Annotated in this window: 158 protein-coding genes, 2 tRNA genes and 1 pseudogene; 119 read left to right on the top strand and 42 right to left on the bottom strand. The window is 53.7% G+C overall.

The window, feature by feature from the left end; all coding sequences use genetic code 11:
* Nucleotides 1-1,156 (bottom strand): AAA family ATPase (locus tag BQ5353_RS08470; protein ID WP_162273125.1); only part of this gene is annotated, 1,156 nt, incomplete at its 3' end.
* Nucleotides 1,153-2,289 carry an exonuclease SbcCD subunit D gene (locus BQ5353_RS08465; RefSeq protein WP_054331560.1) on the bottom strand — a complete coding sequence of 379 codons (1,137 nt, stop codon included), beginning with the start codon at nucleotides 2,287-2,289 and terminating at the stop codon, nucleotides 1,153-1,155. The genes BQ5353_RS08470 and BQ5353_RS08465, both read right to left, overlap by 4 nt.
* A gap of 434 nt (nucleotides 2,290-2,723) precedes the next feature.
* On the opposite strand from BQ5353_RS08465, the gene BQ5353_RS08455 reads away from it, so the two are divergent.
* The gene (locus BQ5353_RS08455; protein ID WP_054331444.1) at nucleotides 2,724-4,457 is read left to right on the top strand and encodes a hypothetical protein; all 1,734 of its coding nucleotides are present in this window, start codon (nucleotides 2,724-2,726) and stop codon (nucleotides 4,455-4,457) included.
* Between the two features lie 178 nt (nucleotides 4,458-4,635).
* On the opposite strand, the gene BQ5353_RS08450 is transcribed toward BQ5353_RS08455, so the two are convergent.
* From BQ5353_RS08450 to BQ5353_RS08430, 5 genes are all read right to left on the bottom strand, one after another.
* Entirely contained in the window at nucleotides 4,636-5,610 is a 975-nt protein-coding gene (locus BQ5353_RS08450) for a carbohydrate kinase family protein (protein WP_174884177.1), read from the bottom strand.
* A gap of 35 nt (nucleotides 5,611-5,645) precedes the next feature.
* Nucleotides 5,646-5,999 carry an arsenate reductase family protein gene (locus tag BQ5353_RS08445; protein ID WP_054331443.1) on the bottom strand — a complete coding sequence of 118 codons (354 nt, stop codon included), beginning with the start codon at nucleotides 5,997-5,999 and terminating at the stop codon, nucleotides 5,646-5,648.
* Between the two features lie 267 nt (nucleotides 6,000-6,266).
* Nucleotides 6,267-6,956: a class D sortase gene (locus tag BQ5353_RS08440; protein ID WP_071427864.1), complete on the bottom strand. Its 690-nt coding sequence runs from the start codon at nucleotides 6,954-6,956 to the stop codon at nucleotides 6,267-6,269.
* Between the two features lie 99 nt (nucleotides 6,957-7,055).
* Nucleotides 7,056-15,452, bottom strand: coding sequence for a SpaA isopeptide-forming pilin-related protein (locus BQ5353_RS08435; protein WP_162273124.1), 8,397 nt, complete (start codon nucleotides 15,450-15,452; stop codon nucleotides 7,056-7,058).
* Nucleotides 15,453-15,890: 438 nt separating this feature from the next.
* The gene (locus BQ5353_RS08430; RefSeq protein WP_054331439.1) at nucleotides 15,891-16,250 is read right to left on the bottom strand and encodes a sporulation initiation factor Spo0A C-terminal domain-containing protein; all 360 of its coding nucleotides are present in this window, start codon (nucleotides 16,248-16,250) and stop codon (nucleotides 15,891-15,893) included.
* Between the two features lie 355 nt (nucleotides 16,251-16,605).
* On the opposite strand from BQ5353_RS08430, the gene BQ5353_RS08425 reads away from it, so the two are divergent.
* The 5 genes from BQ5353_RS08425 (at nucleotide 16,606) to BQ5353_RS08405 (ending at nucleotide 20,097) form a co-directional block, all read left to right on the top strand.
* Nucleotides 16,606-17,145, top strand: coding sequence for a nitroreductase family protein (locus BQ5353_RS08425; RefSeq protein WP_321164292.1), 540 nt, complete (start codon nucleotides 16,606-16,608; stop codon nucleotides 17,143-17,145).
* Nucleotides 17,146-17,158: 13 nt separating this feature from the next.
* Entirely contained in the window at nucleotides 17,159-17,407 is a 249-nt protein-coding gene (locus BQ5353_RS08420) for a helix-hairpin-helix domain-containing protein (RefSeq protein ID WP_071427860.1), read from the top strand.
* A gap of 28 nt (nucleotides 17,408-17,435) precedes the next feature.
* Entirely contained in the window at nucleotides 17,436-17,639 is a 204-nt protein-coding gene (locus tag BQ5353_RS08415) for a YwbE family protein (RefSeq protein ID WP_054331437.1), read from the top strand.
* Between the two features lie 55 nt (nucleotides 17,640-17,694).
* Nucleotides 17,695-18,285, top strand: coding sequence for an MBL fold metallo-hydrolase (locus BQ5353_RS08410; RefSeq protein WP_054331436.1), 591 nt, complete (start codon nucleotides 17,695-17,697; stop codon nucleotides 18,283-18,285).
* A 183-nt stretch (nucleotides 18,286-18,468) separates the two neighbouring features.
* On the top strand, nucleotides 18,469-20,097 hold the full coding sequence (locus BQ5353_RS08405; RefSeq protein WP_071427858.1) for a carboxylesterase family protein: 1,629 nt from the start codon (nucleotides 18,469-18,471) through the stop codon (nucleotides 20,095-20,097).
* A 90-nt stretch (nucleotides 20,098-20,187) separates the two neighbouring features.
* Here the strand turns inward: BQ5353_RS08405 and BQ5353_RS08400 are convergent, their stop codons facing one another.
* A complete protein-coding gene (locus tag BQ5353_RS08400; protein WP_071427856.1) occupies nucleotides 20,188-22,818 on the bottom strand; it encodes a translation factor GTPase family protein in 2,631 nt (876 codons plus the stop codon).
* A 364-nt stretch (nucleotides 22,819-23,182) separates the two neighbouring features.
* Between BQ5353_RS08400 and BQ5353_RS08395 the strand changes: the two genes are divergently transcribed.
* From BQ5353_RS08395 to BQ5353_RS08200, 33 genes are all read left to right on the top strand, one after another.
* Nucleotides 23,183-24,283 carry a serine hydrolase domain-containing protein gene (locus tag BQ5353_RS08395; RefSeq protein ID WP_054331433.1) on the top strand — a complete coding sequence of 367 codons (1,101 nt, stop codon included), beginning with the start codon at nucleotides 23,183-23,185 and terminating at the stop codon, nucleotides 24,281-24,283.
* A gap of 650 nt (nucleotides 24,284-24,933) precedes the next feature.
* A complete protein-coding gene (locus BQ5353_RS08390) occupies nucleotides 24,934-26,007 on the top strand; it encodes a hypothetical protein (RefSeq protein ID WP_071427854.1) in 1,074 nt (357 codons plus the stop codon).
* 15 nt (nucleotides 26,008-26,022) lie between these two features.
* Nucleotides 26,023-26,766 (top strand): class D sortase, encoded by a 744-nt coding sequence (locus BQ5353_RS08385; RefSeq protein ID WP_071427852.1) that lies wholly within the window; start codon nucleotides 26,023-26,025, stop codon nucleotides 26,764-26,766.
* 186 nt (nucleotides 26,767-26,952) lie between these two features.
* A complete protein-coding gene (locus BQ5353_RS13075; protein WP_071427851.1) occupies nucleotides 26,953-27,204 on the top strand; it encodes a hypothetical protein in 252 nt (83 codons plus the stop codon).
* On the top strand, nucleotides 27,173-28,486 hold the full coding sequence (locus tag BQ5353_RS08375; protein ID WP_071427849.1) for a helix-turn-helix domain-containing protein: 1,314 nt from the start codon (nucleotides 27,173-27,175) through the stop codon (nucleotides 28,484-28,486). Before BQ5353_RS13075 ends, BQ5353_RS08375 begins: the two co-directional genes overlap by 32 nt.
* Before the next feature lie 36 nt (nucleotides 28,487-28,522).
* Nucleotides 28,523-28,987, top strand: a complete 465-nt coding sequence (locus tag BQ5353_RS08370) for a helix-turn-helix domain-containing protein (RefSeq protein ID WP_071427848.1) — start codon at nucleotides 28,523-28,525, stop codon at nucleotides 28,985-28,987.
* A 520-nt stretch (nucleotides 28,988-29,507) separates the two neighbouring features.
* The gene (locus BQ5353_RS08365; RefSeq protein WP_071427846.1) at nucleotides 29,508-30,629 is read left to right on the top strand and encodes a CAP domain-containing protein; all 1,122 of its coding nucleotides are present in this window, start codon (nucleotides 29,508-29,510) and stop codon (nucleotides 30,627-30,629) included.
* 193 nt (nucleotides 30,630-30,822) lie between these two features.
* Nucleotides 30,823-36,363, top strand: a complete 5,541-nt coding sequence (locus BQ5353_RS08350) for a SpaA isopeptide-forming pilin-related protein (RefSeq protein ID WP_143117202.1) — start codon at nucleotides 30,823-30,825, stop codon at nucleotides 36,361-36,363.
* 215 nt (nucleotides 36,364-36,578) lie between these two features.
* Nucleotides 36,579-37,022, top strand: a complete 444-nt coding sequence (locus BQ5353_RS08345) for a hypothetical protein (protein ID WP_071427838.1) — start codon at nucleotides 36,579-36,581, stop codon at nucleotides 37,020-37,022.
* 108 nt (nucleotides 37,023-37,130) lie between these two features.
* Nucleotides 37,131-37,421, top strand: a complete 291-nt coding sequence (locus BQ5353_RS08340; RefSeq protein ID WP_071427835.1) for a hypothetical protein — start codon at nucleotides 37,131-37,133, stop codon at nucleotides 37,419-37,421.
* 147 nt (nucleotides 37,422-37,568) lie between these two features.
* Nucleotides 37,569-39,656 (top strand): hypothetical protein, encoded by a 2,088-nt coding sequence (locus tag BQ5353_RS08335; RefSeq protein ID WP_071427833.1) that lies wholly within the window; start codon nucleotides 37,569-37,571, stop codon nucleotides 39,654-39,656.
* Between the two features lie 2,702 nt (nucleotides 39,657-42,358).
* Entirely contained in the window at nucleotides 42,359-44,359 is a 2,001-nt protein-coding gene (locus BQ5353_RS08305) for a peptidoglycan DD-metalloendopeptidase family protein (RefSeq protein ID WP_154667587.1), read from the top strand.
* 13 nt (nucleotides 44,360-44,372) lie between these two features.
* Nucleotides 44,373-47,633, top strand: coding sequence for a PrgI family protein (locus BQ5353_RS08300; RefSeq protein ID WP_071427824.1), 3,261 nt, complete (start codon nucleotides 44,373-44,375; stop codon nucleotides 47,631-47,633).
* 219 nt (nucleotides 47,634-47,852) lie between these two features.
* Nucleotides 47,853-48,503: a DUF5697 family protein gene (locus tag BQ5353_RS08295; RefSeq protein WP_071427822.1), complete on the top strand. Its 651-nt coding sequence runs from the start codon at nucleotides 47,853-47,855 to the stop codon at nucleotides 48,501-48,503.
* Nucleotides 48,496-49,248: a hypothetical protein gene (locus BQ5353_RS08290; protein WP_071427820.1), complete on the top strand. Its 753-nt coding sequence runs from the start codon at nucleotides 48,496-48,498 to the stop codon at nucleotides 49,246-49,248. The genes BQ5353_RS08295 and BQ5353_RS08290 overlap by 8 nt, the downstream gene beginning before the upstream one ends.
* A 242-nt stretch (nucleotides 49,249-49,490) precedes the next feature.
* On the top strand, nucleotides 49,491-51,080 hold the full coding sequence (locus tag BQ5353_RS08285; RefSeq protein ID WP_071427818.1) for a hypothetical protein: 1,590 nt from the start codon (nucleotides 49,491-49,493) through the stop codon (nucleotides 51,078-51,080).
* A 93-nt stretch (nucleotides 51,081-51,173) separates the two neighbouring features.
* On the top strand, nucleotides 51,174-52,016 hold the full coding sequence (locus BQ5353_RS08280; protein WP_071427816.1) for a hypothetical protein: 843 nt from the start codon (nucleotides 51,174-51,176) through the stop codon (nucleotides 52,014-52,016).
* A gap of 17 nt (nucleotides 52,017-52,033) precedes the next feature.
* Entirely contained in the window at nucleotides 52,034-54,316 is a 2,283-nt protein-coding gene (locus BQ5353_RS08275; RefSeq protein ID WP_071427814.1) for a VirD4-like conjugal transfer protein, CD1115 family, read from the top strand.
* 128 nt (nucleotides 54,317-54,444) lie between these two features.
* Nucleotides 54,445-55,974, top strand: coding sequence for a S1 domain-containing protein (locus BQ5353_RS08270; protein WP_071427812.1), 1,530 nt, complete (start codon nucleotides 54,445-54,447; stop codon nucleotides 55,972-55,974).
* 249 nt (nucleotides 55,975-56,223) lie between these two features.
* Nucleotides 56,224-58,137, top strand: coding sequence for an ICP22 family protein (locus BQ5353_RS08265; RefSeq protein ID WP_071427810.1), 1,914 nt, complete (start codon nucleotides 56,224-56,226; stop codon nucleotides 58,135-58,137).
* A gap of 57 nt (nucleotides 58,138-58,194) precedes the next feature.
* Entirely contained in the window at nucleotides 58,195-62,028 is a 3,834-nt protein-coding gene (locus tag BQ5353_RS08260; RefSeq protein ID WP_143117199.1) for a MucBP domain-containing protein, read from the top strand.
* Nucleotides 62,018-62,848 (top strand): class B sortase, encoded by an 831-nt coding sequence (srtB, locus tag BQ5353_RS08255; RefSeq protein WP_071427806.1) that lies wholly within the window; start codon nucleotides 62,018-62,020, stop codon nucleotides 62,846-62,848. Before BQ5353_RS08260 ends, srtB begins: the two co-directional genes overlap by 11 nt.
* 128 nt (nucleotides 62,849-62,976) lie before the next feature.
* A complete protein-coding gene (locus BQ5353_RS13310; RefSeq protein ID WP_233424503.1) occupies nucleotides 62,977-63,792 on the top strand; it encodes an HNH endonuclease in 816 nt (271 codons plus the stop codon).
* 88 nt (nucleotides 63,793-63,880) lie between these two features.
* Nucleotides 63,881-64,396 (top strand): hypothetical protein, encoded by a 516-nt coding sequence (locus BQ5353_RS08245; protein ID WP_071427804.1) that lies wholly within the window; start codon nucleotides 63,881-63,883, stop codon nucleotides 64,394-64,396.
* 19 nt (nucleotides 64,397-64,415) lie between these two features.
* Nucleotides 64,416-64,937 carry a hypothetical protein gene (locus BQ5353_RS13065; protein WP_071427802.1) on the top strand — a complete coding sequence of 174 codons (522 nt, stop codon included), beginning with the start codon at nucleotides 64,416-64,418 and terminating at the stop codon, nucleotides 64,935-64,937.
* A 493-nt stretch (nucleotides 64,938-65,430) separates the two neighbouring features.
* The gene (locus BQ5353_RS08235; protein WP_071427800.1) at nucleotides 65,431-65,904 is read left to right on the top strand and encodes a hypothetical protein; all 474 of its coding nucleotides are present in this window, start codon (nucleotides 65,431-65,433) and stop codon (nucleotides 65,902-65,904) included.
* Nucleotides 65,905-65,921: 17 nt separating this feature from the next.
* The gene (locus tag BQ5353_RS08230; protein ID WP_071427798.1) at nucleotides 65,922-66,377 is read left to right on the top strand and encodes a hypothetical protein; all 456 of its coding nucleotides are present in this window, start codon (nucleotides 65,922-65,924) and stop codon (nucleotides 66,375-66,377) included.
* A complete protein-coding gene (locus BQ5353_RS08225) occupies nucleotides 66,361-66,555 on the top strand; it encodes a hypothetical protein (protein WP_071427796.1) in 195 nt (64 codons plus the stop codon). Before BQ5353_RS08230 ends, BQ5353_RS08225 begins: the two co-directional genes overlap by 17 nt.
* An 18-nt stretch (nucleotides 66,556-66,573) precedes the next feature.
* A complete protein-coding gene (locus BQ5353_RS08220) occupies nucleotides 66,574-66,855 on the top strand; it encodes a hypothetical protein (protein WP_071427794.1) in 282 nt (93 codons plus the stop codon).
* Nucleotides 66,856-66,865: 10 nt separating this feature from the next.
* A complete protein-coding gene (locus BQ5353_RS08215; protein ID WP_071427792.1) occupies nucleotides 66,866-67,594 on the top strand; it encodes a hypothetical protein in 729 nt (242 codons plus the stop codon).
* Between the two features lie 94 nt (nucleotides 67,595-67,688).
* Nucleotides 67,689-67,964 (top strand): type II toxin-antitoxin system Phd/YefM family antitoxin, encoded by a 276-nt coding sequence (locus tag BQ5353_RS08210; RefSeq protein WP_071427790.1) that lies wholly within the window; start codon nucleotides 67,689-67,691, stop codon nucleotides 67,962-67,964.
* 6 nt (nucleotides 67,965-67,970) lie between these two features.
* Nucleotides 67,971-68,360: a putative toxin-antitoxin system toxin component, PIN family gene (locus BQ5353_RS08205; protein ID WP_071427788.1), complete on the top strand. Its 390-nt coding sequence runs from the start codon at nucleotides 67,971-67,973 to the stop codon at nucleotides 68,358-68,360.
* A gap of 39 nt (nucleotides 68,361-68,399) precedes the next feature.
* Entirely contained in the window at nucleotides 68,400-68,651 is a 252-nt protein-coding gene (locus BQ5353_RS08200) for a hypothetical protein (protein WP_233424528.1), read from the top strand.
* A gap of 59 nt (nucleotides 68,652-68,710) precedes the next feature.
* Here the strand turns inward: BQ5353_RS08200 and BQ5353_RS08195 are convergent, their stop codons facing one another.
* Complete coding sequence (locus BQ5353_RS08195) at nucleotides 68,711-68,989, bottom strand: hypothetical protein (protein ID WP_071427783.1); 279 nt, start codon at nucleotides 68,987-68,989, stop codon at nucleotides 68,711-68,713.
* Nucleotides 68,986-69,816: a hypothetical protein gene (locus BQ5353_RS08190; protein ID WP_071427781.1), complete on the bottom strand. Its 831-nt coding sequence runs from the start codon at nucleotides 69,814-69,816 to the stop codon at nucleotides 68,986-68,988. Before BQ5353_RS08190 ends, BQ5353_RS08195 begins: the two co-directional genes overlap by 4 nt.
* Nucleotides 69,817-70,167: 351 nt before the next feature.
* Here BQ5353_RS08190 and BQ5353_RS08185 point away from each other — a divergent pair, with 351 nt between their 5' ends.
* The 35 genes from BQ5353_RS08185 to BQ5353_RS08010 all read left to right on the top strand — a co-directional run bounded on the left by BQ5353_RS08185 (nucleotide 70,168) and on the right by BQ5353_RS08010 (nucleotide 95,673).
* Complete coding sequence (locus tag BQ5353_RS08185; protein ID WP_071427779.1) at nucleotides 70,168-70,449, top strand: hypothetical protein; 282 nt, start codon at nucleotides 70,168-70,170, stop codon at nucleotides 70,447-70,449.
* 19 nt (nucleotides 70,450-70,468) lie between these two features.
* Nucleotides 70,469-70,681 carry a hypothetical protein gene (locus BQ5353_RS08180; RefSeq protein WP_071427777.1) on the top strand — a complete coding sequence of 71 codons (213 nt, stop codon included), beginning with the start codon at nucleotides 70,469-70,471 and terminating at the stop codon, nucleotides 70,679-70,681.
* Between the two features lie 68 nt (nucleotides 70,682-70,749).
* Complete coding sequence (locus BQ5353_RS08175; RefSeq protein ID WP_071427775.1) at nucleotides 70,750-71,136, top strand: hypothetical protein; 387 nt, start codon at nucleotides 70,750-70,752, stop codon at nucleotides 71,134-71,136.
* Between the two features lie 12 nt (nucleotides 71,137-71,148).
* A complete protein-coding gene (locus tag BQ5353_RS08170; RefSeq protein ID WP_071427773.1) occupies nucleotides 71,149-71,580 on the top strand; it encodes a hypothetical protein in 432 nt (143 codons plus the stop codon).
* A gap of 44 nt (nucleotides 71,581-71,624) precedes the next feature.
* Nucleotides 71,625-72,584, top strand: a complete 960-nt coding sequence (locus tag BQ5353_RS08165; protein ID WP_071427771.1) for a cytochrome P450 family protein — start codon at nucleotides 71,625-71,627, stop codon at nucleotides 72,582-72,584.
* A complete protein-coding gene (locus BQ5353_RS08160) occupies nucleotides 72,581-72,796 on the top strand; it encodes a hypothetical protein (protein ID WP_071427769.1) in 216 nt (71 codons plus the stop codon). Before BQ5353_RS08165 ends, BQ5353_RS08160 begins: the two co-directional genes overlap by 4 nt.
* A 346-nt stretch (nucleotides 72,797-73,142) precedes the next feature.
* Nucleotides 73,143-74,336: a hypothetical protein gene (locus tag BQ5353_RS08155; RefSeq protein WP_143117197.1), complete on the top strand. Its 1,194-nt coding sequence runs from the start codon at nucleotides 73,143-73,145 to the stop codon at nucleotides 74,334-74,336.
* A 33-nt stretch (nucleotides 74,337-74,369) separates the two neighbouring features.
* The gene (locus tag BQ5353_RS08150) at nucleotides 74,370-75,509 is read left to right on the top strand and encodes a YqaJ viral recombinase family protein (protein ID WP_071427765.1); all 1,140 of its coding nucleotides are present in this window, start codon (nucleotides 74,370-74,372) and stop codon (nucleotides 75,507-75,509) included.
* A 1-nt stretch (nucleotide 75,510) separates the two neighbouring features.
* A complete protein-coding gene (recD2, locus tag BQ5353_RS08145; protein ID WP_071427764.1) occupies nucleotides 75,511-77,877 on the top strand; it encodes an SF1B family DNA helicase RecD2 in 2,367 nt (788 codons plus the stop codon).
* A gap of 108 nt (nucleotides 77,878-77,985) precedes the next feature.
* Nucleotides 77,986-78,747, top strand: coding sequence for a sortase family protein (locus tag BQ5353_RS08140; RefSeq protein WP_071427761.1), 762 nt, complete (start codon nucleotides 77,986-77,988; stop codon nucleotides 78,745-78,747).
* Between the two features lie 2 nt (nucleotides 78,748-78,749).
* Nucleotides 78,750-79,316, top strand: a complete 567-nt coding sequence (locus tag BQ5353_RS08135) for a hypothetical protein (protein ID WP_071427759.1) — start codon at nucleotides 78,750-78,752, stop codon at nucleotides 79,314-79,316.
* A gap of 12 nt (nucleotides 79,317-79,328) precedes the next feature.
* Complete coding sequence (locus BQ5353_RS08130; RefSeq protein ID WP_071427757.1) at nucleotides 79,329-79,514, top strand: hypothetical protein; 186 nt, start codon at nucleotides 79,329-79,331, stop codon at nucleotides 79,512-79,514.
* Entirely contained in the window at nucleotides 79,511-79,783 is a 273-nt protein-coding gene (locus BQ5353_RS08125; protein WP_071427755.1) for a hypothetical protein, read from the top strand. The genes BQ5353_RS08130 and BQ5353_RS08125 overlap by 4 nt, the downstream gene beginning before the upstream one ends.
* A 5-nt stretch (nucleotides 79,784-79,788) precedes the next feature.
* Nucleotides 79,789-80,217, top strand: coding sequence for a hypothetical protein (locus BQ5353_RS08120; RefSeq protein ID WP_071427754.1), 429 nt, complete (start codon nucleotides 79,789-79,791; stop codon nucleotides 80,215-80,217).
* A 171-nt stretch (nucleotides 80,218-80,388) separates the two neighbouring features.
* Complete coding sequence (locus BQ5353_RS08115) at nucleotides 80,389-80,934, top strand: stage V sporulation T C-terminal domain-containing protein (protein WP_083386448.1); 546 nt, start codon at nucleotides 80,389-80,391, stop codon at nucleotides 80,932-80,934.
* Between the two features lie 38 nt (nucleotides 80,935-80,972).
* Nucleotides 80,973-81,227 (top strand): hypothetical protein, encoded by a 255-nt coding sequence (locus BQ5353_RS08110; protein WP_071427752.1) that lies wholly within the window; start codon nucleotides 80,973-80,975, stop codon nucleotides 81,225-81,227.
* Nucleotides 81,228-81,253: 26 nt separating this feature from the next.
* On the top strand, nucleotides 81,254-81,805 hold the full coding sequence (locus BQ5353_RS08105; RefSeq protein WP_143117196.1) for a hypothetical protein: 552 nt from the start codon (nucleotides 81,254-81,256) through the stop codon (nucleotides 81,803-81,805).
* A gap of 209 nt (nucleotides 81,806-82,014) precedes the next feature.
* The gene (locus BQ5353_RS08100) at nucleotides 82,015-83,043 is read left to right on the top strand and encodes a sigma-70 family RNA polymerase sigma factor (RefSeq protein WP_071427748.1); all 1,029 of its coding nucleotides are present in this window, start codon (nucleotides 82,015-82,017) and stop codon (nucleotides 83,041-83,043) included.
* A 377-nt stretch (nucleotides 83,044-83,420) separates the two neighbouring features.
* Nucleotides 83,421-84,338, top strand: a complete 918-nt coding sequence (locus tag BQ5353_RS08095; protein ID WP_071427747.1) for a hypothetical protein — start codon at nucleotides 83,421-83,423, stop codon at nucleotides 84,336-84,338.
* Between the two features lie 71 nt (nucleotides 84,339-84,409).
* Nucleotides 84,410-85,021, top strand: coding sequence for a hypothetical protein (locus BQ5353_RS08090; RefSeq protein WP_071427745.1), 612 nt, complete (start codon nucleotides 84,410-84,412; stop codon nucleotides 85,019-85,021).
* Between the two features lie 13 nt (nucleotides 85,022-85,034).
* Nucleotides 85,035-85,466: a DUF7659 family protein gene (locus BQ5353_RS08085; protein ID WP_071427743.1), complete on the top strand. Its 432-nt coding sequence runs from the start codon at nucleotides 85,035-85,037 to the stop codon at nucleotides 85,464-85,466.
* Nucleotides 85,467-85,512: 46 nt separating this feature from the next.
* Nucleotides 85,513-85,743 (top strand): type II toxin-antitoxin system antitoxin VapB, encoded by a 231-nt coding sequence (vapB, locus tag BQ5353_RS08080; protein WP_071427741.1) that lies wholly within the window; start codon nucleotides 85,513-85,515, stop codon nucleotides 85,741-85,743.
* Nucleotides 85,740-86,147, top strand: coding sequence for a type II toxin-antitoxin system tRNA(fMet)-specific endonuclease VapC (vapC, locus tag BQ5353_RS08075; RefSeq protein ID WP_071427739.1), 408 nt, complete (start codon nucleotides 85,740-85,742; stop codon nucleotides 86,145-86,147). Before vapB ends, vapC begins: the two co-directional genes overlap by 4 nt.
* A gap of 263 nt (nucleotides 86,148-86,410) precedes the next feature.
* Nucleotides 86,411-86,632 carry a hypothetical protein gene (locus BQ5353_RS08070; protein ID WP_071427737.1) on the top strand — a complete coding sequence of 74 codons (222 nt, stop codon included), beginning with the start codon at nucleotides 86,411-86,413 and terminating at the stop codon, nucleotides 86,630-86,632.
* Complete coding sequence (locus BQ5353_RS08065; RefSeq protein ID WP_071427736.1) at nucleotides 86,619-87,650, top strand: ribonuclease H family protein; 1,032 nt, start codon at nucleotides 86,619-86,621, stop codon at nucleotides 87,648-87,650. The genes BQ5353_RS08070 and BQ5353_RS08065 overlap by 14 nt, the downstream gene beginning before the upstream one ends.
* Nucleotides 87,651-87,734: 84 nt before the next feature.
* Nucleotides 87,735-88,103, top strand: coding sequence for a hypothetical protein (locus tag BQ5353_RS08060; protein WP_071427734.1), 369 nt, complete (start codon nucleotides 87,735-87,737; stop codon nucleotides 88,101-88,103).
* Nucleotides 88,104-88,200: 97 nt separating this feature from the next.
* A complete protein-coding gene (locus tag BQ5353_RS08055) occupies nucleotides 88,201-90,078 on the top strand; it encodes an ATP-dependent helicase (protein ID WP_083386447.1) in 1,878 nt (625 codons plus the stop codon).
* 664 nt (nucleotides 90,079-90,742) lie between these two features.
* On the top strand, nucleotides 90,743-91,540 hold the full coding sequence (locus tag BQ5353_RS08045; RefSeq protein WP_071427728.1) for a hypothetical protein: 798 nt from the start codon (nucleotides 90,743-90,745) through the stop codon (nucleotides 91,538-91,540).
* A 273-nt stretch (nucleotides 91,541-91,813) separates the two neighbouring features.
* Complete coding sequence (locus tag BQ5353_RS08040; RefSeq protein ID WP_071427726.1) at nucleotides 91,814-92,089, top strand: hypothetical protein; 276 nt, start codon at nucleotides 91,814-91,816, stop codon at nucleotides 92,087-92,089.
* Nucleotides 92,090-92,108: 19 nt separating this feature from the next.
* Entirely contained in the window at nucleotides 92,109-92,570 is a 462-nt protein-coding gene (locus BQ5353_RS08035; protein WP_071427724.1) for a single-stranded DNA-binding protein, read from the top strand.
* Between the two features lie 9 nt (nucleotides 92,571-92,579).
* Nucleotides 92,580-93,071: a DUF7768 domain-containing protein gene (locus tag BQ5353_RS12755; RefSeq protein WP_143117195.1), complete on the top strand. Its 492-nt coding sequence runs from the start codon at nucleotides 92,580-92,582 to the stop codon at nucleotides 93,069-93,071.
* Nucleotides 93,072-93,838: 767 nt separating this feature from the next.
* Entirely contained in the window at nucleotides 93,839-94,429 is a 591-nt protein-coding gene (locus tag BQ5353_RS08025; RefSeq protein WP_071427720.1) for a hypothetical protein, read from the top strand.
* Entirely contained in the window at nucleotides 94,426-94,638 is a 213-nt protein-coding gene (locus BQ5353_RS08020; protein ID WP_071427718.1) for a DUF5348 domain-containing protein, read from the top strand. Before BQ5353_RS08025 ends, BQ5353_RS08020 begins: the two co-directional genes overlap by 4 nt.
* Nucleotides 94,635-94,949 (top strand): hypothetical protein, encoded by a 315-nt coding sequence (locus tag BQ5353_RS08015; protein ID WP_071427716.1) that lies wholly within the window; start codon nucleotides 94,635-94,637, stop codon nucleotides 94,947-94,949. Before BQ5353_RS08020 ends, BQ5353_RS08015 begins: the two co-directional genes overlap by 4 nt.
* A 151-nt stretch (nucleotides 94,950-95,100) precedes the next feature.
* Nucleotides 95,101-95,673, top strand: coding sequence for a tyrosine-type recombinase/integrase (locus tag BQ5353_RS08010; RefSeq protein WP_071427714.1), 573 nt, complete (start codon nucleotides 95,101-95,103; stop codon nucleotides 95,671-95,673).
* 146 nt (nucleotides 95,674-95,819) lie between these two features.
* Here the strand turns inward: BQ5353_RS08010 and BQ5353_RS08005 are convergent, their stop codons facing one another.
* Nucleotides 95,820-97,829: a hypothetical protein gene (locus BQ5353_RS08005; protein ID WP_071427713.1), complete on the bottom strand. Its 2,010-nt coding sequence runs from the start codon at nucleotides 97,827-97,829 to the stop codon at nucleotides 95,820-95,822.
* A 420-nt stretch (nucleotides 97,830-98,249) separates the two neighbouring features.
* Nucleotides 98,250-98,687 (bottom strand): phage holin family protein, encoded by a 438-nt coding sequence (locus BQ5353_RS08000; RefSeq protein WP_071427711.1) that lies wholly within the window; start codon nucleotides 98,685-98,687, stop codon nucleotides 98,250-98,252.
* Nucleotides 98,688-98,735: 48 nt separating this feature from the next.
* On the opposite strand from BQ5353_RS08000, the gene BQ5353_RS12750 reads away from it, so the two are divergent.
* A complete protein-coding gene (locus BQ5353_RS12750; RefSeq protein ID WP_143117193.1) occupies nucleotides 98,736-99,548 on the top strand; it encodes a hypothetical protein in 813 nt (270 codons plus the stop codon).
* Nucleotides 99,549-99,589: 41 nt separating this feature from the next.
* Here BQ5353_RS12750 and BQ5353_RS07990 read toward each other — a convergent pair whose 3' ends face one another.
* The 7 genes from BQ5353_RS07990 to BQ5353_RS07960 form a co-directional block, all read right to left on the bottom strand.
* Entirely contained in the window at nucleotides 99,590-100,576 is a 987-nt protein-coding gene (locus BQ5353_RS07990; protein ID WP_071427708.1) for a CHAP domain-containing protein, read from the bottom strand.
* A 159-nt stretch (nucleotides 100,577-100,735) separates the two neighbouring features.
* Nucleotides 100,736-101,170: an RNA polymerase sigma factor gene (locus BQ5353_RS07985; protein ID WP_071427706.1), complete on the bottom strand. Its 435-nt coding sequence runs from the start codon at nucleotides 101,168-101,170 to the stop codon at nucleotides 100,736-100,738.
* A 215-nt stretch (nucleotides 101,171-101,385) separates the two neighbouring features.
* The gene (locus BQ5353_RS13410; RefSeq protein ID WP_267888282.1) at nucleotides 101,386-101,520 is read right to left on the bottom strand and encodes a hypothetical protein; all 135 of its coding nucleotides are present in this window, start codon (nucleotides 101,518-101,520) and stop codon (nucleotides 101,386-101,388) included.
* Between the two features lie 92 nt (nucleotides 101,521-101,612).
* Nucleotides 101,613-102,314 carry an ImmA/IrrE family metallo-endopeptidase gene (locus BQ5353_RS07975; RefSeq protein WP_071427702.1) on the bottom strand — a complete coding sequence of 234 codons (702 nt, stop codon included), beginning with the start codon at nucleotides 102,312-102,314 and terminating at the stop codon, nucleotides 101,613-101,615.
* 165 nt (nucleotides 102,315-102,479) lie between these two features.
* The gene (locus tag BQ5353_RS07970) at nucleotides 102,480-102,872 is read right to left on the bottom strand and encodes a hypothetical protein (protein ID WP_071427700.1); all 393 of its coding nucleotides are present in this window, start codon (nucleotides 102,870-102,872) and stop codon (nucleotides 102,480-102,482) included.
* A gap of 118 nt (nucleotides 102,873-102,990) precedes the next feature.
* Nucleotides 102,991-103,743 (bottom strand): DUF4367 domain-containing protein, encoded by a 753-nt coding sequence (locus BQ5353_RS07965; RefSeq protein WP_071427698.1) that lies wholly within the window; start codon nucleotides 103,741-103,743, stop codon nucleotides 102,991-102,993.
* A 3-nt stretch (nucleotides 103,744-103,746) separates the two neighbouring features.
* Nucleotides 103,747-104,337 (bottom strand): RNA polymerase sigma factor, encoded by a 591-nt coding sequence (locus tag BQ5353_RS07960; RefSeq protein ID WP_071427696.1) that lies wholly within the window; start codon nucleotides 104,335-104,337, stop codon nucleotides 103,747-103,749.
* 497 nt (nucleotides 104,338-104,834) lie between these two features.
* On the opposite strand from BQ5353_RS07960, the gene BQ5353_RS07955 reads away from it, so the two are divergent.
* From BQ5353_RS07955 to BQ5353_RS07870, 18 genes are all read left to right on the top strand, one after another.
* Nucleotides 104,835-105,506 carry a hypothetical protein gene (locus BQ5353_RS07955; protein WP_071427695.1) on the top strand — a complete coding sequence of 224 codons (672 nt, stop codon included), beginning with the start codon at nucleotides 104,835-104,837 and terminating at the stop codon, nucleotides 105,504-105,506.
* Nucleotides 105,481-106,188 carry a hypothetical protein gene (locus tag BQ5353_RS07950; protein ID WP_071427693.1) on the top strand — a complete coding sequence of 236 codons (708 nt, stop codon included), beginning with the start codon at nucleotides 105,481-105,483 and terminating at the stop codon, nucleotides 106,186-106,188. Before BQ5353_RS07955 ends, BQ5353_RS07950 begins: the two co-directional genes overlap by 26 nt.
* A gap of 401 nt (nucleotides 106,189-106,589) precedes the next feature.
* Entirely contained in the window at nucleotides 106,590-108,527 is a 1,938-nt protein-coding gene (locus tag BQ5353_RS07945; RefSeq protein WP_071427691.1) for a P-loop NTPase family protein, read from the top strand.
* An 82-nt stretch (nucleotides 108,528-108,609) separates the two neighbouring features.
* Nucleotides 108,610-110,841 carry a cobaltochelatase CobT-related protein gene (locus BQ5353_RS07940; RefSeq protein WP_071427689.1) on the top strand — a complete coding sequence of 744 codons (2,232 nt, stop codon included), beginning with the start codon at nucleotides 108,610-108,612 and terminating at the stop codon, nucleotides 110,839-110,841.
* 18 nt (nucleotides 110,842-110,859) lie between these two features.
* Nucleotides 110,860-111,546, top strand: a complete 687-nt coding sequence (locus BQ5353_RS07935) for a hypothetical protein (protein WP_071427687.1) — start codon at nucleotides 110,860-110,862, stop codon at nucleotides 111,544-111,546.
* A 59-nt stretch (nucleotides 111,547-111,605) separates the two neighbouring features.
* Nucleotides 111,606-112,433, top strand: coding sequence for a PD-(D/E)XK nuclease family transposase (locus BQ5353_RS07930; RefSeq protein WP_071427685.1), 828 nt, complete (start codon nucleotides 111,606-111,608; stop codon nucleotides 112,431-112,433).
* Between the two features lie 30 nt (nucleotides 112,434-112,463).
* Complete coding sequence (locus BQ5353_RS07925; RefSeq protein ID WP_071427683.1) at nucleotides 112,464-112,682, top strand: type II toxin-antitoxin system HicB family antitoxin; 219 nt, start codon at nucleotides 112,464-112,466, stop codon at nucleotides 112,680-112,682.
* 335 nt (nucleotides 112,683-113,017) lie between these two features.
* On the top strand, nucleotides 113,018-117,970 hold the full coding sequence (locus BQ5353_RS07920; protein ID WP_071427682.1) for a DEAD/DEAH box helicase family protein: 4,953 nt from the start codon (nucleotides 113,018-113,020) through the stop codon (nucleotides 117,968-117,970).
* A 602-nt stretch (nucleotides 117,971-118,572) separates the two neighbouring features.
* Nucleotides 118,573-119,013 (top strand): hypothetical protein, encoded by a 441-nt coding sequence (locus BQ5353_RS07915; RefSeq protein ID WP_071427680.1) that lies wholly within the window; start codon nucleotides 118,573-118,575, stop codon nucleotides 119,011-119,013.
* Between the two features lie 5 nt (nucleotides 119,014-119,018).
* Complete coding sequence (locus BQ5353_RS07910) at nucleotides 119,019-119,516, top strand: hypothetical protein (RefSeq protein ID WP_143117189.1); 498 nt, start codon at nucleotides 119,019-119,021, stop codon at nucleotides 119,514-119,516.
* Nucleotides 119,517-119,519: 3 nt separating this feature from the next.
* The gene (lepB, locus tag BQ5353_RS07905) at nucleotides 119,520-120,023 is read left to right on the top strand and encodes a signal peptidase I (RefSeq protein ID WP_071427676.1); all 504 of its coding nucleotides are present in this window, start codon (nucleotides 119,520-119,522) and stop codon (nucleotides 120,021-120,023) included.
* Nucleotides 120,024-120,038: 15 nt separating this feature from the next.
* On the top strand, nucleotides 120,039-121,379 hold the full coding sequence (locus tag BQ5353_RS07900) for a hypothetical protein (protein ID WP_071427674.1): 1,341 nt from the start codon (nucleotides 120,039-120,041) through the stop codon (nucleotides 121,377-121,379).
* 288 nt (nucleotides 121,380-121,667) lie between these two features.
* On the top strand, nucleotides 121,668-122,912 hold the full coding sequence (locus tag BQ5353_RS07895) for a hypothetical protein (protein WP_071427672.1): 1,245 nt from the start codon (nucleotides 121,668-121,670) through the stop codon (nucleotides 122,910-122,912).
* Nucleotides 122,913-122,938: 26 nt separating this feature from the next.
* Nucleotides 122,939-124,237 (top strand): hypothetical protein, encoded by a 1,299-nt coding sequence (locus BQ5353_RS07890; RefSeq protein WP_071427670.1) that lies wholly within the window; start codon nucleotides 122,939-122,941, stop codon nucleotides 124,235-124,237.
* Nucleotides 124,234-125,409, top strand: coding sequence for a beta clamp domain-containing protein (locus BQ5353_RS07885; protein WP_071427668.1), 1,176 nt, complete (start codon nucleotides 124,234-124,236; stop codon nucleotides 125,407-125,409). The genes BQ5353_RS07890 and BQ5353_RS07885 overlap by 4 nt, the downstream gene beginning before the upstream one ends.
* A gap of 168 nt (nucleotides 125,410-125,577) precedes the next feature.
* The gene (locus tag BQ5353_RS07880) at nucleotides 125,578-126,345 is read left to right on the top strand and encodes a DUF5131 family protein (protein ID WP_071427666.1); all 768 of its coding nucleotides are present in this window, start codon (nucleotides 125,578-125,580) and stop codon (nucleotides 126,343-126,345) included.
* A gap of 15 nt (nucleotides 126,346-126,360) precedes the next feature.
* Complete coding sequence (locus BQ5353_RS07875) at nucleotides 126,361-127,335, top strand: ParM/StbA family protein (RefSeq protein ID WP_143117188.1); 975 nt, start codon at nucleotides 126,361-126,363, stop codon at nucleotides 127,333-127,335.
* Between the two features lie 14 nt (nucleotides 127,336-127,349).
* A complete protein-coding gene (locus BQ5353_RS07870; RefSeq protein WP_071427662.1) occupies nucleotides 127,350-127,808 on the top strand; it encodes a hypothetical protein in 459 nt (152 codons plus the stop codon).
* 61 nt (nucleotides 127,809-127,869) lie between these two features.
* Here BQ5353_RS07870 and BQ5353_RS07865 read toward each other — a convergent pair whose 3' ends face one another.
* Entirely contained in the window at nucleotides 127,870-128,151 is a 282-nt protein-coding gene (locus BQ5353_RS07865; protein WP_204211294.1) for a hypothetical protein, read from the bottom strand.
* Nucleotides 128,152-128,618: 467 nt separating this feature from the next.
* Here BQ5353_RS07865 and BQ5353_RS07860 point away from each other — a divergent pair, with 467 nt between their 5' ends.
* From BQ5353_RS07860 to BQ5353_RS07845, 4 genes are all read left to right on the top strand, one after another.
* Nucleotides 128,619-128,897 carry an LSm family protein gene (locus BQ5353_RS07860; protein WP_204211292.1) on the top strand — a complete coding sequence of 93 codons (279 nt, stop codon included), beginning with the start codon at nucleotides 128,619-128,621 and terminating at the stop codon, nucleotides 128,895-128,897.
* A gap of 513 nt (nucleotides 128,898-129,410) precedes the next feature.
* Nucleotides 129,411-130,424, top strand: a complete 1,014-nt coding sequence (locus BQ5353_RS07855; protein WP_071427657.1) for a hypothetical protein — start codon at nucleotides 129,411-129,413, stop codon at nucleotides 130,422-130,424.
* A 15-nt stretch (nucleotides 130,425-130,439) separates the two neighbouring features.
* On the top strand, nucleotides 130,440-130,718 hold the full coding sequence (locus tag BQ5353_RS07850; RefSeq protein WP_071427655.1) for a DNA-binding protein: 279 nt from the start codon (nucleotides 130,440-130,442) through the stop codon (nucleotides 130,716-130,718).
* 78 nt (nucleotides 130,719-130,796) lie between these two features.
* On the top strand, nucleotides 130,797-132,509 hold the full coding sequence (locus tag BQ5353_RS07845; protein ID WP_071427654.1) for a tyrosine-type recombinase/integrase: 1,713 nt from the start codon (nucleotides 130,797-130,799) through the stop codon (nucleotides 132,507-132,509).
* Nucleotides 132,510-132,695: 186 nt separating this feature from the next.
* Here the strand turns inward: BQ5353_RS07845 and BQ5353_RS07840 are convergent.
* The 7 genes from BQ5353_RS07840 to BQ5353_RS07810 form a co-directional block, all read right to left on the bottom strand.
* Nucleotides 132,696-132,772 (bottom strand) — tRNA-Met (locus BQ5353_RS07840).
* A gap of 195 nt (nucleotides 132,773-132,967) precedes the next feature.
* Nucleotides 132,968-133,234, bottom strand: coding sequence for a hypothetical protein (locus BQ5353_RS07835; protein WP_054331432.1), 267 nt, complete (start codon nucleotides 133,232-133,234; stop codon nucleotides 132,968-132,970).
* Between the two features lie 142 nt (nucleotides 133,235-133,376).
* Nucleotides 133,377-134,891 carry a 2,3-bisphosphoglycerate-independent phosphoglycerate mutase gene (gene gpmI / locus BQ5353_RS07830; protein WP_071427652.1) on the bottom strand — a complete coding sequence of 505 codons (1,515 nt, stop codon included), beginning with the start codon at nucleotides 134,889-134,891 and terminating at the stop codon, nucleotides 133,377-133,379.
* A 16-nt stretch (nucleotides 134,892-134,907) separates the two neighbouring features.
* Nucleotides 134,908-135,675 carry a triose-phosphate isomerase gene (tpiA, locus tag BQ5353_RS07825; RefSeq protein ID WP_054331431.1) on the bottom strand — a complete coding sequence of 256 codons (768 nt, stop codon included), beginning with the start codon at nucleotides 135,673-135,675 and terminating at the stop codon, nucleotides 134,908-134,910.
* 32 nt (nucleotides 135,676-135,707) lie between these two features.
* Nucleotides 135,708-136,901, bottom strand: coding sequence for a phosphoglycerate kinase (locus BQ5353_RS07820; protein WP_071427650.1), 1,194 nt, complete (start codon nucleotides 136,899-136,901; stop codon nucleotides 135,708-135,710).
* A gap of 251 nt (nucleotides 136,902-137,152) precedes the next feature.
* Nucleotides 137,153-138,025: a DegV family protein gene (locus BQ5353_RS07815; protein WP_054331429.1), complete on the bottom strand. Its 873-nt coding sequence runs from the start codon at nucleotides 138,023-138,025 to the stop codon at nucleotides 137,153-137,155.
* 7 nt (nucleotides 138,026-138,032) lie between these two features.
* Entirely contained in the window at nucleotides 138,033-138,533 is a 501-nt protein-coding gene (locus BQ5353_RS07810) for a tRNA (cytidine(34)-2'-O)-methyltransferase (protein ID WP_054331428.1), read from the bottom strand.
* 365 nt (nucleotides 138,534-138,898) lie between these two features.
* Here BQ5353_RS07810 and BQ5353_RS07805 point away from each other — a divergent pair, with 365 nt between their 5' ends.
* The 19 genes from BQ5353_RS07805 (at nucleotide 138,899) to BQ5353_RS07715 (ending at nucleotide 151,061) form a co-directional block, all read left to right on the top strand.
* Nucleotides 138,899-139,366, top strand: a complete 468-nt coding sequence (locus BQ5353_RS07805; RefSeq protein WP_162273118.1) for a terminase small subunit — start codon at nucleotides 138,899-138,901, stop codon at nucleotides 139,364-139,366.
* Complete coding sequence (locus BQ5353_RS07800; protein WP_071427648.1) at nucleotides 139,353-140,594, top strand: PBSX family phage terminase large subunit; 1,242 nt, start codon at nucleotides 139,353-139,355, stop codon at nucleotides 140,592-140,594. Before BQ5353_RS07805 ends, BQ5353_RS07800 begins: the two co-directional genes overlap by 14 nt.
* 110 nt (nucleotides 140,595-140,704) lie before the next feature.
* Entirely contained in the window at nucleotides 140,705-141,853 is a 1,149-nt protein-coding gene (locus BQ5353_RS07795) for a phage portal protein (protein WP_161802827.1), read from the top strand.
* Nucleotides 141,846-142,784 carry a hypothetical protein gene (locus BQ5353_RS07790; RefSeq protein ID WP_071427647.1) on the top strand — a complete coding sequence of 313 codons (939 nt, stop codon included), beginning with the start codon at nucleotides 141,846-141,848 and terminating at the stop codon, nucleotides 142,782-142,784. Before BQ5353_RS07795 ends, BQ5353_RS07790 begins: the two co-directional genes overlap by 8 nt.
* A 13-nt stretch (nucleotides 142,785-142,797) precedes the next feature.
* Nucleotides 142,798-143,796, top strand: coding sequence for a phage major capsid protein (locus tag BQ5353_RS07785; protein WP_071427645.1), 999 nt, complete (start codon nucleotides 142,798-142,800; stop codon nucleotides 143,794-143,796).
* A gap of 11 nt (nucleotides 143,797-143,807) precedes the next feature.
* On the top strand, nucleotides 143,808-144,176 hold the full coding sequence (locus BQ5353_RS07780; protein ID WP_054331424.1) for a hypothetical protein: 369 nt from the start codon (nucleotides 143,808-143,810) through the stop codon (nucleotides 144,174-144,176).
* A complete protein-coding gene (locus BQ5353_RS07775) occupies nucleotides 144,173-144,505 on the top strand; it encodes a hypothetical protein (protein ID WP_054331423.1) in 333 nt (110 codons plus the stop codon). Before BQ5353_RS07780 ends, BQ5353_RS07775 begins: the two co-directional genes overlap by 4 nt.
* Nucleotides 144,498-144,986, top strand: a complete 489-nt coding sequence (locus BQ5353_RS07770) for a hypothetical protein (protein WP_054331422.1) — start codon at nucleotides 144,498-144,500, stop codon at nucleotides 144,984-144,986. The genes BQ5353_RS07775 and BQ5353_RS07770 overlap by 8 nt, the downstream gene beginning before the upstream one ends.
* Nucleotides 144,983-146,014 (top strand): hypothetical protein, encoded by a 1,032-nt coding sequence (locus BQ5353_RS07765; protein ID WP_054331421.1) that lies wholly within the window; start codon nucleotides 144,983-144,985, stop codon nucleotides 146,012-146,014. The genes BQ5353_RS07770 and BQ5353_RS07765 overlap by 4 nt, the downstream gene beginning before the upstream one ends.
* A 13-nt stretch (nucleotides 146,015-146,027) precedes the next feature.
* Complete coding sequence (locus BQ5353_RS07760; RefSeq protein WP_054331420.1) at nucleotides 146,028-146,411, top strand: hypothetical protein; 384 nt, start codon at nucleotides 146,028-146,030, stop codon at nucleotides 146,409-146,411.
* Complete coding sequence (locus BQ5353_RS07755; protein ID WP_054331419.1) at nucleotides 146,408-146,707, top strand: hypothetical protein; 300 nt, start codon at nucleotides 146,408-146,410, stop codon at nucleotides 146,705-146,707. The genes BQ5353_RS07760 and BQ5353_RS07755 overlap by 4 nt, the downstream gene beginning before the upstream one ends.
* Nucleotides 146,704-146,985 carry a hypothetical protein gene (locus tag BQ5353_RS07750; protein WP_054331418.1) on the top strand — a complete coding sequence of 94 codons (282 nt, stop codon included), beginning with the start codon at nucleotides 146,704-146,706 and terminating at the stop codon, nucleotides 146,983-146,985. The genes BQ5353_RS07755 and BQ5353_RS07750 overlap by 4 nt, the downstream gene beginning before the upstream one ends.
* The gene (locus tag BQ5353_RS07745) at nucleotides 146,985-147,344 is read left to right on the top strand and encodes a hypothetical protein (protein ID WP_054331417.1); all 360 of its coding nucleotides are present in this window, start codon (nucleotides 146,985-146,987) and stop codon (nucleotides 147,342-147,344) included. The genes BQ5353_RS07750 and BQ5353_RS07745 overlap by 1 nt, the downstream gene beginning before the upstream one ends.
* Nucleotides 147,345-147,360: 16 nt before the next feature.
* Nucleotides 147,361-148,293, top strand: coding sequence for a hypothetical protein (locus BQ5353_RS07740; RefSeq protein WP_054331416.1), 933 nt, complete (start codon nucleotides 147,361-147,363; stop codon nucleotides 148,291-148,293).
* Nucleotides 148,294-148,298: 5 nt separating this feature from the next.
* Complete coding sequence (locus BQ5353_RS07735; RefSeq protein WP_054331415.1) at nucleotides 148,299-148,640, top strand: hypothetical protein; 342 nt, start codon at nucleotides 148,299-148,301, stop codon at nucleotides 148,638-148,640.
* A complete protein-coding gene (locus BQ5353_RS07730; RefSeq protein ID WP_054331414.1) occupies nucleotides 148,640-148,990 on the top strand; it encodes a hypothetical protein in 351 nt (116 codons plus the stop codon). The genes BQ5353_RS07735 and BQ5353_RS07730 overlap by 1 nt, the downstream gene beginning before the upstream one ends.
* 1 nt (nucleotide 148,991) lies before the next feature.
* Complete coding sequence (locus tag BQ5353_RS07725; protein WP_054331413.1) at nucleotides 148,992-150,053, top strand: baseplate J/gp47 family protein; 1,062 nt, start codon at nucleotides 148,992-148,994, stop codon at nucleotides 150,051-150,053.
* Nucleotides 150,050-150,652, top strand: a complete 603-nt coding sequence (locus BQ5353_RS07720) for a putative phage tail protein (protein WP_083386443.1) — start codon at nucleotides 150,050-150,052, stop codon at nucleotides 150,650-150,652. Before BQ5353_RS07725 ends, BQ5353_RS07720 begins: the two co-directional genes overlap by 4 nt.
* Nucleotides 150,645-151,061 carry a hypothetical protein gene (locus tag BQ5353_RS07715; RefSeq protein ID WP_054331411.1) on the top strand — a complete coding sequence of 139 codons (417 nt, stop codon included), beginning with the start codon at nucleotides 150,645-150,647 and terminating at the stop codon, nucleotides 151,059-151,061. The genes BQ5353_RS07720 and BQ5353_RS07715 overlap by 8 nt, the downstream gene beginning before the upstream one ends.
* Before the next feature lie 63 nt (nucleotides 151,062-151,124).
* Here BQ5353_RS07715 and BQ5353_RS07710 read toward each other — a convergent pair whose 3' ends face one another.
* Together BQ5353_RS07710 and BQ5353_RS07705 are read right to left on the bottom strand one after the other, a co-directional pair.
* Nucleotides 151,125-151,712: an ECF transporter S component gene (locus BQ5353_RS07710; RefSeq protein ID WP_054331410.1), complete on the bottom strand. Its 588-nt coding sequence runs from the start codon at nucleotides 151,710-151,712 to the stop codon at nucleotides 151,125-151,127.
* Nucleotides 151,713-151,764: 52 nt separating this feature from the next.
* Nucleotides 151,765-152,622, bottom strand: a complete 858-nt coding sequence (locus BQ5353_RS07705) for a pyridoxamine kinase (protein WP_054331409.1) — start codon at nucleotides 152,620-152,622, stop codon at nucleotides 151,765-151,767.
* A gap of 467 nt (nucleotides 152,623-153,089) precedes the next feature.
* Between BQ5353_RS07705 and BQ5353_RS07700 the strand changes: the two genes are divergently transcribed.
* Nucleotides 153,090-153,272 (top strand): hypothetical protein, encoded by a 183-nt coding sequence (locus tag BQ5353_RS07700; RefSeq protein WP_054331408.1) that lies wholly within the window; start codon nucleotides 153,090-153,092, stop codon nucleotides 153,270-153,272.
* Between the two features lie 49 nt (nucleotides 153,273-153,321).
* Here BQ5353_RS07700 and BQ5353_RS07695 read toward each other — a convergent pair whose 3' ends face one another.
* On the bottom strand, nucleotides 153,322-154,437 hold the full coding sequence (locus BQ5353_RS07695) for a potassium transporter TrkG (RefSeq protein WP_071427642.1): 1,116 nt from the start codon (nucleotides 154,435-154,437) through the stop codon (nucleotides 153,322-153,324).
* Nucleotides 154,438-154,489: 52 nt separating this feature from the next.
* Entirely contained in the window at nucleotides 154,490-155,347 is an 858-nt protein-coding gene (locus tag BQ5353_RS07690) for a pyridoxamine kinase (RefSeq protein ID WP_054331409.1), read from the bottom strand.
* A 467-nt stretch (nucleotides 155,348-155,814) separates the two neighbouring features.
* Between BQ5353_RS07690 and BQ5353_RS07685 the strand changes: the two genes are divergently transcribed.
* On the top strand, nucleotides 155,815-155,997 hold the full coding sequence (locus BQ5353_RS07685) for a hypothetical protein (protein WP_054331408.1): 183 nt from the start codon (nucleotides 155,815-155,817) through the stop codon (nucleotides 155,995-155,997).
* A 49-nt stretch (nucleotides 155,998-156,046) separates the two neighbouring features.
* Here BQ5353_RS07685 and BQ5353_RS07680 read toward each other — a convergent pair whose 3' ends face one another.
* Nucleotides 156,047-157,420 (bottom strand): TrkH family potassium uptake protein, encoded by a 1,374-nt coding sequence (locus BQ5353_RS07680; RefSeq protein WP_054331407.1) that lies wholly within the window; start codon nucleotides 157,418-157,420, stop codon nucleotides 156,047-156,049.
* A 91-nt stretch (nucleotides 157,421-157,511) separates the two neighbouring features.
* Nucleotides 157,512-157,952: a bis(5'-nucleosyl)-tetraphosphatase gene (locus BQ5353_RS07675; RefSeq protein WP_071427640.1), complete on the bottom strand. Its 441-nt coding sequence runs from the start codon at nucleotides 157,950-157,952 to the stop codon at nucleotides 157,512-157,514.
* Nucleotides 157,953-158,573: 621 nt separating this feature from the next.
* Between BQ5353_RS07675 and BQ5353_RS07665 the strand changes: the two genes are divergently transcribed.
* A tRNA-Arg gene (locus BQ5353_RS07665) sits at nucleotides 158,574-158,650 on the top strand.
* 328 nt (nucleotides 158,651-158,978) lie between these two features.
* Here BQ5353_RS07665 and BQ5353_RS13520 read toward each other — a convergent pair.
* From BQ5353_RS13520 to BQ5353_RS07630, 9 genes and pseudogenes are all read right to left on the bottom strand, one after another.
* Nucleotides 158,979-159,320, bottom strand: a complete 342-nt coding sequence (locus BQ5353_RS13520) for a hypothetical protein (protein ID WP_456152282.1) — start codon at nucleotides 159,318-159,320, stop codon at nucleotides 158,979-158,981.
* A complete protein-coding gene (locus BQ5353_RS13515) occupies nucleotides 159,280-159,381 on the bottom strand; it encodes a hypothetical protein (protein WP_455429831.1) in 102 nt (33 codons plus the stop codon). Before BQ5353_RS13515 ends, BQ5353_RS13520 begins: the two co-directional genes overlap by 41 nt.
* Nucleotides 159,382-159,592: 211 nt before the next feature.
* A pseudogene (locus BQ5353_RS07655) lies at nucleotides 159,593-159,724 on the bottom strand (helix-turn-helix transcriptional regulator); the annotation flags it as partial.
* Nucleotides 159,725-159,752: 28 nt separating this feature from the next.
* Nucleotides 159,753-159,893, bottom strand: a complete 141-nt coding sequence (locus BQ5353_RS13200) for a hypothetical protein (protein WP_162838189.1) — start codon at nucleotides 159,891-159,893, stop codon at nucleotides 159,753-159,755.
* On the bottom strand, nucleotides 159,894-160,772 hold the full coding sequence (locus tag BQ5353_RS07650) for a DUF4261 domain-containing protein (RefSeq protein WP_054331404.1): 879 nt from the start codon (nucleotides 160,770-160,772) through the stop codon (nucleotides 159,894-159,896).
* A gap of 12 nt (nucleotides 160,773-160,784) precedes the next feature.
* Nucleotides 160,785-161,564, bottom strand: a complete 780-nt coding sequence (locus tag BQ5353_RS07645; RefSeq protein ID WP_054331403.1) for a hypothetical protein — start codon at nucleotides 161,562-161,564, stop codon at nucleotides 160,785-160,787.
* Nucleotides 161,565-161,639: 75 nt separating this feature from the next.
* On the bottom strand, nucleotides 161,640-162,443 hold the full coding sequence (locus BQ5353_RS07640) for a CbrC family protein (RefSeq protein WP_054331402.1): 804 nt from the start codon (nucleotides 162,441-162,443) through the stop codon (nucleotides 161,640-161,642).
* Between the two features lie 73 nt (nucleotides 162,444-162,516).
* Entirely contained in the window at nucleotides 162,517-163,287 is a 771-nt protein-coding gene (locus BQ5353_RS07635) for a hypothetical protein (RefSeq protein ID WP_054331401.1), read from the bottom strand.
* A gap of 45 nt (nucleotides 163,288-163,332) precedes the next feature.
* Nucleotides 163,333-168,843 (bottom strand): suppressor of fused domain protein (locus tag BQ5353_RS07630; RefSeq protein WP_143117263.1); only part of this gene is annotated, 5,511 nt, incomplete at its 5' end.

The following is a 168,843-nucleotide window of genomic DNA, read 5'->3' as shown; positions in this document are numbered from 1 at the left end:
GGCGGTACACCGGCAGCTGGGGGGAGAGGCGGGCGATCTTTTCTTGCAGTTCCCGGCGCAGGGGTTCCCCCTCCTCCTCCCGCCGCAGCGCCTCTTGCAGGGCGGGGAGTTCCTCTTCCTTCTTGGCTAAGGCGGTCTTCGCCCGGGCTAGGGCGGCCTCCGCCTCCCTTTGCTCCGCCTCTTCCCGCTTCCAGGAGGCATACTCCCCACTGTGGGCCTCCACCCGCTGGTAGAGGGCCAGTTCCTTCCCCTGCCGGGCTATCTCATCCCCCTGGGCCGTCAGCCGCTCCAGCTCCCGGCGAGTCTCTTCTAGGGCAGCCAGGGTTTCCTCCTGCCGCTTTGCCTGGTCCTCCAACAGGGCCAACTGCTGCTCCTGTTCCTGTGCCTCCTGCAATTGGCGGCGCAACTCTTTCCAGCGGGTTTCTCCCGCGGCGATCTCCTCGGAAAGCAGCCCCAGCATCTTTGGGGCGGCAGCAATCTCCCGGCTGTCCAGGTCAAACTCTGGGGTTTCCACCTGTGCCCCGCTCAAATACTGCAAGATACCCCGGGCGTTTTCCTCCCGCTTAGCAAAAAGGGCCCGCTCCTGCTCCTTGAGCTGCTGCTGCAGCTGCAAAAACCGGCCGGTGCCAAAGACCTTGCGGAAGATTTCCGCCCGTTCCCGGCTGTCGGCCAGCAAAAGGCGCAGGAATTCCCCTTGGGCAATCATGGCGATTTGTTTGAATTGGCGGGCGTCCACCCCCAACAGGTCAGTGATCTGGGCGGTGACCTTGGCCGCACCGGAGACCACCTGGCCGCCGGGGAGGAACAGGTCGGCGTCCGGTCGCTCGGAAGTGAAGCCTTCCCCCGTTTTTTTCGGGCGCTGGTAGCCGGGGTTGCGAACCACCCGGTACTCCTTGCCCTGGTGGGAGAAGGTCAGCTCAGCAAAGGTTTTTTCCCCTGGAGAGGCAAAATCGCTGCGCAGCCCCTCCACTGTGCGGGTGGAGCCGCTCACCTCCCCAAAGAGGGCGAAGGCGATGCCGTCAAATACGGTGGTTTTCCCCGCGCCGGTGTCCCCGGTGATGAGGAACAGCCCCCCTTCCCCAAAGTAGGCAAAGGGGATTTCCACCCGGCCGGCATAGGGGCCAAAGGCATTCAGCACCAATTTTATAGGTTTCATCGCGCTTCCTCCAATCCCGCCAACAGCTGGGAGAGAAGCGCTGTCTGCTCCTCCTCCAACGGGGCGCCGTTCTGCGCCTCATAAAATTCTCCAAACAGCTCCAAAGGGCTCTTCTCCCGGATGCTTTGGGCAACGCCCGGGCCTCCCTGGGTTTGGGTGCGCCGGTTGTCAAAGGTGAGCCGCATCAGATTGGGGTAGATCTGCCGCAGTTCCCCCAGGGGGTCGGCCAGGCTCTCCTCGTCGGTAAGGACAGCCTCAATGTAATCTTGGCTCTTCTCCCCCATGGCGGTCAGCTGGGCAAGCGGCCCCCGGATCACCCGCAGGTTCCGCAGGGGGATGAGGGGGATTTTTTCCAGTTCTGGCTCTTCCCCTGGCCCCCTTAAAGTGACTAAGAGGGCGGTTTTCTGCTGCCGCCATTCGGAGAAGGAGTATTTTAAAGGGGAACCGGCGTACCGCACCGAAGGGCGCCCCACAAACTGGGGCCCATGGATGTGCCCTAGGGCCACATAGTCAAACCGGTCGAAGGCGGAGACCTCCACATTGTCCAGCCCCCCCACGGTAATGGCTTCGGAATCGCTGCGCTCCGGCTCCTTGCCGCCGCTGGTGACAAACTGGTGGGCCACCAGCACATGGCGGTCTGCACCGGAAAAATCAGCGTGGGAGAGGGCCAGGCGCACTCCGCTGTCGTAGCCGTCCACCTTTTCTTCCGGGTGGCAGGCCCCCACTGCCGCTGGCCGCAGGAAGGGAAGCAGGTGGATCCCCACCGGGCCATAGGCATCTTCCAAGGTGAACCGCTCCACGGCGCCGTGGTAAGGGGCGGCAATATACACCCCGCTTTCCCGCAGAAGATGGCTGCCAAACCCCAACCGCTCGGCGGAATCGTGGTTGCCCGGCACCACAAACACTGGGATATGGAGGTCCGCCAGGGAAGTGAGGAAGCCGTCCAGCACGGTGACCGCCTCCGCGGAAGGGATGGTCTTGTCGTAGACATCCCCGGCGATGAGCACTCCATCTGGCCTGCGTTCCCGGGCGATATCTAGAATTTGATGCAATATATAGATCTGATCCTCCAGCATGGAAAATTCGTTGACCCGCTTGCCGATGTGCAGGTCGGCCAAATGCAGCAGTTTCATCGTCTGTTCCTTTCTAAATTTGTGCGGGTGTTCCGCATTGTGGGGATTTTGCATGATATGGGGCTCTCGTGATTGTCCTCCTACAAAGTTAAGAAAAAGCGGAAAAATAGTGCGGCTTTGCCGCAGGAGGGCGCCCCCTCAAAATTGCGTTGCGATTATTGTACCATAAAGTTTGCACAAACGGTAAGAATTGCGGTGCGGCTGTTGCCGCAAAGGGCTTCGCCTGTGGCTATTGTACCACAAAATCCCTGGGAACGGGAAAAAACCGCTATCCCCTGTCCCACTCCTCTTTTGGGGGCAAATTTCCCCCATTCCATCCCAAAACCAATAAAAATTCGAAAATCTTTCCGAAATTTTTCCTGCTTCCCTGCAAAAAAACTATGGTATAATACTACTGTATGTAAAATGGACTTTGCCGAATGGGAGGGATATGTGTGCAAAATTGGCCCAAGCGGTGGGCTCTTTTCTCCCTAGCCATCCTGCTGATCCTCTGCCCCCTCTCCGCCTTCGGGGAAGAATCCCCACCGCCCAGACCCATGCGGCTGGACAACAACGTCACCCTCACCCTCTCCTCCCAGGAGCTCATTGCGCCGGAGGAGGAAATTATCACCCTATCCATCCTCGTTGAAAACCCATCTCCCTATATTCTGCGGGACTGTACCCTCTATCTGGGGGAGCTGCCCGCGGGGGTCACCTTTGTCCCGGATAGCTTGGTCATCAGTTCCATCTCCTACCCGGGGCTCACCCCCAACGGCTCCAAGCTGGGCAATGTGTCTGTCTACCACTCGGTGGGCGCCACCTTTCAGCTGCGGGTTTCCTCCCAGGCAGCCGCAGGAAGTTATGATATCGTCGCCGGCCTCGACGGCCACTACCAAGCGAGGGACCGGCAGATCGGCGATGTCACCGGCCGCGCTAGGGAGACATTGACCATCTACCGCCCCCTTGCCCTCACCGACAACGGCTCGGATAAAGAGGCGCCTTTGGGCACCCCCGCTTTGCACAGCTACACAGTGACGCCGGAGAGCATCTTGGGTCCCAGAGGAGATGCCTTTACCTTCACCGGGTTGAAATTGCAGGTAGTGGTTCCAGAGGACAATGCCCTTGACCCAGGCAGCCTCCTTATTCTCAACGATGAGGTGACCGATATTTCCATTGAGCCAGCCAGCCAAGAGGATCCGGAAGGCCCTGTCATTGACCTGGAACAATTTCTGCTGAGGGGGCATCTCATCCCCTTCACCTTCTCCTATGAGCTGGAGACTTCCCAAAACCCTCTGCACCGCACCCTGCTCCCCCCAAAGGAATCGGTGTCCTCCCAGCCGGTGCTCTATTACCGCCTGGCGGGGGAAGATTTTTGGCGCTCTGCTTCACTGACCACTACCACCGATCTGCGCAACCGCAAGACCTTCTCTTACCAGTGGTCCAGCGGCGGACAAGCCTACTATTTCTCAGTGTCCAGCCACGTGCGGGACATCAATCAATTCCTGGTGGAGCCGCTTTTGGCCCAGGGGGAGTTGTACAATCAATTTTCCCAATACGCGTCCTCTTCCAGCCGGAAGGTGGCCGCACTCTGCAAAGCCTCTATTCAAGATGAAGAAGAGCCAGTCACCTTGAGCCCTTATACCGTCTCCTTCTTCAATCTCAAGGTAGAGGACGGCACCCCGGCCTCCATCCTCTACCTGCGGGAAGACGGCTCCATCGGAGAGCGGCCTGCCACAGTATCCGGCGGGATGGTCAGCAGTGATTTTTCCAATCTGACCACCTTTGCCCTGGCCCTCCCCGATGAGAATTACGGCAAGTTCCAGGAGTTTGAAATCCTCGCCTCCACCGGAAGCGGCGGCACCATCCAGCCCTCCGGCATCAGCCGGCTGACTCAAGGAAGCAGCGCTGAGTTTCTGATTCAACCTAAAAAAGGTTACCGGGTCGAGAAGCTTTTGGTGGACGGAAAATCCCTCCCCCCAGCGGACTCCTACCTGTTTGAAAACATCAGCCGGGACCACGAAATCCATGTGGTCTTCACCAAAATTACCCCCTCCGGCGGGGAAGATCCTGCAGTCCCTTCTGCATCCCCCTCTATCCCACTGGCTTTGGGGGTCGTTGGTTCCGCTGTAGCTATCGCCGCCTTTTTAACATGGAGATCCCACCACAACCGAAACACGGACAGCAAGTAGCCACCTTTATGGCAGGTGGTTTTCTTCCCGCCCTCACCCCAGAACAACAAATGCAACCAAGTAGAAACCCCCGGCGAGATGGTTCTCGCCGGGGGTTTTCCTTGTGAAACAGGGCTTTCTCTGCTATGGGCAACACACCTAACCCTCATATTGCGTTCCCGGAGGGCAGCTTCTGGCCCTACAGCGGATGGCCGTTTAAAAAAGCATCCACTTCCTCCCGCCGGGGCACCGAACGCATCGCCCCTGGCCGGGTGGTGACTATAGCGGCCGCTGCGCTGGCAAACCGAAGGGCCTCCTGCATCTCTTGGGGGGAGAAGCCCTCCGGGCCCAGGCGGAGGATGGTGTCCAGCATACAGCCGAAGAAAATATCCCCTGCGCCAGTGGTGTCCACAGTGGGAACGTCCAGGAATGTTTCCTGCCGCAGGATGCCGCCGGGGTAATAAGCGGCACTCCCCTCTCTGCCGGAGGTGACAAACACCAAGGGGATTTGGTAGTGGTCCATCAGGAAGAGGGCCGCCCGGTTTTGATCCCCTATGCCGGTGATGAAATTGAGCTCCTCCCCGGCAATTTTCAGGACATCGCAGGCGGAAAACCCTTCCCGCATCCGGTCTTTGGCGATGGCCAGGCTCTCCCAAAGGGGGGGCCGCAGGTTGGGGTCAAAGGAGATGAGGGCCCCACACCCTTTGGCGCAGTCCAATGCCTTACGGGTGGCTTCTAGAGCGGGCTCGTCGGTCATGGACAGGGTGCCGAAGTGAAAAATCCTCGACTGCTCAATCAGGGAAAAGGGGACTTCCTGGCTGCGGAGCATGCTGTCCGCACCCGGCTTGCGATAAAAGGAAAAGCTCCGCTCCCCAGCGGTGTCGTTGTGGACAAAGGCCAGGGTGGTGTTGTATGTCCGGTCGTGGAGCAGCCCTTCGGCGGAGATTCCCAGTTCCTCCAAGGCGCTGTGGAGCATCCCACCGAAATAATCTGCCCCCACTTTGCCGATAAATGCCGTTTTGCGCCCCAAAGCCGACAGCATAGCCAGCACATTGCAAGGCGCACCCCCGGGATTGGCTTCAAATGCCGGGTTGGGCCCGCGGCTCTCCAGCGGGGTAAAATCCACCAATAGCTCCCCCAATGCGGTGACATCCCAAATTTTTTCCACAATCATTCCCTCCTTTCCACATGGTCTAGGCTTTCCCGCCCCTATAAGATGCTCTCCCATTCCTGGGGTTTAAAGCCAACCAGGATGGTATCCTCCCCGATGAGGAGTGGACGCTTGACCAGCATCCCATCGGTGGCCAGAAGGGCAACCATCTCCTCTTCACTCATGAGGGGAAGTTTGTCCTTGAGCTCCAGCGCCTTATATTTGAGGCCGCTGGTGTTGAAAAACCGCTTGATAGGCAGTCCGCTCCGGGCAATCCACTGGGAGAGCTCCTGTTCTGTGGGGTTTTCTTCTACAATATGGCGGGCGGTGTAGGAAACCCCGTGATCTTCCAGCCATTGTTTTGCCTTTTGGCAGGTGGAGCATTTGGGGTATTGGATAAAAAGATAGGACATATGCATTCTCCTTTCGGTGAAGGAAACCTTCCTTACAGCCGGGCAAAAGGCCCTCGCTGACTGTTGTCTCTTTTCATTATTGTAGCACAGCCGGCAAAAGAATCCTAGGAGAATTTACAAAAGTTCCATGAGCGCTTTCGCTGGAGGCCGCACCATTTTCCCATGCTATGACGGAACGGCCAAACACAGTCCCTCTTGTCTCCCCTCTGGGGAAGATTGGCCGCTGACCTAAAAAACAGCCGCAGTTGCGGCTGTTTTTTAGGGGAATTATGCTTTGGGTATTGTCTCTACCAGGCGCGCCCAAGCCACCAGCCGGTGAGTGGGGTTGAGCACAGGGGTGCAGGTGACCAAGGTGAGCATGTGGCTCTCCCCCTCCTGCAGCTCGGTCACATAGACATCCTCCGGCTTTACCGTCAAAATCTCGTAGATCTCATAGGTGTAGACGTTGGACTCATCCCCCACCATGACACGGTCCCCTACTGCGGCTTTGTCCAGGTGGCGGAATGGATGCATGACAATGTAATTTCGGTGTCCGGCCAGGACACAGTTGCCCTCCTGGCCCAAACCTGCGGTTCCATTGACATGGCCCACTCCATACATGAGCTCTTCGTCACTACCTAACACTATGTTTTCACTGACCCCCAGCTTGGGGAACTTGAAGTAGCCCACCACCGTTAGGTTTTCCACCTCCGGACGGGCCATCAACAGGTTCCTCTGGGCGGGCAGGACATTGAGGGGATCCCCCTCTGCCCATTCCTCCGCCGGGAGGGTGGTCCAGGTGGCGTTTTCCAAGGGCTTGGGGTCAGCCATAGCACTTTGGGAAGCCACGCCCAGCTTAGCCAGGACAATCTGCCAAGGGTAGTTGATCGCTTCATATCCCACACCAATTACCATCAGCACAGCGCCCGCAATCAACAAGGTTTTCGAGAGCATTTTGCGGTCTTTTGCGTTCATCATTGCAGTACTCGCTTTCCATGTAAAATTCTTGAAAAGCCGCCCTGGAACGCAGGGCGGCTTTTCTCGATTTGAGCTTGTTACTTGCACGGGTGGGAGAAGCTATTTCTCCGCATCCTCATCGTTCTTCTTGCGGCCCAGTGCCCAACCGGCCAGCATCATGCCTGCGCCAATCAGAGCGAGGGACTCCACTGGGAATCCGCCTGCATCCGGCAAGCCCGCCAGAGGAATCTGAGGATCTTCAATGGTGACATTGCCCAGCGGGACATCCTCGTCGTCGATGGTGACGTAGTCGTCATCATCATCGCCGCTGTCACCGCCGCCTCCGCCTCCGCTGCGTCTCTGGTTGCGGATGTTGAGAACGCCATCCTCCCAAGCAAAGTTGCTGTTGGAGTTGAGCATCTCGATGGTGAGGATTCCATTGTTGTATTTTACCTCAAAGGCGATGAGGTAATTGGGGGTGTAGTGGCCAGAGGGGACTCTGGTCTCCCGCAGGATATAGCGGCCTTCGCCCAGGCCGGAAATGGTCAGTCTGCCCTGTGCATCGGTGGTCTGTTCGCCTCTGATAATCGCGCCTACCACAGGATTTCCATTGCTGCTCTCCTCATACGCATACAGGGTGAACCCGGCATCGGCAAGAGAATTGCCATTGCTGCTGTATTTGTAGATGGGAAGGTCGATGGCTCTGGGTATTTTGTGGTTGGTCGCAGTAATTGCGAACACATTTTCAGCCGATGCATCGGAGGGAACGGTGAACTGATAAACGCCGTTGCCCTTATCCTCCAAGCCCTCGCCGGTGAAGTTTACAAAGCTGTAATCCGCGCCGGTGTTGGTCTCTTTGATGAAGTAGGTTCCACCCAGCTTCAGGCCGGGGATGTTGACCGCCTGGCCGTCTGCTCTCACAGTGATGGCACGGCCATCCTCTATAGCTTCCACAGATTCTGCCACCTTAAAGGTAAAGGAATCGGTGGAGTTGTAGGGGGTCTCGCCCGACTGGAGGGTCTTGGTCAGGGTGACTGCGCCTTCCTCTACAGCCTTCTGGTGGTTGGCAAAGGTGACGGTCAGCTGACCCTGCTGAGCTAAAGTGCTGTCAAGAACAAAGCTAAAGCTTCTATCTGTTGGATTTACAGTTCCTGTCTCACCACTAGCCGAATAGAAGTCATAGTAATCATGCTCTTTTTCGGTGATGGTGTAGGTGCCGTACTGCCACTGGAAGGTATCCGGCAGGGTGAAGCTGCCCTGTTTCCCTTCGCCGGCTGCACCTTCCAAGGTCAGTTCAATGCCGCCTTCGGCAATGCCAGGCCCCGTCAGGACAAAGTCAAAGCTGTCGTTTACCGCATTTTCGCTGTCCACCTTTTTGATCAGGTTCAGCGCAAAGCTGTCTTTGGCAACGCTATTTGCTTTATTGTGAACAACCATCTCCACAGAGGGATTTGCAGTTGTCACAGTGTAGGTGTACTCGCCTGCTGCCAATTGGTAATTTCCGCCTTCGATCTCCTCGGTCACAGTGTAAACGCCGTTCTTCAAAGAGAAGTTCTCTTCCAGCACCTTGCTGTGAGATGCGGAGGAAATCAGCTCAGAAGCGCTCACTTCTCTTGTCTCTTTGAAAGTTTTGTCGCTGGATTCCACTGTGATCTTAAAGACATCGCCAGTGTCCAGGTCAAAGCCGTTGTCCAGGACCTTGGTCAGGGTGCTGGGGGTTCTTCCCGCGCCGGAGATGGGCTCATTGGTGAAGGTGATGTTCACGCCTTCTCTGATGCCGGTGACGGTGAACGCCGCACGGTTTTCCGTGGCTGCGGGCGCTGTATCAACCTGGGCCTTCTTGAACTGGTAGTTGCTGTTCCCGGCCAATCTCTCTACCACATAGTAATCACCCACGGGGAGAGTGGCTGGATTGGTGTCCCAAGCAATATCGCTCGAAGATTTCTCATTGCCGGATCCAGTAAAGCTTTGTGCCCCGATTGTACCAGTAGCAACCAATTGGTCTTCCCCTTCGGCTACTACTTTATACAAATCGAATGTCACTGCTTCTGCATCCAGACCATTAGTCTCAAACACTTTGGTCAGGCTGCTAATGCCGCTGCCGCTGGCATTGGAGTTGACTGCCACAACCTTGATCGGGCTGCCTACCTCCAGGGTAAACTCTGCGGTTTTGGCTTCATACTCCGTGCCGGCCACCATTGTGGCAGTCCCCGCGCTGTGGCTGATAGAATCCAGGATGTACCCATCCTGTGCCCGCTCTTTTACCACATAAGTCTTGCCAAATTCCAGACCGCCGACCATTTCGGAGCCGATTGTCCCGCTTGCATTTGCTTTTGCCTCAATTGTTACAGTTCTAACAACGTTGCCCGTTGCTTGATCGATGATATCGAATACAAACTGGGTATCCGCTTTCACCTTGGAACCAACCGCCATCTGTTTTTCGATGGTCACGCTGCCTTCCGGCAGGGGCTCATTCGCATAGGTGACTTCCAAGCTGCCAGCACCGGCATAGTGAAAGACCACTTCGCCGGTCTTCTTGCCGCCTGACTCTGTCAGGGTCGGGTTCATCCCCTCGCCGGACACTGTAACATCAGCAAAGATAAACTTCGAACCGGAATTGCTCTCGGTCAGTTTGTACTCACCGTAGGGCAGGCCTTTGAGCTCTTCTTCGCCCCAGGTGACGGTGCCGGTGGTGGCGTTGGCCGCCAGGGTCAGTTCCTTGACGGTTGTTGTGCCATCCGGCTTGGTCAGAGTGAATGCAAAGGTCTTATCGTCTGCGCCAACCGCATAACCGGGGATGGTCTTGCGGATGACCAGATCCATAGCGCCGGTCTTCACGGTATTGGTGGATACAAAGGCGATGCTGGTGGTATCCTTGTTCACACCGAAGGTGATGCTATTCACAGTGCTGCTTACAGTATCTGCACCGGTTGCGGTCATGCTCTGTGCGTTGAACTGGTCATCAGCACCCTCGGCCAGGGTGTAGGTGCCGACTGGGAGCTTCACAGGATCGCCATAAGCGGCTTTCACCTGCTCCAGGATATTGCTATTGCTGGTGCCATCTTTGTTAAAGGTGGCCGTGATCGCAATCGTTTTCTGATCCGGGGTGGTCAGGGTGTAGTTAAAGGTCTTGCCGCTCTCAGGGATCAGCCAAGCGCCCTCTGCGATCTCCTTCTTCAAAGAAATGGAGCTAACCTCTGCTACAGCCACTTTGTTGGTCGCGGTAAAGGTGATTGTGGGATTCTGGCTTAGGATGTCATCCGTCAGGGTAAATGCCACGCCGTTTGTGATGGACAACCCTGCAATATTGGATTTCATCCCGTCCAGAGTGTACTGGCTGTCGCTCTCCTCAGCAAGGGTATACACACCCGCAACCCAGCCGTTTGTGGGCTTTGTGAAGGTCACAGGGGCAGTGGAAAGATTGCCTTGCTGATCCTTGCTTACGGTCACTTTGGCTTCTTCCTCGTAGCCATTGGGGCCGGTCAAAGTAAAGGTAAACTCTTTGGAATCGCCATTTTTCAACAAGAAGGTGTCTTTCAGGTCTTTGGCGACCTGGATAGCAACGCCATAGGTGGCAGCGGTGTTGGTCACTACAACCTGGACTGCCGCCGTACCGGTGAGGGTGACAGGGTAGTATTTCTCATTGTTGTAGGTGACAGGCTCCACAGGCGCCCCACCAACGGTCATACCAACCAAAGTATAGCCTTTTACAGCTTCTTCTTTTACATAGTAGGTCTGATCCAAAGCCAGGCCAGATGCGGTTTGAACGGTTCCATCCGCATTTAAGAATATGGGAGTACCTGCTAAAACCATCTGATCGTTCCCTTGTTTAGTGTAAACACCAACTGGGAAAGTGCCAGTATAAGTCGGGTTCGCGGTTGTAACAGCTTTGGAAATGTTGATACTGCCCGCATTCTGCTTGGGACTGTTGGTGAAAGTTACCGTTGCGTCTTGGTCCGCAATGCCCAAAGTCGCAGTGGCGACCTTGTTGCTGATTGCAACGTTTTGACCGTCTCCTTCAGCCTTGCTCAGTTCGAACAAATTGCCAGAGCTGGCCTCTCTGATCTCCCAAGCACCGTATTCCAAGCCAGTGAGGCTGGAAACGGTACCGTCCGCAGTCGCCCACAGGACAGTGACGCCATTTTCCAGGTCTTCTTCTCTGCTAAATGTGGCGGTACCGGTGTGGGTTACACCACCCTTGGTGGCGGTGAAGGTAAACGCAGCATCCTTGGCAAACTCCCAAGAGGTGCCTTCTGTCAGCTTCTTCACAACGGTGATGGAGCCATCATTGACGTAGTTGTTTACCACTTTGCCATCATTGATCTTTGCGGTTCCGCCGTTGGTCACTTCTACAGAGTAGATTGTATCGCTTACCTGGTAATGATCCGGGGCAGAGATTTCTTTTACATAGTAGGTGCCGACCGGGATGTTGGCAAAGGAAACCTTGCCCTCAGCATCGGAAGTCGCAGTTGCAAAAGCTGTGGTAGCGCATGCCGGATCTGTATAGATACCAAATACAGCGCCTGCCAACTTGTTGTCCTCTTGGCCATACTTGGTAAACTCGATGTTTCCGCGGTTTGCTTTGTTGGTCAAGCGGATGGTAATTCCAGTAACGCTTGTAAATTTCTCGCGGGGGATTGTGAAGGAACCAGCAGATGTTTGCTTCTCACCACCCTGATAAGAAACCTCGATAGAGATCTCGCCGTCTAAGGTGTAGTTCGCCTCATTGGGGATTACTTCGGTGACGGTGTATTCCTTCCCTGCTTCTAGGGCAGGAGCGTCTCCACCGGTAAATTCGACCGTATATGGGTCGCTCACCGTGAAATCCTTCACCGTGGCAGCGCCATCGCTAATCCGAACGGTGTAGGATTTGCCGCCCAGATCAGTAGCATCCCCACTCTTGAAGCTCTTTTCCACTGTGGTGGTGATACCCTTCGCACCCAGGCTGTTCTTCACGGTCAGGGTGCCTTTCTCCATGGAGTATTCTGCCTTGTCGCTGTTTACGGTGAACACATCGTTCTCGCCGTTTTTAGCGATGCGGAACATGCTACCGGTATACTCCACGTCAAAAGTGGCAATTGTGCCGGAGATCGGTGCGTAGTTCTCCGGAGATTTCTTTTCCTCAATTGTAAAGGTCAGTTTTGTGCCCGCTGTGGGGTTGCCGCCGAACTCTTGAGCCAAAACATCTAGCTTCATATTGGCTGTACCATCTGCGCCAGTTGTCAGGGCAGCAACTTCTTTGCTCCCCCTCTTGATGACAAACTCGGCGCCGGACAGAGCTGCCTTGCTATCAGCATCGATTTTTACAATGTCGATATCCTGGTTGTTGATGACCACTTTGGTTTGAACAACCGGTTTGGGGAAGCTTTCGGTATACACGCCACGGCAGCGGAGTTCCGCTACCCCGTTGGAGAACCAACCTTTATCGTTCGCATGGGTACCGGTATCCGGATCTGCCAAATTGGTGTAGTCAGTGCTCCCATTGGTGACTTTCACCTGGTAGGTCAGCTTATGGACGTTTTCCATACCATCCAAAATTGCTTTGTCCCCATCTTTTGCATTGATGGTCCAGGTGAAGGTGTCGTTGCGATCGTTGAACACCACCTCGCCAGACACTTCTGTATCATTGACCCAAGTCTTTTGGGTTCCTTGGATCAACTCCACGTTGCCGCTCAGTTGGTCAGTGACCACGGGGATTTCGTAATTCTCAAAAATCATATTGAGAATGCCGGTGAAGGTGTTGGAAATATCTGTCTCTTTGGTCGCTTTGGTGTAAGAATCCTGATAGCGGTTCTCGCCCTGAGGATTCAGTACCGCTGTGCCGGGATCGTTGCTGATGCCGATGGTGTGAATCTGGACTTCAGGGTAATCCGCGTTGATCTTCTTAGCGGCGGCAATTGCCCTGTTAACACCGTCTGCCCCATCGCTTTCATCGCCGTCGGTCATAAACACCACATAGGTGGGATAGTTGTTACCCCGCTGCCCCAGCAGTTCGTAAGCTTTTTCAAATCCCTTAGCTGCATAGGTGCCATAACCGGTACCCGGGTTGCCCAAGGTGATCCACTCTTCTCCGACATTGGAGGTCCAATTGGAAATGACTCCGCCTTTCTCATCCTGGAAGTACACGGCCGCAACCTGGCTGTTTCTATTCGATTTAATTAGGTTTTCCGCCATAGTGTTGATGGAGCGGCGGGTGATATTCCAGCGGGAGTTATCTCCGCCATTACCATATCCATTGCCGCTCACTGTATCCCGCATAGAGCTGGATCGGTCAATGACAAAAATGACATTGACAGGTGTCTCCATCTCGGTGACTTTGCCCTTGCCTGCCACGGTCAACTCCATATCATAAATGATGTCGTTGCCGGTGCTGAGCGCATCGTTGCGAATTGCCTTTTTGGTCAATTCCAACGCAGAGCCGGTTGCGCCGCCAGTGCCGGTTTTGGCGTTTACAAAGATGATTGCGCCATTGTCCCCTTTCTTGGATTCAAAGGAGGCCGGGCCCAAATCCAACAGCGTTGAACCGTGGAGCAACCGGATCAGTTTACACCCTGCGCTGCCGGTCTGCTCAATCACCACATTTTTACCAGCACCAATGCCAGTGATGGTGTAGGTGTAGTCTCCATTGTCGTTGTCCTGGGGGATTGTGACATAGCCATTCTCAGCGGTCACAGTATTCCCATTTTTGCTTGTCAAAGTGCCGTTATAGGGCACACCGTCCACCGTAATTCTATAGGTGAACTCCAAGCCGGACTGGCCAATGGCCAAAGCGCGAAGCTGCACCGAATTAACGGATTTCTTGTTTTGCACGGTGACAAAGGGCCTTCTAGTAGACTCTTTGGAATAATCCGTGACATAGTCAGTATTTACCCCGGGACGCCGTGAAACGGTTAGCTGAGTAGCATCCTCTTCCTTTTCAAACTGGATCAACCGGGTCTTGGGATCAGCAGCCTCATACTCATCCAAACCGCCGGTCTCATAGAGCTCAATGGTCAAGGCATAGTCTTTGCCGTTGATGGTCTTTGTATCTCTACTATCGGTATCTTTTACCTGAAAAGAACCGGTGTAGTTCAGCACCGCTTCCCCGTTTTCATCGGTGGTGACGGGAATCTCAGCGCTGCCATCGGTATAATAAGTACCGAAGAATTGATGCTTAAAAACGTCTTCCGCAGTGACCTTTGCGGTAAAGGTGACACCGGGGATGGGGTTGCCCTCTCTATCCACCTTTTTGATCAGGAGCTGGCCTTCGCCTTGGGTCACCGACAGAGGTTGCACCACAAAGCTAGTCTTCTGGAAGGAGAAAGGGGCGACGGTCATTGTCACCTTCTTGGCAGAACCCAGGTCTTTGCTCTCCACCTTTTCCGCAGAAGCAGTGAAAGTGGGTTCTTCCTCTTCATCCTCGATGGCAGGCTTATCATCGTCTTTTTTGTCATCCTCGGTGGGGTCGGTGATGTCTTGGTCATCCTCACCGTCTTCGCTATTGTCAGAGGGGTCGGTGACGTCTTGGTCATCCCCACCGTCTTCGCCATTGTCAGAGCGGTCGGTGACGTCTTTGTCATCCTCGCCGTCTTCGCCATTGTCAGAGGGATCGGTGATATCTTCGCCTTCATTGGAGCCAAATTCGTTTTCTACCAATGCTGAAAGGACAATGCGGCCGTCGATGGACGCAACCAACACACCCTCAGAATCATTGTCCGAGGTATCGTTGCCGGTGGAGTCTTCCTCGAAACCGTCAGAATCACCCTCGCCGGGAGTTTCAGAAGGAACTTCTGTGGGTTCTTCGGCCTCATCAGACCCATCGGTGGAAGGATCGGAAGGAGTTTCCTCAGGGGTCTCTTCCGGCTCGGTGGGTTCGCTCCCTTCGGGATCTACAGGCTGGGTGGGAATGGAACTGTCGGGGTCCACGGGAGTGACTGGCTCACTGGGAGTCTCATCGGGGGTTACCGGCTCGCTGGGGGTTTCCCCAGGGACGGAAGGCTCACTGGGGCTGACCTCCGGCTCGCTGCTGGAACTGCCGCTGGGGCCAACAGGTTTGCCCTCTGGTTTCTCCGGCTTTTTTTCGGACTCAACCTCTTTGGATTCCAGCGCATAGGTATCCCTGATGGTCTCCTGGGTTTCTTCACCCAACAACCGCACTTCTATCTTTTCTTCACTTAGCCCGGTGTTGATGGTGTAGACTTCGACGCCAACAATCTCCGGTTTTGCGTCTTCTGCCTCAGCATCGGACAGGGCCAAGCGGACAGCAACTAAAATCCGAATGTTTCCGTTGCCGTCCAGCTCCCGGTTTTCCACCACTTCCAGCCAATTGCCGTCCTGTTCGGACAGCTGCTCCCGCAGTGCATCTGCCAGGGCTTGGTTCAATGCTTCTGTCTCTTCTTCTGTATCCGCTGTAAAGCTGGGCAGATTTTCCAGCACTTCGTCGACGGTTAAGACTTCACCGTCAGCATAAGCTTTACGCACAGCAGCACCGTCGATCTCCACAACGGTGGAGGCCGCTTCCGCTGCAAACACATTCACGCCCAAGTTTACAACACTGCCTGAAAGCATCAGAAGTGTCAAGAAGAATGCAATACATCGTTTTGTCGTTATAGAAAACGATTTTCTCCTCATGAAATAACCACCTCTCTACATTCGCCCGAATGCGATATAATACTGTTGTTTAAGCGAACAGGACTCGCTTTTACACCATTGTATGGATTCATCATACCGGCATGTAGTCACAGCATGGTTACATTATTACAAATCCTTGAAATTTTTATGTCAGATCTTTCCAATTCCACAGATGAGGATAAGGCCCCCCTTAAGAATAGGTGCAGCGCTTGCTACCCTCCATAGGGATTGGGGTAAAACCGCCCTTTCCTCCAAACCATTGGGGGAGGGGGCTTTGATTGGGCAATTTTTTACCCCCGGCGGCTCAAAAAGCCTCCGGGGGCAGCTGGGATGGGACTCCCCGAACTAGACCTTCACCAGTTCGGCAGGCTGCTCCTTCTCCTTTTTCTGGACGTACCTGTACAGGTAGTAGAGCATGTCCTTGGGATAAGGCTTGTACTCTGGTTTTTCCTCTAAGATCTCTTTGAGAATTTTGGGGTTGCCGTTGTACCACATGTCATCTACCACTCTAGCTACCGATCGCACGAGAACGTCCCGGCTGACATCCAAATCCCGCGCAGCTTGGCTGTAGATCTTGGACATCAGTTGGCCGGAAGGGAAGACGTCCTGCTGCAAAATAAGATCCATCACATGCAGGAACCTTTGATAGCTGATGTTTGCCACATGTCCCCCAAGCCGGAGCAAGGTCTGTTCTACAAGATTCATTGAAAAAACCTCCTTATTTACTTTATTTTTTAAGGGTACTAGAAATTGACGGCTTTGGAGAGATAAGGACAAAACTACACAAAGCTTGACCAAAAGAAAAGAACATTTGCAGTAAGATACCAGAAAAACCAAGCAGTTATGCCAAAGTGGAACCACTCCCCTTTTTTTCAAGGAATTGGGGGAAACCCTCCTGCCCCACGGCGGCCCCGGTATTTTTCCAATTTAAAAGAGATTTGTGATATACTATGTAGGTAGAGTATACTGAGCCATCGGAGAAAAAGCACACCTATTCTATTATACAAGGGGCAATTTTGAATTGAATCTATACTGTCATTCGACAAAAAAGGAGGATATTATGGACTATTTTAGCCTGATCTCCCAGCGGGAGAGTTGCCGGAACTACGATCCCAACCGCCCGGTCTCCCACCAACAATTGACCCGCTGCCTGGAGGCGGCCCGCATCGCCCCCTCCGCCTGTAACAGCCAGCCCTGGAGTTTCGTGGTGGTCAACCAGCCGGAGCTCTCGGCCCAAGTAGCCGAGTGCCTTCAGGGACTGGGGATGAACAAATTCAGCGAAAACTGCCCCACCTTTATCGTGGTGGTGGAGGAAAAAGCCACCCTCTCGGCCCGGCTGGGCGGCATGGTCAAAAGCCAGGAATACGCCTCCATCGATATCGGTATCGCCACTGCCCACCTAGTGCTGGCCGCCACCGAGCAGGGACTTTCCACCTGCATCATGGGCTGGTTCCATGAGGGCAAGTTAAAGAACCTTCTCCCCATCCCCAAGGAGAAGCGCATCCGGTTGGTGATCGGCGTCGGGTACGCCGCAAAGGAGGGGCTGCGGCCCAAGAAACGCAAATCCCTCCCGGAGATCGCCACCTTTTTGGAGTCGTAAGGGGGAATTTCCCATGAAAACGGAACTGCGGACCATCCCCTATGTGGGCGAGGCCACCGAAGCCTCCCTCCTCTCCCTGGGCTACACGACCATAGCCTCCCTCAAGGGGGCGGACCCTCAAGAGCTCTACGACCGGGAGTGCCTGCTGACCGGTGTGAAAATAGACCAGCTGTACCTCTACCGAATGATTGTCTACTACGCAAATACCCCCAATCCGGACCCGGAAAAGCTAAAATGGTGGGTCTGGAAAGATTTGGATTAAAGAATCAGCCAAAAAGGAGGTTTTTCCTATGGATGGCAAAACACGAAGCAGTATCTCCATTGGCGCTCTGGTGGACATTGTTTTGAAAAAAGACCAGCCCACCGGCAAATTAACCCGAGGCCATGTCAAACGCATCCTCACAAACAGCCCCACCCACCCCCACGGCATCAAAGTGATGCTTCGGGAAGGGGATCAGGTGGGCCGGGTACAAGCCATTTTGGAAGAGGACTAAACGGAACCCCATCCCAAGACGCAAAAACCATTTACGGATAAAGGAGGAACGCCTTATGGCAAAACTGCTGTACCAAGGGCACGGGAGTTTCCGCATCACTACAGATGAGGGCAAGGTAATCTATGTGGACCCCTTTGCCGGAGAGGGGTACGACCTGTCCGCTGACGGCATACTGGTCACCCACGGCCACTACGACCACAATAAGCTGGAACTGGTCACCCAAAAGCCCGGCTGCCAGGTAATCACTTATCAGGAGGCCCTAGAAGGGGGCATCTACCACACCTTCCCCCTCTGTGGGATGGAGGTGGAAGCAGTGCCCGCCTACAACAAAAATCACAAAAAAGAGGAGTGCGTCGGGTACATCCTCCGTGTGGATGGGGTGACCGTCTACGCCGCTGGGGACACCTCCACCACCGACGCTATGGCTGGGTTTGCCGCCCGCCGCCTGGACTATGCTCTTCTGTGTATGGACGGCATCTACAACATGGACCGGGAGGAGGCCCAAAAATGCGCCCGGCTCATCGGGGCCAAGCACAACATCCCCATCCACATGAAGCCAGGCGGGCTGTTTGACGAGGAGATGGCCAACGCTTTCGACGCCCCCGGCAAACTTGTGGTCCGCCCCGGTGAGGAAATAACTCTCTAATGAAAAAATCTCCTCCTTTCGGAAGGGGGAGATTTTCAACTTCGCAGGGGTCCTCTTCAGCTGCTGCCGGAAAATTCCACCCGGGATTGTACAAACCGCCCAATCCTTTGGGGACGGTTTGAAAGCTTGTGGGGAATGTGCTATTCTTGGGGGGACATCAATTTGAAAGAAAAGAGGGAGACTATGGAACATCCATCCAATCCCCTGCTCCGCCAGGTGGCCTCCGGCTGGCTGGAGGGCATCCGTTCCCCAGAGCACAGCGTCCTTTGCTGGCTGGGTATCCCCTACGCCGCCCCACCGGTAGGCCCGCTGCGCTGGCGCGCCCCCCAAGACCCGATCCCCTGGGAGGGCATTCGCCCAGCCAAACAATTCGGCCCCGTTTCGGTGCAGAAGCAGGGAACCGCCGTCGTCGGCAGCGAGGACTGCCTCTACCTCAACGTCTTCCGTCCCGACACCCAGGAGACCCTTTCGGTGTTCTTCTTCATCCATGGGGGCAACAACCAGACCGATTCCGGCCAGTTGATGGACGGTCCGCTGATGGCCGACGCCCTGCACGCCGTGGTGGTCACCATCAACCTGCGGCTGGGCGCCCTGGGCTGGCTGAACATCAAGGCCATCCGCACCGGCGACCCCTTGGAAGATTCCGGCAACTTCGGCCTGCTGGATATCAAAAAAAGCCTCTCCTGGGTCCATGAAAACATCCAATCCTTTGGCGGCGACGCCGGCAACCTGACCGTCTGCGGTTACTCCTCCGGCTCCCGGGACCTATTGTGCATGCTGATCTCCCCCCTGTTCCGGGGCAGCTTTTCCCGGGCGGTCACCTTCAGCGGCGGCTTTACCACCACCGACCCGGAAAAAGGGGCTTCCATCGCCACCAAGGCCCTGGGCCGGCTTGTGGTGGAGGACGGCAAGGCCCCCGACCTGCCATCGGCTGCCGCCTGGCTGGATTCCGCCTCCCCTGAAGTGCGGGATTACCTGATGGGGGTGGACGCCCTGCGCTTCGGCCCTTTGATGGCCGGGGCCGCCATCCGCATGGCGGTGTTCCCCCACCTCTTCGCCGATGGGGCCACCATCCCCAAGGAGGGGTTCCAGGTGCTTGCCCGGGGGGAATCCTATCAGGTGCCGATGATGGTCCTCAGCGGCGGCCATGAATTCACCGCCAACGCCAACAGCGACCCAGCCTTCCAGGGCGCGGACTTCACCGACCCCCAGGTGGTGGAGGAATACCGGTTTGTCACCCGCTACGGCAGCGCCCTGTTTGGGTACATCAATGGGGAGCAGAATGCCAAAGCCTTCTCCGCCCAGCTGGGACAGCCCCCCGTTTACGCAGGCCGGTGCCTGTGGGGGATGAACCCGGAGGTCACTGGGGAACTGGGCTCCATGCGGATGGGCGGGGCCCACGGCCTGGATCTCTTCCTCACCATGGGGATTGAGCGGCCCTCCTACGCGGTGACGCCGGAGGTGTTCACCTCCCGGAACCGTCCAGGCAGGGAGGCCCTAGCCCAGGTGTACCGGCAGTATCTCTCCAACTTTGTCCACACCGGAGACCCCAACGGGGCAGGGCTCCCCCAGTGGGAGCCCTGGGATAACCGGGAGGGCGGACCTAAGCTGCTCCTTTTGGATGCAGACAACACCGCCCCGGTGGTGAGGATGACTGCCGATTGGGTGGAAGAGGAAAAAATCTTCCAGGAGATTCTCGCCGACTGCACCCTCCCTGAGGACCGCAAAACCTTTTTGATGGAGCATGTCCTCAACGGGCGGTTCTTCAGCGACAACCTGGACCCCTTCTGGGTGAAAGCAAAGCAGGGATAACCATCCCTCAGGATTTCCACCCAAATACAATCTAAGGGGGAGCGCAGCCAAATTGGCTGCGCTCCCCCTTTCTCTTTTCCCCAACCGGGGTTATTTTTTTGTGTTGGCGCCGCCCATCGCCCGGTCCAGGGCGTCCTTGACCGCCAGGTTTTTCCCGCTGCGGGCAGCTTTGGTCAGGATGGTGGAAATCTGCTCCCCAACCTGTTCCACCTCCGCCCGGAACAGGTCGGCTGACACCCGGATGGCCCCATGGCCCAGTATGATCAGCTGTTCCAAGTTGTCCGAGGTGGCAACCCGCACCTTGTGGCGCTTGCCGATCTCATAGGTGGCTTTTTCGATGTAGGCGTCGGCGGTTTCCGCCTCCTTGGTGTAGACCACATAGATGTTGTGGAACCGGCTCACCTCCCCGGGGTTTCCGGGGACTTTGTAGGCGTCGAACACCAGGATGACCTCGCACTGCCGGTACCCCTGGTAGTTGCTCAGCAGGTTCATCAGCAGCTGGCGGGCGGTATCCAGGTTGTCCTGGGCGACTTTTTTCAGTTCTTCCCAGGCGAAGATGATGTTGTACCCGTCCACCAGGAGGTACTCCCGCCCCCCTTCTTGAGGTGCCGTCTCCCGCCGGTCCCAAGGGTTTTGTCCCCGCTCCCCCCGGGGGAGGATGTCCTTTCGCTTGATGGGGCCATAGGTGCGCTCATAGATGGCCTGGAGTTCCTTGTCCAGCTCAAAGATGGTGGCGGCAGGTGCAGATGGAGCGGACGGGACGGGCTGGGAAACCGGTTCCGGATCCTGAGACACGGAAAACCCGGTGTGGACATGCATGTGTTCCCGAACCTGGTCCCACTTGACCACAAAGCCCGCCCCATGGCTGCAAAACACCGAATCCGGCGGGTTGTCCAGATCCCGCTCCGGGTCGTATCCGACAGCCTCTATGACCTCCTGCTGGTTGTGGCAGGGCAGGTACCCTGCCGGGACGCAGGTCAGCTTCCCCCGGCCCCGCGTGTAGGAGGCGACCTCCATGGCGTAGCCCTGAAAGCCCGCCACCGGCGCGATACCGGTCAGAAGGGCGGCCTCCCCCAGGGTCTCCGGCGGGTCCGCCTCCCCGGCCATCCGCTGGATGTCTGACATGGCCCGGCCCAGGGATTCGGCGGGGATCTCCAGCCGGAACCGGTACCAAGGCTCCAAGAGGACGCTTTCGGTGCTCATCAGCCCCTGGCGCACCGCCCGGTAGGTGGCCTGGCGGAAATCCCCGCCCTCGGTGTGCTTTTCGTGGCCCCGTCCGGCGATCAGGGTGATTTTCATATCGGTGATGGGGGAGCCAGTGAGCACCCCCAGGTGGGTTTTCTCCTCCAAATGGGTTAAAACCAGCCTCTGCCAGCCGCGGTCCAGCACATCTTCGCTGCACACAGAGGCAAACTGGAGGCCGCTGCCCCGCTCCCCCGGCTCCAAAAGCAGGTGGACTTCGGCGTAATGGCGCAGGGGTTCAAAGTGGCCCACCCCTTCCACCGGGCGGGCGATGGTCTCCCGGTAGACGATGTTCCCAGGGCCGAAGGAGACAGGAAGGCCAAACCGCTCCCCGATCAAACGCTGGAGCACCTCCATCTGGACCTCCCCCATCAGCTGGAGGTGGATCTCCCCTAGGGCCTCGTTCCAGGAAAGGCGCAGCTGGGGCTCCTCCTCCTCCAGCTGAGAGAGCTTTTGCAGGGCTGTGTGGGGGTCCATCCCCTCGGGGAGCAGCAACTGGTAGGTGAGCACCGGCTCCAGAAGCGGGGCTTTCCCCCCTTCCTCCCAGCCCAGCCCTTCACCGGGATAGGTCTTGCTAAGGCCGGTCACCGCGCAGACTGTCCCCGCCAGGGCCTCCTCCACCATCTGGTATTTGGCGCCGGAGTAGAGGCGAACCTGATCCACCTTCTCCTCCCAGCCTTCCCCGCCGGTGAGCAGGGCCTTCACCTTTAGGCTCCCCCCGGTGACCTTCATGTGGGTGAGGCGGTTCCCCTGGGCGTCCCGGGAAATTTTATAGACCCGCGCTCCAAACTCGGTGGGGTAGGCCGGGGACTGGGTGTATTCCTCCAGCCCGGCGAGGAATTCATCCACCCCCTCCAGCTTGAGGGCAGAGCCAAAGTAACAGGGGAACAGCCTGCGCCGCGCGAGCAGGGAGCGGATGGCCTCTTTCCCCACCTGGCCCTCTTCCAGATATTGGGCGAGGGCATCCTCATCGCAGAGGGCGACAGCCTCCCACAAGGCGTCCCCTTCCAGGCCGAAGTCCACGCACCCCTCCCCCAAGCGCCGTTTCAGCTGGGAAAGAAGGGCCTCCCGGTCAGTCCCCGCCAGGTCCATTTTATTGACAAACAAAAAAGTGGGCACCTGGTAGCGTACCAGCAGGTCCCACAAGGTCTGGGTGTGTCCCTGTACCCCGTCGGAACCGCTGATGACCAAAATAGCATAGTCCAATACCTGGAGGGTGCGCTCCATCTCGGTGGAAAAATCCACATGCCCCGGAGTGTCCAGCAGGGTGATCTCCGCCGTTTGCAGCGGCAGTACCGCCTGCTTGGAAAAGATGGTGATCCCCCGCTCCCGCTCCAGGGCATCGGTGTCCAAAAATGCGTTTTTATGATCCACCCGGCCCAATTTTTTCAGCGCCCCACTGCGGTAGAGGAGCCCCTCCGACAAGGTGGTTTTCCCCGCGTCCACATGGGCCAGGATGCCAACGGCCAATCTCTTCATAACCTTCGTTCACCTAACCGGCCCGGGTCTACCCGGGCCCTTTTCTTCGATCTTTCCCCATCTTTGGGATCTGTAAACAGCGCCGCGCCGGCCCTGTTCCACCAGGGGCCGCCTTGCCGCAAGGCGCTTCGCCTGAAAGGGATTTCTTCCCCAATAACCGCTCTGCGGTTATTGTAGCACAAATCCGCCCATCCCACAACGGGAGGCGCCGGGCAGCTCTCCCCTGCCCGCGGGAATATAAGGCGGCAATCTCAAGAGCGGTCAGGAATTTGGCTGGGGTTCACAAAAAATTCACTTGCCTTAGAGCTGGCTCTAATCTGTAAAATAACCATATTAAAGCTAAGAAAAAGGGGTTGCGATGACGATGAAAAAATGGCTGTGTGTTTTGTGCGCGTTGCTTTTCCTGCTGGCAGGCTGTTCCCAGCCGCAGGGTGGAGAGGGGGACTCCCATGGCGGAGACTCTTCTTCCCAGGAGGAATCTTCGCCGGAAGAGAACGGCCGCTGGGAATTTGACCTGCCGGAAAACCACGATATGGACCCGCAGCGGCTCCAACTGCTTCACGAGGCGCTGGCGGACTCGTCGGTCTATGCTATGGTCACAGCCAAAGATGGGGTCATTGTGGATGAATTTTATCAAACGGGTTATGATGAAACCAGCGTTTTCCCGCTGCACTCCTGTTCCAAATCCTTTACTGGGGCCCTTGTGGGCATAGCAATCCAAGAGGGGCTCTTGGGCGGGGTGGACGACCTGCTGTCCGAATACCTGCCCCAGGTGCGGGAGCTAGGGGACCAAGGCAAGGGGCAGATCACCCTGCGCCATCTGCTGACCCATACCTCCGGGCTGGAGTGGTACGAGTGGGGCGGAGGCGCCAGCAATTGGATAGAATTCCAGTCTTCCCCCAACTGGGTGGAATATATTTTAGAACGGAATTTGGTTGCCCAACCCGGCAAGCAGTTCAACTACAGCACCGGCAACACCCACCTGTTGGCGGCTGTCCTCCAACAGGCCACTGGAATGAATATGCTGGACTACGCCAAACAGGTGCTCTTTGATCCTCTGGGCATAGAGAGCGTCCAGTGGGGGACCGATCCTCAGGGTATTGTGGACGGAGGCAATGGGATCTCCATGACCGCCCGGGATGCCGCCCGATTTGGACAGCTATATCTGGAAGGCGGCCTTTGGAACGGGGAGCAGATCATCCCCCAGTGGTGGCTGGAAGAGTCCACTACCGCCCAAAACAACGGCGCCGGGGACGGGACCGGCTCCTACGGCTACCAGTGGTGGATCCGCTCCTTCGGCGAGGGAAGGTATGACACCTACTACGCCTTTGGCGCGTGGGGACAATATATTTTTGTGGTGCCAGAACTGGATCTGGTGACGGTAATCGCCAGCCATTACCCAGAAAACAGCTACGCCCCCCGCCCCTATTTCACCGATTATATCTTGGCGGCTTGCCGGGGCTAGGTGGAAAATGCAGCATCTCCTCTCTTGGGAGAGGCTTCACAAGGGGTTTATCCTTTCTCAATAAAACAGTCTGCCGGAATTATCCAGCAGGCTGTTTCTCACTATATGTTTCAGCTGAGCCTGTTCAGCCTGGTGGTGTGAAAAATGACGGCCCCCGACGGCTACATTGAGCATCCATATTGTCTGTGACTTGGAAATCCGGGCACAAAAAAGTGTGTGCATCGAAACCGATGCACACACTGCTGGTTGCGGAGGCAGGATTTGAACCTACGACCTTCGGGTTATGAGGCATGTGTTTTGTCTATTTTTCACATGCTTTAGTGCAAATAACAGGTTTTGTATTCACCGTTTAGCACAAAAAAAGCCCGTTGTTTCACCGCAACCACAGTCTTTCAGTGATTGAACATGGTATTTTTTTTAATCCCGCCACGCAACATAAGAAAGGTAAACGGGTAAGCAGCAGAGCATTTTGCTTTGCTGCTTTTTTTATTATAGCCACCAAGCCCATGCAGATAAACAACAATTTTGTTACGAAGTTGCATCAATTTTGAGAATAAAAGGAGGCGTCGAAGATGGTTCTCACGATCTGCCGCGGCCCATAGCCAGCAGATGAAAATGAAGCACAGAAAACAGTAAGGAGGTTTGAGAGCATGAAAAGCTATACGCTCAAGGTGCTGTGTGCCGCGGTGATCGCGGCATCTATGACAGTACCAGCCAGCGCCCAGCCTGTCTCCCCCATTTCCAGCCCAACACAGCTCGTTTCGTATGCAGCGGACTCCGAGGATTCAAGCGTGGCCGTGACGGTCACAGACGGAGTGATGGGGTACACGGCGGAGGATACCGAGAATGAGGAATCGGAGTCGGTGCCTGAAGAAACGGAGGAAAGCAGCTCCGATGAAAACACCACTGTATCACGGACCGGCTATTACCCATTCCAGATCCAATATGATGAGCAGAACGGCGACCCCATTGTTATCAAGTCTTTCCGCATTCCGGTCAATGTAGACCCATCTGTTCTGGTGGAAACAGACTGGGAGGAGAATGGCTATAAGTATACCAAGACCGAAATCTTGATGGACGAGCCGGAGCAGATCGTAGAGGAAAAGACAATCGCCGAGCCGATCACCGTCACCACCGAGGATGACGATGAGGAATCTATCCGCGCCGCCCTGGAACCGCTGATGGACTATAACGAAGGCGGTTTCTCCGGCACCCTGACTCTGGATTATGATTCCATTTCCACCGAGGCCACCGACACCGAGAGCTATTCCTACCCCATCCGCAAAACGATCGAGGTCAACAACCTGTCTGATAACGACTACGCCTACCTCGATAAGGAGATGAACGGCCTGACACTGCAGGGTGCCGAATGGGAGCTTCAGAGCCCTGTACAGCGTGCGGATGACCTGATCCCCGGATCGTACACCGCCTATGCTACCTACACCGGAACCGGCTATGGCACCCGGGCCACCAGCTATACCAGCACCGCCTACTATACCGGAACCGTCAAGAAGGTCACGGACGGCGACATGATTTGCTCTATCGTCTATCGCGGCGTTGGCACATTCCCCTGGGCGGGCGTCTTTGCCGGCCTGGGTCTATTGGCGCTGGCAGCTGCGGCTGCGGTTCTGGTGATGCGCGGGATCATCGTCATCCCGGCACTTGCCGCCTGGCGGAGCCGCCGCAAAGCTGACGACTCCAAGCCGCCGGTAGAAATCCCATAAAAAGGAGGAACGCTTATGGAAACAAAACGGGCCTGGATGCCGCTTTCAGCCGGCCTGATCCTGATTCTGGCTTTTTCCATGTTAGTTGCCCTGACGGGCTGCTCCACTGATGAGGAGGGCTCCGATACGCTGGATATGACGCCTTCCGTCACCCAGGAAGAACTGGAAAAGGAGATCAATCTGGATGAAGCGGATTTTGTCACCGCCGAAGATGGTGAAGTAACGATCGGCATGTCCGCGCAGGGAGACGGCAGTGCGGACGGCATCCGCACGGAGCTGTCGCCGGATGAAGTCTGGGCTGACAACGAGGTTACAGGATCGGATAACTTTACGCTGCCCTCCGCTGTCCAGCTGGAGGACGGCAGCCTGGGGCAGCTTTCGATCCCGGCCATCGGCCTGACCGTACCGATCTATGAGGCGGAAAACAATGAGCTGGAGGCAATGGTCAACGGCGTCGCCCACTTCGCTGAAACCTCCAGTTGGGATGGAAATGTTGGCCTGGCTGGCCATAACACCGGCGTCAATACCTACTTCCAGGATCTCTATAAGCTCCAGCCCGGCGATGAGATCATCCTGACCACCGCCCTCGGCACCCGCACTTATGAGGTTTCTATCAGCAAGGAGATTGATGAAACCGACTGGAGTATGCTGGACCGCACGGAGGACAACCGGATCACCCTGATCACCTGCGTCAACCACGACCTTACCAAGCGGCTGTGCGTACAGGGCATCGAAGTAGAGACCCAAGAAGCGGAATAAAATTTATAAACGAAGACGGCAACTTTCTTCAAAATGCCGGGATATTCACCCGGCATATATGGGAAGGCTGGAGCATCACCGGAGGTTCGATTCCTCCGCTTCCCCCTATTTTGTCCTCACAGATAAACTCAGTGGGGCTTTTTTGTTGCATAAAAGGAAAACAAACACCGAAAAGGAGGCGGCTTTATGGCTCGTGGGAAGATAATGGCTCGTATGTGTGAAGATGTACTGGTCACTACGGGGGGTGGCCTGATGGCCATTGAAAAAGGCCGCTGCGGAGAAGTGCTTAGAGAAACCAAAAAAGGGACAATTACGGTGCTGCGCGTCGATGGGACGGTCATCTCATTGCCAACCGGCATCCTCGAAATTGTTCCGCCAGAAACGGACAAAGACGGAGGACAACCAAATGGAAGACAAGCTGATTGTCGCAGGAGTTAAAGAAAAGGGTTATGGTGAGATCTATAAACATGTCATGAGGGATCCTAAACTGCCCTTGACGGCCAAAGCCCTGTATGCGTATTTTTGTTCTTATGCCGGCGGGGGGACCACTGCTTTCCCAAGCCGGGACAAGATCATGGAGGATCTTCACCTGGCAAAAAATACGTTCACAAAATACCTGAACTGCCTGTTGGAAGCGAAGTACCTCGCCCGCCATCGGACGGCTGCAGGCAATGTGTATGAGATTCTGCTCGCCATCCAAGGCAAAGATGGTCAGATAATGAATCTCGAATCAAAGGGATGGGGAAATGTCCCCAAATTTGCCATGCTGGATGCGCGGCTCACGGTGGCGGCAAAAGGAATTTACGCCTATCTGTGCTCCTATGCTGGAGCCAGTAATACGGCCTGCCCAAAGAGAAGTACCATCCTGTATGAGCTTGGAATCAACTCTCAGAAATACTATCAGCACTACAAGCTGCTGGTAGAACTGGGATATATCACCCCGATTCGCGGAACCGATGAGAAGGGGCGGTTCTCGTCCTCGACCTATGTGCTCAATACTGTTGTCGGCGTGGACCCAAGTATCGACCCGAAAGAGATTCGGAAAAGTACGTCGGTAAGCCGTAAAAACGACCCATGTCGCAAAAATCACTGCACAGTGGAAAATCAGGATTCCACAGACTTTTCCACCGCCATGTCGCAAAAATCACTGCACCTTGATGATGCTATGTCGCAAAAATCACTGCATGAAGCAATGTCGCAAAAATCATCGTCAGGAATCTTGCGTCATCCTAATAATAATAACAATCCACATAATAAACAAATCCTATCTTCTAACGAAGATAGGGATAGGATAAGTAACATCCGCGCACGCGCGCGCGAGGTTTCTGAAATCCCACACCCCGCCACTCCGAAAGAAGCGGTTATGGAACTGATCCAGTACGAGCGAATCTGGAACGGCTGCCAGGGCACGCTGATCCTCAAGAGGATCCTGAACCCTGGTCTTACCCAAGAGGAAGAGACTGCCTATCTGGACGGCTGCCGGAAAATCGTCAATGAAGTGGGGCGCCAGTTGGTTTCCCTCCTCTACGGCAAATCGGATTATGTCAAGGTGGGCGCACAGGCTTACGAGCGTACCGCTCTCCGCCTGAAACTGGAGGCTGCCATCGGCCGGAATCCCCAGGTGTTGTTCGAAATGGTCACACAGATGGCGGATAACCTGTCGAACATTCGGATTTTGCCTTCCTATGTGCGGAAGTCCATTATGAACCTGGTAGCCTAACATAGCGCGGGGGTCAATGAAAGGAGTCAATAGACTATGTTTGTATGCAAAAGGTTGGAAGAGCTGAGAAAGAAATTCCATTATTCTTCGCAGGATTGCGCTTATCTCCTGAAGATCAGCCGCAACAAATACGAGCAGATCGAGGCCGGAAAACTCCCGCCCAGCTGTGCCGAAGTCCTGCGGATGGCGAAAATCTTCAGTGTCACCACCGACTATCTCATGGGGATGGATCTCACAGAAGACGACGCTGACTACTGCATCAACGACAAGGAAGACGATGATTTTGTGGTGCGGCTGACCCGCCTGATGGCATACAACAACGAGGATGTGAACAGCATTGCCCTCGTTATCCAGAAAAGCCCTGCCTCCATTTACGCCTGGAAGAGCCGCCGCTCCAATCCTGACATCAAGTCGGTCATCAAGCTGGCGAAGCACTTTGGCTGCAGTACCGACTATCTGCTGGGCGTAACTACTCAGCGGCAGCTTCAGGTGGTGTCGTGAGGATTCCCCCTGCCTTATACTCTTTCGAGAATCAACGCTGAGGCCGCCAGAAGGCCGCTCCTGCTTCGCAGGCTGTAAGCAAGCCTCTTACCCCTTCTTAGGAGCGCACGGCCCTCAGAGGCACCGCACGGGGCCTGTTTGAAGGGGTGCTCGTTGAATATGGACAAGAAGGCAAGCGTGTGGTAGTATCGTATTGGATATTTGCACAAAATTCCAATACGATAAAACCTTTTTCGCGTTGCCAGTGTCAAAGGGGTGTGCAACAAAAGCGGAGGCTTGTGGAGTATCTGCATATAAATTTGCGAAATATATGCAAATGTTCCACAAAAGAGTGTGATTATCTGCGCATAAAAAAATTTGAAATTCTCGGAAAATGGCTTTGTGATGCGCGTTTGTGGGCTTTTTTGTGGAAAAATTACGGTCGTAATTTTCAAAAAAGCTACTATATAGGGAGTGTAAGGGGTTGAAACCCTTATGATAGAGCAATAAACCTTTAAATCCATAGAAAGAGGGATGAGAAATGAAAAAGAATAACAAGAGGATGCTGGTCGCCATGCTGGCTATGGCAATGGTGCTGAGCATGACCGCTTGTTCTGAAGAGCCGACCGACGGCGGCAGCTCCAGTGAACCCGATAGCAGCGTGAGTGAGCAGGTCAGCGAGCCGGAAACTTCTGATCTGGAGGTAGAAGACGACACCAGCAGTGATGCTGAAACTGAAACCTCTGATCCGGCTGCCGATAATACCAGCAGCAGCGCTGCTGATACTGGCAGCTCCACCGCAAGCCAGCCTGCGGCCGATACCACTACCTCCCAGCCTGCATCCAGCCAGGTACAGCAGTCGGCTACCAGCGGCCAGAGCCAGAACAATTCTTCCAGTCAGAACCAGAGCACCTCTACTCCACCTGCCACTACCCAGACCAGCAATACCAGCAGCGGCAAGGGACCAATGTCCGGCTACAACATTGAGGTTTATGACTGGGAAACTCCCGCAACTACTTGTCTGGGTGAATCCTATAATGGCAAAGCCGGTTATGTACTGCGCGATGCCGGTAGCAATGTCGTAGGCATGGTTCCTTCCGATGTTGTGACTCAGTTGCTTCGGGCCAATGGATTGGGCATGGCCGAGTCGGACGTTCAGTTCAGTTGGTTCGTTAGTGCCTTCAATGAGTACCGCGGTGTGGAGGGTGGCAGTAATTCTTCCAGTTCCAATTCCTCCGGCTCCAACTCTTCTAATTATGTCGGATCGAGCTCTAGCGAAATTGATATTGAGAAATTTCGTGAAGAGGTATTTCAGCTTGTGAATGAAGAAAGAGAAAAAGCTGGAGTACCTGAATGTGTTTCAGACAGTACCGCTATGGAATATGCTCAGATTAGAGCAGAAGAACTTGCTGAAAAGTTTTCTCATGAAAGCCCGAATGGCTCTATCATGGAGTATAGTCATTATACTTTTGCTGAAAACATTGCAAAGGGACAGAATACCCCTGAAAAAGTTGTCAGCGATTGGATGGCTTCACCCGGTCATAGATCTGCCATGCTGACTGATTATTCTAATTACGGTAATTGTCTTGGCGTAGGCGTCTATGAAGAAAGTGGGACCATTTATTGGGTGCTGGAATTCATCCTTTGGGATGCCAACGCTTAAAAAGCTATACGGATAAAAAGCACCTCTTGGCAGGTGCTTTTTTCATATCATTTTGCGATAATTTGAGGGAGTTGATGCGTTATGATTTGGTGCCGCCCACCACCAGGGTGGGATAAGCCTAATAAGGGGACTTCTCATTTGAGAAGTCCCCTTATTTTTTTATGCCTAAAAACAGAAAAGGAGGAAATTGCAGATGGCCAGAAAGCCAAAGACAGCCGGTAGAGTGATTGCGCTATTGCTTGCTGCTGTTATGACGCTTGGATCATTCCCGGTGACTACCTACGCCGCAGGAACAGGAGTCAACGATTCGCTTACCAGCGCATCTTTGATTGACGACCCTGTTTCCGGCGTCACTGGAAGCGGCTGGGATAACATTGGTCTTGGTGGTTCCAATACTTCAGACGAAACTTCACCGGAAGATGGAGATTCTGAGACTCCGCCAGAAGATGGAGAGCAGTCGAATGACGAAGATTCTGTTACTCCGCCGGAAGAGGACGAGCCTGGAAATAGTGGACAAAATGGGCAACCAGAAGGCGAAGATCCCAATTTTTCACCAGAAGAAAGCGGTGAATCGGAGGATAACGAGCAACTGGATGACAGTGAGAATGACGAGGAAACTTCAAATGTTGATGGGTCCTTGGATTCTGATAATTTGCCATCAGTTGACGATACACCTGCTGATGAAAATACATCGGAAAACGCTGACGGCTTGATTGAGTTGCCTTGGGCAGCCAATCTCAATGCTGCTGCAGCAGCACAGGCTCACATGATACAACCCTTTGGCGCAGGAGACGAAGGAGGGTCTGGGAAAGTATCATTTACCACTCTTGATTGGGCGACCGGCGACGGTACAGCCTCTGTCACGATTGGTGGTGTGTACTATTATGCACAGATCCAAAAGATTACCTACGACGGCGATACCGCCTTTTGCGCTGAATTCAATGCCAATCAGCCAGGAGGGACCTATGTGCTGGATGGCGAAGGTAACGATGAATATATCAAACAAGTTATTGCCAGTTACGAGGCATCCGGTAAAACCAATTCTGACTATATAGCAGCGCAGTCCTTTATTTGGGCAGATTTACTGGGTAGTACGGTTACATCCTGGGGTAATTCTGGTGCCAGCGATGATTTTCTGCAGTCCGGCCTTGATACCAGCGGCATCAGATACTGGGTATATCATAATACGGATTCTCCGCATACTCAGAACATCCTAGTGTATACGACAGATGATGATATAACAGAAAACCCCTATGCTATAAAGATTATTAAGAAAAATGAAGATGGAAGTGCGGTCCTTTCTGGTGCTACTTTCAGTGTGACTGGGCCGGATGGATTTAACAAAACTGGCCTTAAAACCAACTCTCAAGGTGAACTTCTTGTTGGTGTGCTTGCAACAGGCGAATATACTGTAACTGAAACTGCCCCGCCCGCAGGATATGAGCTTGCAGATCCAAGCAGTCAGAAAGTAACGGTAACAGAGGATAATAAACCTGAAAATCCTGCCGAAGTCGAGTTCCGCAACACCAAGAGCGATAGCCCTGGAGGCGGCGATGAAGGCGAGGAAACCACAGAAACCGAAACAGAGACCGAGGTTCATCAGTCCAAGACCTACGAGTATTCGGACGCTATTGGTCAGATCACCATCCGCAAGGAAGACCAGGACGGCAACAGCCTGGACGGTGCTGAATTTAAGGTAACACTTGAATTCTCCAATGGTGATACAGAGGTTCATGAAGGCGTTGAGATCGACAATGGCGCCAAGGTCTTCACCTGGACCAACCCCCAGGATGACCACGGCCCCGTTAAGGTAACGGTCGAGGAAACAAAGGCCCCTCGTTATTACGAGCTGGATCCCACTCCTCAGACTGTTACCGTTCATCCGACCTACACCCGCGTCACCCATGTGGAGACTTGGACGGTTACGGTCACAACCACAACCGTCACAGTCGTACATGAGGACGGCACGATCGAGGAGAATACCTCCACCGCGACCACTACCAGTGATCCGCAGGTAGAGGAGTTCGCTGATTTCGTTGAGGGTGATCGCGAGGTCACAGTGACCTTTGTGAACGACCGCGTTACCGGCGACATCATCGTCATCAAGCGCGACGCCAATACCGGTGCCGCCCTTGCCGGTGCGTCCATCCATCTGTGGAGCACCGACCTCGGCGGCGTCGATGAAGGCGCAACCGACGTTGACCTTGTAAAGATCACGGACGAAAACGGCGAAGCCCGATTTGAGAACCTTCCCGCCGGCAGCTATGCCGTGCAGGAAACCCGTGCGCCGGCCGGATACAACCTCAATGATGAGGTTCAGCCTGTTACCCTGCAGTCCGGCGAGGTCGTGACCATTGAGGTCAACGACTATAAGAAGGACGGCCTCTTCATCAAGAAGGTAGACGAGAACGGGCAGCCGCTGGCTGGTGCAGTCTTTGAACTGCGCCGTGGCTCCGGCGAGGTGCTGCTCTCTGAAACCACCGATGAAAACGGCCTGATCTACCGCGGCAATCTGACGGATGATACTTACGTGATCGAGGAAATCCAGGCCCCGGAGGGGTATCTGCTGGACGAAAATCCCATCAAGCAGATCCGGATCTATGAGACGGATGACAACAAGGAGTACACCGTTACCTTTGTCAACAAGAAGAAGCCCGCCATTGAGATCATCAAGGTGGATGGCCTTGATCCGACCCTCAAGCTGGAAGGTGCGAGCTTCCGCATTACCAACAGCCGTACCGGCCAGTATTGGGACATCACCACCGGTGAAGACGGTACAGCGCTGCTGGAAAACCTGGAAATCGACACGACATATATCGTAGAGGAAATAGACCCGCCTGAAGGCTATATCAACTCCGGCTACCGCCAGGAGATCGTCCTGAAGGAATGCCGCACCCATACGATCACTGTCGAGAACTTCGAGCATCCCGGTATCCAGATCGTCAAAAAGGACAAGCAGACCGGCGATCCCCTCCCCGGAGCTACCTTCCGCATTTCGTGGGAGGACGGCCAACAGTACCGGGATGTGACCACCGGTGAAGACGGCACCGCCCTGGTGACGGGCCTGAACGCCGGCTGGTACACCATCGTTGAGACCAAGGCGCCGGAGGGCTACCTACTCGACACCACACCACATAATGTGATGCTGGAGGAAGGCAAAACCGCCGTTGTCGAGCTTTTCAACGAGGCCAAACCTTCGCTGACGATTTACAAACTGGACAGCGTAACCCAGACCCCTCTGGCCAACGCCACCTTCCGTATCGAGAAGAAAACCGATAACGGCACCGAGTTCATCGGTGAGTATACCTCCGATGCAGATGGTATCGTCCGGCTGGAGCAGATCGACCCGGGCCGGTATCTCATCACAGAGATCAAGGCCCCGGATGGGTACAACATTGATGCACCCACCCAGGAAGTCACCATTGAGTATGGTGAGGCTTATGAAGTAACCTTCACGGATACGCCCAAGAGCCCCATCTACATTGCCAAGGTAGACCAGGACGGCAACCCGCTGGCCGGCGCCAAGTTCAAGGTTACGACCATGAACGGCGCAATGGTCGGTGAGGTCGAGACTGGACGCACTGGCTATGCCATCATCCCTTATGCTGAACCCGGCTGGTACGTCGTCGAGGAGATCCAGGCCCCGGATGGGTACATCCTGTCTGAAACTCCTGTCAACATCGAGGTCAAATCCGGCAAGCCGGCCACCGTCGAGTTTGTCAACTACGCACGGCCTGGCCTGCAGATTCTCAAGCTGGATGCCGACACCCGCGAACCGCTGGTAGGCGCCCGTTTCAAGATTGCCTACGCCAACGGCGAGTTCATCGGGGAGTACACAACCAACGTCAACGGCCTGATTACCCTTGATTCCGATGACGGCCTGACAGAAGGAACCGTCGTAGTCACTGAGATCCAGGCGCCGGATGGCTATGTGCTGGATGTAACCCCGCACAATGTCACCCTGAAGCCTGGTGAGCTGACCCAGATCGAGCTGTTCAACACCTCGAAGCCCGGCCTCCAGCTCATCAAGAAGGATGAGATCACCGGCCTGCCGGTCGGCGGCGCCAGATTCAATGTCACCCTGCTGGAGAACGGCGGGAAGAAGGATCTTGGCACCTATACGACCAGTGAGAACGGAACCTTCTTCATTGCTGACCTGACCCCTGGCCATTACGTCATCACAGAAACCAAGGCGGCCGACGGCTATATCCTGGATTCTACCCCGCGGTACATCGAGGTCGAGGGCGGAAAGCTCAACACGCTGGAAGTCTTCAATACCCCGTACAGCGACCTGCGGCTGCTGAAGATTGACTCCGAGACCCGCGATCCCCTGGAGGGCGCGGTCTTCAAGCTGTATGACCATGACCGCCTGGAGATCGGCACCTATACCACCAACAACCTGGGCGAGATCTTTGTTCAGGGTCTGCCCAGCGGCACCTACTATCTGCAGGAGCAGAAGGCGCCGGCCGGATATGTGCTGGACAACACCGTGCGTGAGATCGAACTGGTAGGCGGCAAGACCACCACCGTTGAGTGGAAGAACACCGCCCTTGGTACGCTGCGCATCATCAAGGTGGATGCCGACACCGGCAAGCCGCTGTATGGCGCAACCTTCCTGCTGTATGACAGCCGCGACAACCTCCTGGGCGAGTACACCACCGACCAGAACGGTTTGATCGTCTTTGGCACCAGCCTGCAGGCAGGAAAATACAAACTGAAAGAAATCAAGGCGCCCGAGGGGTATGTGCTGGATGAGACAGTCCGCACCATCACGGTCAAGAGCGGTACTACTACCGAGATCGAGATCGAGAATGAGCTGCAGGTCGGCAACATCCAGATCGTCAAGGTTTCCAATGGCAAGAATGAAGTAACTGGCGACAAGAAGGGCGACGGCCTGAGCGGCGCTGTCTTCGAGATCTACGATGAGGATCTGAACCTGGTCGATAAGATCGAGACTGACGGCCGCGGCATCGCCACCTCCGATGACCTGCCTCTGGGCAAGTACATCATCAAGGAGGTCGAGGCCCCGCGGTATTACTTCACCGACGGCAAACCCTTCTACGCTGAAATCAAGACCCACGGCGACCTCGTAAGATTCCGGGTAGAGAATACCCCCATCGACATTGAGGTTTCCGTGGAGAAGCGCGGCGTTGCTGAAACCATGTCCAACGAAGTGATCCGTTACACCTTCAGCGACATCGCCAACAAGTCCAACTGCTCGCTGGACGACTTCTACTGGCGTGACAACCTGCCGGAAGAGGTTCGCATCCAGTCGCTGAACACCGGCACCTGGAACCAGCGCGGCACCTATGATGTTTACATCAAGACCAATAAGAAGTCCGGCTGGCGGCGTATTGAGCGCGGCCTGCATACCAACGTAGAGTACACGATTGACCTGACCGGCGATGCCCTGGGCCTTGCCTCGAATGAATACGTTACCGACTTCAAGCTGGAGTTCGGTACGGTTGACGCCGGCTTTGCCGCTGACACCGACCCGTATATCAAAGTCAAGGTCAACGATGATCTCGATGCTGGCACCCAGATCGTCAACACCACCGATGTCGGCGGCCGCAAGGGCCATGAGTGGACCTACGACCGCGACAGCTGGATCACCGTAGTCTATAAGGGCAGCGGTTCCAGCGACGGCGGTCATGGCGGCAAGAAGCTGCCTCAGACCGGCGGCCCGAACTTCTTCGAGCAGTATCCCGAGTACCTCAAGTACCTGGAAGACTGATCGAAAAACCTAAACCTCATATAACCCATCATCTGAACCGGTAGGGGAAACCCTGCCGGTTTTTCCATAGGGACACGATTGTGTCCCTATGCAGGGGCGTCTCTCTGATGAGACGTTCCTGCATAGGGGTATGATTGCTCATACGCGGTGGGAGGGCGATGAACCACACCCCCAAGTTCACATAACCACACTGAAATGCAAAGGAGGAATCCACAATGGTTAAACCTGCTGCTGTAAAGCAGTATATGGCTGATGCCAGAGCCGATCTGCGCACTTTTATCGGCGCCACCATCCAGCCTGTTTCCCGCCCTGGGGTCGCAGGTGCTGTCGGGGCTGTTTCCGCATTTGCCGTCCTCATGAATATGAGCGTCGTCTTTGCGGCGACCCCGCTGTTCCAGCGGCTGAGCCAGGCGTTCAGCACGCTGCTCACCGACGCCCAGGATCTGGTCCTGACGGTCGCTACCTTTGCGGTCGTCATCTGTATTCTCGGCATCCTGCTTGGCTCCCTGATGGGTCCCAAGGCCACCTCGACGATGGTATCCGCACTGAAGGCCGTCATCATCGCCTTCATCTTCTTCCAGCTGATGCCTGTTGTCCTGGATACGATTGCTCAGGTATTCGGCACTGGCGGCACTGGCACATCCGGCACCAATCCCTAAAAGCAAGCCGTAACGAGAGCGCCAATAGAGCCTGCTCTCGCTGCACTTCCCTGCTTTTCGCACCCTTCCTCCCAAGGGTGTTATTTTACAAAGAAAGAGGTCATCTCTATGAAAGATATGAAAAAGTCGGTTCTCATCGTCATTGCCGTGGGCGTTGCGGCGCTGCTGATCGGCGCTGTCGCCTTTTCGGCTGGTCTGGGGGAGATCCTGCCAAAAGAGGGCGTGATCGCCGCCCTGCTGGGCCGGACCCCAATGCACTTTGGCATGAAGTGCTGCCTGATCGCCATTATCGCAACGATTGCGCTGGTGCCCGGTATCCGCTCCCAGTTCCTCGGCTCCTATACCACAGGCTCGGACTACAAGGACAGCCATCGGATGGGCAGAGGAAGCAAGATTTAACCGCAGCCTTTTGCTGGCTTCAACCGGCACTATGCCACAATATGTGCGCATAACTTTGGCCTTGTGCGTATAAATTCCGACCTGTACGCACAAGGCCCTTTCTGTGCGCACATACCTTGTTATATGCGCACAGAAAGGAGAAATTACATGGGAATTTTGATGGGCATCGTCAGTTTCGTGCTGGGCTTTGCCATCAACCTGGTGGATTCAGCTGTGACAAGTATGCTGAATTCCGTCGGCTATGACATGAGCACCTTTTTGGCAGTGTTCCCATTTGCGGAAAACGCCATGGATGTTTTCGTAGCCCTGGGACTCGCCTTCCTCACAGGCGGGCTGATCTGGAACGGAATAAAGGGGGTTGCAGCACCCTTTGGGGTGGAATATGAGAACCCGCTGCACATTATCGGGAAAGTGGCGATCACATGGATCGCAGTTGTTAACCTGACAGAAATCCTGGATCTGATCATCCGGTTTTTCCAGATCGCTTTGGATTACATGAACGACCTGCCTCTGGGTACTGGAGAGTTTTCTGTTGAGGGATTTGCCTCCAACCTGGTGACAGGTCTGATTGCGGATCTGACAGCGACCTCGGGGCTGCTCATCATCGTTTATATCATCTGCGTAATCCTGCTGGGCTGGAAGTTTATCAAACTGCTGGTAGAAATGGTGGAGCGTTACATCGTTTTCTGCTTTATCTGCCTGGTCGGGCCCTGTTTCATTTCTACAGCGGCTTTCAAATCTTCCCGGGATATTGCCGGGACCTGGTTCCGTGCGTTCTTTGGCCAGAGCTTCCTCATCTTGCTGAATACTTTCTGCGCCCGCGCTTTCCTGAGCTATTGCCAGGTATTTACGCAAAACCTGCTGGGGATTAACGCAAACGGCACATTTGTCCCGACCATCTCCATGCTGTTCTTTGGCTTTGCTTTTCTCAACTTTGCTTCCCGAGTCGATACGCTGCTGCGCATTCTTGGCTTAAATACCGCACACACAGGCTCCGGCTTACTGGACGGCGCCATTGGCGGTATCAGCCGGCTCATCAACAGCGCACGGTCTATGCAGACCGTAGGAAGCGCAATCGGCCATGCGGCAGCGGCCGGCAAGGCGGCGGGGGGACTTGGCACTTTCGCCGGGATGAAGGCGGCGGCTGCCACGGCATTTTCCGACCTTACCGGCCAGGCCAGGAACACCGGGGATTCTACTATAGGCGGCATGGAAACCAACCGCCGCAAGGACGGCACAAAGGCCGATCAGGACGCCCCTGGGCGCCGTGTGAACGCCGAGACGCCGCTCAAATCCGGCGATCTGCTTCGTCAGGAGGGCAGCCCTTCTTCCCAGGTGATGAAGGGACAACAGGAGATCGACGATGCGCTGCGGCATAAGACCAATCCAAACAGCGAAAACGGCATTGGTGGGACCAATGGCATCAAGGGCACAGGATCCAAAATGGACTTTGTGGATGGCGGCGTTCTGGCTTCTGCAGGCCAACAGAACGAGTTTGCGGACAAATTCCACGGCAGCGGGAAGCCGATGGGCGCCATCCATCAGTATTCCAATACCGCAAATGGTGTCAGAGCCGCCGCGACCAGCGCAGAGCGGTTTACCACACCGGATGGCAAGAGTATGCCTATCTCCTCTTACAAGGGAGCTGAGGCCGCTGCCGCTATGAATGGCGTCACTGCCTTTGGCAACGAGAATCTGAAGGACTTCAACTATGCCGAGGAGCCGGATGGCGCCTCCTTCATTTCCGGCCAGAACTTCACGGACGGCTCCTCTGTCACCTTTGACAGCGTGGAAGGCGGCGTTGCTACCGGCGTCTATACGGATGCAGACGGCAATTCCACCGCTTTCCAGATGGTACATGACAACGCTGTAGAATCCCAGAAACAGGCCGTTGCAGCTGGAGTCCCTGGGGCAATGGAATTCGATACCAGCCAGTCGGTTGGCAGGATCGGCGATGGAAGCGGCGAAACTGGCTTCTATGTTATCCCGAAGACAGCCGGCCCGACCGACGCTACAACTGTTCCTTATGGCCATACCCAGACCTATGCTCAGATGGGCGCCACAGTGGATCCGAACAATTCCGCTCAGGTCAAGCAGGCCCGAGAAAACCTGGCCCGCTTTGTCGATGTCAGCAATCCGGTAGAGAAGGACGTTTCCACCATGTCCAGCAGCCGTGTTGATCAGATGCGGCGTGAGGCCAGGACTTCCACGCCTCGCGGAAAGCGCCGGAAATGACCATGGCTATACAACTGGAGAAGGGAGAGAGTAGATGAGCGACGATGAGAGAAGAACCTCCGATGAAATGGAGGACGGCCTTAATACAGGGGCAGACCTTGCTGGCCGTGCGATCAAAGGCCTTCCCTCCAGGCGGCATTCTGGAGGGGATCCAGCCGCTGCACCCAGCGACCCTCCCTCCGCGCCGCAGGATAGCCCGTCTTCTGACAGTGAGGGGCCATCGGGTTCCGATTCACCCGGGAACACGGACGCAGGACATTCAGATTTCCCGCAGAATAGCCCTGGAGGCTCGTTTGATCCTGGGGGTACTGTAAACCAATCCAATGCACCAGGAGGCTCAGACGGCAATTTTACCGGGTCTGGCGGCGGTCCTGAATATATGGGTTCACCCGGCACGGGATCCGCCGCTGGCTCTGGGGCAGAAGGAGCGGCAGCAGGCGGCGGAGCCAGCGGTTCTGGAGCCACAGCTGCTTCCAGTGGTACAGGCGCCGAAGCTGGCGCAGGGGCGGCTGGAGCTGCCGCAGAAGGCGGCGCTGCCGCTGGGGGTGCAGCTGCAGGTGGGGCAGCGGGAGGCGCTGCAGGTGGCGCCGCAGCCGGTGCTGCTGCTGGATCCGCAGCTGGCCCAGCCGGAACCGCCGCCGGTGCGGTGGCTGGCGCGCTGCTCGTCCCGATTCTCAAATTTATTGGGATGGCTATCGCCGTTGTGGCAGTCTTTCTGAGCTTCTTCATGATGCAGCCGTCCTTCCTTTATGATAACAGCAACGCCCTAAATGACCGGGAGCTGCTGGAAAAAACTTATAATACCTACTATGAGCACATCTCAGATGAATATCAAAAAGATATTCAAAGGGCGATGGATGAAGCGGTAGATGAAGGAAAAAAGATTTTCAACGAGGCAGAATCGGGCGGCCTTTCCTCTTTGGCAGCGCCGCCTGATGCTTATCCTCATATTTCTATGCAGGAAGAAGATCAGAACGCCATCCGCAGCGTTATGAACGACGGCAGCTATGATAAATATGAGTTCACCCATAGCGTCGCTTTTTTGCGGGGCTCAGATGAGTACCTGGAATCAGCTTCATCCAATATCAATCTGGTTCTGAGCCTGATCGACACCCAAAAGAAAAACTGGTTTACCGCCTTGTTTGAACTGTTTGCCAACGAAATCACCGGCGGCCTTTACGGTCAATTTACAGATTGGATCGGCCGAAAATGGGATGGTATTTGGAACGAGTTTATTATCCATGACCTTTACAGCATCACATACGGCGGAGTGACTACCAGAACAGAAACGAGGTATCATGCGGATGGGACGGAATATGAAATTACCATAGCCGTTATCAACATCAAGTACACCTACGATCTCAAGGACAAAGGTATCAGCTTTTATGCCGATAAGCTGAACGCAGATCAGGAACAGATTGACCGCGCTGCGGAAATGGCCAACTACCTGGCTGATCTGTTTGGCTCAGCCAGTGATACTTACTTTGGCATGTATGTCGAGGGCGGCTATTATACCGATGCAATCCAAGGCGGGACAGTCGGCGCCAATATCGCCAATGCCCTCCAACAGCTGAAGGACATGATCGACGGGATGGAGTATGACCCAGGCGGTACGCATACCTTCCCACTGCAGGGCTACACGAACCCCAATANCCGCCGCAAGGACGGCACAAAGGCCGATCAGGACGCCCCTGGGCGCCGTGTGAACGCCGAGACGCCGCTCAAATCCGGCGATCTGCTTCGTCAGGAGGGCAGCCCTTCTTCCCAGGTGATGAAGGGACAACAGGAGATCGACGATGCGCTGCGGCATAAGACCAATCCAAACAGCGAAAACGGCATTGGTGGGACCAATGGCATCAAGGGCACAGGATCCAAAATGGACTTTGTGGATGGCGGCGTTCTGGCTTCTGCAGGCCAACAGAACGAGTTTGCGGACAAATTCCACGGCAGCGGGAAGCCGATGGGCGCCATCCATCAGTATTCCAATACCGCAAATGGTGTCAGAGCCGCCGCGACCAGCGCAGAGCGGTTTACCACACCGGATGGCAAGAGTATGCCTATCTCCTCTTACAAGGGAGCTGAGGCCGCTGCCGCTATGAATGGCGTCACTGCCTTTGGCAACGAGAATCTGAAGGACTTCAACTATGCCGAGGAGCCGGATGGCGCCTCCTTCATTTCCGGCCAGAACTTCACGGACGGCTCCTCTGTCACCTTTGACAGCGTGGAAGGCGGCGTTGCTACCGGCGTCTATACGGATGCAGACGGCAATTCCACCGCTTTCCAGATGGTACATGACAACGCTGTAGAATCCCAGAAACAGGCCGTTGCAGCTGGAGTCCCTGGGGCAATGGAATTCGATACCAGCCAGTCGGTTGGCAGGATCGGCGATGGAAGCGGCGAAACTGGCTTCTATGTTATCCCGAAGACAGCCGGCCCGACCGACGCTACAACTGTTCCTTATGGCCATACCCAGACCTATGCTCAGATGGGCGCCACAGTGGATCCGAACAATTCCGCTCAGGTCAAGCAGGCCCGAGAAAACCTGGCCCGCTTTGTCGATGTCAGCAATCCGGTAGAGAAGGACGTTTCCACCATGTCCAGCAGCCGTGTTGATCAGATGCGGCGTGAGGCCAGGACTTCCACGCCTCGCGGAAAGCGCCGGAAATGACCATGGCTATACAACTGGAGAAGGGAGAGAGTAGATGAGCGACGATGAGAGAAGAACCTCCGATGAAATGGAGGACGGCCTTAATACAGGGGCAGACCTTGCTGGCCGTGCGATCAAAGGCCTTCCCTCCAGGCGGCATTCTGGAGGGGATCCAGCCGCTGCACCCAGCGACCCTCCCTCCGCGCCGCAGGATAGCCCGTCTTCTGACAGTGAGGGGCCATCGGGTTCCGATTCACCCGGGAACACGGACGCAGGACATTCAGATTTCCCGCAGAATAGCCCTGGAGGCTCGTTTGATCCTGGGGGTACTGTAAACCAATCCAATGCACCAGGAGGCTCAGACGGCAATTTTACCGGGTCTGGCGGCGGTCCTGAATATATGGGTTCACCCGGCACGGGATCCGCCGCTGGCTCTGGGGCAGAAGGAGCGGCAGCAGGCGGCGGAGCCAGCGGTTCTGGAGCCACAGCTGCTTCCAGTGGTACAGGCGCCGAAGCTGGCGCAGGGGCGGCTGGAGCTGCCGCAGAAGGCGGCGCTGCCGCTGGGGGTGCAGCTGCAGGTGGGGCAGCGGGAGGCGCTGCAGGTGGCGCCGCAGCCGGTGCTGCTGCTGGATCCGCAGCTGGCCCAGCCGGAACCGCCGCCGGTGCGGTGGCTGGCGCGCTGCTCGTCCCGATTCTCAAATTTATTGGGATGGCTATCGCCGTTGTGGCAGTCTTTCTGAGCTTCTTCATGATGCAGCCGTCCTTCCTTTATGATAACAGCAACGCCCTAAATGACCGGGAGCTGCTGGAAAAAACTTATAATACCTACTATGAGCACATCTCAGATGAATATCAAAAAGATATTCAAAGGGCGATGGATGAAGCGGTAGATGAAGGAAAAAAGATTTTCAACGAGGCAGAATCGGGCGGCCTTTCCTCTTTGGCAGCGCCGCCTGATGCTTATCCTCATATTTCTATGCAGGAAGAAGATCAGAACGCCATCCGCAGCGTTATGAACGACGGCAGCTATGATAAATATGAGTTCACCCATAGCGTCGCTTTTTTGCGGGGCTCAGATGAGTACCTGGAATCAGCTTCATCCAATATCAATCTGGTTCTGAGCCTGATCGACACCCAAAAGAAAAACTGGTTTACCGCCTTGTTTGAACTGTTTGCCAACGAAATCACCGGCGGCCTTTACGGTCAATTTACAGATTGGATCGGCCGAAAATGGGATGGTATTTGGAACGAGTTTATTATCCATGACCTTTACAGCATCACATACGGCGGAGTGACTACCAGAACAGAAACGAGGTATCATGCGGATGGGACGGAATATGAAATTACCATAGCCGTTATCAACATCAAGTACACCTACGATCTCAAGGACAAAGGTATCAGCTTTTATGCCGATAAGCTGAACGCAGATCAGGAACAGATTGACCGCGCTGCGGAAATGGCCAACTACCTGGCTGATCTGTTTGGCTCAGCCAGTGATACTTACTTTGGCATGTATGTCGAGGGCGGCTATTATACCGATGCAATCCAAGGCGGGACAGTCGGCGCCAATATCGCCAATGCCCTCCAACAGCTGAAGGACATGATCGACGGGATGGAGTATGACCCAGGCGGTACGCATACCTTCCCACTGCAGGGCTACACGAACCCCAATATGTCAAGCCATTACGGGCCAAGAGATTTTGCGTCGGATCCATGGCATACAGGCATTGATTTTGCAGCGCCGTCAGGGACCCCAATTCTGGCGGCCACAGATGGCGTTGTCCTCTTCATTGCCCAAATGCCCAACGGTTTCGGCAATTACATTGTGGTCTATCACGGTGATTACAACGGCGAGCCGGTCTGCACGATGTATGCGCACATGTCGGCGTTCGGCAACTACCGCCAGGGCGACCCGGTGAGTGCCGGCGATGTGATCGGCTATGTGGGATCTACCGGCCTGTCTACCGGCCCGCACCTGCACTTCCAGCTGCATGTGGGCGATACCATACGCAACCCTGTGGAGTTCTTTGAATTCCTGTCGTACCTGAGACCTTAGAAAGGAGTTTTTCATGGCAGAAGAACAGAGCCGGGCATATCACATCCCGGCGAATATCTTTGATGGGCCATCCGCGTTCGGGATCCCTGCCCGGAACTGGATTGAAGCCTCGCTGCTTTCGTTCATCCCGGGGATCCTGTTCTGGCAATTCGTCCATTTCAGCGACCTGAGTATCAAAATTATCCTGATGCTTATTATCTGTGTTCCCCTGGCGGCAGTGGCTCTGATCGGTTATAACAGGGAATCCCTTACCCAGTTTCTCAAAACCTATCTTCGGTTCCGCAAAAACCGCCGGATCCTGGAATACCGCATAGAGGAAGGCGAAGAAAGCGTAGAAAAGGGACCCTTTTCTGATTTGGAGGATCAGATTTCCGAACTTCAGATGCTTCTCAAGGATACCAAAGACCGGGCAAAACAGAAAGAACTGAAAGCCAATCTCAAAGCCCTTCAGAAAGAGCTCAAGGCCAAAAAGGCGGAGCAGAAGAAGGCGGATGATGAGGAGGCTGCCCGTGTTAAGAAGGAATGGGATGAAAAGCGGAAGTCGGAAACCGAGCACGCGGACAGCCTGGCAGAGCAGGAGATCCAGCGCCGGATCGGCCTGGGCGAGACTATTACCAAAAAGCAGCGCAAGGAGATCTATGCGGAATTCCGCAAAAAGTATGTCCTCTCCATGCCCAAGGCACCGGAGTCGGATGATGGAATACAGCGGAATATTTCCTCTCAGGAGTATATGCCCATCGACCGCATCGAGGATCGCTGCATTATCACCAAAGGCGGCCGCTTCATCCGTATTCTCTGTGTGGCGCCTATCAACTTCCCCATGCTCTCTCCAGAGCAGCAGAACTACACCATCGACCAGTTCGCCATCCTCCTGCGCACCTGCCCGGTGAACATCCAGATTAAAACCATGGCCAAGAGCGCCGATGTGGAAGGGTTTATCGAAGCGATGCAGAAGCGGATCCAGGAAGAGGAGAATGAAAAATGTCGGGCCATGATGCTGGACTACATCAACACCCTGCGCTCCAATGCGACCCAGAACGGCGTGAGCCGGCAGTTCTTCCTTATCCTGGAGTATGATGAGAGCCAGTCCAACCGCAATACCACCGATAAGCAGCGGAAGCTGGCTCTGGAAAACGCCGTTTCCCGCGCAAAGCAGCAGTTCAAGCGCTGCAATAACGTGGTTTACGAGTTTGCTGACGAGCAGGACGAGGTGGATTTCATCTACAACATCCTGTTCTCTCAACTGGAACGCTTCAATACCTACGGCATGAGCTATGCAGATAAGGTGGACTTCGCATACAACCAGCTTGCGGCCTATCCCGACCGGCAGATCACGGCCGCTGATTTTATCGCCCCGTTGAGCATTGATATGACCAGCAGTAAGTATGTGGTCATCGACGGCGTTTACTACGGCTACATGTACATCCCCACCAATGGCTACCGCTCCCAGGTCTGGGGCAGCTGGCTGTTCTCCGCCATCAATGCCGGCGGCGGCATTGATGTGGATGTGTTTCTTTCCCGCGGCGAACGGGATAAGGTGCGGTTGGCCACCCGCCGGCAGATCAACCTGTCCTCCGCCCAGCTCAAGGACCGGAATACCAACTCGGATTCGTTTGACCAGATGTTGGGCAAAGCCCGATCCGCCCAGTACATCAAGGACGGGCTGAGCAATGGAGAGGACTTCTTCTATGTGACGACCATTATCACGGTCATCGCGATGAACGAAGAAACGCTGTTCAACCGGATGCACGCCATCAGCTCCATGTTTGAGGATATGGACATGGAGTGTGTTCCGGCAAACTTCCATCAGGAGGACGCTTTCCTGGGTACTTTGCCGCTGTGCAAGGTCCCTGACACCATCTTTGCGCTGGGTCACCGGAATATGCTGACCTCCGGCGCCGCTTCCCTCTATCCCTTTGCAAGCTATGAGTTGATGGACGATAACGGCATCCTGATGGGCACCAACCTCACCAACGGTTCCCTGGTTATGCCGGATGTGTTCGATACGGCACGGTATAAGAACGCCAACATGTATATCTGCGGCAGCTCGGGTGCGGGCAAAACCTATAACATGCTGGTTCAGGCGTTGCATACCAGAGAGGCGGGGATTCAGGTCTTCATCATTGCGCCGCTCAAGGGCAAGGAGTTTAAGCGGAGCTGCGACGCCATTGGCGGGCAGTTTATCCGCATTGCCCCCGGCTCCCCGCACTGCATCAATGTGATGGCGATTCGCAAAAACGATGAGCGTACAGCGATGGTATCTAAAATTCTGGACAGCGACGACATGGAGGAGAGTATCCTTTCGGAGAAGATTTCCTCTCTGGAAACCCTGTTTGAAATCATGGTGCCGGACATCACCAATGAGGAGGAACAGCTTCTTAACGGCCACATGATGGCTACCTACCGAAAGTTTGGAATCACAGATGACAACGCTTCCCTGAGCGACCCTGACAACCCGGGCGAATACCGGAAGATGCCCACTCTGAAGGATCTCTCTGACAACATGGCCGATGACCCGCGCATGAGCCGAATTCGCAATATCATGAGTAAATATGTCACTGGATCGGCCAAAAACTTCTCTGAACAGACCAATGTGGCCCTGGACAACAAGTACATCGTCATTGACCTGTCAGCCTTCGAGCGGAATAAGAAGATGCTGCCCATCGCCATGTACATTGCCCTTGACTTTATTTTGGATAAGGTCAAGGAAGACCGTACCCAGAATAAGCGCGTCTTTATTGACGAGATCTGGCGGCTGGTCGGTAAGGGAGCGCCGGAGGAGGCAGCCCAATCCGTCCTGGAGATGTTCAAGACCTTCCGAGGCTATGGCGCCGGCGCCGTGGCCGTTACTCAGGAGCTTGCGGACTTCTTCGCGCTGGATAACGGTTCCTATGCTCAGGCTATCCTCAACTCCTGTTCTCTTGGCATGATTATGGCCACCGAACCGGTTGCTCTCAGCCTGCTGCGGGACAGCCTGGATCTGGAGCAGCGTGAGGTAGACATTGTACAAGGATTGGAACGCGGCCAGGCGCTGCTGGTCGGAAGCGGAAGCAGCGTTGCCATTAAGATCGTATCCAGCAAGCTGGAACATGAGCTCATTACAACCGATGTTCATGAGTTGAACAGCATGGTAGATGAGAAGATGCAGCAGATGGCGGAAAATACGATGCCGGAACAGGCGGAAGAAGCCCCAACGCCCGGCGAGATGCTGTCCGCCGTCCGCCGGCAAAGCTCGCAACTGATCCCAATAGGCCGTAAAAAGGTCAAGCTGTAATTTTCAAATTTCCCCCACAGGAACACTCCCGTGGGGGCGTTTTTATGCGCTCAAGTCAAACTTGTGTGCATAAAAACGGGATGTGCATATAAAAGCGATTTGTGCTCACAAGCACAACCTATATGCACAAAAAAGTGCGCACAAATATCTATTCTGTATACAAACACCGTTTGTGCGCACAAATACCCGAAGTTTACAAACGAGAAAGAGGTGAAAAAGGTGTTTGGTTTAATTAAAGAACCGCTGACCTACCAGTATACAGAGGATCTGATTTGCGAGTATGGGTTTATCCGGGAGAGCCAGCTCATCCGGCTTTATGAGAACATGGGGTTTTCCGCTCCAAAGATCAAAGCAGAGGTCAATTCCATCCGGGTGCATGGTGAGAAGGTTTATTTTGATAAGTCGTCAAAAGGGTTCTTCTCGTACCGCTATGAAGAACCGTCCCCTTCCCGGCGCATCGCCATGGATCGCTGCATCTGGGTCCTGTTGGATTTCATCAACAGGGTAGAGCATCATTTTTCGATCTCCTCTAACCTGTCCCCATCTCAAATCTGTTTGATGCTGGAAGATCGTTCCTATGAGATTGCCTATTGCCCTGCGGATGCCGGACCTTATTTTGACAACCAGCTTAGAGCGGCAAGGTTGGAATTGCTTTATCGTGCTGAATTCAGCTACTTTTCCCGGATCGTTGAAAAGGACGATAAGGCTTTTCTGGAGGCTGCCAGATACATTGTCGTTTTGGAGAATATCGAAAGTGCAAGGTACATCCATTCTTCCCAAATCGCCTATTTTGTCACGCTGGATGAAGAAAATGTCTGCACGTTCTATTCTGCGGAAGAAGTATATAAGGCGGTGAATCAAAATGTCTGATCCATTGGAAGAACTTTGCGAAGAAATCCAAGCCTGGCCGCAGCGCCGGGTATCCCCATACCTGCATACGCTCCTCCAGGACACCAAAAGCTATCAGAAAAACCTGCTGCGCCTGGTACGGGAGGCCTATTTCTGGTCGGACAGTCCTGATAGCCTGCGGGAATCGCTGACGGCCCTTTCGGATGCCGGTGAGTTGTATTGCCTGCGCCGGCGGCGCACGCTGGACAACATGTGCAAAGCTATTCAGAAAAACGACCTGATCCATCCGATCCCCTTTCCCTCCCAAATGGACATCTCCCAGGATATTCAGATCAGCTATGATGAGGAGACAAAACGGCTGCGCGTTGAAATGCCGATGCTGCTGCCGCTCAAGGGCAGATGGAATGAATATCTACCGGGTAAAATCCGCTACACGCTCGGGGTTTTCTCAGAGAATTACCGGCAGGAACATGGACAACGGCTTCGGTTTTCCTATGCCTTTGTCCTGTTTGTCCACCATTATGAAAAACCACGTCCAGGGCAATGGTACTACCGGGACTATGACAACCAGGAGTATTCCGTAGTCCTCAATGCGCTGCAATCCACACTGATATTCAATGACGGACCCACCACCAGCGTTACGATGCAGATGGCTGTACCAGACGGCAAATCCTTTACAGAGTTAATCATTACCCCGGTAGACCGGATGATGAACCTTCTGCGGGATATGGATTTCTCTATGTATGAATCGGATATGAGGCAATGAAAAGCACCGTTTTTTAAGCCTTGTTACCGTGCCATTTTGGTTATTGAAATCGGATGGTGCTCGCGTCATTTTAGTTACTGATTCTTCGAAAAATCTGCGGCATTTTGCTTACTGTTCGTTTTTTTTCGGAAACAGAAAAACAGTAACTAAACTGTCATAGAGAAACGGCGGTAGAAAGCTAAAAATTCGGATTTTCATTTATCCAGGGGATACGAGTTTGCTAAAGAAGGAGGGGCGTGTTTTTGAGAAAGCAAACAGACGGCAAAAAGGGTATAGCCTCCTCAGCTTATACAGCTTTTTTAAGACTTCTCGCGGATAGTAAATGGTCTGATAAAAGAGCGTTTTATTTATGGCCGGTTAGTGAGAGCTGGCGCAATCGCGTTATTCGGTCGTTACAGAAAGACGGGCTCATCGCCTGCCTCAACCTCAATGCGAGAGTGCGTGAACAGAGAAGAAAAATTCGGATGGGTAAGGTGGAAAACAATGAGGAAGCGCAAGAGTACAAAGAAACCATTCCCCCCAGCATCCACGGCCTCCGATACTATCTGACCAAGAAAGGGCGGGAATTTCTAAGAACATATAACCCTGAGCGATATGGGAGCGATGATAACCTTGCCCTATCGCCCTCTGAATATCAGGAGCGCCGGATCTACCGTCTTTCCCTGCTCTCGGAAACGAGAGCCATGTCGGAGTTTGCGGGGTATTCGGTACACCCGGATACTAAGCCTGATATTACCGCCCTAAGCGGATTCCCGTTAGAGGCGGCCGGCAGGCCAGCTTGTGCAGCCCATGCGGCGAAGCCCCTGGACCCAGAACGATTCCGGGGAGTGGAAAACTCTATTTTCAACCAGGGAACCTTCCGTTACTATGACAAAAACATTCGGAGGCACAGCAGCCGCGAAGCGAGGGATACGAAAGAATACTCCTATCGAGAAACTCCGATCGGCTGTATTTACCTGTTGCCGGAACTTCAACAGCTTGTGATGGCGGAAGCGGAATTTAATGGGGGAAAGCCAGAGGTCGCAGACCAGACCCGCTATGCCAGAACAAGCGGGGTTTTCTTCTCCGGTAACGGCCCTTACCTGCTCTACAACACCGAACGCACCGCGATCCGCCTGCGCCCTCATGGTGAACAAGCCATTCGGGCTTATGTGGACAGTTGGGCGTGGACGGTATACCGGCAGAGTCTCACCCTGGTACAGAGCGATGGCGACGGGAATCAGGTAGAAGAACCGCTGGTTCCGAAAACCCGCGGCGCCATCCTGTTTGGGGACGAAACCCATAAAGCGGCGCTTAATGTGGTTCAGAACACGATCGAAAGTGAATCACGTTTTGGGCGGAAATGGAAAACGAAGGGTGCAAGCGAGAATTACAATCTCCTGATCGTCCCGGATACCTACTATCTGCCCGTGATCCGCGAAGCGATCCCCCTTTATTCCCTCATGGGATTTCCGCACTGGCCCATGTATCTCAAGGATTTGGCGCTGAATTATTGGGAACGACTATGCCAGGCCGGCAAAGCTCCCGACATTTCCAGGGAATACATAGGGGAAAAAGAACTAACCGCTACGTTGGAAGATGGGAGCACTCTGTTCGTCCTGATCGGGCTGCATCTCGATACGGTACGCTGGATGATCGGAGATCTTCTTGTTTCTCAAAACAGCTACACCATACTCGCTATGGAGTGGCAGAAACCGTTTTTTGACGGCTTCCTTGAAAAGCTGGAGCCCGAAAGCCGTTCAAGGCTCCGTATCACATATTTGCCGCAACAGGAATTGGAGGGATATGTAGAAAATCTGTACGAAGAACAAGGCCTTCCCTATCGCATATAGCGATGGGGATTTTTTATTGGGCATTGTGAAATGCCCTCCCCACGCGCAGGGGATTTTCAACAAGCATAAAAGGAAAACAAAGTGAGGTGATCCATGATGCCGGACGGGAAAGCAAGCCCGATCCTCAATTCGGAAATTTCCGGCTGCATTCGGCCCATTGAAATCACTGAACCATTTTCACTGCCAAATGGGACCTGCTACCGGGATATTGAGGAAGACATCAGGAAATTCAATGCGCTCTCGCTGCAAACGACCGTTGCCGGCCTGCTGCACGAGAGCGCGCTTTTTTTATTCCGGCAATTTGGCTGGCTGACCATTCAGGAAATATACCTGAGCCGGAACCCTGGGAAAACTCCGGAACTCATCGCCAAAAGCCGGTGTCGGTGCGGAAACATCGTGACCGCTCCGCTGCGAATGCTGGTCGATGGGAGTTTGAACGACTGCGGCTGCACAACCCCGTTGCCAAAGCAGGAGGCGAATAAGATCATTGTTTACCAATCTGAACGGCCCATCCGCTGGACCACCACGGTAGACGGGATCCAATGGTTTGGAAGCCGGTACATCTGGTTCGTTACTCTGACCGTCGGCCAGAGATGCTTTGTCCGTAAATATGCCGATACCGCAAAGGAGGCATTGGAGATCCGGCGAGATGCGGAACGGCAGTATTTCGGCCGAAGCATCATCGACCAGTATTACGAGATCATGCTGGCGGAACTGGAAGAGCTGGAACAGATCTATGTCCGCCGTCATCCGCCCGAAGTTCCCGGGATCTCCTGGGACAAAACGGAAAAGCGGTGGATCGCCCGGCTCTGGTATAGAGGAAAGTGGATTCTCAACAAGAGCTTCAAAACCCGGAAAGAAGCAGCCAAGGCCCGCTATGAGGCAGAGGTGCGTTATCTGGGCGAATCCACAATGCCGGAACGCTATTACGTCTAACTGAAGGAGGGAGGTAAATGAACACGGATAAATTCAAGGAACTCCTCTACAAAACCAAATCGGTCTATGAAGAGAACAAACGGTGGTTTCAGATCGGCATTCCCGCCCTGGTCTATACGCTGGGCGTCCTGTCAACCGGCATAGACCGTTCGGAGCCGGGTTTCAATCTAAATCCGCTGGTGGCTATCCCGACTTTGTTCTCACCATCTGGGAAAGCGCTCATCCTTTTGCTCATTCTGATCCCATTTGGTATTTGGGGATTTCTGAAAGTGCGGGGATTGGAGCACGCCGGCATGACCCGCGACGAGCAGCGGAATTTCTGGTTTTCAGATAAGGACACCTACGGAACTGCTGAGCTGATGGATGACTACCGGATGCGCCAATGTTTCAACTGCGTGCCGGAACGGGAATGCTGGAAAGCCGAGGGCGACATTATCGGGATTAAAGATGGCCTGGTTCTGAGCCGGCCGGAAAAGTCCCAGCACAATAAGCACATGGCCGTCATCGGCGCCTCCGGCTCTATGAAATCCCGGGCCATCGTCCGCAATAAAATCATCGGTTCCAAGCGCCGCGGCGAAAGCATGGTCGTAACCGACCCCAAAGGCGAACTTTTCCGAGATACAGCGATCTGGCTGCGGAAAAGCGGCTACATCGTCCGCGCTCTCAACCTGGTATCACTGGACAAATCCAGCGGATGGAACTTCATGGCCGACGCCCTGCAGAACTGTCAGCCTGGTGAGGAAATTGAGATCGTAGATCAGATGGCGCATGTCATCATCCAGAACACCGGCGGCACCGCCGACGGCCATTCCAAGGACGATTTCTGGGATAAGGGCGAACGTGGACTGCTCAAAGCTATCATGCTCTACCAGTATTACGTCTGGCAAGAGGGCACCGGTGCCCTGTCCTTCTCCTGGGCGTACAAGTTCCTACTGGACAACGATGTGGATCACATGAAGGATGCCTTCACTGCTCTGGGCGCCCGTAAACCTACGAACGCCGCCACTCCTGCTTTCAATATCTTTCTCAAGGCAGGCGAAAAAATCTGTCCCAACATTCATTTCGGCCTGCTCTCCCGCCTGGATCTGTTCCGCAACGCTCAAATTCAGCGAATCACCAGCACAGATGAGATCGACCTGGAATTGCCGGCCAGAGAAAAATGCGCCTACTTCGTTATCACGCCGGATCAGCACAGCACTTACGATTTCCTGGCTGCCCTGTTCTTTACGTTGCTCTTTATCCGGCTTGTCAAATATGCCGACACCAAGACAACTGCAGGCAAATGTGATGTTCCTGTAAACCTTCTGCTGGACGAGTTCCCCAATATCGGTGAAATACCCGATTTCCCTAAGAAAATTGCCACAGTCCGCTCCAGGCAGATCAATATCACCATCCTTTTTCAGTCGTTGCCGGATCTTACCGAACGCTATCCCGAACCGGGGCACTGGCGGATTCTCAACAACTGTGACTACATCATCTTCCTGGGCGGCGGCGATCCCAACACAGCGGACTATTTCAGCAAGCGTTCCGGCGAAGCAACCATCATGGTAGATACCACCGCCGAATCGCACAACAAGCTGGATCCGCTGCACTTCACCCTGGATCAACGCGAATCCGTGGGTGCCGGCCGGCGTATGGTCCTGACCCTTAACGAAATCCAGACGATGGCCAAGGACAACCCTTATGTGGAACTGATTGTCATGCGCGACCAGCCGATCCTGCAGTGTGAAAAATTCGATTATACCCGTGACCCCGAATCCCTGAAGTGGGAAGTGTTTGCAATGACGGATTACGACCCCGCCGATCCTTTCTGGGCAGTGGAAAATGAAGCGGACGAGGATCGGAAACCACAGGCGTCCGAGAAGCCCCCGGCGGAGGATCTTCCCCGCCGAAACAAGAAAGGCGCCCAAAAGCCGGATCCTACGGAACCGGATCCCACTATGCCCGTAAACGAAGACCCTGCCAAGGCGTCACCGCCTGAGCAATCACCGGAACAGGATGAACCTTCCGGCCAGCCTGAACCCGCCCTGGATCCACAGCCGGAATCCTTTGCCGAGGCCCAGGCGAAGTCGGAAAGGAACACTCTTGACTTTATGCGGCGGCAGGCCGCTATTCAAAAGGCTGCCAATGCCCCACAGAACGAATCCACGAAGCATCAGAAACCTTCAACTCACGGAAGTATCCCAGGACTTAAAAAGCCGCTTCAGAGCCAGGAGGGCCAGCAGATTGGTTCCACGGCCAATCCGCCGAAGGCGAACGAGAACAGACCAAAGGGTAGCAAAGCGGCCCCGCCGCTCTGATGCGAAAGGTTTCCTGCCGGATATGGATGGGAGTTAATCACGATCTTTACAGCTGAAGGAGTGAGTTCTTCCGCTGACAAGAATGATAAGCCACCCTGTTTATTCAACAAATCATAGGAGGTAAGACCATGAGTGAGACCAACGATATGATTCTGAACGACAAGAAGGAAAGAACAATGGATCTGGAAATGGAAAAGGCCGTCATGGCCGAAGAATCGGAAGCTGTCCCTGCACAGGATGCACAGGAAATGGAGCCGGATTCTCCTGCTGTACCGGCCGCTGAGGCGGCAACGGAGCCGGAGGAAACCCTTGAGACCGGTGAGGTGACAGATGCCGAGCCGGCAACGGAACCGAAGGATGCTGTTGAGGCCGAGGAAGCAGCAGATGTTGAGCCGGCTGCCGAGCTGGTAACAGAATCTGAGAATGCAGATGAGGTTGACGAGGTGGCAGACACCGAACCTGCGTCTGAGCCGGCAGCAGAACCGGAGAACGCTTCCGAAGTCGGCGAACCGGATGAACCGGAGACCATGGAAGAAGGACCTTCCCTCAATGATGAGCCTGTGGCAGAGGCGGAAGCCGAAGCAGACCTTCAGGAAGAACCGGAAAGTACAGCAGTTGTCCAGAATGTGATTGAACGGGACCTGGGCAATGCGGTCTCCGAGAGTGAGCGCCGCCGGCTGAATGCTGAAAGACGCCGGGAACATGCTCGCAGGATGCGTCTGGAAGCGCCGCTGGATGAAAAGGGCAAGCCGATCGTCGGCAGCCTTAGCTCGTTCGACCCGGTGCTTGCGGATATTTCTCAGAAACGGGCTTCCCGTGAGATTCTCACCGGTACAATCGAAGAGATTAAAAGAGGCCGGGATGGCGGAGAAGGTTGGGTTGAAGCACTCTATCAGAACTATCGGGTGCTGATCCCGTTCAGTGAAATGGATGTCGAATTGGAACATCGACATGGAGAATCCAAGCAAGATTATAAAGCCAGAATTGAGCGGATCATCCGCAATATGATGGGCGCACGGATCGACTTCATCATCACCGGAATCGACTACGATTCCAACCTGATTGCCGGCAGCCGTGCTATGGCTGCCAGAATCCGCCGCAAGAACATTCTCAGCGCACGGGATCGAGAAGGGAATTTCCTGATCTATCCCGGCCGTAGGGTCAGCGGCAACGTACTGGCGGTCTACCAGAATGTTGCTCTGATTGATGTGTATGGGATGCTTGTTCGCCTGAAAGCCAGGGACATCCGAGCGGACTATGTTGTTGATGTGCGTGACGAAATTCAGAACGGCATGACGATCCCCCTGTATATTACCAACCTGTCTCGGGATGAAAATGGGAATATCACCTCGCTTTATATTTCGATGCGGGACGACAAGAAGGAAAAAGAGCAGATTGAGAACCAGCTGGAAGGTATGAATCCGGGCGATGAGTTCCTTGGCCGCGTCACCGGGCGGTCCCGCAACGCCATTTTCATCACCCTTAACAACGGCCTGCAGGCACTTGCCTATATTTCCAATGGCATCCGCGGCAGAAGGATTCCTAATCACGGGGATAGAGTCGCTTTTCGAATGATTGAGATTCAGACAAATAAAATCAGTGGCAACCCCATTGTCATCGGCCGTATCGTCCGCAACATCAACTATGATGCGCGGTGATTCGGTTAGTTTTTGCTGTACCCCCGATAGGTTCTGAATCCTCCCGTTTTCCAGCGGTGCAAAAATGACGGTTTAAAACAGCTATATTACCAAAAACGGAAACCTGTGAATGTTCCCCTCTGACAAATGCTGCCGTTTGGAAGGCAAGGAAACAGAATTTATTGGGTACAGATATACGCCGCATGATCTTAATCATGCGGCATCAGGCATTAACGGCTCTGAAAAGGGCCAAAAGAGGAGGTAAATTGTGTGAAGCACAGAAAAATGAGAGTACAAGGAAAGAAAAAGCTCTTATCTCTTGTGCTGGCTGCGGTCATGGTGGTTTCTCAGTTTGAAACACTGGCCTATGCCGTGGAAAACACTGGTGATTCAGTGTTCACCATCACTGACACCGGCGATTCAGGCGAAAGCAATGGATCGGCAGGCGGTAGTGAAGAAAGCGAGCCAGGCAATGGTGGGGAACCTGATTCTGGATTGAACGACAACAGTGAGCAAAGCTCCGCCTCTCAGTCAGATGATGGCGAATTGAACACCAGCTCTGAATCGGACGGTAAGGGAGAACCTGGAACAGACTCCGAGCAAAATGGCGAAAACGAGTCCAATACGAGCTCCGAGCCGAGCGATGAAGGAGAGTCCGACACCAGTTCCGAACCAGGCAATGAGGGAGAATCTGACACCGGTTCCGAGCCAGGCAATGAAGGAGATTCCGACACCAGTTCTGAGCCAAGCGATGAAGGTGAGCCTGACTCTGGGGCCGATGAAGGTGGCCAAACCACTCCCGGTGAAGATTCCGAAGATAACACCCAGATCGGCGACGGTCAGTTCGAGGTCAAAATCGGCGCCAACGGCTGGATTGGGATCGAAGAGGGATCTTCTCTGGAGGTCGTTGACGGGAATGACATCATTGCCACCTGGAGCATTGCGGAGGGCGGCAAGTTTTCCAAGGTCGTCATCACCGGCGACGAAGAAATTACCGTCACGGAACCCGGCCCATTCAGCTTCAGCGGAGAAGAATGTTCTCTGAACGAATCTGACGGCGTTTATACCCTTCAGCTCAACAACGCGGACTGCAACATCACCATTGCGGTTTATGGCGAAGCGGAAGTCCCGGTTGAGCCTGTGGAGGTCCACATCAGCGGAAACGAGTGGATCGAGATCGACGAAGAGACAGGATTGGTTATCGAGGACGGTGTTGTGACGGCCACCTGGTCCATCAAGACCGACGGCAAGCTGGATTCCGTCATCATCACCAATGAGGACGGAACCACCACCGTCACCACCCCCGGCGACTTTACCTTCCTGGAACAGCCGTGTTCTTTGGAGCAGGTCGGCAGCGTCTACACGCTGAAGTTGAACGGCATCCAGAAGGACACCACCATCCAGGTGGTGGGCGCCTCGGCGCTGCCGGAAACCGTCACCGTCACGCTCAACACCCGCGAAGAGCTGTTGGTGGTCAACGACTTCCAGCAGCAGATCCAGGGCCCCGGCGGCGCTGACATCTCCGCACAGTTCCAGTTCGTTGAAGGCGTTGTGCCGAATTCCTTTACCATAAAGGTCGGAGACGCCAGCAACACCATCGGCCTGACTCCCGGTGACTTTGTGGTGGGGGACCAGACCTATAACCTGGAGCTGACCCAGGGACCCACCGGCCGGCCGGTCTATGTGATCCACCTCAATCACCTGATCGCTGATGCGGAGATCACTCCCAATATTCAGCAGACCGTTTCGGTATCGGTCAACGACCCCTCCCGCGTTCTTCTGCAGACGGGCGACACCATCATGGCCAACGATAACGGCAGCGCCACGGTCAGATGGGAGCTGGCAGATAAGAATAAGCTGGATACGATCACCATATCGGTCGGCAGCGAATCCACTACACTGTCTTCCAGTGACCGCAGCTTCGATGTGAACGGCGTTTCCGGTACGATCGCGGTGGATGGAGATCAGTACACCGTGCAGGTCCAAAACATCCACCTCCCGGTGGTTATGTCTGTCACAGCATCCGATGATGTTGTGTTCGGCGGCTTCGAGCAGTCCAAGGACAAGACGCTTCTTCCCTTTAAGCCGGAAAGCGGTTCTTCCACCAACTCAGCGTTTGGCTTTACAGTATCGTACCAGACCCGTGAAGACGGTTCTGTATTGATTACTCACAACGCCAGCTAGGCCCGCTATCACGGCGCCAAGGCGCGAATCCTCTATCAGAGCCACCGTAACGGTCAGGTGATTCCCAGTCTGACTTCACCAATCACCGTCACCATCCGGGTTCAGTGTACCCAGGGCTGTGATCGGATCGGCGAAGCATCGGTAACGATCCCGTACCGCCAGGTCAATGTCCGGTTCCAGGATGAAAAGGGCAACCCTCTTCCGGCGCCGGCCGGTTTCACCACCGAATGTTACTCAATGGATAACCGGACCTATGAGTTCAGCCCGCCCGCTATCTCCTGGTACGAGTATATGGAGGGCAGCGCTGTATTTGAAAACACAGCTGCTTCTTCTACCCTGCTGGAGGAAGGCAACAAGGTTTACTTTGCCCTGGACTCCGGCGAGCGCGGCACCATCGTCCTCACCTATCGGGCACGCGGTCGCGTGAACTTTGAATACGAGGATGAGCTGGGCAATCCCATCTACTTTGAGGACGCCACCACCAGCGTAGACGGCTACCGCGACGATCAGAAGACGGTTTCCGTTCCCTCTCATGAGTGGTACGACTTCGTTTCGGCCGAACTGACTACCCAGGGTTCCACCCCGTCCGGTGAGATCACAAGCCAGGACAGCCAGAACATCAATGTGAAGCTGGAACAGGGCGCCGCCAGCACAGTCACTCTGAAATACAGAGCCAAGGCGCTGGTGAATGTGAAGTATGTGGATGAACAGGGTAATCCCATCGACGACCTGATCCCGCCTGAGCAGAAGCTCACTCAGGTATCCGGTTATCGCGGGGATACTGAGGTTGTCCCGACTCCTGATGTCCCCAATTATCAGTACATCACTATGCGCATCCAGACCGAGGGTCAGACCCCGTCCGGCACCATCAATGCCGGCAGCAAGACCCTCACGCTGGGCTTTGAGGACGCCAGTACCCTGTACGTCGTCTATCAGCCCAAAGCCAGCGTCAATGTGCGCTATGTAGATGACCTGGGCAATCCCATTGATGTGACCGGCGTTGCCGGCGCTCAGGAGAAGATCTCCGGCCTGCGGGGCGAGACCTACGATGTCAATACCCCCGATATTGAGAACTACACCTACGAGCGGATGTACCTCACCACCCCGGGGGACAACATCTATTCCGGTATTTTGGACCCTGACGCCAAGGAAGTCACCCTGAACCGCGAGTATGCTTCCACTATTACGGTGGTTTACCGTGCCAAGGCGTCCTTCAAGGTGGAATATGTGGACGACCAGGGGAACAACATCGACAACCTGATGCCCCAGGGCACCCCCTTTGAGTACACCGGCCATCGGGACGATACCATTACCATCCCGACCCCGGAGATCCAGGACTACGACTATCGCTCCATGTCCATTTCCCATCCCGATACCGGCAGCGGCCCCAACGAATCGGCTGCTCTGGACCCCCAGACCCATATTGCCACCCTCAAAGCCGGGTATAACTCGGTGGTGCAGGTGGTCTACTGGGCCAAGGGCAGCGTCTCTATCCGCTATCAGGACGAGCTGGGCAACGAGATCCCGTTTGAAGATGCGGTGAAATCCACCAGCGGCTACCGCAGCGATGTGAACACCATTTCGCTGCCGCAGCATCCCTACTATGATCTGGAGAGCGTGACCATCAATGAGCCGGCTATCCCGTCCGGCACCGTCAACGAGTACGACAAGGATTCCATGAAGGTGGGCATCCTCATCGGCGATAACAGTGAAATTACCGTTACATACAAAGCCAAGGCTGATGTAGCCATCAAGTATGTGGATGAACTTGGCAACCCCATCGACGACCTGATGCCCGAGGGGACACCGGACATGATCTCCGGCTACCGCGGCGAAACCTTTGATGTGCCGACCCCTGACATGGCCGATTATGTCTATGAATCCATGAGTATTTCCACTCCGGAGGGAGAAACCGTATCCGGCACGCTGGATCCGGAGACCAAGAAGCTCACGATGGGCTTTGAAAACGCTTCGACTGTCACAGTAGTCTACCATGCCAAGGCCAGCGTCAACATCCGCTATGTGGATGACCTGGGCAATCCCATCGACAGCATCATGCCGGAGGGCTCTGCCACCATCATTTCCGGCTTGCGGGGTGAGCACTACACCGTGCAGATCCCGACTTTGGAGGACTATGACTTCGAGCAGATGTTCCTCACTACACCGGAGGGCGGCCTGGAATCCGGCTTCCTCAATGATGTTACCTATGATCTGGAGCTGAATGCAAAGTACGCTTCCACCGTCACCCTGGTTTATCACGCCAAGGCATCCTTCAAGGTGGAGTACATCGACGATCTCGGCCAGAACATCAACGATGTTGTCATCGCCGAGTCCGACCGGGAGCTGCTCCCGACGGAGCCGCCCTTTGTGTACACCGGCCATCGCGGCGATGAGATCACCATTCAAACGCCCGAGCTGGAGGATTACCAGTTCAATTCCATGATTGTGCAGTCCGGTGTCTCGGTATCGCTGAATCCGGAAACCCATCTGGCCACCATGAATGCCGGCTATGATGGCGTGATCTACGTCAAGTACGATTACCGCGCCACCGTCTACCTGAAGTATGAGGACATGAACGGCAAGGACATTTCGGCGGAGTTTGATCCCGCGAACCCGACGCTTCTGGAAGGCTTCCGGAACCGCACCACCGAGATTCCGCATCCCGACACCGGCTCCTACATCTTCGACCACTTTGAAATCGAGACGCTGCCCGGCGAGGAGCCGTCTGGTTATCTTGGATCCGACAATACCGACCCGACCCTGACCTTCGGCGTCCGCGAGGCTTCCACCGTCACGGTGGTCTACCGCTGGATCGACCTGGGCATTGAGCTCAAGGGCATCTACTACGAGGGCGAGCCGATCGAGGATGACGATGAGCTCCACCTGGCGGAGAGCGCCGATTTCGTCTGGACTGTGACCAACCACGGCACAGCGCCCTGCTATCCGGAAATCGAGTTTACCGTCCCGGACGGGCTGCTGCTGGTCAACCGGACGCCGAATTCCACCAAGACGGACAACCGCATCAAGCTGAACACCCTCCTGCAGCCCGGGGAGAGCATCGAGGTAACGACCGAGATCCAGGTGGATACGGTGGAAACCTACGAGCGCTACACCATCAAGGCCGTAATCCCCGAGAGCCAGCAGGATGTGAATGGCAACAGCTATCCCGACATCGACCTGACGAACAACCAGGCCGAGGGTGAGCTGGAAGTGCTCAACCCGCCGATCATTATGACCAAGGTCAACTCCGAGGATCATAAGGAAAAGCTGGAGAAGTGCTACATCGAGATCTACGACCGGCACGATGAGATGGTCTGGGAGGGCTGGTCCGACAAGGACGGCGAGTTCTATGTCACCGGCCTGTATCCGGGCGAGTATGAGGTCTACGAGCGGTACGCCCCCGAGGGCTTTGCCAGGGAGAAGAAGTTCTGGACCCTCACCGTCAAGGACGACATGACCGCACGCGGCAAGCAGATCACCGATGAGCCGGTCCGCATCGCCATCAAGAAGATCTCCGCCTTTACCGGCGAGCCTCTGGAGGGCGCCGTATTCGGGCTCTATGACGAGGATGGCAAGCTGGTGGAGACCCAGACTTCCGGTGAGGACGGAATGCTCTACTTCGAGCGCCTCGACTGGGGCAAGTACACCATTGAGGAGCTGGAGGCGCCCGCCGGCTTCATGGCCAGCGGCAAGGTCATCCGCCTCAACATCACCGATAAGTACATGAACGAGGACGAGCCGTACATCGTGCGCAATGCCGGCACAGTCAACACCGGCATCGGCCCGGTGCCGATCTTCCTCGGCCCGGCCTGTGGCATCGGCGCCCTGGGCGGCATCGCGCTGCTGGTGATCCTCAAGGGAAAAAAGAAGGACGATGAGGATGCGCAGTAAAGTCAGAGCTGTGGTGCTGATCGTGACCATTCTGCTGGCGCTGGCAGCGGCCGCTTGGGCGGTCCTCTGCATCCCTCAGCTGATGGAACGGCAGCAGGAAGCGGCCCAGTATGAGGATCTGCTCCAGGAATATGTGGCGGTTTCCAGTGAGGATTCCCCTTCCTCGGAAGAAATCGCCGCTGACCGGCCTGGCGTGTCCTCTGAGGCGGCTCCGGCTGGGGCAGGGCCCCAGGATATTCAGGTGGACTTCGCCGCTCTGACGACTCAGAACGCCGATACGGTGGCCTGGCTATACCTGCCGGGTGCCGGGATCAACTATCCGGTGGTGCAGGCGGCCGACAACGACGCTTATCTCCGGCGCAGCTTTACCGGAGAGCAGAGCATCGCCGGGACCCCGTTCCTGGACTTTGCCAACAGCGCGGATTTCTCTGACGGCAACAGTATTGTCTATGGGCATAACATGTTCGACGGCAGCACGACGATGTTTTCTTCCCTGCCCCGCTATACCGATGCGGAGTTTTGGCAGGAAAACCCCGACATCCGCCTGCTGACGCCGGACGGCGGGGAGAAGGTCTATCGGATCTTCGCCGTCTGCCAGTTCGATGTGACCCAGAGCGGCGCCGCGGCCGATTACTACCGCCAGGATTTCCGCTCCGTTGAGCACCAGGCAGAGTACATCCAAACCCTTCAAAGCCGTTCTGTGATCCAGACCGGCGAGACGGTGCCGGCCGGCAGCACATTGCTGACCCTTTCCACCTGCGACCGCAGCCTTTATGGCGACAATGGCCGATTGGTAGTGATAGGGTATCTGGCCGGATAACACTCAGTAGAAACCGAAAGCACAAGCCCTTATGGCTTGTGCGGCAGCCAATAAGGCATCTTGTCGGCTGCCGCATGGGCCATACGATAAGCTCATAATTCGGAATAAATAGGAAGGACCAATAAAGCATGATCAACATAAATACAGGGATTTTTGTTACCATTACCGCTATCTTTATCATCGCTTTGTCGATGATTGAAACTTGGCAGTATAACATGGTTTCCAAGTCAAGTAAGCGATTGGAATCCCTAAAGCAGCTGAATGAAAGCACAAAATTCTATAATGATTTGCAAAACAACTATCATTTCAGCACCAGGGTTAACTCTAAGCCCAAGTTTGACCGGTTTAATTTTGACCGCTTCTTAGACGAAACTGTGTGGGACCATCCCAATCTCAGGCGGGCAGCCCAAAAACTTCTTGAAAATCGCCTCGCTTACCAAAAATACATAAAGCAAGCCGATCATATTGAATCATCTGTTACCCCAGAAGAAGCAGCGAGCCTGCATATTCCGTTTAAGCGGTATATCCATATCGAAGAACAGCTTTTCCAGAGGAATAAACTCAATCCCCTTCTCGACAGCAAAGTAGAACTGAGCGTAACCTATGTCAGTCCCAAAGGGAGAAATCGCTATCACGCTAAGGAGGAATATCCTCTTGGTGATGTTATCCCGCGCTATGACGACTTGGTCAAGAAGGAGGAGCAGAAAACCGATGCAGTCATCCAGCGTCAGCATGAAAGGTCGCTGATGACTGACAAACTCCGGTACAGCATCCTCAAAAGGGATGGCTTCCGCTGCCAGATCTGCGGGCGCGGCGCTGAGGACGGTGTAAAACTCCATGTCGATCATATCATCCCTGTTTCCAAAGGCGGCAAAACCGTCCCAGAGAACCTGCGGACGTTGTGTGAAGATTGTAATTTGGGAAAGGGGGACGACCTGGAATAGGACAATCATAAAAGCTGTTTTGCAGAAACGAGTTCAACAGAAAGGAGGATTGCGCCGCAGGCGATGACCCTGGCGGCGCAGCACAAACATGAAAAACGCACGACTTGCAGCGGCTTTTGCCGCGATCCTGGTAGCTCTGACTGGCTGTTCTATCGAAATCTCCACCAATGGAGGCGGCGATAGCAGCAATAGCAGCAGCGGCGACACTCTGGTATCTGGAGAAGTCAGCACAGAGAAGAGCTATACTTACTCGGTGGATAACGGCGATGACATTAAAATTGGCGTCAACACTTCACTCGGCTATGACATCACCTCCGAGGTCCCCTTTACGATCTCCAAGAACGGCGAAACCGCCTTCCAGGGGAGCTTCATCTATTCCTATGCCTATGAAGACTACCGAGATGCTTACGAGGCGGAGCCAACGGCCGTTTTTCTGGGCGAAGGCACCAAGGACGGCAATGAATACTTTGCCTATTCGCTGCCGGATGAGGTAGACTACTTCATCCTGATCTCTGGTTCCAACACAGCCGTCCTGATGGGATCTCTCCTGCCGGCTGAGGATGCCGCCGAGGCGTTCGATGCGGTCACTTTCAGATTGGAATAATGGAAAAGAGGAAGCGACAATGTTCTATGTCTGCGAAAAAGAGGGCAAATATTATGTGGCCACCCAAGTCTGGGCCTGGGCGTATGAAAATGGGGCGGTAAAATCCCCCACTCCTGTGGCAAGTTACAAGAGCAAAGGGGAAGCGTATGCAGCGGTAAGGGAAAAGAACAGCAATCGGTTTCCCGTTGCCCCGTCTCCACCAACCCCTTCCCTCGCGCCAAACAAGCCTCAGCCTTCACGGACTAATTCTCCGTCAGCTCCGCCTGCGCCACAGCCGGACAAAGCAGCTGCAGAAAGCCGTCCCAAGCGAAATCTTCGGGAAATGACGGATTATGTGGATCCTTCCACCCTGTATGAAGGCCCTTCTTACAGTGAACGGATCATCAATAAGCATAAGTACACAAAAACTGAATACCAGCCTGTGTATAAATCACGGGATCAGGTGTTTCAGGAGGCCATCCGGGAGCTTTGCGACCGCTATTTGATGCACGTCAAATTCAAGGGCGGGGTTGCGTTCATTACCACCGTCAGCGGTGAGTAGCAGTTCCGGTATAATGACCGTCCCATCCTGCTGTTTCACTCAAACGAATTTAAATCAAAAAGAGGAGGAGACCTGCACAACCAGAATATGCGGTTCTACTCTCCTGTGGATGTAATCCGATACATACGCTTCCATGACCGGGAACGCGCAGAACGGCTGTTGAGTGAGGAGGACGAAAATAATGAGCCGGTATAAAAATTGTGGAGAACAGGTTTAACGGAAAGTTGTTTTACCCTTGACACGATACAAAAAGCGGCATATACTTCAGGTGTTCCATGAAAGTATCCGCTGCTCACCGAAGCAGTAAAGTAAGGCCTCCTGTTCATGCTGACAGCTGGCCGGTGTGAAACCTAACGGCACGATTGCGCCCTTTTGGGCACAACCGTGCCTTTTTTATTGCCAATTCAAGGCCAGCTTCCCTTTGGTCGAGGGAGGCTGCCTTTTTACATAGAGAAACGAATATCAACCAAAAACAACAGAAAGGAAGATCCACATGCCGTATGTATTTATCGAAAACGAGCCTATCATCCGGTCCTACCACGGAATCACAATTTACAAGCTCTATCGTAACGATTACCAAGACGAAGGCGAAATGGAATATTGGTTCCATACTTCTTCGACTGGAACATTCGCTGATGATGGAGCTTTTGACATTCGGGATATTCCCGGATACGATCCAAATTTGCCCATCGCCATGAACCTCACCCGGATGATCGACGCCGGGCACTTCGGGCCTACCGATGTACTGGAGCGTGAAGCTGGGAAGAGGGATGAGAGGACAGAATCGGATGGAGGGGCGCTCAATATTTGCCCCATCTGCGGGAACGATCTCAACGCCGATGGCAGCTTCACGGGAGCAAATATCCCGATTGAGAATCAGATCGGTTATCCCTTCGTTTGCCGTAATTGCGGAGCCAGTGGGATCGAATGGTCGATTCTCCGGTATAACTGCACCGAAATTGAGTGATTAGGGAGGAAAAAACGATGAAACACATTGTTCTGATAAGAGAAGAGTACACTCGGGATCTGGAGGTCTACAACCGGCCGAACGAACCCGATACACTCGAAGCCGGATGGGAAGCCGCCTGTGGCCCCGTCTACCTGGGAATCTATTCTGGAACCGAAGAAGAGGCTATTAAGGCTGCTGCCGGTGATCATGGAGTCGTGCCCCAGGCGCTGGTGGCCACCCCCGTCGATGAAGAGAAAATCCCAGATGACCTTCTCGACCAGTGCTATTACGCCTTGGGCGAGTATCTGGGTGACCTGGAAGACGACGCCGACTATCTTGTGCTGGACGACGAGCTGGAATCTAACCAGGAAAAAAGGCGGCAGGTTTCCGCCCTGATGGATCGCCTGTGGGCTATCATCAAAGAGGCCGCGCCGGCAGCGTCCGAAAAGCTGGATTCCGGAGGTGAGCTGCACCATGCGGATTCGCTGTAAATTTTGCCGGTACGCTGAGATCGACCAGAGCGCTTGCCTGAAAAAATGGACCGCCTACCAGTGTGGAAATCCCCTGAGCGAGTTCTATCACGCCCTGCTCAATGTGGATCTGGACGGAGTACCAATTCCTTCCGAACAGGGAATCACCTGGAGCGGCTGCGAACAAGGAAAAGAATAACAGGAGGACACAACTATCATGGCTGAAGTCACTTGGATCAAAGGGAGCATCAACCCTCCCGGCGAAGGCGAATACTATGTCGCCCTGGAAGCACGCACGGATTCCATCCCGGGGTTCCAGACCGGTGATGTTGAAATCACCGGGGACTACTGGTGCGACGGGGAATGGCAGACAGTAGGCAGGGACAACCCGTTCTGGGCCGTCCTCTGCTGGGCCAATGTTCTGAAACCCAATATTCCGGATGGCCTGAAAGGCCGTGTGCGAAAATATTTCGGCTTCACAGTGGAAGAATTTAAGTGAGGAGTTTTTTATGAATTATCAGATCAGACTGGATGGAATGTTTGAATTCCCGACCCAGACCGCATACAAAGACACCATCCTGGACCAGTTTCAGAAGGGACTGTCCTACAAAGGAACGCTGGAAGAAGCAGAGTATGACATTGACGTGATCCCAAACGGAGAGAATATGCTGTGCCAGTTCTTCCTGAAGGCTGGTTTTGAGTTCAGGTCGGACGCTTCCACCAATGAGGCCGTCGCTGAGTTTTTGGAGGAATTTGAGCACCTTGGTGAACCGGTCGAACTGGATTACAGCATTCAGGAGGCCGTACACCAAATCTTGGTGAAAGAGCCTGGGAAACCTGCCGAGGTCCGTACAACCGATGCGTTCTACCTCTGTGATCTCAAAGGACTTTTCCCCGGAGGGAGCAGTTTCACCATGGAAAGGGTTTCTCTGAACAAAGAGCACACTTTTTGGATGCTGGTGGACGAGGACGGGCTGGCGAAAGAGCTGCCGCTCAACTTCCTGATGCCGATGGATCATGCGTATTTCCCCATTCAGAAAATCGTCGGCACAGCCGTGTTTGTGCGGACCAAGCCTGCCGATGTCTGGAACGAGGAGATCTACGATTATGAGGTGGCCAATCTTCCTGAAAATCAAGCCCAGGCTATTCAAGGCATTTTCAGTGAGGATACCCAAGCTCAGCTCCACGGCAAATTTTCCGACTACGGAAAGGGCCATGTTGTGATTGAGCAGTGGTAAATCATGCGTCTGCACAAACGATCCATTTTGCATCAACATTAGTTGACAATCGTGCATATAATAGTGTATCATAAATATGAAAGGAGTTGTCAGTATGAACTTCTATACCGTGAGAGATTTAAGAACGACGCCTAAAAGCCTTTGGGAAACTTTGTCTGCAGAAGGCGAGGTCGTCATCACCAACAATGGGAAGCCTACAGCGCTTTTGGTAGATATTGCAGATGGCAGTTTTGAAGAGACTGTCAAGGCAATCCGTCAGGCCAAAGCTATGCTGGCCTTCAACTCGATGCGCAGCCGTGCTGCCGCAAAAGGATTTCTGACAGACGAGGAAATCGAAGCAGAGATTGCTGCGGCGCGTCAGGAGGAGTAAAGGCCTATGCTGGTAGTGATCGACACCAATGTTTTGGTATCGGCTCTGTGGTCAAGGAATGGAGCTCCGGCCCGCGTAGTCAGCATGGTGTTGACAGATCGGTTGATCCCATGCTATGATTACCGAATTTTGGCTGAGTACCGGCAAGTCCTCAGCCGTCCTAAATTCGGCTTTTCGGAGAATGAGATCAATTCCTTGCTGGACTGGATTGAAGCCTATGGCCGCTCCGTGGTGGCTGAGCCTCTTGAAAATGATTTTGTCGATGAAGCTGACAAAAAGTTTTTTGAGGTCGCAAAATTTTGTGGAGCCATCCTAATCACCGGAAACTTGAAACATTTCCCGGAAGACCCGCAGGTCATGAGTGTTGCAGCGTTTTTGGAGTATACCAAAAAATAAGAAAGTGTACCACATCTACAGATAGGAGCGATTTTAGTGATGTATCCATATATGACATTGGCAGACGAAACTGAAATCGTTCATTCTCAGATCATTCATGAGGCTGGGAAAGAAAAGGTGATCGTCAATTTTGAACGCCCAACGGAATCCGGCTTTGATTCCGCCCGGTGCGAACTTCCGGATTACAAGTGGCTTTCCGTTGACGGATACACCGCTGAAGAAATCAAGGACTTTGAGACCTTGCTTCATAGCAATGCGCACCTGTTATACCAATACGCTACAAAAAAGTAATTTATTTTATACGAAAAGGCTGGGAACTGATTAAGGTTCCCAGCCTTTTCTTTTTGCTGTTATGCTAGCGCCGACTCAATCCATCGCGCCAACTCCGTAAGGCTTGGCCACAGTGATTCCTCTGCCCACTGTGAAATGCGAAGTCCCAAATGTACGATCGAATTGCCAAGCTGAGAGAAGTCGATCAGGACGGTCCCCGTCTTCAGCTGGATGGCAACGACGATCAGCAAGAGCAGCCCCACGAGTCCCATGATCCTGGAGATCACCTTATTTGCCGCTCCCAGAATGAAGAAGGCCAGAAAGACTATGCCGATGGTTGCCAGGGCTCCGTTGCTCACTGGGCGTCCTCCGTTCCTTCACTGCTCGCTGTGCCGGCCTCAGCTGGCTCTGCGGCGCCTTCTCCAGTTGCAGCATCACTGGTATCGGTTTCAACTGCGCTGCCCTCAGAGGAGCTGCTGGGGGCCTCTACGTCGGATTGAGCTTCAGAATTGAAATCCACTTCATCGGTTTCCCCTTCCAGAGTCCCCTCATCCGATTTCAAACCGGAGGGGTCTGCCTCAGTGCAGGAAACAAACCGGATCCCATCGGAAGTATCAACCGTCAGGTTATAGACCTTTTCGTTGGAACTTCCGCTGTTCTCGCTGCCAGTATTCAGTGTGAAATAGATCTGAAGCATATTTCCGGCGATCTCAACCTGCTGGACGGTACAAGCCGCCTGCTTGATCTGACTAAGCGAGATCGAGTAGATCTGGTTTTCGCTGTCGTACAGGTCTGCCGCCGCCTCAAGATGGTCTTTCTCCAGGCCGAAGTAGGTCTTTACTGCTTCTTCGAATTCGCCGGCAGGGATTTGGTAACTCCCTGCATCCTCTGAGAGGTAGGGATCCAGTGCTGAAGGATCACCGGAATTCGTGGCAAGGATACACCGTACATACCACCCCAGCAAATCCCGCACAGGGATCTGAGACGGATCCTGCCAAAGTACAGAGGCGGCGATAGGTCCCACATCCTCCGCCATCGCTACATAGTCGAAGTCGGAAGACGTATCCTCAATAACAGTTTCCGACGGGGACGGGATCGAAGAGGACTCCGGTTCATTTCCGCCGGAACAGGCAGACAGGGACCCCATCAATACCGCACAGAGCAAGATCAAAGCTGCTCTTTTCATAAAATCACCTCCAAAATTGTCAGCGTAACCGCTGCTATCTATTATATAGTCAAAAAAATCAAAAAAACGACCAAAATAACTTCTCTACACAACATCTCTTGACACGATACAAAAACGGGAGTAGACTTCAAGTATTCCATGAAAGTATCCGCTGCTCATCGAAGCAGTAAAGTAAGGCCTTTCGTCATTGACGCTTGGCCGGTGTGAAACCTAACGGCACGATTGCGCCCTTCTGGGCGCGACCGTGCCTTTTTTATTGCCAATTCAAGGCCTGCTTCCCTTTGGTCGAGAGAAGCTGCCTTTTTACATAGAGGAACGAACATTAACCAAAAACGAAAGAGAGGAACTATCATGATGAGAACAAAAAAGAAAACCTACTGCGCTTTTTGCGGGAAGGAGATCCGCTGGATCCGTGACAAAAGCTCCGGTAAATCCGTCCCTGTGGAGCCACGTTGCATGTGCTTCATCCCTGATCCTAATGGGCAGCAGATTTTTATCGGCCTGGATGGCGGTGCCCGCCGCGGCCGGGAAGTACAGGATGGGCTGATCGGGTATCACCGGCATAACTGCGCTATGATGCCTTGCCATACCATTTTGTCCGATAAAGAAGCGCGAAACAGATGCTGGGCATAAGGGATAGGAGGAAAACGCAATGATTCTGAAAGTAAACGATACGAAGGACTTCAATATCTCCATGAACCTGAACATCAACTATGACTTGCGGTTCATTGAGGTGACGGTCGCTACCTGGAACAAGAACAAAAACACCATGCAGACGAAATGCTTCCCAGCGAAGGACTTTTCAGAAGCCCTGTCTTACTATGAGCTGCAGGAGCATTTTCTGTTTGGAACTGAAAAAGCGTAATCTTCAAATCAATATTCAGTAAAAACACAGCAGGCGCCGTCGGACGCCTGCTTTTTTGGAGGTTTGTCATGAGTACCAAGAAGAATATCACCATAGAGCAGTTTTACAACGAAACCAGGAAGCTGGTAGAAGCGGACCCCCTGTGGGAGCAGCTTAGCCGGCTGGTCGATTATTTCTCGCCGGATTCCATCTACTGGGACGTGGAAACTCTGACCGACTGTGGGTTCGATGTGGTCGCTACGACCACATTCGGATGCAATGAAGGAATTTATTGCGACATCAGGCTCCTGGGAACTTATACACACGGGGGAAAGAAAAAGATGCTTCCTTTTGCGACCATCAAAACGCTGGGCACCCAGAGGGAAGACTACCTCAAGATCTCCTGCCTGGGAAATCTGTTCTGCTACTATGCGATGGACTTTGTGAGCAGGCATCTTGACCTGTTCGTACAGTGAGGAGGGAGCAAAATGTTGAACCGTCCTTGCTGGGATCTCATTAAAACGGCGATGGTGGATGAGCTGAGACTCTCCCCGGCTGATGAAAAAGAACAGGCACTGTCTGACCTGCGTATGGCGGCCTTGGAACGGTTGTGGAGACTGATGGGAGGATATGAGGAACGAGGTTTTATTGAGGCCTTGCTGCTCCCTATCTGTGAAAGGAAGATCCAGTTCATCAAGGCAGCCACTACGAAGGCAGACTTGACCAAGAACATCTTCAACCACAGCGCGCCCAGGTATAGCGGCGGTTGCTTTCATGAACCCAAGTATTATATTCCTGAAGAGGAATTGGTACAGTGGTCCATGGCATCGCTGAAAGGGCCCCTGGAGCCGGAAGCCAGCGACCGGTTCCACAAGATTTTCGCTCAGTGTTTTCCAAATCGAAATGTTGAAGCCGACTAGTGCGCACAAAACAACAATGCGCGTATAAAAAAGGAGAATTTTTTATGAGTAAACTGATGATGCCACTTTTCTATAACGGCATGTTTAATAAAGATGGACATAAGATGCGTGCGGCCCTGGTGAGGGAGGTTTCTGACGGAACCAGCACCTACCGTCTCTGGCAGGGAGCCGGGAAGCCGGATGTGGAATATCCCCGCGCCCAAAACGACACCTATCTTCTCCATGTAGAGGTGGGCGATTATCTAGCGCCGCTGCGGATAACGGAATTCCAAATGATTGACAGCTGCGGCTTCCCGGCTGCCGTCCAAAATCTCTATGGTGGGAAAGAGGAGCGCCAGAGGCGCTTTGGCGATCTTCGCACAAAGGAGAATGCGGATGATCTCATCCGCGAGATGATTGCCCGGGAACAGGAGGAAATCACCCGCTGCGGCGAAGATCCTGTCCGGCAAGCCGCCTACATCAAAGCGATGCTGGATGATAAGGTCGATACCTACCTTCGTGCTAAGGAAAACGATGGAGATTCGTTCCCCGATTTTATTGGGGCAGCTGTTTTGGACGATCTCCCTACCTGCACGGTCCTTGCTCAGAAGCATCGAGAAAAGCGCCGGAAAGCAGAGGAAGAACGCCGCCGGAAAGCGGCCGAAGAGGAAAAGCTGTTTTGTGAAGGGATGAACGCCAAGGCCGAAGAGCAGATCTCCAACGCAATCTTGGCGGTCAAAAATGGCGGTACAATCTCGAATGAGCCTGTGGTATTCTACCGCAGCCAGTACGACCGCAGCAGCACGGTACTTGTCAACTGCCTCCTCCGGCGGTATAATATCCCTACTCCCATCAAGACCCAGGGTTGGATCAATGAGAAATTGATCAGCATCACGGTCAAAGACGGGCGGTGCGGGGATCTCCGCTTTTGGAAGGCTAAAGGTGGCCGGTGTTCCGAAAAAGTATGGGACTGTCTGAATGCCCTCGTTCGTGCGATCCTGGAGGAAGGAGCGATGGCGTCGTGAGATATTTTCTGGCATATCGTGAAGCCAATGGGCGGGATTTTAACGGCCTTCCATGGGTGGCAACAACGACGGAAGATGACTATCGGTCGGATGCCCGCCATTTGCTTTGTGGTGGATACCGGGATGTGATCCCTTTTGCAGTGGATGGTTTTCGCTGGGACGGTGACACCTTCACCTGGGAGGATGTATTCCAAAATCAAATTGGGCTGTAAAAAGCCGGTATTTTCCTGACAAAAGCTCCGCTTCGGCGGGGCTTTTTCTTTTTAATAAAGGTAAGCCAGAAAAATCAGTTAGGTAGTTGACACGATACAAAAAGCGGCATATACTTCAGGTATTCCATGAAAGTATCCGCTGCCCACCGAGGCAGTAAAGTAAGGCCTCCTGTTCATGCTGACAGCTGGCCGGTGTGAAACCTAACGGCACGATTGCGCCCTTCTGGGCGCGACCGTGCCTTTTTTATTGCCAATTCAAGGTTAGCTTCCCTTTGGTCGAGGGAGGCCGCCTTTTTACATAGAGAAACGAAAATTAACCAGAAACGAACAACAGGAGGAACATTCTATGGCTACGACAATGACAATGGTGAATTCCTGCGCGATCACCGAGACAGAATCCCGGTTTGCAAAAGCATATCAGGACAGGTTCTGTTACGAAACCAACGATGAAAGCGCCTTCTTGGCAGCGACAAAGGTGCTGGGCGCCGCCCGCTCCACCGGCACAGTCAAGATCAAAAACCTGATTTTCAGGGCAATGCCGACCGCAGAAGAAGCGAAGGAGAGGTTTGAGAACGACGAGGTACTGCAGACGCTTGCCTATGACAGCATCGCAAACGGCACCAAAATCTTTCTGAGAGCCAATGGTCAAACCTTTATGCTGCGGGATACCGCCCTGGCGTCCATTTACGACCGCCTGCGGATCTCCGGTGATGCGCTGAACGCACTGCCGCCGGAGATCCTGGCAGCGCATCTCAATGACTATGCGGATTTCACCCCAGGTGAAGGGCTTTTGATCTTCAACAACGGCAAGGTTGAAGCGATCCTGGGGAGGAAATACAACCTTATCCCCGCCGAAGATCTGATGGAAGCAGCAGCATCGTATTTTGCATGTGAAAAGCCTGCAAAATTTGTGAAGGGTAACTACACGCACAGCTATACCAGCGCCACCTGGCAGCTGGGGGAGTGCAAGGTAGAGATCCCCTTCGATGCCGCCTCACGGGATCTGACCTATGAGCAGTCGGTTTGCATCAGCACTTCCGACAACGGGCGCAAGGCGATCACAATTTCGCCTCAAATGCGCCTGACGGATGACCGCTATGGCCTGAACTACTGTATGCCGCTGAAGCTGGAGCACAACGGGAATACCAGCCTGGAAGAATTCGAGAAGTCGCTGCGGCTGATCGACAAGCGTTTTCAGGATTCCGGCGAGTGCATCAGGAAACTGGTGGAAACGGTACTGGACCATCCGGCGACTGCGCTGCTGGCCATGCTCAAATTTCTGAAGATCCCGGCCAAATACGGAGCTCCCGTATTTGAAAACCGGAAGATCATTTGGGGAGAAAGGCCGCAGACAGCGTATGATGTGTACTCCTCCCTCAGCGAAGTGCTTTCCCTTCTCATGGGAGAAAGCGAAAACCCGAAGGAACTGGCGGAATATCGCGAGAGATTCGCCCGCGCCCTCAAGTTTGATTTCGCCGGTCACGATCTGCCCGGGCAGTATACCTATAATGATAAGTACATTGGACGGAAGGGTGTGTAAACACCCTTCTTTGTTTATCAAGGAGGATTTCCTATGGCAAAGAAGAAAACAACATATCCTTTCACAGTAATTCTGGAAGACACCGAAAAAATCCCTCGGGGAGTATGGCTGAAAGAACGCAAACTCGCCGTTTGTGCTTCCGATTACCCTGCTATTGTCGGCCTGTCCGGGTTCAAAACCCCAGTAGACATCTATGAGGATAAGGTCGATCCGGAAAAGGTTTCTGAGGAAGTCTCCCTGGAAACCAAATACCGCTTCGATATTGGCCACGCTTTGGAGCCGGTCATGCTGGAAACCATCGGCCGTGAGATCGGCGCCGTCCCCATCCGGGATAAGCGCATGGTGGAGAGCACTCTCTACCCTTATATGCGTGCGGACATTGACGGCCTTTTCCTGATGAAGGAAGACCGCGTTATTTGCGGGACGGAGCTTCAGAAAAATGAGATGGTCCTGTTTGAGGCAAAGACTACCTCCTTCTCCAAGTATATGGAGTATCGGGAGCAGCCGGATCCGGCGCATGTCGCCCAGAGCAAATTTGGAATGCTGGTGCGAGGTCTCAAGCACTGCATCATCGGTTACAGCTGTGGGGGAAATAACCTGAGCACAGATCTGACCTACCACCTTTGTGAGTTGACGGAAGAGGACGAGGAGACCATTCCCCTGGTTGTGAAGGACTTCTGGGAGGAACATGTTCTCAAACAGATCCCTCCTTCCCAGGCGCTGGGGCCTCATGCGTCCGAATTTAAAAAGGCATTGATCCGGCATTACGGAAAGACAGCAAGAAATGATGGGAATGTGCTGAAGTTCCCCGTCCACATGGCCGAGATCCTGCGGCAGTCGATCGCTGTCCGGCAGGAGATCAGTGAGCTGAATGCGATAATCAAGAGTAAGGAGGCCCAGCGGGACAGCATTGAGCTTCCTCTGGTCAATATGCTTGGCGATCGGTATCAGAGCGGCGAGTTGGACAGCATTTATCTTTCCTACAAAGCCGGTTTCAGCAGCACAGAGCGCAAAACCCTGTCGGCCGAAAATATGGAGCGCCTTCAAAAGGAGCATCCAGAGGTCTATCAGATGCTGATTGACGAGGCGTACATCACAACCTCCGTCAGCCGGACGTTCAATGTGCGCAGTAAGGCAAAAAAGGCCAAGACCCGCCGCAAGAGAGGTGCATAACATGGAAACTGTTAGACAGGTCACAACAATCAAAGGACGCTTTAAGCGCCGTCTGTGGGGAAATGATCAACAGTACCGGATCTCCCTGTATTCCCTGGTGGATGCAGATGACGACGCCCCCGCTCAGGTTCAGACGGACAAAACCTTTGTGGCCAAAGGCGATTTCCTCCCGGAAAATGAAACCCTGATCACCCGCCTGACCGGGCGCTGGGTAAAAAACAAAAACCGGGACGGCTACGCTTTTCAGGTCCAATCGTTCTTTGAGGAGCCGCCATCCAGCAAAGAGGGAATTATCAAATACCTGTCCTCCGGCCTGTATAAAGGGATCGGCCCCAAAACCGCTGAGAACATCTATAAGACATTCGGAAAGCAGTCCATTGAGGTCGTAACCAAGGAAACCGACCGGTTGCGGGAGGTCAAAGGCATCGGAAAATCGACGCTTGCCTGTATTATTGAGAGTGTAAAGAACACACGGGAATTGCAGGAATTGGTTCTGTTCTTCTCGCGCTATGATGTGAGCTTGAGCAAGATTAAGAAAATCCAAAAGGAATTCCCGGTCAATACCCTGGAGGTTATCCAGGCGGAGCCCTTCAAACTCATGAAGATCCACGGATTCGGGTTTGCCACCACCGACGCCATTGCGGCGCAGTTGGGCACCCCGCTGGATTCCCCGCTCCGCATTCAGGCAGCCATCAGCACCGTGCTCAAAGACGCCAACTCTTCGGGACATCTGTTCCTGGAACGAGGCAATCTGATCCAGGAGACACTAACGCTGCTGAACAGCCGGGCGCTGGAGGACAACAGGGTGCCGGATGAAAAGGTGGATACGGAGCTGCAGGTCATGGAATTCAACAAAGAGGTCGTCATTGACGGCCAGATGGATGATTCCGCTGCCGTCTACCGTTATCCGGATTACCACAATGAGACATTGGTAGCCAGCAAGCTGGTCAGGCTGCTCAAGCGGCCTCTCGACCGGCGCCGGCAGTTTGCGGCCGAGACGCTGGAAGACAAGATCACAGAGGCCGAAGAAAAATTCGGCATTCAGCTGGCACCAAAGCAAATCGAGGCGGTCAGGACAGCCCTTACCAATAAGGTGTGCGTGATCACCGGCGGCCCCGGTACAGGCAAAACAACGATCCTTCGGTTCCTCCTTTATCTTTACAAAAGGAATGTGTGGGAGAACTATAAGGATGATGAGGAAGACCCACCAGAAGTCCTGCTGCTTTCGCCTACGGGAAAAGCAGCCCGCCGGATGGCGGAATCCTCGGGCGAACCGGCGTACACCATCCACAAAGGCCTGGGCCTGCGTCCATTGGAAGACGGCGAGTACGATCATTCTGAGGAAAGTCTGCTGACAGAGGATGTCGGGATTGTGTTTATGGACGAATCATCCATGACCGATATGGCCATTATGGCAAAGCTGGTATCGCAGATCCCGCTGGACGCACAATTTGTGTGCATCGGTGATATTGACCAGCTTCCTTCCGTCGGTGCCGGCGCCGTCCTCAAAGACATGATCGAATCCGGCGTGATCCCCGTTGTCCGGCTGGACGTCATCTACCGGCAGGGGAAAACCAGCCTGATCGTCAAAAACGCTCAGAAAATCCGAACCGGCGATGTGAAACTGGAAACCAGCATGTCGGAGTTCGCATTCTTCCCTACCCCGTTCACTAAGATGCCCAAGGCCAAGGGGCTTCCCGAAAACCTGAAGGTAGACCCTGAAGGTGACAGGATGGCTCAGGAGCGGATGATCAGCTGCTATCTCCGAGCCGTAAAAAAATACGGTCTCAAGGAAGTTGAGATCCTCTGCCCGCGGCGGGAAACCGTCCTGGCTTCGGCTGGTGAGATCAACCGCAGCATCCAGGAGCGGATTTTCGGCGGCCGTGAAGATGTTCCAAAAGTCACCATTGGAAGCAGAACCTATTATGTGGGGGATCGCGTGATCCAGTCAAAGAACACAGAGAAGGCAAATAACGGCGATATGGGTGTAATCCGGCAGATCCACCGGGATCCTGAACAGGAAAACTCCTTTATTGTCGGCATTGAATTCGACTTTGATGAAGGAAATATCGTCGATTACTACGCGGATGAGATGGACAATGTGCAGCTCGGATATGCCATTACGGTGCATAGGAGCCAGGGTTCTGAGTTCAAGGCGGTATTTATGCCGGTACTCTGGTCCCAGGTCTATATGCTTCGCCGTAACCTGCTCTATACCGGAGTTACCCGCGGCAAGGAAATTGTCTGCCTGTTTGGCCAGACCGCGGCTATCCGCATGGCGATCCGTAAAGAGGACACCAGCAAACGGAATACCCTGCTGCAAAAGCGCCTTCGGGAAGCTGCCCGCGAACAGGGGCTTCTCCCATAACCATTACTTCGAAAGCCTCCCTTCGGGGAGGCTTTTTCTTTTTGGTCGTTTTTTTGATTTTTTTTACTATATACCTATTGAAGGACAAATAAAGGAGGATTCGCCTATATGAACCTGAATGCCGTTATCTTAGCATTGCTACTCGCACCATTAACGCTTCTTTGTATAGAGCAGCCAGTTAATGCCGAGGCTCCGCTGAATGAGAAAGTATCTCTCTCACCACCGGATGCTCACAGCGCCACAGCAATGCCCCTACAAGGCTCTCAAGGCGAAGCAAGGAAAGAAGATGATGGGACTCCCAAAATCACTGCTGAAAAGCCGCTGGAGTGGCCGGAACAGTATACCTATGTCGGCGCCCTTTCATCAGACGATTTGGGAGTAGAGCTGGAGCTTTACTGGACGCAGGCGCAGGAGTATGTGGATGCAGAAGGTTGTGCCTCTATGTCCTGCAATGCCAGCCTCCCGGGGGATCTTGCCGGCCATGTGGCTATTTCTGATCACAACTACCAATCTGGTAAGCTCTTTGCTCAAGCGAAAGAAGGCGATACCGTCACGATCGTTACGGACGATGGGACCTTTATTTATGAATATGTCGGTCGTGAACTGGCATCCGTGGTGCAACAAGCCGTGTACTTTCCGCCTGAAGAACTCGAAAAACGCTACCTGTATAACAACGGAGAGTTAGAGAGCGACATCCTGATGGACAGCGGATGGTATCTGCTTTCCTCCACCTGGGGAAAAACGGGCACGGATGACGGCAGGTTGTTCTTTTACACCTGCTATCCATTAAATGCCGCTCAGACGAATCGCAGGTTAGTGCTGGAGTTTCGCTTGGTGGAAGGCGTATCTCTGATTGCGAAAGGAGAATGAAAATGCCGGATTTAAAAAAGGAAAACAGAGAAATGGAACTCCTTACTGAAGGGGCAAGAGCTCCTTCGGAAGAGCTTCCCAAATTTTTTACAGATAGGGCTTTGGGATGGAGGCTGTTGGCGCTCGGCATTCTTGCAGGAACAGTTTTTTTCGCACTGGCAACGGATCATCTCCCACTTATCTGGGTAGGTGTCGCATTGGATGCGTTCTGCCTGGGCTATGCAGCCAAGCTCCTTCATATTGGGAAAACAAAGAATTATTTTGTCCTACGCATGACTTGCATTGGTTCGCGGCCGCTGAGTTTTGCAGAGGGGCTGCCGGCTTATATAGACCCAACCTCTAATACAGCTTTCAAGAGCAGCAAAATGGTTGCTCTCCAGACGGAATCCGGGCAAACCATCTACTTTACCTATGAACGCAGCAGGAAGTTCATTGCGGGCATGAAATATGACTTCTATTTCAAAAAACCTCCGGAGGGGCAGCCTCTTACTACGCAGCTCCTGGAGCAGCTACGGATTGATCATGCTGTTGTACCGGAAGAAATCGCTGACGAAGACATTCGGCAATAGGAGTGATGATGGATGGATAAGAAAAATTTGATGTACCTCCGGGTGCGCATCACAAAACAGACCTACTACAATCTGTGCAAGTGGGCTGCGGCCGCGGGGTATGGCGAGAAAGATCTGGGACGGGTCATTGACAAGATGGCCAGAGAACATGCCATTCGAACCAATGTCACCCGTCATACGGAGGAAAAAGAGCCATGAGAAAAATCAAGGATTTCTTCTACAAATTGCGCAGGTTCATCAAACGCCTCATCTATCTGAGCGAATTGTGGGAGAAAGAAGAAAAAGAAAATGCCGTCAAAGATGTTAGGCCGGCCGCCGCGACGAACACTTACCCGAATCCGGAGTATATTTGCCCGCCAGAACAGGATCTCGATGACCTCCTCGATTACTGTGTCTGGTTAGATGAGTATGATAGGCGGCAGCGCATGATGTTGGAAGAAGAAATTTTCTGGGATGAATTGGAGTGAAAAAGATGGCAATAAAAAATTACAGTTCTAAAGTGGATGTCTACACTTCTTTGGGGGAGATTCAGGGTGCGTTGGCCAAAGGCGGCGCCAGGAAGATCATGATCGACTACGACGAAACCGGCGATCCCATTGGCTTGACTTTCGGCCTGCTGGTAGAAGGCCAGATCTTAGGCTTCCAGCTTCCGGCCAACATAGACGGGGTACTGGCCGCCTTTAAGAGAGAAAAAATCAAGGTGGATCGGGAGCAGGCCAAGCGCACAGCCTGGCGGAATATCCGAGACTGGGTGCTGGCTCAGATGGCCTTTGTAGAGGCCGGCAATGTGCAGGCCGACGAAGTTTTCCTCCCTTATCTGACCGATGGGCGAGGTACTACCCTTTACACAGCGTTTCGGAGTGGGCAGCTAGCGCTGCCTGGAGTACAAGAAGTTAAATGAGTTACATAACAAATTAGTAAACGGATCAGCAGTGAACAAGCAAATAAGCAAAATCCGGCTCTGTGCCGGGTGGTTCCGCATTTCACCACCCGACCTTGCTGACGCTAGTCGGGAAGCCAAAGCTGTTACAATGGTTTTGGCACCCGGCAGAGGGCCGGAGAAGGGAGCAAAATGACGATGAAAGCAACAGGTATTGTCAGACGCATTGATAGCCTTGGCCGAATTGTAATTCCAAAGGAGATCCGCAGAAACCTTCGGCTCCAGGCCAATGATCCGATGGAAATTTTGGTGGAAGAGGATCGTGTGATCTTTCAAAAATATTCCCCATTGTTGGATGTTAAATCCTTGGGGGAGAAATACGCGGATGCACTCAGCAAGTTGATGGGCAGGACGATTGCCGTATGTGACACTGACCGAGTAGTTGTTGTGTATGGTTCGCAGCGCCATAAAATTCAGGGACAGGCTGTTTCTAATGATATGGAAACCTTGATGCGGGAGCGGCAATCTTTTGTGTGGGATGGAAAAGAAACGAACCTACTTAAACCCGTAGGCTTGAGAGGTATTGAAGCTATTGCCGCGCTCCCGATCGTAGCCCAGGGAGATCTCTATGGCGCGCTTGTAGTGATCGCGGATGACGCCATGGCTCCCATATCTGAGCAGGAAATGCCATTGTTGACCTTGGTTGTGGAACTAATCGAAAAGGATTTGGAACTCTAAATACTTTGACAAGAAGTATCTGTAAAGGAGAGAGCACAATGAAGAAATTGAGGATCTGCCTTGAAATTCAGGGATTGGCAGAGAACGAAAATGGAGAACCCCGCCCGGCCGGGTTGTGCATTGAGCTGGGAGAAGTTCCAGATGAGGGATTTAAGGAAAAATATGCGCGGTTGATGAAGTCGATCAGCGTCGAAGATGTGCTGAGATTTATCCATTTCGATGAACAGTTTACAGCGTCAGATTGCCGGTTCATCACACCCGAGGAGTATGACGAAAAGTATGGCGATGAGTAAGGATGGTCAAACAAAGGGGGCCAGTTATGAACCATAGATATTGGCAGCGCCCGGCCAACAAAAAAATGATGTTCGTAGTATCAGCAATTATTCTCATTGCAGCGCTCTTTATCATTGCAGGACATATCATGGGAACACTTTTCGGAGCACCTTCCCATAATGACGATTGGGAACACATCACAAGCATCGACCAAATTACCGATGAGATGTTGTCGGACGGATCCTTCAACGGCTCGGCGGCCGGCCTCCTTATCAGCTGCAATCAGTTTTCCAATACGGTATCTTGTTCTTGGAAAAATCTAAACCGTGAAATAAAAGTCTGCCGGCTTTATGCGCACAAAGAAACGGAAATCACCGTCACAGTTGCTCAGGACAATCCCGAGCGGAATTTTGTGGCTGCTATCGCTAAGCAGCATGATCCCGATGGGCAGGTAAATCGACTGAAGGAAGGCACCCAAACCCTTTCTCTCAAGCAAGGTTACAGTTGGCTCATTGTAGCCAGCGTGAACGGAGACAGCAACGGTATTGTTATGACGATTGATGATGAGGGCTCCGGTGTACGTTTGAAGACGGACTAGGCAACACACTTTTAGAAAAAACGGTCACACAGAATGTTCGCTGTGTGACCGTCTTTTTGCGATCTGACAGAATAGCTGCACCTCTCCTATTTCCAAGTGAATTACTTCTCTCATTTTTGACTTTCTCAGTTGGGTTTGTTATAATTTATATACGAGAAATAAAATTTTTTATTCTTTGATATAAAGCCATCGGGAGAGGAGTGTGTGGCATGAAACCTATGGTTAATCAAAGCAAGCGGATCGCCGCACAGCGGTCAGTCCCTTTCGAAAATCAGGTTCAGCTGGTTTTCTTTGATATTCATAAGCCCAACACGGCGATTTATATTATCCCTCAGCCGTCTGCAATGTCAGAGCAGGATCGACGTGCGAAGGTGGAACAGGAAGTACAAAAACACATCGGCTTGGTGCGCAGCTGCATGAAGTCTGTGCATGGTGTTACGTCTTCTAATGAAGATGACATCTATCAGGCCGGTTTGATTGCATTGTGGCAGGCAGTAGAGAATTTTGATGAATCCAACGGCACCAAGTTCTCAACGTATGCCTCTGTTTGCATTCGGCGCGAGATGTGCCGGGAGATTAAGAACGGAAAAGACAAAAATGACCCGATCTGCCTTGATACGCTTGAGCAGGAAGCGCCGGACGAGTACGCCTCGCTGGCGCAGCAGAACCCATTGGTCCTTAGAACCAGTAGCCAAGCAATATTTACTTTGATGTTGAGTATTGCAGATACCCTGAATTCGGAAAAAGAGAAAAAGAGCGTCCAGGCTGTGGCAATGTATTATCAGGGCTATTCTAAGGAGCAGATATTTGAGCGCCTTGGGCTCAAAGGGAATTCCCTGTCCTCTTTCATTTCTGTTGGCCGGAAAGTTCTGCAGCGGCATCCCCGCTTTTGCCGGAGTATTGCAAACACCTGGGATAGAGTGCAGGATAAGGATTACACCGTTGCCCTTCTGGGACAGCCTTTCAAACTTCGTTTGGCTGAAAACATATTCTTCGATTTCCCGACGAGTGGATCCCAATGTTATGAAGAGGTACTGTGCAATCTGATCTCCCAGGATAATGTGGCGGCCTGGCTGCTGAATAAGGTCCGTATCGGAGATTCTATCTGCATTTATGATGGTGACGCCGGCTGCACCTCGCAGCTGACCATGAAGGAGGACACCATAGAAGTTACTTTTGTTTCTCGTACTCACCGAAGCTATCGGAAGTCGAAATGTTCTGAAAAAAGAGCCTCTTAATATGATACAAAAAGCGGTTGGAAATGGGAATAACGATTTTTATGCAGTTTTGCATCATTATCTCACTTGGGCAGATGAAAATCTGTTGAGAAAAGAGAACAGATAAATTTTGCAGAGTAGTTGACACGATACAAAAAGCGGCATATACTTCAGGTATTCCATGAAAGTATCCGCTGCTCACCGAAGCAGTAAAGTAAGGCCTCCTGTCCATGTTGACAGCTGGCCGGTGTGAAACCTAACGGCACGATTGCGCCCTTTTGGGCACGACCGTGCCTTTTTTATTGCCAATTCAAGGTTAGCTTCCCTTTGGTCGAGGGAGGCTGCCTTTTTACATAGAGAAACGAATTTTAACCAAAAAGCGAAAGGAGCAAAAAACCATGAGTCACTTTGCAGTAGCAGTCATTTCTAAGCATCCAGAGGATGTGGAACGGCTTTTGGCACCCTACCAGGAAAACAACATGGGCGATTGTCCCCGTGAATTTCTGGAGTTTGTGGACGCTGAAAGGGAAGAAAAGGAAGTTTACGAGACAAAATTTGCCCGCCGGATTCAAACACCGGATGGTAAGCTGCTTTCCCCATGGGATAAGGCTTTTCTGAAAGAGGAAAAAGAATTCGGCAGTACATGGGACGATTATCTGATCCCGCCTGATTGCAAAGAAGTCCTCGTAAGTTACAAGGAGCTGTACCCGACTTTTGAGCAATATATGCGAGATTGCTGCGGGTACGACGAACCTGATCCCGAAACTGGCCGCTTCGGATATTGGGAGAATCCCAATGCCCGTTGGGACTACTGGCGGATCGGCGGACGTTTCCGCGGTTTGCTCAAGGCCTCAAGGGGCTATAAGGCAGATCCTTCGTGGGAATTCCTTATGGGCGATGGCAGCCTCAAGCCACTGGATGAACCGGACCGGTACGACCAGGCCCAGATCAAAGACATTGACTTCACAATGGACCAGGCGCTTTATGACAAGGCGATTCGGTTCTGGGAGGTCTATGTGGATGGTGAACCTCTCAAAGAAGGCGAAGCTCCAGAGGGGATGGATGGCTACTATCGGCCGGAATATTACCGCGATTTCTATGGAACAAAAGAGGCCTTTGCCAAAGAACGAGCCAGCTTCCAGCCCTGGGCATTTGTAACGCCGGATGAAGGATGGCAGCAAAAAGGCCAGATGGGCTGGTGGGCCACCCACGATGGTTCTCAGGAGTCATTCCAGACATTTTCCGAAGCGTGGGAACATGTTTTGGCAAATATAGACCCGGAGTATTTCATCACAATCGTGGATTGCCACATTTAAAGAAACAATTAACGAAAAGAGCAGAGAATCCGCTTCAGGGTTCTCTGCCCTTTTAATAAGGAGAAATGATTATGCCTAACAAAGATAGAACACCTTCTAAAGTGCTCCAGGTTCAGTTTGCCGAGAATATGGGGGCTGAAGACATCTACCGCAGCCCCCATACGAAACTGCTTTATGCCCGGATGCCCATGGCTTCCAGAGAAAAGGTCAACTGGGCCACGATCCACAATCGGCTCAACAGCCACGAGGCGGACTGGCCTTTGAAAGAAGGAACCACTATTCAGGTGCTTGACTCCACCGGCCGGCTCCTGTTTGAGGAAGTAATGGGGCCTGAATTGGGGGATGGCGCACTGAAGACGGGGCCGTTTAGCTATGAGGATGAAAAGCGCATCGCTGAGGCTTTTGCAGCTCAGCACTGCCTCTACTCTTACGAGCAGTGGAAAGGGTATGTGCTGGAGGATTACATCCGGTTTGACTATCAGGGATATGCGGACAACTGGCTCTTTTCTGAGACGGAGCGGCTGGAGATCTCCACCATCCAGAAAGAACAGAGCCTGGGACGTGAACTGGAAATCCGCAAGGATCGCTATCGTCATCGTTTCAGCAAGAAGACCTGGGATTTTTACAGCCTGGTGGACAGCCACACACTTGATATACTGGAAATCTGTGGGTACTTATGGTAAAGGAGAGAAAACAATGAACCACTATATTGAAATGAAACACCGTCAGCAAAAAGAAGTAGAGGCTTTCCCAATGGCATTTGCCTTTGGGCAGAAACAGTTTGAGGAAGCGATGAGAAAGCTGGGGCTGGATCCGGCTGAAACGGATCGGGTCTGTTCCCTCTTCGGCGCCGGCGACATCTTCCGTAAAGAGGATGTTCCCGCCTACCTGGAGATGTCTTCCCGCCACCGCGATGAGCTTAGGCAGGCGATCGCTGCCGATAAAACCGGAGATGGATTCATCTTCGAAATGTTCGACCGTGAGCTTGAGGATCATGAGTTTTCCTACACTGGGGATGTAACGGACACGCTCAGCGCTCTGGGTATCTCACCTCAAGAACTGAATGCAAATCCCGCTCTGCGCCACGGGCTGGAGAAGGCCTGTAAAAGCCAGATCATTCAACCTTGACATGAAGTATATATTCTGATATATACTATATTAGGAGGTGGTATGAATGGATACCGCAAAAATTTTTGAAAACGGGAAGAGTCAAGCCGTGCGCCTGCCAAAAAAATTTCGTTTTTCTGGAGATGAAGTTTATGTACAGCGCATCGGGCAAGCCGTCGTGTTACTCCCGAAAGAAGCAGCCTGGCAAACCTTTATGGATGGCTTGAACAGCTTCACCAGCGATATTTTTGAGGATGGGCGAGATCAGGGTGTCCAGAAGGAGCGCGAAAGCCTATGACCTACATGCTGGACACAAACATCTGCATCTACGCCATCAAAAATAAGCCAGAGCAGGTTTTGCGGCGGCTGAAAGACAATCTGCCAAAAGGGCTTTGCATTTCTGCAATTACCTTGGCGGAATTGGAACATGGCGTAGAAAAAAGCGTCAATCCAGAGAAGAACCAGATGGCGCTGATCCAATTTTTGGCCATTCTGGACATTCTACCTTTTGACGATCTGGCAGCTGCTGAGTATGGAAATATCTGCGCCTACCTACAAAAGCGAGGTACGCCTATTGGAACGATGGATATGCTGATCGCCGGGCACGCCAGAGCTGAGGGGCTAATTCTAGTAACAAACAATGTTCGTGAGTTCATGCGCGTCCCGAATCTGGGCATCGAAAACTGGGCAGAAGCAGAATAAGAATTTTGGTTGGTAGTTGACACGATACAAAAACGGGAGTACACTCTATGTATTCCATGAAAGTATCCGCTGCCCACCGAGGCAGTAAAGTAAGGCCCCCTGTCCATGTTGACAGCTGGCCGGTGTGAAACCTAACGGCACGATTGCGCCCTTTTGGGCGTGACCGTGCCTTTTTTATTGCCAATTCAGGGCTTCTTCCCGGTCAGGAAGGAACCCTTTCAGATAGAAAACCAAAAACCCAAAGAAGGAAAGGAGCCATTAACATGAGCACCAAAGACTACCATCCGCCTGGATTTAGAAAAATCAAAGGACATTTTATCGGCGTTCGCAACGGGAAGGTTCAGAATCTTTCCGGAAAAGCCGGTATTCTCTGTGAAGAACCGGAAGCTGGATGTGCTACTTTGATCGTAGAAAGACAAAAGATCACCATGCCAACCGATAGGCTGGTGAAGCCAAGAGGAGGCAAAAATCGTGAAACAAAGTAAAGCTCTGTATTGCCTGACTGTCGGTTATATTACCGGTGCCAGCCTGAACAAGACCCATAATTATGATTTGGTGAACAATGGGTATTCCCTGCGTGTGCAGTTTACCCCTATTACGTTCGTCAAACTTGCAGATCTGAACCAGCCGATTCACCATGCCGGCCAGACCTATTTCTTTGGCCACTCGCCGCAAGAGCTGTATAAGATCGCGGCAATGACCAAAAAAGATCTGGAAGACGGCCTGGCTGCAGAACTAAATTGGGTCAATGTCACCCGTAAAAAGCTGCAGTCCAACTGGGCTAAGCTGGCCGATCTGGTTGCAGAGGAGATGAAAGAAGTGGAACGCAGCGGCGGAGCCCCGGAAATCCCGAAGCCCGCCAATACCGCACTTCCTGCCACTCCGCCCGCTATGGTTGGAGATGAGGAGCCGCTGGCTGCAGTCCCGGAGCCTGTTATGGCTGGGCCTGTAAACAACACAGAGCCGGTTTCCGGCAGCGTTGAGCGGCGGGTTCACGACTTTCGTATCTATGCAGCCGCCTCCAAGACCTTCCACAAGGGCAGTAAATCCGTAGGATACTTCGCCAGGATTTTGGATTGCTCTTCAGGGCAGGTCAAGGAGATCGGGAAAAGCGGTTATACCGACGATTTTGGGAAGATCCTGATCCGTGCACTCAAGGAAGCCTTTGAAGCTGATGTGATTCCCCCTTCCAGCAAGGCCGAACAGACAAAAGTGACGGTCTATACCGCCAATGAGTTTGTGGCCAATATGTTCGCCAAGGGCTACCTGCGGTCGTACGCACGGAAGAACTGGGCGAAGAAGGACGGAACAACAATGGCTCATAAGGAACTGTGGGAAGCGATCTGGAACCGGACGTCCCACATGCTTGTAACCGGAGTCCTTTGTGAACCTGATGGCGCTGACCTGAAGGATTGTACCCAGAAGGCTCGGGCGCTTGCGGAAGAGGACTATAAAAAGCGGTACGATCTGATCGGGCCATCTCAGCAGCAGAAGCAAATCTAAAGAATATTCCTTATTTGTGCGCATAGCAAAAGTGTTATGCGCATTTTTACGCCTAAAAAATGATAATAAGAAAGGATAAAAACCATGACACTGAATAACATTTTTGACATTGAAAAGAAAGAATCTATCGTAAAGCGGAGCGCCACTGCCTCCATGGATGAAAAACAGAGCGTAGAGAAAGAGCGCCAGGCGGCAGCTGCAAGTTTGGCCGGCTTCCAAATGAGCGTTGTTTCTCAAATCGCTTCCAAGGAGCAGTCCCAGGCGGTCTACAATGAAGTTTCCAACACCGATACGGCAGTAGAAACCGTTTTGAAGATCCGCAGGCTGATCCGCAGCGGCATTGCCCACGCAAACGCAAAGACCGGCACAAAGCTGGATCGGAACACCATTACCGTATTGGAGGGCAGCATCAGGAATTTTGATCAGGAGATTAGAATGCCTGTTGTGAAGTAGCCCTTCCCCAAAACGCCCGGCATTTTACCGGGCGTTTTTTGTTGGGATTTTTGAAAAATTCACTATATATAGAGTAGAGACTAAAAAGCAGGAAAGGGTGAATGAAGTGGAATTGAACGCCAATCAGTTGGCAGCCGTAAATCACTTTGACGGACCGTGCTGCGTGATCGCCGGCGCTGGCAGTGGCAAAACCGCCGTATTGGTGGCCAGAGTCAATGCTCTTTTAAACCGAGGGGCGCGCCCCCAGCGGATATTGGCCATCACCTTCTCACAAAAAGCTGTGGGGGAGATGCGGGAACGTATTTTTCTGCGTCCCAGTGCTCAAAAAGTCTGTATCAGCACCTTCCACGCGCTGGGGCTCAGTATTCTCCGAAACAGTGGATATACGGAGGACAGAACGCTGATGCGGGAATATCAGAAGATCCGTTTTATTGAAGATGTCATGAAGGGGACCATCTTGGAAGAACAAAATGCGGCGCCCAAGCATATTTCTTCCACGATCGGGATCCTGAAAGGTACATTGCGCCGGCCGGAGGAATGCCTGGCGCAAAAAGGTCTTCCCTCAGACCTGGCTGCTATTTACCAGGTTTATCTTGCCTATGAAGCCTTTAAGGCTGAAAACGGCTACTATGATTTCGATGATATGACCGATCTGCCTGTCTACCTTCTTCGTGAAAATGCAGCCCTTCAGGCCGAGTGGAAAAGCCGCTGGGACTTTATCCTGGTGGACGAGTACCAGGATACCAATCCAGCACAGGATGCGCTGCTGCGCTTAATCACTCCGGCCGGAAACAATGTTTTTGTTGTTGGAGACGATTGGCAGAGCATCTATGGGTTCCGCGGCGCGGATGTAAAAAACATCCTGACATTCCCGACCCGTTTTCCGAACACCCAGACCGTATACCTGGATACCAATTATCGTTCCACGCCGGAAATAGTGGCGGCCTCCAACGCATTGATTGCAAAGAACCTCCATCAGTTTTCCAAGGATGTGAAAGCCAGTCGTCCCAGCGGTTCATCGCCTTCGTTTATCCTCTATGAGGACGAAAAAGCCCAGGCGGACGGTGTGGCTCGGAAGGTAAAACGTCTGGCCGAATCGGGTGAGGAATATGAAGAAATGGCGATCTTGTACCGCACAAACGCTTCTTCCCGGGTATGTGAGGAGGCGCTTTTGCTTCGCAACATTCCTTTTAAGGTACAGGGCGGACGCTGCTTCTGGGAACAGCCGTATGTCATGGATGTGCTGGATTATCTGAATTTGGCCGTGAATCCCGATGAGTCAGACGCCCTCCTTCGGGTGTTGAACCGGCCAAACCGGTACTTTGGGAACGCCTTTCGGGAGGCCATGACGGCATATATGGGCCAAACCGGCGCCAGTGCGAGAAAAGCTCTGACGAAAAATCCCCTCGCTCTGGAATGGCGATACCGTAAAAATGCCGACCGCCTTGCCTCTCAACTGCTCTGGCTGAACCGAAATGCCAATTCAGACCTTACAGCTTTGCTCCGTTACATCTACGACGACATCGGTTACAGAGATTTTTTGAAAACCGATGCTGCGGAAGAACTGTATGAAGAACGGATGGAGAGCGTTGAGGAGATGCTATCCCTTGGAGAGCAATTCTCCACAGCTGAAGATCTCCTGGATTATGTAGAATTGCAGCGGATGGCATACCAGCAGAATGCTCAGCGAGAAGATGCTGTCACGCTCTCCACGATCCATCGGGCCAAGGGGCTGGAATTCCGGCATGTCTTCCTGGTCTCCTGTGTGAACGGTGTCATCCCCCATAAAGACGCGGAAGATCTTGAAGAAGAACGTCGCATCCTTTATGTCGGAATGACGCGGGCCACCGACGATCTGGAGCTCAGCGCCGTGCGGTTTTTGCACGAGCACCCCGCATTCGTCAGCCCCTTTATCACCGACATCAAGGATTTGCTGAAGGTGGAAAATGCGCCGGCGCCTCTGCCGGTGGATTGAAAATTTCGTGAGGACATGTATAATAAATCAAGGGGGATTTGCAATGTTGTGGCACACGGCGGATTTTAAACAACCAGAAACATGCGTGTTATGCCGATTTTGCTGGGATGACATAGAAGAAACCATTCTTTTGCAGCCCTCCCCGAATGCGCTGCGAGCTGGTATGGTTCCACGCTGGGAACAGGCTAAAGCGCTTTGCAGCCGCTGGGGGACCCACTCCTGTGGTTCCAGGGCAGAAGCAGAACGGATCATCCAGGCAAGTCTCCCTGAAATCTGGGAACAGTGGAAAGGGAAAGAGATCTGGATAACATAAAACAATTCCTTTTCATCAGAACAGCAAAAGAGCCCTTATGCACCAACTTGCATAAGGGCTCTTTTCTTTTTGTCCAAACAAGAAAGCCGCCCTTTCGAGCGGCTTTCTTGTAAGTGCTTACATAGAAATCTTTTAACCAAAAACCACAAAAGAGGAACAGACAAATGGTAAGTGTATCTCTATTTGTGATAAAGCGAAAGGCCGGGACTCGGTTGGTCGGACCGTTTTTAGCGCCCCTTTCTTTCAATTATTATTATAGCTTCTCTTTCTATGTTTGTCAAATTGCAGCGTACTTTTTTGGTCGTAAATTTCAAAAAATTTACTATATATTAAGTAGAGGAGGCGAAAATCATGGACAAGCGTGAATTTGATTTGAAAGTAAAGGAAATCCATGAAGAAGTTGACCGGCTTAGCAGTATCGTTGAAGACCCTGCGCGGATCCTCAGCGAATTTTACGACGCATATAAGCCGAATCTTCTGCAAAAGACCTTGGAGTTTTTGGGTTATGCGGAAGATGAACTTTATGAAGTCCTGATCCAGCAGATTGGGAAACTGCCGGCATTGGCCAACTGCAAGATCACACGGGCCAGTGATAAGCCGCTGTCACCTCTGCGGATCTGTTACCGCGATCCACAATTTGAGTTGATGGTCATTGACATCAAGGCACACCGTTATGAATCCACCTATGAGTCGGTGGCCAACGGATTGCGGTATCGGCTGCGGGATGCCGAAAAGCAGCAGAAGACAGCTGAGGACAACGTAAAGGAGATGCGGGAACTGGAAAGCCGTGTGCGCACTATCTGTGCCGGCGAGATCCCTCTGAAAAAGACTTCCTTTAATAAGCGCGGGGCCCTTAAACGCTATCTCACTGGCTTGGGCTGGTATACACGGGAGGACGCCACCCGTGCCTGTGACAATACGGAAGGCTTCCTTCGAAATATCCAGGAGGAAATCGACAAGCGGCAGTCGATCCTGGCCGAGGCCCAGCAGGAATACTCTGCCTGTGCGGCGGCCAAAAAGAGCTTTGAGGACAACCCGTATCTGCAGAATGCTGTCAAGGATCTCACCGAGCTGTTGCAAAAGAGTGGTTACATCAGCCGTCAGAACCTCATGTATACCGAAGAGGCGAAAGGCGGAAGTGAAAATTGATAATGATGCTTGGGGAAAAGCCCTTGACACGATACAAAAACGGGGGTACACTTCAGATATTCCATGAAAGTATCTGCTGCTCACCGAAGCAGTAAAGTAAGGCCTCCTGTCCATGCTGACAGCTGGCCGGTGTGAAACCTAACGGCACGATTGCGCCCTTTTGGGCGTGACCGTGCCTTTTTTTGTGAAAATTCAAGGACCTTCTATACCAAGTAGGTTCTTTTCCTATAGATGTCGATGAAACCTTAACCAAAAACAAAAGGAGGATACAAAATGATTATTGTATCACAAAACAAAAAAACCATCGTCAATTTTGATTCCATCTTTAAGGTGGACGCTGCACCTGGCACGGTCATGGGGGAAACCGAGATCAAAATCTTCTATTATGGTGTCGGCAGCCATAATCGCACGATTGCTACATACCGTTCTGAAAAGCAGGCTCAGGTTGTCATGGAAGAAATGATCCGCACCATTTCCGAGGGAAAAAGCGTCTACCGCCTTCCTCCGGATGACCCGGATGGAGCCTTGGATTGCGGCGAGATTTATTAAAGTACAGGAGGAAAAAACTATGTTTATGAAGAACATTTTTCACGGCCGTCTCACAAAGGATATTGAACTGAAGAAAACCAACAGCGGCATTTCCGTCTGCCGGTTCCAGCTTGCCTGCGATCGCTATGCCGGCTCAAAAAAGGGGACGATCACCGAATACCCTTCTTTTGTTGCCTGGCAGAGTGTCGCTGAACGTCTGGCCAATAACACGCAGAAAGGAAGCGAGCTGCTGATCGAAGCGCAGTACACTTCCTATAAAAAAGAGATCGAAGGCCAGCAGTATCCCATCACCATGGTGGAATTTGAGGTCCAGAAGTTCGAGTTCTGTGGCAGCAAGAGGGACAGGACAACCGGAAGCGAATCTGCTCCGGCGGCTACAGCTGCGCCCCGCACTTCTTCGAACGATCAGACCCGCTATGTAGCTCCGTCCCTGGATGATTTCCAGGAAATCGACGGGGACGAAGATGACCTGCCCTTCTGAGGTATTGCTATGAAAAAACATCATTTTCATCAAGGGCATCCATTAGAGGTGATTTGGTCCGAAGCAGCCGCAACGCCGTTTGTCGGTTTGTGGTGCCATGCGTGCAACCGGTATCTTGAAATCAGAGAGTACCCAACACAAAGCCTGGTGTTTTATGTTGCCTCTCCATTGTCTGCGGCAACACCGGAAGCTGTACAGGCTAATATGGCTGCTGCAGAACGCTACGAAGCCGAGGTCGGCAAGCTGATGGCTGCTGATTTCCCCGGAGAACAGGTCTATGCCTATGCTCCACACACCTCGCTGCCCAACGAGCTGGATGATTCCGATCCAGCCTCTCGGGAAGCTGCGATGGCGTTTGACTTTGAAGTGCTACGCCATTGCTCCGGCCTGGTAATCTGTGGGCCGGTGATCTCGGCAGGGATGCAGCAGGAGATCGAATTCGCAAAAGAAAATGAAATCCCGCTTTATCGCTTTGATGGCGGACAAATCGAGTTCATGTAATTAAACAGGAAAGGTGCTTTCGCCGAGAGGAGAAAGCACTTTTCTGGGTTCGGAAATTTAGTATACCACTCTTTAAAAGCCACCTGCGGGTGGCTTTTTTCTTTTTGCGAAAATGAGGAGGGAAATACCTTAGCAAGTTGTTGACACGATACAAAAATGCGTCTACAATTTAAGTGTATTCCATGTAATACTTTCCTTGCCCGGTAAAATGGGTGAGCATGGCGGCCCTTCCTGTTGAGAACACTCCAGGAAACCGCAAATGGACCGGCGAGAATGTGGGTCGCTTCCAAAAAGCGCATAACTCCGTCTCGTTAATGTATTTTCCCTTTCGTCTCCTGAACAGAGCGTGAACATCCTTTGCGCTGTGTTCAGGAGACGCAGCAACACCCCCCACCATGCCGGGGCTGAACGGGTAACACCGTATAAAGTTCGCATGGCCCCTCCTGTTCGCATGGGAGAAGAGGCACCGGCCTGGGTTTGATGCGAAATCCCTGCCCGCTCTGGGATCAGGGCTCTATAGCCTGAAAGCGGGATTGTTGGATTCCTTTTATGCAATGTGTGATTTGGAGTGTGCAACCAAATCACGGCAGTGAAAGCACCTGACTGCACAGCAGGTGTGGACACTCCAAACGACCAATTCGGGAGCGCGCCGAATTGGTCGTTTTTTTTATTTTTTTTACTATATATTAAGTGAAGAGATTAAATATATTAAGTGAAGAGATTAAATGTATTAAGTGAAGAGATTAAATGCAAAGGAGGATCGAAATTTGGAAATCAGTGACCTGAGCAGAGATGAACTGATCCAGTACCTTCAGGATTTTGTAGAAGGTATGGAGAACCATGATGACCTTTCAGAAGAAGAACGGGATTTTGTGAAGCTCCACAGAAAGGTTATCTGGGAGCTGTCTCATGACCGTATTTATAAAGTGAGCACAGCGGATCTCAGCCACATCAATACTACCGGGCTTCGCGAATTTGACATCCAATATTTTGCATCGCTCGGCGCCGCGAAGAAAGAATTGAAAAAACGGGTGGAGGCGCTGGCAGCCAATCCGTTTGTCGCCGGTCCCGATGAAGTGCAGAGCCTTGGCGTGAAAGCCAGTATGGCGCCGGATCTGGTACAGAGCGTGATCACCAATTCGGATGTGAAATTAGAAGCGCCGGGGCGTTTTAAGTTTTATGAAGTGCGGATGTTGCAGAACGGCCAGATCATTCCCGTCCAGTTCATCCTGACCAATGTGCATGTGTCCCCGGCTGGATTTCAGGATGTGAGTCCTCATCAGTCGAGCCGTCCGGCCAATGAACAGCATGTAGCAAAAATAATTCCGTTCAACCAAATCGGGAGGAGCTCATTATGAAACAGGGAACTTTGATCTATGACCTCGCAACGGATCGGTACGACATTCGCTTTGATCTTGGCTGCTACTACGGCGGCCTGCACTGCGGGGAATGCTTTGATGTCCTGATTGATGGCGAGTGGAAGCCCACTCGGATCGAGATGGCTGATGACTGGTATCTGGTCGGAATCCGAACGGACGATCTGCAGGAATTGAGGGTGAGAATATGATAGAACCAATGTCAAATGAGGAACTGCGAGAAAAAATTAGACAGGTGCAAGAAATTTTCGGATTACGATTAGTCGATCGATTGGGCGGTAAACCGGTGCCACTCCATACTGGTGATGCCATCTGGTACGCTGATTTTGATTCAAAACAGATCGAACCCGGTATTATTTTTGCCACCATATACGAGGACGAACAGTTGATTTTATCCTTGGTAATATTTGATAATAACGGCTTTTATCATTTTGAGGGCGAAGCCTTGAACAAATCTGTTTTCAAAACTAAGAGCGAAGCAATTTCGGCGATTCAGGGCTGAAATTCCATCCCAATTCAGGATTGCGTTTTTTGATGAAAATACGCAACGCAAAATCAAGCAATGAAGCCATTCTTCAAAAACGGCCGAAAAAACGGCGAAAAATACGCAATTTAGGCCGCGAAAAAACGCAATTTTATCAGGAGGTGACTTTATGAACAAACGGACGGTGGCGCTCACCGCCGAGCAGTATGTCGAGATCATCAAGACGATCCAGGAAGGATTTCTGGATCACCGGCCCAATCCACGAGTCGCGGCCGCGCTGGTAGTGGAGGCAAACCTGGGTGTGCGGATCTCCGACATCTCCCGTAAGCTGACCCTCAGCAACATCATCCGGGATGGCAGACGGTATCGGCTGGACCTCATTGAGCAAAAGACCAAAAAGAAACGGACCTTTACCGTCCCGGTGGAACTCTACACCTATCTGCAGAGCTACTGCATCGAAAACAAGATTGGGGCCGATGATGTGATCTTCCCGATCTCCGAGCGGACGATCCAGAACCACCTGGCCATGGTGTGCGACTATCTGGGGCCTGGGTATGAAAACATCAGCACCCACTCCTTTCGCAAATTCTTTGCCACCAGTATCTATAATGAGAACGGCAAAGACATTGCTCTGGTTCAGCGGCTTCTGCAGCACTCGTCGCCGGCGACAACCCAGCGGTACATTGGCATTGAACCGGAGCGTATCGAAAAGGCGCTGGAAACCCATCTGAATCTGCTTTGAGAGGAGGAAAGAAAGGCAACAGTATGCCAACTATGATTTCGAGTACATCACAGTTAAGAAAAATGACTTAATATGTTAAAATCAACAATAAAAAAGAGAGTGAACGAAAATTCACTCTCTTTTTTGTTTCCAGAACGCCAAGCAAATTACCGGCCTGTGTCGGGATTGTACTTGTCGTCTTCACTATTAGGCTTATTGGGCTTGTTGATGGAAGAACTGTCATCCATCTGGTCCACAGTCTTGAGTTTCTTATCCGAGATAGCATAGGATGTCAGGTGTCTGGTACGGATCACCCAGGCTTCCTCGTCATCATCGTAGTAAGCACCAGAGATTTTCTTGGCGCCCTTGGAGGTCACTTCGTAGATGTAGCTATCCTCATCGGCATAGATATACAGCGTACCGGTCCGATTGGTGGTAGGCTCTGCCTCAAAGTTGATGAAGTCGATATTGGCGTGATCGTAGTCAGAAGCAAACTCCCGGTTGAATTTGGTGTTATAAGCCAGGTTCAACTTGCTCTGGCTGCGGGCGTTAAAGATAAAGTAGGCGTCATCGCCAAACTCTACCTCAAACTCATCGCTGGCATCGTCTCCAAAGTCCACAACAGCGCGCTTGCCGGGTTCGATATAGACATAATCATAGTATTCGTCATCCATATCAGAGTCCGCATTGCTCAGGGTAATATCTATATCAATCGTGTTTTCCTCAGCTTCCCTGCGGTTGGTTCCGATTCCGAGATCACCTACAATATCCACATCCCTTGTAGTGGTGGACCGCCTGGTAGAAATCTTCAGCCAGTAATGGTATCCAGAGTCTGTAACATAACCGTCATAATCGCCGGTGGGGTTGCGGGAATAAGCGGCAACAGCCGTACCATCGCTGATATTGTCTTTTCTGGTCATACTGTCCAGTACCCCCTGAACAGTTGCAGCAGCTGCGGCCTTGGCTTCTGTTTCGGTCAGCCTCTTTCCATCTACAATATAGACGGTTTCTTCAAAAACAGGCTCTACCAGGCCAGAGCGGTCCAAATCGTCATAGACGCTATCCTTGTCAGCACCAACAAGCGATGTATAACCGGCATCGGAAGCCTGCTTGAAGTATCCATTCAGCCCGGTTTCTACATCAACTGTTGTATTAGAGCCGTTTTCTGTCTTATAGTAAACAGTCTCATTTACCGCTGTATAACCAACCTGCTCTGCAAATACATCGGAAGTCATTCCTGCATTCAGGATAAGGAATTTTGAATTTTCGGAGTTGACATATACCGAGCTGGTATCCACGCCATTCATGCTCAGATACTCAAGCAGTGTTTTAACATTGGGATCATCTCCCTGGCTTTCTGCCAGCGAGCCGAACCCTCCGATGTACTGTTCAACGGCGTACAGCTCCCCATCGGCTGCTGTATACTGATGCCAATTTGCACTTTCCAAGGCTTCTTCTTCAGTTAAGAACAAAGTCTTACCGTTCAGATACCCCTCTGTGGTCGAGTCGGGCAAGGCGCCAAAGCCAATCTCTCCGTCAATGGTGTGATACTCCCGCCACTGATAAATTCCATCGGTAATTGCGGCATTGGCCACTTCATCCGTGGAAGTATAAGTATTGCCATCATAGCGATACTTTTTTCCCGATTCCTCTACAGAATAGCCGTTGAAAATTTCCTGTTCAGCCGCAGCCCGTTCTGCCTCAAGTGCTTCTTTGGCCAAAGCCAGCAGCGTATGATCGTAGGTCTTGGAGGTGGAGAAGGTCACATTATCGAAGGCTCCAATCCCGGTGCCAAAGATCTCATAGATCTTAGCCGGCGCCTCAGCCTCTTTCCATTGCCCTTTCTTGTGAACAATCTCTACATCCTCAACCCAGTTCTTGCCAATATCCCAGTAATCATAAACATACAGGCCATTGACATCCCTGGTGCTGAAGTTGCCCTGGTACTCCATCAGTGAAAGATAGATGTCATCGCCGGGAGCAAAATCACCGGGGGCCGCCGCACGGATAAATCCATCCTCGTCCATCATGTAGAGGTCATCTCCGATGGGACCAGCATAGAAGTTCAAAACCTGGTCGTCATCGACCTCGCCTGGCTGTACGGCAAACGCCACGCTTGTAGTAGCGCTGGTCATTAAAGCAGCCAATACCATGGCTGTTATTCTTTTCACTTTCATGAATCTTCCTCCTTATGGATCATTCAAGTGAATCTGGAAAGACTTTCTATCTTGCCGGAAGAGCATTCTTCCAGCAAACTCTATATGCCGCTTTCCATTAAAGCATTTTGAAGGATAGCCTTTTCAAAACGGGGCTTGCAGAGAAGATTATCCTTCTATATTCATTGTAACAAAAAACCGCTTACAGCGGTACACAAAAAAAGAGCCAAACTTCACTGTACATATTTAACATATTCGTCCATTTATTTTTAACTTAAAAGTAAAAACATTAAAATTATCTCCTGTACCATGTTGCACTTTGCCCCATTTCCCGTCTTTATATGTGAAAGAGATTATGGCGAAATTCTGCTGTACGAAGGTGGTGGTCAGCATGTCGATCCCTTAAAACAAAAACGGCCCATTTCATACAGGTCGTTTTTGTTATTCTTTCTGATCTTGATCCAGGCCGTCCTTCGCGGCGGCCAGAGCGGCCGAAAGAAACTTCGGCATCTTCACGCCGCAGGCGATCAGGTTCTCACAGATCGAAATGCACTCGTTGATCGCTATGTAGAGTGCCAGAATGCGCCCCACCGGCGAAGATACGGTAATTGAAACAACACCGAGTCCGGCTACATAGTCAAAGAGCACATCCAGACAGATGCCGAATACCAAGGCCGCCAGCATGGCTGCCTTGCGCCAGAAGCCCTTGTAGCCGGTGTCGCTATTGATTTTGCCCTGGATCTTCGCTTTGGCAAGGCCGGTAGCCAGGTCAATAAGAATGAAGGTACAGCAGAGCGTCAGGATCAAGCCATAATTCTCTGCCAACGCAGCCAGTGCGCCACAGAAGCCAGAAAGGGCAATCTTCACTTTTTCGTCCATTATTCATATCACCTCACAATCTGGAAAAATTAAAAAGGAGAGATTTTAATGAAAAAAAGGATCTGGGCGGCAGTGTTCACTGTAATCATGCTCACAACAGGCTGTACAATCCGCATGGAATCTCCTGCGGAAGAGAATCGGCCATCATCTGTAATTGAGATGCCCTCATCTTCTGCTCCAGAAGATGAGCCGGAGAGTAGTTCACCATCATCGGAAGTCGAGGCATCAAATTCATCTGAAAGTAATAGCAGTTCTGTTGTGATAAATAATCAAGAAGATCCCAATACTTATAGTTCTTCAGATTCCACCGAGTCGGACTCGACTGATGCAGTTTTAAATCAGGATATCACCCCAGAATTGATGGCATTATTCACCGAAAAAATAAACAAAATAGCACCTTCTAACATTTTTGCCTCTAATTTCGATGATTCTAATTCGGATGAAGATGGATACTATCTTTATACGGCTGGATGCTATATACTAGGAGATAATTTGGAAAGCACATATCAATATGCTGTAAGAACCCTTCAAAATCAAAATTTTTATGATTATCCTTTTACACCGGCACGGATAATGGATCAAGCCTTACAGGAGTATTTTAAAATTCCATCAGATAATCTTCACGATATGATTGAAAATTATGATCCGGAAATTGACGGATATTGGGCACCTATGGGTGGAGGTGGCATCAGCTCAACGACAACCATTATAGACTGTAATATTAAAAATGGCATTGCAATATTGTCATGTGAAACTCGTACTGCTGCTTCTTCGGAAAATGATCCTGCAACATCTTCAACAGTGACTTTAGAATACTCTGAAGAATATGGCTGGCGTTTTCTTTCTTGCTCTGTTTTATAAAAAAATCCTGGGAGGGAAAGCCTCCCAGGATTTTTTCTGCTTTAAATGTCAAGGTGGACATAGCCTACGAAAGCGTAACTACCACGATCCATATCATCTCTCGGGAATCGCTTTACCTGGCCGTCAGTCGCATCCAGAACATTCATGGTGTAATCAGGGCCCCAGTTAGCCTCAGAAACATAAACATAATTACTGTCTACCTTCTCTACATAACCAACATGACCATAACTGCCTCCATCATCCCATACTGCGATGGAATTTGCTTTGGGAACGCTCGACTGCTCTCCATTGGTGATTCGATCATACCAATACTTCCCGTGAAGACCACCGGAACCAGAGAACTGAATCGTTTTACCGAGCACCTCGAAAGCTCGGCCATAACAATGCCAGGTGCACTGTGCTGTCCCATTACCCGGAGCATAATCTTCATGGAAACGGTTGAAGCTAGGCCCATAGCAAGCACGATTGTAATTAAGGGTAGAAGGTCTTTGGCCAACAGTGATTGTGCCATTACCTTCGCCTTCATCACCTGGTTCAGGGGCAGAACCTCCATCCAGCCGAACCGGCAGCCAATCCTGGCTGTCGTCGGTCAGACCTCCGTTGTAGAAGTAAACGTTACCAGCCGCATTGACATCCTTACCGCCGGAAGTACCGTTGCTGCCCTGGTTGGCAGTCAGATACTTGTTGGAATACTCCTCCAGCTTAATCTGGATGTAATCGCCGTCCGACTCCTCGATCTCAATGTAAGAGGTCTCGGAAGGCGCATAGACATGCGCGTTGTAGTTCTTCACAGTCGAAGAACCGGAACCGGTGTAGAGATCCAGGGCCAGATTCTGATTGCCCTTGCACACGAGATACGCATGGCTGCCAGACTTCATGTAAACCCACTGCTGGCAAATGTCATCGTCATCCGAGGTCCACAGGCAAACATTGGCAAGAGAAGCAGGGCTGTTGCCGTACACATTCAGAGAACGGTTAGGATCAGCACGGTTCTCAAACCGATAAGTCGCACCATTTACAAGTGCCATAGTAATCTCTCCTTTTTAAAATCATTCAGTTTTGAAAGTCCTTTGCTTTCCGGCACTCTGCGGCGAGCCGTCCTAGCCGGGGCTTTCGCTTCCTTTGAGGAGCTGTTAAAAACCCCTCTATCTTATATCCTAAAAATCAGCCCAATCCGGGAGAGTTTTTCAGATTTTCTCAAAATATTTTTTCAGCTTCTTGATGGCGCTGTCCCTTCTCCAGCGGATGCTGCTCTCATCGAGGCCTTCCAGCTCGGCTATCCGCGCAATGGTAAGTCCCTGGAAAAAGAGCTGATGGAGCACTGTGCGCTCCTTTTCCGGCAAAGTATGAAGGGCTTTGTAGAGTTCCGCATACTCTTCCTTCTGCTCCACTTCTTCTTCCGTATTTGCTGAGGACTGGGCAGCGTCCAGGGGATCGAGTTCTCCGTCGGCATCGGTGAGACTGCTGGCAGGATAAACCCCGAAATCACGCTCGCGCTCCTCCAGGTAGCGTTCCTTCCGCTCCCCGCCGTACCAGGCTTCATAGACCTCCCTCGTGACCTCAATTTTCTGGCCGTTCAGATTGATGAAATACTTGTCGCGGATTTTCTTGTGTCGTGCCATGATGTTTTCTCCTTCCGGCCGCGAGGAGCCGGGAAGGGAAAACTAATAAAGCCGCCAGGTGGCCCAGACGTATCCAAAGCCACAGTTGAAAAGCCCTTTTTGCAAAGGGTTTTCGTTGCGGCTTTGGAAGTCCAGCCATCGGCGGCTCCGTGCACGGCGTCATTTTCGTTTGTGTGGATATTCGTACTCAGCCTGCCTAACCGGCAGGTATATGATCAGAACCGTCGGGTTCTTCTCATATTCACCAGGTCAATGATGACCTCTTTCCCGCAGTGCTTACAGCGGGTCTGGATGTGACCGCTGGCATCGTCAAATACGATGATAGCGCGGCGCCGGCAGTACGGGCACATAATGTTTCTCTGATTATGCCCGACCACATCCAGCTCGGCTTTTCTGATCTTCGCCAACATCTGAGGCGTTGGCGGTACAAATTGTCTTTTCTTCATGCAGCCACCACATCCAAAGGATTTCGATAATCACCGGATCTCTTCTGCTCCAGAAGTCCCAGCTGTTTGAGGCGGATCAGCAAAGCAGCGTGCGACACGCCAAGGAAGCGGCTCATATTGTCCAGACGCCGGTACTCCTCCGGCGGGAACCAGTCCCCATAGCGCGTCAGCTTATTATCAGGGGTAAAAAGGTATACCACGCGCCTCACAAGCTCTTCCGGCATCAGCAGCGCGGCACCAAGGGCATCTGCCTGCCACTCATTCCAATCTTCATGGGTTTTCAGCTCCCGCAAAGAGAACGCCCGCCGGCAGGAATAAGGCCGGCAGATTTCTTCCCGTGCCACAGCCGATTCATACCGGTAGAGGATCTGATGAGCGCACTCGTGAGCCAGAGTAAAGCGCCGGCGGCCTTCATTGGCGCCCCGTTCCCCGGGCTTCAGGGATTTGGCCAGGAGGACAGTATTGGAATTAAGTTGAATATCCTGGCCTTTTAAGTGCAGGCAGCACTGTGAATAGGCGGTCACGCCCAGGATTTCGGAATCCTGGGGAAAATCCATGTAGGAAACATCCAAGCCCAGATATTCAGAAGCCAAGCGGTCAACGTCAACCGGGCTGAATGGAGTCAACACACTCCCACGATAATCAGTGATAATGCTGTCAGCGAGCAGTTCCATATCGGTTCTGGAAAAAGCAATCAATCTCTCAACCTCCCATTGTTGCTTTTCGTGTGGATTTTCCGGCGAAGATAGGTTACATCATCGGGATCGCCCCCTTTCAGTGGATAAAAAACTCAGGGTATGGCAAGCGTCGTTTTGCGCTGCACACCCTGAGTTTTTATGAAATTGTGAGAGGAACACTTGGGTTTAGTCGATATATGCTACGTCGTAGTCGATTTCGTTGTTATCTTCGTCATAGACGAAGACCTCAGCTTTCAGCCGGTACTCATAGGCGGGGTTGAGGTTATCGGCCTCGCCCACCGCAGAGTAGGAGCTGCTGGTCGTATGCCTGGCAGTCAGCACCCGGTCGGTCTTATAGGTACGGCCTCCATCGCTGGAGCGTTGTAAGGTGATGGTGGTCATGGATGAGTCCTGTCCATCCAGCGACACATAGGCCTCCCCGTACACCGATGTCGCACCAATATCCCCGTCAAAGGTAAATTGGCGGATGTAGGCATATCTGGCGTAGGCTACGCTGGTAGCTGCCGTCATAACCATCAGGGCAAGGCCCAGGCTGAGAGCGCGCTTCATTGATTTCATGTGATTGCCTCCTTTAGTCCTCTCATAGAATAAGACGGGAGACAAGGCAAAATGCAACCGATAAAATAAAAAATGAGGGAAAAGTTTTCACCATCCCCTCATTTTCGTAATTCTGGCCCTATGGAGTTTGAATCCCCTGTGCAAAACGGAGCACCTCTTCCTCGTTGAGATTGGAGATCACCGTCAAAACAGTCCCATCTGCGTTCCAGACGATCTGAATAGATCCGTCTTTTTCAACCAGGAGCCCTTCGCTGCTTCCTATCGCAACGCTTTCAATCCGATTCGCATCCTCGGTGTCCACGCGGATTTCCGCGCTGCCGGTAGGATCGATCTGCCGGAAGGTCAGGTACAGTTCCTCATTGTCCTTTCCAATATAGGATGCGTTGACACTGTACCGCAATTTTTCAATCTGATCTAATTCCATTTGGTCCGGCACATAGGACGGAACATAAGAAGCGGCATTGGAGATATATTCAGCATTATTTTCTTCTCCCTGCTGCAGTTCAATTTGCGAATATCTTTCGTGTTGTTCAACAATCAGCCGATAGAGCGCTTCGCGTATATCAGCTGAGGCAAAGACCACGGTGCCGGTTCCCATGATAAACACCATAAACCACACAGCGACCTTTGAAATAACAGGGGAAATTTTTCGAATAGATGATTGGAACACTTTTTTTCTTTCGCCCTGCCGGATCATTTTTTCAATGCGGCGCAGCTGATCCGCAGGCGGGGAAGCGTATTCTCCCCTTTGGACCATCTGCTCTTTTTCCTCGATCAGTTTACGCCCTTCAATCTCCAAAAGTCCCAATAGTGCCAAATTAAATAGTTCGTCTTCTACCTTTAAAAGCTGCTGCTCATTATTATAAATCATCTGTCATCCTTCTCCTTTTTCCTTTTTGATTGCAGCCCAAGTTTTTCGTACCTTTTTTCTTGCTCTTGACAGTGCCATCCGTACTGAATTTTCTTGTATCCCTAAAAGCTCCGCGATTTTTTTGTCGCTATAGTCAAAATAATGTTTGTAGAGGAGGACATCACGACTTTTTTGGGGAAGGGCCGCCAGAACCCCTCCAAGAAAAAGCATGGGATCTTCTTCGGTAAAAAGACCGGTATAGTCTTCCCATACTTTATCCTCATCAGCTCCTTCTAAAATCCCTTTATCTTCAATGGCTTTTTGCTGTGAAATCATTTTCCGGCAGTAGTCAGTGGCGCAGGATTGTACCGTTTTGACACCGTAAGCTACCAGCTGAGGATCGCTTAATTTTGAAATCGTATCAATATTCTGGATCATTTTGGCCATCGCATCCTGAACCATATCTTCAGCCAAATTGGAAGAACCCCCAATATGGAATTGCTTCAAAACAAATTCTGCTTTGGCTTTCAGCAGGCCATAATACTGCAAATAGAAGGCGGACAGCCGGTTGCGGTCAGATTCGTCTTCGATTGCCTGCAGCATAAGGAAAATCAAATGTATCACCTCTCATAATAAAAGACGAGGAATCACCGCATTTGCAACACAAATTTACTGATCCTCAGAAAAAATAAAAAGCCACCCATTCCTTCCTAACTTTTCGAGGCGGAACAGGCGGCACCGGATAGACATGGCCGGACTTTTTTGATGCTGGTCAATACAGGAATGTACGGGAAAGATGGATGGTAACAACGGCAGTCCGACCGGCGGGAGAATAAGGAAAAGACAATGCTTTCCTTCTCTATCATCATACCATATTGGCAGTAGAAATCAAGTGCCGGCCCTTGACACGATACAAAAACGGGAGTACACTTCAGGTATTCCATGAAAGTATCCGCTGCTCACCGAAGCAGTAAAGTAAGGCCTCCCGTCCCTGTTGACAGCTGGCCGGTGTGAAACCTAACGGCACGATTGCGCCCTTCTGGGCGCGACCGTGCCTTTTTTCGTCTATAAACCATCAGCCGTTTAGGCACCTAAAGAAAGGGGAACCAACAATGCCATGTAATGTGATCCTGGATCTTCGTCCGGCAGCAGAAAGATTTGTCTTCTCAAAAAGCGGAAAATCTGCAACGCTGCCCTGTGTTTTTTCAGGGAAATACAAATCAGAGAACACGATCGACATCGAACTTGTCATTACCGGCCGTTCCGGCTTCGCAGCTGTCAAAGAGCAGGCTGAAGAGCTGGAAAAAGGGATTGCGGAAGGCAGCCTCCTGCGTGTAATTGGAGTTATGCAAAGGATCGCTTATCAGGACCGCGACAGCGGCCAGGAAATCGACCAGCTTCGTGTCTACGCCCTGGATGTGACCTTCAGCGCGGAAAAAGAGCCCATCTTTTCTGTTGCCCAGATGGAAGGCGGTGTGCGCAAACTTTCCGATACCGAGATCTTCAAGGATCATGGGGACTATCGGAAAGTCGCGTTCAGCCTTTTCTCCAATCCCTCCTCAGACTTTGACCGGGAAACCTATCTGACGGTTTACTGCACCGGATACGGTGAAGTGGCTGACAAGGTGGAACGGTTGAAATTAAAGGACAAAGCGCACATCATTGCGCAGGGAAAACTGGAAGCTACCGCATTCGGCGTTCTGGGACTCAAGTTATTCGATGTAAATTATGCAAAAATCGGAAAGAAGGAAATAGAAAATGACCAAAATGAATCAAAAAAGTAAGCCGTTCGGCTCGGGCCTTTTGGTAAGGCTCCTTTTGGCAATGGTGGCCTGTCGGATTGCCGTCGCGCTGCCAACTGTTGTGTTAGTGTTTTTGCTGATCTTCGCAGCGGTGGGACCCTGCCGGGTCTATTTTAAGAATGCCGTTTCTTTCGCCAAGGCTATGCTGCAAGCCCCTATACTGGGACTTATGGCCCTTTGGGATCGGGTGTCCGACCGGATCGGCAGGTTCTTTAAAATTGGCGCTCAGATCTGGAATATGGACAGCCGGGAATTTGAGGAAAAATTCTCTGGCAGTTCCGATGAACCATCGCCGGACGCTCCCCATAACGAAGCGCCGGCCATGCAGTTCATACCAGAACAGCTGTGCAAACGGGAACTATCGCCGGAAGAAGCCCAGAGCCAGGCGGAAGCCTGGTGGAATTCCAAGGATGAGGAAGACGGCAGCACCGGCGAATCAAGGCTGATGGAGCTGCTCTCCTGCATTGCCAACGAAGACCCAAGCATCCACACCTGTCTCCTGAATGATCACGAAGAGCTTCGGTTGCCAACCGAAGCTCTTGTTCTCTCAAAACTGATTGAAATTTTCCGGGAGAACGGGATCGCGGCGGATTTTACCGCCGACGAGCAGGTGATCGTCAGCTGGGGGCAGGATTCCAATGGCGTGGAAGTCGGGATGGCTTAAAATGCAAGACGCAGCTTTCACAAAATAGGATTATCCAATATTATTCTGCAAATTGCTGCTGGAGAAAAGCCTGTTGAAGCGCTTGTCGGTTGGATTTCAGAGCACGAGCTGGGATAGACCATACTATCCCGGCTTTTCTCATTCACAAGCCCTTGACACGATACAAAAACGGGGGTACACTTCAGATATTCCATGAAAGTATCCGCTGCTCACCGAAGCAGTAAAGTAAGGCCTCCTGTCCATACTGACAGCTGGCCGGTGTGAAACCTAACGGCACGATTGCGCCCTTTTGGGCGCGACCGTGCCTTTTTTATTGCCAATTCAAGGAATCTTCCCTTTGGTCAAGGGAAGGGGCCTTTCCATATAGATCATACCAAAAACCAAGAAAAGAAGGAGATTTTATGCCAAAGAAAACACTTTATTCGTTGCTGACAGACCTTACGACGCCCGCCGAACTGATCGACAATATGAAGCCGTTTTTCGCCGCTTCTTTGGACAGGTTAGGCGTTCCGGCTTTTGCAGCAAACGCAATCGCGAATGTATTCGGCCAGAATGAAACCGCCTGGTTCCGGCTTTGGGAGTCCAAAAAGAATCCCGCCTCTCTCGCCACATCCAGCGCTGGTTATGCTGCCGATGAAGTCGGCCGGTATTTCTTCGAGTACGGCAGTCCCGCCCATCTTGACGGCAGGGCTTACATTCTGGAATACTCCAGATTTGAAAAGTTCGAGCTGCGGGGAATCGTGTGGAACCATCTTGAGGAAAAATGGGATAGTATGCGTCTGGAAGATGCCGGAGCAAAGGAAGCGATCTGCGCTATGCTCTTTGCCATCATGCAGTATGAGAGCAATTCCAGCGGCTTCGCCATGATAACGGCTGGCTTTGCCAGGGAATATCGTCTGAAATTTCCCAGCGGCCCCGCCCGTGCAGAAGATATTTTAGGGGAACTGTTTCTCCAGTTGAAGGATCAGATAAATCCTGCAACGAGAGCGGCGTATAATGCACCGTTTCAGGTAGACAGTTCTTACCTGAACGCCCGGGATGGATGCCTGAAAGTGCTGCTGCGGAATGAAAAAATCGGCTATGTCAAAACTGAGGAACCGACTGTTATGTTTGCCCCGGATATGCTGCTGATGCCATTGTCGGAAAATAACGCTGCTTTGGAGCAGCAGCATCTGTTCGTACTGGAAGGCATCTTAAAAACGGTACGATCCGATTGCCCAGTCACGGTTGAACCCAACATGTACCCCATCGATCCGGATCGGGTTTACGATGATGAGGATCGCAGCCGGCTGCTCACCATTCCGGACTGGTATGTACCGGTTCCGGCGGTGATGAACATCGCCAAAGCGGTGGCTGGTTCGTCCATCTTTAGGAAGCCCTTCCGCAACATCATGATGCGGGGACCGGCCGGTTCCGGTAAAACGGAAGGCGCCAAAGCCCTGGCATCCATGTTCGGCAACCCCTATGGGGTCATTACCGGGCACGCAGAGCTTGAATTTTTTGATCTCACCTCCAACCTGATCCCAAACACTGAATCCAAAATCACTACCGACGCTGAGTTGTACGATTACCTCCTCTATGCGTTGCGGGACAGCGGCCTTGCTCTGCCCAGCTTTCTCGAAATTGCCTCTATGCCGGATGTGGTCTATGAACAGATCACCGGCATAGAAAACGAAGAAGCTGGCGAAGCAGAATGTTTCGCGGCGCTGACGGCCAAGCTGATCAGCGTTTGCAAGAAGGATGTCGGGCTGTTCAGCGGTGAGAATTCCAAGTTCAAGGTGGTCTACTCTGACCTGGCCATGGGATTCCAACGCGGCTGGCTGGTGGAGCTCCAGGAGATGAACACCATCCTCAAGCCTGGCGTTCTGGTAGGCCTTAACAACATCTTAGAGAATGGGCAGCTCCGTCTCCCCACCGGCGAGGTGATCCAGCGGCATCCCGATACCGTCATTGTGTTTACCCAGAATGTCGGCTACGCCGGTACAACGGATGGCAACCAATCGGTATACAGCCGTATCGAGGTCAAATGCGATCTGAATCACCCCAGCGAAGATGAAATGGTGGAGCGCATCCGAATGCACGTCCCCGAGATCACTGAACAGGCTTGCCGCACTATCGTCCAGACGGTGCTCCGTATCCAGGACAACTTCTCTGCGGAGATCGAAGGTGGGAGTGTCGGCACCCGTGAGGCAATCAACTGGGCCAAGATGACGGTCCTTCTCGGCGGCGATATGCGCGCTGCAGCGGAACTCACCGTTCTTCCCTCTGTGGGCGAAGACCCCGATGATATTGCCCTGGTGCGTACCTGCATCCACCAAAGCATTGAAGAACTTGAATAACCAACATGTAATCCCCTTTGCGTGCGTACAATCGACCAGTTGTGCGCACATATCAGGGGATTTTTCATTAGGAGGAAAGTCTATGTCAGAAAAGAAACGGCTGGAAGCCGAATACCGAAAAACAATCATTACCCCGGCCACCATCCAGAAAGCCCTGATGGATGCCCGCGCCGGCCTCAGCGATCGGGACATCTTCTGCAGCGCGGCGTATCAGCGCCAGCTCAGCAGCCTGGGAGCCTATTTGGTTGGCCGTACCGGCCGCAAGGACATCCACGCCCTGCCTAGGGTTATCTGGGATGAAAAGCCAAACGCCGTGACTGCCTACACAAATAATATCACTGTGGTCATCAATGCGGCTTATCCTGCGATTCAGAAACTCTCGCGCCGGAGCGATCGGAACTATTGTGTCATGGGATTAGCCTGCCATGAGTTTGCCCATTGCCTGTTTACGGACTTCTCGCTGTTAAAAACACAGTGGGAAACCTGGACTTCTGGCAATATCTATCCACCTCGGCATCGGGTAACTTCTCAAAACGAGCATGGCCTGGAAGGAATCCAGGCTGCGCTGGAGAAAGGCCCCCGCACCTGTAAAGCGATTGCAACGCTGTATCAGGATCTGGACAATGTGCTGGAAGACGCCTACATCGAACGGAGTATTGTGCTGCTGCACCCTGGGGACACCAAAAAGTCCCTGCGGATCCTGAACCAAACTTTTTTCAGCGGCGATTTTATGGAATCTTTGCGAGAAAATCCCGACTATGCCCAGAGGCGGTGGAGCGTATTCCAAAACGCCCTGCTCACGCTGCTCAAAATAGGCAGTGTTGAGATTGACCCTGCATTTAGCGAAGGGATTGCAGACATCCATAACCGAATCGCTCGGTTGTCTCTCCAGGTCAATCGTGAGGTGGAAAATTCCAATGCTCTGGCCCGCAAAGAGCTGGCACTGAACATCATGGCGGAAAACTGGGACCTTATTGAGGAACAGTTGGGTCAAGAAACGCAGCCCGATCAGGAACTTCAGGAGCTATCCGACGAAGAACTGGCCGGCCTGCTGGAAGAAATCCTTCAGACGATCCTCGAAGGCCCCGGTTCCGACCATCAAGACCACCCGGACAGCAATTCCGGGCGGCCGCTGCGGGTTTTCATTGAACTCCCTTCCCCCTCCCAATCGGAGGAACAAGAAGGCGAGGGCAGCGGCCCTTCCGGCGGCAACGGGCAGGATGGAGAATCTGAAGCGGAAGGGAACTCCGGTGATGCGAAGCAGGCCACTCAGGAGAGCGGTAATGAAGATAACAATCAGACGGCCGATGCAACCATCCGCATTGAATCCGCAAGCGATGCGGGCAGCAGCGATGGCTCATTCGGGAAAATCCTGAACAATGTGGAAACCGATCTGGCGAAAGATACCGCCCATGAGAAGGTTGAGAACCAACTGAAAGACACCCTGCAAAAAAACGCCAATGAATCGGCTGAGGGTGATGATTACCGTATCGTGGTAGATCGCTCTCCATCCGTACCGGAGGCAGGCATCCAGCGGTATGACTACATCTGGCCCAAGATCTCCCCTGTTTCCAAGTCACTCAAGAAGGAACTGCTCAAAATCCTCCGTGATCGTAGACGGGGAACTAAGCTCACCGGCCTTGCTTATGGCCGGCGGCTGGATACCCGAAGCCTGTACCGGACGGACGAGAAGTATTTCACCAAGAACCGGCTCCCAAACGATCGGCCCCAGGTAGCCACTGCCCTGCTCATCGACCAATCCGGTTCCATGTGCAGTAGTGCGGTGGACAGCAGCGGGCAGAACCTGTTCCAAACGAAGATCCAGGCCGCCAGCAATGCAGCTCTGGTCCTCTATGATTTCTGTGTGGATTTGGACTTTCCGGTTATGGTAGCCGGCCACACAGTCGATTGGATCCAAAAGGCGGTTGTGATGGAGGTCATGGCGCCGTTCCAGAAAGTAGACAAGGAGGATAAATACCGGATCTGTGCTGCCCAGGCATTGGACGGCAACCGGGACGGTACTGCCCTCAACTACATGCTCTCGGAACTGAAGAAGCGCCCGGAGGATTTGAAGCTGCTCTTTATCATCTCCGATGGCCTGCCGGCGGATTACCGCAGCATGGAAGAAGGAGTGGCACACCTGAAAGCAGTGATGGAGGACGCCAAAAAATCCGGCGTGCTGGTCTTTGCGGCCGCCCTGGATGAGGACATCCCCCAGCTTCAGGAGATCTACGGGGAAAACCTCTTTGAGGTTTCCGACCTGGCCCGGATGCCCAAGACTTTGCTGAACACCATGAAACGATTTATCAAGTAGCAAGAAGGAGAAAACATCATGAGCAAAAACGAAAAGCGTTACGACACCGATGTGACCCAGATCGCCTTTATCACCAACCGGAAAACGCTGGTGGCGGCCTGTGATTATCTTCAGGCCCCTGACCTTGACGGGGACCCGGATAAGTGCCCGGCGTCTTTGCACGCCCGGTACAGCCGGATCAAGATCAATGTGACCGATTTTGATAAGGAACCGTCGGTCTTTCTGAGCTACAATCTGGAGCCGTCGGAGATCCGGCTGCTTTACCAGAAGATCTGTATGCTCAATATGACCGACCGGGACTTTGAGTGGGGAACCACGAAAGACTTCTCCTCTTTCGGTTCCAACCGGATGGAGATGATCAAGGTCACGCGGCAGCCCAAACGGAATGACCAGAAGGTCAATTATCCCTGGACCATCGCCATCACAGCCGGTACGTCAGCCGGGGGAAAATTCCAGCCGGAGAAATCCGTAAAAAAGTTCCTCTCGGATGACGAAATTCAAAAGTTCTTTGGTGACATTCTGGCCTACATCTCCGTATGGGAAATCACCCTCGGGGCACCCTTCATCCGCAACACCATCGAGCCTTACAAGGCCCGGCGGCGGAAAGAACAGAAGGCCAGAGCGAAAGCAAAGCGGCAGTCCGGCGGCAATTCGTATCCGCCAGAGGCGCCTGACTTTGAGGAGTTTGAGGACGAACCGCTCTGATTCCGGTTAGATTGACGAACACCAAAAAATCATATACAATACAAGTAAGAGGTGATCCCATGGATTGCGAAGAGAAACGGAGAAAACTCTTAAATCTTGTCCAAGAATTCCGCCTCATTGACGATACTTTCATGACGGTGGTATTCAAAGACAAAGAGTGTACGCAGCTGTTAATCCGCTGTTTGTTGCAGCGGGACGACCTGCAGGTTGTGGAAGTCTTCACACAGCGCGACCTGAAGAATTTGTGGGGCCGCTCTGTCAGGCTGGACATCCTGGCCACTGACAAAACCGGCGCCATCTATGATATTGAGGTGCAACGGGCTGACAGCGGCGCTTCCCAGAAAAGGGCGCGGTATAACAGCAGCCTTCTCGATTCCAGTATCACCGAACCGGGTAGGAAGTACGAGGAACTGGTGGAAACCTATGTCATCTTCATCACTGAGAACGATTATTTTGAGCAGGGCCTGCCCCTGTATCATATCGAGAGGGTGGTGCAGGAAACCGGCGCATCATTTGACGACGGGGAGCACATCCTGTATGTAAACGGGCAGTATCGGGGAAACGACCCGGTAGGCTCGTTGATGCACGATTTCTTTTGCAAAAGACCAGAGGAAATGAACAATGCTGTACTGGCCGAGAATGTCCGGTACTACAAAGACGATCAGGAAGGAGTGGACTATATGTGCAGAATTTCTGAAGAGATTTGGAACGACGGTAAAGCCGAAGGTAGAGCCGAAGGTAAAGCTGAAGGTGAAATCAGTGGCATCGCAAGAGCCGTCAAGCGTCTTATGGAGAAGCATGACTTCTCCTTTGCCCAGGCCTGTGAGGAGGCAGGTGTCACCAAGGATGAGCGACCTGCTGTGGAGAAAGCGCTTCACCTGTCCTGACATGAAGGCTTCATACGCGAGGTAGCAGCCATGAAATCATTGAGTAAATACCTTTCATTGCCCTACCGGATGGAAATTATTCCAGACCCCGAGGGCGGGTTTGTAATCTCCTATCCAGATTTGCCGGGGTGTTTCACCTTTGGCGAAACGTTGGAAGAGGCAGTTGCCAATGGGAAAGACGCAAAGAACGAGTGGATTGAAGCCGCTTTCGTAAGCGGAATTCCAATCAAAGAACCGGATAGCATCTGAATCTCGTTCTATCCCCTAATAAAAAGCCCCGCTTCGGCGGGGCTTTTTTCTATGCTCAGATTTAGGGATCCAGCGCTAGCAATACCCTTGACACGATACAAAAAGCGGCATATACTTCAGGTATTCCATGAAAGTATCCGCTGCTCACCGAAGCAGTAAAGTAAGGCCTTTCGTCATTGACGCTTGGCCGGTGTGAAACCTAACGGCACGATTGCGCCCTTTTGGGCACGACCGTGCCTTTTTTATTGCCAATTCAAGGCCTGTCCCTTCCTGGTCAGAAGGGATGGCCTTTTTACATAGAGAAAAGCCAAAAACCAATGAAAGAAGGAATTGTCATGACAAAAAACCAAGCGCCTGCTATGAAGCAGGTATCTTTCGAGGATTTATTCGGTCTGCTTTCAGGCAATGAATGTAGTCAGTCCGGTATCCTCACCCTGGATGACCTGAACCAAATGGATTGGGAAGCCATGTTCGCAGAAGAAGACGATGATCCCACTTCCTTCGCAAATGATTCTGAAGCGGAGGAAACCGTTCAGAGCACTCCGAAAAAAGCCCCGCTTATCGAGTGGGACAAGGAGGCGGAACAGGATCTGCCGACAGTGCAAAACCTTATCATCCGCAAAGGGAAAGCAAAGGTGTTTTCGCCTTCTGCCGAACCGGAACCGATTGTGGACGGAGCGGATCGGGTCAAAGCGAATATTGACGCGATCCTTGAGGCAAAACGCCTTATCCTGGCAAATGAGTATGCCGATACTGCCAGCCAGGAGATCCTTGCCGCTTATTCCGGCTGGGAAGGGATCCCTGTTCAGGAGCATCGGCACACCTTGGAAACCCATTTCACGGACGAAGAAATTAACGAGTTTGAATCGCTCCCCCAGTACCCTTATGCGCCCAGCCATATCGTGCGTCGCGCCGTTTCCGGTATCCTGAAGGCTGCAGGCTTCCAGTCTGGGAACATCCTGATCCACGGCGCCGGAAACGGCGCCATTCTCCGCTCGCTGCCCAAGAAGCTGGTGAAGACCAGCCGCGTGACGATTGACGCCACAGACAGGCTGAGCGGTGACATTCAGTCGCTGTTATTCCCCACCAGCGAGATCACGGCAGAGGACGACTTTCTCCAGGACAGTTATTACGACCTGGCGATCACAATGGCCCCTTCCTATCCAAAAGGGACTAAGATCCTTCGCGGCAGGAAGGGCGGCGGCCTGGAACTGCCCAACTACGCGGCTTCCATGCTGCGATCCGTCAATGCAGTACGGTCTGGCGGCCTTCTCCTGGTAATGATGGACAGCAAAACAGTGGATCAGCTGTGGAGGGAGGTTCCCTTTATCCTTTCAGCAATCCCTGTCCGGCTGGTGGGCGGCCTGCGGATGGATTATGACGCTTTTGGCAACGGGTGTTGTTACGACATCCTGGTGTTTACCAAAGCCCGAAAAAAATCCGCCCTGGACACCGCTCAGTTTCAGCCTTCCCGCGGCCACATTGCATATTATGAAGAACACCCCGAGTGCATGATCGGCGAATTTGTCCCTGAAATGAAAACGCCTCAATCGGTCGAACCGGTTGATGAAAGCAACCAGGTCAAGATGTTCCATGCCGCCGTAAAAGGCTGGGGATGTGATGGGATCTATCAGGAGGTAGAAACGGATGAGGAAACGGAAGATGGGCAAAGCCTTCCGGCTGTTCCCGGCGTCAAAAACTTCGGGATGGTTCTCATCGGCGGCGAGGTGTACCAGCGTGTGGACAGCCGTATGATTAAGCAGAAATTCACCGGCCGTTCTCTGGAGCGTGTGAAGGGTATGATCGCCATTCGCAACCAGGCCCGGAAAGTAATTCAGATGCAGATTGCGGAGTGTACCGATGAAGAGTTGGAGCCCGAGCAGGAAAAGCTCAATCTTTTCTACGATCAGTTTGTAGAAGAATTCGGGCCTCTCACCAAACCGGTAAACCTCCGACTCTTCCGTGAGGATGCCGAAGCCTCTCTTCTCACCTCTCTGGAATACACGGATGAGGAAGATGTGGTCCACAAGGCCGACATCTTCACCAAACGCACCATCAAGATGCGGAAAGCCATCACTTCCTGTGATACTCCGCAGGAATCTCTCTTTGTCTGCCTGGACCACAAAGGATGGGTAGACATCCGCTACATTGCCGGCCTGTGCAAAATGGATGAAGCTGACGTGCTGCAGGAGCTGGCTGGCAGCCAGATCTTTAAGAACCCCGCTGCCAAAAGCGAAGAGGACGAATGGCTCACCAGCGACCAGTACCTGAGCGGCAATGTCCTTCAAAAGCTGGAGGAAGCAAAAGCCACTGCTGCCGCTGATCCGGCTTATGAGCCCAATGTAAAAGCACTGGAAGCGGCCCAGCCGCCGCTGATCCCGGCGGAGGATATTGATGTCACCCTGGGTTCCCCCTTCCTGTCCCCCGATTACGTTTCCCAATTCCTGTTTGAAAAGATTGGGAAGAAAAAGACTGGACGCGGGCCCAACAGCTTCCTCATTCAAAAGAAGGCGAACGGAGGATACAAGATCAAAACCTACTGTTACATTGCCGCTACCAACCCGGAATTCTGCAGTGTTTACGGCACGGTGGAATATAACGCGATTTGGCTGACCCAACGGTTGATGAACAAGTATGAAGTAGTAGCGACCAAAGAGGAAACGGACGCCAGCGGAAAAATCCACAAGGTCCGGGATCATGAGAAAACGGTCATCCTTTTGGAAAAATGCCGCCTCATCGAGGACGCATTCCGTGAGTGGATCTTCCAGGACCCCACACGGGAAACAGAAATCGTTTCGGCCTATAACCAGCAGTACAACAATGAGGTGGTTCCTAAATATGACGGAAGCCATCTGACCTTTCCAGGAATGACCGCTGCCATTGAGCTCAAGCCGCATCAAAAAAACGCAGTATACCGGATCATCCGGGAAAACGGCGCCTTGATCGGCCATACAGTGGGCAGCGGAAAAACCATCACCCTGTTGGCTGCCGGAATGGAACTCAAGCGTCTTGGAAGGATTAACAAACCCCTCTACTTGGTCCCGAACAATCTCTTGCCGCAGTGGGGAGGCGAGATGATGCGCCTTTACCCCTCCGCCAACATTTTGCTGGCGGATCCGGCCGACATGCGCAAAGCACGCCGGAAACGGTTCCTCACCCGCATGGCATTGGGGGATTATGACGCCATCATTCTCGGTTCTTCCTCGTTCAGCCTGATTCCGACCCCGACAGATTCTGTGCAGAAGACCATCTGGCACAACGCCGAACTGATGCGCCGTGTGCGGTTCTCTGAAAACAGCCGCGTTACCACAGCGGATCTGGTTACACCCCGGATGCGGGAGGACCAGGCCCAGAACTTCCTGGCGAACCAATCCGCGGATTATAACCTGGAGGAACTGGGAATCGACTATCTCTTTGTGGACGAGTCGCACGAGTTTAAAAACCTCTACTGCCCCACCGGCGGGAACGGACTCCGCGGCGTTTCCAATACCGCTTCGGCCAAGTGTACCGACCTCTACTATAAAACCAAATACCTGGCAAGTCTGTATGGCGGGAAGGGCGGCTTCACTTTTGCCACCGGCACGGCGATCGTCAACAGCATTACCGAGCTCTATTCCCTCCAGCGGTATTTCCAGGAAGACCTCTTGATCGAAAAGAACATTTTCGGTCTGGACGACTGGCTTGCCCTCTACGGCAATATTACGACCGATTGGGAGCTGCCGCCGGAAGGGCTGAACGAAAATGGAGAAGGGTTCCGTCAGGTAAGGCGGGTTTCCTCCTTCAAAAACGTGCCTGAACTCATGAAGATGGTCTTGCAATTCCTGGATACCGTCACCAAAGACCAGATCCAGATGAACACGCCGGATGTGGTTATACAAACAGTCAGCTGCCCTGCCAGCATTGAGCAGAAAGCCTATATGCAGGAGCTGGTAGAGCGCGCCAACCTGATCCGTCAGGGCCGCACCAAGAAAAATAAGGACAATATGCTGGCTGTTACGGTGGATGGACGGAAAGCTGCTTTGGACATCCGCACGGTCCGTCCCAGGGCGCCTGAAAGCAAGACCAATAAGGTGAACCAGTGTGCCGATAGGATTTGGGAATTCTATCAGAAGTACCAGTCCCTGCGTGCTACACAGGTGGCCTTCAGCGACATCTCCACCCCGAATCAGGCTGGTTTCAATGTCTATGACGCTTTGAAACAGAAGCTGGTGAAGCTGGGGATCCCCGAGGACGAAATTGCCTTCGCCCACGATTTTAAGACTGCCAAGCAGCAGACCTCTATGCGAATTAAAATGCAGTCTGGCAGGCTGCGTGTGCTGATCGGATCGACGGCCACCATCGGCCAAGGGGTCAATATCCAGAACCGGCTCATTGCCCTCCATAACTTGGACGTGCCGTGGACGCCGAAGGATATTGACCAGCGGCAGGGGCGGATCGAACGGCCCGGCAATATGCACACGACCGTCTTTGTGTTCAACTACGTCACAGAAGGGTCGTTTGACAGCTACATGTGGCAGCTGATTGAGCTCAAGGCGAAACTGATTTCCCAGGTGCTGCGCGGTGATTACTCGCATCGCACGATCGAGGACAGCGATACCAAGGTGCTGACCTATTCGGAGATCAAAGCGATCGCAACCGGCGATACCCGTTTTCTCCAGCGCGCCAAGCTGGAAGGCGAGATCGCCAGGCTGGAAACCCTCAAGCGTGGATTTGACTCACAGCGCAGCCGTCTGAAACAGGATGTGCATATCAACATCCCACATACCATCCAGTATCTGAAGGAGCTGATCCCCAGGCTGGAGCAGGATGCTTCCCATCTCAAGTCATATTATGGGGATCCTGTTCTGGAATGTGACGGGAAAAGCTATCATCTCAACAACAAGGAGGAATGGAGCGAGGCTATTAAGGTGCTCGGCCCAAAAGTTGTGAAACTAGAGCAGGGAGATATACTGGGGAAGTACAATGGAATGGAGATCGTGGCAGTCAGACAAGACGCCGTATCTTCGTTCTTTGCTGCCAAGGATTACACGATCGCCCTTCAGGGGAAGGCAACACACAGGCTGGATCAGGATCGCATTATTTTCAAGGGCATCTCTGTCCTGAAGCTCTGTGACGAGATCGTAAACGGCATCCCGGATTCCCTGAAAGAAAAACAGGATAAACTCAGATCCAACGAACTCGCTCTCAAATCCGCTGAAGCATTGCTCAGTGAGCCGTTTGAACAGCAGGAGCGGCTGGATCAACTCAAGGAGGAATATGCTGAACTGACCGAATTGCTGACGGCATAAGCCGTTCAAAAGCAGAAAAAGCCTCCCTCGTGGAGGCTTTTTTTATTTTGGTCGTTTTTTCTGTTTTTTTTACTATAATGATAGTAGACGGATATGTGGGCGTGGTGTAATGAGCACGCCGGAGGGCCCAACCGGAGGTATGGGGTCGCCCCCCATCGCACGCAATAATGGCCTGGGCCGGGAACCAGGCTGAAAAAATGATTATCTGTCCCGGCAAAACGCTCCTGTCTTAACCAGTTCTCTCCCTGGGAAAAGAGATGGAGTGGACACCTGTGAACGTGTCGGAAGCCCTAAAGGGAAGAAGGCTGGCTCGGAGTTCAGTGCGTTGTTCGGCCTGAGCCGGAGGGACAGGGCAAGCCGGTATGGGTTAAGGCCGGCATAAGGCGCCTGGAAAACCAGGCGCTCTATGGGGTTGAAAGGTTTATCAGGGTTCGATTCCCTGCGGCCCCGGTTTTTCAAAACAAATCGCATTCCCAGCTTGAGAGACGGGTAGTCACAATAGAAATGCAAATGGTCCTTCTTCCACAAACCTTCCTTGCTCATTCTATTGCCCCGACTGATTGCCCGTCTCTGAGGCTGGGATCTTGACAGGAGATGATACTATGCCGAAAGAACGGCCATACAGCCGCCGGATAGTGGAAGACAAGCTGTTCCGCTTCCTGCTTTCTGCCAATAAGATGACCTATAAGGATTTTTACGAGCTATATTGCAGGGAGGCTTCCGAGGTCGATACCTCCTCCGGGAACAGGCCAAGTTATAGCGGCTTTATGGGCTGGCTCACAAACTATGGGTTGAAATTCCAGCGTATTCCCGGCTTTTTGGACTTGCTGGGCTACCGTCTTGTGGTAGTCCCCAAGGACGCCGCGGTGAAGGTGAGCTATCCAGGCAACACCGCGGGAGCAATCCCATCAGCCAGTGAGCAAACGGCCGTCGGCATCCAAGCTGCCGTATTCGATAAGGCGTCCGGTATTATGACAATCGACCGGATTGAGAGCCCCTACACCTTGACCCTCAGAAGTCAAAAATCCCGGAAGGAGGAGTAATTTTGATGAAGCGGATCCACACAAATCTTCGAGCCTGCCTTCAGCACACCAGGCGGTATTACGGCCAGTTTTTCACGCCCCGGAACCTTTCCGCTATTGCGTTGGCGTCTGCTGCTGTAACGGTATCGGCGGTGGGGCTGAATGCCGTTGTCGCCAAAGCGGACGTGGCCAAGTGGATGGCGGAAGATGTTTTCAATGAAGAGATTTACGATGGCAAGTACGACTATATCCGGAATGAAGACGCGCCGGAGGAATCCGAGTACAGGTTCCATCTCCAAATGCCCATGATGCTGGAGGGCTATTTAGATTCTTCCAATTATGTCTCAAACGGTACTTCCGATCCGGCGCATCCCAAGCTGGATGAGTCTTTGAAAATGACGACTCAGCCGGATTTCTTTCACGCGGAGGACTTCGAATTGCCCAGCGATGAAGAATGGGAGGAATCTGCAGGGGACGCCACCGAATTTGTGGAGGACCGGCCGCCTAAATCCGGTCTGGAGTAAGGTATGACGCAGCATCCAGTTCACACGGTTTCTTTCGGCAAAGCTATCGTATTGCTGGCGTTGGCTATGTTGATTCCCACCATTCTGTTCCAAGGCGTATTTATGCTGATGTATGTCCCCAGCGAAAGCATGTCGCCCACATTAAACAGCGGCGATGTCCTTTTGGGCAGCCGAGTTTTTTCAGAACTGGAACGGGGAGATATTGTCGTCTTTGAAAAGGATGGCTCCATGCTGATCAAGAGGATTATTGGCCTTCCCGGCGAAGAGGTCCGAATTGCCGATGATGGGACAATTTTTGTTGACGGTAAAACCCTTCGGGAGGAATATGTGTCATTCCAGAGGGAGGGCCAGGAGCAGATATTTCAAGTTCCAGAAGGCTGCTACCTGCTTCTGGGGGATAACCGTCAGCACTCGTATGACGCCCGGTACTGGGAGAACCCCTACATACCAGCGTCCGCAATCCGGTCAGTCGCAAAAAGAAAACTATTTTCCCTTCCACATTTCTAAAAAGGAGATTGTCAAATGAAAAAGCTATCACCCAAAACGCTGGCACTGCTGATTGCAGCGGCAGCTGTCGTCGCAATCGGCGCCTTCCTGCTTTTAAAGCCGTCCTCTGAGCCAACGGAGGAGCCAGGCAGTTCGGAAAGCGAGCCTTCTTCTTCCCTCTCCAGTGAGCAGGAAGGATCGTCTTCCCAGGTATCGGAGATCCCGGATATTGATTCTACCAACCAGGATTATGAGCAGCCCTACCCGGAAGTGGATTTTTCCAACCTCTCCCCCACAACGCTGACAAAAGAAGAGGTTGACCGGAATATTGAGGAGATGCTTCCGAAGTTGTTGGCCCTTGACGAGCAGACCATCGAACAGCAGGTTTCACCGCGCACCTTCGGCGGGGAATATAACCCCTTTCGGCTGATGCTGGACACCTGTCTGGCGGACGAGGCGATCGGCGATGCGTTCCGAAATATGGGGAGTGCCACGACCTATGAGATACTGGAAATCAGAGGTGATCCCAGCCAGTCCAATTTTGTTACCGTTACACTCGCTGTCACAACGCCCTACATGGCCTCCAGAGCACCTGAGCTTGCGGCAGGGGAAGATTCCGCATACGATCAGGAGATGACCTCTTTCAAAGCCACAGGGGCGGCAGCGGCGATTTCTGCTATGGATATGGGCAGTGTTCCGGCAAGCACAGATCTTGTAAAGCTGGAGTTCCTGATAGAAGATGATGTGCCCATGCTGTATTATCCCACATCCTATACCTATGGCGATGAAATCCCCCAGTATGCGTTCTTCTGGGGCGCTGTGGAGTTCCAGGGCACCCGCGGCGGTGACCTTCTGCTCAAAAACGATTATGGCAACGCACGGGAGATTTCCGAAGCTGCTTTCGGCAATGAAGACTTGGTTGAATATCTGAACACGGCAGTGGATGGCATTCAAAAGAGCGATATGGACGCACTGGCCACACTTTCCTTTGGCGGGGACGATCTGGACAGCCATTTCGCCATCAGCTCCACCTATCCCTCCTATCAGCGAAAATTTGATGATTATTCCGGTATGGAGGAGGCGATGAAAGAACGTATGGCTTCTTTGGAGTGCAGCCTTCGCTATTTCATCTTAACCAGCACAGAAACAGGCAGCCAGAGCGCGGCTATTGAAATGACGGCTTCCGTTGTCGATCCATTCACGGGGGTCAGGGTCTACAAAACGCTGTTCCGCCGGTTTTCCGATGTGGACAACCTGAGCAGCTATAACGGGGTTGGGTTAAATAATTCCGTCTCTGACCTGATTGAATTTGCCATGGGTGGAGACTCCATAACAGCGGAGGACCGGATGCTTCTGGAGGAGAGATTGGGAAAATAACGTGTTAAAAAGAATTAAAAAACAAAGATGTGTTGACACGATACAAAAACGGGGGTACACTCTAGGTATTCCATGAAAGTATTCGCTGCCCACCGAGGCAGTAAAGTAAGGCCTTCTGTCCATGCTGACAGCTGGCCGGTGTGAAACCTAACGGCACGATTGCGCCCTTTTGGGCACGACCGTGCCTTTTTTATTGCCAATTCAAGGGCTTTCCCTGGTCGGGGGAAGTCCTTTTCACATAGAGAAATAGAAACCAAAACCACAAAAGTAAGAAAGTGAGGACTCACAATGACAACAGAGAAGAAAATGGCGTCCCCCTATCGCGGCAACTGCGAAGCGCTGAAAGCCATCAATGAAGTTCCTATCGACATTTCCCTTCTGGCACAGGAATCTACCCCTGCCTTTGAAGGCGAGCCGGTTCGGAAATTTTTCCCGGTCCGCTCTCAGGTAACTTGGTTCCGGCTGAAAAATGGGAATGCCGGCACAATCCAAACAGACATCGTTTCCCGCGATGAGTTCATGGTTGTCATGAAGGCGACTGTGACCATTGACGGCGTAGCGATTGCCAATGCGTTTGGCTCAGCAGATACTCAGACCGACGGCCAGAACGGTGACGGAATTAAACTCATTGAAGCGGCGGAATCGCGTGCGATCGCTCGTGCATTGGACTTTGCCGGCTATGGATGCCAGCTGGATCTGAACACTTTCGGGACAGAGGAACCGCAGGCTGCAGAAACAGCACCAGCTGGATCGCCGGATGAGGCGGCGCCTACAGAGGTTCCCGCTGCCCCGGCTCAGCCAGGGGTCATGACTGGGAAATCAAAAGTAGATGCCAATGCGCCCTCCGAGATCATTGATATTCATGATCTGGAGGCTGCCGCACCGGAAGAGCAGCCGGAAGAAAAGCCGGTGAAAAAGAGACGTTCGAAAGCCGATAAAGAGGCCACGGTTCCTGTCTCAGATCCTCCCGCTGATGTGGGCCGGGCTGATGAAGCCCCTGCCCAGCCGGTTGTGACAGAGGATGCTGGCCGACAAGAGTTGAGCGATCCAGTGGCGCCGGAGGGACCAGAAAAAGGCGCCTCCCTCCAACCCGATACTGAAGCGTCTCCTGTTGAGCCGGAGCCTGAAGACCCGCGCACAGCGGAAGAAAAGGTTTGGGATTATATTATGCTGGCTATGTCCGGTAATTATCCAGACCCGCAGTTGGATCCGCGATTCTTCAATGAGCAAAATCAGGATGTGGATGCGTTCTTTATCAACGGCAACAACGGTGAATTTGCTACGAAAATGCGTAATCGTGATCTCCAGCTGGCGATTAACTTCCTGGAAAACGATCAGGACTTGGTAATGCAAATCCGGTATCCCTCCACAAGGGGCCAGTTTGCCGGCCGCACATTTGGTGAGATCTACGGTACGCTGGGAACCAATATTGCCAACCAGGCCGTAGAAAACTGCAAAAATCTCTACCATGGGAAAAATGTTCCCGCCTACGCGGCGACGCTGCTTTTGGTGGAGATGATGAACAAACGATAATCGAACACTGAGGAGGGAAAGCCGGGATGTTCGACCAATTTTCAATTTTCGATGTGATAAGCATCGTGGGGCTCGACGCCGCTCGGATTCGCTCCAATAGTGGTTATTATGATTGCCCAATCTGCGGGGGGAAGAAAAAGCTCAATGTCAATGTCAGCAAAGGACATGGCGGCGTCTGCCGATGCGCAAAGTGCGCTGCCGGCGGTGATAAGCTGGATCTTTTCCTCCTGTTCCACAATCCCAAGCTGGTGCCGACAAGGAGCAGCTCTCAAAACGGCGCCTTCTACTTCCGACCGTCTGAAGAAGATCGGAAATGGGGTATGAAGGAACTGGAACGCATCTTGAATCTCAGCCGGAAAGACCCGGCCTATATGAACAAGGTGCGCCAGGTGCGGCAAACAGCTGTATCAGCCGCTAACGCGGCTTCCAAAATCAGTTCCCCAGAGCAAAGGAACGCTGTCTATACTGCATTTCTGCGGCTTTTGAAGCTCTCGGCGCCACACCGCGCTTCGCTTCATGAGCGAGGGCTGACCGACAGGGATATAGACCGGATCATGTTCCGGTCTACCCCCTTGTTCGGCCGGACGCAACTGGCACAGAAACTGGTTGCGCAGGGACTGGATTTGGAAAATGTACCGGGTTTCTTCAAACTCTCACAGGTGGACGAATCCACTGGAGAAGTAAAAGAGAACTGGAGTATTTACTGCCCGGATCCCGGGTATTTTGTACCTATCCGCAATAAAGACGGATTGATCGTCTCCATGCAGATCAGGCTCAATAAGCCGACTACGGCAAAAGATAAATACCGCTTCTTCACGAGTGGACGTGAAAGCCTGAAGAGCGGCATCAGCGCCGTAAGTGAGATCCATGTGGAGATGGGTAAGGAACCGCTGAAGTATGTTTATGTCACCGAAGGCCCGATCAAAGGGTATGTGGCCAGGGCGCTGTACCAGAAACTCTATGGGAAGGATGACCTATGCGTTCTCTGCGTAGTCGGAACCTCCAATTTTGGAGGAGTCCGGCCGCTGCTGCAATGGCTGATGGAAACCAACCCTGTGGAGCAGATTGTGGAATTCTATGATCTTGATAAGTTCACCAATCCCTATGTGGGAAGGGACAGGGATAACCTGGAACGGGAGATCAAGGAAAGCATTCTGGAAATGCGCCAAAAATTGAAAAAAGAATATGCCACTGGAAAGCCTCTGCCGAAGTTTTTCTCCCATAGCAAAGGGAAATACCTGGGCAAAGGCGTCGATGACCACCTGCTTGTGATATATAAGCAGCATCACTCTGGCCGACTTCCAAATGAGGAGGAATCACTGTGAGTACACCTAAATTATTCGAGATGGATTTTGATAAAGCGTTCTCCGCTGAGGTCAAACGCTTGGGAAATCTGGCTACCCAGGGTTCCTATGCGATGCTTCGCGGGGAAGCGCCTGACCGCCTGATTGTCTGCTTCTACGGCAAGGAGGTGCAGAGCCGGAGCTGCTTTGAGTATCCGGTTCAAAATGAATTTACCGTTTTTGCCAATGCCAAAGACATCCTGGATCTGCTGAAATCTTTCCCGGAAGGGAAGCTGTCAGTCCGCGATAGTATGCTGACGCTCAGTGCCGGGAAAACGCGGATGAATCGGGCCCTTCCGCCCAGCATCCCCGAACCGGTATTCCCGGAATTTCCGGCAGAAGGGCTTTCCGGGCTCCCGCAAAACGTCTTTGAAAATGCCGCTCTTGCCGCCTACGCTGCCGCCCAATCGGCACACGAAGACTCTACGGAAAGAGTAAGCATTTTGCTGACGCACGACCGTGTTTCCATCACTGCGACAAACGGCCAGATCGCTGCTTGTGTGGAATCGCCGGCAGATTATACCGGCGATGGAACTGAAGAATATCTCCTCCACCCTCGCGTGATAACGGCACTGGCGCCGCTTTCAATCAAAGAAGACGCGCCGGAAATCCTGATCGGCAGCGACGGCCGCCGGTATCTGCTGCGATTTGGAGAGTATGAGATTACCGTCAGCATTCCCAGTTGTGCTTCCAGGCGTTCCAGCATAGATGCCGTTATAAAGGCTCTTTCCCCAACGCCATGCCTGGATGCCGTTATCGACGCATCCAGCTTGACGCTGTTCCTGGAGCGCGCAAAACTTCTGGACAGCAGCGCCAGAAAACAACCGGTATTCCTGTCCGCTGATAGCAGCAAAGGCTGTGTGGAAGCGCACTATGAAACCGGTCTTGGAAACATTGAGGATGTGCTTCCCGCCCAAACCGGCGGCAGCCTTCCGAAAGCGGTAGTTGCCATAAGCCCCCGAAACCTTTCCGAAGTTTGCTCCCATCTTCAGCTTCCTGTTATGCAGATGAAGATTTACGGCCCGAGTTCCCCTTTGGTCGTAACGGAGCTTGCAGGGAAAAGCAAGATTACCCATATCGCCCTCCCCATAGTGGTAAAGCAGGGCGCTTCTGAGGATGATCTACCATTTAACGTCAACGATTGGGACGAATAAGCCAATCGAAAAAGCCGCCTCTGTGCGGCTTTTTTTGTTGCGCAAATATGCGCTTTTCAAAAAATTAAAATTAGGGCCCTCATTTCCGCAAATTTCGGTCGTAAATTTCATTTTTTTTACTATATACATTATGAAAGGATTTTATGCTGGAGAAGAGGTGAAACAAAATTGAGCGAATTACGCTTTAAATCCTGGGATCCGTTGACCGGTGGCGTGAACAGCGCCTACTTGTTTCGGGCGGCGCGTCTGATCCGGGAAGTTGGCGGAAAAAGGGATCTGCTATACTGGATGTCTTTAGACGGGGAATGCGAAACCGGGGAATTTCATACGCTCACGGAGCCTTTGCATGACGAAGTGTTCGGAACTGAAGTAGCATTCCCCTATAAGTTTGACCCCACCTACTGCCCCTATCGGCTGAGCGAACTTCAGGATATGAACACACCTGAGAATATCGCCGTCTGCCACAAGGGAGATCTATTTGCCCCCTGGGTGCCGAGTTCTGTGATCTATGAGGTTTTGAACGCTGCCGCTTCGGCGCCGCTTCATCAGTATTTCTTTCTGACGCGGTTCCCCGAGAGGTATCTGGAATTCCCGATGAAAAGCCCCAATTCCATCTATGGCGTATGGATTGACCGTCAGGGCCAGCTTCAACGGCTTTTGCAAACAGAGGTCCCCGATGTGCGTTACCTGGTCATGGAGCCGATGCGAAGCCGCATTGACCTGGAACAGTATCTGAAGGCTTCTCCGTACAAACCGGAATGGATGCTGTTGGGGACAGGCAGATTAAGGTACAGAAAGCTGATCCAGCCGGAATGGCTTTCTGAAATTGCCGAGACATGCCGGCGGCACAGAATACCGCTCTACATGAAAAAGCCTCTCCATGCTCTGGCGGGAAATCACTTCACACAGGAAATCAATCCAACACTTTTTTGGTAAATTTAGGAGGACATTATGATGTCGATTATCACCAACCAGCCTGAACCCATCACAACCGTCATTGGCTGTGACAGCGGTAATAAGCTCGTAAAAACTGCCGGCTCTATTACTTTGGCGGGAATCCAGAAGTTGCCGAACCGTCCGGCCGTCGCGCCGCCTGACCCCATGGATCTGCTGCTGATCAATGGGCAGTATTATGTCGTAAGCAACAAGCGGCTGGCCTACGAACGGGACAAGAGCATCAACGAGAACCATCTCTATCTCACCTTGATCGCTGTAGCCAAGGAAATGCAGGCCCGCCACATGAACCCCACCAGCAAAATTGTCCTGGCCGTAGGCCTGCCTCCCGGACACATGGCCAGCGCTAAGCTGGCCCAGACTTATCGGGATTACTTTCTCAAAGATGGCGGCGTTTACCGCTTCCAGTGCGGCGGTGTCAGCCATCAGATCACTATCAGCGATGTGATCGTCTGCCCCCAGGCGTATTCCATTCTGTTGACCCTTTCCCCTGAGATTATCCGGCAGCCCAGTATCCATGTAGTCGATATTGGTGGTGGCACCGTGGATACCGTCCATCTGGTGAACGGCCGCCCCGATCCCAATATGTCTTCTTTGGATATGGGCGTTATCCCGATGTATAACAGCATCCAGCTGCGGCTTCAGAACGAATTCGGCCGGCGGATCACAGAGGATCAGATCGACGACATTATCAAGGGCAAGCCTGGTTTCTTCAAACCGGAGCATGTGCGGGTTGTAATGGAAGTGGCTGAAGCCCATGTGAAGGCTATCTTTGACGAATACCGAGAAGCCGGGGAAGACTGGATGTCCAGCTATGTGGTCTTCTGCGGAGGCGGTTCGATCCTGCTCAAGCCCTTTATTGAGAAATATGCCGCAGAAAGCACTGGCAGCTATGTGGTTGTCAATGACCTGAAAGCGAACGCAAAAGGCTTTGAGACGTTTGCACGCACTCTGCTGAAAGGTCAGAAGTAAAGGAGTGAGACACTTTGAGCGAGACACGTCAGGCGCAAAAAATAAATATCGGCTTCAAGCCGCTTGGTGTCGATCCGGCTCATGACATAGTTTACAGTGTCTTAAAATCCCTGCCGCGTGGCGGAGCCAGAGATTTGATCGTACAGGCCGTTATAGAATTCCTCCAAAATCATGCGGGAGAAACGATTTCGGTGTCTGGAAAACGAAGCTACATCTTTGTCGGCGACTATTCGAGTTACAATATCCCTACCACTGAAAAACCGGGAAAACCGAAAAATGAGGATTCAGAACCGCCTATTGTGGTACAGCCCAAACCGGAGCCGTCAGAAACTTCGGAATCTGCAGCACAGGAGGATGTTTCGGCACCTCCTTCTGAGCCAGCTGAAGACAACCACCCCGAGCCGGAAAACTTCACAGAGCTGGATGAGGACACATTAAACAGTTTGGTTTTCGGGTTCTTCACAAACGAGTAGCCAAGTTGTTTCATAACGAAAAACAGGTAAGCATCTTTTGATAGAATGCTTACCTGTTTTTTTAACCTTTATCTTTTTGATTCTGGAGCGCCCGCTCAACAGCCGCTTGCACAGCTTCACGCCTTTCCTCTATCATCTTTTTCTCTTCTGCGGTCACGAGCATAACAATGGTCCTGTCTTTCAGCGACTCGTTATTGACTGGAGGGAGAATGATTTGCTCGCGTGGGTAATCATCGGGAAATTCCTCATTTTGTGCGCGCTTCAAAAGGCTGGTCAGGTCTTCCAGGGAAACGCCAAGCCCCTGGCAGATGGGGCCGAGATCTGTCAGATAAAGTTCTTCCAAGGCTCCTTTATTCAGGCGGTTCATAATTCGGTAATATGGCACACCAACCTGTTTGCACAAAGAAAGCAGAGTCGTGTGATTATTCCTGAGCAAAGAAAAAATACTTCTTTCTCTGAAAGCGACATAAAAACCCCTTCTTTGAAAATCTATCCGATTTCATTATAACAGAATTATATAGTTACTTCAAGCGAAAACACGGCTGTTTTTTAATTAAATAACAAAATTTTAGTTGAATTTTATATTTATAATTTTGCGAATATAGGGTTTTAATTTAACAGATTGCGAGATTTGCAATAGTTGACATTTCTGCTAATACGCTATAAAATCGTATTTACAAGGAGTTCTCCTTTTTATTACGGGTTTTGGATGCCAAAAAATTTAATTTTTTTAGAAAATTAGATTTTGTAAATTTGCAAAACATTGTTGCGATTCCAAAGGCGTCCAAAGGCTTGAAACGGGAGGCTTATATGACAAGAAAAGTTGATTTTGACAAGTATTTTTATAAGACGATCATAAAGGTCGCAGTCATCCAGGGATACACGCTCAAAGAACTGGCGCTGATCTGTGATGTAAAAGCCGACACTCTCTCACGCCGTTTGCAGAAAAGTGATGGCAGCAACTTAACAATGCAAGACTGCCTGATTCTCAGGGATACTCTGGCGCCTCATTTGACGCTGGATGAGCTTTTCCCCGAAGCATCTATGGAAGCTGCACGGGAAATGGCATTGCAAGATACATCCCTATAAATATCGCTATCAGCCTCTTTTAGGAGGTTGGTAATATAGCTGCACTTTGAAAACCGCATACGACCTCGCCACCTTGAAGATTCCCCCAGCCCGGGAGTGGGTAAGCGATGAGGACAGTCTAGGCGCTCATTGAGCCTGTTGATCGTCCTTGGAACGGCCGTCGCTGGCCGTGCGCGATGACAATGGGGGAGGTTTTTAAAGTTACTTCTGCCCGGCGGCGTCACAGCGAGAGGCAGCTCGATGTTGGAAATTCGAGAACATCAGCGGTTCGGACCACAGCCATTGGATAATGGCAGAGTGCGGATCCGGTGCCCGGTGTTATGAGTCTGAGCATTGGCCAGCGACCAAGAGAAGGGTGGTTTTCCAGGGTCCCCGCCCTGGAGTTCGGTAAAGTCTCAGAGGGGACATTCATAGGTTTAACATCTGCTTTATGGCAGAGTATCTGCAGCCAAATACGTTTGGCTGCAGTTCTGTGCTATAAAGCGTAATTACACAGCGGAAGGAGAAAGCTATATGCCCAAAACCAGGAAGAAAGGCCTTACACCTGAACTTATTTTGGAAAATCTGGTTCAGGAAGTGCAAAAGCAGGGGTATTCCGATCTTCTTCCGGTTTTGGAATCGGCTCGGCCGATGCTTCCTGCAATGTCAGAGAGCCGGTTTGAGCGCCCTGCCAGGGATTTACTGGCAGGAACGATTGCTACAATCATCGGCGTAAAATGTTGTCAAAAAGCTCCTGCAACGGTGATCCTGGTATGCAGCCAGAAAACTCAAAAAGCGAATGCGGAAAAATTGCAGCGCCTTTTGGACTGCCTGCGGGATCTCGGCTATCTCGCTTCCACACGGCTTGCGGTAAAAGAATCTGCAGACTGCTATGTGTGCATTAAACGCCTCAAAAATGCAAAAGCAAATGGGCATGATCTTTCCGACAAATTGGAACGGCGCCTTACCACTCAGGGTTTGGACCGTTCTACCAAAAATTTGATCCATGTGCAGTCCTGTTCAAATAGCTGCAGATACAGGGATCAGTGCCGGTATCAAAACCTTCGGCAAAAAATGATAGAAGGCGAAATCCCATACCAGGTCTATTCCGAGCAGCAATATCTGAACGCACTCCGTAACAACCAGCTTCCAAAATCCAGATTGGTAATCTATGAACCGGTAAATGGGCGGTTATCTTACAATAACCAGGCACCTGTTTTCCGGCAGAAAGAACTGGAACAGGTTCTGCTCCAGAGCGAACGGCTGTGTAGCTCAGCAACGAAGAAGAAAAAGGCTGTGTGCAAAGAAACCGCATCTGTAAGGGAGGCCGCAAAAAAGTATTTCTCACTTCCCCCCAGCCGGAGCGGATCCTTGCAGGCACAGGAGCTGCTTACAGACATCCACGGCAGCCTTATCAAAATTCAGGACCTTTGCGTCAACGAATTGGCGCTGAAAGGCATAGAGCGAAAGCGGTGGCGGCAAGGATTGCAGCAAGCCATTCAGTCTGTCGAGACGCTTTTGCAGGGCCTTTCCAGACTTTCAAGGTAAAAGAGGTGAGAAAAGATGAACACTGAGAATGAAAAGCCATTATACGAAGAAATGGTCAACTTGATCGAAGCGGATTTAGAAAGCTATCCCCCCACCCTTCAGGCCAAGCATATTTCTCAGTACATGGGGGTCAGCTTGGGGACAGCCTACAAACTTCTGAAATCAGAGGATTTTCCTGCTATAACGGTTCCAGACAGCAAGTTTATCCTGGTTCCCAAAAGCGTATTTACCAAATGGTACGCGGCTCGCTTGTGCAAAAAGCAGCTGGACGAAATGGAATGTGAAGGCGTATAATATTCACACCCGTTTTACAGCTGAATGATTTGCCAGGCGAGTTTTTGTTTGTCCCGAGATCAGAAGGGAGGAACAGTTATGCAAGGATCTACGGGAGAATTACCCCGTAAAAAGGGGACAGGGAATATTCGCCGATACGCCAATGGCGTTTGGCAAGCCAGCTTTTCTCATCACGGAAAGCGCCTGTTTATGCAAGCAATATCCCGTGATGAGGCAACGAAGAAGTTGAATCTTGCGCTTCAATTTGCCCAAAAAGAGTCGTTCGACGGCTCCAAAGACCTTTTGGATCTTTACTTGAAGGAAAACGGCTACCCGGCCGGGGTTCTGAGAGAGCTGCCGGCGGCGATCAGTTCTTATAACATCAACCGCAATTCCCCTAATTCCTGGCGCGTTGCGATGCGCGTCCAGGGAAAGAAGTATCGGATCGGCGCCGTCTCTGAAGAGGAGGCGAAGGCAAAATACCGCGCTTTTGAACAAGCCGTGCAGCAGGGCGCATTTACCAATTCGGAAGAAAGCCTGGATGAGATCCTGAAAGCAGCCGGATTCCCAGCTGGAAGGTTCCACGGTTCGCACACGCTGCCAAAAGGCGAAAAGCATGGGCCCTTCCGCGATGGGGTGCGGTTGAGGAAGGAAGGCTTTTATGAAGGCCGTTATTGTTTGAAAGGCCGCACAGAAAGCGTTTATGCGCACACAGAAAAAGAGGCCCGGAAGAAACTCCGGGCTATCCAAGTCGCCATCGACAATGGTACGTTTGTGGGAAAGAACAAGGATACTTTTTGCGGTTATTTGATGTCCTGGCTGGACCATGCCGGGAAAACCAGCCTCCGGCCCAGCACAAAAAAGAAGTACCGCATGTATATCCAGGCCCATTTCCTTCCCCATTTCGGTGAACGCCGGCTTCAGGAAGTGACAACCGAAATGCTGCAGGGTTTCTTTGATTTGAAAGCCTGTTCCGGCCGGGCCGATGGAAAAGAGGGCGGTTTATCCCATAAAACTCTTACCGACATGCGGAATATGCTCAAAAAGGCACTGAACTATGCGGTAAATCCCAAAAAACTCATAGATCACAATCCGGCCAGAGAAGTGGAACTGAAGTTTCACCGGGCGAAAGCAATCCCTCTTATCACCGAAGAGCAGGAAAACTTACTGGTGGAGAGAGGGATGGAATCTGACTCCCCCATCGGCTGGGCCGTTGTGATCCTTCTGCGCACAGGGATGCGGAAAGGGGAGCTGCTGGGTTTGCAGCTTGGGCAAATCGGATCTAACATTGGTTTTTTCCGGATTGAAAAATCCCTTACTCGAATGGAACATCCCAACGCACAGCAGGCGCCGGACTATCAGCGAGTAGACACTTGGGCAAAGAAGAAAAACAAAACGGGCCTTTATTTAGGCCCGCCAAAAACAGACTCGTCAATCCGGGAATTCCCGGTCGGGTCCCAGGTGAAGGAGTGCGTCAGAAGATTGATCGCCTACCAGGAGCGGCTTTTAGGTTACAGCGTTGACCACTGCCCAAATCATGGTACGGAGAACTTTCTATTGGTAACTCCTTTGCTTAGGCCCTATGACCCCAAGACATTTGATACGCACTTCAAGCGTTTTTTGGAAAGCTGCGGCGTAAAGAATGTCACTGTTCATTCTACACGGCATAGTTTTATCACAGAAATGGTTCAGAGGCATCCGGAAGATCTGCCATCCATTTCTGAAATCGTAGGCCATGCCGATAAATCAACAACTTTGCGCTATTCCCATGGTGCGGAACAGCGAAAGAAGTGTTTGATGGACAGCTTTTAAGTGAAGATGTTGCGCGAACGGTCAAAGGTAATATCCCGTGGTAATCTGGGGCCGGCAGCGCAACGAGATCATTTTTTTATGGACAAACAAAATCTGAGGAGTGAACCCATTCGTCTCGAAACGAAAAATTCACTCCCCAGATCCTGGTGCTCTATAAGTGGCACAAAGCCGCTTGTAGAGCGGTATTGGTTGCGGGGATAGGATTTGAACCTACGACCTTCGGGTTATGAGCCCGACGAGCTACCGAACTGCTCCACCCCGCGGAATACCGAATTATTTAGTTGTGCGCTCTCGAATTTTGTTGCGAAAGTGGGTTCGTTATGAGCCCGACGAGCTACCGAACTGCTCCACTCCGCGATATTGTATTAAGCACTCTCTTTGGGTGCCTATATAGAATACCACAGCGAGCAGAGATTGTCAAGAAGTTTTTTCAGATGCTATCGAACTTTTTCTTGAGACTATTCTTCTATGTTGGCTACCGGCTCCTCATCCCCAGAAGCAGGCTCCTCAGCGGGCACTTCCGCTTGGGCTTCCTCTTCTTCACAGCTGGGCTCCACCTGGGTGGAATAGTAGTCCAGGTCATCAGGCTCTGCGCCCAGCAGGTCGTCGCCGTACTCGTCACAAAGGGCATCGTTTTTCCGTTTAAAGTAGGCGGCAAGGGCCACTACAACGCCCACCAGGGCGACCAAAAGCGCAATAATGGATATGAGATAACCTTTTTTCATGGTATTTCCTCCCGTCTATGCCGGGCGGACGGCCACGGCAGATGATGAATACTGTTTTTAGTATAATACCCTTTTTTTGAAAGTACAATACACCTTTGTGAAAGATTGACCGCTAATTTGTGAACAAATGGAGAGATTTTCCTTATTGCAGCAGAGACCGACCGGTCATCTCGGTGGGCTGGGGGAGTTCCAGCAGCTCCAACATGGTGGGGGCGATGTCCGCCAGGATTCCACCCTCCCGCAGGCCGCGGGAAATCCCCGCCGCGACAAAGGGCACCGGGTTGGTGGTGTGAGCGGTAAACGGGCTGCCATCTTCAGCCATCATCTGGTCTGCGTTTCCGTGGTCCGCTGTGATAAGGGCAGCTCCTCCAGCCTTCAAAAGGTGGTCCACCAGCTGGCCGACACAGGCATCCACCGCTTCCACCGCTTTGACTGCGGCTTCATACACACCGGTGTGACCCACCATATCGCAGTTGGCATAGTTGAGGATGATGACGTCATACTCCCCGCTGTCGATGCGGCGCAGGGCCTCTTCCGTGACGGCAAAGGCGCTCATCTCCGGCTGCAAATCGTAGGTGGCTACCTTGGGAGAGGGGATCAGTACCCGGTCCTCACCAGGATAGACCGCCTCCACCCCACCGTTGAAGAAAAAGGTGACGTGGGCATACTTCTCGGTCTCGGCGATGCGCAGCTGCCGTTTGCCGTGGGCGGAGAGGTATTCCCCCAAGGTGTTTTCCAGCTTTTGCGGCGGAAAGGCAATTTGAACCCCCGGCATGGTGGCGTCGTACTGGGTCATGCAGATGTAATGGAGAGGGAAATACCCCAATCTCCGGTTAAAACCAGTAAATTCCGGGTCCACCAAAGCGCGGGTGATCTCCCGGGCGCGGTCGGGGCGGAAGTTGAAAAATACCACCGTGTCCCCTTCCCGGATCATCCCCTGCTGGTCGCAGACGGTGGGCTCCACAAATTCATCGGTAATCTCTTTTTTATAGGATTTTTCCAGAGCATCCTCATAATCGGGGTTGTAGCTGCCTTCCCCATAGACCATGGCGGCATAGGCCCGCTCCACCCGCTCCCAGCGGTTGTCCCGGTCCATGGCGTAATAGCGGCCCATGAAGGTGGCCAGCTTCCCTACCCCGATGGCTTCCATCCCCTCCACCAGCTTTTTCAGGTAGATGCCGGCAGTGTGAGGCGGCACATCCCGCCCGTCCAAAAAGGCGTGGACATAGACCTTCTCAAGCCCCTCCCGCTTGGCCAGCTCGATGAGGCCCAACAGGTGGGAAAGGTGGCTGTGAACCCCGCCGTCCGAGAGGAGGCCCAGCAGGTGGAGGGCTTTATCCCCCTCCTTACAGGCCCGGACTCCCGCGAGGAGGACGGGATTCTGGTAAAAATCCCCGTCCTTTATGGATTTTGTGATACGGGTCAGCTCTTGGTAGACGACCCGGCCCGCGCCCATGTTGGTGTGCCCCACCTCGGAGTTGCCCATCTGCCCCTCCGGCAGGCCCACAGCCAGGCCGGAAGCCTGCAACTGGGTGTGGGGGTTTTCAGCAAAAATGCGGTCCAGATTGGGGGTCTTTGCCGCCCGGATCGCATTTCCTTCGGTTTGATCGGCCAGGCCATACCCATCCAGTATGACAAGGGCCAGTGGTTTTTTCATTGAATTCTCCCCCATCTTATCTGGATGCCGCTTGGACAATGGCGGCGAAATCTGCCGCTTTCAGCGATGCGCCGCCGATGAGGCCGCCGTCCACATCCGGCTGGGCAAGAAGCTCGGCCGCGTTGGAGGCTTTCATCGAGCCGCCGTACTGGATGGTGAGAGCTTCGGCGGCCTCCCCGCCATAGAGGGCGGCGACGGTGGCGCGGACCACAGCGTTCCCCTCACCCGCTTGGGCAGCGGTGGCGGTTTTTCCGGTGCCGATGGCCCAGATGGGCTCATAGGCGACAATGATGTTGGAGAGCTGTGAGGCTGTTACCCCCGCTAAGGCCGCTGTGGCCTGGCGGGAGAGAACCTCCCGGGTTTTGCCCTCCTCCCGTTGGGAGAGGGTCTCCCCCACGCAGAGGATGACCTTGAGGCCGGCTTCCAAGGCGGCCAGCAGCCGCTTGTTGACTGTTTCGTCGGTGTCGCCAAAGTATTGGCGGCGCTCCGAGTGGCCGAGGATGACATATTCCGCCCCCAGCTCGGTGAGCATGGCGGGGGAAATCTCCCCGGTGAAGGCGCCGGACTCCTCCCAATGGCAGTTCTGGGCGCCGATTTTGATGTTGCTGCCGGCAGCCGCCGAGAGGGCGGTCTCCAGGTCGGTATAAGGAACGCAGAGGACCACCCCGCAGGCGGCTCCTGCCACCAGGGGTTTTATCTCCTCAATCAGCGCTTTGGCCTGGGGGCGGGTCAGGTTCATCTTCCAGTTGCCCGCGATGACCGCGCTGCGCTTGTTCGGGTTCATAGGTTTTCCTCCCATACATGGAATTATGCGGTTTAGTCCCGGTCGGAAAGGCAGGCGATGCCGGGCAGTTCCAGCCCTTCCAGGAATTCCAGGGAGGCGCCGCCGCCAGTGGAAATGTGGGTCATTTTATCGGCAAAGCCCAGCTGTTCCACCGCCGCTGCCGAATCGCCGCCGCCGATAATGGAGACCGAGCCGCTGTCCGCCACCGCTTTGGCCACGGCACAAGTGCCCTCGGCAAAGGGCTTCAGCTCAAACACGCCCATGGGGCCGTTCCAAACCACAGTGCCCGCTCCGGCAATGGCCTTGGCAAACAGTTCCCGGGTCTTGGGGCCGATATCCAGCCCCTGCCAGCCGGTGGGGATTGCTTCTGAGCCGACCACTTTGGTAGCCGCGTCCGCCGAGAAAGCGTCAGCCACCACATTGTCCACCGGCAGGAGAAGGGCCACGCCGTTCTTTTCGGCTTTGGCCATCAGTTCTTTGGCCAGGTCCAGTTTATCTTCTTCGCAGATGGAGTCACCGATCTCACAGCCCTTGGCTTTGAGGAAGGTGTAGGCCATGCCGCCCCCTATGATGAGGGTGTCCACTTTATCCAATAGGTTGTTGATCACACCGATTTTATCCGAGACTTTGGCGCCGCCCAAGATGGCTACAAAAGGCCGTTTGGGGTCATCCAGCGCCTTGCCCATGACCTCCAGCTCCTTCTGGATCAGGTAGCCGCAGGCGGAGGGCAGGTAGTCCGCCACCCCGGCGGTGGAGGAGTGGGCCCGGTGTGCAGTGCCGAAAGCGTCGTTGACATACAGCTCTGCCAGAGAGGCCAGCTGCTTGGAGAATTCTGGGTCGTTTTTGGTCTCCTCCTTATGGAAACGGACGTTTTCCAGGAGCATGACCTCCCCGTCCTGAAGGGAAGCGGCCAGGGCTTTGGCGTCCTCCCCCACAACATCCTTTGCCATCTTCACCGGCTGGCCCAACAGTTCCGACAGGCGGGCGGCCACCGGCTTCATGGAGAATTCCTCGGCATAGCCGTTTTTCGGCCGGCCCAGGTGGGAGCAGAGGATGACCCGCGCCCCTTGATCAACCAAGTACCGGATGGTTTTGAGGGATTCCTGGATGCGTTTGTCGTTGGTGATGGCCCCATCTTTGACGGGGACGTTAAAATCGCAGCGGACCAAAACCCGTTTGCCGTTCAGGGAAAGGTCCTCCACATTTTTTTTGTTCCGTGCGTTCATGCTGCACAACCTTTCACAGTGTATTCTTATGGGATGCCGGATGGGAGCTGGCACTATTTCCGGCTTTGATGGACGTTGCTGAGTGCGATCACTTCTGCGATTCATTGTACCCTATTCCACCGGCATTTTCAAGTGCGGCGTTGGAATAGGGGCCCATCTGCGCTGTCAGCAACAATTGGGGGAAATTCCCAAATAGGATATACAGCAAAAGGAAAAGGGAGGGGTAAACCCTCCCTTTTGTCATCTCTTATTTATTTGGTGCCGGGGATGGGGAAAGCAATGCCCACCATGTTGGGCCCGGAGTTGATGGCGATGCAGGCACCGGTGCGCAGGATATAGGCCGGCTTTTTGCCAGTCATCTCCTCGATAAGGGCGCAAAGCTCGTCAGCGGGCTTTTTATCCTCCCCGTAGAGCATGACAAAATCCCGGCCTTCGCCTTTATCCCGGTAAATTTCAGCGATGCGGTGGATCACCCCTTTGTCACCGCGAACCTTCTCCAGCACCACATTCTCCCCATCAGGGAAGGAAACGATGGGCCGCAGCCCCAAAAGGTCCCCTACAAAGGCGGCAGTGGAACCAAGGCGGCCAGAACGCTTGGCAAATTTCAAGGTGAAGAAAGTCGTGAAAATCTGGTTTTCGTCGATGGCTTTGACCAAATAGTCTTTCAGCTGCTGGAAGGTTGCCCCCTCCTTGAGCATCTTGGCGGCGTTGATCAGCGGGTAGCCATACCCCAACGAGTAGGCTTTGCCGTCAATGGCCTCAATGGTCAGCTTGTCCGCCAGTTCTGGACGGCTTTGAAACAGTCCCTCGATGGCCAGATGGCAGTTGCTTAAGGTATTGGATCCCTTGCCGTTGATGGAAACATACAGAATATGGGTGTACCCCTCTTGGCTGGCCTTCCAGAATTCCTCCAGAAAGCGGATAGGGGTAACCCCCGCGGTGGTGGGGAGCTCCTGGCAGGTATTCAGCATCTGGTAAAACTCCTCCGAGGTAAAATCCACCCGGTCTTCCAGGGTTTTCCCTTCATAAGTGATGGGCAGGTTGATGATGCGGATGCCCAGTTCCTCTTCCAAATCCCGGGGGATGTCGCATGCGGAATCGCTCATCAAAAGTATCTTTTCCATGGTTTCATTATTCCTTCCACTGGTATTTGGTCAGTTTCCCCTTGGATTCCAGGGCAGGGTATCCCCATTGGCGCAGCGCTTCATAGGTGGCCACTGCCACGGTATTGGACAGGTTCAAACTGCGGGCCGCCCCGATCATAGGCAGACGGACACAGGTGGGTTCGTTTTGGACCAGCAGCTCCTCCGGGAGGCCGGCGTCCTCCCGCCCAAAGACGATATAAGCGTTGTCCGGGTAGGAGACTTCGCTATAGACATGGCGGCCTTTGGTGGTAAAATAAAAAAATTCCCCTTGGTTCCTGCTGAAAAAGTCAGAGAGGCCGTCGTAATAGGTGATGTCTAGCAGGTGCCAGTAATCCAGGCCCGCCCGCTTGAGTTTTTTGTCGTCAATGGAAAAGCCCAGCGGCCCCACCAGGTGGAGGCGGGCCCCGGTGGCCGCACAGGTGCGGGCGATGTTGCCGGTATTCTGGGGAATTTGGGGCTCAACCAAAACAATGTTCAAAGTTGGCATAGGGGGTATCATCATCCTTACGGCGGGGTCGCCCGTCAAAAATAAGAACAACTGCCGCGGCAAAAACTTTGCATCCCGCTTCCCTCTTTGCAGGGAGACTGATACCGGCGGGGAACTCCCCCACATCCGGCATGCAACAATTGTTACATATTCTATTTAACTATAATTTTCCGTGTTCGTCAAGGGGCGACACCAGGGGATTTCCCCCTCCGGCGGACAACGCAAGCGTCCTATCCCCCAATCCGCCAGTTTTTCAAATGTTTTTGAGAAGTTGCAGTTTTTTTGCAACTTCTTTTTTCTTTTGGCGGGAAAGATGAAGGGCCCTTCCCCCTTCTCGAAAGACCAATGGATTGTGAGGGATGCGTTTGGAAACACCTTTGACCGCTAAGGAGCGGTTGTTCTGCGGGGCTTACGCCCGCCTGCTGCTGCCCCGGGAAGCTGCCCTGGAGGCGGGATATCCAGGCAAAAAGGCAGCAGCCATCGCCGGCGAGCTTCTCTGCCGGGAGGAGATCCGCCAAGCGGTGGGGGAGGAGATCCGGCGGGCGCCCCACAAAGACCTGCTTCCAGAGATTGTCAAAAACGGCCTCCTACGGCTTATCTTCTCCTCGGCCCAAGGCGGTGTGACAGCAGAAGGGGCGGATCTCCCCGACCTGTTCGGCGTGTCGGAGATCAAATCCGGCAAAAACGGGGTGGAGGTCAAGTTTGCCGACCGGCTGCGGGCCCTAGAACTGCTGTGGGAGATCGCCAAAGAGGAAACCCCCGCCGGGGAGAGTCCCATCTACCAGGCTCTCCTCATGAGCGCCAAGGCCCTGGAGGCCCATGGGAAGGATTGACCGCTTTTCCCCCAAACAGCTGCGGGTGCTGACCTGGTGGCTGGAGGAGGGATACAGCGGCATCCTCTGCGACGGGGCCATCCGCTCCGGCAAGACCTTCTGCCTCACCCTCTCCTTTGTGCTGTGGGCCATGGCCTCTTTTGCAGGGGAGGACTTCGCCATCTGTGCCCGGACGATCCGGGGGCTGCGGCGAAATCTCCTCTTCCCCCTGCTGCCCTATCTGCGGGAGCTGGGGATGGAGGTGCGGGAACAGCCCTCCCAAAACCTGGTGACCATCCGCCAGGGGAACCAGCAGAACCGGTTTCTTCTCTTCGGAGGCAAGGACGAGGGCTCCGCCGCCCTGATCCAAGGCGCCACCCTGGCGGGGGTGCTGCTGGATGAGGTGGTGCTGATGCCCCGCTCCTTTGTGGAGCAGGCCCTGGCCCGCTGCTCGGTGGAGGGGGCCAAATTCTGGTTTAGCTGCAACCCCGACCACCCGGGCCACTGGTTCTACCGGGAATGGGTGCAGAAAGCCGAGGAGAAGGGCATCCTCTACCTCCACTTCACCATGGAGGACAATCCGGGGCTCTCCGACCAGGTGCGCCGGCGATATGAGGGCCTTTACTCCGGAGGGTTTTACCGGCGGTATGTGCTGGGGGAATGGTGCGCCCCCCAAGGACTTGTCTACCCCATGTTCGACCCTGTCCGCCACCTGCGGGAGCCGGACGGGGAGTACCGGAGGTACCTGATCTCCTGCGACTACGGCACCGTAAACCCCTGCTCCATGGGGCTGTGGGGAGAGCGGGATGGGGTGTGGCACCGGCTGGCGGAACAGTATCTGGACAGCCGCCGGGACGGCCTGACCCGCACCGACGAGGAGCTTTATGCTGCCCTGGAAGAACTGGCTGGGGACCGGGCCATCGAGCAGGTAGTAGTGGACCCCTCGGCAGCCAGTTTTCTAGCCTGCATCCGCCGTCACGGCCGGTTCCGGGTTTTACCCGCTGACAACCGGGTGAAGGAGGGGATCCAGCTGGTGAGCGAAGCCCTTCTCGCAGGGAGAATACTTTTCTCCCCCCAATGCGCCGACACCATCCGGGAGTTTTCCCTCTACCGGTGGGACGAAGGGGCGAGGCAGGACAAGCCGGTGAAGGAGTTTGACCACGCCATGGATGACATCCGCTACTTCGCCATGGCGGCGATGCAGGAGGGGGAATCCGGGTTCTTCGCCGTGAGTGTGGAGCGGGGATGACCTGTTCCCAAAAAATCCCTTTTTCGCCCGCCGGCGGGGCGGATGGGGACGGCAACCAACAGCGCGCCCCCTTGGGGGGCAAAACAATTATGAGAAAGGAGGAGGATTGTTTGGGCTTTTCGAATTTATTCCGCAGGCCTGCCCTTTCGGTGCAGACCGGGCGGGGCTCCCCCCATCCATTCAGCCCCTTGGAGGACTACACCCCTCTGTGCGGCTGCGATGGGGAACTGTATGCCTGCCTGCGGGAAGCGGTCCCCATCATCGACGCGGCCATCGACAAAATTGTCCGGCTGACTGGCGGGTTTACCGTACTCTGTGAGGAGGAGGCCGTCCGGGAGGAGCTTTGCCGGTTTCTCTCCCAGGTGCCAGTCTCCGGCGGGCAGACCGGCATCGCCCCCTTTTTGGCCTCCTACCTGGACAGCTTATTGACCTATGGCTCGGCGGTAGGGGAAATCCTCCCCGGGGAGGAAGGGGTCCTGGGGCTGTACAACGCCCCCTGCCGCCAGGTGACGGTCAAACCGGGCCAATCCCCTATGGAGCTGTGCTTTTACGTCCCCGGGGAGGAGGGTCTTGTACCGGTGCGGGAACCCCAGTGGATCTTGTTTTCCGCCCTGCGGCCCAACCCCGGGGAAATACGAGGGAATTCGCTTTTAAAGGGCCTGCCTTTTGTCAGCGATATCCTGTTAAAAATCTTCCGCTCCATCGGCAACAACTTTGAACGGATTGCCAACCTGCGTTACGCCGTCACCTACAAGCCCGGCGCCGGGAGCCTGGACCGGGCCTATTCCCAGGAAATCGCCGCCTCCATCGCCAAGGAGTGGCAGAACGCCATGAATTCGGGCAAAAGCGGCTCCATCCGGGACTTTGTGGCAGTGGGCGACGTGGATGTCAAGGTCATCGGTGCGGACAACCAGATGATTGACACCCAGGTGCCGGTGCGCCAGATGTTGGAACAAATGGTGGCAAAACTGGGGATCCCGCCCTTTTTATTGGGCCTCAACTGGTCCACCACCGAGCGGATGAGCGCCCAGCAAGCGGACATCCTCACCAGTGAACTGGAGTATTACCGCTCCCTCTTGACCCCGGTGGTGGAGAAGGTCTGCCGCAGCCATCTGTTGCTAAAGGGGATGGACCGGCCCTTCTCCATCGACTGGGACTGCATCAATCTGCAGGACGAGGTGGAGCTGGCCAACACCCGGCTGATCCAGCTTCAAGCCGACCGGCTGGAGCGGGAAAACAAGGAGGCTATGGATGAATAGAATCGACCCATTCCCCGAAGCGGCGGCCGGGGAGAAACAACTCGCCGCCATCAACCGCTTCTCCCGCCGGAAACTCTCCCCCGATGAGGTGTTTGTCTTTGCGGTCAACCTCTGCGACAACGAGGTGGACCGGGATGGGGAGCGGTTTACCCGCCCCGCCTTGGAGGCCCTTGCCCCCATGATGCTGGGCAAGACCGGCATCTTCGACCACAATCCCCAGGGTGCGGGGCAGACCGCCCGGATCTTTTACACGCAGGTAGTGGAGGACGCCAGCCGGGAAACCAGCTGCGGGGAACCCTTCTGCCAGCTGCGGGCCCTGTGTTACCTGCCCCGATGCGAGAAAAACGCCGACCTGATTTTGGAGATTGACGCGGGGATCAAAAAAGAGGTGAGCATTGGCTGCACAGTGGCCAAAAAAAGCTGTTCCATCTGCGGGGCAGCGGCCGGCTCCTGCGGACACAAAACGGGGGAACGGTACGGCGGCCAGCTGTGCTGCACCCTGCTGGAAGAGCCCACCGACGCCTATGAGTGGTCCTTTGTGGCGGTACCCGCCCAGCGGGAAGCCGGGGTAACCAAAGCCTACGGCACCGCCCTCTCCCCTGGGGAGCTGAAGAAGAAGCTCGCGCTGGGGGAAGTCACTTTAAAATCCGGGGAGGCCAAAGCCCTTCTCACCCAGCTGGAGCGGCTGGAGCCACTTGCCCAGGCTGGGGAGGAGTACCTCTCCTCCCTGCGTCGGGAGGTGGAGAAGGCACTGGTGCTTCAGCACCCGGCCCTGACTGGGACCCTGGCCCAAAAAGCGGCGGCTTCCCTCTCCTGCCGGGAACTTCAATCCTTCCTGGCCGGGCTGGGAAAAGGCACCGGCCTGCCGGTGCCCCAGCTCTATCGCCCGGAGGGAACCATAGCCACATCCAACCGCCATTTTAAACTGTAAGGAGGCTATTTTTATGGGCAATTATCAATCGGTTGTTCTGGAAAAATCCATGTACCACACAGGCGAGGGCTTTTTTAACCGCCTGGAGGCCTTGGATCCCTCCCGCGGGTACGAGGGCACCGACCTCTGCGGCCTGGACGCCCTGGAGCGCCAGCTGAAACGGTTCGACATCAAAGTAAGCGGCCCCTTGGGCGACCGGGTGGAAAAATTCTTCCAGGACCCCCAGTCCGCCCTCCTCTTCCCCGCTTACCTCACCCGAGCAGTGGAGCAGGGGATGAAAAACTCCCCCTTGGATCTAATCCTGGCGGCCAAAACGGTGGTGAACACCCCCGATTACCGCTCCATCTCCTCCACCGCCAGCGAGGATGAGGACAAAGCCATCGCTGAGGGCGGCGCCATCCCCGCCACCCAGATCCGCCTCAAGGATAAACTGGTGACCCTCAACAAGCGGGGCCGGATGCTCTCGGCCAGCTATGAGGCAATCCGCTTCCAGCGGCTGGAGCTGTTCGCCGTCACCCTGCGGCAGATCGGCAACTCCATCGCCCGGCGCAAGCTGAAAGACGCGGTGAGCGCCCTCATCGGCACTGGGGATGATGCGGCGGAGAAAACCGTCTGCGCCACCTCCGGAACCTTGGCCTACAGCGACCTTCTCAAGCTGTGGCAAAGCTTTGAGGACTATGAGATGAACCTGCTGCTGGCTTCCCCCGACATGGCGGGCAAAATCCTCTCCCTGCCAGAGTGCAACCTGCCCGGCTGTGCCGCCGCCTTCACCGGCCCGGACGCGGCCCTCACCCCTTTTGGCGCGGTGCTGATCAAATCCGACGCGGTACCTGCGGGAACAGTCATCGCCATGGACAAAAACTGCGCTTTGGAGATGGTCTCCTGCGGCGGGGTAACCGTGGACTCCGACAAGGTGATCGACTGCCAGCTGGAGCGGGTGGCCATCACCGAGACCTGCGGCTTCGCCAAAATCTTCCCCGACGCGGTGAAGGTCTTGACCCTGACTGCATAAGGGGTGCGCCTATGTCGGAAGTTGACGCCGTATTGACGGCATTCCTCTCCCTCGCCGGTTTGGACGAGGGGGAAAAAGAACGGTGGCGGGGGCTGTGCGCCTCTGCCTGGAACGACCTGCTGGCCCACCTGCGGGAGGGGATTTCCCCCTCCCAGCAGGGGGAACGGCTCACCCAGGGGGCGGCGGCTATCGCCTATTACAAATACGCCCTTTTAGAGGCGGCGGTGGGGTGCCACAGCCTCAAGGCGGGGGAGCTTTCGGTCTCCTGCGATGGGGACGGCCTGCTGCGGGCAGCCGGAGCCATCCGGGACGACGCCATCCTCTCCCTTGCCGACCTGGCGGACTTCTCCCCCAAAGTCCTTTTTGAGGTGAAACCGTGACCGGTGTGGAGGCCATCCTCACCCGCCTGGGGTGGGAGACGGCCATCGAACACCAAGGGGAGGTGCACCGGGTAAAGGCGGTGGTGCAGCCCATCCACGACCGGAGCAAGCTGTATTTGGAGGCGGATTACTCCGCCTTGGGGCAGCTGGAAAAAGGCCATGCCCTCTACTATGGGCCAGCCCTCCCCTACCCCCAGCAGGGGGACTTTATCCGCTTTGGGGAGGAACATTATTTTGTGAAGCAGGCGGAGAACTTTTACGGCAAAGGCAAGGCCCTCTACCGGTGGGCGGTTCTCCAGCGGGCGCGGGAGGAGGAGCAGGATGACTGATTTGAAGGAGCTGAAACAACAGCTGGTGGACTACCTCTCCGACCATTTTTCCGGCCAAGGGGTGGCGGTGATGGGGGAATTTCCTCCATCGCCCAAGCCCTCTCCCCTCCTAAAAAGCCGGATTGCCGTGGGGTTTGACGCTATGGCAGTTCAAGATGCAGGGCTGGACGACTATCTGGGGGAGGACAGCAGCCAGACCCTGCGGGGGCGGTATGTACAAATCACCCTGCGGTTTGATCTGGCCTGCCCGGTCCGCCTGGGGGGTGGGGCCTGCCAAGGGCTGTTCGAGGAGCTGCTCGACGCTCTGCTCCTTCGTCGCAACAGCCTGGGGGTGGAGGAGCTGACCTGTGGCCCTGTAGCTTACGACAAAAACATCGGGGGCTTCCTCTTGTGCGCCAAGGGGCGGATGAACGCCTTGATCAGCGCCGGGGAGACCTCCCTCGCCATTGATGAAATTGAACTGAGGAGGGTGATGGAATGAACCCCATTGCTACCAAACGGCCGGGGGTGTACTCCCAATATGCGGTGACCAGCCTGTACGCCCGGCCGGTCAGCGAACGGGCTGCTGCCCTGGTAGGCGTTTTTCCCGAGGTGGAGGGGGTGACCCGCCTTTCCCGCTACAGCGAGGCCGCCGCCCTGCTGGAAGGCTGGGCATTAGCCGCCTGTTCCCTCCTGTTTGGGCGGGGGGTGGCCGCGGTCTACCTCTCCCCGGCAGCTACCGATACAGCGGAGGGGTACGCCGCCGCCTTTGCCGCCTTGGAGCCGGTGGCCGAGGTGGGCTGCATCCTCTGCGATAAGGCCGAGGAGGACATCCTCGACGCCTTGCAGGAGAGCTGCCAGCGGGCCAGCGAAGGAAGCCGGGAGCGGTTGGGTTTCTGCGGGGTGGACGACAGCGCCGCCGCCTCTTCCCTGGCCTCCGCCCTGAACAGCGAGAGGATGGTCCTCGTCTGCCCTGCCCCCTCCCTGGGCGGTGCGGCATGCCCTCCTTTGGGCGCGGCGGCAGTGGCCGGGGAAATCCTCTGTGAAAGCGACCCCTCCACCGGGTTCTCCGGACGGGAAATCCCGCTGCCGGAGGGCCTCTCCCGGGAACTGGGACAGGATGAGGTGGAAACCCTGCTGGGCGCTGGGGTCACCCCCTTGGAGACCCAGCCGGGCGGGGTGGAGATCATCCGGGCGGTGACCACCCGCACCAAGACCGGCGGCAAGACGGATTTGAGCTTCCTGCCGGTCAACACCATACTGATTATTGACCACGTGATGGAAACGGTGCGGGGCGCCCTCAAATCCCGGCTCACCGGGATGAAAAACACCACCCAGACCCGGGAGAGCATCGCCTCCCAGGTGACAGTGGAACTGGGTCAGCTGCTGGATGGGGAGATTATCGAAAGCTATGAGCCGCCCCGGGTGTATGTCCACCCGGACGACCCGGCGGTACTGGTGGTAGAGCTGGCCTTTGCCGTGGCCCACGCCGCCAACCAGATTTTGATCTCCGCCAGCATCCAGGTGTAAAGGAGGCACAGGTATGGCAATTGGTTCTCTGCCGACAAGCAAGGATATTTACATTGAAATCAACGGCAAAAAGCTGGCCGTAGTCCAGAGCTATAAGGCCCGGTCCACCCGGGAAAGCCGCACCATTGAAGCCTTTGGTTCCAGCGAACCGGTGGGCACGGTAGGGGGGCGGGTAAAACACATTCTGGAGCTCTCCCGGGTGTGCCTGACCGGCGGGTTGGACGATGGCATCGGCTTCTTCGACCTCTCCGGCTTCAACGTGGTAGTGGTCAAACCCGACCGGAAAATCATCTACTCCGGCTGCGAGTGGGCCGGCATCACCGAGACGGCCGCCTTGGGGGATGTGATGGTGGAATCAGTCACCGTCGCCGCTGCCAAGCGGATGGAGCTGCGATGAGCGGGCCCAGCTTCGCCCCCCTGACCGCCGGCGACGCCCTCAAATTGCGCCGGGTGGCCGCCCAGGTGCTCCCCCAGCTATTCGCCCAGATGGACGACGACCTAGGCGCCCTGGCTGTGGCTTACAACTGCGCGGCGGTCTTCCTCTCCCTGCGGCGGGGAGAGCCTCAGCTGACCCACCCCGCCCAGGTGCTGGAGCGTTTCTCCCTGGAGGAGCTGGCCCAGTATGCCCAGCTCCTGCGGGAGGGCGGGGAGTGGGGCGTCAACGAATCCTTTGACAGGGAGGTGGGAAGATGACTGGATTGGAACGGGCCCTCGCCCGAAACAAAGAGGCCGCCGGGCTGACCCCGCCCCACCGGGAGAACCTTCCGGCGGCGGTGATGCCAGATCCCCCCGCGGTGGCACAGATGCCCAACCTCCCCCAAGAGGGGGAACCCGTTGCCGATTGGAAACCGGCGGAGATGGAGGCCTTCCCTGCCTCCCCCCTTTGGGAGGATGAGGACAACCTCCTTCACCGGATGGCCAAACTGCAAGAACGGGAAGCCCTGCGCTTCCCCTTTGGGAGGGATTTTTGATGGATCGCATGCAATTCGGGGACTACCTCTTCCCCCACAACCCCCACACCATCCAGGTGGAGACTGCCCAGAAGGCGGCAGAACTATTCCTTCCCCGGCTGGGGGGACGCATCCAGCCCCTGGGGCCCCAATGCCGGCGGATCACCTGCAAAGGGGAACTGTTTTCCGACAGCCCACAGAAAACAGGGAAAGCCCTTGCTTCCCTGGCACAAGCGGCGGGAAGCGGGGAGGTCAAGACTTTATTCCTCCCCACCGGCGAGGCGCTGTTTGCCCTTTTTGAACGGCTGACCTACACCGCCGACGGGGACGGGCGGGTCATCGCCTACACGGCGGTGTTTTTGGAGGAGGCAGGGCAGTGAAAGGACGGTGGCCACAATGAGCAATTTGATCCAGCTGACCGGGTACAGCCAGACCGGGACGGCCTGCCCGCTGCCCCAGCCGGTCTCCCTCCAACTGAGCCGGGCGGTGGACTCCCCGGCGGACGGGCTGGAGCTGACCCTTCCCCTACCCCAGGACCTGCCGCCCCTTTGTAAAGTGAAAGCCCAGCTGCCAGGGGATATCCTCTTCATCGGGGAGGTGGATGAGGAGGAGCGGGTCTCTTCCCCAAAGGGGGAACTGCTCTCCCTCTTTGCCCGGTCGGACGGGGCGCTGCTGCTGGACAACCAAGCCCTTCCCCAGCGGTTTGACTCCCCCCGGCTCCAGGATGTCTACCAGCGGTATATTGCCCCTTACGGCTTCCCGATCGCCGGGTTTGGGGAGCTGCGGCTCCCCTCTTACCGGGTGTCCAAGGGGGCCAGCGAGTGGGAGGCCTTCTGCGGGTTTTGCGAGGGAGCTCTAGGGGTGCGGCCCTACCTGACCCCCCAGGGAGTCATTGAACCCCAGCGGCCCAGCGGGGGGCGGCGGTACACCATTGGGGAGGGGGGCTTAGCCTACCAAAAGCTGACCTTCCGGCGGGAGCGCAGCCGGGTCCTCTCCAAAATTTGCATCCGGGGGGAGGAGGGCTACTACTCCTCCGCGGTCTCCAGCGAAAAAGCCCAGGAGATCGGGGTGCGGCGCAAACGGTACTGGATCCCCCCCGATGAATACCAGCACAACCCCCAGGCCGGGGCGGACCGCCTGCTCATGGACGCCTGGAACCGTTACCGGCAGGCGGAGGCGCTGCTGCCCGACCTTCTTCCCCTCTCCCTGGCCGACCGGTTCGACCTCATCGACTCCATTGGCTCGGAGATGGGATATTACCCGGTGGAGATCCGGTGGGAATTCTCCGCCAGCGGGGCCTTTACCCGGCTGTATCTACGAAAGGAATGACAACCATGACAAACCAATTGGACCCCTGCACCGGGAGGATCTCCGCCTCGGCGGAAGGTAAGATCACCGCAGCTGCCGACTGCTGCGACACCCTCCCCCTCTTTTGCCCCAGCGGCCTACGCTGCTTCCCCAAGGAGGGGGAACAGGGCTTCCTCATCCCCTTTGGGGGCGGCTACGCCCTGCTGGGCACCGCAGCTTCCACCCAAGGGCTGAATCCGGGGGAGCTCATCCTGGAAAGCGGCGGCGGGGCCTATATCCACCTGAAAAACACCGGGGATGTGGTAATCAATGGGCTGGCCATCCAACCCGACGGGACAGTGGTCCCCCCTCAAAAGGAGGATACCTAATGGACACACTTTTGCACAACGGGGATTTTCTCTTGGACAGCCGGGGGCTGCCCCAGACGGTGGATGGGAAGGCGGAACTAGCTCAGCGGGCGATGATTCGACTCATCTGCCGCAAAGGGGGCTTTGCCCCCAACCCTAAGCTGGGCAGTGAACTGTACCGTCTCAAGAGGGGTCCCGCCGCCCAGATGAACCGAGCAGCCCAGGGGTATGTAATGGATGCCCTCGCCCCTATGGCCGGGGCAAAAGCGGGAGAGATCACCTGCCGCTATGACCCGGAAGAAGATCGGATCGAACTTTCCCTGGAGCTGGCTTTGGGCGAGGCATCCACCCTGTTGGAGGTGAATTTATAACATGACCCAAACGGAAATTCGGACGGCCATGACCGACCGCTTCCGGGAATTGACCGGCGCGGAGGCGGACGACGCCTCCGACCTGGGCATCCGGATGACGGTACTGGCCGCCCAGCTGGAGCTTTTGTACAACTACGCCGCAGAACTGGAGGCCCGGGCCTTTCCTGAGACCAGTTCCGGTGAGTTTTTGGACCGCCATGCCGCCCAGCGGGGCTTGCAGCGCAAGGCGGCCACCTGTGCCCAAGGGGTGCTGAAGTTCGTCCGCGCCACCCCGGCCCCCCAAGACATCCCCCTTCCGGCGGGGCTGATTGTCTCCACCGACGGAGAACCCTCCTATCGGTACCAAACCACCGAGGACGGGATTCTCCCCCAGGGGAAGACAAGCGTGCTCATCCCCGCAAAGGCAGAACTTGCCGGACGCGGGGGAAATGCGGCATCCGGCGCCGCCTCGGTGCTGATCACCCCGGCCAGCGGTATCGCCTCGGTGAGCAACCCCGACCCCTTCACCGGCGGGGTGGACGCGGAGGACGATGAATCCCTGCGCAGGCGGCTGCTGGAGAGTTACCGGGAGGTGTCCAACGGAGCCAACGCCGCCTACTACCACCAGGCTGCCTTGGAAGAAGAGGGGATCACCTCTGCCCTAGTTCTGCCCCGGCCTTCCGGCGCTGGCACGGTGGAGGTGGTAGTCACCGCTGGGGGGACCGCTCCCTCCCGGGAGGTGATGGACCGCCTCAAGGAGCGGTTCGCCGCTGAAAAAGAGATCAGCGTGGACGTCACCCTCACCCCGGCCCAGGCGGTGGCGGTCCCTGTCTCGGTGGAGATTGAAACCTCTGCCGGACTGGAAGAGGCTAAAACCCAGGTGGAGGAAGCCCTCACTCAATACCTGACGGGGCTGGGGGTGGGCAGCAGCGCCCTCCTCGCCGGGATGATCCACAGGGTGTATAGCCTGCCCTCTGTCACTAACTGCCGCTTCCTCACCCCTACGGGGGACACCTCCATTGAGCCGCGGCAGGTGGCGGTGCCCGGGGCCATCACCGTGACCCAAATGGGGGCCGCCCAATGAGGGCGGCGGCTATGGCCCTGCGGGAGATGCTCCTCCCCATGGGTCTTTATGACCTCTCCCCCGACAGTTTTGTCAGCCGGGAACTGGAAGCCTACGGGGTGGGGTTCGCCTTGGTGGAAGAGGTCTTGCGCCGGGTGGCGGAGGACAGCTTTGTCATCAGCTGTTCCGGGGAAGCGCTGAGCCGGTGGGAGTCCCTCCTGGGGTTGCCCACCCAGCTGGAAGTCCCCCTGGAAAGCCGCCGGGAGACGGTGCTGGCCCGCTTGGCCATCCGGCCCGGGGACTTCACCCTCCCCCGGCTGGAACAGTCAGTCAGCGGGGCCGGGGTCAAGGTGAGAATCACCGAGAACCCGCCACAGGGACCTCTTTCGATCTCCTTTGTGGACACCCTTCTGGAGTATGAAAACTGGGAGCAGCTGAAAAAGCAGATCCAGGCCCTGCTACCTGCCCATCTCCCGGCGGAGTTTGATGTGGGCATTCTGACTTGGGAGATGTTCGACGGGTTCAGCCTCTCCTTCATCGACTGGGATTCGGCCGATTTCAGTTGGCAATGGTTTGATATCAACGGCCACAAACTTGGAAAGGAGGGACAGCATGCCTAGTTCCCAAAAAACCGCCCATCTCTCCCTTAACAGCTGGTCCGGCGCCGACAAGCCCAAAATGGACGACTTCAACGCTGACAACCTCAAGCTGGATGCGGCGTTTCACCAGCTTACCCCAGTGTGCGGCAGCTATGTGGGGGATGGGAAGATCACCCGGGCGGTGGACTTGGGGTTCCGCCCCAAAATATGCTTGGTCTACACCGACTTCGTCCCCCTGCTGCGGATGAACCCCACTTTGTACACCGAGGTGCAGATCGGCTTTGCCATCCTCTCGGAGGCAGGATGCAGCATGGGAGCATCCCTCACCGATACGGGGATTTCGGTGCGCAGCGGCGCTGGGGAGTACGACTACGAAGCCTTCTTCCTCAACAGCTCCGGCCAGACCTACTACTATATCGCCTTCCGGTAACAACAACGAAAGAAGGGCCTCCCCCTAGCTGGGGAGGCCCTTCTTTCTAGGTAAATGTCGATTCTATGATTGAGAGGGGAAGAGTTTGCGGTAAATGCCCGCCCGCTTCATAGCGGCCAGGAACAATGGGGCCACCAGCACCGAAACGATGACGGCGACAACCCCGTTGAACAGGGACACCGAGCCCTTCTGCACCAGGGAAGCCAGGACGGTGTTCATAGGGTTGTGGTGGAGGTAATACCCCTCCACAAAATTTTTGCCCAGGTATAAAATCACATAGGAAACCGAGCCGCACAGCGCTCCTATGATATTTTTGGCCTTTTTCTCCCCGCGGCTGCCGCCAGAGTGGGCAATGACGCCGCAGACTGCACCCATAGCGAATTTAAACACCAGGGTAAAGGGAGCGCTGGAGACGAACAACGGGTCCATCACATCAAAGAAAGCGGAACCGATGCCGGCAGCCAACCCGCCCCGGACGCCGCCCAGCAGGAGGCCAGACAGCAGACAGAAGATGTTGCCGAAGTGAATCATGGTTTTGCCGATGGCTGTGGGGATGTAAATTTTAAAGTTGGTTGCCACAAACACCACGGCGGCCATCAACCCGATGGCGGCGATGTCATAGGCGGTGATTTTCTGCTTGGTCTTGTTCATAAAAACACCCTCTATCTCGTAGTAGCGGAGAGATAGGAAGGACAGGCTGCCGTTACAGGATTTGGTAGTTCTTCAGCACTTCCCGCTGGGTCAGCCAAGGCAGGGAGCGCTCCAGCATCACCCCTTGGCGGGTCTCGGTCCCGTAGCTGAAGGTGGTTTTGATGGAGATTTCCGCAAACCGGGTGGCCCGATCCATAGAGATGGGCAGGCTGTCCCCCGTGAGCAGCGAACCGATTAGGGCGCTGGCGTACAAATCCCCTGTCCCAGGGTAAGAGACCGGCACATAGTCACAGGTCACCCGCCAAAAGGCGTTTTGGTCCCGGTCGTAGCCCACGTTGGCGATCTCTCCGGTGGCCAGGGAAAGGCCGGTGATCACCACATTTTTGGGCCCCAGCTCCGACAGGCGGACCAGCATACTCTTGGCTTTGGCCCGGGTGACAGGCTCGTGGCTGTACTCCTCCCCCAGCAAAATGCAGGCTTCGGTGTAGTTGGGGGTGATCAAATCCGCCACCGACACCAGTTCGCCCATGCGGGTCTGCAGTTCCTTGGTATAGGTTTTATAGGGCTTTCCGTGATCCCCCATCACCGGGTCCACCACAATCAGTGCCTTGGGGTAGCTGCGGAAAAACTCCAGACAATGGTCCACCTGTTCCTCCGACCCCAAAAAGCCGCTGTAAATGCACTCGAAGTCAATGCCCAGCTCCTGGTAGTTTTCCAGGGCGCGGGGAATGTAGTCCGTCAGATCCCGGAACACCACATCCCCAAAGCCAAAATGGCAGGAGAGCATGGCGGTGGGAACGGGGCAAACCTGCACCCCCATGGCGGAAAGCACTGGGAGAATCACCGTCAACGAACACCGGCCCACGCCGGAAAGATCATGAATGGCCGCAACGCGCAATGGTCTATCCATATAATATCCTCCGCTTTTCATCTATCAGTATACAGTCCGTCCGGGGGCTCCGCAACGCGGAAGGAAAGGCGGTTTGTCCCCCCGCCTTTTGTGCAAAACCCCTTGTTTTTTAGAATAACACAAACTCATTCTTATTGCAAAACACAAGATTTTTTGAATTTTGGGATAAGGCGCTAAATCATTATTGCAATATAGCTAATTTTTCTCTATTTCAAATCGCCAAATCCTGTGGCATTCGTAGAATCGTTGGGATAGTCCAATTTGTTTTTGAAACTTGGAAGCCTTGTCAAATCTTCTCGGGTGTTTTCGGCGGCGGCTGGGAAAGGATAAAAAAGCATGGGACAAAGAAGCGCCGGCACTGGAAATGGAGAAAAAACGTTGGGTTTTCCAAATTTCCAGCATATCGCACCAGCCAGCGCCGCCTCGTCCCAAGCGATTTTTGTTTTGGAAGAGAGGGGAACCACCTTATGAACAAACCTGTTTCCGCCACCATCGCCGGCATCGCTGCCTGTGCCGCCGTGGGCACCGCCGCCTATATGGCCACTGCAAAATCCAGCAAAGCCCAGCGCCGCGCCCTGAAAAAGAATGCGGGCAAAGCCCTGCGCACTGTGGGCAATGTCATTGACAACATGTCTTCGATGATCGGCTAACAGAGCCCATCCCCCCAAGCCCTGGGGGGATACATACATGGGGGGTTCCCTATCCCACCATGATCCGCCCTTCGGGGATGACCTCTTTTTTGTTGGAAGCGGGCTTCGCGGCAAAGGAGAGGACAAAAGAGACCGGGCCCACACGCCCTAAGAACATGAGCAGGATGAGCACGATTTTGGAGGGGATGTTGGCCATGCCGGTCACCCCGCAGGAGATGCCCACGGTGGCGAAAGCGGAGCAGGCCTCAAAAAAGCTTTGGGAGCCGGTGATGGAGTGGCTCTCCCCCATAGTCCCCACCATGACCCCGGCGGCCGTAGCCACCGCCATGATGGCGATGAGGATGATGGTCAGGGATTTATACACCGTCTCCTTGTTGATCCGGCGCTTGAGGATGATGGTGTCATCCCGGCCCCGGGCCACCGAGACAATGGTCATCATCAGTACGGCCAAGGTGGTGACCTTGATACCTCCGGCGGTGGAGCCGGGAGCGGCGCCTACCAGCATGATGAGGCCGGATAAAATCTCGGTGATCGGTCGGAAACTGTCGGTGGGCACACTGTTGAATCCGGCGGTGCGCAGGGTCACCGACTGGAATAGAGCGCCGGTGAATTTCTCGTACCAAGAGAGGCCGCCCATGGTGGCCGGGTTGTTCCATTCAAAGACGGCAAAGACCAAGAACCCCGCCCCGATGAGTATACCAGTGACAATAAGAACCACACGGGTGTGCAGCGAAAGTTTTTTGGTGCGGAAATAAGCAAACAGCTCCTGCCAGACATAGAAGCCCAGGCCGCCGGCGATGATGAGGGCCATGATCACCCCGGTGACCATCAGGTTGCCGTTGTAGTTGCATAAGGAGATGTATGGGGTCTGCCGGCCCAGGATATCAAACCCGGCATTGCAGAAGGCCGAGACGGAGAGGAACACCGAGATCCACACCCCTTCCAGCCCGTATTGGGGGACAAAGGTGATACACAAAANCCCGCCCCGGACGCCGCCCAGCAGGAGGCCAGACAGCAGACAGAAGATGTTGCCGAAGTGAATCATGGTTTTGCCGATGGCTGTGGGGATGTAAATTTTAAAGTTGGTTGCCACAAACACCACGGCGGCCATCAACCCGATGGCGGCGATGTCATAGGCGGTGATTTTCTGCTTGGTCTTGTTCATAAAAACACCCTCTATCTCGTAGTAGCGGAGAGATAGGAAGGACAGGCTGCCGTTACAGGATTTGGTAGTTCTTCAGCACTTCCCGCTGGGTCAGCCAAGGCAGGGAGCGCTCCAGCATCACCCCTTGGCGGGTCTCGGTCCCGTAGCTGAAGGTGGTTTTGATGGAGATTTCCGCAAACCGGGTGGCCCGATCCATAGAGATGGGCAGGCTGTCCCCCGTGAGCAGCGAACCGATTAGGGCGCTGGCGTACAAATCCCCTGTCCCAGGGTAAGAGACCGGCACATAGTCACAGGTCACCCGCCAAAAGGCGTTTTGGTCCCGGTCGTAGCCCACGTTGGCGATCTCTCCGGTGGCCAGGGAAAGGCCGGTGATCACCACATTTTTGGGCCCCAGCTCCGACAGGCGGACCAGCATACTCTTGGCTTTGGCCCGGGTGACAGGCTCGTGGCTGTACTCCTCCCCCAGCAAAATGCAGGCTTCGGTGTAGTTGGGGGTGATCAAATCCGCCACCGACACCAGTTCGCCCATGCGGGTCTGCAGTTCCTTGGTATAGGTTTTATAGGGCTTTCCGTGATCCCCCATCACCGGGTCCACCACAATCAGTGCCTTGGGGTAGCTGCGGAAAAACTCCAGACAATGGTCCACCTGTTCCTCCGACCCCAAAAAGCCGCTGTAAATGCACTCGAAGTCAATGCCCAGCTCCTGGTAGTTTTCCAGGGCGCGGGGAATGTAGTCCGTCAGATCCCGGAACACCACATCCCCAAAGCCAAAATGGCAGGAGAGCATGGCGGTGGGAACGGGGCAAACCTGCACCCCCATGGCGGAAAGCACTGGGAGAATCACCGTCAACGAACACCGGCCCACGCCGGAAAGATCATGAATGGCCGCAACGCGCAATGGTCTATCCATATAATATCCTCCGCTTTTCATCTATCAGTATACAGTCCGTCCGGGGGCTCCGCAACGCGGAAGGAAAGGCGGTTTGTCCCCCCGCCTTTTGTGCAAAACCCCTTGTTTTTTAGAATAACACAAACTCATTCTTATTGCAAAACACAAGATTTTTTGAATTTTGGGATAAGGCGCTAAATCATTATTGCAATATAGCTAATTTTTCTCTATTTCAAATCGCCAAATCCTGTGGCATTCGTAGAATCGTTGGGATAGTCCAATTTGTTTTTGAAACTTGGAAGCCTTGTCAAATCTTCTCGGGTGTTTTCGGCGGCGGCTGGGAAAGGATAAAAAAGCATGGGACAAAGAAGCGCCGGCACTGGAAATGGAGAAAAAACGTTGGGTTTTCCAAATTTCCAGCATATCGCACCAGCCAGCGCCGCCTCGTCCCAAGCGATTTTTGTTTTGGAAGAGAGGGGAACCACCTTATGAACAAACCTGTTTCCGCCACCATCGCCGGCATCGCTGCCTGTGCCGCCGTGGGCACCGCCGCCTATATGGCCACTGCAAAATCCAGCAAAGCCCAGCGCCGCGCCCTGAAAAAGAATGCGGGCAAAGCCCTGCGCACTGTGGGCAATGTCATTGACAACATGTCTTCGATGATCGGCTAACAGAGCCCATCCCCCCAAGCCCTGGGGGGATACATACATGGGGGGTTCCCTATCCCACCATGATCCGCCCTTCGGGGATGACCTCTTTTTTGTTGGAAGCGGGCTTCGCGGCAAAGGAGAGGACAAAAGAGACCGGGCCCACACGCCCTAAGAACATGAGCAGGATGAGCACGATTTTGGAGGGGATGTTGGCCATGCCGGTCACCCCGCAGGAGATGCCCACGGTGGCGAAAGCGGAGCAGGCCTCAAAAAAGCTTTGGGAGCCGGTGATGGAGTGGCTCTCCCCCATAGTCCCCACCATGACCCCGGCGGCCGTAGCCACCGCCATGATGGCGATGAGGATGATGGTCAGGGATTTATACACCGTCTCCTTGTTGATCCGGCGCTTGAGGATGATGGTGTCATCCCGGCCCCGGGCCACCGAGACAATGGTCATCATCAGTACGGCCAAGGTGGTGACCTTGATACCTCCGGCGGTGGAGCCGGGAGCGGCGCCTACCAGCATGATGAGGCCGGATAAAATCTCGGTGATCGGTCGGAAACTGTCGGTGGGCACACTGTTGAATCCGGCGGTGCGCAGGGTCACCGACTGGAATAGAGCGCCGGTGAATTTCTCGTACCAAGAGAGGCCGCCCATGGTGGCCGGGTTGTTCCATTCAAAGACGGCAAAGACCAAGAACCCCGCCCCGATGAGTATACCAGTGACAATAAGAACCACACGGGTGTGCAGCGAAAGTTTTTTGGTGCGGAAATAAGCAAACAGCTCCTGCCAGACATAGAAGCCCAGGCCGCCGGCGATGATGAGGGCCATGATCACCCCGGTGACCATCAGGTTGCCGTTGTAGTTGCATAAGGAGATGTATGGGGTCTGCCGGCCCAGGATATCAAACCCGGCATTGCAGAAGGCCGAGACGGAGAGGAACACCGAGATCCACACCCCTTCCAGCCCGTATTGGGGGACAAAGGTGATACACAAAAGAAGGGCCCCCAACAGCTCGAAAGCCATGGAAGTTTTTACCACCATCCGCACCATATTCCCCGCGGTTTCCAGCCCGCTGGAGTTGACCGACTCCTGGGCCAGCTGCATGCTGCGCAGGCCCATCTTCCGGCCGATGGCCATGCTGATAAAAGAGGTCAGGGTCACCAGCCCCAAGCCACCCACCTGGATGAGGGATAGAATGACCACCTGCCCAAAATAGGACCAGTGGGTAAAGGTGTCAAACACAATCAAGCCAGTAACACAGGTGGCGCTGGTGGCGGTGAACAACGCATCCAAAAAGCCGGTAAACTCCCTGCTTTTGGAGGAGAACGGCAGCATCAGAAGCACCGATCCCACCAGGATTACCAGCACAAAGCTGATCATAATGGTCCGGGCCGGGAACGCAAAGAGCCGGGATCGTTTCTTGTCAAAATTCTGCATCATCTTTTGTCTTCCTTTATACAATCTTAAGGATGGGGAGAAACAGCAATCTCCCGCGGGGTGGGCGGGAGATTCCTTGGCAAGGTCTTCTGTTTTAATTCTTAGTCAGATAGCGCTTGGCATGGCCGATCAGGTTCTTGTCGTTTTTAAAAGTGACCGAACGGTGGGCATCTTCCAGCTTGACCCAGCAGATCTCGCTGACTTCTTCCTCTTGCTTAACCACTTTATCGTCTAAGGCATGGCCCAGAAAATAAACCACCTGCTTTTTGACGTTGGGTTTGGGGTAGTATTCCACACATTGGCGGAATCCCTCCTGTAAATCGATGGTGAGGCCAGTTTCCTCCTTGACCTCCCGCAGGGCGGTTTCACACTCTGTCTCCCCCGATTCCACATGGCCTTTCGGGAAAGACCAATGCCCCCCAAACCGATGCTTCAGCAGCAAAAGTTCCACGGCGTTTTGCCTGACACGGTAAACCAAAGCACCGCACGATTTCTCCTGCTTCACCTTGTAATCACCTCGTTCTAGCGTTAGCATTGCCGCCCCTTCCCCCCGCTATGCGGCGGCCCGGGGCGTTTTCTTAAGTTCCAATCAAAACGGGCGCAGCGCTGGGGAACCGCTTGGAAAGTTTCCCAGCTGGGGCGTGGCGGCAATCCGCATCCCCAGGAAAGAAAAATTCCATCTTGCGGCCGGTGCGGGGCAAAAAACACCTTCCCGCGGCTGCTCTGTGGTCATTATACCATTCTTTTTTGGATTCGAAAAGGGGGAAGCGGAACATTTCCGCCCTTCTTGGCTTTTTGGTTGACAACCCCCTCTTGTTCGGTGTAAACTAAAGTCCAGCAGGGGAGTGCCCACCCAAAGTCCCCACCCCTATTTTGGGATGTTGTTTGAAAGGCCTAGAAAAACAGCCCAGGCAATTTCTTGTGGCAGCTCTTCTCTTGATCCGTTTTTATAGGGTTCCGCAGCTCAGCCGGATAAAGCGACCTCCTCCTAAGGTTATGCTCTACCAGCCGCCTTACGATGAAAAGTGATCGTTACCAATTTTAATTGAATAGATGTCTCTGTAGCTCAGCAGGATAGAGCGTTCGCCTCCTAAGGTTGTGCTCAGCCAATCAACTGGAAGCCAAAAGTGATAGTTACCAATTCAATTTCATATAAGTCTCTGTAGCTCAGCAGGATAGAGCGTTCGCCTCCTAAGCGAAAGGCCGTGGGTTCGAATCCCGCCAGGGACGCCAGCAAACACGCCGAAAACCTTTGATTTATCAGGGTTTTCGGCTTTTCTTATTCCTGCTGCTTTCTTGGCTTTTTTTGCAAAAAACCTTGGTTTGCTAACGAGATTTGGCCTTTTGCTAAGAAAGGCGGTAAGTCAGAGGTTCGAATTTTTCCAAAAGAGCTTGCAAACATTTGTTAGCAGAAATCAGAGGGATTTGCAAACAAAATCGTGAATTTGCTAACATCGCTCAAAAATGCCTTTAGAACCTTGCTAACAAAAAAAGTGTTTGGTCACTGTGCTATGTGGTTCAAAAGAAGAAAACCCCTCATAAACTGAGAGGCTTTCTTTGCTTATATTGCGTTGACGAGTTGCTTTAGGAGAGCAGCTGTCTCTGGATTTTGGAGCAATTTCAGAATCGTTGCAGCATCATTATTCAGGTTCTCAGCTGGTTTCTCATCTGCTGTCGCCGTAGTGGAAGCTGTTGGGGGAGCCGGTGCTTTTAAGGAGTAAAATGCTTCCTCAAGTCGTTGCGCATTTATGCACCGATCCTCGTCGATGATGTGAGAATAGACATCCGCGACCATTTTTACCTGAGCATGGCCTAAGTCACCCTGGACTGATTTCATATCGTCGCCATTGAGTTTCAGCTTGTTAGGTGATGCTGGAGTGGCGGAGAGAATGGAACACAACATGAGGCAGTCCGTTTTCTTTGATAAGTTTATTGAAAGCACGGTTAATCACCTGGCTTACCATCGGACGGCCATTGCTGGAGCAAAAGACCAAGTTATTGTCGATGTATTCATCTCCAAACAGATCCATCAGCTCATCAATTTCTTTTTTCTCTCTACCAGCATATAGGCAACTGTTTTCGGCAGGTACACGCGGCGAATACTGGTTTTGGTTTTAGGTTCTTTCAGGGCCAGAGCGGTATGGGTACTGGCGATACGAAGTGCGCGTTGTCATACCTCTCAACAGGGACATCTTTTCCATTCAGATGGGCAATGATGTCAGATACTGTGGAGGGATGGTTTTCATCGGTCCGCTCATAGAGAAACCGGAGCAATTCCAGTATCCTCATATTTGTTGAATTCTGCATACTTCACCTCTTCGATTTTTGAAATGGTCTATTTTGTGTGGTGTCCAGCCCCAAAGATCAGAAGCAGGGCAACAGCACAGAGAAGCAGGCCAATCCAATTTCGGTCCACGATCAGCTTGATTACCGCCAAAAGCAGCAGTCCGCCAACCAGGAGCACAACGCCGTTCATTCAGCGTCCTCCCGAGGCGTACTTGCCCATGTGGATGTCCAGCACCCCTCTGGGCGGCTGGATCAGGGCGTCCTCATACTGGCACTTCCACTGAATCTCCCGGCACATCTGGCCATCCGCCACGCCGTCTATGGTTTCACCATCTTGAATGGGATTATCATGCTCTAGAATATAGGACGCAACATTATAGGCGTGGTTTACCACCCAGTTTGGGTCCATGTCGTGGAAGTGGTACTGGAGGTCGGGCAGGAACAGGGTGCTCATGCCCACCGTGTCGATGAGCATATCCTCCGTGCCCTCAATGTTGAAGAATCGGACATTGACGCCAAAGCGGATGAACCGATCCGGGCCCTCAATCTGATGGGAGCGCACATCCTCTGCCAGAAACAGCTTGCCGCAGTTCTGGAAATAGAACGCCTCACAGGTAGGATACAGCTCCGCCAGAGCCTCCAAAAAGTCGGCATCCAGGTTTGCACGCTCCAGCGCCGGAAGCGCCGCTGCCAGCATATCGGTGGCTACCACCTGATATTTGCACTCCCGGAAGATTCGCTCCCGGTCCTTCTGGCAGTCCCACATCTGGCTCATCAGGAAGGCATCAAAGCCTTTGCCCTTGAACTTGTCGCATTTCATCACCATCAGCTGTACCGGGAATTTTCCATCCTTGAACTCTGCAATATGCTCCTGTGCGGCAAAGCCAGCCATTTTCTTATCATAACAGAAGCACTCTGCTGATCCGATGTGCTTCTCCATTACGGCAGTCATTTTTTCTTTGTCTGGCATTTCTACCGGCTCTTTGAACAGCATCTGAATGAGATAGGGGCCTCCGGGCTGGGGGCCTTTTTTGTCGTCCAGGTTTTGCTGGAAAACTTGATTGCTCATTTGGTTTCCTCCTTAATAATCCAGCAGGATGGGCACCTGCTGCTCCTCCGCAAACCGCATGGCCCGCCAGAACATGGAGAAGGCAAACTTGGCAAGGGATTGAGTGTCATACTGGGTGTGTTCCGGGATGTCTGCCTTGCTGTACTGTCCATCTGAGTCTACGGTTCCGTCTACCGGGTATCCCTCGGTGTCTGCCCAGCCAAGGATAGTGTCCTCATCGGCCTGCCATGCCAGCTGGTTCAGCTTTTCCAGCTCCTTCCGCAGACCTCCCAAGGTGGCGATCATCGTCTGATCATCGGTGGGCAGAGGTGCCTGAAAGAAGAAGGCATCCGCCAGAGGCAGCCACCAAGTTGCCCCACGGAACAGGGACCACACCCGCTCCTCGTCCGATGCAAGACGGGCGACCAGAGGATGCTCCCCGAAGATCCAGTCCTTCTCTACGGTGGGAGGCACCGGCTCGCCGTATGTATGGCAGGCGGCTACCAGCAGCATAGCGCCGAAGGCATCCCAATCCGGCTTGTCGGTGTAATAAGGTTTCTCATTATCTTCAAGCCAGGGAGCGTAGGGGGGCTGGCCCGGCTGAGAAATGGCGCTCAAGATCTGATCCCGCCAGTTCTCCACTGCCGCCTGGACCTCAGCCGGGGACAGTTCCTCCTCGTTGTCGGCGGGTTCTCCATCCGGGGTGATGCGGTTGAAGGAATATCCGTTTTCCACCGCCCACTGCTGAACAACAGTCTTCCAGTTGTGAGAATAGTACCGGGTCAATGTTCCGGCGTAGATATCAAGTCCCATAGTATTGCCTCCTTTTCAATCAAAATCCATCCAGACCAGGTGCTTTCCGCAGTGGAGGCACCGGAACAGATAGCATTACAGATGCCCGCCATTGACAGATTCCCGGATCATTTCCTTCTGTTCCTCGTCCCACACGGGATCGTCCAGCACCTCCTCCAGCACACCCAGTGCCCTCAGTTCTCTGGCACCCACATAGCCCAAAAAGGCACAGTAGTCGCCGCAGTGGGCACGCCAGTATTCCTGCTGCCAGCCACAGTAGCCAGGAGTGCGGTGGATGAGCTCGTCCAGCTTTTCAGGATCGTCTACGCCATCGTCCACAGAGAAATCGTCTTGAAAACTGCCGTCATATTTCCGGGCCGCCTCACCGCTGGCGATGCACTCTGGGCACAGATATGCAATATCCTCCACGGAAAAGAACGGATTTGTATAGAAAATATGGGTCATCTTGCCGCAGCAGTCGCAGACAACACCCTCTTTGGACTCCTCAAAGGCGCCGGTTTCCAGCGGGTTCGGGTGATACCGGAAGGCGGGCAGGCCCAGCTGGGCCTGCCGCTCCCTCTCTTTCTGCTTTTCATCTGGTGTTTTGGGCTTGGGGATGGCGTAATGATTGCCCCAGTTCTCCGCGTAGTCCTTCAATGTGCCCAGCCGCTTGAGAGTCTTTTTATTGGAGCGATCTCCGATTTGGCAAAGCAGCTCGTAGGCGTCCTTTTTGAAGTCCAGGAGGTCATACACATCCACCAGCACTTCCTTGGCCTGCCGGTCCTCGCTCTGCTCCAGTTCCTCCTTAAAGGCATAGAGGGCACGGACACTGTCCGGACCTTCATTGGTCGCAACAAACTGTTTTTTCAGTTGGATATATCTTTTCAAATATTCGTTCATTTGTGTATCCTCCCATTCGTCTCATTGGAAGTACCGGACCATGGACTGCTCCTGGGAAACACAAGTCCGCTCGTCAAGTCTGTGGGGAGGGTTCCGCACGGTCCAGAGGAGTCTCATTACATACACTTACTTTGAACGGTTTGTTCTCCAGATCAAAATAGATCGTGATGCTTCTGCTGTACTGATCCAGATCATTTTCGATGGTATATTCTGTGGAAATCCCAAACTCTGGATGATCGCTGTATGTGTTGGGAGCATGAGTCCAACCATCACTGGAAGGATATCTCTCGATCAAATAATCCTGGGTTACATGGTTCAGTTCCTGATTATCCAATTTGATGCTGGTGTGTTTCTCATCATAAAAAACCACCATGGAATCTACCACACCATCTTCGATTTTTTGAGATGGCGTATCCGACCCTGCGGACACCTGGTTTGTAATGGTCACCTCTAACAACACCCCGTCTTTTTCCAGGAGCCGGATGATGGACCCACCCGGCAGAATCTCCTGCCCATCTTTGGATAGGGACCAATCTGCCCGCGTTTCGTAATACTCTTCACCCACAAACGGCTCCAGGAAATAGGGTGTCTGCCCGCTGATTTTCCACCCATCCTCGGTTAACTGCTTCAAAGAAACTGGGATCGGATAATAGACATCGTTCACTGTGATCCCCAATTCCATATTTTCCGGCATGGCTTCATTCTCCTGTTCATCTGGCGTTTGCGTGATGCTCCCTGTTTTCTCCTCTGAAGCAACAGGGGTTTGGGCCGTGCTGCCCTCCCGCCCGCAGGCAGTCAGCAGTACCAGGAAACAGCACATCATCAGTATCCGCAAGTTTTTCATAGCGTTCCTCCTATCGTTGCTATTCCGTCATTCCGATACCGCCCATCAATCCCACCAGAAGTACCAGACAGTGGACTGCCACAGAACATCTGCTAAATTGCCCACCGTCGGGTCATCTTGCTCCTGATCCACAATGTCTGGGCAGAACCCATACTGCTCCGCGGCCAATTCCATGGCCTTCTCCTTGGAAACGGGGGCCGGGAGCAGGAACTCCAGCTCGTCATGGGTCATAGCGGCAGGGACCGCTCCATGCTGTTCAAACCAGTATTTCGCCACCGCCATCAGCTCCAGTGTGTCGGGGCACTCATTCCAGTTGCCAAAGGGCAGGTAGGCAAAAATCTCCCAGGGGTTCTTTATCGGGATCTTGGCCAGAATCAATGGGTGTGTCATGTGGCTATCCGAATCCCAATAGCTTGAGAAACGGCAGTTATCGTAGCCGCCCTCCATCTCGCCCAAGACTTCCTCATCCCAGTCCATATCGTCATCCTCGGCCTCCGCTCTACGCTGGCCGGTCAATTCCTCCAAAACCGCCTTTCCGTCCTTGACGGGAGCGGAGAGCATCTTCTTCCGATACTCCGTTACCGTTTTGAGGTCAAATTCGTAGAAGTCTGCATCATTCTCCGGGTCGGCGTTCATTACCAGACACTCCAACAGCGTTTCATCATCCGCTTGGATGAGCACGGGAATAAAGCCCTCCCGCACCCCCAGCCGCTGGGCGTAGCTGTATGCTGACATGATGGGGTCATCATCTGCCATGGATGGGAAATAGGTACACTCGCAGTCCAGATACTCCATGATGGTCTGAGCTACATCGGAAGGCTCCAGAGTGTCCTCATCGAAGTCCTGCCCCTGCCAGTTGGTGAAGCGTTCTTCGATCACCTCTGCCATGGCCTGGTAGTAGTCCTCATCAAAGGGGATGAACAGGTACGCTTCGTCCTGGAACTCATCGGAGTGATACCGTTCAGGGCCAAAATATTTCAGGGCATAGTCGTCGATGTCGGCAGGATAATAGGGCGCATCATTTTCCCCATAGTAATAATGGGCAAACGCCCTGCCTTTCTGGCCAAACATAGCGGTGGACAGCTGACCTTCCAACTCCAACTGGAGAAAGGCGCGCAGGTCCACGCTGGATGGATCGTCTTTGACCTGCTGCACCAGACCGCCGTATTCTTCCAGGAAATCCTCCCCCATCAGGTCATGTTCCATGCACCAGCGCAGGTAAATGGCCAAGTGGTTATAGGCGGTGATCTCATCCACTGGCAGTTCTTTTTCCTGAATGGATTCCAGGTGCCAATCAGCATCGTCCATTTCCACCAGATAGTCGTCCTCATCATCCTCACCAGCAATGGTGCCTCTGGTGATAGCATCCTGGCGGGTGGGGTTCACGGTGAAGCTGATACCCGCCATCTTGTCCAGCAGAGCGTCTGCATCATGCTCCATTTTATACTCCAACTCGTCCCGGTAGAGGGGAATCACCTGATAGAAGTTGACCTCCTCGCCGCCCGGCAGGACGCAGAACTCGCTGCCATCCTCCGTACCTTGGGGGCCAGTCAGAATAACGGCACACAACTTTGTGTTCTCCGCAAAGGGTTCCTCATTATCCATGGTGTGACCGAAGCCCAGCCAGGTATCGCTGGCAATGGGAAGGCGGGCCAGGGTTTTCAGCAGGCGAATGGGCCAGTACCACCGCTCATCCTGCATAGATTCCTTGTCCAGCTTCCAGCTTTTCGGCAGGGCGATGGCAAGCTCCGCCCGCTCCAGCTTGTATTCCGCCAGCTCCTGGGGCACATTCATCCGGTGGGCTCCCATGCCCATGGTGACCAGGGTGTAGTAGTCCCGCTCCTCAGAGGGCGGCACCACGCAGATGTCCACATGGATGTCGGGGGAAACGATCTCGTGGAACACATTCTCGAACTTGCCGAAATGCCGCTCGATGTGCCCCTCAATGGCCTCCATCTCCTCCTCAGTGTAGACCTCAGGAACGCCAGGTTCCTCATCCTGGGATGTTCCACCGTCCGGGTCGTCCTCACTGTCATCATCCAGGTCACCATCCAGCGGTTCCCAGCTGATTTTCAGTGTCATTTGCTCCTCCGGCAGAGAGACACCGGGGCTGCGGGTGATGGTGTGCTTATCGTCTGCCGCAAAGCCGATGGTTTCCCCATCGTGGAGTTCCACATCGCTTTCTAGCACATAGGAGGCAAGGCTGGAAAGGAAGTCCCGCAGGCCGCCCGGCTCGGCATCGGCGTTCAGCACCTCCATCTCATCCTTGCCGAACACATCCATGCCGTAAGTATAGGCGTTCATACCGCCCTCGCTCCGGTACAGGCCAAACCAGATCCAGTTGAAGATGGGCAGTTCACCTTCCTGCATCATATCGGCAAAGCCCTCATAGAACCGGGGCTCAAACACCACGCCGCTGGTGTAGACGCCGGTGGCGTATTTCTGGCGGCAGCAGGCGGCCACCATCTTGGTGAACAGTTTTCCCTTTTCCAGCAGATCTTCCTCTTTGCCCATAACTGCCACCATGATGTGGGCGCAGTGCTCCTTGGCGGCTTTCACGGCATCCTCCCACATATAGTTGTTTTCTGCGTTCAACTCAGCTTCCCCATTGGGGATGGGATAGGTCATCAGACTGACGGCGGCGATCATATCGCCTACTTCAAAGACTACTGTGTCGTCGCTCTTGTCCTCATCTTCCTCCACGGAGATGTCCCATTTTTCCTTCATGTCCCGGATAAACTGATCCTTGTCCCATTTCCCTTTGGACAGCAGGATAAATCCCACGAAGGCGCCCTTGTGGCCGGACTGGGTTTCTTCCCCGTCATCCGCGTCGAAATCTTCAGCATCTTCATCCAGGTCATAGACGGATTCATGCTCCAGCCCCCGGATGAACTCCTCAAAGCTGTCCGCCAGATGGGTGATCCTGTAGTCGTTCTCCTGATCCACATGGACCACCGCAGGTTCCCCCTGGGGGCCGCAGGCCCGGTAGTCCAGGAAAATCATATCGTGTCCGGCGCTGGGACAGTCGCAGATGGCCACGCCGATGGCAGGATACTCCCACTCGTCGATCATAAACTGGCTGCCTAAGTTTCCGCAGAGGGAGTAGCTCTTTTCCCGCCCGATGCCCAAAATGCCGGTGATGGCCACGTGGTCCTCCGCCCAGCTGGTGGGCTCATCGCAGGGGTAGCAGGTATTCACCGGGATGCCGCCGTTATGCTGCTTCATCAGCCAGATATAGGAGGCGGGCAGCTTGTAGCCCAGCTCCTCCTCCACACTGGCGATCAGCTCATCGGAAGGCGGCTCACTGACATATTCTTTTCGTGCATACCAATTGTCATCCCAGAAGTTGGTGAGGTCGAAGCCCTCGAAGGGGGTGTCACCAGGCACGAATTCGGCCTTCTTTTTCCGGCTGCGCTGGCGTTTGCGGATCTCTGCCTTGCACTCCCGGATCACCGCTGGGGCATTTTCGTCTTCTGGGTCCAGCTCCGCCCACCGCTGAGCATAGGGGATGGCCTTTTCCTCCTGCCCATAGAGATACTGATAGGCATACGCCATCCGCATATTCCACTGCGCCTTGTCCCGTCCCTCCTCCCGGACGGACTCCAAGACCTCAATAGCCCGCAGGAGGGCTTTGTCCCCCTTGTAGTTGGGGGTGCCTTCGTCGTGATCCCCGATAATGGCATAGTTTTCCAGCGCCCTGGCCAGCGCATAGGCAAAGCGGTAATCCCGCCAATCCTCCGGGACGGCGTTCAAAGCCTGAATACAGCGGGTGTATTCATCTTCGTCATTCCACTGCTCCAGCTGCTGGTAGAATGCCTCGGCATTCTCTGGGGTGTAGGGGATATAGTCCATGCCCGTCAGCGTCTCGTGCAGCTCGTTGGCCTGCTCCTCGTCATCTGGCTCATCCTCGGGCGGCGTTTTCAGGTTCACTGTGCCCGCCTCACGGCGGAAGGTGTGGAAGCTGGCCCAGGGGATGTCCGCCGCCCCCTCAAAGAACTCCTTGGCCATCTGGAGTGCCGTCCGGATGTCCCAGGCGATGAAGTCCACATAGCCGCAGTAGAGGCCGGTGGCTCCGCCAGTGAGGGTGAGCACCTCCGGTCCGTCCCCGGCGGTGAGCGCTTCCTCCAGCTTGTCCCGGAAGTCGAAGACCTTCTGGGTTCCTTCCTCTTCCCGCAGGGTATCCAGAGGATAGCAGAAGAAGCCCGCCACTGCGCCGTCGGCATGGAGATCGTCCATAAAGTCGTTGTCGGCATTCAGATAGCCGTTAATGAGGGGTACACAGTTGGTGGAGCCAGCGATCACATCCAGCCGCCAGTCGGCGTCCGGATCCTGGTTGGGTTTCATTTCGTAGCCAAGGTAGCTCTCTAGATAGGCTTCCGGGTCGGTGGAGAGGTCCAGTCCCATTTCGCGCAGCTTGTCGGGGAGCTGGGACATGAGGATAGACGGCTCTGCCTGGGGTTCTTCCAACACATCAAAGCTGTCTATGTATCTCATGTGGGGGATCTCGCCCAGCACCTGATCGGTGAGGGTGGTGAGCATCCACCAGACACGGCCTTCCGCCTCCCGGAGCATGGGCAGCAGCTTTTCGCAGTAGGCAGAGATGGCAAAGCGGTTTTCACCCTGCTCCTCCAGCCAGATCTGCACATCCTCCCCGGAGATGTCCCAGCCATCCTCGGTACGCAGGCCGATGTTTTGAATCGGTTGACGGCCCACCAGGATGTTCCAGTACTCCAGCACCTCCTTGGGGGCGTGCTTCTGGAAGTAAATCAGCTCAAACAGTTTGACCTTGTCCCCCTCCGGGGTGAGGATCAACTCATGCTTCTCGCCACCCACGCCCATCTCGAAGGAGATTTCGTCAAACGCCTGGTTCAAAGCCCCTTCCATTTGGGCTACGAGTTCGGCGCCGCGGGTGTGGTCCTTGTCCTCGTCCATCATCTGGCGCAATTCTGCTTCCATCTCGGCAAAGGTTTCCCACCAGTTCTCTGTCCGTTCCCGGAAGCACTCTGAAAACTGCGGCAGAGAAATATTCTTCTTGCACCAGTCGATCAGTTCCTCAATGTCCTGTCGGGTGTTGAACTTCGGATCATCACCTGGATGCAGTTCCAGAGCTTTTTCAAAATACCGCAGAGCACGGCCCTCCTGATCCAGATAAAAATAGGCATACCCCATGCGGAAATTCCAGGAATAAGTGTCTTCAAGTTCCTCCTCGTGGGGCTGCATCAGTTCCAGTGCCCGGTGAAGCAGCTTTCTTCCCTCCGGCTCTCCGGGGACTGCCAGATTGTTGTAGGCCCGGGCCAGTTCCATATCAATTTCCGAGGTACGCTCCTCGGCAGGGATTGCCTCCAGCGCGTCAACGATCTTCTGGTGCTCGTCGTTCTCATGCCACTTCTGGCACTGTTTCAAAATGTCCATATCAGGGTCCTCCTCGTCCTCATCCGATTTCCAGTCTTTGATCTGCTGGAACACGCCGTTCTCATCCCGCTCAAAGGCGCAGGGGGCGGGGGTGTTCAGCAGAGGGATGATGTCGGGATCGTCGTTGCAGATTGTGTTCAGCTT

Origin of the sequence: Merdimmobilis hominis (genome assembly GCF_900104615.1) — a bacterium.
Classification (GTDB): Bacteria; Bacillota; Clostridia; order Oscillospirales; family Ruminococcaceae; genus Merdimmobilis; species Merdimmobilis hominis.
This window is presented reverse-complemented; position numbering and strand designations above follow the sequence as displayed.

Coding starts and splice junctions, on each gene's coding strand:
- srtB (WP_071427806.1), top strand. CDS start 62,018: ATGCGCAGTAAAGTCAGAGCTGTGGTGCTGATCGTGACCATTCTGCTG.
- BQ5353_RS08140 (WP_071427761.1), top strand. CDS start 77,986: ATGAACCTGAATGCCGTTATCTTAGCATTGCTACTCGCACCATTAACG.
- BQ5353_RS08005 (WP_071427713.1), bottom strand. CDS start 97,829: ATGAAAGTGAAAAGAATAACAGCCATGGTATTGGCTGCTTTAATGACC.
- BQ5353_RS08275 (WP_071427814.1), top strand. CDS start 52,034: ATGAACACGGATAAATTCAAGGAACTCCTCTACAAAACCAAATCGGTC.
- BQ5353_RS07785 (WP_071427645.1), top strand. CDS start 142,798: ATGGGCAATTATCAATCGGTTGTTCTGGAAAAATCCATGTACCACACA.
- BQ5353_RS07755 (WP_054331419.1), top strand. CDS start 146,408: ATGAGCGGGCCCAGCTTCGCCCCCCTGACCGCCGGCGACGCCCTCAAA.
- BQ5353_RS08165 (WP_071427771.1), top strand. CDS start 71,625: ATGAGTAAACTGATGATGCCACTTTTCTATAACGGCATGTTTAATAAA.
- vapB (WP_071427741.1), top strand. CDS start 85,513: ATGGATACCGCAAAAATTTTTGAAAACGGGAAGAGTCAAGCCGTGCGC.
- BQ5353_RS08175 (WP_071427775.1), top strand. CDS start 70,750: ATGAGTACCAAGAAGAATATCACCATAGAGCAGTTTTACAACGAAACC.
- BQ5353_RS08105 (WP_143117196.1), top strand. CDS start 81,254: ATGAACCATAGATATTGGCAGCGCCCGGCCAACAAAAAAATGATGTTC.
- BQ5353_RS13310 (WP_233424503.1), top strand. CDS start 62,977: ATGATCAACATAAATACAGGGATTTTTGTTACCATTACCGCTATCTTT.
- BQ5353_RS07820 (WP_071427650.1), bottom strand. CDS start 136,901: ATGAACGCACGGAACAAAAAAAATGTGGAGGACCTTTCCCTGAACGGC.
- BQ5353_RS08345 (WP_071427838.1), top strand. CDS start 36,579: ATGGTTAAACCTGCTGCTGTAAAGCAGTATATGGCTGATGCCAGAGCC.
- BQ5353_RS08200 (WP_233424528.1), top strand. CDS start 68,400: ATGTATCCATATATGACATTGGCAGACGAAACTGAAATCGTTCATTCT.
- BQ5353_RS08170 (WP_071427773.1), top strand. CDS start 71,149: ATGTTGAACCGTCCTTGCTGGGATCTCATTAAAACGGCGATGGTGGAT.
- BQ5353_RS08220 (WP_071427794.1), top strand. CDS start 66,574: ATGGCTGAAGTCACTTGGATCAAAGGGAGCATCAACCCTCCCGGCGAA.
- BQ5353_RS07920 (WP_071427682.1), top strand. CDS start 113,018: ATGACAAAAAACCAAGCGCCTGCTATGAAGCAGGTATCTTTCGAGGAT.
- recD2 (WP_071427764.1), top strand. CDS start 75,511: ATGGAAACTGTTAGACAGGTCACAACAATCAAAGGACGCTTTAAGCGC.
- BQ5353_RS13200 (WP_162838189.1), bottom strand. CDS start 159,893: ATGAACGGCGTTGTGCTCCTGGTTGGCGGACTGCTGCTTTTGGCGGTA.
- BQ5353_RS08370 (WP_071427848.1), top strand. CDS start 28,523: ATGTTTGTATGCAAAAGGTTGGAAGAGCTGAGAAAGAAATTCCATTAT.
- BQ5353_RS08335 (WP_071427833.1), top strand. CDS start 37,569: ATGGGAATTTTGATGGGCATCGTCAGTTTCGTGCTGGGCTTTGCCATC.
- BQ5353_RS08450 (WP_174884177.1), bottom strand. CDS start 5,610: ATGATTGTGGAAAAAATTTGGGATGTCACCGCATTGGGGGAGCTATTG.
- BQ5353_RS08225 (WP_071427796.1), top strand. CDS start 66,361: ATGCGGATTCGCTGTAAATTTTGCCGGTACGCTGAGATCGACCAGAGC.
- BQ5353_RS07780 (WP_054331424.1), top strand. CDS start 143,808: ATGTCGGAAGTTGACGCCGTATTGACGGCATTCCTCTCCCTCGCCGGT.
- BQ5353_RS08120 (WP_071427754.1), top strand. CDS start 79,789: ATGGCAATAAAAAATTACAGTTCTAAAGTGGATGTCTACACTTCTTTG.
- BQ5353_RS07990 (WP_071427708.1), bottom strand. CDS start 100,576: ATGGCACTTGTAAATGGTGCGACTTATCGGTTTGAGAACCGTGCTGAT.
- gpmI (WP_071427652.1), bottom strand. CDS start 134,891: ATGAAAAAACCACTGGCCCTTGTCATACTGGATGGGTATGGCCTGGCC.
- BQ5353_RS08230 (WP_071427798.1), top strand. CDS start 65,922: ATGAAACACATTGTTCTGATAAGAGAAGAGTACACTCGGGATCTGGAG.
- BQ5353_RS07875 (WP_143117188.1), top strand. CDS start 126,361: ATGATGTCGATTATCACCAACCAGCCTGAACCCATCACAACCGTCATT.
- BQ5353_RS08440 (WP_071427864.1), bottom strand. CDS start 6,956: ATGATGAACGCAAAAGACCGCAAAATGCTCTCGAAAACCTTGTTGATT.
- BQ5353_RS08385 (WP_071427852.1), top strand. CDS start 26,023: ATGGAAACAAAACGGGCCTGGATGCCGCTTTCAGCCGGCCTGATCCTG.
- BQ5353_RS08135 (WP_071427759.1), top strand. CDS start 78,750: ATGCCGGATTTAAAAAAGGAAAACAGAGAAATGGAACTCCTTACTGAA.
- BQ5353_RS08040 (WP_071427726.1), top strand. CDS start 91,814: ATGATTATTGTATCACAAAACAAAAAAACCATCGTCAATTTTGATTCC.
- BQ5353_RS07745 (WP_054331417.1), top strand. CDS start 146,985: ATGGATCGCATGCAATTCGGGGACTACCTCTTCCCCCACAACCCCCAC.
- BQ5353_RS12755 (WP_143117195.1), top strand. CDS start 92,580: ATGAAAAAACATCATTTTCATCAAGGGCATCCATTAGAGGTGATTTGG.
- BQ5353_RS07730 (WP_054331414.1), top strand. CDS start 148,640: ATGGACACACTTTTGCACAACGGGGATTTTCTCTTGGACAGCCGGGGG.
- BQ5353_RS13520 (WP_456152282.1), bottom strand. CDS start 159,320: ATGTTGTGTTCCATTCTCTCCGCCACTCCAGCATCACCTAACAAGCTG.
- BQ5353_RS07690 (WP_054331409.1), bottom strand. CDS start 155,347: ATGGATAGACCATTGCGCGTTGCGGCCATTCATGATCTTTCCGGCGTG.
- BQ5353_RS08350 (WP_143117202.1), top strand. CDS start 30,823: ATGGCCAGAAAGCCAAAGACAGCCGGTAGAGTGATTGCGCTATTGCTT.
- BQ5353_RS07915 (WP_071427680.1), top strand. CDS start 118,573: ATGCCGAAAGAACGGCCATACAGCCGCCGGATAGTGGAAGACAAGCTG.
- BQ5353_RS07675 (WP_071427640.1), bottom strand. CDS start 157,952: ATGCTAACGCTAGAACGAGGTGATTACAAGGTGAAGCAGGAGAAATCG.
- BQ5353_RS08190 (WP_071427781.1), bottom strand. CDS start 69,816: ATGAAAAGAGCAGCTTTGATCTTGCTCTGTGCGGTATTGATGGGGTCC.
- BQ5353_RS08400 (WP_071427856.1), bottom strand. CDS start 22,818: ATGAAGAGATTGGCCGTTGGCATCCTGGCCCATGTGGACGCGGGGAAA.
- BQ5353_RS08125 (WP_071427755.1), top strand. CDS start 79,511: ATGAGAAAAATCAAGGATTTCTTCTACAAATTGCGCAGGTTCATCAAA.
- BQ5353_RS07925 (WP_071427683.1), top strand. CDS start 112,464: ATGAAATCATTGAGTAAATACCTTTCATTGCCCTACCGGATGGAAATT.
- BQ5353_RS07640 (WP_054331402.1), bottom strand. CDS start 162,443: ATGAACGAATATTTGAAAAGATATATCCAACTGAAAAAACAGTTTGTT.
- BQ5353_RS08425 (WP_321164292.1), top strand. CDS start 16,606: ATGGACTATTTTAGCCTGATCTCCCAGCGGGAGAGTTGCCGGAACTAC.
- BQ5353_RS07635 (WP_054331401.1), bottom strand. CDS start 163,287: ATGAAAAACTTGCGGATACTGATGATGTGCTGTTTCCTGGTACTGCTG.
- BQ5353_RS08085 (WP_071427743.1), top strand. CDS start 85,035: ATGAACCACTATATTGAAATGAAACACCGTCAGCAAAAAGAAGTAGAG.
- BQ5353_RS07680 (WP_054331407.1), bottom strand. CDS start 157,420: ATGATGCAGAATTTTGACAAGAAACGATCCCGGCTCTTTGCGTTCCCG.
- BQ5353_RS13410 (WP_267888282.1), bottom strand. CDS start 101,520: ATGTGCCCGTACTGCCGGCGCCGCGCTATCATCGTATTTGACGATGCC.
- BQ5353_RS08445 (WP_054331443.1), bottom strand. CDS start 5,999: ATGTCCTATCTTTTTATCCAATACCCCAAATGCTCCACCTGCCAAAAG.
- BQ5353_RS08045 (WP_071427728.1), top strand. CDS start 90,743: ATGGACAAGCGTGAATTTGATTTGAAAGTAAAGGAAATCCATGAAGAA.
- BQ5353_RS13065 (WP_071427802.1), top strand. CDS start 64,416: ATGTTCTATGTCTGCGAAAAAGAGGGCAAATATTATGTGGCCACCCAA.
- BQ5353_RS07725 (WP_054331413.1), top strand. CDS start 148,992: ATGACCCAAACGGAAATTCGGACGGCCATGACCGACCGCTTCCGGGAA.
- BQ5353_RS07945 (WP_071427691.1), top strand. CDS start 106,590: ATGCCAAAGAAAACACTTTATTCGTTGCTGACAGACCTTACGACGCCC.
- BQ5353_RS07650 (WP_054331404.1), bottom strand. CDS start 160,772: ATGAGCAATCAAGTTTTCCAGCAAAACCTGGACGACAAAAAAGGCCCC.
- BQ5353_RS07895 (WP_071427672.1), top strand. CDS start 121,668: ATGACAACAGAGAAGAAAATGGCGTCCCCCTATCGCGGCAACTGCGAA.
- BQ5353_RS07940 (WP_071427689.1), top strand. CDS start 108,610: ATGTCAGAAAAGAAACGGCTGGAAGCCGAATACCGAAAAACAATCATT.
- BQ5353_RS08205 (WP_071427788.1), top strand. CDS start 67,971: ATGCTGGTAGTGATCGACACCAATGTTTTGGTATCGGCTCTGTGGTCA.
- BQ5353_RS08420 (WP_071427860.1), top strand. CDS start 17,159: ATGAAAACGGAACTGCGGACCATCCCCTATGTGGGCGAGGCCACCGAA.
- BQ5353_RS07710 (WP_054331410.1), bottom strand. CDS start 151,712: ATGAACAAGACCAAGCAGAAAATCACCGCCTATGACATCGCCGCCATC.
- BQ5353_RS07790 (WP_071427647.1), top strand. CDS start 141,846: ATGAATAGAATCGACCCATTCCCCGAAGCGGCGGCCGGGGAGAAACAA.
- BQ5353_RS07715 (WP_054331411.1), top strand. CDS start 150,645: ATGCCTAGTTCCCAAAAAACCGCCCATCTCTCCCTTAACAGCTGGTCC.
- BQ5353_RS08090 (WP_071427745.1), top strand. CDS start 84,410: ATGCCTAACAAAGATAGAACACCTTCTAAAGTGCTCCAGGTTCAGTTT.
- BQ5353_RS08110 (WP_071427752.1), top strand. CDS start 80,973: ATGAAGAAATTGAGGATCTGCCTTGAAATTCAGGGATTGGCAGAGAAC.
- vapC (WP_071427739.1), top strand. CDS start 85,740: ATGACCTACATGCTGGACACAAACATCTGCATCTACGCCATCAAAAAT.
- BQ5353_RS08000 (WP_071427711.1), bottom strand. CDS start 98,687: ATGGACGAAAAAGTGAAGATTGCCCTTTCTGGCTTCTGTGGCGCACTG.
- BQ5353_RS07685 (WP_054331408.1), top strand. CDS start 155,815: ATGAACAAACCTGTTTCCGCCACCATCGCCGGCATCGCTGCCTGTGCC.
- BQ5353_RS08215 (WP_071427792.1), top strand. CDS start 66,866: ATGAATTATCAGATCAGACTGGATGGAATGTTTGAATTCCCGACCCAG.
- BQ5353_RS07760 (WP_054331420.1), top strand. CDS start 146,028: ATGGCAATTGGTTCTCTGCCGACAAGCAAGGATATTTACATTGAAATC.
- BQ5353_RS08305 (WP_154667587.1), top strand. CDS start 42,359: ATGAGCGACGATGAGAGAAGAACCTCCGATGAAATGGAGGACGGCCTT.
- BQ5353_RS08270 (WP_071427812.1), top strand. CDS start 54,445: ATGAGTGAGACCAACGATATGATTCTGAACGACAAGAAGGAAAGAACA.
- BQ5353_RS08290 (WP_071427820.1), top strand. CDS start 48,496: ATGTCTGATCCATTGGAAGAACTTTGCGAAGAAATCCAAGCCTGGCCG.
- BQ5353_RS07855 (WP_071427657.1), top strand. CDS start 129,411: ATGCCCAAAACCAGGAAGAAAGGCCTTACACCTGAACTTATTTTGGAA.
- BQ5353_RS08395 (WP_054331433.1), top strand. CDS start 23,183: ATGAAAAAATGGCTGTGTGTTTTGTGCGCGTTGCTTTTCCTGCTGGCA.
- BQ5353_RS07765 (WP_054331421.1), top strand. CDS start 144,983: ATGAACCCCATTGCTACCAAACGGCCGGGGGTGTACTCCCAATATGCG.
- BQ5353_RS08015 (WP_071427716.1), top strand. CDS start 94,635: ATGATAGAACCAATGTCAAATGAGGAACTGCGAGAAAAAATTAGACAG.
- tpiA (WP_054331431.1), bottom strand. CDS start 135,675: ATGAACCCGAACAAGCGCAGCGCGGTCATCGCGGGCAACTGGAAGATG.
- BQ5353_RS07815 (WP_054331429.1), bottom strand. CDS start 138,025: ATGGAAAAGATACTTTTGATGAGCGATTCCGCATGCGACATCCCCCGG.
- BQ5353_RS08035 (WP_071427724.1), top strand. CDS start 92,109: ATGTTTATGAAGAACATTTTTCACGGCCGTCTCACAAAGGATATTGAA.
- BQ5353_RS08095 (WP_071427747.1), top strand. CDS start 83,421: ATGAGTCACTTTGCAGTAGCAGTCATTTCTAAGCATCCAGAGGATGTG.
- BQ5353_RS07735 (WP_054331415.1), top strand. CDS start 148,299: ATGACAAACCAATTGGACCCCTGCACCGGGAGGATCTCCGCCTCGGCG.
- BQ5353_RS07860 (WP_204211292.1), top strand. CDS start 128,619: ATGACAAGAAAAGTTGATTTTGACAAGTATTTTTATAAGACGATCATA.
- BQ5353_RS13075 (WP_071427851.1), top strand. CDS start 26,953: ATGGCTCGTGGGAAGATAATGGCTCGTATGTGTGAAGATGTACTGGTC.
- BQ5353_RS07930 (WP_071427685.1), top strand. CDS start 111,606: ATGGATTGCGAAGAGAAACGGAGAAAACTCTTAAATCTTGTCCAAGAA.
- BQ5353_RS08415 (WP_054331437.1), top strand. CDS start 17,436: ATGGATGGCAAAACACGAAGCAGTATCTCCATTGGCGCTCTGGTGGAC.
- BQ5353_RS07700 (WP_054331408.1), top strand. CDS start 153,090: ATGAACAAACCTGTTTCCGCCACCATCGCCGGCATCGCTGCCTGTGCC.
- BQ5353_RS07835 (WP_054331432.1), bottom strand. CDS start 133,234: ATGAAAAAAGGTTATCTCATATCCATTATTGCGCTTTTGGTCGCCCTG.
- BQ5353_RS07750 (WP_054331418.1), top strand. CDS start 146,704: ATGACTGGATTGGAACGGGCCCTCGCCCGAAACAAAGAGGCCGCCGGG.
- BQ5353_RS08430 (WP_054331439.1), bottom strand. CDS start 16,250: ATGAATCTTGTAGAACAGACCTTGCTCCGGCTTGGGGGACATGTGGCA.
- lepB (WP_071427676.1), top strand. CDS start 119,520: ATGACGCAGCATCCAGTTCACACGGTTTCTTTCGGCAAAGCTATCGTA.
- BQ5353_RS07810 (WP_054331428.1), bottom strand. CDS start 138,533: ATGCCAACTTTGAACATTGTTTTGGTTGAGCCCCAAATTCCCCAGAAT.
- BQ5353_RS07965 (WP_071427698.1), bottom strand. CDS start 103,743: ATGATTTATAATAATGAGCAGCAGCTTTTAAAGGTAGAAGACGAACTA.
- BQ5353_RS08245 (WP_071427804.1), top strand. CDS start 63,881: ATGAAAAACGCACGACTTGCAGCGGCTTTTGCCGCGATCCTGGTAGCT.
- BQ5353_RS08150 (WP_071427765.1), top strand. CDS start 74,370: ATGGCAAAGAAGAAAACAACATATCCTTTCACAGTAATTCTGGAAGAC.
- BQ5353_RS08410 (WP_054331436.1), top strand. CDS start 17,695: ATGGCAAAACTGCTGTACCAAGGGCACGGGAGTTTCCGCATCACTACA.
- BQ5353_RS08340 (WP_071427835.1), top strand. CDS start 37,131: ATGAAAGATATGAAAAAGTCGGTTCTCATCGTCATTGCCGTGGGCGTT.
- BQ5353_RS07935 (WP_071427687.1), top strand. CDS start 110,860: ATGAGCAAAAACGAAAAGCGTTACGACACCGATGTGACCCAGATCGCC.
- BQ5353_RS07955 (WP_071427695.1), top strand. CDS start 104,835: ATGCCATGTAATGTGATCCTGGATCTTCGTCCGGCAGCAGAAAGATTT.
- BQ5353_RS08465 (WP_054331560.1), bottom strand. CDS start 2,289: ATGAAACTGCTGCATTTGGCCGACCTGCACATCGGCAAGCGGGTCAAC.
- BQ5353_RS07720 (WP_083386443.1), top strand. CDS start 150,050: ATGAGGGCGGCGGCTATGGCCCTGCGGGAGATGCTCCTCCCCATGGGT.
- BQ5353_RS08180 (WP_071427777.1), top strand. CDS start 70,469: ATGATTCTGAAAGTAAACGATACGAAGGACTTCAATATCTCCATGAAC.
- BQ5353_RS07740 (WP_054331416.1), top strand. CDS start 147,361: ATGAGCAATTTGATCCAGCTGACCGGGTACAGCCAGACCGGGACGGCC.
- BQ5353_RS07705 (WP_054331409.1), bottom strand. CDS start 152,622: ATGGATAGACCATTGCGCGTTGCGGCCATTCATGATCTTTCCGGCGTG.
- BQ5353_RS12750 (WP_143117193.1), top strand. CDS start 98,736: ATGAAAAAAAGGATCTGGGCGGCAGTGTTCACTGTAATCATGCTCACA.
- BQ5353_RS08020 (WP_071427718.1), top strand. CDS start 94,426: ATGAAACAGGGAACTTTGATCTATGACCTCGCAACGGATCGGTACGAC.
- BQ5353_RS07970 (WP_071427700.1), bottom strand. CDS start 102,872: ATGAAATCAATGAAGCGCGCTCTCAGCCTGGGCCTTGCCCTGATGGTT.
- BQ5353_RS08010 (WP_071427714.1), top strand. CDS start 95,101: ATGAACAAACGGACGGTGGCGCTCACCGCCGAGCAGTATGTCGAGATC.
- BQ5353_RS08365 (WP_071427846.1), top strand. CDS start 29,508: ATGAAAAAGAATAACAAGAGGATGCTGGTCGCCATGCTGGCTATGGCA.
- BQ5353_RS07985 (WP_071427706.1), bottom strand. CDS start 101,170: ATGGCACGACACAAGAAAATCCGCGACAAGTATTTCATCAATCTGAAC.
- BQ5353_RS07800 (WP_071427648.1), top strand. CDS start 139,353: ATGGGAAGGATTGACCGCTTTTCCCCCAAACAGCTGCGGGTGCTGACC.
- BQ5353_RS08235 (WP_071427800.1), top strand. CDS start 65,431: ATGCCGTATGTATTTATCGAAAACGAGCCTATCATCCGGTCCTACCAC.
- BQ5353_RS08155 (WP_143117197.1), top strand. CDS start 73,143: ATGGCTACGACAATGACAATGGTGAATTCCTGCGCGATCACCGAGACA.
- BQ5353_RS07770 (WP_054331422.1), top strand. CDS start 144,498: ATGACTGATTTGAAGGAGCTGAAACAACAGCTGGTGGACTACCTCTCC.
- BQ5353_RS07645 (WP_054331403.1), bottom strand. CDS start 161,564: ATGGGACTTGATATCTACGCCGGAACATTGACCCGGTACTATTCTCAC.
- BQ5353_RS07910 (WP_143117189.1), top strand. CDS start 119,019: ATGAAGCGGATCCACACAAATCTTCGAGCCTGCCTTCAGCACACCAGG.
- BQ5353_RS08060 (WP_071427734.1), top strand. CDS start 87,735: ATGACACTGAATAACATTTTTGACATTGAAAAGAAAGAATCTATCGTA.
- BQ5353_RS08405 (WP_071427858.1), top strand. CDS start 18,469: ATGGAACATCCATCCAATCCCCTGCTCCGCCAGGTGGCCTCCGGCTGG.
- BQ5353_RS08130 (WP_071427757.1), top strand. CDS start 79,329: ATGGATAAGAAAAATTTGATGTACCTCCGGGTGCGCATCACAAAACAG.
- BQ5353_RS08280 (WP_071427816.1), top strand. CDS start 51,174: ATGATGCCGGACGGGAAAGCAAGCCCGATCCTCAATTCGGAAATTTCC.
- BQ5353_RS08115 (WP_083386448.1), top strand. CDS start 80,389: ATGACGATGAAAGCAACAGGTATTGTCAGACGCATTGATAGCCTTGGC.
- BQ5353_RS08070 (WP_071427737.1), top strand. CDS start 86,411: ATGAGCACCAAAGACTACCATCCGCCTGGATTTAGAAAAATCAAAGGA.
- BQ5353_RS07950 (WP_071427693.1), top strand. CDS start 105,481: ATGACCAAAATGAATCAAAAAAGTAAGCCGTTCGGCTCGGGCCTTTTG.
- BQ5353_RS13515 (WP_455429831.1), bottom strand. CDS start 159,381: ATGGTAAGCCAGGTGATTAACCGTGCTTTCAATAAACTTATCAAAGAA.
- BQ5353_RS08390 (WP_071427854.1), top strand. CDS start 24,934: ATGAAAAGCTATACGCTCAAGGTGCTGTGTGCCGCGGTGATCGCGGCA.
- BQ5353_RS07850 (WP_071427655.1), top strand. CDS start 130,440: ATGAACACTGAGAATGAAAAGCCATTATACGAAGAAATGGTCAACTTG.
- BQ5353_RS07900 (WP_071427674.1), top strand. CDS start 120,039: ATGAAAAAGCTATCACCCAAAACGCTGGCACTGCTGATTGCAGCGGCA.
- BQ5353_RS08100 (WP_071427748.1), top strand. CDS start 82,015: ATGAAACCTATGGTTAATCAAAGCAAGCGGATCGCCGCACAGCGGTCA.
- BQ5353_RS08185 (WP_071427779.1), top strand. CDS start 70,168: ATGATGAGAACAAAAAAGAAAACCTACTGCGCTTTTTGCGGGAAGGAG.
- BQ5353_RS07890 (WP_071427670.1), top strand. CDS start 122,939: ATGTTCGACCAATTTTCAATTTTCGATGTGATAAGCATCGTGGGGCTC.
- BQ5353_RS08210 (WP_071427790.1), top strand. CDS start 67,689: ATGAACTTCTATACCGTGAGAGATTTAAGAACGACGCCTAAAAGCCTT.
- BQ5353_RS08300 (WP_071427824.1), top strand. CDS start 44,373: ATGGCAGAAGAACAGAGCCGGGCATATCACATCCCGGCGAATATCTTT.
- BQ5353_RS08375 (WP_071427849.1), top strand. CDS start 27,173: ATGGAAGACAAGCTGATTGTCGCAGGAGTTAAAGAAAAGGGTTATGGT.
- BQ5353_RS07845 (WP_071427654.1), top strand. CDS start 130,797: ATGCAAGGATCTACGGGAGAATTACCCCGTAAAAAGGGGACAGGGAAT.